Source organism: Leptospiraceae bacterium (genome assembly GCA_024233835.1).
Taxonomy (GTDB): domain Bacteria; phylum Spirochaetota; class Leptospiria; order Leptospirales; family Leptospiraceae; genus JACKPC01.
This window is the reverse complement of record JACKPC010000005.1, coordinates 57,672-288,357: the sequence shown is the minus strand read 5'-3', so window position 1 is coordinate 288,357 and position 230,686 is coordinate 57,672. Positions and strand designations below refer to the sequence as shown.

Annotated in this window: 204 protein-coding genes and 1 CRISPR repeat array (2 of these 205 only partly in view); of the genes, 99 read left to right on the top strand and 105 right to left on the bottom strand. The window is 36.7% G+C overall.

Going from position 1 to position 230,686, the window contains the following annotated elements:
- The 3 genes in view from H7A25_21525 to H7A25_21515 are tightly spaced (at most 9 nt apart) and all read left to right on the top strand, a layout consistent with a single transcriptional unit that may run on beyond the window.
- Positions 1-1,172, top strand: partial view of a hypothetical protein gene (locus H7A25_21525; GenBank protein MCP5502493.1) — the 3' portion only. It extends 1,162 nt beyond the left edge of the window; the window shows 1,172 of its 2,334 coding nt (coding positions 1,163-2,334); the start codon falls outside the window, past its left edge; its stop codon occupies positions 1,170-1,172.
- 9 nt (positions 1,173-1,181) lie between these two features.
- The gene (locus tag H7A25_21520) at positions 1,182-3,653 is read left to right on the top strand and encodes a response regulator (protein ID MCP5502492.1); all 2,472 of its coding nucleotides are present in this window, start codon (positions 1,182-1,184) and stop codon (positions 3,651-3,653) included.
- Entirely contained in the window at positions 3,653-4,000 is a 348-nt protein-coding gene (locus H7A25_21515) for an Hpt domain-containing protein (protein MCP5502491.1), read from the top strand. The genes H7A25_21520 and H7A25_21515 overlap by 1 nt, the downstream gene beginning before the upstream one ends.
- A gap of 1 nt (position 4,001) precedes the next feature.
- Here H7A25_21515 and H7A25_21510 read toward each other — a convergent pair whose 3' ends face one another.
- Positions 4,002-5,243, bottom strand: coding sequence for a response regulator (locus tag H7A25_21510; protein ID MCP5502490.1), 1,242 nt, complete (start codon positions 5,241-5,243; stop codon positions 4,002-4,004).
- Between the two features lie 161 nt (positions 5,244-5,404).
- Positions 5,405-6,256 carry a Cof-type HAD-IIB family hydrolase gene (locus tag H7A25_21505; protein ID MCP5502489.1) on the bottom strand — a complete coding sequence of 284 codons (852 nt, stop codon included), beginning with the start codon at positions 6,254-6,256 and terminating at the stop codon, positions 5,405-5,407.
- Between the two features lie 231 nt (positions 6,257-6,487).
- On the opposite strand from H7A25_21505, the gene H7A25_21500 reads away from it, so the two are divergent.
- The 9 genes from H7A25_21500 to H7A25_21460 are packed head-to-tail and all read left to right on the top strand — an operon-like array spanning position 6,488 to position 13,792.
- The gene (locus H7A25_21500) at positions 6,488-6,880 is read left to right on the top strand and encodes an S-adenosylmethionine decarboxylase proenzyme (GenBank protein MCP5502488.1); all 393 of its coding nucleotides are present in this window, start codon (positions 6,488-6,490) and stop codon (positions 6,878-6,880) included.
- Positions 6,877-7,110 carry a hypothetical protein gene (locus tag H7A25_21495; protein MCP5502487.1) on the top strand — a complete coding sequence of 78 codons (234 nt, stop codon included), beginning with the start codon at positions 6,877-6,879 and terminating at the stop codon, positions 7,108-7,110. Before H7A25_21500 ends, H7A25_21495 begins: the two co-directional genes overlap by 4 nt.
- A gap of 27 nt (positions 7,111-7,137) precedes the next feature.
- Positions 7,138-7,923, top strand: coding sequence for an S-adenosylmethionine decarboxylase (locus H7A25_21490; GenBank protein MCP5502486.1), 786 nt, complete (start codon positions 7,138-7,140; stop codon positions 7,921-7,923).
- 2 nt (positions 7,924-7,925) lie between these two features.
- Entirely contained in the window at positions 7,926-8,774 is an 849-nt protein-coding gene (gene speE, locus H7A25_21485) for a polyamine aminopropyltransferase (protein ID MCP5502485.1), read from the top strand.
- 41 nt (positions 8,775-8,815) lie between these two features.
- The gene (gene pyrF / locus H7A25_21480) at positions 8,816-9,634 is read left to right on the top strand and encodes an orotidine-5'-phosphate decarboxylase (protein MCP5502484.1); all 819 of its coding nucleotides are present in this window, start codon (positions 8,816-8,818) and stop codon (positions 9,632-9,634) included.
- A gap of 49 nt (positions 9,635-9,683) precedes the next feature.
- Positions 9,684-10,478, top strand: coding sequence for a MerR family transcriptional regulator (locus H7A25_21475; GenBank protein MCP5502483.1), 795 nt, complete (start codon positions 9,684-9,686; stop codon positions 10,476-10,478).
- Positions 10,475-11,746 (top strand): FAD-dependent oxidoreductase, encoded by a 1,272-nt coding sequence (locus H7A25_21470; GenBank protein MCP5502482.1) that lies wholly within the window; start codon positions 10,475-10,477, stop codon positions 11,744-11,746. Before H7A25_21475 ends, H7A25_21470 begins: the two co-directional genes overlap by 4 nt.
- Complete coding sequence (locus H7A25_21465) at positions 11,737-12,513, top strand: DUF1365 domain-containing protein (GenBank protein MCP5502481.1); 777 nt, start codon at positions 11,737-11,739, stop codon at positions 12,511-12,513. Before H7A25_21470 ends, H7A25_21465 begins: the two co-directional genes overlap by 10 nt.
- 4 nt (positions 12,514-12,517) lie before the next feature.
- Entirely contained in the window at positions 12,518-13,792 is a 1,275-nt protein-coding gene (locus H7A25_21460) for a class I SAM-dependent methyltransferase (GenBank protein MCP5502480.1), read from the top strand.
- A 2-nt stretch (positions 13,793-13,794) separates the two neighbouring features.
- Here H7A25_21460 and H7A25_21455 read toward each other — a convergent pair whose 3' ends face one another.
- The gene (locus H7A25_21455) at positions 13,795-15,027 is read right to left on the bottom strand and encodes a response regulator (GenBank protein MCP5502479.1); all 1,233 of its coding nucleotides are present in this window, start codon (positions 15,025-15,027) and stop codon (positions 13,795-13,797) included.
- 136 nt (positions 15,028-15,163) lie between these two features.
- A complete protein-coding gene (locus H7A25_21450) occupies positions 15,164-15,730 on the bottom strand; it encodes a hypothetical protein (protein ID MCP5502478.1) in 567 nt (188 codons plus the stop codon).
- Positions 15,731-15,975: 245 nt separating this feature from the next.
- On the opposite strand from H7A25_21450, the gene H7A25_21445 reads away from it, so the two are divergent.
- From H7A25_21445 to H7A25_21435, 3 genes are all read left to right on the top strand, one after another.
- The gene (locus H7A25_21445) at positions 15,976-18,243 is read left to right on the top strand and encodes an aconitate hydratase (protein MCP5502477.1); all 2,268 of its coding nucleotides are present in this window, start codon (positions 15,976-15,978) and stop codon (positions 18,241-18,243) included.
- A 43-nt stretch (positions 18,244-18,286) separates the two neighbouring features.
- Complete coding sequence (locus H7A25_21440; GenBank protein MCP5502476.1) at positions 18,287-19,834, top strand: putative DNA binding domain-containing protein; 1,548 nt, start codon at positions 18,287-18,289, stop codon at positions 19,832-19,834.
- A 129-nt stretch (positions 19,835-19,963) separates the two neighbouring features.
- On the top strand, positions 19,964-21,883 hold the full coding sequence (locus H7A25_21435) for a hypothetical protein (protein MCP5502475.1): 1,920 nt from the start codon (positions 19,964-19,966) through the stop codon (positions 21,881-21,883).
- A gap of 61 nt (positions 21,884-21,944) precedes the next feature.
- On the opposite strand, the gene H7A25_21430 is transcribed toward H7A25_21435, so the two are convergent.
- The 3 genes from H7A25_21430 to H7A25_21420 all read right to left on the bottom strand — a co-directional run bounded on the left by H7A25_21430 (position 21,945) and on the right by H7A25_21420 (position 26,461).
- On the bottom strand, positions 21,945-23,429 hold the full coding sequence (locus tag H7A25_21430; GenBank protein ID MCP5502474.1) for an outer membrane beta-barrel protein: 1,485 nt from the start codon (positions 23,427-23,429) through the stop codon (positions 21,945-21,947).
- 64 nt (positions 23,430-23,493) lie between these two features.
- Positions 23,494-24,990, bottom strand: a complete 1,497-nt coding sequence (locus tag H7A25_21425; GenBank protein ID MCP5502473.1) for a serine protease — start codon at positions 24,988-24,990, stop codon at positions 23,494-23,496.
- Between the two features lies 1 nt (position 24,991).
- The gene (locus H7A25_21420) at positions 24,992-26,461 is read right to left on the bottom strand and encodes a trypsin-like peptidase domain-containing protein (GenBank protein MCP5502472.1); all 1,470 of its coding nucleotides are present in this window, start codon (positions 26,459-26,461) and stop codon (positions 24,992-24,994) included.
- 130 nt (positions 26,462-26,591) lie between these two features.
- On the opposite strand from H7A25_21420, the gene H7A25_21415 reads away from it, so the two are divergent.
- A complete protein-coding gene (locus H7A25_21415; protein MCP5502471.1) occupies positions 26,592-27,722 on the top strand; it encodes an ATP-binding protein in 1,131 nt (376 codons plus the stop codon).
- On the opposite strand, the gene H7A25_21410 is transcribed toward H7A25_21415, so the two are convergent.
- The 10 genes from H7A25_21410 to H7A25_21365 all read right to left on the bottom strand — a co-directional run bounded on the left by H7A25_21410 (position 27,719) and on the right by H7A25_21365 (position 37,193).
- The gene (locus tag H7A25_21410; protein ID MCP5502470.1) at positions 27,719-28,252 is read right to left on the bottom strand and encodes an adenine phosphoribosyltransferase; all 534 of its coding nucleotides are present in this window, start codon (positions 28,250-28,252) and stop codon (positions 27,719-27,721) included. The genes H7A25_21415 and H7A25_21410 overlap by 4 nt on opposite strands.
- Before the next feature lie 89 nt (positions 28,253-28,341).
- Complete coding sequence (gene htpX / locus H7A25_21405) at positions 28,342-29,220, bottom strand: protease HtpX (protein ID MCP5502469.1); 879 nt, start codon at positions 29,218-29,220, stop codon at positions 28,342-28,344.
- A gap of 92 nt (positions 29,221-29,312) precedes the next feature.
- The gene (locus tag H7A25_21400) at positions 29,313-30,170 is read right to left on the bottom strand and encodes a hypothetical protein (GenBank protein MCP5502468.1); all 858 of its coding nucleotides are present in this window, start codon (positions 30,168-30,170) and stop codon (positions 29,313-29,315) included.
- Positions 30,171-30,173: 3 nt separating this feature from the next.
- Complete coding sequence (locus H7A25_21395; protein MCP5502467.1) at positions 30,174-31,778, bottom strand: NCS2 family permease; 1,605 nt, start codon at positions 31,776-31,778, stop codon at positions 30,174-30,176.
- Between the two features lie 10 nt (positions 31,779-31,788).
- Positions 31,789-33,456: an alkaline phosphatase family protein gene (locus H7A25_21390; protein ID MCP5502466.1), complete on the bottom strand. Its 1,668-nt coding sequence runs from the start codon at positions 33,454-33,456 to the stop codon at positions 31,789-31,791.
- A gap of 44 nt (positions 33,457-33,500) precedes the next feature.
- Entirely contained in the window at positions 33,501-34,340 is an 840-nt protein-coding gene (locus H7A25_21385; protein ID MCP5502465.1) for a FecR domain-containing protein, read from the bottom strand.
- A 15-nt stretch (positions 34,341-34,355) separates the two neighbouring features.
- Positions 34,356-35,369, bottom strand: coding sequence for a FecR domain-containing protein (locus H7A25_21380; protein MCP5502464.1), 1,014 nt, complete (start codon positions 35,367-35,369; stop codon positions 34,356-34,358).
- A gap of 13 nt (positions 35,370-35,382) precedes the next feature.
- Positions 35,383-35,883, bottom strand: coding sequence for a sigma-70 family RNA polymerase sigma factor (locus H7A25_21375; GenBank protein MCP5502463.1), 501 nt, complete (start codon positions 35,881-35,883; stop codon positions 35,383-35,385).
- A gap of 269 nt (positions 35,884-36,152) precedes the next feature.
- Entirely contained in the window at positions 36,153-36,338 is a 186-nt protein-coding gene (locus tag H7A25_21370; GenBank protein MCP5502462.1) for a hypothetical protein, read from the bottom strand.
- A gap of 63 nt (positions 36,339-36,401) precedes the next feature.
- Positions 36,402-37,193 (bottom strand): SDR family NAD(P)-dependent oxidoreductase, encoded by a 792-nt coding sequence (locus H7A25_21365; protein MCP5502461.1) that lies wholly within the window; start codon positions 37,191-37,193, stop codon positions 36,402-36,404.
- A gap of 111 nt (positions 37,194-37,304) precedes the next feature.
- Between H7A25_21365 and H7A25_21360 the strand changes: the two genes are divergently transcribed.
- From H7A25_21360 to H7A25_21335, 6 genes are read left to right on the top strand one after another with little or no spacing between them, the layout of a single operon-like run.
- The gene (locus tag H7A25_21360) at positions 37,305-38,576 is read left to right on the top strand and encodes a glutamate-1-semialdehyde 2,1-aminomutase (GenBank protein ID MCP5502460.1); all 1,272 of its coding nucleotides are present in this window, start codon (positions 37,305-37,307) and stop codon (positions 38,574-38,576) included.
- 3 nt (positions 38,577-38,579) lie between these two features.
- The gene (locus tag H7A25_21355) at positions 38,580-39,503 is read left to right on the top strand and encodes a HAMP domain-containing histidine kinase (GenBank protein MCP5502459.1); all 924 of its coding nucleotides are present in this window, start codon (positions 38,580-38,582) and stop codon (positions 39,501-39,503) included.
- Positions 39,500-40,198, top strand: coding sequence for a response regulator transcription factor (locus H7A25_21350; protein ID MCP5502458.1), 699 nt, complete (start codon positions 39,500-39,502; stop codon positions 40,196-40,198). The genes H7A25_21355 and H7A25_21350 overlap by 4 nt, the downstream gene beginning before the upstream one ends.
- Positions 40,199-40,200: 2 nt before the next feature.
- Positions 40,201-41,226, top strand: coding sequence for a uroporphyrinogen decarboxylase (locus H7A25_21345; GenBank protein ID MCP5502457.1), 1,026 nt, complete (start codon positions 40,201-40,203; stop codon positions 41,224-41,226).
- Positions 41,223-42,575 (top strand): oxygen-independent coproporphyrinogen III oxidase, encoded by a 1,353-nt coding sequence (gene hemN / locus H7A25_21340; protein MCP5502456.1) that lies wholly within the window; start codon positions 41,223-41,225, stop codon positions 42,573-42,575. Before H7A25_21345 ends, hemN begins: the two co-directional genes overlap by 4 nt.
- Positions 42,572-42,871: a hypothetical protein gene (locus H7A25_21335; GenBank protein ID MCP5502455.1), complete on the top strand. Its 300-nt coding sequence runs from the start codon at positions 42,572-42,574 to the stop codon at positions 42,869-42,871. Before hemN ends, H7A25_21335 begins: the two co-directional genes overlap by 4 nt.
- Positions 42,872-42,903: 32 nt before the next feature.
- On the opposite strand, the gene aroC is transcribed toward H7A25_21335, so the two are convergent.
- From aroC to H7A25_21320, 3 genes are all read right to left on the bottom strand, one after another.
- Positions 42,904-44,019, bottom strand: a complete 1,116-nt coding sequence (gene aroC / locus H7A25_21330; GenBank protein ID MCP5502454.1) for a chorismate synthase — start codon at positions 44,017-44,019, stop codon at positions 42,904-42,906.
- 95 nt (positions 44,020-44,114) lie between these two features.
- On the bottom strand, positions 44,115-45,446 hold the full coding sequence (locus H7A25_21325) for a hypothetical protein (protein ID MCP5502453.1): 1,332 nt from the start codon (positions 45,444-45,446) through the stop codon (positions 44,115-44,117).
- 28 nt (positions 45,447-45,474) lie between these two features.
- Positions 45,475-47,211: an AAA family ATPase gene (locus H7A25_21320; GenBank protein ID MCP5502452.1), complete on the bottom strand. Its 1,737-nt coding sequence runs from the start codon at positions 47,209-47,211 to the stop codon at positions 45,475-45,477.
- Between the two features lie 74 nt (positions 47,212-47,285).
- Here H7A25_21320 and H7A25_21315 point away from each other — a divergent pair, with 74 nt between their 5' ends.
- Complete coding sequence (locus H7A25_21315; GenBank protein MCP5502451.1) at positions 47,286-47,972, top strand: hypothetical protein; 687 nt, start codon at positions 47,286-47,288, stop codon at positions 47,970-47,972.
- Positions 47,973-48,024: 52 nt separating this feature from the next.
- Here the strand turns inward: H7A25_21315 and H7A25_21310 are convergent, their stop codons facing one another.
- The 7 genes from H7A25_21310 to H7A25_21280 form a co-directional block, all read right to left on the bottom strand.
- Positions 48,025-49,200: a hypothetical protein gene (locus H7A25_21310; GenBank protein MCP5502450.1), complete on the bottom strand. Its 1,176-nt coding sequence runs from the start codon at positions 49,198-49,200 to the stop codon at positions 48,025-48,027.
- 50 nt (positions 49,201-49,250) lie between these two features.
- The gene (locus H7A25_21305; GenBank protein MCP5502449.1) at positions 49,251-50,153 is read right to left on the bottom strand and encodes a hypothetical protein; all 903 of its coding nucleotides are present in this window, start codon (positions 50,151-50,153) and stop codon (positions 49,251-49,253) included.
- A gap of 132 nt (positions 50,154-50,285) precedes the next feature.
- A complete protein-coding gene (locus H7A25_21300; GenBank protein ID MCP5502448.1) occupies positions 50,286-51,437 on the bottom strand; it encodes a FecR domain-containing protein in 1,152 nt (383 codons plus the stop codon).
- A 36-nt stretch (positions 51,438-51,473) separates the two neighbouring features.
- The gene (locus tag H7A25_21295; protein MCP5502447.1) at positions 51,474-52,016 is read right to left on the bottom strand and encodes a hypothetical protein; all 543 of its coding nucleotides are present in this window, start codon (positions 52,014-52,016) and stop codon (positions 51,474-51,476) included.
- A gap of 107 nt (positions 52,017-52,123) precedes the next feature.
- Positions 52,124-52,309, bottom strand: a complete 186-nt coding sequence (locus H7A25_21290; protein ID MCP5502446.1) for a hypothetical protein — start codon at positions 52,307-52,309, stop codon at positions 52,124-52,126.
- A gap of 35 nt (positions 52,310-52,344) precedes the next feature.
- Positions 52,345-52,920: a hypothetical protein gene (locus tag H7A25_21285; GenBank protein ID MCP5502445.1), complete on the bottom strand. Its 576-nt coding sequence runs from the start codon at positions 52,918-52,920 to the stop codon at positions 52,345-52,347.
- Positions 52,895-53,698 carry a hypothetical protein gene (locus H7A25_21280; protein ID MCP5502444.1) on the bottom strand — a complete coding sequence of 268 codons (804 nt, stop codon included), beginning with the start codon at positions 53,696-53,698 and terminating at the stop codon, positions 52,895-52,897. The genes H7A25_21285 and H7A25_21280 overlap by 26 nt, the downstream gene beginning before the upstream one ends.
- Positions 53,699-53,969: 271 nt before the next feature.
- Between H7A25_21280 and H7A25_21275 the strand changes: the two genes are divergently transcribed.
- The 9 genes from H7A25_21275 to H7A25_21235 all read left to right on the top strand — a co-directional run bounded on the left by H7A25_21275 (position 53,970) and on the right by H7A25_21235 (position 60,619).
- Complete coding sequence (locus H7A25_21275; GenBank protein MCP5502443.1) at positions 53,970-54,458, top strand: hypothetical protein; 489 nt, start codon at positions 53,970-53,972, stop codon at positions 54,456-54,458.
- Positions 54,459-54,833, top strand: a complete 375-nt coding sequence (locus H7A25_21270) for a hypothetical protein (protein MCP5502442.1) — start codon at positions 54,459-54,461, stop codon at positions 54,831-54,833.
- A gap of 85 nt (positions 54,834-54,918) precedes the next feature.
- Positions 54,919-55,341, top strand: coding sequence for a hypothetical protein (locus tag H7A25_21265; GenBank protein ID MCP5502441.1), 423 nt, complete (start codon positions 54,919-54,921; stop codon positions 55,339-55,341).
- On the top strand, positions 55,342-55,686 hold the full coding sequence (locus H7A25_21260) for a hypothetical protein (GenBank protein MCP5502440.1): 345 nt from the start codon (positions 55,342-55,344) through the stop codon (positions 55,684-55,686). It abuts the gene before it with no gap.
- A 9-nt stretch (positions 55,687-55,695) separates the two neighbouring features.
- On the top strand, positions 55,696-58,206 hold the full coding sequence (locus H7A25_21255) for a TonB-dependent receptor plug domain-containing protein (protein MCP5502439.1): 2,511 nt from the start codon (positions 55,696-55,698) through the stop codon (positions 58,204-58,206).
- The gene (locus H7A25_21250; protein ID MCP5502438.1) at positions 58,203-58,868 is read left to right on the top strand and encodes a hypothetical protein; all 666 of its coding nucleotides are present in this window, start codon (positions 58,203-58,205) and stop codon (positions 58,866-58,868) included. Before H7A25_21255 ends, H7A25_21250 begins: the two co-directional genes overlap by 4 nt.
- A 35-nt stretch (positions 58,869-58,903) precedes the next feature.
- The gene (locus H7A25_21245; protein MCP5502437.1) at positions 58,904-59,530 is read left to right on the top strand and encodes a MotA/TolQ/ExbB proton channel family protein; all 627 of its coding nucleotides are present in this window, start codon (positions 58,904-58,906) and stop codon (positions 59,528-59,530) included.
- A gap of 1 nt (position 59,531) precedes the next feature.
- The gene (locus H7A25_21240) at positions 59,532-59,936 is read left to right on the top strand and encodes a biopolymer transporter ExbD (protein ID MCP5502436.1); all 405 of its coding nucleotides are present in this window, start codon (positions 59,532-59,534) and stop codon (positions 59,934-59,936) included.
- Between the two features lie 11 nt (positions 59,937-59,947).
- Positions 59,948-60,619, top strand: coding sequence for an energy transducer TonB (locus tag H7A25_21235; protein MCP5502435.1), 672 nt, complete (start codon positions 59,948-59,950; stop codon positions 60,617-60,619).
- Positions 60,620-60,868: 249 nt separating this feature from the next.
- Here H7A25_21235 and H7A25_21230 read toward each other — a convergent pair whose 3' ends face one another.
- Positions 60,869-63,004: a SpoIIE family protein phosphatase gene (locus tag H7A25_21230; GenBank protein ID MCP5502434.1), complete on the bottom strand. Its 2,136-nt coding sequence runs from the start codon at positions 63,002-63,004 to the stop codon at positions 60,869-60,871.
- A gap of 259 nt (positions 63,005-63,263) precedes the next feature.
- On the opposite strand from H7A25_21230, the gene H7A25_21225 reads away from it, so the two are divergent.
- The 4 genes from H7A25_21225 (at position 63,264) to H7A25_21210 (ending at position 66,522) form a co-directional block, all read left to right on the top strand.
- Complete coding sequence (locus tag H7A25_21225; protein ID MCP5502433.1) at positions 63,264-63,896, top strand: non-canonical purine NTP pyrophosphatase; 633 nt, start codon at positions 63,264-63,266, stop codon at positions 63,894-63,896.
- The gene (gene hisG, locus H7A25_21220; GenBank protein MCP5502432.1) at positions 63,893-64,843 is read left to right on the top strand and encodes an ATP phosphoribosyltransferase; all 951 of its coding nucleotides are present in this window, start codon (positions 63,893-63,895) and stop codon (positions 64,841-64,843) included. The genes H7A25_21225 and hisG overlap by 4 nt, the downstream gene beginning before the upstream one ends.
- Entirely contained in the window at positions 64,840-65,736 is an 897-nt protein-coding gene (locus H7A25_21215) for a hypothetical protein (protein MCP5502431.1), read from the top strand. Before hisG ends, H7A25_21215 begins: the two co-directional genes overlap by 4 nt.
- A 63-nt stretch (positions 65,737-65,799) precedes the next feature.
- Positions 65,800-66,522, top strand: coding sequence for a hypothetical protein (locus H7A25_21210; protein MCP5502430.1), 723 nt, complete (start codon positions 65,800-65,802; stop codon positions 66,520-66,522).
- On the opposite strand, the gene H7A25_21205 is transcribed toward H7A25_21210, so the two are convergent.
- Together H7A25_21205 and H7A25_21200 are read right to left on the bottom strand one after the other, a co-directional pair.
- A complete protein-coding gene (locus H7A25_21205; GenBank protein MCP5502429.1) occupies positions 66,491-66,736 on the bottom strand; it encodes a hypothetical protein in 246 nt (81 codons plus the stop codon). The genes H7A25_21210 and H7A25_21205 overlap by 32 nt on opposite strands.
- 467 nt (positions 66,737-67,203) lie before the next feature.
- Positions 67,204-67,968, bottom strand: coding sequence for a Uma2 family endonuclease (locus tag H7A25_21200; protein ID MCP5502428.1), 765 nt, complete (start codon positions 67,966-67,968; stop codon positions 67,204-67,206).
- Positions 67,969-68,419: 451 nt separating this feature from the next.
- Here H7A25_21200 and H7A25_21195 point away from each other — a divergent pair, with 451 nt between their 5' ends.
- Complete coding sequence (locus H7A25_21195; protein MCP5502427.1) at positions 68,420-68,614, top strand: hypothetical protein; 195 nt, start codon at positions 68,420-68,422, stop codon at positions 68,612-68,614.
- A 61-nt stretch (positions 68,615-68,675) separates the two neighbouring features.
- Positions 68,676-69,218, top strand: a complete 543-nt coding sequence (locus H7A25_21190; protein ID MCP5502426.1) for a PD-(D/E)XK nuclease family transposase — start codon at positions 68,676-68,678, stop codon at positions 69,216-69,218.
- A gap of 456 nt (positions 69,219-69,674) precedes the next feature.
- Here H7A25_21190 and H7A25_21185 read toward each other — a convergent pair whose 3' ends face one another.
- The 3 genes from H7A25_21185 to H7A25_21175 all read right to left on the bottom strand — a co-directional run bounded on the left by H7A25_21185 (position 69,675) and on the right by H7A25_21175 (position 73,124).
- A complete protein-coding gene (locus H7A25_21185; protein ID MCP5502425.1) occupies positions 69,675-71,189 on the bottom strand; it encodes an IS1182 family transposase in 1,515 nt (504 codons plus the stop codon).
- Positions 71,190-71,917: 728 nt separating this feature from the next.
- Positions 71,918-72,259: direct repeats of the CRISPR family, unit length 38 nt; unit sequence TGTGGAAATGGATAATCGGACTCGTAGAGTGTTGAAAC.
- Positions 72,260-72,547: 288 nt separating this feature from the next.
- The gene (locus H7A25_21180) at positions 72,548-72,877 is read right to left on the bottom strand and encodes a type II toxin-antitoxin system RelE/ParE family toxin (protein ID MCP5502424.1); all 330 of its coding nucleotides are present in this window, start codon (positions 72,875-72,877) and stop codon (positions 72,548-72,550) included.
- Positions 72,867-73,124, bottom strand: coding sequence for a hypothetical protein (locus H7A25_21175; protein MCP5502423.1), 258 nt, complete (start codon positions 73,122-73,124; stop codon positions 72,867-72,869). Before H7A25_21175 ends, H7A25_21180 begins: the two co-directional genes overlap by 11 nt.
- A gap of 152 nt (positions 73,125-73,276) precedes the next feature.
- Here H7A25_21175 and H7A25_21170 point away from each other — a divergent pair, with 152 nt between their 5' ends.
- The 7 genes from H7A25_21170 to H7A25_21140 all read left to right on the top strand — a co-directional run bounded on the left by H7A25_21170 (position 73,277) and on the right by H7A25_21140 (position 86,994).
- Positions 73,277-73,609 carry a helix-turn-helix domain-containing protein gene (locus H7A25_21170; GenBank protein ID MCP5502422.1) on the top strand — a complete coding sequence of 111 codons (333 nt, stop codon included), beginning with the start codon at positions 73,277-73,279 and terminating at the stop codon, positions 73,607-73,609.
- 187 nt (positions 73,610-73,796) lie between these two features.
- Complete coding sequence (locus H7A25_21165; GenBank protein MCP5502421.1) at positions 73,797-76,556, top strand: ATP-dependent helicase; 2,760 nt, start codon at positions 73,797-73,799, stop codon at positions 76,554-76,556.
- 3 nt (positions 76,557-76,559) lie between these two features.
- On the top strand, positions 76,560-79,484 hold the full coding sequence (locus H7A25_21160; protein ID MCP5502420.1) for a site-specific DNA-methyltransferase: 2,925 nt from the start codon (positions 76,560-76,562) through the stop codon (positions 79,482-79,484).
- A gap of 25 nt (positions 79,485-79,509) precedes the next feature.
- Positions 79,510-81,729, top strand: a complete 2,220-nt coding sequence (locus tag H7A25_21155) for a hypothetical protein (GenBank protein ID MCP5502419.1) — start codon at positions 79,510-79,512, stop codon at positions 81,727-81,729.
- Positions 81,730-81,751: 22 nt separating this feature from the next.
- Entirely contained in the window at positions 81,752-85,051 is a 3,300-nt protein-coding gene (locus H7A25_21150) for a DEAD/DEAH box helicase family protein (GenBank protein ID MCP5502418.1), read from the top strand.
- The gene (locus H7A25_21145; protein ID MCP5502417.1) at positions 85,026-85,739 is read left to right on the top strand and encodes a hypothetical protein; all 714 of its coding nucleotides are present in this window, start codon (positions 85,026-85,028) and stop codon (positions 85,737-85,739) included. The genes H7A25_21150 and H7A25_21145 overlap by 26 nt, the downstream gene beginning before the upstream one ends.
- A 568-nt stretch (positions 85,740-86,307) precedes the next feature.
- A complete protein-coding gene (locus tag H7A25_21140; GenBank protein ID MCP5502416.1) occupies positions 86,308-86,994 on the top strand; it encodes an Rpn family recombination-promoting nuclease/putative transposase in 687 nt (228 codons plus the stop codon).
- 23 nt (positions 86,995-87,017) lie between these two features.
- On the opposite strand, the gene H7A25_21135 is transcribed toward H7A25_21140, so the two are convergent.
- Complete coding sequence (locus tag H7A25_21135; protein MCP5502415.1) at positions 87,018-87,161, bottom strand: hypothetical protein; 144 nt, start codon at positions 87,159-87,161, stop codon at positions 87,018-87,020.
- Entirely contained in the window at positions 87,161-87,415 is a 255-nt protein-coding gene (locus H7A25_21130) for a hypothetical protein (protein MCP5502414.1), read from the bottom strand. Before H7A25_21130 ends, H7A25_21135 begins: the two co-directional genes overlap by 1 nt.
- A gap of 293 nt (positions 87,416-87,708) precedes the next feature.
- On the opposite strand from H7A25_21130, the gene H7A25_21125 reads away from it, so the two are divergent.
- The 4 genes from H7A25_21125 (at position 87,709) to H7A25_21110 (ending at position 92,456) form a co-directional block, all read left to right on the top strand.
- Positions 87,709-89,715 carry a protein meaA gene (locus H7A25_21125; protein ID MCP5502413.1) on the top strand — a complete coding sequence of 669 codons (2,007 nt, stop codon included), beginning with the start codon at positions 87,709-87,711 and terminating at the stop codon, positions 89,713-89,715.
- The gene (locus H7A25_21120) at positions 89,715-90,665 is read left to right on the top strand and encodes a protein kinase (GenBank protein MCP5502412.1); all 951 of its coding nucleotides are present in this window, start codon (positions 89,715-89,717) and stop codon (positions 90,663-90,665) included. The genes H7A25_21125 and H7A25_21120 overlap by 1 nt, the downstream gene beginning before the upstream one ends.
- 68 nt (positions 90,666-90,733) lie before the next feature.
- Entirely contained in the window at positions 90,734-91,972 is a 1,239-nt protein-coding gene (locus H7A25_21115; GenBank protein ID MCP5502411.1) for a hypothetical protein, read from the top strand.
- 4 nt (positions 91,973-91,976) lie between these two features.
- The gene (locus H7A25_21110) at positions 91,977-92,456 is read left to right on the top strand and encodes a hypothetical protein (GenBank protein MCP5502410.1); all 480 of its coding nucleotides are present in this window, start codon (positions 91,977-91,979) and stop codon (positions 92,454-92,456) included.
- Here H7A25_21110 and mtnB read toward each other — a convergent pair.
- The 5 genes from mtnB to H7A25_21085 form a co-directional block, all read right to left on the bottom strand.
- Positions 92,453-93,097, bottom strand: a complete 645-nt coding sequence (mtnB, locus tag H7A25_21105; protein ID MCP5502409.1) for a methylthioribulose 1-phosphate dehydratase — start codon at positions 93,095-93,097, stop codon at positions 92,453-92,455. The two genes, H7A25_21110 and mtnB, sit on opposite strands and share 4 nt — an antisense overlap.
- Positions 93,098-93,631, bottom strand: a complete 534-nt coding sequence (locus H7A25_21100) for an acireductone dioxygenase (GenBank protein MCP5502408.1) — start codon at positions 93,629-93,631, stop codon at positions 93,098-93,100.
- Complete coding sequence (gene efp, locus H7A25_21095; protein ID MCP5502407.1) at positions 93,631-94,197, bottom strand: elongation factor P; 567 nt, start codon at positions 94,195-94,197, stop codon at positions 93,631-93,633. The genes H7A25_21100 and efp overlap by 1 nt, the downstream gene beginning before the upstream one ends.
- 73 nt (positions 94,198-94,270) lie before the next feature.
- Positions 94,271-94,720: a stringent starvation protein B gene (locus H7A25_21090; protein MCP5502406.1), complete on the bottom strand. Its 450-nt coding sequence runs from the start codon at positions 94,718-94,720 to the stop codon at positions 94,271-94,273.
- The gene (locus H7A25_21085) at positions 94,713-96,578 is read right to left on the bottom strand and encodes a polysaccharide biosynthesis protein (GenBank protein ID MCP5502405.1); all 1,866 of its coding nucleotides are present in this window, start codon (positions 96,576-96,578) and stop codon (positions 94,713-94,715) included. Before H7A25_21085 ends, H7A25_21090 begins: the two co-directional genes overlap by 8 nt.
- 130 nt (positions 96,579-96,708) lie before the next feature.
- Here H7A25_21085 and H7A25_21080 point away from each other — a divergent pair, with 130 nt between their 5' ends.
- Positions 96,709-97,203 (top strand): hypothetical protein, encoded by a 495-nt coding sequence (locus H7A25_21080; GenBank protein MCP5502404.1) that lies wholly within the window; start codon positions 96,709-96,711, stop codon positions 97,201-97,203.
- 7 nt (positions 97,204-97,210) lie between these two features.
- A complete protein-coding gene (locus H7A25_21075) occupies positions 97,211-98,116 on the top strand; it encodes an alpha/beta hydrolase (protein ID MCP5502403.1) in 906 nt (301 codons plus the stop codon).
- A gap of 12 nt (positions 98,117-98,128) precedes the next feature.
- On the opposite strand, the gene H7A25_21070 is transcribed toward H7A25_21075, so the two are convergent.
- A complete protein-coding gene (locus H7A25_21070; GenBank protein MCP5502402.1) occupies positions 98,129-98,983 on the bottom strand; it encodes a formylglycine-generating enzyme family protein in 855 nt (284 codons plus the stop codon).
- A 34-nt stretch (positions 98,984-99,017) separates the two neighbouring features.
- On the opposite strand from H7A25_21070, the gene H7A25_21065 reads away from it, so the two are divergent.
- Positions 99,018-101,042, top strand: a complete 2,025-nt coding sequence (locus H7A25_21065; protein MCP5502401.1) for a hypothetical protein — start codon at positions 99,018-99,020, stop codon at positions 101,040-101,042.
- A 13-nt stretch (positions 101,043-101,055) separates the two neighbouring features.
- Positions 101,056-101,262, top strand: a complete 207-nt coding sequence (locus H7A25_21060; GenBank protein MCP5502400.1) for a DUF2905 domain-containing protein — start codon at positions 101,056-101,058, stop codon at positions 101,260-101,262.
- 57 nt (positions 101,263-101,319) lie between these two features.
- Here H7A25_21060 and H7A25_21055 read toward each other — a convergent pair whose 3' ends face one another.
- On the bottom strand, positions 101,320-102,195 hold the full coding sequence (locus H7A25_21055; protein ID MCP5502399.1) for an AraC family transcriptional regulator: 876 nt from the start codon (positions 102,193-102,195) through the stop codon (positions 101,320-101,322).
- Positions 102,196-102,287: 92 nt separating this feature from the next.
- Positions 102,288-102,779: an ATP-binding protein gene (locus H7A25_21050; GenBank protein ID MCP5502398.1), complete on the bottom strand. Its 492-nt coding sequence runs from the start codon at positions 102,777-102,779 to the stop codon at positions 102,288-102,290.
- A 310-nt stretch (positions 102,780-103,089) separates the two neighbouring features.
- Here H7A25_21050 and H7A25_21045 point away from each other — a divergent pair, with 310 nt between their 5' ends.
- From H7A25_21045 to H7A25_21020, 6 genes are all read left to right on the top strand, one after another.
- The gene (locus tag H7A25_21045; GenBank protein MCP5502397.1) at positions 103,090-103,302 is read left to right on the top strand and encodes a hypothetical protein; all 213 of its coding nucleotides are present in this window, start codon (positions 103,090-103,092) and stop codon (positions 103,300-103,302) included.
- Between the two features lie 343 nt (positions 103,303-103,645).
- The gene (locus H7A25_21040) at positions 103,646-104,047 is read left to right on the top strand and encodes a cupin domain-containing protein (protein ID MCP5502396.1); all 402 of its coding nucleotides are present in this window, start codon (positions 103,646-103,648) and stop codon (positions 104,045-104,047) included.
- Between the two features lie 133 nt (positions 104,048-104,180).
- Entirely contained in the window at positions 104,181-104,540 is a 360-nt protein-coding gene (locus tag H7A25_21035) for a hypothetical protein (protein MCP5502395.1), read from the top strand.
- A gap of 18 nt (positions 104,541-104,558) precedes the next feature.
- Positions 104,559-105,296 (top strand): SDR family oxidoreductase, encoded by a 738-nt coding sequence (locus tag H7A25_21030; GenBank protein MCP5502394.1) that lies wholly within the window; start codon positions 104,559-104,561, stop codon positions 105,294-105,296.
- Positions 105,297-105,550: 254 nt separating this feature from the next.
- Complete coding sequence (locus H7A25_21025; protein ID MCP5502393.1) at positions 105,551-106,096, top strand: hypothetical protein; 546 nt, start codon at positions 105,551-105,553, stop codon at positions 106,094-106,096.
- Positions 106,083-106,571 (top strand): hypothetical protein, encoded by a 489-nt coding sequence (locus H7A25_21020; GenBank protein MCP5502392.1) that lies wholly within the window; start codon positions 106,083-106,085, stop codon positions 106,569-106,571. Before H7A25_21025 ends, H7A25_21020 begins: the two co-directional genes overlap by 14 nt.
- A 481-nt stretch (positions 106,572-107,052) precedes the next feature.
- On the opposite strand, the gene H7A25_21015 is transcribed toward H7A25_21020, so the two are convergent.
- Entirely contained in the window at positions 107,053-107,988 is a 936-nt protein-coding gene (locus H7A25_21015; GenBank protein MCP5502391.1) for a formylglycine-generating enzyme family protein, read from the bottom strand.
- Positions 107,989-108,431: 443 nt separating this feature from the next.
- Here H7A25_21015 and H7A25_21010 point away from each other — a divergent pair, with 443 nt between their 5' ends.
- Genes H7A25_21010 through H7A25_21000 form a run of 3 tightly spaced genes read left to right on the top strand, consistent with a single transcriptional unit; the run spans position 108,432 to position 111,821 of the window.
- The gene (locus H7A25_21010) at positions 108,432-109,817 is read left to right on the top strand and encodes an amino acid permease (protein MCP5502390.1); all 1,386 of its coding nucleotides are present in this window, start codon (positions 108,432-108,434) and stop codon (positions 109,815-109,817) included.
- Positions 109,814-111,358, top strand: a complete 1,545-nt coding sequence (locus tag H7A25_21005) for a peptidase M14 (GenBank protein ID MCP5502389.1) — start codon at positions 109,814-109,816, stop codon at positions 111,356-111,358. Before H7A25_21010 ends, H7A25_21005 begins: the two co-directional genes overlap by 4 nt.
- Positions 111,359-111,413: 55 nt before the next feature.
- Positions 111,414-111,821, top strand: a complete 408-nt coding sequence (locus tag H7A25_21000) for a hypothetical protein (protein ID MCP5502388.1) — start codon at positions 111,414-111,416, stop codon at positions 111,819-111,821.
- Between the two features lie 60 nt (positions 111,822-111,881).
- Here H7A25_21000 and H7A25_20995 read toward each other — a convergent pair whose 3' ends face one another.
- Positions 111,882-112,814: a hypothetical protein gene (locus H7A25_20995; protein ID MCP5502387.1), complete on the bottom strand. Its 933-nt coding sequence runs from the start codon at positions 112,812-112,814 to the stop codon at positions 111,882-111,884.
- Between the two features lie 108 nt (positions 112,815-112,922).
- Positions 112,923-114,926 carry a M3 family metallopeptidase gene (locus tag H7A25_20990; protein ID MCP5502386.1) on the bottom strand — a complete coding sequence of 668 codons (2,004 nt, stop codon included), beginning with the start codon at positions 114,924-114,926 and terminating at the stop codon, positions 112,923-112,925.
- 98 nt (positions 114,927-115,024) lie between these two features.
- Here H7A25_20990 and H7A25_20985 point away from each other — a divergent pair, with 98 nt between their 5' ends.
- Genes H7A25_20985 through H7A25_20975 form a run of 3 tightly spaced genes read left to right on the top strand, consistent with a single transcriptional unit; the run spans position 115,025 to position 116,930 of the window.
- Positions 115,025-115,783 carry a hypothetical protein gene (locus tag H7A25_20985; GenBank protein MCP5502385.1) on the top strand — a complete coding sequence of 253 codons (759 nt, stop codon included), beginning with the start codon at positions 115,025-115,027 and terminating at the stop codon, positions 115,781-115,783.
- A 6-nt stretch (positions 115,784-115,789) separates the two neighbouring features.
- The gene (locus H7A25_20980) at positions 115,790-116,452 is read left to right on the top strand and encodes an NUDIX hydrolase (protein MCP5502384.1); all 663 of its coding nucleotides are present in this window, start codon (positions 115,790-115,792) and stop codon (positions 116,450-116,452) included.
- Positions 116,436-116,930: a hypothetical protein gene (locus tag H7A25_20975; GenBank protein MCP5502383.1), complete on the top strand. Its 495-nt coding sequence runs from the start codon at positions 116,436-116,438 to the stop codon at positions 116,928-116,930. Before H7A25_20980 ends, H7A25_20975 begins: the two co-directional genes overlap by 17 nt.
- Here H7A25_20975 and H7A25_20970 read toward each other — a convergent pair.
- On the bottom strand, positions 116,927-117,442 hold the full coding sequence (locus tag H7A25_20970) for a hypothetical protein (GenBank protein ID MCP5502382.1): 516 nt from the start codon (positions 117,440-117,442) through the stop codon (positions 116,927-116,929). The two genes, H7A25_20975 and H7A25_20970, sit on opposite strands and share 4 nt — an antisense overlap.
- Positions 117,439-118,392, bottom strand: coding sequence for an EF-P lysine aminoacylase GenX (gene genX / locus H7A25_20965; protein ID MCP5502381.1), 954 nt, complete (start codon positions 118,390-118,392; stop codon positions 117,439-117,441). The genes H7A25_20970 and genX overlap by 4 nt, the downstream gene beginning before the upstream one ends.
- Between genX and H7A25_20960 the strand changes: the two genes are divergently transcribed.
- The 3 genes from H7A25_20960 to H7A25_20950 are packed head-to-tail and all read left to right on the top strand — an operon-like array spanning position 118,391 to position 124,450.
- Positions 118,391-118,720 carry a hypothetical protein gene (locus H7A25_20960; protein ID MCP5502380.1) on the top strand — a complete coding sequence of 110 codons (330 nt, stop codon included), beginning with the start codon at positions 118,391-118,393 and terminating at the stop codon, positions 118,718-118,720. The genes genX and H7A25_20960 overlap by 2 nt on opposite strands.
- 9 nt (positions 118,721-118,729) lie before the next feature.
- Positions 118,730-123,889: a protein kinase gene (locus H7A25_20955; GenBank protein ID MCP5502379.1), complete on the top strand. Its 5,160-nt coding sequence runs from the start codon at positions 118,730-118,732 to the stop codon at positions 123,887-123,889.
- 6 nt (positions 123,890-123,895) lie between these two features.
- Entirely contained in the window at positions 123,896-124,450 is a 555-nt protein-coding gene (locus H7A25_20950) for a hypothetical protein (GenBank protein MCP5502378.1), read from the top strand.
- A 1-nt stretch (position 124,451) separates the two neighbouring features.
- On the opposite strand, the gene H7A25_20945 is transcribed toward H7A25_20950, so the two are convergent.
- The gene (locus H7A25_20945; protein ID MCP5502377.1) at positions 124,452-125,759 is read right to left on the bottom strand and encodes an ATP-dependent 6-phosphofructokinase; all 1,308 of its coding nucleotides are present in this window, start codon (positions 125,757-125,759) and stop codon (positions 124,452-124,454) included.
- A gap of 191 nt (positions 125,760-125,950) precedes the next feature.
- On the opposite strand from H7A25_20945, the gene H7A25_20940 reads away from it, so the two are divergent.
- Complete coding sequence (locus H7A25_20940; protein MCP5502376.1) at positions 125,951-126,754, top strand: hypothetical protein; 804 nt, start codon at positions 125,951-125,953, stop codon at positions 126,752-126,754.
- On the opposite strand, the gene H7A25_20935 is transcribed toward H7A25_20940, so the two are convergent.
- From H7A25_20935 to H7A25_20910, 6 genes are all read right to left on the bottom strand, one after another.
- Positions 126,751-128,301: a hypothetical protein gene (locus tag H7A25_20935; GenBank protein ID MCP5502375.1), complete on the bottom strand. Its 1,551-nt coding sequence runs from the start codon at positions 128,299-128,301 to the stop codon at positions 126,751-126,753. The two genes, H7A25_20940 and H7A25_20935, sit on opposite strands and share 4 nt — an antisense overlap.
- Positions 128,298-129,395, bottom strand: coding sequence for a methylmalonyl Co-A mutase-associated GTPase MeaB (gene meaB / locus H7A25_20930; protein MCP5502374.1), 1,098 nt, complete (start codon positions 129,393-129,395; stop codon positions 128,298-128,300). The genes H7A25_20935 and meaB overlap by 4 nt, the downstream gene beginning before the upstream one ends.
- A gap of 175 nt (positions 129,396-129,570) precedes the next feature.
- Positions 129,571-133,287, bottom strand: coding sequence for a methionine synthase (gene metH, locus H7A25_20925; protein MCP5502373.1), 3,717 nt, complete (start codon positions 133,285-133,287; stop codon positions 129,571-129,573).
- Between the two features lie 27 nt (positions 133,288-133,314).
- Positions 133,315-133,596, bottom strand: coding sequence for a 4Fe-4S binding protein (locus H7A25_20920; GenBank protein MCP5502372.1), 282 nt, complete (start codon positions 133,594-133,596; stop codon positions 133,315-133,317).
- A gap of 32 nt (positions 133,597-133,628) precedes the next feature.
- The gene (locus H7A25_20915; GenBank protein MCP5502371.1) at positions 133,629-134,936 is read right to left on the bottom strand and encodes an adenosylhomocysteinase; all 1,308 of its coding nucleotides are present in this window, start codon (positions 134,934-134,936) and stop codon (positions 133,629-133,631) included.
- The gene (locus tag H7A25_20910) at positions 134,933-135,484 is read right to left on the bottom strand and encodes a class I SAM-dependent methyltransferase (GenBank protein MCP5502370.1); all 552 of its coding nucleotides are present in this window, start codon (positions 135,482-135,484) and stop codon (positions 134,933-134,935) included. The genes H7A25_20915 and H7A25_20910 overlap by 4 nt, the downstream gene beginning before the upstream one ends.
- Positions 135,485-135,637: 153 nt before the next feature.
- On the opposite strand from H7A25_20910, the gene H7A25_20905 reads away from it, so the two are divergent.
- The 5 genes from H7A25_20905 (at position 135,638) to H7A25_20885 (ending at position 140,592) form a co-directional block, all read left to right on the top strand.
- Positions 135,638-136,054 (top strand): hypothetical protein, encoded by a 417-nt coding sequence (locus tag H7A25_20905; protein MCP5502369.1) that lies wholly within the window; start codon positions 135,638-135,640, stop codon positions 136,052-136,054.
- A gap of 88 nt (positions 136,055-136,142) precedes the next feature.
- Entirely contained in the window at positions 136,143-138,263 is a 2,121-nt protein-coding gene (locus H7A25_20900; protein MCP5502368.1) for a cyclic nucleotide-binding domain-containing protein, read from the top strand.
- 156 nt (positions 138,264-138,419) lie between these two features.
- Positions 138,420-139,562: a GGDEF domain-containing protein gene (locus tag H7A25_20895; protein ID MCP5502367.1), complete on the top strand. Its 1,143-nt coding sequence runs from the start codon at positions 138,420-138,422 to the stop codon at positions 139,560-139,562.
- Positions 139,563-139,606: 44 nt separating this feature from the next.
- The gene (locus H7A25_20890; protein MCP5502366.1) at positions 139,607-139,951 is read left to right on the top strand and encodes a hypothetical protein; all 345 of its coding nucleotides are present in this window, start codon (positions 139,607-139,609) and stop codon (positions 139,949-139,951) included.
- Between the two features lie 8 nt (positions 139,952-139,959).
- Complete coding sequence (locus H7A25_20885) at positions 139,960-140,592, top strand: SOS response-associated peptidase (GenBank protein ID MCP5502365.1); 633 nt, start codon at positions 139,960-139,962, stop codon at positions 140,590-140,592.
- Here the strand turns inward: H7A25_20885 and H7A25_20880 are convergent.
- From H7A25_20880 to H7A25_20840, 9 genes are all read right to left on the bottom strand, one after another.
- The gene (locus H7A25_20880; protein MCP5502364.1) at positions 140,584-142,062 is read right to left on the bottom strand and encodes a hypothetical protein; all 1,479 of its coding nucleotides are present in this window, start codon (positions 142,060-142,062) and stop codon (positions 140,584-140,586) included. The genes H7A25_20885 and H7A25_20880 overlap by 9 nt on opposite strands.
- A gap of 76 nt (positions 142,063-142,138) precedes the next feature.
- The gene (locus H7A25_20875) at positions 142,139-143,125 is read right to left on the bottom strand and encodes a DUF2804 domain-containing protein (GenBank protein ID MCP5502363.1); all 987 of its coding nucleotides are present in this window, start codon (positions 143,123-143,125) and stop codon (positions 142,139-142,141) included.
- A 137-nt stretch (positions 143,126-143,262) separates the two neighbouring features.
- On the bottom strand, positions 143,263-145,047 hold the full coding sequence (locus tag H7A25_20870) for a methyl-accepting chemotaxis protein (GenBank protein MCP5502362.1): 1,785 nt from the start codon (positions 145,045-145,047) through the stop codon (positions 143,263-143,265).
- Positions 145,048-145,069: 22 nt separating this feature from the next.
- The gene (locus H7A25_20865) at positions 145,070-145,891 is read right to left on the bottom strand and encodes a 4Fe-4S dicluster domain-containing protein (protein ID MCP5502361.1); all 822 of its coding nucleotides are present in this window, start codon (positions 145,889-145,891) and stop codon (positions 145,070-145,072) included.
- Complete coding sequence (locus H7A25_20860) at positions 145,888-147,327, bottom strand: metal (Ni/Fe) hydrogenase large subunit (protein ID MCP5502360.1); 1,440 nt, start codon at positions 147,325-147,327, stop codon at positions 145,888-145,890. The genes H7A25_20865 and H7A25_20860 overlap by 4 nt, the downstream gene beginning before the upstream one ends.
- The gene (locus tag H7A25_20855) at positions 147,320-148,543 is read right to left on the bottom strand and encodes a formate hydrogenase (GenBank protein ID MCP5502359.1); all 1,224 of its coding nucleotides are present in this window, start codon (positions 148,541-148,543) and stop codon (positions 147,320-147,322) included. The genes H7A25_20860 and H7A25_20855 overlap by 8 nt, the downstream gene beginning before the upstream one ends.
- Positions 148,540-149,157 carry a formate hydrogenase gene (locus H7A25_20850; protein MCP5502358.1) on the bottom strand — a complete coding sequence of 206 codons (618 nt, stop codon included), beginning with the start codon at positions 149,155-149,157 and terminating at the stop codon, positions 148,540-148,542. Before H7A25_20850 ends, H7A25_20855 begins: the two co-directional genes overlap by 4 nt.
- Positions 149,158-149,161: 4 nt before the next feature.
- Positions 149,162-150,043, bottom strand: a complete 882-nt coding sequence (locus tag H7A25_20845; GenBank protein MCP5502357.1) for an NADH-quinone oxidoreductase subunit H — start codon at positions 150,041-150,043, stop codon at positions 149,162-149,164.
- A 2-nt stretch (positions 150,044-150,045) separates the two neighbouring features.
- Positions 150,046-151,746, bottom strand: coding sequence for a formate hydrogenase (locus H7A25_20840; GenBank protein ID MCP5502356.1), 1,701 nt, complete (start codon positions 151,744-151,746; stop codon positions 150,046-150,048).
- 154 nt (positions 151,747-151,900) lie between these two features.
- Between H7A25_20840 and H7A25_20835 the strand changes: the two genes are divergently transcribed.
- The 4 genes from H7A25_20835 to H7A25_20820 all read left to right on the top strand — a co-directional run bounded on the left by H7A25_20835 (position 151,901) and on the right by H7A25_20820 (position 158,781).
- Positions 151,901-152,395: a zinc ribbon domain-containing protein gene (locus tag H7A25_20835; protein ID MCP5502355.1), complete on the top strand. Its 495-nt coding sequence runs from the start codon at positions 151,901-151,903 to the stop codon at positions 152,393-152,395.
- Between the two features lie 94 nt (positions 152,396-152,489).
- Complete coding sequence (locus H7A25_20830; GenBank protein ID MCP5502354.1) at positions 152,490-156,695, top strand: ankyrin repeat domain-containing protein; 4,206 nt, start codon at positions 152,490-152,492, stop codon at positions 156,693-156,695.
- A gap of 1 nt (position 156,696) precedes the next feature.
- Positions 156,697-157,398 carry a hypothetical protein gene (locus H7A25_20825; GenBank protein ID MCP5502353.1) on the top strand — a complete coding sequence of 234 codons (702 nt, stop codon included), beginning with the start codon at positions 156,697-156,699 and terminating at the stop codon, positions 157,396-157,398.
- A 3-nt stretch (positions 157,399-157,401) separates the two neighbouring features.
- Complete coding sequence (locus H7A25_20820) at positions 157,402-158,781, top strand: tetratricopeptide repeat protein (protein MCP5502352.1); 1,380 nt, start codon at positions 157,402-157,404, stop codon at positions 158,779-158,781.
- A gap of 3 nt (positions 158,782-158,784) precedes the next feature.
- Here the strand turns inward: H7A25_20820 and H7A25_20815 are convergent, their stop codons facing one another.
- The 4 genes from H7A25_20815 to H7A25_20800 are packed head-to-tail and all read right to left on the bottom strand — an operon-like array spanning position 158,785 to position 167,227.
- Positions 158,785-162,111, bottom strand: a complete 3,327-nt coding sequence (locus tag H7A25_20815; GenBank protein ID MCP5502351.1) for an ATP-dependent exonuclease SbcCD, C subunit-like protein — start codon at positions 162,109-162,111, stop codon at positions 158,785-158,787.
- Entirely contained in the window at positions 162,086-162,652 is a 567-nt protein-coding gene (locus H7A25_20810; GenBank protein MCP5502350.1) for a DUF4194 domain-containing protein, read from the bottom strand. The genes H7A25_20815 and H7A25_20810 overlap by 26 nt, the downstream gene beginning before the upstream one ends.
- Positions 162,653-162,657: 5 nt before the next feature.
- Positions 162,658-164,097, bottom strand: a complete 1,440-nt coding sequence (locus tag H7A25_20805) for a DUF3375 domain-containing protein (GenBank protein ID MCP5502349.1) — start codon at positions 164,095-164,097, stop codon at positions 162,658-162,660.
- A gap of 1 nt (position 164,098) precedes the next feature.
- Positions 164,099-167,227 carry an efflux RND transporter permease subunit gene (locus tag H7A25_20800; protein ID MCP5502348.1) on the bottom strand — a complete coding sequence of 1,043 codons (3,129 nt, stop codon included), beginning with the start codon at positions 167,225-167,227 and terminating at the stop codon, positions 164,099-164,101.
- A gap of 456 nt (positions 167,228-167,683) precedes the next feature.
- Here H7A25_20800 and H7A25_20795 point away from each other — a divergent pair, with 456 nt between their 5' ends.
- Positions 167,684-169,276 carry an OmcA/MtrC family decaheme c-type cytochrome gene (locus tag H7A25_20795; GenBank protein ID MCP5502347.1) on the top strand — a complete coding sequence of 531 codons (1,593 nt, stop codon included), beginning with the start codon at positions 167,684-167,686 and terminating at the stop codon, positions 169,274-169,276.
- A gap of 226 nt (positions 169,277-169,502) precedes the next feature.
- On the opposite strand, the gene H7A25_20790 is transcribed toward H7A25_20795, so the two are convergent.
- The 4 genes from H7A25_20790 to H7A25_20775 all read right to left on the bottom strand — a co-directional run bounded on the left by H7A25_20790 (position 169,503) and on the right by H7A25_20775 (position 174,064).
- Positions 169,503-170,525, bottom strand: coding sequence for a virulence RhuM family protein (locus tag H7A25_20790; GenBank protein MCP5502346.1), 1,023 nt, complete (start codon positions 170,523-170,525; stop codon positions 169,503-169,505).
- A gap of 224 nt (positions 170,526-170,749) precedes the next feature.
- A complete protein-coding gene (locus H7A25_20785; protein MCP5502345.1) occupies positions 170,750-171,889 on the bottom strand; it encodes an aminotransferase class V-fold PLP-dependent enzyme in 1,140 nt (379 codons plus the stop codon).
- Positions 171,890-171,960: 71 nt separating this feature from the next.
- Positions 171,961-173,229 carry a response regulator gene (locus H7A25_20780; protein ID MCP5502344.1) on the bottom strand — a complete coding sequence of 423 codons (1,269 nt, stop codon included), beginning with the start codon at positions 173,227-173,229 and terminating at the stop codon, positions 171,961-171,963.
- Positions 173,230-173,281: 52 nt separating this feature from the next.
- Positions 173,282-174,064 carry a hypothetical protein gene (locus H7A25_20775; protein ID MCP5502343.1) on the bottom strand — a complete coding sequence of 261 codons (783 nt, stop codon included), beginning with the start codon at positions 174,062-174,064 and terminating at the stop codon, positions 173,282-173,284.
- A gap of 120 nt (positions 174,065-174,184) precedes the next feature.
- Between H7A25_20775 and H7A25_20770 the strand changes: the two genes are divergently transcribed.
- Positions 174,185-175,174, top strand: a complete 990-nt coding sequence (locus tag H7A25_20770) for a TerC family protein (GenBank protein MCP5502342.1) — start codon at positions 174,185-174,187, stop codon at positions 175,172-175,174.
- A complete protein-coding gene (locus tag H7A25_20765) occupies positions 175,171-175,488 on the top strand; it encodes a hypothetical protein (protein MCP5502341.1) in 318 nt (105 codons plus the stop codon). The genes H7A25_20770 and H7A25_20765 overlap by 4 nt, the downstream gene beginning before the upstream one ends.
- Here H7A25_20765 and H7A25_20760 read toward each other — a convergent pair.
- Both H7A25_20760 and H7A25_20755 read right to left on the bottom strand, forming a co-directional pair.
- Positions 175,485-175,625 (bottom strand): hypothetical protein, encoded by a 141-nt coding sequence (locus H7A25_20760; GenBank protein MCP5502340.1) that lies wholly within the window; start codon positions 175,623-175,625, stop codon positions 175,485-175,487. The two genes, H7A25_20765 and H7A25_20760, sit on opposite strands and share 4 nt — an antisense overlap.
- 48 nt (positions 175,626-175,673) lie before the next feature.
- Complete coding sequence (locus tag H7A25_20755) at positions 175,674-175,979, bottom strand: FHA domain-containing protein (GenBank protein ID MCP5502339.1); 306 nt, start codon at positions 175,977-175,979, stop codon at positions 175,674-175,676.
- A 476-nt stretch (positions 175,980-176,455) separates the two neighbouring features.
- Here H7A25_20755 and H7A25_20750 point away from each other — a divergent pair, with 476 nt between their 5' ends.
- The gene (locus H7A25_20750; protein ID MCP5502338.1) at positions 176,456-177,382 is read left to right on the top strand and encodes a glutamyl-tRNA reductase; all 927 of its coding nucleotides are present in this window, start codon (positions 176,456-176,458) and stop codon (positions 177,380-177,382) included.
- Positions 177,370-178,908 (top strand): uroporphyrinogen synthase, encoded by a 1,539-nt coding sequence (locus H7A25_20745; protein MCP5502337.1) that lies wholly within the window; start codon positions 177,370-177,372, stop codon positions 178,906-178,908. The genes H7A25_20750 and H7A25_20745 overlap by 13 nt, the downstream gene beginning before the upstream one ends.
- An 81-nt stretch (positions 178,909-178,989) precedes the next feature.
- Here H7A25_20745 and H7A25_20740 read toward each other — a convergent pair whose 3' ends face one another.
- The gene (locus H7A25_20740) at positions 178,990-179,766 is read right to left on the bottom strand and encodes an SDR family oxidoreductase (protein ID MCP5502336.1); all 777 of its coding nucleotides are present in this window, start codon (positions 179,764-179,766) and stop codon (positions 178,990-178,992) included.
- A 148-nt stretch (positions 179,767-179,914) separates the two neighbouring features.
- Between H7A25_20740 and H7A25_20735 the strand changes: the two genes are divergently transcribed.
- Both H7A25_20735 and H7A25_20730 read left to right on the top strand, forming a co-directional pair.
- Positions 179,915-181,207: a 1-acyl-sn-glycerol-3-phosphate acyltransferase gene (locus tag H7A25_20735; protein MCP5502335.1), complete on the top strand. Its 1,293-nt coding sequence runs from the start codon at positions 179,915-179,917 to the stop codon at positions 181,205-181,207.
- Between the two features lie 139 nt (positions 181,208-181,346).
- Positions 181,347-181,814, top strand: a complete 468-nt coding sequence (locus H7A25_20730) for an Rpn family recombination-promoting nuclease/putative transposase (protein MCP5502334.1) — start codon at positions 181,347-181,349, stop codon at positions 181,812-181,814.
- A gap of 140 nt (positions 181,815-181,954) precedes the next feature.
- Here H7A25_20730 and htpG read toward each other — a convergent pair whose 3' ends face one another.
- From htpG to H7A25_20695, 7 genes are read right to left on the bottom strand one after another with little or no spacing between them, the layout of a single operon-like run.
- Positions 181,955-183,793 carry a molecular chaperone HtpG gene (gene htpG, locus H7A25_20725; GenBank protein ID MCP5502333.1) on the bottom strand — a complete coding sequence of 613 codons (1,839 nt, stop codon included), beginning with the start codon at positions 183,791-183,793 and terminating at the stop codon, positions 181,955-181,957.
- A 3-nt stretch (positions 183,794-183,796) separates the two neighbouring features.
- Positions 183,797-185,455 (bottom strand): BatD family protein, encoded by a 1,659-nt coding sequence (locus H7A25_20720; GenBank protein ID MCP5502332.1) that lies wholly within the window; start codon positions 185,453-185,455, stop codon positions 183,797-183,799.
- 12 nt (positions 185,456-185,467) lie between these two features.
- Positions 185,468-186,181 carry a tetratricopeptide repeat protein gene (locus tag H7A25_20715; GenBank protein MCP5502331.1) on the bottom strand — a complete coding sequence of 238 codons (714 nt, stop codon included), beginning with the start codon at positions 186,179-186,181 and terminating at the stop codon, positions 185,468-185,470.
- Between the two features lie 34 nt (positions 186,182-186,215).
- Positions 186,216-187,583 carry an LIC20035 family adhesin gene (locus tag H7A25_20710; GenBank protein MCP5502330.1) on the bottom strand — a complete coding sequence of 456 codons (1,368 nt, stop codon included), beginning with the start codon at positions 187,581-187,583 and terminating at the stop codon, positions 186,216-186,218.
- A 55-nt stretch (positions 187,584-187,638) separates the two neighbouring features.
- Complete coding sequence (locus H7A25_20705) at positions 187,639-188,481, bottom strand: DUF1295 domain-containing protein (GenBank protein MCP5502329.1); 843 nt, start codon at positions 188,479-188,481, stop codon at positions 187,639-187,641.
- 22 nt (positions 188,482-188,503) lie between these two features.
- On the bottom strand, positions 188,504-190,384 hold the full coding sequence (locus tag H7A25_20700; protein ID MCP5502328.1) for a cellulase family glycosylhydrolase: 1,881 nt from the start codon (positions 190,382-190,384) through the stop codon (positions 188,504-188,506).
- On the bottom strand, positions 190,385-191,260 hold the full coding sequence (locus H7A25_20695) for a patatin-like phospholipase family protein (protein MCP5502327.1): 876 nt from the start codon (positions 191,258-191,260) through the stop codon (positions 190,385-190,387).
- A gap of 212 nt (positions 191,261-191,472) precedes the next feature.
- Here H7A25_20695 and H7A25_20690 point away from each other — a divergent pair, with 212 nt between their 5' ends.
- The 4 genes from H7A25_20690 (at position 191,473) to H7A25_20675 (ending at position 193,711) form a co-directional block, all read left to right on the top strand.
- Positions 191,473-191,778: a XisI protein gene (locus H7A25_20690; protein ID MCP5502326.1), complete on the top strand. Its 306-nt coding sequence runs from the start codon at positions 191,473-191,475 to the stop codon at positions 191,776-191,778.
- A gap of 180 nt (positions 191,779-191,958) precedes the next feature.
- On the top strand, positions 191,959-192,867 hold the full coding sequence (locus H7A25_20685) for a phosphate ABC transporter substrate-binding protein (GenBank protein ID MCP5502325.1): 909 nt from the start codon (positions 191,959-191,961) through the stop codon (positions 192,865-192,867).
- A 285-nt stretch (positions 192,868-193,152) separates the two neighbouring features.
- A complete protein-coding gene (locus tag H7A25_20680; GenBank protein ID MCP5502324.1) occupies positions 193,153-193,431 on the top strand; it encodes a TIGR04454 family lipoprotein in 279 nt (92 codons plus the stop codon).
- A gap of 4 nt (positions 193,432-193,435) precedes the next feature.
- Entirely contained in the window at positions 193,436-193,711 is a 276-nt protein-coding gene (locus H7A25_20675) for a TIGR04454 family lipoprotein (protein ID MCP5502323.1), read from the top strand.
- A 61-nt stretch (positions 193,712-193,772) separates the two neighbouring features.
- Here H7A25_20675 and H7A25_20670 read toward each other — a convergent pair whose 3' ends face one another.
- The gene (locus tag H7A25_20670; protein ID MCP5502322.1) at positions 193,773-195,071 is read right to left on the bottom strand and encodes a DUF2252 family protein; all 1,299 of its coding nucleotides are present in this window, start codon (positions 195,069-195,071) and stop codon (positions 193,773-193,775) included.
- A gap of 224 nt (positions 195,072-195,295) precedes the next feature.
- On the opposite strand from H7A25_20670, the gene H7A25_20665 reads away from it, so the two are divergent.
- The 5 genes from H7A25_20665 to H7A25_20645 all read left to right on the top strand — a co-directional run bounded on the left by H7A25_20665 (position 195,296) and on the right by H7A25_20645 (position 199,192).
- Entirely contained in the window at positions 195,296-196,681 is a 1,386-nt protein-coding gene (locus tag H7A25_20665) for a tetratricopeptide repeat protein (protein MCP5502321.1), read from the top strand.
- Positions 196,678-197,601: a bile acid:sodium symporter family protein gene (locus tag H7A25_20660; protein ID MCP5502320.1), complete on the top strand. Its 924-nt coding sequence runs from the start codon at positions 196,678-196,680 to the stop codon at positions 197,599-197,601. Before H7A25_20665 ends, H7A25_20660 begins: the two co-directional genes overlap by 4 nt.
- A gap of 48 nt (positions 197,602-197,649) precedes the next feature.
- Entirely contained in the window at positions 197,650-197,811 is a 162-nt protein-coding gene (gene rpmG, locus H7A25_20655; GenBank protein ID MCP5502319.1) for a 50S ribosomal protein L33, read from the top strand.
- 1 nt (position 197,812) lies between these two features.
- Positions 197,813-198,247 carry a TraR/DksA C4-type zinc finger protein gene (locus H7A25_20650; protein MCP5502318.1) on the top strand — a complete coding sequence of 145 codons (435 nt, stop codon included), beginning with the start codon at positions 197,813-197,815 and terminating at the stop codon, positions 198,245-198,247.
- Positions 198,248-198,325: 78 nt separating this feature from the next.
- Positions 198,326-199,192, top strand: coding sequence for a hypothetical protein (locus H7A25_20645; protein MCP5502317.1), 867 nt, complete (start codon positions 198,326-198,328; stop codon positions 199,190-199,192).
- Here the strand turns inward: H7A25_20645 and H7A25_20640 are convergent.
- The gene (locus H7A25_20640; protein ID MCP5502316.1) at positions 199,189-200,181 is read right to left on the bottom strand and encodes an SUMF1/EgtB/PvdO family nonheme iron enzyme; all 993 of its coding nucleotides are present in this window, start codon (positions 200,179-200,181) and stop codon (positions 199,189-199,191) included. The two genes, H7A25_20645 and H7A25_20640, sit on opposite strands and share 4 nt — an antisense overlap.
- A gap of 157 nt (positions 200,182-200,338) precedes the next feature.
- Here H7A25_20640 and asd point away from each other — a divergent pair, with 157 nt between their 5' ends.
- The 3 genes from asd to pyk are packed head-to-tail and all read left to right on the top strand — an operon-like array spanning position 200,339 to position 204,807.
- Positions 200,339-201,385 carry an aspartate-semialdehyde dehydrogenase gene (gene asd, locus H7A25_20635; GenBank protein MCP5502315.1) on the top strand — a complete coding sequence of 349 codons (1,047 nt, stop codon included), beginning with the start codon at positions 200,339-200,341 and terminating at the stop codon, positions 201,383-201,385.
- Positions 201,386-201,396: 11 nt separating this feature from the next.
- Positions 201,397-203,385 (top strand): hypothetical protein, encoded by a 1,989-nt coding sequence (locus H7A25_20630; protein MCP5502314.1) that lies wholly within the window; start codon positions 201,397-201,399, stop codon positions 203,383-203,385.
- A 6-nt stretch (positions 203,386-203,391) separates the two neighbouring features.
- The gene (gene pyk, locus H7A25_20625; protein MCP5502313.1) at positions 203,392-204,807 is read left to right on the top strand and encodes a pyruvate kinase; all 1,416 of its coding nucleotides are present in this window, start codon (positions 203,392-203,394) and stop codon (positions 204,805-204,807) included.
- On the opposite strand, the gene H7A25_20620 is transcribed toward pyk, so the two are convergent.
- Genes H7A25_20620 through H7A25_20610 form a run of 3 tightly spaced genes read right to left on the bottom strand, consistent with a single transcriptional unit; the run spans position 204,782 to position 205,701 of the window.
- Entirely contained in the window at positions 204,782-205,066 is a 285-nt protein-coding gene (locus H7A25_20620; protein MCP5502312.1) for a hypothetical protein, read from the bottom strand. The genes pyk and H7A25_20620 overlap by 26 nt on opposite strands.
- A gap of 2 nt (positions 205,067-205,068) precedes the next feature.
- Positions 205,069-205,425: a hypothetical protein gene (locus H7A25_20615; GenBank protein ID MCP5502311.1), complete on the bottom strand. Its 357-nt coding sequence runs from the start codon at positions 205,423-205,425 to the stop codon at positions 205,069-205,071.
- The gene (locus H7A25_20610) at positions 205,426-205,701 is read right to left on the bottom strand and encodes a DUF883 family protein (protein MCP5502310.1); all 276 of its coding nucleotides are present in this window, start codon (positions 205,699-205,701) and stop codon (positions 205,426-205,428) included.
- Between the two features lie 138 nt (positions 205,702-205,839).
- Between H7A25_20610 and H7A25_20605 the strand changes: the two genes are divergently transcribed.
- On the top strand, positions 205,840-206,118 hold the full coding sequence (locus tag H7A25_20605; protein ID MCP5502309.1) for a 4a-hydroxytetrahydrobiopterin dehydratase: 279 nt from the start codon (positions 205,840-205,842) through the stop codon (positions 206,116-206,118).
- 58 nt (positions 206,119-206,176) lie between these two features.
- Here the strand turns inward: H7A25_20605 and H7A25_20600 are convergent, their stop codons facing one another.
- Positions 206,177-206,920: a response regulator transcription factor gene (locus H7A25_20600; GenBank protein ID MCP5502308.1), complete on the bottom strand. Its 744-nt coding sequence runs from the start codon at positions 206,918-206,920 to the stop codon at positions 206,177-206,179.
- 190 nt (positions 206,921-207,110) lie between these two features.
- On the opposite strand from H7A25_20600, the gene H7A25_20595 reads away from it, so the two are divergent.
- Positions 207,111-207,515 (top strand): DUF4279 domain-containing protein, encoded by a 405-nt coding sequence (locus tag H7A25_20595; protein ID MCP5502307.1) that lies wholly within the window; start codon positions 207,111-207,113, stop codon positions 207,513-207,515.
- On the opposite strand, the gene H7A25_20590 is transcribed toward H7A25_20595, so the two are convergent.
- The 17 genes from H7A25_20590 to H7A25_20510 form a co-directional block, all read right to left on the bottom strand.
- Complete coding sequence (locus tag H7A25_20590) at positions 207,512-208,912, bottom strand: MBOAT family protein (protein MCP5502306.1); 1,401 nt, start codon at positions 208,910-208,912, stop codon at positions 207,512-207,514. The genes H7A25_20595 and H7A25_20590 overlap by 4 nt on opposite strands.
- 1 nt (position 208,913) lies before the next feature.
- Positions 208,914-210,044, bottom strand: coding sequence for an SGNH/GDSL hydrolase family protein (locus H7A25_20585; protein MCP5502305.1), 1,131 nt, complete (start codon positions 210,042-210,044; stop codon positions 208,914-208,916).
- Position 210,045: 1 nt separating this feature from the next.
- On the bottom strand, positions 210,046-211,458 hold the full coding sequence (locus H7A25_20580; GenBank protein ID MCP5502304.1) for an MBOAT family protein: 1,413 nt from the start codon (positions 211,456-211,458) through the stop codon (positions 210,046-210,048).
- A complete protein-coding gene (locus H7A25_20575) occupies positions 211,448-212,590 on the bottom strand; it encodes a glycosyltransferase family 4 protein (GenBank protein ID MCP5502303.1) in 1,143 nt (380 codons plus the stop codon). Before H7A25_20575 ends, H7A25_20580 begins: the two co-directional genes overlap by 11 nt.
- On the bottom strand, positions 212,591-213,655 hold the full coding sequence (locus tag H7A25_20570; GenBank protein MCP5502302.1) for a DUF1574 domain-containing protein: 1,065 nt from the start codon (positions 213,653-213,655) through the stop codon (positions 212,591-212,593). It abuts the gene before it with no gap.
- 264 nt (positions 213,656-213,919) lie between these two features.
- The gene (locus tag H7A25_20565) at positions 213,920-214,291 is read right to left on the bottom strand and encodes a PLU-1-like domain protein (protein MCP5502301.1); all 372 of its coding nucleotides are present in this window, start codon (positions 214,289-214,291) and stop codon (positions 213,920-213,922) included.
- Positions 214,292-214,369: 78 nt separating this feature from the next.
- On the bottom strand, positions 214,370-216,391 hold the full coding sequence (locus H7A25_20560) for a methyl-accepting chemotaxis protein (protein MCP5502300.1): 2,022 nt from the start codon (positions 216,389-216,391) through the stop codon (positions 214,370-214,372).
- Between the two features lie 52 nt (positions 216,392-216,443).
- Positions 216,444-219,116, bottom strand: a complete 2,673-nt coding sequence (locus H7A25_20555) for a hypothetical protein (GenBank protein MCP5502299.1) — start codon at positions 219,114-219,116, stop codon at positions 216,444-216,446.
- A gap of 75 nt (positions 219,117-219,191) precedes the next feature.
- Positions 219,192-220,061 carry a fructosamine kinase family protein gene (locus H7A25_20550; protein ID MCP5502298.1) on the bottom strand — a complete coding sequence of 290 codons (870 nt, stop codon included), beginning with the start codon at positions 220,059-220,061 and terminating at the stop codon, positions 219,192-219,194.
- Complete coding sequence (locus tag H7A25_20545) at positions 220,043-220,519, bottom strand: low molecular weight phosphotyrosine protein phosphatase (GenBank protein ID MCP5502297.1); 477 nt, start codon at positions 220,517-220,519, stop codon at positions 220,043-220,045. The genes H7A25_20550 and H7A25_20545 overlap by 19 nt, the downstream gene beginning before the upstream one ends.
- 318 nt (positions 220,520-220,837) lie before the next feature.
- Entirely contained in the window at positions 220,838-221,431 is a 594-nt protein-coding gene (locus H7A25_20540) for a response regulator transcription factor (GenBank protein MCP5502296.1), read from the bottom strand.
- Complete coding sequence (locus H7A25_20535; GenBank protein MCP5502295.1) at positions 221,428-222,468, bottom strand: HAMP domain-containing histidine kinase; 1,041 nt, start codon at positions 222,466-222,468, stop codon at positions 221,428-221,430. Before H7A25_20535 ends, H7A25_20540 begins: the two co-directional genes overlap by 4 nt.
- Before the next feature lie 14 nt (positions 222,469-222,482).
- Entirely contained in the window at positions 222,483-223,691 is a 1,209-nt protein-coding gene (locus tag H7A25_20530; protein MCP5502294.1) for a 7TM-DISM domain-containing protein, read from the bottom strand.
- Positions 223,654-224,040 carry a hypothetical protein gene (locus H7A25_20525; protein MCP5502293.1) on the bottom strand — a complete coding sequence of 129 codons (387 nt, stop codon included), beginning with the start codon at positions 224,038-224,040 and terminating at the stop codon, positions 223,654-223,656. Before H7A25_20525 ends, H7A25_20530 begins: the two co-directional genes overlap by 38 nt.
- 212 nt (positions 224,041-224,252) lie before the next feature.
- Positions 224,253-226,040, bottom strand: coding sequence for an AAA family ATPase (locus tag H7A25_20520; GenBank protein MCP5502292.1), 1,788 nt, complete (start codon positions 226,038-226,040; stop codon positions 224,253-224,255).
- A gap of 98 nt (positions 226,041-226,138) precedes the next feature.
- A complete protein-coding gene (locus tag H7A25_20515; protein MCP5502291.1) occupies positions 226,139-229,546 on the bottom strand; it encodes a hypothetical protein in 3,408 nt (1,135 codons plus the stop codon).
- A gap of 154 nt (positions 229,547-229,700) precedes the next feature.
- Positions 229,701-230,686, bottom strand: the 3' portion of a protein-coding gene (locus tag H7A25_20510) for an AAA family ATPase (protein MCP5502290.1). It continues 787 nt past the right edge of the window; only the last 986 of its 1,773 coding nucleotides appear in the window; the start codon falls outside the window, past its right edge; its stop codon occupies positions 229,701-229,703.

The window sequence follows — 230,686 nt, the reverse complement described above, 5'->3', positions numbered from 1 at the left end:
GTAAGACTTTGCAAATCAGGGAAAGATATTTAAATACAATCGTAGATATGCAGGCTTACCTAAATACTCTCGGTTGGGAAGTGCCCGACTGGTTAAATCTATTAGGGATGTTGGAATATTCCACTCTGGCAGATAAGGTCTCTTTGTTTTTAGGTACAGAAACAGATGTTTTCTGGAAGTGCAGCACTCTTCAGGAAAATGAAACTGCTTATACTACTTTTACGAACTATGCAAGTTTTTTAAAGGAACTTGCAGATAGAAGTATTCGAATATCTAAATATATTATTGTTTCAAAATTGCGTACCGGCTATTTCTCTATCCTCTGTCCGATACCTCTCAGTCAAGGACAATGGGCTTTTTTTTTAATAGAGCTGGGAATTTTAATTCCTTTTGAAAAATGGTGGAATAAAGAAGCAGAATTACTCCACCTTGCCTTACAGGCAATTATATCTTATTATGAAAGAAGGAAAATACAAGATTCCATTATAGAAAGTGAAGCAAGATACAGAGAATTAGCAGAAGAAAATAAGCAGCTTTTAATTTTAAGTAAAAAAGATGCTGAAACAAAAGGTATTTTGTTGGAAGAAGTTAATCATCGAGTAAAGAATAATTTGGCATCTATCCTGGGTATTTTGGAATTGGAAAAAATGAAAAACATTCAATCACAAAAAGAATATTTTGGAATTATTCATCAATTAAGTACCCGCATACAAAGCTTGGCAGATGTGCATGGTATTTTATCATCATCCAATTGGACAGAAGTTCCTCTTGAGGAAATTGTTTATCAGATAAGTGAAAATGTTGTATACAGCTATTCTAAGGTAAAGATTAAATTACAACTTCTTTGTGAGGACACCATTTTTGTTAATGCCAAACAGGCTACAACAATTGCTTTACTTACAAATGAGCTCATAGTAAATAGCATTAAACATGCGTTTAAAGACATCGAGCATCCCAAGATTATTATCCATATTTTAAGAAATCACAATGTGGTCCAACTTGTTTTTTTGGATAATGGCATTGGGTTTCCTGAATCTGTTATCAATGAGGAAGAAGGAAATATTGGTTTAAAGATCGTAAAAATGAGCGCCAGGGCTACTTTAAAAGGTGGAATTATTCTAAAAAATGAATTGGGAGCAAAAGTAACCATATCATTTGTAAGGAAATTATAATAAAGTAATATGATAGATTATAAAAATATATGTGTACTAATTGTAGATGATGAACCTCTCGTTTGTGAATTATTAAGTGCTCAACTTACCGAGTTGGGATTTGGATATATATTTAAAGCATATGATATTGATGAAGGAATTGAAATATTAAAAAAAGAAAAGGTTGATATAGTCCTTCTGGATATGGAGATGTCCGATCCTGATACAGGACAGAATGACTTAAATGCCGGGATCAACTTTATATTTAAGATGAGAAATTATGCTTCGATTCCTATTGTCCTTGTAACTGCATATTCCTCTCACACGGTACTTGAAAAAGCTATGGAATACGGGATTGGAGCTTACCTGGTAAAACCTGCCAGAAAAAGCGATTTGGAAAGATCCATCGTTATTTCTATGGCAAGATTTCAGGATATGAAGAAGTATATGGAGTTAAGCAGCACTCTTTCTGAAACAAATCATCATCTTCAGGAAGAAATAAAAAAAAGAAAAGAAGCGGAAATTAACTTAAAATACAACGAAGAAAAATATGAAAATATTATACAATATGCCAGTGACGCAATCATTTCCATAGATAACTATTGCCGGATTAATGTTTTTAATCCGGGTGCAGAGAAAATGTTCGGATATAAGTCCGGGGATGTATTCGGAAAACCTGTTGAAATGTTACTTCCACAGCGTTTTCATAGGGGCCTAAGGACATTCCTTTTACATTACAATGAGCATTCCTACCACAAAAAGAATAATATCATGGTAAAAGCAGTTCGAAAATCCGGCGAAGAATTTTTAGTAGATATATCTTTTTCCATAACTTTAATTTCCGGAGAGACTTTGTTTACAACAATATCGAGAGATATTACTGAGAGAATACGATTTGAGAAAACATTAAAAGAAGCAAAGGAAGCCGCTGAAGAAGGAAATCGTGTAAAATCACAATTTTTAGCTACTATGAGCCATGAAATTCGTACTCCGATGAATGGTATTGTCGGAATGGCTTCTGTATTAGAAAAAATGAATATGAGTCCTGAGCAGAGAAAATATACGGAGGTTATACGAAAGAGTGGTGATTCGCTGCTGTCTTTGATTAATGATATATTAGATTTATCAAAATTAGAAGCTGGTAAATATGAAATATTTGAAGAAAAAGTTGAGATCGATCAGCATATTTATGATATTCTGGATCTACTCATCTCCAGAGCGATAGATAAAAAAATCGATCTTTTTGTTATGATTGCTCCGGAAGTTCCGGCATTTATTTATTCAGATGGAAAAAGACTGAGACAGATTCTATTGAACCTTATAGGAAATGCTTTGAAGTTCATTGAAGAAGGAGAAGTTAGAATTAGTGTAAGATTAAATCAATTAAAAGATAAATCAGTAGAGCTTTTGTTTGAAATCAGTGATACCGGTTTTGGAATTGATATGTCAAAAAAAGAGTCTTTATTTAAGCCATTCAATCGATTACTCGATTCCAAAACAAGGAAAACCGGAGGGACTGGACTCGGACTTGCTATATCCAAAAAACTTGTAGAACTTTTAGGAGGAGAAATCTGGTTTGAAAGTGTTGTTGATAAAGGGAGTACTTTTTATTTCACAATTAAATCTCAAATAGATGAGGATATAATCACCGGGGAAAAACCGGAATATCGTACATCTGATAAAAGGGCAGGCCTACAGGGAAAAGAAATTGGCTTTGTTTCCTCTTGTTCTAACTATGTGAGTATATTTGAAAATTATTCCAGTATATGGGGAGTTTCAATTAAACAGGTATATATTTCTTTAGAAAAACAAATGATACCGAAAGATTTAGATTCTCTGGATCTTTTATTTCTGGTAATGGATGACCCTATAGAAAATAATTATTTACTATTGTCCGAGCAGATCCATGAAGCTTATCCAGAGCTCCCTCTTTATGGAATTGTCTCTTTTAAAGAGCAGATACCCGAATTGCATCTAAATTATCCATATATTCAATCTTTTATTCAAAAACCTGTTTATCCATCCAAGATATATAATTTAATTTGCGAATATTTTATAAAAAACCAGAATGAACTGGGTGATGATACAGGTAAGGAAGATGAAGAGTCTCAATATTCGGAATCTTTACCTTTAAGAATTTTAGTAGCCGAAGATCAGGAATTTAATCAAATTGTTATTGAGGAGATGCTTGGATTATTTGGTTACACTGTGGATATAGTAGAAAATGGTAAGTTGGTTTTACAAAGCTTAGACAAAAAAAAATATGATCTAATTTTTATGGATATTCGTATGCCCGTAATGGATGGAATTGAAGCAATAAGCCAGATTAATAATATTAGAGATAGAGATGATTTATTTGTTGTGGCTATGACGGCAGATGTTTTTATGAACTCTGAACAATACTATTTGACTAAGGGATTTGATTATGTAGTCCCTAAACCGGTTACAGTTGCAGACATAAAAGCCTGTTTTAATTTTTTAAAAGAAAAGAGGAAAAGCTAATGAGCGAGTTGTTAAACGAAGAAAGAATTGGAGAAATTAGGAATATGGCAGGAAGAGCAAATCCTGCTTTGATGGGGAAATTTGTTAGCACTTATATTGCTACAGTAAAACCCATTATTGAAGAACTGGCAAACGTTCCTGTTGAGGAAACTGAGAAAATTGAACATTTATCCCATAAATTGGCGGGAGCCTCTGCCAATATTGGAGCCGATAAACTCTTTAAGTTAGGCAAGGAAATGCAAAAAAAAGCATCTCTTTATTCCGAAGCCAATTACATAAAAGATAGAACTGAGCTAATTCAATGTGCAGAAGCTACCTTCAAAGAGTTAGAAGAAACTCTCCAATAACTTAATTTCGAGCAAAGGGGATTTCTACAGTAATTTCTACTTTATTGGTAGGAATCCTTTCTGTATGATCGACTATCTTATACGCATTAATTTTTCCATTGTGTTTCTGGACAATTTTATCTACAATGGTAAGGCCCAGACCATAATCCGAGGTTTTATAATCTTCGTAAACATGGTTGTTCAATCGGTAAAAAGGTTCGAAGATCAGGTTTTGATGTTCTTCTGAAATTTGATTTTCCGGTGTAGGTACATTTAAGAAAGAAATAGTAATCTTATCCTCTTCTGTTTTAAAAAGAATGATGATATTAGAATGAGCCCTGGAGAATTTTAAAGCATTGATAATTAGTTCATTAAATACTTTTCGCAAATAGGAAACATCATCTGAAGTGTAGATAGTGCTCTGAGAGAATTTTCTTTGTAAATCGCTCAGCATAATATTATGATGCTTTACTTCTGCAAATTTTTTTGATGCTTCTACTTCTTCTTTTAGCAGGTTATAGACTTCCTGAACTGTCATACTAAGATTGAATTTTTTTTGTCCTACCAGGTCATCGAGTTCACCAAAAGTTTGAATGATCTTTTGGGCGTGCATGGTATTTTCTCTTAAGAAATCTACGATGCCCGCGTCTATCAAATACTGGTTGTCCTCATTTTTTGGAGAATTACAGATTAATTCGCTAATAGAGATAATGGCACCAAAACCTGCACCCTGTGATAGGTTTGTTTTAAGATTTTCAAACACTGCATCATAAAATGAGTTTTTGCTCAAATGGGTATTGGAAAGATTTTTACTCTGCCATTTTAACCATTCCAATTGGCTTTCCATTCGCAAAAGCTTTTCTTTTTCATAAACCCGGTGATTCTTTTTTAAAATGGCGGCATCAAGTCCTCTGGAAACTTTTAAAAGGAGATCTTCCGCTTTTATGGGTTTGATTAAATAATCGAAGACTCCCATCTTCATGATATCAATAATAATATCACTTTCAAAATGAAGAGTTTCTACGATTACAATCGTGTCGGGAAAATTCGCCTGTATTTCTAAGATAAGCTCCCGACCTCCCATAATCGGCATGTCCAGGTCAGTAATAACCACCGGAAAGGACTCACGTTTTAAATATTCAAGAGCCATTTTTCCATTTTCAACTATGACTGGCTGGTAGTTATTCTCTTTTAGAACATGGTTGATGAGTTCTCTGGCTAATGCTTCATCTTCAGCAATCAGAATCTTATATTTTTCTTTCATATAGGTTTTTGGTTTAGAAGGTATTCTAACTAATAATTACTTCTGGACAAGCCTTTTTCTGCATAAATTAAAAATTAGATGACGGTAAACGGCAAGAAACAATCATCTTTCGGTTTCTATTCTTTCTTCTTTAAGCTATTAAACAAGCAATATTTAAAAAATTATTTAACTATACCCTTTTCGAGTAAAAAACGGGCAACACCGTCTTCATCATTTGAATAAGGATTCTGAATCTTTGCGGCTTTTTTTGCTTCTGCTGAAGCATTTTTCATGGCTATTCCGTGTTTCACGCTTTTCAACATTTCAATATCATTTCCCTCGTCTCCGAAACAGATAATGCCATTCTCGGCTTTATTTTTAATCCTGGCGAAATATTCAATTCCGCTCCATTTCGAAATATTGGCTTTCAGGATTTCCAGACAAAATCCAATATCCGGAATTTCACTTAAAACCGTTCGGGTTTTATCTCCCTGCATCTCTCTATCTATTCTATTTTTTAGATATTGTATTTCAGTTTTGGAGTCCGAAAAAAAGCAACAGACCAGAATTCTATCTGTACCCGCTCGGACAGGATCCGATTCAAGTTCCGAAAAAAGAAGTTTTGAACGTAAATAACGTTCGTAAGCCGGGTTCGAATGACTTGCATCATACAAAATTTCTACTTGATTTCTTTCGGGAAAGCTTACATGCAAGATAGGAGAGAACTTCATTCGGCTGGCCATTTGTACAATAGATTTAAGTTCAACAGGATCAAGAAAATTTTCTTGGATAATTTCATGTCCGGGATACTCTCTTAATACCTGCCCGTTATTACAAACGACGCCTATGCTTCCCTGGAATAATTCTATATAGGGAAGGCAGGCACGGTAACGACGACCGCTGGCTATAATCAGGTATAGGCCCTGTGTCAGGGCTTCTTGAAGGGTATTTCTTGTAAAACTACTGATGCTTGCATCCGAGTTTAGAAGAGTTCCGTCCAGATCGCAAACTATAGTATGTATGCCCTGTATCATAAAGTAGGAATGAAAAGGAAGAAGTGACAGGGAAAGCTTTTTTTGATTTAATTAAAAAGTGTAGAAAATGTAATATTATGCGCATAAATTTGTGTATAATCTATTCATAGATTTTTTTATTCAGGGTTTGAAATTTGAAAATTTTATATTGACAAAAAAAGATTGCCTATTTCAAAGTCGTAATTCATTTCGTTATAAAAACTTTAAAAGGGAGGCGATAGACGAGAAAGAATGAATGCATTAGGGAAGCATGTAATAGCAGAATTCTATGATTGTGATTCGGACATCATTAACAATCAGGAAGTTATTGAGCACATTATGCTGGAAGCTGTGGAACTTTCCGGAGCTACGGTTGTAATGCCTGCTTTTCATAAATTCAGTCCCCATGGTGTAAGTGGCATGGTGGTTGTTTCCGAGTCCCATTTTAGTATCCATACATGGCCGGAATATGGTTATTGTGCGGTTGATGTCTTCACCTGTGGAGATTTAATCGACAATGATATAGCTTTAAACCATATGAAAGTTCATTTCAAGGCAAATAATGTATCAGTTGTGGAAATGAAGCGCGGAGTTCTTAATCTTGGTGTTGAGCTTCACCACAAACCACCGGTAAGTGTAGGATGAAAAAAGAACTGTTAGAAGATAGAGAAGAAGAGCCTGAAGGCCTCTCCTCAGCCCCTTTACAGTTCAAATCCCAATTCCTGTTTTCGGCTGACAATAAAAGTCTATTCCAACAGGGCTCAAAGCCGAATACCCTTAAAACCAGAGTATCCTGTCGATCAGAACTTGGTTATTTCTTCAGTAATTACCTCACGAAAGAAGGTTCTACTTCTTTTCCTTCACAGATCCCATAAAAAATTTTTGTTTTAAGGAGAAATATTATGATAACAAATACAGGGATTAAAACAATTTCTCGTTATTCTTTCTTGAATAGTCATATCGCCCTAACTGAGGTTTCAGAAGGCCGCTACACCCTTACCAGCACCGCTCCCATAAGAAAAGGTGAAACGGTTGCTATCTGGGGAGGAAAGGTAGTTTCCAGCGAGAAGCTGAATACTTTGCAATATTCCAGTGCACACCAGATCGAATCCGACTTCTTTCTGGTTACTCCTATTCATGATGATGGACCGGAGTCAATTCACTACATTAAAGTTGCCGAGAATCCTAATTGCGAAACAAAAGGTCAAATAACTCTTGTTGCAGCCAGGGAAATAAATGCCGGGGAAGAAATTACTTATAATCCGGCTATAAGGAATTTTTTATCTCCAACACGCGCGAGTGAATTCTTCAAAAGAGGAGAAAATAGCTTTGCTGATGGAGCCTGGGGGCTTCTGAGTAGCATTGACCTTGTCAATTGTAAGCCTGCAACTATTCGTGATGCTGAAGCTATCAAGCGCTATGTTTATGAACTCTGTGACCTGATTGATATGAAGCGTTTTGGAGAGTGCCATGTCGTGCATTTTGGTGAAGATGAAAGAGTCGCCGGTTTCTCCATGTTTCAATTAATTGAAACCTCCTGTATCTCGGCTCATTTCGCTAATGAATCCAATACTTCCTATATTGATATCTTCTCCTGTAAAGCTTATGACCCGGTAGTCGCGGCTGAGTTTACTAAGAAGTTCTTTGAAGGCAGTAACTATAGAATGACAGTAACAAATAGGTTCTAATCATGGAATTATGGTTTGAAGAAAAACTTGATGTAAAAGAGGGAAGGGTAATGCGCTTGAGGGTTGATAGAACTCTTGAGACAATCCAAACTCCTTTTCAGAGAATTGATGTTTTTGAAACACCGGCATTCGGTAGAATGTTCACTCTCGATGATGTGATCATGGTAACAGAAAAAGATGAATTTTCCTACCACGAAATGATTGCTCACGTTCCAATGATGACGCACCCTTCACCGGAGAGAGTTCTGGTTATCGGAGGAGGGGACGGTGGTACAGTTCGTGAAGTTCTGAAGCACAAAACAGTTAAAGAAGTTCATCTTTGCGAAATCGATAAAGGTGTTGTAGATATTGCCTATAAATACTTTCCGGAAATCTCCAATGCAATGAAGGATTCTCGAGTAAAGCATTTTTATGAAGATGGTGCAGCCTTTGTTGAGAATCATAAAGGCTACTATGATGTAATTCTTGTTGATTCTTCTGATCCCATAGGTCCTGCAGAGATTCTATTTAAAAGACCCTTTTATGAGGGACTCCGAAATGCGCTTCGTGAAACCGGTGTTGTAGCTACTCAGGCCGAAAGTTATCAATATCATGGAGATATAATAAAAGGCTTGTATAAGTTCATTCCGGAAGTATTTGAAGAATACGGGTATTATTGGACGGCTATACCAACTTATCCTTCCGGACTGATTGGTTTTACCCTACTATCCAATAAAATTGACCCTTATTCAGTAGAACCGGATCCAACACGAATTCCGGAGGGATTAAAATATTACTCAAAGGATATTCATAAAGCCTGTATGGTTTTGCCCAAATTCGCAAGTGAATATATTCCTAAAAAGAGGAAGTAAATATCTAACAGGGCGGTTTTTACCGCCTGTTGGTTTTATACATGTTTGTAGAAAAGTTAAGAAAGCAAATTAGTAAGAAAAAAAGTCTGCTCTGCATAGGTTTAGATCCGGATCGAGAAAAACTTCCGGAAATTTTAAAATATGAGAAAGAAGCCTTCTTCCTTTTTTGTAGAGAAATTGTAGATTCAACTTCCGATTTCGCTATCAGCTATAAACCTAATATAGCCTTTTTTGAAAGGTTTGGAAGTAAGGGCATCGCAGAATTTGAAAGACTTGTTCTTTATATTCGAGAAACCCATCCTGAAATTCCAATTGTTGCTGATGTCAAACGTGGTGATTTATTTAATACAGCCAAAGAATATGCCGCATATTATCTGGCAGACCTACAGGTGGACGCTCTGACTCTATCTCCCTATATGGGAAAAGATAGCCTCAGTCCTTACCTCAGTTATAAAGGCAAATTTGCTTTTATTCTCTGTTTAACATCAAATACGGGATCAAATGATTTGCAAAAATTAAAAATTGTTGATTCTAATGCCTATCTGTATGAAGAAACTGCAAATTTTGTTTCTCGATTAAACCAGGAATTTCCCGACTCCTGCGGTTTAGTGGTTGGTGGAACCCATCCACAAGAATTGAGTAATTTACGACAGAAACACCCGGATTTGTATTTCCTCATACCGGGTTACGGAGCCCAGGGTGGATCTTTAGAAGATATTTATAGAGCTTCCGGTTTGAACTCCCTGATAAATTCTTCAAGAGGAATTATTTACGCTTCTTCCGATTCTGATTTTGCTGAAAAAGCAGCTATAAAAGCTTCTGAAATTCAGGAGGATTTTAAAAAATTATTCAAATCTTAATTTTTTTGTCTTGATTTGTCCAATCTTTTAGTCTAACATTGGACAATAAATGGAATATTTAATCAAAGACTTAAGCCGACTTACAGGCATAAACGGACACACGATTCGAAAATGGAATGAAAGGTATAAAATCCTTTCTCCCCGTCAGGCTGAAAATGGTTATTGGTACTATTCAATTGAAGATTTTTTGATTTTACAAAATATACAGGAAGGAATTAAGCAGGGTCAAAAAATTTCAGAACTTGCTTATCTCGGAAGAAAAAAATTACTCAAGAAAAATAACGTACAGGAAAGTTTAAAAAATTGGAAGTTTTACAGATGGTTTAGCCAATCGAAATTTGCTTACTTTCAGAAGTATTTCGAACTCTTTGGAAACAAGCATGGGCAAGAAGCATTAGCAAAAGAATGTATTCAACCTCTACTTGTTTTGTTAGGAAAGGGTTGGGAGGATGGGATTATCAGTGTGGCAGAAGAGCATGCTTTTGCAAAATGGGTTTTTTCCTACATATATAAAAAAGCTATGCTTCATTTTCAAGATAAAATAAGACCGCAATATCTCATCACAGTGTTCCCTGGTGATAGGCATGAGCTTGGAGCTTTATTACATTATTACATTCTTCTTTTAAATGGAGAAGCTGTTCACTTCATTGGCTCAACACCTCTTGAATTCATATTAGAAGAACTAAATAAAGGTAATTATAATACTATTAGTTTTTCTCTGACCCTTCCTCAGACAATGGAAAGTATGCAAAAATTAGAGACTACAATAATATCCTCAAGTTCCGTTAAAACGGTTTTATTTGGTGGATATGGTTACAAAAAAAGGAAAAATAAATTCAGATGAAAGAAAGATTAGCAATCGTCGGAACCGGAATAGCCGGACTCGCCTCTGCTCATTTCCTGCAAAAGGAATATGATATAAGTTGTTTTGAAAAAGAGGATTATATAGGAGGACACAGCAATACAGTTGATATCGAAGAAGACGGAATAAATATACCTGTGGATACAGGATTTATAGTCTATAATGAAGTTACCTATCCGGGTCTTACTGCCCTTTTTAGAGATTTAGGCGTAGAAACCAAGAATTCGAGTATGTCTTTCAGTGTTCAACATCTTCAATCTAATATAGAATTCTGTGGATCCGGCTTAAATGGATTATTTGCACAGAGGAAAAATCTCTTAAATCCACGCTTTTGGAGATTACTATTTAATATTAATCAATTCAATAAAAAAGCTCCTTCATTTCTACAAGAAGAATCTTCTTATAATATTAGTATTAAGGAATATATTCAAAGAGAGGACTATCATCCTGATTTATTAGAATATTACTTAATACCTATGAGTTCGGCTGTTTGGTCAACCCCGAAAGAACTAATTTATGAATTTCCTGCATTTACACTTATCCGCTTTTTTTACAATCACGGTTTTTTAGGTTTAAATACCCAGCACCAGTGGAAAACGGTTACGGGTGGTTCAAGGGAATACGTTAAGAAACTCATTCATCCCTTTAAAGAAAAAATATTTTGTAATAAAGCAGTTCAGGAAGTTGTCAAAACAGAGCACAATGTAACCCTTCTATTTGCAGATGGAAAACAAGAAACATTTGATAAAGTAATTCTTGCCTGTCATGCTAATACAGCTTTAAAATTATTAAAAAATCCAAGTCTTCTTCAAAGAGAAATTCTTTCAAACTTTGCTTACGAAAAAAATATAGCTACTCTTCATACAGATGAATCATTAATGCCAAAAACAAGATTAACCTGGTCTTCCTGGAATTATCGAGTAGGAGAAAAAGGAAAAGCAGGAAAATGGGACTCAAGTATTGTTTACTGGATGAATAGCCTTCAGGGTGTTTCTAAAAAGAAAAATTATTTTGTTTCCATAAACGATCCGGGAAATATTCCTGATTCTAAAATAATTCGCCAAATAGAGTATTATCATCCACTCTTTAATGGGAAAGCACTAAACGCACAGGCAACATTACCTAACTTGAATCAGGAAGACCAAATTTATTTTTGTGGAAGTTATTTTCGTTATGGATTTCACGAAGATGCTCTTCAATCTGCAATTCAACTCTCTAAAACTTTACTGGGGAGAGGTGCATGGACTTAAATTCAAAGATCTATGATTGTGTTTTATCTCATCACAGATTATTTCCTAAAAAGAATAGTTTTACATATAAAGCATTTACATTTTTCTTGGATTTAGATGAGATAGAATCTATTTCTAAAAAAATGAAACTTTTTAGTAAAGGGAAGTTTAACTTATTTAGTTTTGCAGAACAAGACCATATTCTTTTAGGTAATAAAAATCTAAAAGATTCAATCATTCAATTAGCGAAAGAAAATGGTGTTAATGAAAAAATAACAAAAGTCTATCTCTTAACCAACCTTAGAATTTTAGGTTATGTTTTTAATCCTGTTTCTTTTTATTTTTGTTTGAATCAAGATAAATTACTCTGTGCTGTAGCGGAAGTAAATAATACCTTCGGAGAACGCAAACCGTATTTTATACCTTTACAAGAAGATGGTAAATCTTTTTATTTAAAAACTCCCAAGTATTTTTATGTATCTCCTTTCCTTGATTTAGATATGGACTTTGAGTTTAAGTTGAATTTTCCTAAAGAGAAGTTAAACTTAACAGTAAATACTTTGTCCGAAGGAAGAATGATGTTGTTATCTAACTATAAGGGGAAAGAAATACTATTATCTGATTCAGCACTTTTGAAATATTTTTTTATAATGCCTTTTTTTACCTTAAAAGTCATTTTTTTAATTCATTGGCAGGCATTCATTCTTTTACTTAAAAAAATACCTTATCATAAAAAAGATGAAAATATAGAATTACAAAAAGGAGTACATCTTGGAAAAGACATATAATAAAATGAACATTACTCTGGAAGATAATAGCATTCAGGAACAGGTCATAACAAAAAATTTTTATAGAAGTCTGGTCATTTCAAGCTTAGATGAAATGAAAGCCGGAACTCTGTGTTTAATAGAGCCTGATGGAACTATTATAACACTCGGAGGTGGAAAGCTTGAATCTACAAATTATTATAATTCAGGTTTTATAAAAATTCATTCCTTTGATTTTTATAGACGTTGTGTATTATACGGAGACATAGGTTTTGCAGAAAGTTATATGGAAGAACTCTGGGATACTGATGATTTAAGTAAGGTTTTATCCTGGTTTCTCTTGAATATAGATAACAACCCATCTCTCTCAGGAAGTAAAATGAAAAATATTGGAATAAATTTACTAAAAGGAATAAATCTTTTATTGCATCGCTTTCGTGAAAATTCCATAAAAGGGAGCAAGAAAAATATTGTAGCACATTACGATCTGGGAAATGATTTTTATTCTTTGTTTTTGGATAAGACTATGACTTACTCCTCGGCAATATTTAAAACTTATAAAGAGGATTTGGAGGAAGCTCAGATAGCAAAGTATTCTTCCCTCGCAGAAAGTTTACAATTAAAACCGAATATGCATATTTTAGAGATAGGAAGCGGCTGGGGAGGATTTAGTCAATTTTTAGTAAAAGAATATGCTTGCAAAGTTCATACAGTAACTATTTCGGATGAGCAATATAAATATGTTAAAAATATAATAGAGCAGGAAGGACTTAAAGGAAAGCTTACGGTAGAATTATCGGATTATAGACTATTAAAAGGAAGTTATGATAGGATAGTATCAATTGAAATGTTAGAAGCAGTTGGAGATAAATACTACGAAACCTATTTTAAGAAATGTCATGAGCTTTTAAAGAAAGATGGTCTTTTGGGAATCCAGGTGATTACATCACCGGACTCCAGATATGAAGAGATAAAGAAAGGAGTTGATTTTATACAAAAATATATATTCCCGGGTTCACTGATTCCTTCCCTGGCAAGGTTGAATAAGGCTATAAATAAAACAGGAGACCTATTCATGCACAATTTACTGGATATGGGTTTAAGCTATGCTCACACATTGCGTTTGTGGAAAGAAAATTTTAATAGAAAGTTAGAAGATGTTCGAACTCTCGGATTTGATGAGAAGTTTATAAGGATGTGGAATTATTATCTTTCCTATTGCGAAGTTGCTTTTCAAATGCGAAATATAACGGTAGTTCAGGCTGTTTATACAAGACCTAATAATCTCAGTCTGGGATAATTCTATATAAGGGGAAAACGTAAATCAATCACATTTACATACTCAGATCCGGAGGTATCGAGGTGGTTCCTGGAACAGCTTAAATTTAGAGAACCACCATGTTTTTTAATAACTCTATCAGCATAGGTGAGACCCAGACCGGAATCAAGCCCCGGTATATCCTCAAAAATAACTTTGGTGTTTCGAAAAAAAGGTTCTAAAATATATTTTTCATCTTCCGAAAAGTATTGTTTTTCGGGAAGATCTTCTCTGGGAGAATTTAAAATTGAAATACAAAAATGTATGGTTTCCACCCTAAAAAGAATATAAACATTTGAGTTCTGGGAAGAAAAGCGAAGAGCATTAAACAATAATTCCTTTACAGCGTCTGCAAAATGCTTTTTATCAATCATTATACTTTTATCCGTTGTTTCCGGAAAAGTTCCTACAATAAACTCAATACCTCTTTTCTGTGAATACTCTTCTATTTCTAATATTAGAATTTCTAAGATCTTTAAAATTTCAGAAGGATGTATTGTTTCAGTTTTCAAGTTATAGCGAATTACATTTTCAATTTTTTCCAACATACGAATAACATCTTCTGCTACGACAGCGCTCTCATATAGTAAATCCATAGCTTCAAGAGGGATGAGGCAGTTTGTTCCTTCAACAATAGCCATTGCTTTAATTAAATTTAGACAGGAGATGATATTTCCAAAACCTTTTCCCTGACTTAAGCTGGTGCGGAGATTTTCAACAAGAGCTTCTTTTTCTTTATTCAGACTGTCCTCTGCCTTGTTTTCCCTCCAGGTATTCCAATAGATTCGTTCCTGTAGCTCTTTTTCCTTTTTATCATCAGAAGTTCGTTTAAACTTTCTTAACTCATAAAGTTCAATTGCTTTGCTGACCTTCATGAGAAGTTCTTCATTAACAATGGGTTTCAGTATATAGTCAAAAGCACCCCTGCGAAATGCTGCCATCCGTCTTTCTATATGGTTCTGGGGTAATAAAACTAAAACCGGTATAGAAAAACCCAGTTCTTGAAATTTTAAAAAAAGATTCTTATCCTCCTCACTCAGAAAATTATAGTCTAAGACAATTGTGTGAATACCCAGGGGATTTACAGTCAGCGCATTTATTGCATCACGACTATTAGAGGCCGGAATGACAGTAAAACTATAGGATAAAATATCCCTCAAGATCTCAAGATTATCATTGTCAGTATCGATGCAGAGGATCGAATGTTTATGGGGCATTATATTTTGATAGGATTCTTATTTTACAAAAAATAGCAATGTTTTTTCCAATAAATATAGATGCAAAAAGGAAAATTAAGCTATAGGAACAAAATTATATTTGTTTAAACCGGGACTCATTGAGCCCCGTGAAAATCTATTTTTTTCTTCTTATATACATTTTAATTACGTCACTTGTATTTGGAGCGGTATTATCAGAGAGGAGCATTTCCTGTTCTTCATAGTAATATTCGTCCTCTTCTATTTCTTCTTTCTTTTTCTTTTTATCTTCGCCACTCATTTCCTGAGATTGTTTTTTTAACTTCAGAAGCTTTTGTAGATTTTCCATTCTCTCATTTTCTTCTTTTACTTTTTGAGCATACGTGGCTTCCGAAGTTTTTACCTGTTCTTTTTTCCGAGAACGAGTTCTTACTTTTTTTCTCGTTTTAATATACTTTTTCGATTTATTAATATGGCTTAATTTTTCTTTCGGCTGTAATTCTTCTTTAGGAGCTACAAAATGGGAATACACAATCCGTTTAATCTTATTTTTAGGAATCTTATAATAAATAGAATAGGAGTGTAATAGTATATGGTTTATGTTCTGATCGGTTATTCTTCCTGATAGGGCATTACCATTCACAAGAATTACCGTTTCAGAAAAAAGCGGCAGGGTTAAAAAAGCGAAAAGAGAAAAAGTGCTGAGCGATTTTTTAAAGGCCATATTTTTCCACCCATTTTTATGATTTATATATGTACTATTTTTAGAACGCCGCTTATCTGTAAAGAGGAAAGTACAGGAAAAAAACATTTCCCCAAATAAAAAATTTCCTGCGTTTTATTTAATAGATAGAGCTGGTTTTAAAAGACGCGCATTAATGAGTCTCGAAAAAGAAAATGATTGTAAAATCTACATTGTGAATAAAGCTTACCGGTATAAAAATATATAAAAGATAATAGGAAGAGAGAATGGCTTTTGATATTGAAATGATACAGGCATCTTATGCCAATTTTCCTGAAAGAATAAAAAACGTTAGAAAGCTTTTAAATCGCCCTCTAACGCTCACTGAAAAGATTCTTTATGCTCACTTATGGGAAAACCAGGTTCCGGAGAAGGCATTTGAAAGAGGAGTTTCTTACGTTGAATTTACTCCTGATAGAGTTGCCATGCAGGATGCCACAGCGCAGATGGCACTTCTGCAATTTATGCAGGCCGGAAGAAAAAAAGTTGCTGTACCGAGTACTGTACACTGTGACCATTTAATCCAGGCAAAAGACGGCTCAAAATCAGATCTGGAAGTTGCCGTTAATACAAATAAAGAAGTTTATGATTTTCTCGCTTCCGTTTCGAATAAATACGGGATTGGTTTCTGGAAACCAGGTGCCGGAATCATTCATCAGGTAGTCTTAGAAAACTATGCCTTCCCGGGTGGAATGATGATTGGAACCGACTCTCATACAGTAAATGCGGGTGGACTTGGCATGATTGCTGTGGGTGTTGGTGGAGCAGACGCAGTTGATGTAATGGCAGGAATGCCCTGGGAGCTAAAATTTCCTAAAATCATCGGTATTAAACTGACCGGAAAAATGAATGGTTGGGCTTCTGCAAAAGATGTAATTTTGAAAGTAGCCGGAATTTTAACTGTGAAAGGTGGAACCGGTTGTATTGTTGAATATTTCGGAGAAGGCGCTGACACCATCTCTTGCACAGGAAAAGGAACCATCTGTAATATGGGGGCTGAAATCGGTGCTACTACTTCTATCTTTGGCTACGATGAAAAAATGTCAGCTTATTTAAAATCTACAGACAGAGCTGATGTAGCAGGACTGGCGGATGCAATCGCTGAGCATTTAAGGGGAGACAAAGAAGTTTATGATGACCCCGAACAGTATTTTGACCAGGTCATTGAAATCAACCTTTCTGAGTTAGAACCCCACATTAATGGACCTTTTACACCTGACCTGGCCTGGCCTTTATCTCGTTTTGCTGAAGCGGCTAAAGAAAATGGTTATCCGGACAATCTGGAAGTCGGACTTATCGGTTCCTGTACCAACTCCTCCTATGAGGATATTACCCGTGCTGCTTCTGTTGCGAAACAAGCTGTCGATAAAAAACTTAAAGCTAAAGCTGAGTTTACGATTACACCGGGTTCCGAACTGGTTCGTTATACAATTGAAAGAGATGGGCTTTTAAAAACATTCCATGAAATGGGAGCAGTGGTTCTGGCAAATGCCTGCGGACCCTGCATCGGTCAATGGAGTCGACATATGGATGACCCCAAACGTAAAAACTCAATTATAACTTCTTTCAACCGTAACTTTGCAAAAAGAAACGATGGAAATGCAAATACCTATGCTTTTGTAGCCTCTCCTGAAATTGTAACAGCTTTTTCAATTGCCGGAAGTCTTTCTTTTAATCCTGTGAAAGATACTCTGAAAAACACAGAGGGAAAAGATGTAAAGTTAGATCCACCTACGGGAGATGAACTCCCTTCCAAAGGGTTTGCGGTAGAAGATGCCGGTTATGTGGCTCCCCGGAAAGATGGTTCCGGTGTAGAAGTTATCGTGAAATCGGATTCAGAGCGCTTACAGCTCTTAGAAGGGTTTAAACCCTGGGAAGGAAATGATCTGATAGGCTTGAAACTTCTAATAAAAGCGAAAGGAAAGTGTACTACCGATCATATTTCAATGGCCGGTCCCTGGTTAAAATATAGAGGACATCTTGATAATATTTCCAATAACCTGCTTATTGGTGCCGTAAACGCTTTTAGTGGAGAAACTGATAAGGTGAAAAACCTTTTAAGTTCTGAATATGGCCCGGTTCCTAAAACAGCCAGAGAGTATAAAAAGGCAGGTTTTGGTTCCATCGTAGTGGGTGATGAAAACTATGGTGAAGGTTCTTCCCGTGAACATGCAGCGATGGAGCCAAGGCACTTGGGAGTTCGTGTGGTTCTGGTGAGGTCTTTTGCGAGAATCCATGAAACCAACCTGAAGAAACAGGGAATTCTGGCTCTGACTTTTGCAAATAAAGAGGATTACGACAAGATTCAAGAAGAAGATGTAATTGATGTTCTTGGTCTGAAACTATTCAGTCCGGGAGTTTCCCTGACTCTTGTTTTAAACCATAAAGATGGAAGTAAGGAAGAAATTAAAGTAAACCATACTTTTAATAAGAACCAGATTGAATGGTTTAAAGCCGGTTCTGCTCTAAACCTGATTAAACAACAGCAGAAATAAGTAGCTTCTTTGGGGTAGAAACTACCCCATTTAGGAAAAGAACATGGATGAAATTCTTCAACTCCAGGAAAGGGTGCGAAATGCTATTCTGGTTGGAGAAAGTGATTTCCGTGAATTTAAGTCTGCCCTCGAAGGAAAACCCGACAATAAAAAGCCGGGTTCTGTAAAGCGAATCTGTGAAAAAATTTCTGAAGCTCTGGTGGCTTTTGCCAATACAGATGGAGGGGAGCTCCTTATCGGTGTAGAAGATGACACCACGATAACAGGGGTTCCTCATTCAGAAAAAGAAATCCTGATGATGCTTAACTCTATTCGAACTCATGTTATGTCAGGGCAAAAACTTCCTATGGTTTATGCTCTCAAAGTAAAACTGGATAATAAATTTGTTCTTTTTTTTCAGGTAGAAAAAGGAAGCTCGGAAATTTATCAACTTCCTGACGGTAGAGTTGTAGTTCGAAAAGATAAGCGAACTGTTCCGGCCAATGTAAGACGGCTTCAATTTGAAAGGCAGGAGGTGAAGTCCAGAGAATACGACAGGAAGTTTGTTGACGGAGCCAGCATCTCGGATCTCGATCTACCACTTATTCAAAATCTTGCGGACGGTTTTTTGAAAGGTTTGACTGTTGAAAAATATCTTCAGCAGATTGGATTGGCAGAATATGCAATTAATGGACTCAGACTCAGGGAAGCTGCACTCTTGCTTTTTGCGAAAGATATTAATCGCTGGCATCCGCGTTCTCAGGTCCGGTTCCTGAAAGTAAAAGGAAGCAGCCTTGAATCAGGAGAAAAATATAATGTAGTCTCTGATGAAACTGTTCATGGAAACATTTTTGAACTCATTATAAAATCCTGGGAGCGTTTACGACCTTACCTCGCTTATAAAACCGAATTTGGCGCAGATGCCCGTTTTGAACAGAAATACATCTACCCGGAAGATGCCTGTAAAGAAGCGATTCTGAATGCAATTGTACATAGAGATTATAATAATTCTAATGGAATTGAGGTTTATATTTATGATGATAGGATGGATATACGTAACCCGGGTGCTTTACTTTCAACCCTGACAGTAGAAGATCTGTATATACTTGATAATCGACACGAATCCCGTAATGCCAGGATTACAAATGTTTTAAAAATCAGTAAATTTATGCGAGAAATAGGAGAGGGGATGAAGCGTATTTTTCGCTTGATGGAACAGAGTGAACTGAAACGGCCCATCCTGTATTCGAATACAAATTGGTTTACGGTAACTCTATTTAATAAATCTGTATATACTCCCAAACAGGAACAGTTTATTAATCTTTTCAGTGCTTACCCTTTAAGCCATAACCAGAAACAGGTAATTTTATTGGGGATGGAGGGAAAGGCCATTGCTCCTCATGATATTTACCTGGCAATGAATACCGCAGATCGAGATACTTATGACAAGGAAGTCAGTGGATTACGCAAAATGAAGCTCTTGCAGGAAATTCGAACCAATGCTCAGGCCAGTATTTATGCTAAAAAAAACCAGATTAGTAAACAGAAAGTTCATCGATTTAAGGTTCGGCTTCCAAATACCGGTTTGTCAGATACAAAAACCGGTAATTAGGAATTTTTATTCCCAAAATTCAAGATTTTTTGAAATAACAAAAATTACTTGTATATAAATCGGTCTATGATACTGGTTAAAAAGTATTTTCTATTATAATAGACCTCATTAAAAGAAAAGAAAACTGCGATGCAAAATCAGACTCAGGATAACAATAAAAAGGTGAAGCAAGGGGTAGAATCCGAGTCCAAATATCCTTTTATTAATGTCATTAATGAAAGGGAAGCCATGTCTTTAGGGGTGAACCCTAATAATAATTACCAGCATGCTATATTGAAGAAGATTAAATCCACTTCTACCATGCAAAATGCTCAAAAAGGCTTACTTTTCCAGCCAAATACTTTTTATCTTGAGCCCATGAAAATTAGTCAGGAAAACGCTATTTCGAGTTTAAACCGACTCGTAATGAACCAGCTTATTACCCACATTGTATGTTTTGAATTTAACCTCGACACAAAAGCTCTCGGGGTTGCATCATTTTTTGTGACCCATCCTGCTGAAATTACTCGCACAGGTATTGATGATTTATATGAGCAGCTCATTCGGTATTCTTTTAATTCTTTGCGTTTATGGTATGATTCTCGCTCCGAATTAGATCCAAAAGATTTCTACAAAGATCTCGAAACCCAATATAAAGCAAAAAAAGGTCTTCCTTCCGTAAATTTAAAAAATGTTTTTAATCCGAATAGATCCTTAAGAAGTTTGAAACACAAAGTAATTTTGTCTGAGGACATGATAACTCACATTTCCCGCGAACTTTCTGAACGATTGGTAAAAGAAAAAATGGCAATTCCTATCAAAGGGCACGGGCTTCTGGTTCTAAAGGAAAATGAGATAATTCCTCATTACGAAATAGCCTGTAGGTTCATGGATGAGGTAATCTCACCCTCTCTCAAATCGGATCCCATTTTAAAATTCAAACTGGATAAAATTGCATTTGAAGAAAAAACCTATTTTCTTCTGGATAAGTATCCGGTTCAAACTTCAAAATTCAATATCAAAAGGGCAGAAGAGATACGGCTTATAAAATCTACCGGCAATAATTTGGGATATTATCCCGGTTCTCTGGCTATAGAAAGTATCATAAGTTTTGAAGAACTGGTAAATACAAAATATAAAGAAATCTGGGATGAAGAAGTTAATAAAAGCAAAAAAGAATTTAAATCACCTCTTATCAATCCGGCAGGTGGCTGGTTAAAATTAATAAAATTCATTAATGATGAAGACTCATTAAATTATCCTCCAAGACTCTGGCAGGAATTGGTTGTGGACAAGGACTTATTTTATCTGCTCTGGGAAAATCAGAATACCTCGGTCCATATTTTTACTTCTAAAGAAGAACCTCTGATTCATACTATTATAAAAGGTGCATCGAATCTTCCTCTAACTGAATTATGGAAGGTCGCAGCAATAAAAACGCTGGTAGAGAATAAACAGCTTCAGTTAAAATCTTTGTTTAAAGATAAGGACTTTGTACACTCCTTTCATAAATTGTTGCGTAAAGTTTATATGAATTATCTTCCCTGGTACAAGAGATTTTTTCTTCTGATACCCTTTTTAGAGAATACTTTTTTTGGAACAGCCAATGAAAATTTAATGCAAGAACAGAAGAAACTGGCAAAAGAAAATAAAACAAAAAAAGAAAGTTTCTACGTAAAACAGGAAGATGAGAAAAAAGAGATTCTTAATAAACTCAAAGAAGATTCCTTAGTAATCTCGATTAATGAAACTCTGGATATTTTTTACTTTGTGAGAAATTCGGTTCCCATAGTTGATGATGTTAAAAGTTTTTATCCTGATTATGAAATGCAGTCTTTTCTAAATATTTTAAACGAAAGTAAATTTCAAATTGTTTTTCCTGAATCAAAAGAAGTGCCCGAATCCGGAATACTTCTCTATCCAAAAGACAAGGACTGGAAAGAAAAGAAAGAAAAGCTCAAGAAACAGATGAGTAATATTTTAGAAGGTCAAACGAACTCTTATAAATTCAATCCGGATAAAAGTCTTATCGAAAGACTTAAGAAACTCCTAAATTTCTTGAATAAGTAAATCCTGATAGAATCCCCCTTATGTAGGGGGATAATTTGCTTAGATAGTTTTTGCTGACAAACTAAAATTTGGCAACAAGTCCGAGGATGACTCCATTCTGGTAGCTACAGGGTCTTCCTCTTTCATCAATAAACTGATCGCCCATACCCCAGTCTCTTCTGAAGTCAAGTTTTACAATAATATGTTCAGAGTAAATGTAAGTAGGAGTAATGGTAAATGTACGTACCTGGCCTAAATTTCCGGAAGCACGTAAACCATATTGATCCAGGGTTAATAAATCATACCTGTATTGAGGAGTTATCCCTGCACGAGGAGGGTTACTGGCATAGGGGCCTCCATATCTACTATCATCTATATATTCGTATCTCAGACCCAGACCCATTTCTTTGGTAAAGAAATATTGCAGGAAAAATGCATATGTATTATTGATTCGCTTCACTTTATTGCCATCTCTACCGAGTGAAACATTCAGACCGGGAATGGTTCCCTGCGGAATCCCTTCCTTTATATAGGCACCCGAATTGGCTGCCATTCCACCCGATTTTTGATAGAAGCTCCAATCAATAATAAAACTTAATCTTTCAAGTAAATGAAAGGTGAAATAGATATTATTAATAAAGTAATAGTCATATTTTATTTTATAGCCCGGACTGGAAGGAGTAGGGGCGTTTGCTATCTGATTATAATAATATGTTTGATTATCAACTCTACCATTGGCATATTCATTACCATAGATAGTATTCCAACTCATACTTACCTTTTCTTTGACTACATCGCCTTCTAATTTCGTCCCGACGGTTTGTGCTTTGGTAGAACCCACATTGTAATAATGCTGGTTTGTATCGGCTAAAAATTCCTGAGCATTTGTATTTCTTTTGTTATAATTAATATAACCCGTTCCTGTTACGTTATCATAGAAATACAGAGTAAAAGCCCAGCTATCACTCAAAGTCGCTTTGGCCCTTGCTCCTGTTGCAATAAAAGGAATATTATAACTCAAATACCCCATTGTATAAGTATAATTATCCTTAGATTCAATGGCATCCACTTCAGCATGACTTGTCATTTTTCCCATGTCAAATTGTATTCCTTTATAAATGGGAAAATACAAACTTACATAGGCCTGCTGAAGCATGTTCATGTTGAAAATAGAATTGGAAACATAGGAAGAGTTTTCCTGAAATGCATTATTCTGACCGTTTTGAAAATCAATTCGGAAACCCCAGGGACTTTTTTTCTCAGGTACTTTTTCTATATCTAATTCAACCGAACTAACAGCAAATTGTTTATTATACTTATGCATGGTTCCGGCATGATTTACCTGGGCTCCCTGGGAATTGTTCATAGTGTAATTGTAATAAACATCCACAAAGCCTGAAAAATTCACCTGATTGTACCATTTCTTCTCATACTCTTTTTGAATCATTTCCTTTACGGTGTCAATCTTAGGCTCTGAAGATAAGTCCTGTGCCAATACCGAGACTGAAAAGATGCTGAGAGTATATATGATGATAATTGTAAGAATTTGATTTACCTTTACTTTCATAAATGCAAAGGTAAATCAAAGAGATTTTATTGGTAGAAATAAAATAAAATGTAATTAGGAAAAATTAAAAGTTTTTAAGTTTTTTTATTCCGAATTGTTTTTGAATTCTCTTATCAATTACAGGCAGATTTCTTTTATCTAAAATTATATCCATTTCATTATCGACTTCTATGCTGATAAAATTTTCAGAAGAATCATCGAAAAGTCTGTCAATATCCCTGACGGAATGGACCGGTCTTCCATTTACTTTTTCTACTATTTTCATGGAAATATGGTGATACCCATTGTTGGATATATCCGGAAAAACCTGTGACAGAATTACGAATTTTCCTTCTTCTCCCGGCTTGTGATACTTATGATAATCATGAAGATAGAGGAGTTTTTTATTTATTTTAGATCTCCACCTGAGTCCCCATTCTTTCAATAAAAACTCACTCAGATCTAAAAATACAAAACCGCCTCGTATTAGATAATCCGGATTTTTTCCCTGGTAATTCTTATAAGGAATTTTTATAGCTTTATATGGAAAAGGTTCTAATTTGAGTTTGAATTCATATTCTTTTTTATTTCGAATTACCTTGAGCGGGAGCTCTGAATGTAAGCTAAAACCAAATTCATCACCACAATTGGAAAGGTAAGCAAGGGATTGCTTATCAAAATTCGGATGTTGAAAATATCCACGAGAATCAATAGCTTTATTTCCAAATTCCGTAACTATATCGTCAACCTCTAATATTTCTTCAGCCGAAGAATAAGGAATAATCTCCGTTATAAGAACTCCATTTTGAGAATTAGATAAACCAAAATACTCTTTGGTAGCATTGTCTGTTAGCGGCCTATAGCTAAATCCTAGATGTGAAAAAGGGGAGCCATTGACTTTATCGATCTGCTCCAGGAAGCGTTGAATAATAAAACCGGGGATAGCTTTTCCTGAATTTTTTCTGACATAAAAATTATGAAGTAAGCCTATTGCTCCCTGCCCATTTATGATTAGTTCACCATTTCCCCTATGTTTCTCTTCTGAAACTATATTCAGATAAGGTAAATCCGTATGACCCATACCATATTTTTCCATATCGATCGCATTCACCTTTCCATTTGCTTCCTGTATGGCTCCTGCATTATCCAACTGAACAATTGAAACTGTTTTCATTAGCTCAATGGAACCTTTAAATGTAAGGGGTTTTAGATCTTTAAAAAAATCAGGATCTTTAATACTTAATAAACTTAGATTTGACTCATAATCAACTCTTACAGGAAGAGCTGGTGAAGGCGTATAGGAAGAAAACTTTTTTACTTCGATAAGGGTATAATTTTTTAAGTAGGAAGTTAGAGCAAGGATACGTTGTCCTTCTACTACAATTCCAACAGCCATTTGAGTATGAGGCTTTTTCGGTCTCCATGGCATATAGTAATTGGGGGCTTGAGCAGTGATTCGAACTTGAACAATACTTTTTCTAAGCTCGCTCTCCCTGTATTGTTTCGTAGGTGGTTCTTCCGAAAAAAGGAAAGAAATCGGAAGAGTAAGTAGAGCAAAAAAGACAAGTTTTTGTATCTTCATATTATTTATCCAGATGGTAAATTTTTTTAATTTCTTGATCCGCTTTAAGTATTTCAGAAGTTTTTAATATTAGAGGAGTTTTGAGGTCTCTAAATCTAAGAACAATAAATTCATTTTTCATTTCTCTTCCAACTACTTCTTTCATATGTTTTAGATTCTTAATAAGAACACCATTGACTGAATGCAAAATTAGGTTTAAAAAGTAATCGGAAGACGAATTTGTTTGATGAGCCAACTTTCTATAGAAAACAACATCTGAATCTACATCTTTATTTAAACCATCTTCTATAAAATAAAAGAATCGATATAAGAATTGACTTCCTCCCTGTGTTTCTTGACTCTTCCCCCATTCCTGCAAAAGGGAACGAGAGTGTTCCTGGAAAACTAATCCTCCCAGTAATAAATAATCAAAACCGGTATCATAGGAGTTTCTCATGTATTCAAAGTCATACATTTTCTTTGCAGGAAATTTCAATTCCAACATTTTCCCCTGACGAAAAACCTTTAATGAGATAGGTTCTTTTGCATGTTTGTTATCTACTACTTCAACAAAATCAATGCGGGTATCCTTGTCTAAAATAATCGTTCCATTTTTTCCTATCGGAAGTCCATCAATAGAAACAATTAAATCATATTTTTGTAAATATCCTTCAGCACTTCCTCCTTTGAAAACCTGTTTCACAAGGACCCCATCCAAATTGTCCGGGATATTTAAGTATTTACGCAGGTCGGGATTGAATGAGTTCATAGTTCGAACCCCAAGCTCAACGTAACCATTATATTCTCCATCTTGAATGTCATCGAGGAAGTATTTTATTACGGTTGTTGGAATCAAATACCCAATATTTTCTCCACGAGTAGCTACCTGAAAAGCAACTCCGGCTACCTTTCCCGCCTGGATGGCAGGCCCACCCGAATTGCCCGGATTAATAGCAGCATCTACCTGTATAACAAGATGACTATCAATCTGGGAATGTGCATAGGTGGATTGTTCTTTACGGGAAACGATTCCACGGCTAACCGAAATTTTATCTCCTCCTATAGGGAAGCCCACTACCAGAATGGGAGAGTTTAATTCCGGAATAGCCCCAAATTCAAATGAATAAGAATCTTTGTAAAACTCAGGATTTACCGCCTGCAAAAGAGCAAGGTCACAATCATGGGCAACAAAAAGACGCTTTACTTCATACCATTCTGACTGGTTATGTCTTTGCACTTGAATAAATTTGGCATTCGAAATCACATGGGCATTTGTAAGAATTTTATCTTTCTGGATAATGAATCCGGTCCCGGTGCTTGCGCTTAAAGTTCCTGCTTGCCAGGGAGAGTAAGGATCCATACCCTGAGAAAACACTTTTATTTGAACTACCCCTTTACGAATCGTTTCAAAATCGAGTTCCTTAGAAACAATGGGAGAATTTATCAATAGGATAAAAAACAAAGCTAAGAGTAGCTTAAACAGATATTTCATTAACTCTAATTTCCTTTTTTTGATTTGGATATAAAAATTCGCTTATAAGGTAATTTCAATTTTATTCATGAAATGTAATGGCTTTTTTTTTAATAGGTGTCATAATGGAAATTAATTATTCAGGGAAAGAATGGAATACTGGTTTATTAAAGCAATAATTTTCATTACTATCGTCATTACTCTCGGTTTCTTCACCACAATATTTAGAAGGCCCTATACCTCAACTAAGATCTCCTACGGGCTTTTTGGAGTTGCTCTTATTCTATGGAACTTAAATAATCTGGTAGTGGATTGGATAATCAAACCCTCTTTTAGTTTACATTACCTCCATTCCTTCCTTTCAATGTTCACCTTTTATCTTGGAGTAGTTTTTGCCCTTCATTTTCCTTTTTATAGACGAAGAGAATCCCGATTAAATCATTATGTAAGTTTTATTGGAGGAATAGGGTATCTAATCCTGATTCAGACACTTTGCGTACCTCTTATAGAGGAATATTATCCTATAGAAAGTCGTTTTTTTCTAAAAATTAATGAGTTTTTATACCGAGCCTTTACGTTTTTATGCATACTTTCTTTCACTGTCATTATCTTTTTTAATCTTTCCAATACAATAAAAAGTCTTAAACGTTTTTTATACCGTGCTCTCACTTTATTGTCAGTAATTACAGGTTTCATTATCTCATATAATTACTCATATAGGGAACGATTCAATCTTTTTTCTACCGACATTCCTGTAGAATTTATAGATATGATTTACCTTTCCATTCTTGGATATGCTATTTATTATTTTCGTTTTATTGGATATTATCCCAGTTTACTGTCTTATTTTATTATGGGTGAATATGCAACCCTGGTTATCCAAAAAGTAGAACCTGCCTCCAGGGAAGGGGCTCAGAGCCTTAAGGATTATCTCTGGAGAATTTACGAGTCAGAAAATTGGAGGGATTTTGTTGATGAGTTCTGGTTTAATATTGTAATCGATGAGACTATTGACAATGCACTTGAACATGGAGGAAAACGCTCTTATGATGTAATTACCGTTTGTTTATATGAGTCTCCAGAATACCTTGATTTATATGTAAAAGATATGGGGAAAGGATTTGAACCATCCGGAATTCCGGACCCAAGGCTCCCGGAAAGGAAAACAATACCTACCGGAAGAGGCATCCATATTTTAAAAAAATTATATAATGTGAAATGGAATTTTATCGGAAACGAAATTCGTGTGAGGATTCCAAAAAACCAGGAAATGCAATATTAATGGCCGGCGAATTCGCAGATGGAAAATGTATCTACTCCAAATTCCTCTTTAATTAGGTTTTTACCGCCCAGATCCGGTAGATCGATAATTACAGCGGCTTCGTGTACAGTTCCACCCAGGCGCTGAATCAGCTGAATAGAGGCCTTAATGGTTCCTCCGGTAGCGATTAAATCATCAATAATCAGAACTCTATCTTCTTTCGTAATGGAGTCACTATGAATTTCTACCATATCGGTCCCATATTCAAGCTGGTATTCCTGGGCTATGGTTTCACCGGGTAGCTTTCCTTTTTTTCGGATAGGAACAAAACCTATACCGAGCTGAAAGGCAATAGCAGCTCCGGGAATAAAACCTCTGGCTTCTATTCCGGCAACCTTAGTTATCATTTTATCTTGATAACGGGCTACAAAAGTCCCAACAGTCAAAGCAAAGCCTTCCGGATCTATCAATAGTGATGTAATGTCTCTGAACATTACGCCTTCTTTAGGCCAATTCGGAATCGTTCTGATCTTTGATTTGATTATAGACATGTTACCATCGAATATTTTATAAGAAAGATGTAAATAAATTTTTAAGAAAGATAAAACAGGAGAGGGGTATTAAAGACCCCTCTTATATCTTAGTGAATATTCACTGTTTTTAAAGCTTTGATTCTCTCTTCGAGAGGAGGGTGAGATGAAAACAGGGAAATTCTACTTCCGGAGATTTTCAGGCTGGCCAGGGCTGCTCCCCTATCGTCAACAGCTTCATAAGTCCTTCTCAGGTTTTCAAGAGCAGCTATCATATTCTCCCTTCCGGCAAGTTTGGCACCGCCCAGATCAGCTCTGTATTCTCTCATTCTTGAGAAGTAAGCCACTACCATCGAACCAAGGATACTGAACACTATATCCAGAATAATGGTACTTACAATACGAACTATAGTTTCCAACTCCTCTCGAACCATATTCCCTATTGCAAAACTAATGATCCTGGAAAGAAAAAGTGCAAAAGAGTTTACTACTCCCTGTATAAGGGTCATCGTTACCATGTCTCCATTTGAAATATGGGAAATTTCATGGGCTAAAACACCCTCAATTTCGTTTTCATTCATATTTTCCAGAAGACCGGTTGATACGGCAACTAATGCACTGGATTTAGTAGGCCCGGTGGCAAACGCATTGATTTCCGGTGATACATATACTCCTACTTCCGGCATAGGAATCTTTGCTGTCGCACTCAACCTTCTAACTGATTGAACTATTCCGCTATAAGCTCCCGCATTTCTTTCATCGATGACGTTAACACCCATCATCCATTTTGCCATTACTTTGGAAAGGGCAAGAGATATAAGTGCTCCGATCATCCCCCATAAAGCACAGGTGATAATTAATGCACTATAGTTTAAACCCGCTTCTTCAATATAACCATTTAAACCCAGAACAGATGTGATAATTGAAATAGTGGTTATGATTAATATATTGGTAAGTAAAAAGAGTCCTATCCTCTTAAACCATGCCATATTGTTTTAGCTCCTTTTTATCAGTCAAACAACCTAATTTTGTACGATCTAGATGGTCTCAATTCTTTCGCAAGATAAATAATTTCAAATTTCTATTTTTCTGTATTATTGTTTTGTTCTTTTTGAGATTTATATTTTTCTTCCAGAACTTCTCGAAGACTTATTTTTTCAAAGGAAGTAATCCATTTTTTGTCTACAAAAATATCCAGGCATATAGGAAGCGTATCAATGGGAACATTCATACAGAGCTCGGCAAAATCATTGAAAGAAAGAGTTCCTTTCTCTTTCATCTTTGATTCCACATCTTCAACCAGAAAACTGGCGATACGAAGCTGAACAAAAACACTGGTATATTCTTCCAGAAATAAAATATAATCATCATCATTATTAATGCTCGCAAGATGATGGGCAAGGTCATAATATTGAATATCTTTTGCAGCCAGTTCTTTTAGACTCGAACCCAGTTCCTTAAAAAAACCGAGCATCTTATCCGATTTTAAAGTACCCATTGATATCATTAATTTTATGGTGCCTATATTAATTTTATCAAAAAGTAATCTTGTAATATGAAAAGAACTCGGACGATTAATTAACTTTTGAAAGAGAATCGCATATTCAGTTTTACTCAAGTAAGACCAATACGTGTCCATAATACTGGGAACCGGTTTTTTCTGTAGAATCGCTTTATGGAATGAGGTAATGTGACAGAAAAAAAGTTCTTCCAGTGCCTCATGCTGAAATAGGGGATTTTGGAGGATATTTTTAACCAGGGAGGCATCCACAAAGCGCAGGTAATAATCCAGAAGATAGGTAAACCCTACATCTTCCTGAATACGCAAAGAAAGGGCAGCCGGTGAAATTTTCGATAATGCCAGTTCAATTTTACTAAAATTAGGAACCGGCTTATTAATTAAGTCATCAAACTCCGAGAAGATTTCCTTCAGATTCAATCGTTATACTTCCTGTCGTTTTTTTTGGTACAATGTAGATAACAGAAAGAGTACAGCAAGTAGTGTGTAACTCAAGGCAAAAATATAATTTGGTGAAAAATTATTTAAAATAGCATTTCCGCTCAGGTTGAAAGAATGGATGAGTCCGGTTAATGATAAAGCAGCTGCAATTAAACTCCAGAAAAATGATTTTTTAAATTCCTTTTCTATTATGAATACACAGATAGCTGACCAGATCATGGAAACCAACAAAAATCCCTGTGATAATGAAAGTAAACCACCCAGAGTGTAAGGGAGAAAAGGTAGATTCAGAGGTACATCCGATAGTTGAATCGAATAGGCCTTTTGAATGGCTTCGGTCTTCAGTATTCCCTGTAATTTTCCATTTGCAAAATTAAATACACTCTGTATAATTAACACAGCCCAGCCGGCAAAAGCCGGGAATAGGCCCACTACTATAGCCGGTGAATGTTGGGGGGGGCTCGCAGAAAAAGCCTGAGAACCGATAATAAAACCTATCCAGAGAATAATTGCCATCCCGGCTTCTATGGGAATTAGAGCCTGTAAAATCCCCATTAACCCGAAAAGGCAGACTATCGTCATAAAAACACCATTTAAAACGGAATATCCAGCTCTGGCGCCTAATCCTTTCCAACCCGGATGGCCTATATAAATGGTAGTTGGGAAGGGGGAACCAAAAAGGGTTCCGACAAGGGTCCCTGCTCCATTTATAAGCAAGGAACTTCGGGTTTCAAATCTATCTCCGGCAGCTTCGGCGGATTCTATGTTTTGTAGAGAACCTACCACATTGAAAATTCCCATAGGTATAATGACAGACAGGTAATCTTTTACATTTTTATCAAATAATCCACTTAGAAAGTCATTCAAGGAAAATACGGGAAAATAAAAACCCAGATGGGCACCTGAACCGGCAAGCGCTTTCGAATCCATGAAAGACTTTTCCTGCCAGAAACCGGTAGACCAGGCAATAGCCGTTCCTACTAAAACCGAAACCAATCCTCCGGGGATTCGAAAAGGAAAACGAAATTTTCCAAAATATTGTAATAAGATAATTCCTAAGGGTACAAAAGCAATCAGGGGATTCTGAAAAGTCCGTATTAAAAAATCCATGGAAATAAAGGTCATGGCTATTCCGGCCAATGCAGAAAGAAGAGCTGCTCTGGGTGTAGCTTTTCGAATAAAATCAGCGACGAAAGCACCGAAAAACTCAATACAACCACTCCAAAAACTTGCTACCAGCCCTATTTTCCAGGCCAGCTTATAATCACCGGATTGGATGTATACCGGTAACATTACAAAGAAAATGAAAGCAAAAAGGGAAACGGTATTCACCCCGTAAGGCAATGCGGTAACATCATCCCGGTTTTCCTTTTTTGCCAGTCTGGCAGCCTGATACGCATAGAAAAAATTCCCAACGATAAGAGAGATGGCAATTCCGGGTAAAACCACTCTATAAAGAAACTCCAGCGGGAAACCCAGCACAGAGTGACACAAACCCAATAAAACCAGAAGCTGAATGAGATTATCTACCATCAAACCAAAAAAGCCATCAATATCTCCGGCCACGAACCATCTAAAATTTTTCATATTTCTACCTTTAAAAATCAATATCCTTATTAGAAATGATTACATCTTTAAAGAAAGGCTCTCCATCTACTTTTATAGAGAGTATTTTTTCTCGAATTGCGGAGAGGTTAATTCCCTGAGATTTCAGAAGTTTACGATTTAAAGAAATTTGACCTGTTGTTGCGTAAGAAATTAAGCTCTGTGATTTTCTGAGTTCTTCCGGAAGTAAAGAATCTACAATCAGAAAAATGTCTTTCATATCCAGCCTTTTTCCTCCTGAGATTTCGGGCATAGGGGCACAACCATGATCTGCAGCAAGAGCTAAAATATATTTATCTTTCAGGTTTTTATCCATTAATTCGATTAACTTCCGAATATCTTCATCCGCTTTGCGAAATGCTTCCTTTACTTCAAGAGATTCCCAGCCGTATAAATGGCCGGCTGCATCGATGGCTTTCAGATTGTAAAAAACCAGATCTGTTTTTCCATCCCGATGTAAATTTTTATCGAAGATTTGCTTTTGTATCATCCGGCGAAGAAATTCTCCCTGTGCTTCCAACTCAGCATTCCCGGCCATCACAAAATCCCAGTATTTTTTTAGCTCATCTTTTTTAGTCACTTTAAAATCTCGAAAAACTCCGTTTGGATTTTGTTTCAAATGACTTTCAATGGGATGAGGGTAGGGGATATCAGGTAAGGTATAATATTTTTCATCGGTAAACCATTTTCCGGTATACTTATTCATCCAATAAACAAAATCTCTATCTCCTTCCGGGGATGAAGCACCGTGTCCTGCCATCCCGATGGCAGCTCGAATGGCATAACTCTGGCTAATAATGACAGACTCATTCTGAAAGTGTCTGTCTACAGTATCAGCAAAACTTTCCGTCAACATCTCAGTGGGTTGAACCGTTTTATTATCTATATAAGCCGGTTTTATGGAAACCTGTCCGTTGAGAACTGAAATTTTTTTATTGGTCAAAATACCATGTTTGATCGGAAACGCTCCGGTGCCTATAGACGCATGGCCTACAGCTGTATGCGCATCAAGGTGGCTGACTTTTGCATTGGGGAAATAAGCGGAACTTTGCATTAAAGAACGAATGAATTTGCCTTCTTCCGGATGGGCTTCAAATAGAACCTGCCCGCCCTGATCAATCACAATAAAAAGAATCAATTCCGGAATTTCTTTAGAGTCTTTCAGAATATAATTTAAAGAAGAATTTGTGACTCCATTCGGTAAGGGAGAGTGAAGGATTTTAGAGAGAGTAGGGACTATATGCTGTTGTTGTATTTCTTCAGAATAAATTCCGTTTCGAAACCATTTATCTCCTTTTAGTAATAAAGGAATTCTGGTATCATAATCATAAGAACTAAAATGGATGGTGCAGGCTGTTTGCAAAGAGACAATGTCGTCCATTTCTTTGTAAGAAAGTTCTTTTTGAGCCTGTAAGTCTTTTATGGTTCTACCGTATTTTGCGAGTTCTTTTTCTAAATCCGATTTCTTGTAGGTCGAAATGCTTTTTTCGAAAATCCAATCCAGATCTACTAAATTATATTTGTTAGGAACCAGAACGAGATCGATTTCACCCGGGTTAGAGTTTTGAATCGCTGTCTGATAGTTTTTAGTTACGGAACTGCATTCTATTAATAAAATGAATAAGAATAACAGAGGAATTACACCTGTGAAGAAACTCATGTTTCCAAAAAATAAGTCTCCTTACAGGTGTAAATAGGAATTTCTTACTTTGCCATCTCCTGTTTTGCCAGTTTTTCACGGGGAATAATCGCAGTACCTTCCGGGGTTTCGATTGTAATCTCTTTTTCTCCCATAGAACTTATGACTCCCCTTAACTTTGTACCATCTGAAAGAGTGATGACTTCTAACTTTTTGTATTTTTTACGGATCATTTCTTCCGTAGATTTCTCTCCATAAAACTTTATTGTATTATCATCTTCTTCAGCAAAAGAAAATTCGCGTTCCAATGAGGCATTTAAGCTACGTTTTTCGAATTTCTGATTCTGGACTTCAACGACTTCCTCATTGGCCTGAACAACGATTTCTTCCAGACTTTTGTTAATTCCATTGATAACTACCTGACCTTCTTTTACTCCCAGTTGAGTTCGGATTTCTCCATCTTTTGTCTCAACTTTTATAAGAAACAGTGTGCCCCTAACACCCGCTACAGCAGTTGGTGTTTCTACCTTGAATGATTCCTCTTTATTTTTTTTGTTAACTGTTGAGATAAGAGTTCCATTTAATAATTTTAATTCAGTATTTTTCTTATCCGGAGATAGTTCTTGTAAAACAAGATTCGTTTGGGATTTAAGCCTGATTTTGGCACCCGATACTAATAATAATTCCAGATAGGAATCTTTTCCTGTTTCAATTTTATCTTTTTCTTCGAGGCTTGAGCCAATGCTAATTTTCTTTTGCATACCGTTCTCAGAAGTAACAGTAATCGTACCCTGTATAAAACTAACTCGGGCCCTAAAAATATTAGGTTCTTCATTTTTTCCTTTGCATTGAAATAATACAGCAAAGATAATTATAAATAAATAAACTGATTTCAATTGTTTCATGAATTCCTCCCTGAATTATTTTAATAAAATTTGTTTCTTTATTTGACTTCTGGCGATTTTCTTTCTTCCTTCTACAGTTTCCATTTCTACATAATTTGGGTTCATGTCAACAATCACACCCCTGTATTCTGTTCCATTTTTAAGAATGATTTTTTCAAGACGCTTGTATCTTTCATATAATAAATCTTCCGGAGAAGTAGTTTTTCCGGTTCTTGATTTTGCAACCAGAAAGTTCTTACTTTTTAGATTTTGGTCTTTATCAATTTCAATGCCTTCACCCCTATATAGGACTTTTTCTGTAGAAGATTTTTTTGAGAATACCGCAACAGAACCTTCATAGACATGTATTTCTGTATGTTGCTCAGCTCGAGTTCTAACTAAAAATTTGGTTCCTCTTACCTCTGCCAGCAATTCATTGGCACTTACAATAAATTGTTCTGCTTTTTTTAATTTATTAATGGTAAAGAAAGCCTCTCCTTTTATTAAAATGACTCTTAATTCATCATCCTTTTTGAAAATCTGCAATTCTGTATGCTGACTTAATCTTACAAATTTTCCATCACCCAATTGAACCCTGGCTTTTTGTTTATGAGTAGAAACCAGTTCCGCATGGAAAAAAGAATCAGATTCGGACAAACGTTTGCCCGTAAAATTTCTATAAAGCTCTCCTTCTATAACCATAAATTGAGCTTTATCCTGAGCTGCAAGTTTCTGATTTTTTGTAGTGGGATTTTGCAGAATAGAAAGAAGAAAAAACGAACCGGAAAAGAGTAGGGCTATTCCCGCAGCAATGGCAGCAACATTTCGATATATTTGAAAAGGAAGAATTCTAAGCTTAGGATTCACTTCTTCCGGATAGGCTCGCTTCCAGAGTTCTTTTGCTTCAGGGAAAGAACTCGTTTTAGGTTCAACTTGTTTCTTCAAGAGCCTTTCTATTAATTCAACTTTCCTGGAGTATTCATTCGTACCTGAGCCCTGAATATACTCTGCTACCTTCTTCTCAATTTTTTCTGTACTTTCCTTTTTCATAACTCTGCCTTACTCAATCAGGAAAAATTTCTCTTTCTTCTGCCAATTCTATTAGCCTGGCTGTTGCTTTAACCACAAGTCTGGATATAGTCGATATAGATAAATTCATGATGTCTGAAATCTGTGATAAAGTCATGCCTTCCATATTTTTTAAGATAATTGCAGTCCTCTGTTCTTCTGGTAATAAAAGAAGACAGTCCCTGAGTTTTTGCTCCATATCCTTTAACTCTTCTTTTTTTTCAAAAGAGTTCTTCTGGCTCCCATAATAATCCGTATCTACTACAGAAAGCTCTTTCCGTGTTGAAAACTTTTTACTGTAGTTTATAGAGCTATTTTTTGCAATGGTGTATAACAACATAATGGATTTATCTTCTGGAAGATTACTTTTTCCATAAATTCGGAAGAAATTTGTAAAAGTATCCTGCATTAAATCCATAGCAGTTTCTTCATTACCTGTATATTTATAAAGATAATCAAAGATCCTTTTACAGTATTTCTGATATAGTTCCTCCATTGCAATCTCGTCTTGCATCCAAACAAGCAGAACATGCCTCTAAATGTTTTTCAAGACAAAATTTGAACTCTTCTTAGTTCTTTAGACAATTCAGTGAACTATATTTTTCCTCCTATCTTTTTTTTTCTTTAAAACCTAAAAAAATATCTTGATTTTAGAAATAATAATCAGGAGTAATCTGGCAATTTCTTTTTACAAAAACAGGTAACTACCTGTAGCATAAGTTATGTTATGCTACAGGTATTGGGATGAAAAAACATTTAGTATCTTCATTTTCCAACAGAGCTTAATTCTTCAGCTAAAGACAAAATTTCTCTTGCTCTTTCTGCTAAAAGCGAATATATCTCGAGTTCATTGGTTCCTTTCTTGCGAAGTTTCAGGTCGCGGATTCTATCCTGTATATAATTGGTAGCTTTTTCTATATTTGTTATTTTAATGTAGTCTTCCTGAGTCATAGCCTATTATACTTTTTGAGTTTATATTCCGTTTTTGTAGATAGCCTCATTTTGTCATCCTTTTTAGTGGAAGTCTTTATAGAGCTTTTTAAATAGAATTTTCTCCAGCAAAGCCGGAGCAAAAAGTCTCATCCATTTTACAAAAATCCCGGATCTATCCATGGTAACCAGTCTGGCGTTTGGATCTTCTACTGCTTTTATCATCCTTTCTGCGACTTCTTCGGGTGTCTTTAACCTGCCTCCATGCTGCGCCTCGTTCAAAGTTTTTCCACTGGAATCCAGTCCTGAAGTCCTTAGATTTGTTTTAGTGTAAGGGGGACAAAAAATAATGGATCGAACTCCGAACTCAGAAAGTTCAATACGTATGGATTCAAACACAGCATGTAAGGCAGACTTCGATGATGAATATACAGAACGCCCCGGTATTCCATAAAGACCGGAAACGGTTGAAGTGCTAATAATAGCTCCCCTGGCTTTTTTTATCATTTCTATAAGTTTTCGAGTAAGGTAAACACCACCAAAAAAGTTTATATCAAATGTTTTTTTAAAAACGCTCATATCCATCTCATCAAAACGTCCATGAGCTGTAATCCCTGCATTATTAAAAAAAACATCTACCTTATCTACAGAATCCGCTATCACTTTATAAACAGCATCTATCTCCATTTCTTTGCTAATATCACATTGGATCTGGGTAACTTTTGCCGTAGAGGTGGAATTTATTTGTGTATCTTTTAAATCTATGGCAAATATTTTACAGTCTACGGTTTGAAGCTTCTCTCTTATAGCAGCACCAATACCACTTGAGCTACCGGTTATAACAATTACTTTTCCTTCCCAAAATTTTTGGTTCATATTTTTACCGAAATCTATATTTTTCAACATTGTAAACCGGCTTCTTTTTCCTTGCAAGGTTTTTATCTTGCCATCCTGCCCTATTATTTTTCTAGGGTTGTAAGGGGTATAATGAATTCTATAAGCTTATTTGAAAGATCTAAATTAGTGGCTCCGGGGGGGGTTCATTCCCCGGTTCGTTCCTTTAGAAGTGTGGGTGGAAACCCTATCTTTTTTAAAAGTGCTAAGGGACCCTATCTGTATGATGTCGAAGGTAAGGAATATATCGACTACTGCATGAGCTTCGGGCCTTTAATTTTAGGACATAGAGATCCGGAAATTGAAGAAGTAGTTAAGGAAACCATAGAACTGGCCTGGAGTTTTGGTGCCTGTGAGCCTTACTCTCTTGAGCTCGCTGAATATATCGTATCTGAAATTCCCTGGGTGGAGAAAATTCGCTTTGTTTCCTCCGGGACGGAAGCTGTTATGTCTGCACTTCGCGTAGCCAGAGCGGCCACCGGTAGGGATAAGGTTCTGAAATTTGATGGCTGCTATCATGGACACTCCGATCCCCTACTCGTCAAATCCGGTTCAGGTCTTGCCGGAGAAGCCAGTTCAGATAGTGCCGGAATAGGTTCTGTGATTGCCAGCCAAACACTTGTTCTTCCATTGAATGATGAAAAAGCCTTACAGGAACTATTTGAGAGGCAGGGAAACGAAATTGCCTGCGTTATTATTGAACCCCTTCCCGCAAATTACGGCCTCCTTATACAACGAGATGAGTTTATAAATAAGGTATTCGAACTGGCAAGAAAGCATGGCACTCTTGTAATTTTTGATGAAGTGATTTCCGGTTTTCGGGTGCATTTTAGGGGTATGGCAGAATTTTTTAAAGAAAAACCTGATCTGGTTACTTATGGTAAGATTATTGGAGGAGGCTTTCCGGTTGGAGCTTATGCCGGAAAAAAAGAATTAATGGATATGGTAGCTCCTTCCGGGCCTGTATATCAAGCAGGAACCTTAAGTGCCAACCCTATAGGTATGCGAGCCGGTCTTGCGAGTTTGAAAAAATTGAAACGCGAAAATGTACATTCTATTCTTGAATCCAGAACAAAACAATTTACAGATAGTCTACTTACAATCTTAAATAAAAAAGACAAAATTTGGGATAAGGCAAATTTTTCTTCTCTTTTCTGGTTCTATGCGAATGCCGATATGCCTATTCGCAATATCTCTGAAATTCCTGAGGGTCATAAAGAAAAGTTTGCCACCCTTTTTCACTCAATGCTGAAAAAAGGCGTTTACCTCGCTCCTTCCGGTTATGAGGTTGGTTTTCTGTCTCTGGCTCATGATAACAGTGTATTAGATAAAACTTTAGAATTGGCGGAGTCACTGAATCTATAGTTTATGAAAGCTTTCCTTACTTACTATTTCCGCCTTATTGCAGCCTCTGCCTGGTTACTCTTAACCTTATCTTTAGGGTTTTGGTGGATGATAATCGGTCTTCGTCAGGCCAAATTGGTCTTTGCGCTACAGGAAGCTCTGGGAGGAAACATTGCTAAGGAAAGTCAGCAGAGGTTGAAGCGTTACAGTCTGATGATTACAACGGAAGGGGGTTTTTTTCTCTTACTTCTGGGTACCGGAGGAATTACCTTAATCTATTTATCTTATAGGGATATGCAAAACACCAGGGTTTTAAAGGAATTCTTTAGTACGGTTAGCCATGAAATGAAAACTCCTCTTGCCAGCATTCGTTTACAGGTAGAAAGTCTTCAGGAAGATTTGTTCGATTCTGAACATAAGGAACTTTTAACTCGTCTGCTTGAAAATTCTCAAAGACTGGAGCTGCAAATGGATAAGGCACTCTATCTGGCCAGTTTAAACCGGGAAGAAACTCTTTTTTTTGAAGATACTAATTTAGAAAGTTTATTGAAACACCTTTCTTATTATTACCCGGAATTAAGCTTTCATATATCAGATTCTTTTTTTTCGGCTTATATAGATAAGCGTGCTATAGAAAGCATATTAAAAAATTTGATAGAAAACGCCCTTCTTCATGGAAAAGCAAGTAAAATATGGATAAACATAAACAAGAATTATGGAAAAATCGAAATAGAAATTAAAGATAATGGAATTGGATTTAAAGGGAATATTAAAAATTTAGGAAAACCTTTTATGCGACATGGAAGCTCCAGCGGTAGTGGTATCGGTTTGTATCTGGTCAAGACACTTATGAAAAAAATGGGCGGAGAAGCCACGTTCTTCAATGCTGAGTCATCAGGATTTGTTACCATATTGCATTTACCTTCTCATGCGGAGAGAGTATCTTGAGCCCCAAACTTTTATTGGTAGAGGATGACAGGTCTTTAGGTGCTACACTTAAAGATAGACTAAAAAAAGAAGGTTATGATATTAGCTGGGTTGAATCTTTAGAAAATGCCAGAAAAGAATTACAAATGGGATTTCCTGATCTTCTTATATTAGATGTAGGTCTTCCGGATGGTTCAGGGTTTGAGCTGGCTAAAGAATTGGGACAGAAGCCAAACCCTCCTCCATTTCTTTTTTTAACCGCAGTTGCAGGCGCTCAGGATCGACTAAGGGGTTTTGAATTGGGAGCTGAGGAATTTATACCGAAACCCTTTCACTTAAAAGAACTTTTGTTAAGAGTAAAACATGTTTTAGACGCCCACAGGCATGTGTATGAAGCTTTAGCTTTTCAGCGCTCTATTGAATATAAGAATTTTACTATAGATTTTAAATCTTATACAATTCAGGAAAAAGATAAGCCTTTACAGAGATTAGCCGTAAGGGACATGAACCTACTTGCCCTTTTAATTTCCCAGAAGCATAGGGTTGTCAGTAGGGATGAAATTTTAGATAAGCTTTGGGGAGAAGATAGTTTTCCAACCAACCGAACCATCGATAATGCCATTGTTCGTCTTCGCCAAATATTTGGAGAAAATGGACAGGAAGCAATTCAGTCTGTTCGGGGTGTTGGATACCGATGGATAGGAGAGATACATTAATGATTAGAAATGAAAGATATAGCCGTGCCTTAAATCGAGAAGCACAAAATATACCACCTATCTGGATGATGAGACAGGCAGGAAGGTATCACAAGCATTACCAAAGTTTGAGAAAAAAATATAGCTTTATGGAACTTTGCAAAAAACCTGAATTGGCTGCCGAGGTTGCTCTCGGACCTATTCAAGATTTTGACTTTGATCTTGCGATTCTTTTTTCAGATATATTGTTCCCTCTTGAAGGTCTGGGTATGGGCTTGAAATATTCAGACAGTAAGGGGCCGGAGCTAAATTGGTATTTAAGTGAAGATACAATAATGAATCTTTCTTCAGAAGAAGAAGCCATATCTTTCTTGCAATTTCAAGCAAAAGCTTTGCAATATACACGTGAACTGCTACCTCCTGACAAATCCTTAATTGGATTCATCGGAGGAGCCTGGACTCTATATTGCTATGCAATAGAAGGAAAGCACTCAGGAAATTTAATAAATCCTAAAATACCTATTTCATTAAGAGATAAATTCTTGCAAATAATCGAATCATTGCTCATAAAGAATATCGCTATGCAGTTGGAAAATCAAGCCGAAGTAGTGATGGTGTTTGATACAGCTGCCGGTGCATTAAGTCCGTTCGAGTTTGAACAAATTGTGATTCCATTTCTACAAAAATTAGGTAATACCTTTCCCGGAAAAGTTGCTTATTATGCAAAGGATGCTTCTGAGCATTGTTTAAAGAAAGTTCTTCGAGTAAAAGGTCTTGCCGGCCTCGGAGTCGATCATAGGAATTATATACCTGATATTTTATCCTGGAATCGTTCCGGTTTTACCCAGGGTAACTTTGATCAGGTCTTACTTTTCCGAGAAAAGAATGATTTCTTAAAAAGTTTAAAGGAATACCTTTCTCCGATAAAAGAACTTACTCCTTCTGATAGAAAAGGTTGGGTTTGCGGCCTTGGGCATGGAGTCTTACCCAATACTCCGGAAGAGAATGTAAAACTTTTTGTAAATACAGTTCGTGAGGAATTAGCATGAGTTCTGAAATGCAAAAGTTGATAGCCAAGTATGATGTGCCAGCTCCCCGTTATACCAGTTATCCAACGGTCCCCTACTGGGAGAAAAACCCGAGTACAGGAGAATGGATAGATAATATTCAGAAATCTTTACAACCTGATAATGCCTCAATAGCCATTTATATTCATATTCCCTTTTGTGAAAGTCTGTGTACATTTTGTGGTTGCAATACTTCTATTACAAAAAACCATTCAGTAGAAGATCCTTATATAGATAGTCTTTTACAAGAATTTAATATGTATATAGAAAGGGCTCCCGAATTAAAAACAAGAAAAGTAAAAGAACTGCATCTTGGTGGAGGCTCTCCTACATATCTGTCTGAAGACAATATGAAGCGTTTAATTGAAGGGCTCACCTCAAAATTGAACATAGATGAAGATTATGTTTTCTCCATAGAAGTTGATCCGAGAAGAACCCGAAAAACCCAGTTAGAAACCCTATATAAACTTGGCTTTAGACGAATCAGTCTGGGTGTGCAGGACTTTGATGAAGAAGTACAAAAGCTAATCAATCGATTTCAACCTTTTGAGAAAACAAAGTTTGTAACTGAAGAATCAAGAGCCCTGGGTTATAACTCCGTAAACTTTGATTTGATTTACGGACTTCCGAGACAAAACGAAGCGACGATGAGATACACTATTGAGAAAACTCTCGAACTTCTGCCGGACAGAATAGCTTTTTATAGCTATGCACATGTCCCCTGGATAAAAGCAGCTCACAGACTCTTTACTGAAGAGGATCTTCCTCGCGGCCCCGAAAAAAGAAAGTTATACGAAATAGGTCTGGAATTGTTTTCAAAAAACCAATATATGGAAATTGGTATGGACCACTTTTCTTTGAAGGAAGATAAGTTATACCGGGCCTTACAAACATCCAGCCTGCATCGGAATTTTATGGGTTATACAGATAATAAAACGGATCTCTTATTTGCATTGGGTGTATCAGCTATTGCTGATAGCTGGACTTGTTTTCATCAAAATGAAAAGATATTAAAAAAATACCAAAAAAAACTTTCTGAAGGGCAATTTCCTTCCTTAAGAGGCCACATTTTGGATGAAGAAGATCTGGAACTCAGAAGTCTTATTTTAGAATTATCTACCACTTTGAGTGTCTCAATTCCACAGAAGTATTTATCTGAAGTTCAAAATTATTTACCTGAAATGGAAAAAGATGGACTCATCAGTTGGACAAAAAATCACTTAAAAGTTGAAGAAAGAGGAAGGCCTTTTCTCAGAAATGTTTGTATGGCTTTAGATATGCGTCTCAGACGTAAGTCTCCTGAAACCCGGGTTTTTTCACAGGCGATATGAAACGATTTCTTTACATACTCTGCATTTTTCTCTTTTCTTTTTGTGAGTCCGAAAAAACAAACTCAAGAAAGATTCAGGTAGAAGGAATTTCTGTTTCCTATCATGTAATCCCAGGTAAAGCATCTGAGCTATTTGCAATCGCTAATAATTATGAGGAAGAAATTGTCATTCCCGGAATAAAAAAACAATCAAAAGAATGTAATGAGATTAAGGTGCTTAATGAAGTTCAGCTAAAAGGCTGTTTACAAACTTACTTTCAAAAATATTATATAGTGATAGACGAGGTTCATTTTTGAACCTCTGAATAACAAATTGCTTTCAGGTTTGCTTACCTGTTTCTTCGATGTTTTTCATACCAGGCAGGGTTTAAGGCCCTCTGATAAAAATAAGCATCGATTAAAACCAAATTTAATACAGCTTCTACTATTGGAACTGCTCTGGGTAAAACACAGGGGTCGTGTCGACCTTTAGCCTGTAATAAGGTTTCTTCGTTTTTATCATTTACCGTTTTCTGTTCCTTAAAGATGGTGGAAGTGGGTTTAAAAGCAGCACGTATTAAAATAGTTTCTCCATTAGAAATGCCTCCCTGAATTCCTCCTGAACGATTGGTTCTGGTTCGTATTTTACCATTCTCATCTGTATAAAATTCATCGTTATGCTCACTGCCTTTTTGCCTGGTTCCTTCAAAACCGGAACCCACTTCAAAACCCTTGCAGGCGGGAATTGAAAGAATTGCTTTAGCAAAGTCAGCCTCTAATTTATCATAAACAGGATCTCCAAGCCCCGGAGGAACATTGTAAATAGCAGCACGAATCGTGCCTCCTACAGAGTCCCCTTCCCTACCCGCTTTTTGAATAAGCTCTTCCATTTTTAAGGCCACATTTTTATCAGGACATCTCACGTCATTTATATCCACATCTTCTATGCTCTTAGGTGGCGTATCTATAATATTAGCATGAACATCTGCAATAGAATCGACCCAGGCTACTGTAGAAATTCCTAATTCATTTTTAAGAATGGTCCTGGCCAGAGCTGCCGCAGCTACCCGACCGATGGTTTCCCTTACAGAAGCTCTACCGCCTCCGACATGAGAGCGATAACCATATTTAGAATGATATGTATAGTCTGCATGAGAAGGACGAAAAATGTGTTTTAGATTATCGTAATCTTTAGATATTTGGTTCTGGTTATCTACAAGCATTGCTATCGGGCTACCGATTGTTTTCCCTTCAAAGACACCGGAAACAATGCGGATACGGTCTTTCTCATCCCTCGGAGTTGTTAAGCGACTCTGTCCGGGCCTTCTTCTGTTTAAGTCCCCCTGGATTTCTTCTTCGGAAATGGGAATACCTGCCGGAACTCCATCCACCACGACTCCCACAGATTGACCGTGAGATTCACCAAATGTACTGATTGAAAAAATTTTTCCCCATGTTGATGGCATACAAGAAAGTTTACAGGCAGGGTATTTTATGACAATACTTTTTGTATCTTATCGTGGTGAAACAAGAGTAATAAAATGTATCTCTGAATAAGGCTCTAAAAAAACATTTCAAGACCCAGAGAGGTAGAATATTCATTATTTTCCTGTATACCCGGAAGTCGAATATTGCCCAGATTAGAATATAAAAGATTTTTGTAGGATTGATTTCTAAAATACAAAAAGATAGTAGCATTATCTATTTCCGTTGCCCTACCTTTAAATACAGCCGTAAATGAATTTGTGACCGGACTTACACCATCCTGCCATTGTCTGGGATCTGCCTGGGAAAGAGTACCGGTTACCAGATTATGATAATTATTTCCCAGATAAAGCGAATACTGTTTGTATTTTCCCATAAAAAAAGTAAACCCAAGAGCAGCAAAATCGGAGCCTCCAGTATATTGATTTCCTGAGTGAATACTTTGTAAGAGGTCATTAGACATATAGTTATACTTTAGATTCAGAGTAAAATAATCCAGGCCTATAAACATAGAAACTCTTGCACCTTCTTCATTTTTAGAGATTCCCTTATCAGGCTCCTTTACATTGTAAACGCTGGTTTGAAGCCCCAGGTGTTTGCCCGCATGAATACTGGTTTGCCATTCAAAAAGACGTTTCTTCGAATCAGTAGGATTGGAGTTTGTTTGTCCGTACAACATAGAATCATAAGCTAAAATTCCGGAATAAAGATAAGATATTCCTCCATTTGCATCCCCGGCATAAAACTGAGTAGAAATAAATTTGTTCTTCCCTAGATTTACTCCTGCCATCATAAGTCTTGGGTTTTCGCCTTTATTCTCCGTATCCATGTAAGATGAGCGTAATACTGCTGAAATCCCCGGGCGAATTTCATAGGAAAACTCAAGGGCATTCAGATTTTTATCAACCGGTGTATGCGGAGTTTGATTCATTGCTCTATAAGCCGGATTTTGTAAAGCTTTCCATTTCTCTGTATAAATAATATCTTTTTTAGTATTTGAGCTAAGGATTGCTTTTGCTTCAAAACCCCTCTTCTGATAAATGAAAAACATACCATTCTGGTCGGGAATATAGGAGGTGAAAAGAGAATCCGATAGACTTTTTTCCGACAACTGGGGTGTGAAACCAAAATAGACTTTATCTGTTTCGAGGTATTGTATAGGAGAATGGGAGGGAATGGGCACAAGGTTTAAAAAGTTTTTCGATTCTGTATCTTTTTTTTCCAATTCTAATTCGGGAGAGAATGATTCTCTTTTTTCTTTAACTTTGTCCTGTGGTTTGGTTCTAAATAAGGAAGAAGGCCTTTTACTCTCCGAAACAGGAGCTATAGCCAGAATCGCGATAAACCCCAGGCCTGCCAGAATCGAAATAAGGATGGAATAGCTTGGAGTTAAAAAACTTGAAGACACGAAAATCTCCTGAAAATCAAAGGCTCAATTACACACTTGCTTTTTCAAGCTCTTTCTTTTTTTCTAATTTCTGCTGGATAACATGCATTAGACTTCCTTCCGGAAAACTTCCCTCTTTATCAGCTTTTCCGAGGGGTAGACCCAAAATCTCCTGTATTAAATCTTCAATATGAGCATAAGACAGGACCTCAAAAAAACCTTTTTTAATGGCCTCCAATACAGTATCGGATAAAATCAGATCTTTAACATTCGATTCTGGAATAAAAACTCTATAAATCTCTTTGGGAGTGCCGATTAAGGAAGAAATTTCATAAAATGCTTCTATTTTTTTATTCACTTCTCCAATAGGAAGAGCATCACCATATTGAGACATGGCCCCGGTAACAGCCAGATTTGCCGGTATTTTACACTCAGATAGAGCCGAAAGGACTGCCAGAAATTGGGCAATACTCGCGGAATCTCCATCTATTATAGAACTATTTTGCTCAAAGGTCACAGAGGCATCGAGACTTATATTCAAATGCCCACCGAATAGCGCTTTTAGATAAGATGAAATAATCAAAACCCCTTTATCATGTATATCTCCGGAAAGATTCACTTCCCTTTCAATATTAGTAAGGTTTCCGGAACCTGTAAAAACCCTCGCAGAAATAATGCTAACCTGTCCGTATTCATAATTGGAGTGGATTCCGGTTACGATAGAAAGGCCATTGATTCGACCCAGCCTCTTCCCTTTCATTTCAAGTCGATATAAACCAGCCTGAAGAGCTTCATAATACCTGTTTTTATTGGACGAATAACGTTGAAGAATTAGCTCTTTTGCTTTTTCTATTTCCGTTTCACCAATAGCTTTTTTAGGGTGTAAAATAACCGCTTCTGTATAAAGTTCTCGAATTCTCTCTCGGTTCAAACTGAAAAACTTCTGACTTTCATTTAGACGAAAGGCTTCTTTAAGTAATGTTTTTTTTCCGGAAAAATTAATCTTTGGATAGTTCTCCAATTGCAGGCTATCTAAAAACTCATAGAACCAGCGGCGATTTTGCGGAGTATTTTCTACTTCATTTTTTAAATCTACCCGGATAGGGAAAATTTCTCGGAAGAAATGGTCTCTCTGATAAAAATATTCATAGTAGTATTCACTCCCTACCAGAATCAGTCTTAAATTAAGAGGAAAGGCCGGAAGTGCCTGTGTTTTTTCCAGCGGAAAATCAATATTTTCAAGACCGGAAAAATCAATCAATCCTCTATAAATACAGGTTCTTAACGCTTCATAGGTTCTATAATCGGAAAAAAGCTGGTTTAGGGGCAGGATAAGATATCCTCCTGTAGCGGATAGCAAAAGGCCCCTTTTATAAGAATTGATCCCCGGTATTCCGAGAAGGTTTAAGAGGTTGGGAATTGGCTCGTATAAAACGGGTCTATACCGGCTATCGGGGAGGAACAGAGGATACATATCTTTAGAAGCATATTGAGAAGGGCAAATTTCATTTCGATACGGGTCATAAAAGAACTTACTGGCTGTATTTTCTTCTAAAAATTCAGAGCGAATGAGCCCCCCTAACTCTTCCTTTATATCCAGATATTTTGCTCCGCAAACTGCAAAATGAGGGAAATGGCCCGGATTTGCCAGAATCCTCTTCAACTGCGCGAGAGCATCTTTTTGAAAGGTAAAATATTCAGACCTGGATTTAGAAGTTGTCTTGAATTTTTGAGCTGTATCTTTGATATTCACAGTTGCAGAAGCATGGTTTAATTTTTTTAGCATTCAGATCCTTACCCTTCCGGTTTTATAAGTAGATTTCATAATTCTGCTTGAGCCTGAGTTGACAAATGGTTTTCATGAAAGAGATGCTTTTTTTAACTTTCTTTTTACTTACAAGTCTCGCCCTATTTTCAGAAGAATCGATTCCTAATGATTTTCTTCCTCTCTATTCAATGAAAAAAACATATCTTGGACTTTTCTCAAGAAAACAGAAATTTTTTGGTTTTCGAGAAGAATTCCCTTCCTTCTCTGAGTTATCTCAATTTCCTAACCTTATTTCACTCGAAATTTCTTCTCCGGAGTTAAGGACTCTCGATGGATTAGAGCTCCTTAAGAATCTCGATTATCTGAACCTGTCCAATTCCGGACTGATTACTATCAGGGGAATAAAAAAAAGCAAGAAATTAAAATTTTTATACCTGAGAAAAACGAACATTCAAACGCTTGATGGAATATGTAGCCTGCAAGAATTATTGTATCTCGATATAAGCGAGACCGGGGTGAAAAACATAGAAGATATATCCTGCTTGAAAAATTTAAGAAGGGTATATGCACAAAACCTTGTATTTCATACTTTAGATGCCTTCCGCTCATTTGAAAATCTTAATGAGCTTTATCTGCATAATACACCTGTGAATGATTTCTCAGGTGTAAAGAAGCTAAAAAATCTCATCTACCTCGAAGTAAGTGGAACAAAAATTACTGAAGCAGTTATGAATGACTTGAAAAAGGAAAATCCTTATTTAAAAATCATTCATAACTGAAAGTCAATTTCTGTTTTTACATCTCCCTTAAAAAGCTCGGAACAAACCTACCTTATTCATCTTTTGTTTCCGTTTCTTTCCTCTCTTTACTGCTGCCGGAATATACAGACACAATTTTATCCAGTAAGGTAAACAACAGTTCTACACTATAACCGGCGACAAACGCAATGGCAAAAGGAGAAAGTTTGGCAGGGGAAAAGCCAACCTGCATTTCTGCATCGCTGGATATAAACCAACCAATAACAAATCCGGCAAAGGTTCCGAGTAAAATTCTAAGAGCATATTGTATGTCATGTTCTCGAACGTAAATTTGCTTATCGATTTCACTTGCAATCACACGAAGTATATAAGTACAGGAACCTAAGAGACCATAAAAGATGGGAAGTAAATACAAAGTTAAGATCTGAATAGAAAATGCGAGGCTATCCATGTTGCTGAGATATTCTTCTTCTACCAGCTTTTCATACTTTTTCATTTCAGGATAGTTCTCAGGATTATACTCCCTTTCTATCTTATTTGTTAAGTTAAGACCCGGTTGAAGTTTATTATATACGAAATACAGAGGCTTGATTAAATTCTTTAGTTTCTTCTTTTGAACAGCTAAATTTCCTTCTAACTCAAGAGCTTTCACATGCAGAACATGATCATTCTTATTCTCTACAATTATTTTCTCATAGACTTGCTTAAGTTCTTTATTGGTGGTTTGTGTTTCACTAAATAAATAAGTTTGCCACAGCCATAATACCTGGGTTGCGAGGGCTAAAACCAACACGAAAGTACTGGTTCTTCTGTATTTTCCCTGCACTCTTTCTGCAAAAGAAATTTGTTTCTTATGAAAGAACCCTGTATGAACTCCAAATTCTTCCCTGATACATTTCAGGCTTTTAACCGTAACCGGTTGGATCAGATTGGATAAGTCTGTATAAGCGAGCCAGAATTTGGCTTCTTCTTTGGATGTTAATTTCTTTCCCAGTTCAATTTTTTCTTTTGTGAAGGTAAGGGTGTTAATAATTGTAGGAGAAAGTTTAATTCCTTTATTTGCAACATATTGCAGCATAAGCTGAGTTCCACGAACGACTTTTTCCGTAGACTGCTTTTTATAAACATCCATATAATTTTCTTTGAAGTTTCTTTCCCTCTTACCCATGGAAAAAAGTTTCTGTATGAAAGTAGAAACTTTTTGTATGAAATTTTCTGTGGGTTTATTTTGATTTTTCTCTTCTTCCATACCTGTCTCGCTAAAATAGAATAAATAGTAAATTAGAATCTATGAATATTTTATTGTATCACTATCTTGCGGATCCGGTTATTATCTCTATCCGCAACATAAACAACTCCGGAGGAAACGACTGCAATTCCAAATGGTGAACTAAAACTGGCAGCGGTTCCATTTCCATCTGCAGAACCGACAGTTCCGGAGCCGGCAAGAGTTGTGACAACACCAGCCGATGTGATTTTTCGAATCTTGTTATTGTAAGAATCAGCCACATAGACGTTTCCATTTGCATCGACAGTAATTCCCTGCGAAAAGCTAAAACTGGCAGCGGTTCCACTTCCATCCGCAGAACCGCTACTTCCTGAGCCAGCGAGAGTGGTGACAACACCGGAAGAAGTGACTTTACGGATTTTATAATTACCAGAATCAGCCACATAGATGTTCCCGCTTGCATCAACAGTAACTCCCTGCGGAGTATTAAAACTGGCAGCGGTTCCATTTCCATCCGCAGAACCGCTACTTCCTGAGCCAGCGAGAGTGGTGACAACACCGGAAGAAGTGACTTTACGGATTTTATAATTACCAGAATCAGCCACATAGATGTTCCCGCTTGCATCAACAGTAACTCCCTGCGGAGTATTAAAACTGGCAGCGGTTCCATTTCCATCCGCAGAGCCAGCAGTTCCGGAGCCGGCGAGTGTCGTGACTTCACCCGAAGAGCTAATTTTGCGAATTTTGTTGTTGTTGAAATCAGCCACATAGATGTTCCCGCTTGTGTCGACAGCAATTCCCATCGGAAAGTCAAAACTGGCAGCGGTTCCTGTTCCATCCGCAGAGCCGGCAGTACCGGAACCGGCGAGGGTAGTAACATCCCCCGCTGTACCCGTCTCTACTGTTCCTGTGCCCGTTCCGGTACCTGTATTGGTTTGGTTTGAAGATAAAGCATATAACAAGAAAAACAGCATGTTTGAGTCAGAATCAGATTTTTTCTGTGTCTGTGTATATACCAGTGCATCCGTACACTGTCCGAGTGTTAAAATTATTAGTAAAATCAATAGAACTATTTTCATTGTTTTTCTCCGCCACCGGACAATTTTTTAGAACTTGAAGCTTTTCACATCGCTCATAGGTATTACCATTTCCCCTTCGGGAGTAATGATTTTTAATTTATCATGTAATTGGAAAATAACTCCATTAATCGTCTTACCATTTTGTAATATAAGTCCTTCCGATTTTTTTCCCAGAGATATTTCAATTCTACCTACCATTTCTTTTCGATGTTCTTTTAAATAAGAATCAGCTTCCTTTTTAACTGTTGACTCATCAATAGTCACAATTTTATCACGCTGCATTCCTTTTAATTCTTCGAATTCCTTGACTAACTTTTCTCTGTCCTTACCCTTCATGCCTAATATTTTGATAGACTCTCGGATGCTTGGCTTACTGTCTTCTTCTTTTGTAATATACTCCGGATTCTTGCTTTTGAAATTATCTATGACAGCAGTTATTTTTTCTTCATTATCTTCTTCAGTTTTCACGACAGCATTTATCTCCGGACTATTAACAAAGGATTCCAATTTCTTTTCTTGAATCACTTTTACTGTATCAGCTTTAGAGATATACACTTCCTGTCCCGGTTCTAAAAGAACTTCTACATCTTTGAGTTCTCGGTTTAGTTGTTTGGATAATTTTTCCTCCGGAAGTGTTTCTGAAATAGCATCAATGACAGGAATATTCATTTTGATAGCCAGAGATCCTTCGGTTAATTTTGCCTTTGTACTACCATCCTCTTCAACAGAAACCAATACCTTTGTACCCCTGAAGTCGGCGGCTAATGTGGGAGTCTGGATTACAAAGTGACTATTCTGGTTCATCTTTTCCATGTTTACCAGGACTGTACCTTTCTCTAAATGCCCCTTGTATAAGACTTCTGTTTCTGTTACAGTGGCTTTCATTCTGAAGATTGTTTTTTCATGGAGCCGTATCACGGGGTTTAATTTATTTCCCATAACCTGAACATCTATCAGGGAATTTTTTGCCGTTTTAAGATCCTTATCCATAGGTACAATCTGACCGCGCTTAATTAGATTATTCGCAGATTCTACTTTTCCCAGAAGAAAAAGACTTACAGCCTTTATCTCTATTCGTTGCTTGATTTTCTTCGGAGCCTGTGCTGGCTTCTTTTCCGTAGGCTTTTCCTTACATATAATAAGAAAAAATAGTAAAACTATAATTGTTAGTTTCTTCATTTTCATTCCCTCTTATAAGAGTTTTATCTGTCTAATTTATTTATGATTTGTAATATTCCTAATTTCTTTTTTAGGGTAGACTATTACTTTACCCTCTTTTTGTAAGACCACTACAAATTCCGATGTTACCGCTGTTATCGTATCCTGTATAATATCTCCCTTTTTTAGAGACACAGTTTGAGAGAAAAAATCACAGGATTTTTTGGTTGGTTCGGGAGTATTATTGGATTCTGATGAACTATAATTTTCAGCACTTTTAACTTCGGATTTGGGGTAGACCCAGGTTTTGCCCTCTCCGGTAAATACGACGACATAACCGGGAACGATTCCCATTACAACATTTTTCAATACTTCTTTATTCTTGAGCGTTACGGTTTGATTAAAAAAGTCACATTTGTTCTTCTCCGGCTCCGGGGCTTTCACAATAACAGGTTCTTTCTCCAGATACAAATCTATCTGCTTTTGATTATCCAAATCAAGCTCCCACATAGCACCGCTATAGGGGTCAACAATCAAGTAACCAATAAGTCCGCTGAGAGGTCCTCCCATTACTACATTACCACCGAGATACCATCCCATATTTAACCTGGTATCCAGATACATCTCTACTTTTTTTGTGCCTTTAACAGCTTCGACCTTATACCTTGCTTTTTGGAAGTAACCATTCCCGGTTTTTAAATTATAACTTATTCCGGATTTTCCTGTGCCAATTTTTTTTCGGAATCGCCTGAAAGTTCATAAACAGATATATCAGCGTCATCGGCTCCTGAAACCGTAACTACAATATTTTGTTTCGAACCTTTAAATAAGGTCGCACAACCGATAGAATAGAGAATACACAATAAAAAGATTACTTTATTCAGAATGCTCATAATAACCTCCGATAGGACTCTATGTATTATTAGAACTAATGAATACAGCGTACATATCCATTATTATCCTTTGAGCTTTGCACAGCCGTAGCATCGCTCAAGCTGAAAGTTTGGGCAAGTGCTTCCGAATACTCTTCTAAAGCCCAGACCATTCCACCCTGATCGCTTGCTATATCATACCAGACTTTGGATAAGGTCTCTGTATTGGCTCCGTAATTTACCTGCCATTCACCTTTCTTGGGAAGACGCCAGCCTTTTCCTAAGGAAGCACATTTTTTCTTTGCATCTTTCCAATTCATGGCACCCTGATCTTCACTCCACCTATCCAAATTTGAAGCGCTTAGTAATTCCTCTTTACTTAAAGAAAAACTTTTTGCAATGGTTTCAGCCATAGCACTTGCATTGAGATAATTCACCGTTCCGAATATTCCAAATCCAAGTATCAACGTAGAAACTAAAATTCCAACTGCCCATAAAATTCGCCTTGTTTTCTTTTCCTGGTTTTGGCTGGCTTTAATGAATGTAATTTCTCGTTCGGATAAATCCTGTTTTCGGTTTTTAAGCCAATCCAGGGAGTGTAATAAATTACTTCCCCGAAAAAGTAAGTTCATTCTCCCATACCAGAACATTTTCCGGATTCAAGTCTCCATGAATAAAATTCACCTGGTGGTAGCTTGATTGTATGTTATAGTATTCCAATATTTCGTCAAAATCGGGTAGTGTGGGATCTAAGGCTTTTAACTCTGCAAAACCTTCTTTTACCCTGGATGAATTTAATTTGTTTCCATAGCACTCATTCAGGTTTGTATTTATCCGTTTTACATTTCCATATAGTCCTTTTTTAAGACTTAAAAATACTTCCTTTTGAAGAAGAAGGGATAGTTCCCTTGCAAAAGTTTCGGTCTCTTCCGCCTCTACAGACATATTCATAATTCTGTTGGTGAAGTATTTAGCTACACCCTTCAAATCAGAAGCGGCAACCGTTCCAACATCTTGATATAAAAGAATACCGTATTGTTTAGCGCTGTATTCAAATTCATCTTCATGATGATATTCTACCTGGCTAAAAATATCCAGTAAAGTCTCACGGGTTTTTTCATAACCTTCATTCTCGGACTCACAAATTTCCCTGGGAGCAATTTTTAGAACGCGAATAAAAGAAGAAGCTTGAATAAACTTTTCTTTATCAGATTGCATAGAAGCATCAAATCCGTACCTTGCAACAAATACGGCTGCTCCTGTTTTACCACCGGAAAGTGAATTTTCTATCTGTATATAATTGATTTTTGCAGTGCCGAGGCTTCCCTTTTTTAAAGCGGACTTAAGCCCGGCCTCAACTAAAGCTCTTACTGTCTCAGGAATTTTCTCGATATTTTTGATTGAATTCATTAATGTATATTCCTATTTGTTGAAAAATAGGCTTCCTGTATGAAAAAATTCAGTAGAATAAAAAATAGCAAGCATTTTCTTTGGAAAAAAATTTAAAACAAAGAAAATCTATAGTTCACGTTTTATAAGTTTTCTTGGTGCTTTACAAATTTGGTAATTGAGTAATCCTATAAAATCTTCCCTCAAAAAATAAATTCCTATTTTTTTATTTACAAAAACCAGTCTATATAGTAAGTTCGGTAATTATTGAACAAAGTAAACAAATCGTACAATGAAACCAAAAATCAAAAAAAGCCAGAACATCAAACCCGAGTTGATGCAATTCATTGATAAAATGGGACTGTTTTACGAGAGTCTTGCTATCCCCCGCATCGGAGGACGAATTGCCGGACTCATGCTCGTAATCGATAAACCCATTTCCGCCTCCGAAATTGCGGCTATCTTACAGGTAAGTAAGAGTAGTGTTTCGAGTAATATTCGTATGCTTTTACTGAGTGGAGTCGCTGAAATTGTCCGACTTACGGGAGAAAGAAAAGACTACTATATTTTCTCGGATGATTTTTTAATTAAATCTCTCGAAGTTAAAATGAACAATTTACATAAGTTAGGCGAAATTACGGAAGACGGAATTTCCATCCTAAATCAATCTAGACTTTCTGCCCGAAAGTTAGAAGAAATGAAAGAATGGATACAACTTGAAAAAAAGCATAACGAACAATTTTTAAATGAGTGGATGAACACCCATAAAAGGCAGGCTTAAATGAGATGGATAGTTTTACTGTTTTTTCTAATATTCTTAAATTCTTGTGCATCTTCAAGTGCCGGGATGGCCACCAGTAATATACCTATTGTAACCAAGAAATATGAGGTAATAGGTCCTGTAGAAAAACAAGCGGGCTGGGTAACCATTGATGCCGGAATATTCGGTTTTCCTTTAAAGAAACCTCCAATTCATCAGCTCATGAACGAAGCTATCAATGAAAAAGAAGCGGATGCCCTGGTGAATATACGTTACTGGAATGATAAGATTATTTTATTATTTTTTACCTATAATCGCTTTGGCCTGAATGCGGAGGCAGTAAAGTTTACCGGAGGAGAAAGTCCGATTACTAATGATAAGAAAAGCAATCGCTAAATTTATATTCCCCTTAAGTCTTTTAAGCATTCTATCCTGCACGGGAAACCCCTTTACTCTGGATAAAGGAGGTCATGTTCGCCAGATGGCCTTTGTTCCGGCAGCGACTATCGTTCGGGGGGAAGGTTATAAGATACTCGGTAGAGAAGAAGGGGAAACATCAACCTTTTTTCTTTTCGGTTTATTCCCTTTAACCAATCCATTAAATATTGAATATGCGATGAGCCAGGCCGTACAAAAAATTGATGGAGGTCAATCTCTAGTAAACGTAGGCATCTGGCATGAAACACATTATTATTATCCGATAGGAACTGTATCCGTCCTGAAGGTTGAAGGCGATGTTGTAAATTTTTCTTCGGTCGATAGACCTCTTTTCGAAGACAAAGAGAAAAAAGGAAGCAAGGTTAAAATCGGAAACCTTCCGAAAACGAATAGCGGAGGTCTTACCGTAGGCGGCAAGAAAAAGAAATCAGGGGGCGGTGGTATTACAGTAGGAGGCACAAAGTAGATGAAATATATTATTCTATTTTTCATATTCATGTTTATTCTACTATTCTCATGCAGACCGGCCCCCAGTACCATTCCGGCTTTTAACGCCCAGAGTCAGATAAATGCGGCTGCCGATTACAAAGCCAAGCAATGTAAGCAAGAGGTTCCGACTCCTCCCCTCTATGTTTTTGAAGATCAGGATAAGAGGAATGTGGATCTTTGTAGTATTGCCATAACAAGAATGAGTTGCCCCTTTGATGCATATCCAATTATTTGTATCGGAATATACCTTGATAACCCGATACCGGAAATTCCCTGGTATTTGAACTTTAATGAGCTAACCAAACAGAGGTTTAAATTTTAGGAACTGCTTATGAACCTATACAAACTAATATTTGCATTTATCTTTATATTTTTTACCTCCGAAGTTTTTGCTGTTGCTTTCAGAGCTAAAGTTTACAGCCGTGTTAAGCAACAGGGAGTTCCGGGTGTGGTTGTGGTCGTATTTGAAACCAAGAAAGGTTATAAAACCGATGAAGATGGTTATTTCGATGCAGAAATTCCCTCTACCGGCACCTATACTTTCCGGGTTTTGCGCGCAACCGGGATGTTAGAACTTAAAAAAGCCGTTACCGTGGATGGTCAGGTAATCACACTCTATGTGGACAAGGTCAATAAGCCCAAAGGTGCTTTAGAAGTTACCGGTCAAAAAGAGAAGACAGTTCTTTCTCGTTATAAAGTTCGGTATGATGAAATTAAACGAATGCCCGGCACCCTGGGAGAAGCTTTAAATGCCCTGCAAACCCTGCCCGGTGTATTTTCTCCCCCGTTTAGTTTCGGAAATCTTGTAATTCGAGGAGCCGACCCGGATGCCAATACCTACTTATATGATGATTTGCCTATATTCTACGCTTACCATTTTGACACAATCAATTCGGTAATTCATAACGATTTAATCAAGACCATAGACTTATATACCGGAGCCTATCCGGCAAACTATGCTAATGCTCTCGGTGGAGTCATTGAAATTGAGTCTACAGAAGAAGTAAAAAAGCCTTCCGGTCAGTTTTCCAGTTCGATTTTATTAAGCCAGGGAATGTATCAAACGCCGCTCTGGGAAGGCAAGGGTTATCTGGCTGTTGGAGGAAAGATCGGCTATCTCGATAGGACTATCGGTCAGTCGGGTCTTGTCCCGGAGGGGATACGACTTCCCCGCTATACCAGTACAAATGCCAAGTTTTCGTATGCATTTAATCCGGAACACAAAGTAAGTTTTACCTCGATTACAGCCCAGGACAGCTTTGTATTAAACGCTCCCTCCAAGACGCAGAATGACCCGACACAGGATCAACTGGCTGCGGTTGCCGGGATTAATGTATCGGCCGGAAGGGGTTTTCAGACAGTTGGCCTTCGTTACATCTGGACGCCCGGAACCAAATTCAACAACCGCTTTACCTTGATCTATTTCAATCCCTTCGTCGATACAAATGTAACCTTCAATAGCATTAAATTATTACTGAGAGCCAGGGCTCCCTATATAGGACTCAGACAGGATGCAAGCTGGACGGCTACGGATTGGTTCAAGATTGATTTTGGAACCGAGGTAAGAGAAGCATCCTATAGAATTGAAGGCTATACACCCGCAGCCAAAGATCCTCTGGCTACTAACAGTATCTACGATAACGATGCCTTTACTACCAGTGATATATCTGAAAGTACGAAGATCATGTATTATTCTGCCCATACAAACCTTCACTTTACTTTTGGCAAATTATCCTTCGAACCCGGAGCCCGTTATGATTATATCGGTTTTTCCAAACGGGGGGTTGTGGGTCCGAGAGGAGTTATATCATATAAAATAGATGGGCTATTAAAAGGAACCAAAATCTTTGCCGGTGCCGGTGATTATTACCGCTTTCCTTTTTTTGATGCAGCTGTTTCGAGTAAATCAGGAAACCCCGATATCAAGTTTGAAAAAGCCTTTAAATATAGTGGAGGTTTAGAGCAATATATCAGCGAAAATTGGCTCGCTAAATTTGAACTATTCAAGAATGAGTTCAGTAATCTTGTTACCTCAGATGCTTATATTTCCGAACCTTTCGGGCGAAATGCACAGGCTAACTATTATCAATTAGAAACTTTTATACGTAACATTCCTTTAAGTTCTCCTTATGTAAGCAATAAGTCTCTGGGCTATTCCAATAGCGGTTCGGGCTGGGCGCATGGTTTTGAAGTGTTTATTAAAAAATCAAATAAACCCAATTCGAGAGACTGGTACGGCTGGCTGTCTTATACCTGGTCACAAACTTTTCGAAATCCGAATCGATACGATAAGGACTATGACCCTTATAAAGAACTGGTGTTAACCGGAAGAGAACAGAGATTTCGTTCTCTCTTTCCCAACACACAGGAGTTAATTTACGAATTTGACATTACGCATCTCGTAAGTCTTGTATACGGCTGGAGAATTAATAAGGAATTCCAGGTGGGCGGTCGCTGGCAATATAGAACCGCCTATCCCTATACACCAATTATCGGGGATGATGGGGGGCAGTATACAAACGCGGCAAATAATCAAACTATCTGGTCAGCCAAATATTCCGACAACCCCTGGAATAACGATTATAAAAATTCCAGACGGCAGCCTCCCTATCATCGACTTGATATACGAATCGACCGCTTCTTGAATTACGAGTGGGGCTATATGAACGTATATTTGGAAATTATTAACGTCTATATGAGAGAAAATACTCTCTCTGAGTCGTATAGTAATACAATGCCTTACTCCCGAACCAACCCCGGTCCTCAAGGAGACTTTTTTGTTCTGAAAAGTGGTGGTATTATCATGCCATTCTATAACCTCGGTATGGAGGTGCGGTTTTGAAGAAATTTGGTATCCTGTTTTTCTTGCTTTTTGCTTTATTATCTTGCTCGCATAAGAACGAAACGGATTATAAAGATCTTTTTGAACAGAGAGTTCTTTTGGATGCGTTCACAACACCGACTCCGAATCCTCAGGCCGATTGTGTTTCTTCTATGGACTCGGCTGCAAGTTGTCTTGTTTTAACCCAATCGCAGGCAGAGGCATTTAAGAGGCATTGTAACCCTACTTATCCGAGTCTTTTAAATACAGAAATAGTAAGTCTAAATTCTCAAATTGCTTCTGAAACAGATCCTGTAAAAAAAGAAAGCTTACAGGAGCAATTGCGTATACAGCAAGCAAATCTGGATTTATACAACCGATTTGTTTCCAAGTTCCCGAGTCAGTTGGCCGCCTACTGCTATAAGGTTGCGGGAGCCAGCGATACAGAAGCTCTCTGTTCCTCAGTTCTGGCTGCAAAAAGTTTTGAAAAGTTTTCAGAAGAAGCGAAGGCCTGCACGATGAAATGCCAGGGACAGTATTTTGCCAAACAACTCTCGTCTTCAAGCTGTGCTTCTACTGACTTCTTTCAGTTTCTTCTTTCAGCCGAAAGACCGACTACAGAATGCCTTCTTGATTGTTTTAAACTTACGAATATTGAGATTGATTTTCAGCTTCTGAAATAAATACAGGTAATAGGATAAAAAATATGACATTAACAATGGAACAACTCGTAGATAGGGGAGAAATCACGATTTTTTGGATAATGGGTTTTGCAAGCGTTATTGCTTTCGCGGTTTTTCTGGAAAGATATATCGTATTCTGGAGGAATACGAGAGGAAGTAAGATTCTTGCCGAAATCATAAGCTCCATCCGAGCCGGAGAACATTCGCATATTACAGAGAAGGCCAGTAAAAGACCTTCCAATATCTACAATCGATTCGCCAAATTTGGCATTGAGTTTTTTCATACCGGCCACGAAAGTCTTTCTGAATTAATGTCAGGGAAGATGATAGAAGAAAAGATTTACCTGGAAAAGAGGCTACCAATTTTAGCTACCCTCGGAAACAATGCCCCTTTCATCGGTCTTTTAGGAACGGTTTTGGGAGTTATCAAGGCTTTTGCAAGTCTCGGAACCCTCGGTAATTCAGGAGCCGAGGTCGTTATGAAAAGTATTTCTACTGCTCTTTTTGCTACGGCTGCCGGTCTTCTAATTGCAATTCCGGTTGTAATGGTAAACAATTACTTTACGAAAAAAGTCAAAGTAATCGGGCAGAATTTGGAAATTATATCCAGGGAATTTCTGGCCAGTCAACACAACAAGACCAAAGTCAAGGAGAACTCATAAGATGGCAATGTCTTCCGGTAAAGGCGATGATGATACAATAAGCGATATTAACATCACACCGATGGTAGATGTTATCCTTGTGCTTCTTGTTATTTTTATGGTTACAGCAAATTTCTTAAAGAAAGAATCTATTAATATCAACCTTCCCAAGGTAGCAGCCGCCGATCTGAATACCCGTAAGTCTACCCAGGTAGCCCTTACGAAAGATGGCAAGCTTCTATTGGAAGGCAAGAAAGTTTCAGAGAAGGATCTGGCTCTATCTTTACAAAAAGAAGCCAAGTTTCGACCGAACATGCGGGTTACGCTTTCAGCCGATGAAAGACTGCCCTACGGAACCATTACCGAACTCATGGGCCTTATCCGCAAGGCAGGCGTAACGAGGATTGCACTGGCAGTAAAGAAATAGTGAGGAATAATATGGAAGAGAAAAAACCTTTCCTGAGAAGATTAAAGATCTTTCTATTTGTAAAATATCTCTTTGCTCTGAGTCTTTCTTTTTCGGCACTACTTCACGGAGCCAGTTATGCCAGCTATTACATAGCAACCCATACGAAAAAGAAATCGGACGATAAAATAATCGACAGTAAAGATATTAAGCCCATGGATCTGGATGTGGACATTACGGAAATTCCACCTGAGCTGATTAATCCGAATCCGGCTGCCAGTAACCCGGCACCGGTAGAGAAGAACGAATGGGTGGAAGGTAAAAAGCAGACAGGAACTGATCCTTCCAATGAAGATATAAATTTGAATGCCGTTTCCGGGGATGGAACGGATAAGGATGGTTACCTGTATTCTTTTAATGGAGATAAGGTTCCGACACCCATAGTAGATTTTGATCTAAAACAATATTTCCCCGAAGCAGCCAAGGCGGCGAATATAACAGATAAGACTCTCGTAGTTCTGGTTCAAATCGATGAGAAAGGAAACCTGATGACAGCAAAAATTGTGTCAGGAAAGGCAGGTTACGGATTTGATGAAGCAGCTATTAAGATTATCAAACGAGCCCGTTTTCTTCCGGGTTATGTAAAAGGAAAGCCGGTAAAAATGGCACACAGACTTCCGATTACATTTACTCTGGATGAATAGAAGGTTGGTAAAAATATTACTTACAGATGATGTTTCTATCTATGGCAATGTAAGACCACCTCATGTACATCATTCTTTGAACTGCTTCGGAAGCTTTCTATCGCGTAGATTTAAATAAGAATAGAGAATGTGTATCTCCATGTCTTATCCGATCAAAATAGAAGAAAAGAAGTTTATCGCCGATGGAGATGCAGATAAACTAAATTTTCTTATTCTAAAATTCCAGAATATTGTAAGCAAACCACAATTTTAGACATTTCTAACATGCGCCTTTTCATGAAAACCAATACGAATCATAGACAGGTCATCTATAATTCTTCCCGTTTGTTTAATCAATTGGTAAATTGTTTCCAGATTTCCTTCTCCCCTTTCAACCGCACGCAAAAATAAAGTCTCATCTTCGTTGATTGTCCGAGTTTCTGCATCTGGAGTTATATCTATATCATCCCGACCATCGCTTCCTCCGATAAGAACATCACCGGGATGTAATTGGAATTTTTGGATGGAGAACTCATATTCGGAAGGAGAACCGATTTTTCGTAGAGTAAGTTCGTTTTCAATAAACTCAGCTTTCTTATCCCGATAAAGTACCAACCAGGGATGCTCAGCGTTATAAAAAAACATTTCACCGGTTTTTATATGGATTAAGCCCATGACAACCGAAATCATCATCAAGCCATCGAAAGTGTGAAATATCTGGTTTAATTCATGATAAGTAGTTTCCAGCCAGTTTTTAGGTGATACATTTAAACTTTGCTTATTACTTGTTGAACGGGAAATCATATAATTCACAACCGTTCCAAGAACAATTGCTCCTCCTGCCCCCTGCATAGATTTTCCCATGGCGTCTCCATTTACAAAAAATACATACACATCATTGTCAAATTTCAAATTGCCGGAAATGCAGATATCCCCACCCAATTCTGATTTCTTATTACGAAACTCAAAAGTTTTTATCTGCTTGATAAAGAAATCGGTCGTGACTTCTCTGGATCGATTCCAATTAGTAATCAATGGCTTCTGAATAAGTGAGGTCAAAAAATAATCGCCATCTTGATGAATTTTTAACTTCTCAATCTCTTTCATTTTGATGACAACTTCTCTCGTCCTTTCCTTTACTTTTTGTTCCAATTGCCCTGCATATTCTTCCTGTTTTCGTTTTCCAACAAATAGACGTATTACCATTCGGTTGAATGTCTTTCCGATAGTACCAATCTCGTCCTGATAAAAAAGCGGAACCGATACCCGTAGATTTCCTTTTTTAACTTCTCCGAATCCTTCCAGAAGGGTTCGGAGGGGTTTCCCTATATTTCGATAAAAGAATATAGGGAAAATTAAAAGTAATATAAACACAGCTAACAGGGTTATCTGAATGATAATCACACCCATGTTATGGATAAATTTTCTATATTCTAAATACGGGAAGCCGGCTTCATAAGTGATGTTTGTGGTATCATCCGTGATTCTATAACCAAAAAATAAACCTTCTGTTTGATTGGAGATTTTTTGAATATACCTTTGTTCATAATTATCATTTCCTAATTTACTTATTTCAAGTTCAAGACCTTCTTTTTTATAGAGAATAGATGCCGACTCCGAAATTCTCGCACCTTTCGGAAAAGAGACAAGATAAGAAAGTGTAGGGAAATCAGAATAATTTTTTCCTGTAATCAAAGCCTTTAGCTCCAAATTATGAATCATATCAAAATTCTTTTCCTGACTAATACTCATCCTCGCTGCTAAAATCTGGAGTAATAATAAAAAAGTCACTGCAGAAATCCCTACAACTTTCGTCATAAAAGAAGTTTTTTCAATCGCATTATTAATAAAAACTATTGTCGTAATGAATCCTCCCAATAAAAAGCAGATAGAATAAACGATATGAAATAATTCCGGTGTGATAGAACCCTTTTTCATTAATACATTCAAAGTGCTCGGAATCAGAGTGATGGAGATAAGCCCGAACATCATTTGTAAAATAAGCTTTCGATTTTCATTTTTATAATGAAAAGCTTTTCGTATCATAATGATAATGAAAAATAATATTTGTAGAATCAAAGCTAAAGCTACATATTTTCCCAGTTGAGGATAATCATAGATATCCCCCCGAAAATTAAATTCTGCTACTGCTGTTGATGCCAGATAAAAAAACCGAAGAACCAAAAACAGGTCGATAATTACACTGAAATAAAATACAATTTTTGCTTCTCTGGGATATAAATCATCTATAATATGATAGGCATACCGAACTAAATAGGTAACTGTTGGAAATAAGATGATACCTACCGTTATATAACGGTGATTTGCCCCTACCGGAAAAGGTATCGCACCGGACATTAAATAACCAATGTTCAAAAAAGTTAAGCCAAAAAAGAAGTAACTCAAGTATTTTGTTGAATTTTGTTTTTCCTTTAATGAAAACAGGAAAACCGTGATAATTACATAAAATATTGCGTTAATAAAATTCGATAATCCCCATAAGTTTAAATAAATCACTTCTAACCTCTATTCTATCAATTAACCATTATGTATTATTATCTTTAATAAAAAATCAAATAGAAAAAAATTTCCAAAGTATTTATACATCGAATTAAAGAAAAAGTATTTGCCCGGGAAATCGAGAGAATCGTAACCTATATTATAGATGATACTCGGAACAACGAACCCTCATAAAGTTCGAGAAATTGGTGGAATATGTGCTCCCTTAGAAATTGAGCTGGTTCCGGTTTCTCTGGATATTTTAGAAACCGGGGACACCTTTGAAGACAATGCTCTCTGTAAAGCCATCGCTTACTCAGAAGCTTACCCGGATAGTTTTGTTCTCGTCGAAGATTCCGGCCTGCTTATCCCTTCTCTTGAAGGACTACCCGGTCCGTATTCAGCAAGGTTTTCTGACTATGATATTGCATCAAAGACGATCCATAATTCAAATCTACCCCGCGAAGAAATGGACAGGGCTAACAATGAAAAAGTATTACAATGTATGGAAGCAGTTCCTGAAGAAAAAAGAGGAGCCTATTTTGTAATATGTATAATCATTATAAAAAATACAAAAGTATTCTTCCGTGTAACGCAGAAAGCTTTCGGTTGGATACTGAAAGATAAACGTGGTGACAAAGGCTTTGGTTATGACCCAATTTTTGCCAGTGATACCAGTTTCGGAAAATCATGGGCAGAAATAGACTCCACCAGGAAAAACTTAATTTCTCACAGAGGAGAAGCCCTCTGGGATCTTCAGGCATGGTTATGCTCTGAAGAAGCAAGGGATATTCATTGATGCGCTTTCCATTCTTTAGCCGCATTGTTGTAGATGGAAACGACGGTACCGGTAAGAGTACTCTCGTTGCGCAACTAAAAAAGATGGGCTTCACACGGGTCGAAGATCGCGGAGAAATGACAAAGGCTACCGATGATGATTCAGCCGCTCCTGTTCCGGAGACAATTTATATCCTTTTGCACTGTAGCTGGAATTTGAGCCATAAAAGGCTACTGGAAAGTGGTGCGGACATGAACGATAAATACCACGAGCCTCAAACTCTGGAGTATTATTCCAAACGATTTTTAGAAATATCAGATAAGTTTAAACCGATATCCATTGACGTTGAAAGTTTATCCAAACAGGAAGTCCTTGAATCTCTTCTTATAAAATTAGGCAAAAAGTCTCTTTTTCGAATCGGAATTCCTTCAGGAAGATTATCTTTATCCTCTCTATATAATTTACTCCCGATGTTACCTGAAAAGACTTTTCATAAAATGGAAGCCTCTTCTCGAAAACTTTCCTGGGAAGAGCCTCCTTTTTTATTTTTACGCGGAAGAACTTCAGCCTATCCTAAATTAGTTGCTTTTGGAGAATTAGATCTCGCTATCTGCGGTTCCGACGTATTAGATGAGTCTAATTTTCTTGAACACCTGGAAGTGCTCGATTCCATTCCGCAGCCGGATGTATCTCTTGTATTAGCTTCTATCTCCGGGAAAATTCCACAAAAGAGATTACTGCGCATTGCAACCAAGTTTAAAAACATAGCTCATGAATATTTTGGCTCAAGAGGGATTCCTCACACTATATTTGGTCTGGATGGTTCTACGGAGGGTCTATTACCCCATTTCGCCGATGTAATCCTTGAGATTACAGAAACGGGAGAGAGCCTGAAGAAGAATGGATTAGAAATCATTGAGAACCTCGGTAGTCTAAAAACCTGCTTGATAAGGAGAAGGATTCAATGATTAGCCTCAAAGATTTCTCCCTTAAGGAATTTCGACAATTACCTCTTTTGAAAGAAGGGGAAAGTAAAGAAATTCGTCTACTTCCCGAAAATCCAAATTTAGTTCTTATCTGGCTAAAACCTACTGTTTATAGTTTCACTCAAAATCGTTGTGCCTGGATTGAAGGCTCAAATTTACTTCGAGCCAGGGCAATGCAGACTCTTATCCCCCTACTCCAGAAATCGGGGATTCGACATGCCTATCAAGAGATTGACTCGACTTCGGGTTTAATTCTTGCGGAAAGAATTTTCCCGGATATGGATCCGAACCTTGAAGTGATTGTAAAAGCATATAATAGCGGAACCAGTTTTCATCGTTTCTACGGAATGGATAAAAAACCCGTTCGAGAAACTCACCCCTTCTGGCCGGGCCTAAAAGTTGGAAAAGAAGAACCATACGGAGGGGTAAAGGTTCGCTTTGATTGGAGAAATCCTTTTTGGAACCCCGACAAAGTAAAAGAAATCAGGGAGAAGAACCCACATTTCCCGGAGCAGGTTTTTCTCTGGGAGGATGCAATTCGAAAAGATATTATGATGAGAGATGAAACATTGGGAGAAGATTTTGCATCAGATATTATTGATATCAAACAGGCCAAGAAGACAGCTCTCAGAACGTATGCTATTTTGCAAAGATATCTGGCGAAATGTAATATAGTAATTTACGATCTCTGCTTATTCATTACTTCAGATGGAAAAACAGTTTACGGTGAAATTAACCAGGACTGCGGAAGGTTTCGCCATCTCGATTATGGTTCTCTGGATAAGGATGTCTGGAGAAGCGGAGGTTCAACAGGAGACGTTCTAAAAAAATGGGAACTACTTGCAGAAATGATAGAACCAAAACAAATGCAGTAACTACTGTATATTGTCTATATAATTTTTAAATGGGTACATGAGCATTCCGGAAATAAAAAACCTATGATCTCCTATCAAGCAGAACCTTTTATTGATTCCATACTGAGCCAAAATGGCTTGAATTTACAGCATGTCTTTGAACTTAAGGATTTACCGGAAGATATACTAAAACCTATTGTTTCTATAGTTGATGAAGAATATCAATATAAGCAAGTCATTGTATTTGGCCATGGTGGGCGTAAAATGTGGGAATCGGTTCTATCCTTAAACTCGAAAAGTGAAGATCCGATAGATGATTTTTCCGTTCAACAGGTGACGGAATACTTCCATACACATTTTCCGGGACTGCATTTTCAGTTCCTATATCCGGGTAGTACCGATATACCCCTGCAAAAGATTGGCCAATTAGCCGGCTGGCATCATGATTCACCTTTTCGCATTGGAATAAACGAAACCTATGGTAGCTGGTTTGCCTATCGAGTGGCTGTAATTGCCACCAGTAATTTTCCTGTGACTTCCAAAGTACATTCAAATAGTCCCTGTATATCTTGTGAGACAAAGTCCTGTGTAAGTGCCTGTCCCTCCGGTGCGGTGAAAGATAGTGAATATCAACTTGAGCTTTGTCTCAGTTATCGTAAACAGGAAAATTCTCTTTGTATGGATCGTTGTCTTTCCAGAATGGCCTGCCCTGTAGCCAAAGAACATAAATACACTCTACAACAGATTCAATACCATTATTCGCTTTCTTTAAGAACTATTTCCCTGTTTCCCCAACCGAAGGATTAACCCTCCGGTAAACCCCTCCCTCAAATTTGTCTGCCTGCAAAAGCCCGGGGAGTCCAATCTGCCGGATTGAAATCCGGATTATGGATGATTTCATGAAAGAGGGCTCAAGATATTTCTGGGGTTCAAGACCGCAAAGAGCCGCATTGATTACAAGAGTATAAAAACCCGCACTGGCTTTCGCTCCTCTCGGAGAACCTGAGACAATATTATCCATACCTGATAAATGGGCGTTATAGGAAGCTCAGTCATCTGTTATAATAGCTCCTCTAAAATCCTTATATCCTATACAGATGAAGTGAATCACAGAACTTTTGAATAATAATATAGGAAAGGCTTACAGGCTTACTTTAAACACATCTTGGAGAAGATAGATTTCATCCTTAGCTGCAAAGGATTAGACAAGCAAATGCGGATGCAAAAGGAAAAATTTCTGAAGTAAAAAAGCTTATGGATACCTGTGAGAAGTATCTACCGGTTTCTAAGGATAAGGAAGAGAAATTTTAAAAGAAGAGCATCAGTTTAAGGGGTGCAGTCCAAGTTTATTTTTAATGATTTATTCCGTAGAACTGGTGCTATAGTTATATCTTCTTCACGGAGAGGAGAATATAGTCTTGAATTTGATAAGTTGCAAAATGGAATATTTACTGAAAAAATTATCGAAGCACTGACTACAAAAAAAGCTCAATCCGGTATCTCATCTACATATTCACTAAAATCACCTTCATAATCGGGGAGAAGTGGATGGGTAAATTTCTGGTAGATGCTCTGCTCTCTGTGAGAAGATTTACCTTTCTCAAAAATGTATAGCTTTTTAGAAAAAGGACAGACAACAACACCAATATCAGTTCCGAACCGGATCCATACATGTTGCATTTTCCATAGAGCGGGCTTCAGGCCATATTTGGAAGAAACTATTTCAATACTCAAAGTAGGTGCTATTTTAATTTTACCGGTGCCCCATGACTTCTGCTCCTTTTCACTTGCTTTTTCAAAACTAATATAAGAAACATCCGGGATTCTTTTTTCCAGAACTTTTGTTTCTTCATTATAAAACTCAAATTCAGACTGATCGGAACGCACCCTGCCGAGCTTTGTCTTTTTAGTCCAGATATAAAGAGATGCACCAATTGCCATTGTGATTAAACCAATTACACTTCCAAAACCCATCTTTATTCGTATCGCCTCCCCTACCTGTTCAAACCTAAACCGGTGGTCATTGGTTTCATATAGCTCATCAAAACTCTCCGATGGAAAAAAGCCCTCAGGAAACTTCAGATCGATGTATTTATGGCTCGCAAATTCCGGAATTTTTGGCTTTATAATCACACCATTTTCCCTTACAAAATCTATGATTAAGTCATGGTTTAGAATTTGAAGGTTTTTGATTACTTCATCTGTAATCCTATATTGCCGGGGAATTTGCAGCTCAACACTATCTGTTTCCATAACAGAACAAACTTTGATACTATGCGGATTTATAATCAACCTTTTTCTTTCTCGTAATGCATAAAGACGCTTTCTTTTTCTATAATTCCATATTTTTTTGCTAACTCCAAAACTCGTTCTTCAGGCACAGAATTTCTGTTTTTTTTACCGCTAAAAATCCTAGAAGAAAAAGAAGATACATATATTTTAGAAGTAAATACCTGGAGATATAGAGAGTTTTATAATGCAATCATTAATTATAAGCACAACTGTCGCCTAATTTCTCCGAAAGAAAGAGTTGAAGAATTTGTGAATCATTTACAGCAAACGCTTTCTGTGTATATATAAACCCCCTTTCCTTTACCGGGCATCTCTACTTCAATTTGGTTGTTTATAGCTACCCGTTTCGGGAAATTATAGGAAGAAAGTAAACTTCACTTCTCCTGTATAGGATTCGAGAATAGAACCACCTATGATTCCTTATCAAGCAGAACCTTTTATTGATTCCATACTGAGCCAAAATGGATTGAATTTACAGCATGTATTTGAACTTAAGGACTTACCGGAAGATATACTAAAACCTATTGTTTCTATAGTTGATGAAGAACATCAATATAAGCAAGTCATTGTATTTGCCCATGGTGGGCGTAATCGGGGTGAGGAATGAGGGGTGGAACTATTACTAATCCAGTTTCCGGCTACTGGAAAAAGACAGTCCTGAAATACACTTGACGAAGGACCTTGAAATTCATATAATAGAACTACCCAGGTTCAAAGGGAATCTTGAAACCCTTGAGACAGAACTGGAAAACTGGGTATACCTTTTACGAGAAGCGGGACAGCTAAAGGAAAGAGAGATGAGCGATTTAAAAATCAAAAACCCTGTAATTCGAGAGGCTGTTGAAGCTCTTCAGGATATTTCTCTGGACAACAAGACCCGGAATTACTATGAAATGCGCCTGAAAGCCGCTCGTGATTATGAGGCTATGAAAGACTATGCTTATAAAGAGGGGAGGAAGAGCGGTTTTGAAGCAGGAATTGAAGAGGGAATAGAAAAAGGAATAGAAAAAGGAATACAACAGGAACGCCTTCTGGCAGAGAAAAAAATTGAGAAAGAGCGAAAACGCGCAGAAAGAGCCGAGCATAAAGGTAAACTCAGGACTGCGATCAATTTAAAGAAAATGAATCTTTCCATTCAGGCCATTTCCACTGCTACCGAACTCCGGGAAGCCTATTTGGAAAAGTTTTTTAAAAAAGTGGCCAGCGATTAGCCTATTAGCTGTCAGCTAAACAGCGGTTAGCTTTTTACCTAAGCCCCTCTTTCCCCCTTCCCTAATTCGTTCTCTCGCTTCGCTCATTCACAGGGCAGGGGGAGGTCTTATTTGGTGGGCTATGTTGTTTTGATACTATGCCGATCTATCCCTTTCCTGGTTACTGTGGTTCGGCTCCGCTCACCAACCACTGTCGAAGTACGGAGAGGGATGTGGTTAGGTGGATCTTTCTAATTCTGAAAGATAGGGAGAGGTACAGAGCCGCCACGGACGGCGGCCCGGAGAGACTGTGTGAAAAGTGAGCAAAAAAAACCTGTAGATATTGACGAACTCGGTTCTTACTAAAAAAACTAAAAACCAATCATTCCAAATTGGTTTTTAGTAAATAAATTTACTATAAGTCATAAAAGAGAGAAAATTCATTGCTATCCATCAAATAAAAATCTATTATTCCTACTATTTTGCATTTACAGCATCTATAAAAGCCCTTATTCCCAGAATATTTATGACTCTTTTAAAATTATAAGCAAAACATATGAAACTAAATTCGGCCTGAACGCTTCTAATTCCTTTTTGTATAAAGTAAGTGAACCCCAAATTTCTCTTTATAGTGCCAAATGGGTGTTCCACAATCTCCTTACGTTTACGAATTAGCTTTTTATTTTCCTCGTTCCCCATCTCTTTTTTAAAATCATCCATTGTCTCTCGGTTTATCGAGACCCGAATAGTTCGTCCAGTTTTACTATTGGTACATTTTGCTCTATGAAAACAATCTTTACATTCCTTACATTTATACTCATTTACATAAATCCCGTATGACGTCTGTCTTGGATTTTCATTTTGTCTATTTAATTCTTTTCCTGCCGGACATACGTATATATCCCGCTCTTTATCATAAACAAAATCCTGGATTTCATATCCTTTTGCAGGAAGTTTATCAGGATTACTTTTACATTCACGCTTATTATTACTATCCAGTGCAGATTTGGTATCTGGTACTATAATATTTATCCCCGATTTATCTTTATTATTCATTATTTCTTTTTCACTAAAATATCCGGAATCCATTACTGCATTTGTCTCATTTTCTATTTTAAGTTCTTCTTTTATCGACTGGACTTTTTCAATCATAGGAGTCATTTGTTCCAGGTCATTTGACTTTTGCGATACATCATTTGCAATAATCAACTTATTTGTATTATCCACTGCAGTTTGGGCATTATATCCAGGACGAATTTTTCCTTTGTCACTTTGAAATCTTGAATCTGTGTCGTTAGCAAAATAGACCTGTAGTTCCGGGTCGTTTTCAAATAATTCCCGAATCCCTTTCACTTTATCATTGTATTTCGTTAGTCTTTTTAGTTTATTTAATACATCCCTGGCTTCATCTCCATCTTTAAGATTTAGTTCATTTGCTTCGGAAATATCATTCAATTCTAATTCCTCCAAATATTCCTGTATTTTGGATTTTATATTTTGCTCGATATTTTCAATACGCTCTCTTTTAAATACATTATTTTGTCCGTTCTGTGCTCTTAGCTTCGTTCCATCAATTCCAACTATTGAAAGAGTTAGTAGATTCATTTTCTTGCAAAAGAATAAAAACTCTTTGAAGATATTTTTTATTCCATCTTTATTATTTTTTCGAAAATCAGCTATTGTCTTAAAATCCGGGGCGAGATTCTTTGTTAACCACCTAAGTTCCTGGTTTCTATTACATTCCTTCTCTAATTTTCTGCTACTTCGGATTCGTTCTATATATCCGTATAAATATATTTTTAGTAAATCATGTGGATTATATGGTGGTTTACCTGTTTCTAACTTTGGAATTTTAAAACCTAATTTTTTAAGATCGAGATTATCAACATAGGCATCAATAACCCTTACCGGACTATCTTCTTTTATGACGTTATCCAAACATTCACTGTATAATACTATCTGTTCTCGAGAAGTTCCTTGTATATAATTCATAGCTGCACCTATAACTCTTTATCGTTATAAGGAAATTTTCTATATACATTACATTCCTGACAAACAAAAAATATTCAATAACGAGACTTTTCACACAGTCTGGGAGCGCACGAACACACGGACGTGTGAGTAGCGGGTTTCTTTTCTTTTTGCCCCTGCCTTTTTCTTTACTTTACATAAAGAAAAGAAAAAGCAGGAAACCAAGTTTTACAAGTATTGGAAGCTTTGCTTCGATACTAAATTTCATATAACTTATGCCTCAAACCCGGATACCCATTCGGGCTTTAGCTTAATCAAAAAAAAAGTTCCCAGTACAAGGAGTTTCTCTTTAAATACAAACAATTACTTGTTCGCTTGCTTTCCTAAAAACATGAGTATTTAAGGTTATGGTTGTTTGAAATTTTAAGTATTTAAAATATTGAACTTGTTTTCGTATATAGTAGAGGGTTTATATCATGATAACAGAATATTTCTGCTATAGTCTCGAAAACAAAAAAGTGTACCCTTTTTTAGTTCCAAAAAGGGGGGAGGTTAGAAGTTTTTTGAAAAATTCTACTAAACAAATACCCGGCAAAATAGGTAAAAAAAGGCCGTTTTTCGCTATAACAGAGGGCAAAAAAAGTGTACCCTATTTTCGGGTCAAAAAAGGGTTAGGGTACACTTTGACACAAAAATTTGTGCTTGATACTATATTCAGAGTATTGTACAATGGCTCCATGCCACGATGCTGTGGAAATGGATAATCGGACTCGTAGAGTGTTGAAACTATAATCTACCTTGTTACCAAATAAGTCATCCATATTTTTGTGGAAATGGATAATCGGACTCGTAGAGTGTTGAAACGCAATTATCGTGCCAATTTTGTGATTGACAAAAAACTTTGTGGAAATGGATAATCGGACTCGTAGAGTGTTGAAACTCAACTATCGAAGGGTACAAACTCGATATTATATACTTGTGGAAATGGATAATCGGACTCGTAGAGTGTTGAAACATTAGCAAAGAGGCATATAAGGAGTTTAAAGAATATGCCGTGGAAATGGATAATCGGACTCGTAGTTAGGAATTAGGAATTTTACTTGGAAGCATGGCTTTCCAAAAGGAAAACATGCTCTGGAACTATTACTAATCCCTAATATCTAAATACTAATCACTGAAAAGGAGGCTTTTTTTATTTAGAAAGGCTCTGCAACAACTAAGCCGCTGGGCCACCCTATTGAGCGGTTGCTGAGTGAAATTTATTGCTTTTGCAATAAATTTAGTATCGAAGCACGCTCAGCAATCGATAGTATAGACTTGAAAAAAAAGGGCGCCGCCCTGAGCAAGCCAACGGCGCGTCGAAGGGTAGATTATTTATTTTATTTTCTGTTTTTCAAGGATTCCGGGTTTCGCCTGTCATGCCAGACGGCAACTATCGAAATCAGGGTTTCTTTGAGAACATAGTAGAGGGAGAAAGGAAAACGCTTCAATTTTGTTTTCTTCACAGTAGGAGATGCATTGCTATGCGTTTCTACAGTGCTCTCTCCCCTCTTTTTTCCCAGCTTTTCGGCTGCATCAAAAACCTCGTTAGCAAATTCTAAGCCCAAACCTTCTCTCTGTTTCTCATACCAGAGATAGGAATCTTCCAGGTCTTTCTTGGCTTCCGGTTCAAACCGGTAAGTCTCTTCCTTTTTGTCTTCATTTTCCATGAGAAACCCCCTGAAGACTCCCATTCAAATCCCTTTCTACTTCTTCCCTTGTAAAACCGGGATGAGGGTTTTCTTCCATACGCTTGAGGCGGATTTCCAGTTCTGTCTCACGTTCTTCTTCATTTACGTTAGGTTCATCCTCGAAAACCACGACAACGGTGTAGGTTCCGGGTTCTATGGCCTGCGGTAGCTTGGTGGTAAGGGTTCCATCCTCGCCGACCGTGGCTTCTACTTCGTAGTGTTGCATAACAATGCTCCTTGTAAATCTCCAAGCCTCCCAACTGGCAAAGTGCTTGACGCTGCACTTATTCAGGTGAAATGCTTGGGTTGGTGATATGACTATCTTTATATTCGCTACACATACGGTAAAGATAAAAATTGATCGTTATACGAATTTTTATGAAAAAAGAACAATATAAAGAGCTGTTTTCCCATCTGGGGGTAACACAAAGAGGTTTTTCAAGAGAATTTAATATTCCCCCCTCTACTTTGAGCGAAACCGTAAACGGAAAAATAAAATCTTTACCCGCTGAGGTTGTTTACAGGCTCCATAGAGAAAAGGGAATTAATCTCGATTGGCTAATGAAGGGAGAGGGCGAGATGATTGAATGGAAAAATACTGAGTCCTTAACCGTTGAAGAAATTGAACTATTTCAAGAAGTTCGGAAAGATCCAAAGCTTTTAGATACATTAAAAGATATTATTAAGGCATTGAAAGAAAAATATAAGTAATCCTCTTCCTGCGTCATTTTTACCTTCTCACTTTTTTTAGTTGCAATTTAGCCTTATTTGTTATTTGCTATGATTTTGAAAGATTATGGCAGATAAAACGGTATTTCTAATAATTACAAAGCAAAGAAAGTAGAATTTATCTATATACTCTTTCAAGGAATGCTAAAAATCGAAGGACAATGCAGCAATGAGTATAAATTATACACAAGAGCAAAAATCAGCAATAGAAACATTAGATGAGCACCTGCAAATCATTGCTTGTGCAGGTTCTGGAAAAACCGGAGTTGTAACAGAACGAATTGTTAGCATTCTTAAGAAAAAACAAGATATAAAACCAGGTAATATTGTTGCCTTTACATTTACAGAAAAAGCTGCCGGTGAATTAAAAGATAGAATTTATAAACGAGTTAAATCTACTTTTGGAGAAGATTATCTGGGAATGGCTGAAATGTATATAGGTACAATTCATGGTTTCTGTTTAAATTTGCTTCAAGACCATTACGCTGAATATAACAAATATCAAGTTTTGAACGAAGTTCGAACAAAATTGTTTATTGATAAAAATGCTTCTAAATTTGGTTTTACAAAACTAAAAAGTTCAACAGGTAAATTCATGAAGCCTTACCTGGATACAAATATTTTTATAAGCCTCATGTCTATCTTACGCGAAAGTGATATTGAAGAGCACACACTTCCGGAAGAATTTAAAGAAATACTCATCAATTATAACAAAACATTTGAATCAAAATTTTATTTAGATTTTACAATGATAATGGAAAAAGCAATCTATCATTTAAAAAACGATTCAGCCTTACAAAAGAAAGTAAAGCATAGAGTAAAATATTTAACTGTAGATGAGTATCAAGATATTAACCCAATACAGGAAAAACTTATTAGAATTCTTTATGATTTGGGAGCCAATATTTGTGTTGTTGGGGATGATGATCAAACCATTTATCAATGGAGAGGAAGTGAAATTAAAAATATACTCACTTTTAAAGAGAGATATAACAAACCAAAAGCTATTTATTTGGTAGATAACTTTAGAAGTTCTTCTGCTATAATAGATATTGCGAAACGTGTTATTAATAAAAATGCAGAAAGAATGCCAAAAGAGATGAAGTATAAAAACCAAGAATTTAAGTATTCTGAAGCAGACACTGTTTATAAAGAATTTGAATCGGATGTGCAAGAATTCGGTTTTATTGCAGATAGGATAATAGAATTAAAGAAAGCCGGAATGAACTATTCTGATATGGCTATCCTCATTCGTATAAAAAAAATAGGTGCCTCTCTTATTCAAACACTGGATATGTTAAGTATTCCCTATGTAATTGAAGGTGTTAATGAACTTTTTGATACTACTGAAGTTAAAGCCTGTGTAGGCATATATCACTTTTTAGAAAAGAAGATTGAAAGAAGTGATTTAATTAATCTCTGGTTGTCTTTACAACCTAAATATAAAAAACTAAACAATGAAAAACTTATTGAGGCTATCGATAAATTAGAAAAAATTGAAATTACGAAAGATGCTCATTACTATTCTTTCAACCTACAACAAATATTTCATGATTTCATTGATGATTTAGAATTAAAAGAAGAGGAGAATGAGAAAGAACCAGAACTGGAAATTATTTTATATAATCTCGGAAAGTTCAGTCAGGTTATTGATGATTTTGAATCTATAAATTACATGTCAAGACCCACGGATAAGTTGAAATATTTTAATAAGTTCTTAGAATATACAGCAGAAAGTTACTACCCGGAAGGTCATTTACAAAATGTTTATTTACGTCCTGATGCAGTGAGAATCATGACTGTTCACCAATCAAAAGGACTGGAATTTCCGGTTGTATTTGTTCCTACACTCACTAAAAACTATTTTCCCATAGCAAAACATGGTGGTCTTTCTGTCTGGCATTTCTTAGATAGAAGTTTAGTGAAAAATCAGGAGAGATATGAATCCGGGAATTTGGAGGATGAAAGGAGATTATTTTATGTTGCAGTTACCAGAGCAAAGAAATTTCTTTTCTTGACCAGAGCCATTTATGGAGATAAAAGAAAATCCAGAGAAGTTTCTACCTTCCTTATTGAAGCAAAAAAATCGGCTTACCTTCTTGAATATGATAATAGAATGAATTACAAGGCAAGAACTGACCTGGTTAATTTAAAACTTGAACCACCAGAAATTGTTTTAAACTTTTCCGTATTGAGTGATTTTTACCACTGCCCTTATCGCTATAAAATGACTTATTTTTATGGTTTTGTTCAACCACTTTCACCACGATTAGGTTATGGACGTTCTTTACATGATATTGTTATGAAAATTCATCGTACCTATGAAGCAGAAGGTGAAGTCAATAAAAAAGAATTACCAGAAATGATTGAGGGAAACTTTTATTTGCCCTATGCAGATCCTCTCATTAACAAAAACCTAAAGGAAAAAGCTATAAAATCAATTAATGGGTACTATGATGAAAACTATAATGACTTTTCAAAAATTCTTTTTTCTGAAAAAGAAATTGAAATAGATTTTGCTAATCGAATTCGAGTCACTGGAAGAATGGATTTAGTGAAAAGACAGGACTTAGATGGTGAAAGAACTTTTATTGTGGATTTCAAAACAGCCGATAGGGAAGCTTATTTGCATGTGAATGAGGAGCAATTAAAAATTTATGCATTAGGTTATCAAAAACTCAGTGGAGAAAAAGCAGATTATATTGAGTTTTATAATCTTGATAATAATGATAGGGATCCAAAACGTTTAAGCAATGAAGAAATGCTTCATACTGAGAAGCTAATTGTAGATGCTGCTAATGAAATTCGTTCAGATCATCTTCCAAAAACCTGTTCAAAAGAAAAATGCTCAAAATGTTATATGTCGCATTTATGTTTACATAAAATTTTGAAGTCCAAATATGAATTCAAAAAACAAAAGGCAAATTAAATTATGTCCGAAAAATTATTAGAGTTTAAAAAAGTTTTAGAAGAAATCTTTGAAATGGATAAGTCCGATTTAGACTTTGGGATTTATAGAATTATTAATCAAAAACGGGAACAAGTTAATGAATTTTTAGATAAAGATTTACTCCCCCAGGTTAAAGAAGAATTAAAGACTTTTCAAGCTAAAGAAATAAGCAAAGAAGAAAACGAAATATTCTCTCATCTGGCAACGTTCTTTCGCAGATACTATGAAGGTGGAGATTTCATTTCAAAACGTCGCTATAAAGAAGGTGTATATGCTATTCCCTACGAAGGGGAAGAAGTAAAACTTTATTGGGCAAATCATGATCAATATTATATTAAAACTTCAGAAAATTTAACTAATTTTGCTTTTAAACTTTCCTCCGGTAAGCGGATTCATTTTCGCATTGTTGACGGAGAAATGAATAAGGATAATAACAAAACCGAACAGGGAAAAGACAGACTTTTTGTTCTCGATAAAAAAAATCCTCTCAACATAGAGGAAGAGGATATTTATATTAACTTTATTTACCAGCTTGCAGAAAAAAAAGAAAAGCAAACTGATCTAAATAAAGAAGCTGCTAAGAAAATTCTTAAACTAAAAGAAATAAAAGAATATGAAGAAGAACTTTCTAAATACTTTCCTACTGAAAAAAATAAGACTCGAACTCTTTTAGAAAAACAATTGAATGAGTTTACTTCAAGGTATTCATTTGATTATTTCATTCATAAAGACCTGGGTGGATTTCTGAGAAGGGAACTTGATTTTTACATCAAAAATGAAGTCATGTTTCTGGATGATCTGGATACGGAAAATGAAATTCCAGCAGAGAACTATTTAGTAAAAATTAAAATTATAAAAAGAATTGGCTATAAAATTATTAGTTTCTTGGAGCAGTTAGAGAACTTCCAGAAGAAACTCTGGTTAAAAAAGAAGTTCGTTGTAGAAACGAATTATTGCATAACATTAAATCAGATTCTGGAAGAATACCATAGTGAAATTTTAAGTAATAAAGCACAGATTGAAGAATGGAAAAAACTTGGTTTTATAGAAGATAATAAAAAACCAAAAGCCTTACCCAATCTTGTTGTGGATACAAAGTTCTTATCAAAAGAACTGAAAGAAAAGATTTTACAAACCATAGAAAATTTAGATGAAAAAACCAATGGAACTCTCATTCACTCTGAAAACTTTCAAGCATTGAGTTTATTACAGGAAAGATATAAAGAACAGATTAATTGTATTCATATAGATCCACCTTATAATACAGCAACAAGTGGATTTTTGTATAAAAACAATTACCAACATTCAAGTTGGCTGACAATGAAACTAAATGTGTCAAAAAAAGCTGCTAATTTATTAAATGAATATTCTATAGCTGTAACCCATATCGATGAAAATGAAGTTGAACGACTAAATTTGCTCTATGATTCTATTGGACTGTCTAATTCTGGCACATTAATTTGGGATAAAGGTATGCCCAATTCTGGATCTAAAGGAATAGCGAATCAGCATGAATATGTTTTATTTCGAGATAAAGGAAATCATCAAATAAGAGTCGAAAAAAAAAATATTGATGTAATAAATAAAAAAATCCAAGAGCTAATAAAAATAAATAAAGATATAAATAAGGAAGTTATAAGTTCTTTTAGAAAATGGTTAAAATCTCAACCAAACTTTTCTAAATCAGAGTATACTTATGATCAATTTGATGAAACAGGGAAGGCATTTCGCTCTGATAATATGAGTGCAACTGACAAGCGCCAAAATAAAAAGTTCCATATTCCAATAAAACATCCTATAACAGCTGAAGACTGTCCTGTCCCGAGTAATGGATGGAGATATACTCCAGAATCAATAGAAAGTCTTTTAAAAGAAAATCTTATTTTATTTGGTAGTGATCACTTAACTATGCCACGAAAAAAAACATATCTTGAATCTACATCAGATAGTCAGATGCCTTCAATTTATAAAAGTGGCTTTAGAGGTAAAAATACTTTAGATGCCCTAAACTTAGAATTTCCATTTGCTCACTCTATAGAGTTTTATAATTATATTTTAGACGCATGCTCAAATAAAGAATATGCAATCCTCGACTACTTTGCTGGCTCAGGTACCACCGGTCATGCAGTGATAAATCTGAACAGGGAAGATGGAGGAAATCGAAAATACATCCTCGTTGAAATGGGAGAATATTTTGATACTGTATTAAAACCCAGAATTCAAAAAGTAATTTTTGCTCCTAAATGGAAGAATGGAAAACCGGTTATAGAGGATGATTCAGAAAAACTTATAAAAGATTCTAACCAATCTAAAGAAGAAGGCCATATTTTTAAATACATGCGTCTTGAGTCTTATGAGGATACTTTAAATAACCTTGATTTAAAAGATACAGGATTATTTGGTTCTTCTTCTCGTGAAGAAAGAGAAGAATACATGCTAAAGTATTTACTCGATTTGGAAACAAAAGATAGTTCCTCTCTACTAAAAATAAATGGTTTTTATAATCCATTCAATTACAAAATGAAAATCATTAAAAACAACGAAATCCGGGAAGAAGTTATCGATCTTGTGGAAACCTTTAATTATCTCATAGGACTAAAAGTAGAAAAAATTTATCCAAAAGAAACCCTTACTGCTATATCTGAGAAAGATAACAAAACCAGTATTGAGTTTACCTATCAAATAATCACAGGAAGAACGCTACAGAATGAAAAAGTATTCATAGTATGGCGGACAATTCCCGGAGAACCAATTCCCTGTGATACTACATTAAAAGAGTATTTAAGTAAAAATTTTAAATTAAAAGATTTTGATAAAATATTTATAAATGGTGACACCACAATAAACGGAGCATTACTTACGGAAGAATATTTTAAGAAAGAAATGTTTAATGTACAGGATGTTTAAGGGATACTTTAGCAATTAACAAATAATGGAAATGGTTGAATATAAAAATCGTTTTTCTAAAAATAGAAATAATCCAGAAGTTATTAAAGAAATATATAATGATATTTCTAACTTAAGTTTTAGCGAAGTTGTTGAGTTTATAAAAGTCACAAACTGTTATAATTCAAAACTATTTTGGGAATCTGAAATTTTGAAAAATCACCCATCGATATTTACATCTGAAATATCAGATCAGTTACTGTCTTACTTCTTTTATAGAAAAGAGCCATTCAATTCGATTTCTCATGTTTTGCCTAAAGAAGCTAAAGGAAAATATATCTACTTTTTTAAAATTTCAAAATCATTCTTAAATGAATCGTTTTCTCAACTTGCAAAAGAAGTTTCAAATATTTCTTATGAAGAATATCAGAAATTTAATTATATAATTGATTTAAAAAATAATTGGAATTCTAAATTAGAGTATTATAAGACAATAGTATCCAGCTTCAAAAAAGAGGACTTGTTAATTCATGTAGTTTCTCTTTTTGAAAAACATAAGAGAGTAACTGCTTTTCCAAATAGTTCGTTTGTAAACTATCAAGCTATTACTGCAAATCTATTGAGTGGTTTCAACTTTTTACTATCAAATCTAAAACCAGAAACAAGTATTTATTCATCTTTAGAAAGCATTATAGAGAAGTATAAAAAGGAAATGCCCCCTTTAAATCCACCGGAAGGATTTGTAAAGCAGATCTATCTTCCTAAAGAATCAATTTCTGATGAAAAAAAAATTATACGAGAAGCAATTGATTTCTTCATATTGTATAAAATAATAGATTATAGAATAGATTTATATTGCTCCGGTTATTGTAATTTAGACGTATACCATCAAAGTTTAATTCCTACTAAATCTGTTTTAAATCATCAGATTAATGATAAGAAAGCTCATTTTTCCGAAGTATACTTTTATAATAGAGCAATAAGTTCCTGGGAATTTAAAAAGGAAAAAAATAAAAACTTTCTTATAAGTAATACACCCCTTGTAGGTAAAATTGCGAGTAAAGAATATTTAAAATTTTTAGGTATTCCTTTTGAATTAAATTATAATCAGGAAAAGATAGATTTAAGAGATGTATTAAACGTTTTATATGAATTTTCTTATAATTTAATGCCTGAAGGAAGAATTTTTTTTTTAGATGAAACTAATCCAGAAGAAGTATCCTTATTACCACAAGTTCAAAAGCCTAAAGATTTCTTAAAGTATTTTCAGCCAGATTATATGTACATATCTACATATGAAAGTTTCATTGACAAATCAATAGGTTATTTTAAAAAAGATAACTATAATAAGAAATATTTAGAAACAATTATAGATTTTTTAATAACAGACTTAAATAATAGTGATTTAAAAAATATTGATATATCTCTATCTCCTTTTGTAAAAATTGGAGAAAACATCTTTTGGTTAAGTACCCTGTATCGTGATTTAAACTGGGGGAATTTTATATATCGAAAGATTGTTAATGAAAGACTTTTAAAACATATTGAGCAATCTCTAAACATTGAAACTTATGTAGCAAATCAATTTTTAAATAATGGATTCATTGCTATTTCTAATTTCGAATTTAAAATTAATAATAAAGAAGGAGAAATTGATGTAGTAGTATGTTCAGATAATAAAATATTAATGTTCGAACTTAAACTTACCTATGTAACTCAAGATATAGATAGAAACTCCTACTACAACTTTTCTAACTTTGAAATGAAAGCCACCGAACAGCTAGACAAAATTAAAGAATATATGGAAAATAATCCTCAAGAACTTTTTCATAAACTTGGTATTGAAAATAAAGAGTACGAAATAGAGTATTTTATCTTATCCAATATTTTTTATTTTGATGATATTTTTATAAGTTCAAAATATTTAAAAATTAGTTTATTTGAGTTAATGATAATTTTGAATAATGATTTATTTAGTATGTTGAATGTTACTACACAGTTAAGAACCAAAGATATAATGATTCCTGATTATGTTTCCCAGAAATACCATAATAGAAATAATCCATTTATAAATGAAACTGATTTTGATGTAAGTAAAGAAGCCTGCGATCTTTCTAATGGAAAAGGAAGATGCGATATACATGATATATTGAATGCCATTAAAGAAAATAAAGTATGGCAACATTTAGATAAAGTATATAATGAAAAATTTGGACCCATTCCCTTAGTAGAATGGAGTGACACTTATAAATTTTTAAGATTATAACTAATCATTACAAGGATTAAAAATGCCTAAGTCTAAAAAGAAAAAAAATGATTCTCAACAAACACTCATTGAAATAGAAGAAAAACCCTTCGGAGCAAAACTTGTATTACTCAATTATATTTGTTCATTATTTGGTTCAAATAGCTTTAAAGATTTATCTCAAGGGTTTAATAAAAAATGGAGTTTTCAAGAAGATGAATTAGTTGAGGAAAAAGTATTAGAAGCTTTAAAAAGCAAACTTGTGCAAATAGCCCCCATCAATTTGGATGATCTTATTCGTTATGACTATAATATTAACAAATACACGTTGGAGATAAAATCTCAAAGAGAAGGTTTTGTTGGTTGGAAATACTTTCAATATATTGCACTACTTTTTACTGAAATCTATCTCGACCTTTATATGAAAAATGAATCAGAACTTTTAAGAAATCTTCAAGAGTTTCAAGAAGGTTTTAATGAAAGGCTATTGTCAAAAGAAAGAATAAAAGTTTATGAAAAAGCAGATCTTAATAAATTAGCTTTTTGGAATGCTACAGGTTCCGGAAAAACTTTAATAATGCATGTAAATATAAAACAATATCAGCATTATCACGAAAAATACAATAGAAAGAAATTAGACCATATCTTATTACTCACTCCAAATGCAGCTTTATCAGAACAACATCTTCAAGAGTTACACCTTTCCGGTATCCCTGCTGAACTCTTTAAAATAGATGGAAATAGAAGTTTATCAAATTATGTTGAAGTATTAGACATTTACAAATTAGAAGAAACAAAAGGGCCAACAACTATTGCAGTAGAGTCTTTAGAAGGGTATAATCTTGTGTTAGTGGATGAAGGACATAGAGGTTCTTCCGGTGATAAATGGATGAAAATGAGAGATAAAATTTCAATAAACGGTTTCTCGTTTGAATACTCTGCAACTTTTGGACAGGCCATTGGAAAAAATACAGACTTATATAATCAATATGCAAAGTGCATTCTGTTTGACTATTCTTATCAATATTTTTATTCCGATGGGTATGGAAAAGATTTTCGTATTTTAAATATGCAGGAGAAATCAACAGAAGAAAAAGTATACCAATACTTAACTGCATGTTTACTAACGTATTATGAACAAAAAATATTTTTCATCCATAATAAAGAAGAAATTAATCCCCTAAATTTAGAAAATCCGCTTTTAGTGTTTGTTGGTAGTACAGTTTTAAAAGAAGGAAAAAATAAAAATGAAAAAGATACTGTCTCCGATGTGGTTTATACGTTAAAATTTATTGAAGAAATTATAACAAATAAAAAAAGAACTATAAAAGCAATACAGACCATTTTAAGCAAAAGTACTGGAATTTTAAATTCAAAAAATGAAGATATATTTTCTAATTCATTTGTTTACTTGAAAACAAGGCAACTTTCTTATGAAGAAATATATCTTGATATGCTGGAAAAAATATTTCATTGCAAGGTATCAGAAGCAAATTTACACATTGATTCATTGAAAGGTATAAGTGGAGAAATTGGACTACGTGCTGGAGATAATGAATATTTTGGGGTAATTAATATTGGAGAAGCTTCTACATTTATTAAGTTGTGTGAGCAGCACAACATTTTAACATCTGAAAAAAGTTTTTCAACTTCTCTTTTTCAAAATATAAATCAAAAAGAATCAAAAATAAATATTTTAATAGGTTCAAAAAAGTTCACAGAAGGTTGGAACAGTTGGCGAGTCTCCTGCATGGGACTTTTGAATATTGGACAAAATGAAGGAACTCAAATTATCCAATTATTTGGGCGAGGGGTTAGATTAAAAGGTTTTAATCATTCCTTGAAGAGAACTTCTGGACTTAACATGAATGGGCTTCATCTTGAAATTCCTGCGGAAATAGATATATTAGAAACCTTAAATATTTTTGGTATTCGAGCTAATTACATACAAAAATTTAAAGAATATCTGGAAAATGAAGGACTATCTGATATAGATAGTGAAGCTGTAATTACAATTCCAGTAATTCCAAAAGATTATCCCGATAAATTTGGAGACTTGAAAATAATTGCTTTAAAAAAAGAAGCTGTATTTTCTCAAAACCGAGTCATCTACCTTGAATCTGCTAAAAAGAAGTTTAAAGAGAATTTATCAAAAAGACCGGTATATGTAAATTGGTATACAAAGTTACAAGGTTTTCAGAGTAAAGAAATAGCAGATTCAGCTGTTGCTGTTGATTTAGAAGTAAATAACTTTCAAGAACTTCATTGCTGTTTTTTAGATTTTGATAAACTCTATTTTGAATTAATAAATTATAAAAAATTAAAGAAATGGTCTAATCTTATAATAGATAAAGAGAATTTAAAAGAAATATTATTAGATAGTAGTTGGTATATTTTATATATTCCATCGTATGAATTTAATTTTCAAGTAAAAGATAAAGAAATTGTATGGCAAGAAATTGCATTACAACTTTTACAAAAGTATATTTCCAGATTTTATTATCATCATAGAGGATCTTACGAAGCAGATAAAAGAGAATATATAAAACTAAAAGATTATAAAAAGAAAACGAAGGATGAAGGTAACTTAATAAAAGAATATAAAATACGTGTTAAAGAGCGGGAAGAAGAGTTATATAATTATTTAAAAAACCTTGAATCCCAAATAGAAGAAAATAAAGCTCAGAAATTTAAAAAGGATAATTTTGAAATCATACCTATAATGTTTGATAGACATTTATACAAACCAGTATTCTATCATAATGTAGATAAAGTTCTTCTGCATATTAGTCCCTTCTCATTGCAGGAAAGTGAATATAAGTTTATGCATGATTTAGAAATATTCTATCAGCAGAAAAAAGATATTCTAAACGGTAAAGAGATTTATCTACTAAGAAATATGAGTCGTGGTCACGGTCTTGGGTTTTTTGAAGCAGGAAATTTCTATCCAGATTTCATTCTTTGGGTTATAGATAAAAAGAAGCAATATATAAACTTTATCGATCCAAAAGGTATTATTGAGATTCCTTACAATGATCCCAAAGTTCAATTTTATAAAGATATAAAAGAAATTGAACGAGAGTTAGATAATGTAAATGTTATACTCAATTCTTTTATTTTATCTATATCGAAATACTCTGATTTACGGGTAGATAAGTGGAAGTCTTTCTCACAAGAAGAAATAGAAGAATTCAATGTTTTGTTTATGGAAGAAGATTATGAAAGTCTCTATATTCAGAAAATGATAGCAAAGATTTTACCTGACTATCCATTACCCAGAATTTATAAAAAAAATACACAAGGTGAAATGAAATTCGATGAAAAAGCTAATATGGCAACCTGATCCTGTTACCCTTTATTGGGCTAAAACAACAACCTTAACTCTCATAGATCGTAATCAAGCTGATAACGATGATTATTTTTATGAAGTAATGACAAAAAGATTTAATCCAAGCTCATGGAAAAAGTATATTTTAAAACCTGATTTTCCTGAATTTGTATTTAAAGAAAATTCATTAAATTCCTGCCCATCGAATATAATGGAATGCTTCAAGAGAAAACAATATTTGGAAGGATTGGTTTTGACTGTAATCTGGGGAAATATGGTAAGAACTGCAAATAAAATTTACCAGAAAGATTTAAAAACCATTCAGGAAGAACTTGCAAAGTTACCGGAACTTATTGAAGAATCAAGTTCCATAGAAAGTTCCTGGAATGTGCTAACCCAGAAGCTGGGTTGGTCAAAAGTCATGTCTTCAAAGTATCTGCATTTTTTAACAAGAAGCATGGGATATGAACAAAACCATCCTGTAGCTATAGATAATCGGGCTATTATTGATGGACTCTGGCCTGCTCTGGTAAGACTCTTTAAAGAACAAGGTGATACAACAAGGCAACTTCCCAAGCCCTGGAATACAGATGACTCTTTTGAAACATTCAATAGGTATATGACGCTCATTAATTATTGGGCAGAGTTATGCTCTGTTCCGAATATAAGAGTTGAAGTCACATTATTTATGATGTATGTATGAAGTAAAAAAACTAAAACCAGAAGAGGAAGTCTTACAGGAAAAGGGTTTAAGGGTTGAAGGGCATTTGCTTATAGAGGTTAGGGATTAAGAATTAGTAGCTTTACTTGGGAAGCCTGACTTTCCAAAAGAAAAACAAGCTCTGGGATTACTACTAATCCCTAATATCTAAACACTAATAACTAAAAAGAAGCTTCCTGAAAAGGAGGCTTTTTTTATTTAGAAAGGCTCACCAATTACTGAGCAGCCACGGACGGCTGCCCGGAGCGCAAGAACACACGGACGTGTGAGTAGCGGGTTTCTTTTCTTTTTGCCCCGCCTTTTTCTTTACTTTACATAAAGAAAAGAAAAAGCGGGAAACCAAGTTTTACAAGTATTGGAAGCTTTGCTTAAAAGAAAAAAAGCAGATAATAAAAGAGCGGTCTAAAATGGAACGGTCACGACCGTTCCTTACATTAGCTACTATACCTCATGTATTAGAAGAAGCATTTTCTTAACCCCATGTTTCAACGTGGGGTTAAGGGGGATTTAAAAAAAAGTTCCAAAAATTATCCCAAATTTCAGAATTGAAATGCAGGCCTTTCCCCAGAAATTTTATGGAAAGAGAATCCTGTATTACTGGGCAAAGCTTTATTCCCAGCAGATAGTTCGAGGGAAAAAATATTCGGACTTAAAACCGGTTTATTCCGTTTCTTTTTTAAATTTCAAGCTTCTGGAAACAGAAAACTACCATTCCATTTTCCGGGTTCTCGAAGCAGAAGGCAGAGAAATAGCCTTGACGAAAGACCTCGAAATCCATATTTTAGAACTGAAGAAATTCCTGAATACATCCGGAACTCAGGAGTCTAATTTAGAAGATTGGATATATCTCATCCAAAAAGCCGAGAAATTAAAGGAAGAGGACGTGAAAAAGCTTAAGATCAAAAACCCCGTGATTCGTGAAGCCGTTGAAGCTCTTCAGGATATTTCTCTCGACAGAAAAACAAGAAATTACTACGAAATGCGCCTGAAAACAGAAAGAGACCACGAAGCCACTATCGAGTATGCTTTCGAGGAAGGACTCAAAAAAGGAAAGGAAGAATCACAGCACCTTGCGAGTATTCGTGAAAAAAGAGCCGAACATAAAAAAGCCCTCAGGACTGCGATAAATTTAAAGAAAGAAGGTGCTGAACTGAAATTCATTTCCCGTGTTGTTGAACTCCAGGAAGCCTATCTGGAGAAATTTTTAAGGAAATCGGTTAGGGATTCGGAGGATTAACCCTCCGGTTTGAGAAATGGCTTTTAATTATCTCTTTGCTTTTTAATAAATAAATCTAATTCTTCTTTTATAGAAGCAGAATTTATTCCCCAAGTTTTACCAATATATTTTACTGTATTTTCATAGTCTATCGTTGCATCTTCCGACCATTCAATTTTGTAAGCCACTATAAATTCTCTAATATACTATCTATTCTTTTATTTACTTCAGAGTGCGAATATAACTTACCTTCTTCTATACTTTTCATTCCTTTGGCCAGTTCTTCTCTTTCCCAATCCTGTAATTCAATGTGTTCTTCAGGTTCAAGTTGTAATAGCAATTCTTCAAGTTGCAGGAGAATTTCAACATCAACTATACGGGTAATTTTTGCTATTAACTCAACTTTCTTTGCTTCTATATTTATTTCTTGAATGGCTTCCATTACAATCTCCAGCAGGATATTTTGAAAAAGTATACATTCCGGTCTAAATACAAACTATTTAGAGTTTTTTCTTTTTAACAATTAAATTTTATATAGAAGCTTATTCTTTATTTTAAGTTAAAATTAACTATTTTTTTCCCAAACCGGAGGGTACATCCCCCGATTTGGGAAAACCCTCAGAATATGATATTTCCCAGTAATTAAGCCCGGCCTAATTTTAATTTTAGGCTTGAGGAAAAAACCCAAATTCACACAATAAGTACCAAAACTTCTAAAACGGGGACATAGAGACTATGGACAAGAAAAAAGATCACCTGCTTTATGATGATAAGGGTAACGTAATCAAAGAAAGACCCTGGATTTTCAGAACCTACGGTGGACACACCAACGCTAAATCGACCAATGAATTATTTCGTAATAACCTTTCCAAGGGTCAAACCGGTCTATCCATAGCCTTTGACCTTCCTACTCAATGCGGTTATAGTTCCGACCACGCTGTGGCGAAACCGGAAATAGGAAAAGTAGGTGTTCCCATTAATACTCTCGATGATTTTAAAATCCTCTTCGACCAGATTCCTATAGACCAGATGAACACTTCTATGACCATCAATGGTACCTCTATGTGGCTTCTTGCATTATATGTGGCTCTGGCAGAAGAAACCTCAGCTGATATTACCAAGCTACAGGGAACGACACAGAACGATATTATCAAAGAATACCTCGCCAGGGGAACCTACATTTTCCCTCCTTCTCATTCTATCCGCATCATTGTAGACATGTATGAATACGCCCTGCGGAATATTCCCAAATGGAATGCTTCGAACATCTGTTCTTATCACTTACAGGAAGCGGGAGCCACTCCGGCACAGGAGCTGGCTTTTGCCCTCGCAACCGCCATTGCCATCTTAGATGCCATTAAAGAAAGAAACTGCTTCAATGAAGAAGAGTTCGAAATGTGCGTAGGAAGGATTTCCTTCTTCGTAAACGCCGGGATTCGCTTCGTGGAAGAAATGAGTAAAATGCGTGCCTTCTCTGAAATGTGGGAAGAAATCACTCTGGATCGTTACAAGGTAAAAGAAGCCAAATACCGCCGCTTCCGTTACGGAGTGCAGGTAAACTCTCTCGGTCTTACAGAAGAACAACCGGAAAATAACGCCTGGAGAATCATCCTCGAATCCTTAGGAGTCACTCTCAGCCGTAATGCCCGTTGCCGTGCCCTTCAACTTCCGGCCTGGAACGAAGCCCTTTCCTTACCCCGTCCCTGGGATCAACAGTGGTCTCTGCGCCTGCAACAGGTTTTAGCTTATGAAACCGACCTCTTAGAATATCCCGACCTCTTCGAAGGTTCCAAAGTCATAGAAAGTAAAGTCAAGGCTCTAAAAGAAGAAGCTTATGCTGAAATCGATAAAATCCTCGAAATGGGTGGAGCCATTAAAGCGATTGAGAATGGTTATATGAAGACCCAGCTGGTGAAGTCTCAGGCAGAAAGAATGGCCAGAATCAATTCCGGAGAACTGACCATTGTAGGAAAGAATAAATGGACAGAGGGAATCACCTCTCCTCTTATGACCGACAGAGACGGTGGCATCTTCAAGGTAGACCCGAAAGCTGCTGAACTTACTCTCAGCCAGTTAGAAGAAACCAAGAAAAAACGGGATGCCAAACGGGCAGAAGCTGCACTAAAAGCTCTGGAAGAAGCTGCTAAAACCGGTAAAAACATGATGGAAGCTTCTATAGAATGTGCAAAAGCCAGAATTTCTACAGGAGAATGGGCCGATACCCTGAGAGCTGTATTCGGTGAGTACCACCCGGTAACCGGTGTAGAAGGTCAGAAGCTTTCTCTTGAAAATGATAGTGTAAAAGAAGTCAGAGCCAAGGTAGAAGCCTTTCAGAATAAGAAACAACATCGTCCTCGAATGGTTGTGGGAAAACCCGGACTGGATGGTCACTCCAATGGTGCCGAAATGATTGCGATTGCAGCCAAACACGCCGGCTTTGATGTAGTGTATTCCGGAATACGCCTGACTCCCCAGGAAATCGTTCAGAGCGCGGTAGAAGAAAACGCCGATGTCATCGGAATCTCAATACTTTCCGGCTCTCACATGGAAATCGCAAACCAGATCATGGAGGAACTGAGACACTACAAGGCTGAAAACCATATCCCGGTTGTTTTTGGTGGAATCATTCCCGAAGCCGACTATGAAGGTCTGAAGAAGGTTGGAGTTAAAGCTATTTTCACTCCTAAAGACTTCGACCTGATGAAAATTATGGGAACTATCATCGATACCATCTCGAATTAATGAACGAAGTCAGCATTCGAGAGCTTATACAGGGAGCCAAAGAGGGGGAGAAATTCCCCCTTGCAAGACTAATCTCCGAACTGGAAAAGAAAGAGGCCCTGCAATTTCGTAAAAAACTCTTTCCTATTCTTGCCGAAGAAGGTCTGAGCGATGAGACTTGTCTGACCCTGGGGATCACAGGAACCCCGGGAGCCGGAAAATCTTCTCTTATCGGGGCTCTCTGTTACTCTTTTTTAAAAGAAGCAGGAAGTAAGAAACTCGCTATTGTAGCCATCGATCCGAGTAGCCACATCAGCGGAGGTTCTATCCTCGGTGACAGAACGAGAGTCATCCTGCCTCCGAGAGAAAACCGTATTTTCTTTCGTTCTCAGGCCAGCCAATTAGAGATGGGGGGAGTAAATCCTTACACCTATCATGTCATTCGCCTTTTGCGACATCTCTTTGATTATGTAATCATTGAAACGGTCGGAATCGGCCAGAATGAAACGGAAGTAACCAATCTTGCAGACTTTTCATTTCTGGTGATGCAGCCCCTCGGTGGAGATCAGATACAATTCATGAAAAGCGGAATTATGGAAGTTCCCGATGCCTTTATTATTAATAAATGCGACGAAAAAGAACTGGCCAGTGCCAGTTATCATACCCTACTGGCTTCCCTGGAGTTTTTGCACGATACTCTGAATCAAAAAGAGGTACCCGATATTTTTTTAAGCAGTGTTACCAAAAACCTCGGTATTGAAGAATTAATGGCCTATATTCTTACTATAACACACAAGAAAAGCAGAAAAGAAGAAATGCTTCATCAACTAAAGCGCTGGATTCGCAATGAATACGGCAATTTAGGACTTAAATATTTTACTCCTTTCTACTCAAACCGGGAAAACGCTTCTTTTGAGACCCTCGAAGCGGATTTCAATAAACATTTTCTATCCTTATTCCATTCTTATTAAAAAAAAAATTGCACTATGATGGGTATTGATACATCCTCAGGTATAAACATATATAGGAGGTGCATCTCTTGAATATAAAAAAGAAAATTGAAGGGCATGCAGAAAATGTAGGAAATATGAGTCTACAGTCTAAATTTTTTATTTTTCTTTCTGTAATTATAGTGGTCATTATCGGTGCCATGTCGAGTCAGATTTTTGAATCAAATAAGGTTGGATACTACCAGGTAAAACAGGCGGCCATGACAGGTGACATTACGGTTATAAATAAGCCGGGACTATACTTCCAATTATTTGGAGATATTGTTACTTATCACGTTTCGGACATTCATTACTTTTCCAAAAGAGCAGAAGAAGGTGGAACCGGCTATGATGCAGACCCCATTACAGTTCGGTTTAATGATGGAGGTCAGGCCCAGATATCGGGTTCTTTAAAGTTTCGCCTGTCTCAGGTAGAATCAGATCAGATTACCCTGCACAGGGACTTCAAATCTTTTGCAGCAGTAAAAAAAGACTTAATTTTACAGACCATAGTCGAAGCCATGATGCAAACAGCCACTTTAATGAAAGCTGAGGAAATCTATAGTTCGAGGCGTGCAGAATTTACAGCCCTTGTGGAAGAACAGATTCGCAGGGGAATTTATGAAACTCTCCTCGAAGAAAAAGAAATTACTGACCCGGAAGGCAACAGGTTTATAGATAGAACGGTTAAAATTAAATTAGGCGAAAATGGCCAGCCGATTATTCGTAAACCCTCCCCCTTCTCCCTCTATAAAATTGAGATCCTTCAATTTGTAATCAAGGAAATTGACTTTGATAAAACCATCGATGAACTAATTGCTAAGAAAAAAGAGGCGGAACAGCAAAAAATCGTAGCCAAAGCCAAGGCAGAAAGAGCCAAACAGGACGCGATTACAGCCAAACAACAGGGAGACGCTGATGTAGCCAAAGCCAGAGCCGAGTATGAAGTAAAGAAAATTAAAGCGGTGACCGAAGCCGAGCAGCAAAGGGACGTTGCCCGACTCGAAGCTGAGCAGGCCATTGCCGAAGCCAAAGCGAAGATTGCCAGAGGGGAAGCCGAAGCCAGAGTAGCCAGACTGAAAGTTCAGGCGGGTTTAAGTCCACTCGAAAAAGCTACTATCCAAAAAGAAACAGCTATCGGCATTGCAGCTGAAATGGCGAAAATGAAGTTCCCGGAGATGATGATCCTCGGGGGAAATGGGAATAATAATATTAATCCCTTTACCGCTATCGGTCTGGAATCCCTTTTAAACCTTCAGGCAAAAATCAAAAAAGAGGCCAAAGAATAAACAAATGAATGATGGTTCCATTCACATATCCGTACAGCCCGTCTGGGGAACTGTGCGGAATATGCGCTATAAAATACGAAAGCTCCTTGAAGAGTTTGGAGTTGAGATTATCTATGCTTCCGAAATAGTAGCTTCCGAACTATTGGAGAATGCGATTAAATATGGGACCGCAGTTCCTGAGCTAAGTTCGGTTGAATTTCACTTTGAATACTCTCCTAAAGAAATTATTATAAGTGTGAGAAATGGGGTCATTGAAGAAAGTGAAAATTTTAAGATATTCAAATTGTATATTGATAACCTTATCCGCTCAGAAGAGCCTCAAACCCTTTACATTAACCGTTTAAAAGAAATTATTGAAAATCCGGAAGATGAAGGAAGCCGTCTGGGTTTATACCGAATTCCTTTTGAAACCGATTACCTGCTTTCTTATAGGGTTGAAAATAATGTCCTCGAAGTAACAGCTATCTGCAAAATACAGGATTAGAAATCAAGATTTCCTCTTCTGAGAGAAATAACCTGAAGTATATGTTCTGCCGCCTCAAGGTGCTTATTTGCTTCTTCTGCATTTTTTCCCCAGACAGTAATCCCATGGTTTTCGATTAAAAAAAATGGCACTTCAAGTGGATAACTTTTTATAAAAGTAGAAAGCTTCTCTGCAATATCTTCTACCTTACCGTAATTATACAGGCAAAGAACTCGGAAATCAGGATTCTCCCGGAAATCTCCAAACGCTTTCAGCATTTCTATATTAGGAAGAACAAATAAATCCTGGGGATGCTCTCTATCGAGGTGAATATAAAAAGCCGCAGAAGCAGGCGTATGAACGTGTAAGACCGAACCTGCCTCCTGAACTTCAGAGTATATGACCCGATGAAGAGAAGTTTCCGCACTGGGTCGTAATGTGGTTTCACTGACCTTAAAACCACTTATCAAAGAAACAGGAAGAAAATCTTCTTTTGTCAGGCAGGATTTATTTCTACCCGAAGCAGTAATCCAGACCTCTCCCTTTTCTCTATCAATGATGGAAAGATTCCCTGCTGTTGCATACATCCAGGCACGGGAATAATATTGTCTCGAATATTGAATTAACAGTTCAATCTCAGATGAAAGTTCTTCTGAGTTCATTCAGTCTATAGAATTAGGTTCGTCTACATAATTGGGAACCCAGCCACTGGTATCCGAGAAATAACGTACAGCCTTAATCCGTTTTTTCTCATCCAGATAAAACCAGTGATTGATGTTCTTTGGAACAAAAATGAAATCTTCCTTTTCTACATGAACCAGGAACTTTTCTCCGTTTGAGAGGGTAAAACCAAAAATCCCGGTTCCATCGATAATATAGCGAACCTCATCATCGGAATGAAAGTGAACCTTATCGAATTTGGCGAGCATTTCATCCAGGCCGGGAACCTCAGGATGTAAGACAACCAGGTCTCTGGTTCTGTAACCAAACTTAGTCTGTAGTTCTAAGAAATATTGATTCACATGCCCGAGTAACTCTTCTTTTTCGGAATCACTCAGAACCTGTTTACCGGTAAGAATATTCGCAGATTCAGGTACGGGCCAGTGGTCGTATTCCACTCCCCTGTCTTTTAAGAAAGCTTTTACAGCTGACTTTTCTGTAATTTCAGGTTTTCCTTTTTGAACAATCGTTGCCATTACTTATTGACCCTCTCTACATAGCTTAAATCCCTCAGGTCAATTTTAAGAACATCACCCTGTTTTACAAAGATAGGAACATTGATTTCTCCACCGGTTTCTACGGTTACTCGCTTTAAAGCTGTTCCGGAAGTATCTCCCTTCAGACCTTCTTCAGCATAGGTTACTTCAAGTTCGACAAAGTTTGGTGGTATAACACCGATGGCCTTGGATTCATAGAAAGTTACTTCTACCGGGGTTTCTTCTTTCATGAAAGGAAGAATTTCCTCTACGTATTCTTCAGGAACATGAATTTGTTCGTAGTCATTCACATCCATAAAGACAATGTGCCTTTCTTCCCGGTAGCAATACGTCATATTCCTTTTTTCCAGCTCTACGCTTTCAAGCTTTTCAGAAGCCTTAAAAGTCCGTTCAAGGGTACTGTTCTTGGTCAGGCTTTTTAACTTAGTTCTAATGAATGCACTTCCCTTTCCCGGGTTCACAAACTCTGTTTTAACAACGGAAAACAGGTCTCCTTCCACTTTTAAAACCATCCCTTTCTTCACTTCCGTGATACCTAAAGTCATCTATACCTCTATTCTATATGCCACTTTTGTTTTACCAAGCTCCGAGAGTTCACCCGGTGTCAAGGATTTAAACTCAGGAGTCCTTGCGACTGAAATCTACCTGTATTACCTTGGATTCTTTGGATTCCACTTTCTTCTCTTCTTTGGGTTTACCGCTCGGAGGTTGGAATTGTAATTCATCCGTAAATACTCTCATCTGGGTAATGGCATTCTGGGACTTATCATAGACCCGGAAAAGGGCATCCCAGGGTATAATTAACTTTTCCCAGTTAAACCCAAATTGTAATTCCATGTAGAGAAATTCCTGCTCATGGAAAATTTCCCGCACCGCCTGAGGTCCGAGAACCAGGACTATACCGGCTTCTTTTTCTTCACCTACCAGACCTCTTTTTCCAATTTCAAGGTTAGGATGCGGAATCACATGGATATAAAAAGTTCCGAACTTTTCGGAGTATGTTTTCAATACACCAGATTTAAAATCTCTTAAATATTTCTTTTCTTCAGGGCCCAGTTTACTACTCATTTTTCACCTTTTGGGAAGTAATATATTCATCATGACGTTTGTATTCTGTTACAATCTTTTTAAATAGCTGAAAGATTTCTTCTCTTTTACCTGCCCTGGCTACCTGAAATAACTCATTCAGATCCTCAAGAAAACGCATTCGGTTAATAGATTCTGAATGCGCGGCTATCATTATTTTGGGATGATGGGTTTTCTTTATGCCTTCCATCCCCAATAATAACTCTTCGTATAATTTTTCTCCCGGTCGGAGTCCTGTAAAAACGATATCAATGTCTTTATAAGGTTGCAAACCGGATAAACGAATCATCTCTTCAGCTAATTCCAGTATCTTTACCGGTTCTCCCATATCCAGTAAAAAAATTTCTCCGCGCTCTCCCATGGCCCCGGCCTGGATGACTAATTGGGAGGCTTCGGGTATCGTCATGAAATAGCGGATGATGTCCGGATGAGTAACCGTAATAGGACCTCCATTTTCTATCTGCTCTTTAAAACGAGGAATTACACTTCCATTGGATCCGAGGACATTTCCAAAGCGAACCGTTACAAATCTGGTTCGAGACGCAGGAGCAATGTATTGTATATATAGTTCGGCGGCTCGTTTACTCGCTCCCATGATATTCACAGGATTAACCGCCTTATCAGTAGAGATTAAAACAAACTTATCGACACCGGAGAGCTGGGAGATGTCCGCAACATTTTTTGTGCCCTGTACATTATTTAAAACGGCTTCCTCCGGGTTTATTTCCATCAAAGGGACATGTTTATAAGCAGCACAGTGAAAAACAACGGAGGGCTTCCAGGTCTCAAAAATGGAACTCAGACGGGAAACATTTTTTACATCCGCGATAAGGGATACATATTCAATATGTTCCGGATTGGTAGTTCTTAATTCATAATCAATATGATACAGGGGAGTTTCTGCCGAATCGAGCAAGATAACTCTTGATGGACCAAAGCGGGAGACCTGCCTTGAGATTTCACTTCCTATAGAACCGGCAGCACCTGTAATTAAAATAGTTTTTCCCTGGAGATAAGAACGAATAGAGGCAATCTCTAAATCTACTGCATCTCTACCCAGAAGGTCTTCTACCCGTATCTCTCGAATCTGACTCACACTTAATTTCCCGGAAAAAATATCACTAAAAGAAGGGACTATTTTGATAATGATATGGAACCTCTCGCAGACGGATTTAATCCAACTGATTTGCTTTCCTACCAGTTTGTTGGAAGTAATAATCACTTCTTTTACTTCATTCTCCTGAATAATTCTCTCCAGTTCATTGACAAGACCCAGTACCGGTAAACCGTGAATATGGGCTCCTACTTTATTATTATCATCATCCAAAAAACCAATGGGTTTCAGACCCAGATCCGTCTGCCTCCTGAGTTCGGTTAATAACATGGCACCCAGTTTTCCGGCTCCGATGAGAAGAGTCGGGAGTCCGGCATTTCGTTCTTCGAGATAGTAATCTCGCATCAACCTCCAGGAAAAACTCCGAAAGCATAGAAAGCTCAAAAGTAAAAGACCGTCCAGCACCTGTACCATCCTGGATTGATGATGAAAGCGGTTATAAAAAAGTAGGGTCACGGTAGAAACAAGAGAAGAAATGATGGTGGTTTTAATGATTTCTAAAAGGTCATGAATGGAGGCATAAGCCCAGATAGAACGATAGATATTCGAAAAGATAAAAACAATGGAACGAGAACCTACTACCACCAGCATAGAAAGGGTAAATTTCATTGGATTCGCAATAAACTCAAAACTCTCATATCGAATCCAGTGGGCCAGGAAAAAAGATAGGATCATGAAGCCCATATCTATCGGAAATATCAGGTATCGTTTGTATTGATTCAACATAAAACTAAATCTACTTGTAAAAAAAATCGGTTTCTGCTTTAAATGTAATAAGGATTATAATCCATTTAAAATGAAGGTTTCATTTCCAATAGTACATTATATATCATAAATCATTTTTCAGGAAAAATCATTGTTTAAAATTAGAAAAATTCTTATTCATCTTTCCGGCATACTCGATAGACACCTTTCCAGGGATTTACAGAAAGAAATACTGGATGTTTCTCCCGGTCCGGCCCTGATTCTTTTAAACTTTTCGGATGTATCTGCTATCGAAGTAGGTAGTTCAGACTACCTTCCCGAAACATTTCAAAATTCAGGTATGTACCTATATTTTGGCATCGCCGGCTTAAAGGAAGAAAGCCATTCCCAGCTATCTATTTTCGCGGGAGACAAAAGACTGGAATTTTTCCAGGATGTGGAAAGTGGTAAAGCTTACTTTGAGCATTTTGAAAAAGACCTGGAAGAAAAACTAAAAAGAGCGAATGCTAAGAAAAAAGGAGTCATTATCCGCTGTCCGGGATGTGATGCACGCTTAAGGGTGCGTTCGAGGGGGAATCATCAATGCCCTTCCTGCAAGAGCAAATTTACTATCTTACCGGACATGAGTATTGTCCTAAAAAAGTAGAAATACCATGATGAAACGACTTACCCTTGCCTTCTTGCTACTGGCCCTTTTGATGTATCTATCGATAGGTATTTATTTTGCTTTTGAGATAGTAGCATTCCAAACCAGAACCTTAGAGCAGGATAAAGTCTATCATCGCTTTCGCTCCTTCTCCCAACTTAAACTACCCGAAAATGCAAAAGAAGTTTTTATTGAGTCCTCAGGCATAAAACTTGCCGGATCTTATTTTGAAAAATCATCTTCCGATTGTGGAATTATTTACAATCATGGATATTCGGGAACCCGCTACCATATGTACAAATATGCTTATATCTTTGAGAAGTATAACTGTCACGAAATCTATTTAGATGCAAGACACCACGGAAAAAGCGAAGGAAAATATGGCACATTCGGATATCATGAGAAAAACGATCTTCTAAATGTGAGCACCTATCTTCAGAAAAAGGCAGGTTTAAAAACTAAACGCATTGCTTTTGTTGGAGTATCTTACGGGGCTTCTATTTCTTTACAGGCTGTCGGTAAAAGTAAAGAGATGTTCTGGTTTGTACTGGCAGATTCTCCTTATAAAGATATGAAATCGATACTAACTGAACAGGCTTTAAAACGATACCCTATATATATACAATTCTCAGCTCCTGCTGCATTTTTCTTTGCCTCCCTGTTTGCAGACTTTCGTCCGGACGAAGTATCTGCCGAAAAACTGGCTTCCGACATTCACTGCCCGGTTCTTATCATTCATTCCAACTCAGATGTATATACCCTTCCCTACCATTCCAAAGTAATCTTTCAAAACTTGAAGCACCCCAAAAGTAAACTCCTTTTAACAGATTGGAATGCCGTTCATGGAAAATCCATGCAGGCAAGACCCGAACAGTATAAAATGGAAGTTCAACAATTTGTAGATAGTCTATAAGGAACTCCTTTTCTATAAATCTTCTCTGATAAGCCGAAAACCATAGTGACTTTCTATTGTTTCGGGTGGTGCAAATTCTCTAACAGAAACACGAAGCATAACATGGGCATCAAACCAACTTCCACCTCTCAGAACTTTGGGTGCACTCTGATTTGTTTGTTTTCTTTCTTTAGCAGGCTTATAGGCATCCTTATCATAATTATCTTCGCACCACTCCCAGATATTTCCTGACATATCATAAAAGCCCCAAAAATTTGGTTTCATTTGTTTAACAGGATGCGGATTTCCACCTGAGTTTTTCTTATACCAGGCAAAACCCTCTTCAAACTCAAAGCCCCAGGAATATGGAGTGATTAAATCCGTTCGAGCTACATACTCCCACTCAGCTTCTTTTGGAAGCCGATAGCGTACCTTTTCTTTTTCAGAAAGCCAATCGGCAAAGGCTTTAGCGTCGTTATAACTAATACAAATAACAGGTGTATCGGGTTTGGGAAGATGAGTATAACAGCTTCTGAATGTATTTGTCGAATGTATTTTCTCTGCCTCCGTCTTATAGGAAGTCTCCTTTATAAACAGCATAAATTCACGATTGGTAACTTCTGTTACGGCCATATAAAAAGACTTTCGGATTTCAACCTCGTGTTCGGGCTTCTCGTCTTCATCACAGAAGGCATCGGCCTTACTACAACCCATGAGAAATTCTCCTGCCGGCACCTGTATAAATTCCATCCCGATAGAATTAGTTACTCGATTCAAATCCCCGTGCCTCTGACTCCTGAGTTTCATGACTACCTGACATGAGAGATTCAGGATAAGCGAAAAATATAAAATCTTTTTTAAAATACTTCTTGAATTCTTATAACTCACCCTTCACTCTTATCTCAGTTTGGCATTTTTTTCAATGAAAAGATTTTTTAAGATCCTTAGAAAGTTGTTTATAGGTTGGTTCTTTTTTAGCCTGTTCTTCTTTTCTCTTCCCCTACTCCTGTATATACCTCTATTTTTAAACCCAAATTTTTACAAAGATTTAATAGTTGAGAATGTAAATCGGTATACGGATTATAGGCTACAAATTGAAGACCTAAAATTTGCTGTATATCCCTCTCTTCATCTTTCCTTTGATACCCTTCATGTGGATTTTCCCAAAGAGAAACTCAAGTTAGTCGATCTAAAAACTCTAAGTGTAAGCATATTCTGGCCCGGTTTTTTTGCCGGACAGGCTATCTCTATCGATGAATTTTCCCTCAAGAATGGCCTTGTAGATGTACCTGCTATTTTAAAAAGTCTGACGGATTCAAAAGAAGAGAAAAAAGAAGACCCCGCAAAAAAAGATAGTTCAAAAAGAATCATTGAATTTCTCGACAAGAAATTACATTTCAACCTTTCTATTGAAAACCTGGAGATAAAAATAAGAAACTTCCATCCGAAGATCATTAAACATGAACTTATTTTAACTAAATTGAATATTTCCTATAGATCCTTTAGCCAGCTCAAACTCGATTTAGATAGTTTATTTGGAAAATCTAATTTACTTATTTCCGCAAAGGGAGGCATCGACCCGAAAGAACTATCCGTTCCCTCTATCTTTTTAGATGCAGATATAGAATTAAACAAATTTCCTCTCTATGAATATGCAAATTATTTGAAGTCTCTTCCCTCTATTGTCTTATCCGGCACCCATGCAAACCTGAAAGTAAAGATTAACAAAAAGAAGTCCGCTTCTATTTTTTCAAGTTCAATTCCGTATCTTCATATACAGCCCTTACAGTATAAAGGTGATGATAACAAATTACATGCACTCGGCCCGATCCTGCTTTCCGGTAAACTTCATTACCCTTTTGGAACAAAAAAACTTCAAACGGAATCTTTAAAGATAAATATAGGAAATCTCTTAGACCTGGATATAGATTCTTCTCTAAATTTCACTTATCGCCCAAATCTAAAACTTCGCATACATTCCAATCGGGTCAATGTGGATAAAATTTTAGCTTTTACTAATTCTCTAAACACAAAAGAAGAAAGCAAAATAATAAAACCAGAAACCGAAGAAAAAAAAGAACAGGCAAAGCTAAACTTATTTGTAGACCTGCACTACTCTGCCGGGTTAATACATTATGATAAATACAATATCCGACGGTATTATCTAAATAGCGTATTAAATAATGAATATCTCCATTTTACAAGCGGTTTAATAAATTTTTTCAAGGGACAGCTTAAGATAAGCGGAGATATTTTTTTAAAAGATACAATTCGAGTTCTGGCCAATGTCAAACTTCAGGACATTGACATGAAAGAACTATCTAAGGAATATTTGGGGAATAATATGATAGAAGGAACCCTGCATACAGCTCTTAAAGTCCGGACGGATAACCAATACAAAAATAAAGACTTCTTTTCCAATTTATATGCCAGCGGTTCGAGCCTTCTTCTTAACGGAGTTCTGCATGATAGGGCTGACATTCTCTACCCTATTCGTTTTTTGAATAAAATCATCCCTTCTGACAAGAAACTAAATTCAAATTTATCTCGCTACAAAACTATAGATATTGCTTATTTAGTTAAAAATAAACGATTCAAAATAAAACACTTCGATATGCAGGGAAGTATTTTTAATACTCTTGGCAAAGCTGATATAGGTTTAGATAATCCTAAAGATGATATTTCAGCCAGCTTAATGGTTTCGAGTAGTTTGGCCGGTAAGGGTCTAAAAATTCCAATGCACTATTCCCGCTCTGATTATATGCCTTTTAGTATTGATAAGGTGTGGTTGGCAGGAGTATACACCGGGATGGTAATGGGAGGACCGATTGGTGCTGTTATAGGTTCAGCTCTATCCGAAAAAGCAGGAGCCACCATTACGACCCTACAGAACAAAGGTTTAAAAAACGTGAATGCTTTAACAAAAGATTTTTTTACTAACGAATAGGCAGGAGGTGAATATGGCAAAGTATTTAATTCTTATCGGGATTTTTTTAACCGTATCGGGCATCCTTTTATATGTGACTCCCGGTGTCTTAAACTGGTTTGGTAGATTACCGGGAGATATTCGAATCGAAACAGAAAATACGAAGGTATTTATTCCTTTCACTTCTATGATTATAGTAAGTCTGCTTCTAAGCTTGCTTTCCTACTTTCTCAATAGGTAAACTTACGATTTGAATTTATAACCTTCTTTTTTTAATTCTTACCGATTAAATTTTCTTTTACGTATGTGCAGCCGTATCTTTAGCCGGAGGTAATCCAAATAGTCTTTTGTATTCTCGGTTAAATTGGGATATACTTTCGTAGCCTACATGATATGCTGCATTGTAGGCCTTGATTCCCTCTTCGAGCATTAACATTTTAGCTTTTTGGAGTTTTATATTCTTGATATATTGTAAAGGAGAAGTATTCGTTACTGCTTTAAAACTGGAATGAAATGCCGAAATGCTCATTCCGGCTTCAAAAGCAAGAGAGTTTAAATCAAATTTGGCATTATAGGATTTATGGATCTTATCAAGTATTTTGGCTATCTGGAAAAAGTGCTGATTTTTATAAGCCAGGGCACGAAGTGCATTTCCTTTTTCTCCACATAGAACTCTATATATAATTTCCTTAACAATCATCGGTCCGAGAAAACTACGATCAGCAGGAGAAGAAAGCGACTCTAAAAGTCTGGTAATAGCATCAATTAAATAGTTGTCTATGTTAGCAGAGTAAATGCCTTTCGGAATAAATTCGGAATTTTGTATATTACTATCTATTTTCAGCATGATCTCCCCTATTGTAGAAGGATCTACTTTTACAGTAAGGCCCAGTAAGGGTTTTTCTTCAGTAGCATTTGTTTCACATTCAAGGGGTAGTGGCACAGAAAGAACAAGATAATTGAGGGGATCGTATTTAAATTCTTCTTCACCAACAAATACCCGTTTACTACCCTGGGCCAAAAAAATGATACTGGGTTCATAGGTCTTAGGTTCTCTTGGAGTAGCTCTGGTAATGCGAAAAATATCTACTTTATCTATAATATCAAAAATAACACCTTCTTCCGGAACAAGATTATCAAGTAATTCAAGTGTTCTATTGTGATTCATATACATTCTCCTATTTCATAGAATCAATTAAAGCTCTAATAACAACTACTATCTTTTTTACTTCTTCAAGATAAGTGAGGACATTACTCCTTTAAATCCTATTGACTAAGAACTTCAATATTAAATTCTTCATCATCAGTTGGAGCTTGAAAATAACTGCTTACCTGATAAAAAACCTCTTCCGTATCAAATCGAGCTCGCTCCGGAGAACTCTTCCTTCGTTGTTCAAGCCGTTTTAAACAAAGTCCATCATCTGCTTTTAGGTAAATCAATTTATGCGGTATCTGAGCTCCTGAAAATATTTCTTTAAACCATGCTCTCTGTTGTCTTGTGTTCCCGGGAAAATCCATCACTACAGAAATACCCGAATGTAAGATTCTTTGCACATGCTCTTTCAATAGAGGCTTCAATCGTGATGAATATTTAATGTAGTCATCAAAGTTTTTTATTTCCTCCGGATAAATAGCAGAAAGCCAATCATCTTCAGATAAATAAATGGCCTTAAGTTCATCGACAAGCTTTTTAGAATAAGTAGATTTTCCTGCTCCCATCTTTCCGCAGAAAAAAAACAGAGTTCCCTTTAAATTCATTGTTACTTCTTCCTTAGATAAAGTTTATTTTTTAGCTTTTCTAATAAAACAAGTATCTTTTTTACTTTTGTAGGATCGATGCCTATGTAGTTTCTCGGATACAGGATTCAATCAAAACCAGTGCATCTTCAATTCCCATAGGAATTCCCTATGATGAAACGAAAATTCCCGATTACAGAGTTTCCGGAATTAATAAAAAAGATAAAATTCGTCTTTATAATTCATTAGGAAGTAATGTATACTTGACCGATAATGAATTTAATGGTATGGTTCCAATAATAGAAGCATACCTTAGAAAGGTAAAAATATTATGAGTTCATTAGAAAAAAAGGCAGAGAAGATTACAGAATCAGAACTTGAACAACTTTTATTCAAAGCAAAAAATAAAACTATTACTGAAGAGGAGTTTATAGTTTTTTATTATATAAGAATGAGAGATGACGTTCAAGATAAAATAATAGTAACTGAAGAAAAAGCAAGAGAGCAATACCGTTCCTATAAAGTAGAATTTGGAATTATATAAAAACCCTTCACAAAATGCGACTCTCTTCCATGCTATTCTACAATCATCATGGAATTCGAGCTACGATTTGACAGGGCTTCAATTGAGCCTATAGTTTCTGAAAATGGATTTTTGAAAGTGCGTGTGAAACTCACACAGCCCAGAACCTTTTTTACTTTTGTAGGATCAGGCAATCTTTCGTAGAATCAGGTATTTTCCTTCTTTAAATAATATGAGATAATAAAGCTATAAACATAACAGGAGAACCTGTTTAAAAGAGGAGAATAAAATGAGATTAGCTATACTTTTATTATTAGCTCTTATTTCTACTTGTAGTACAGTCAAGGAGAGTATAAATTCTCAAATGGTAATTACTCGAAAAGAAACTCAGTCTACATTAAATGTTCCGACAAAACTATTCACCGGTCCGGTAGAAGTAAAAGGATTATTAGATATTAAAGAACCCCGTAAAGTGTCAGGGGCTTTAGTTACCTTCTTTCCAAAGTCCAGAACCAACTGGCATACACATCCAATGGGACAGTTAATGATAGTGACAGAAGGAAATGGACTTATTCAACAATGGGGAGGAAAAATTCAAAGTATTAAAAGCGGAGATGTTATTTGGACTCCCCCCGGAGTCAAACACTGGCACGGTGCAGATAAGTCAGAAAGAATGAGTCATGTTGTGATACAAGAATCCAAAGATGGAAAGAACGTTGAATGGATGGAAGCTGTTTCGGATGAACAATACAATCAAAGCAATTAAATCAACTTTTTAAAAAAATAAATGGAGAAATCGAATGAAGAATCGGATGTATTTAGTGGCTCTGACTTTTATAATCTGTATTTCAGCTTATGCTAATGAACCTAAATCTATAAAAAGGATACCCGGAAAAAATATGAAAATTAGAATTATAATGGATACCCACATACTCACAGCTACAATATATAACAATCCAACAGCCAGGGATTTTGTGTCCCTACTACCCTTAAGCATCAAGTTGGATGATTATGCGAATACAGAAAAGATATTTTATTTACCTAAAAAACTGTCATTGCAGGATGCCCCTGCCGGTATGGAACCCTCAAAAGGAGACATTACCTATTATGCTCCATGGGGAAACATAGCTATTTTTTACAGGAATTTCCAGTATGCTAAAGGTCTCGTTATTTTAGGAAAAATAGATTCTGACATAAGTATTTTAGAAAAATGGAATAAATCAAAAGAAGTGAAAATTGAGATACTTAAACCCGAGTAAAATTAGAGGAGATTTAAAATGGAAGATCGTAAAAAAGTAATATTAATCACAGGCGCATCCAGTGGAATCGGAGAAGCAACAGCAAAAAAACTTGCTCTGAAAGGTGAAAAAGTGATTATGTTTGCAAGGCGAGAATCAGAGCTTAAACGTATAGCCGACTCAGTTCCGAATACAGAAATCAGTTATGTCGTCGGTAATGTTTCAAATTATGCAGATATTGAAACAATGGTTAATCGAGCTATGGAAAAATATGGTCGTGTTGATGTTCTATTTAATAATGCCGGAGTCATGCCTACAGCTCCATTAGTTGAGGGTAGAAGGAATGAATGGCAGGATATGTTAGACATCAATGTCACGGGTGTATTAAATGGTATCGCAGCAGCCCTACCTATCATGGTAAAACAGAAAAGTGGCCATATTATCACTACAGATTCGGTTGCAGGCCATGTAGTCTACCCGGGCTCGGCTGTATACTGTGGAACCAAATTCATGGTACGAGCAGTAATGGAAGGTCTGAGGCAGGAGCATTTAAATGATAATATAAAATCTACCATCATATCTCCGGGAGCCGTAAAGACAAATCTGCTCAGTACAATCAATGACGATTCGGTAGTCGAACAGTTAAAACAGTTCTTCGAAGCTATTGATGCACTGAAACCTGAACAGGTTGCAGATGCTGTGGTGTTTGCAATTGATACGGATCCAAATGTCTCTATCAGTGAGATTTTACTCAGACCCACAAAGCAAACCATATAGTTACTCGTATTTTCTCTTAAGGGTTTATTCAAACATCCCTTAAGAGAGATGAACTAAAAGTCTTTGTATATCTATCACTGCAATGTTCTTCCACTATTTTTTAAACTTATAGCAAGAAAATGCTTGCATTATTAGTTTTAAGACTGAAGATTTAATCTTAGTCTACCTTTTTGTTTTTCTTAGGTTTAGGCTTTCGCCTCAAAATAGGTAGATGTATAGATTTCTTAGGACAGTAGTGATTTTAAGGTAAAACCATGAATCCAAATTCTAAAAAATTTTTCCCATGGAAACACTGTTCAAGTTGCGGAGCTGAGATTCTCGCCAGCTCTCTTCGTTGTGGCTACTGTAACAACCCGCAAAAGAATGTTTTTAACTTTACAAAGGAACAAAAAGCGGCCCTGAAGGATTTGCTCCAGGACTTCAAATCAGAAATCTGGAATTACAGCTTTCTTTGGGAACATCCTCTTTTTTATTCTCTATCCATATTTTTACTTATCCCTTTATACGGTTTTATAGCATTTTACATTACTTCCGAGTTTTATTTTTCTTTTTTATCCACCATATTTCTTATTCCCGGTTTTATTCTTTTATCCAAAATATATTATGAGTATTTATACTACTATGATCCTGTTTTAGAAAAATATATGCAAAAAAAACTATTAAAAAAAATTGAAGATCGCTTAAAAATACACGGGATAGACTTCCTCATGTTTCAAGAATATTTATTTTACGCATTAAAGCGGGATAAGCTCAGTCATCATGAAGATATTGTAAACTACTTATACAATGAAAAAAGATAAACTGCATTGTTCCTCCTGTAATGGAGTTGTTCATAGCCTGATGCATTCCTGCGAGTATTGCGGCACGCCCGTTATATCTTCCCGAAAACTTAATAAGAAAGATTTTCAAAAGATACACTGGATAGGTCGTATCTTAGATACCCGTATCTGGAAAAAGTCTTTCAAAGAACACCTATTTTATTTTATACAGTATCTTCTATACTTTCTCATTTTTGAAATATTCTTTATCGCTTTTTTTTCCTATGCTAATTTACCGCTTTATATTCCTATAGGTTTATTAAGTTTTTGGAATCTATTAGCTTATCTCGCCTACAAAGAAGAACTGGAATACTATTTTGATGAAAAAGCAAAGAAGAAAGTTTACCAGCAGTATATCAAGGAAGTCCTGGAAGAATTCTTGAGAGGGAATAATTATTACAGGTACGACTTTGAAACTGTATTAAATGCAAAGGAAAGTGAATATGGTTTAATGTGATTAAAAGTTTTCTTTGAGCCGGACTATTCTATAGATAAAGAAAATAGCGAGGTAGTTTATCGTTTTCTAAAAAAAATAGACAGGGATTTAGATAAGGACACTTTCTCGAGAAGTTGCCGACTCCATGGAATCACTCCCATACTTGCCGGAGGAATATTTATTTTTTCTTATATCCCATTTTATCTTATTTTTCATTGGACTCATATTCAACTTATCTGGATAATTCCTCTTTTAATATTCCTGATATCTGAAATATTAGATTATACAGACATACTTTTTACCCTATATGATTATGAACCTTCTTCCCGGTTTGTAAAAAATACAATCATTCCGCGTATCCAAAATTTTTGTAAAGAAACGAACACTTCCATAAGTGCGATACAAAAAACCATACAAGTTCATTCTCCTAAATTTATAACCGTAAAGAATCTCCTCGACGAGAACCAGGACAAGTTTAAAAACTTATAGCATGTAACAAGGCTTAATCTTTTGCACAACGAAAACCAAAGTGATGGTATTCTGGATAATTTTTTGGGTCATGAGAACGCCTCCTCGCTCCCCTTGCATGAGAATAGTCCCACCACCAGGAACCTCCTTTGACAATCTTTCGCTGATGTCCTTTACAGGGTTCCTTTCCTGCACAGGGCCCCCTGGGATCTTTTCCTTTACAGGCTTCTCCACATTTAGCATAGGAAGAAGTATAGAAGTCATTTACCCATTCCCAGGAATTACCCGCCATATCGTATAAGCCGTAGATTCCCGGAGGCCTGGTTCCGATTTCTCTTGTTGGCATATCTTTTGGAGGATAAACTTTTTTCTCCACACAGCCTTTTCTTCCGAGTTCATCTTCTATGATTGCGTGCATACAGGTAGCTTTTGTATTCCCCCAGGGATACAGAAACGATTCGGGGCCTCTCGCTGCCTTCTCCCATTCTGCTTCAGTAGGAAGACGTTTTCCCATAAACTCACAGTATTCTTTAGCTGAGTACCAGCTTATCCCCAGGATAGGTTGCTTCGGAGCCCGATAACGCCAGCCATAATTTGGTCCAACTTTTTTACATTTCTTTGTCTTCAAACAGTCCGAACACTTACCGGCATCGAGGCATTTCCGGAAATCTTCATTTGTAACTTCATAAGTATCCATATAAAATTCAGAGATATATACTTTTTCAGCGGGATGTTCATTGGAAAACTTTGAATTACTTCCGCGAATAAATTCACCCGCCGGAATACACTTCATTCCTTTATAACTATTCCTACATTTATTCTGCTCTTTTGCAATTCGAATAAATACAGACTTTACTTCCGGACTTAAAAGAGGATTTTTATTAATTCTTATTATTTCCTCAGAAACCGGATCTTCAGAAGAGTTTGAAACTACCGTTTTTGGTTTTTCTTCAACTTTCTTCTTTTCCATAGAAGCTAAGAGCTTTGAAGGACTATCTAATATACAACGATAATCGTTTACTAAAAGACTCGCACCATTCGATGCTTCTGTTATAACACAATCTACCCGGGTATTCAATTCCGTTTCCATGAAAAATTTCTTTATACAGGCCCGGTTCATAACCGAATACTCCATGTTACCGGAAACCGGATTATAAGAAAATTTCTTCTCACAGGCAGGAGAAAGAGAAGCTTTCTTTTCAAAGCTTTCACAATAACTGAGAAAAAAAAGAAGATAGAAGACTATGATTAATTTGAGCATGAACTTCCTTTTTTATTCGAGGGGAATTAATTGACAGTATTCAACAAAGACAAACACTGACAAGATAAAAAACTAAAACTAAGGTTTTCACCCTGGAAAGCAATCCTCAATCATTTCAGCGCAATATCGGTACCGGCAAAGCGGTTCTTTTAATGATGGGTAATATGGTAGGTGCCGGCATATTCATATATCCTTCTCTTATTTCTACCAATCTACCCCATCCGAGCTGGTTTCTTCTTATCTGGTTAATCGGAGGCTTTGTAGCCCTGACCGGTGCTTTGAGTTCGGCAGAATTAGGTTCTGTTTATCCCGAAGTGGGGGGTGACTATGCCTATCTCCGAAACGTATATGGAATCCGCTGGGCTTTCCTGTATGGTTTTCTGGCCTTTTTTATTACCTTTCCGGGTTCTATTGCTCTCGGTGTGAGTCTGAGTGTTCATTTCCAGGGTGCTACCATTTTTGGTCCCTGGATACGGGAAACCGCTTTTACCCTTCCTCTCATCGGGAAAATTCATTACTCCCAATTAATCGCAGCTCTCATTCTTTTCGGAATGACTCTTATCAACCATTTGGGAATTCGAAGTTCCATACGGCTGCAAAAAGTATTCACCCTGCTCCCCCTTACCTTTTTAGTCATTATCTATCTCATTGCTCTTAGCATTATCGCCTATAAGTATTTTTTCTTACCGATTGATGATTCCCTGATTCTTTATAATAATCTACAGATTCCCTATAAGGGGCCGAATCTTTTACAACTGGGAACCGCTCTCGTGCCGGTTTACTGGACCTTCACCGGCTGGAACTCACCTCTTGCCCTCGGTGAAGAAATAAAAAATCCAGGAAAAGTAATTCCCCTGACCATGATTCTCGGACCCACACTGGTTATGCTTTTATATTTAAGTTTTGCCTTTGTATTTATTGCAGTAATTCCCTACCAGGTTCTACAGGCAGGAAAAGAAGACCCCTTTTATATGATGGGAGTTTATCTTCTAAACCACGTTTCTCCCGGACAGGCTCAGTTCTTATCTTATCTTCCCTTTATTATCTCTTTATTAATTTTCCTCTTAGTTCTTGGCAATACAAATTCGGCTATTATTTCCGGGAGTCGCGTTTCTGTAGCCATAGCCAGGGACAGACTATTCTGGAAAAAAATTGGTGAACTGGATAAGAAACGTAACACACCCGTTTTCAGTATCTGGACACAGAGCCTCTTTGCACTTATCATGATTCTGACTGTAGATAAAGAAAGTAATCTTTTAAACTTTTCTTTTATCGCGATAACGGTTCTTTCCATTCTTACCATTTTTTCTATCTTTGTCATCCGTCTAAAAAAGATTCAGAAAGAAATGTTGTACAAAGCCTTCGGTTATCCATTCACCCCGCTTTTTTATATCATTGTTTCGGGAGCTATTCTGGTTTTAGTTGTAATGAAATATATAGTAGAAGCAAAATATTCGGTAGTACTAAGTTCTCTTCTTAGTTTTGTAATCGGTTTAAGCCTGTTTGAATTCTGGAAAAAATTCAGGAAAAAAGAATGAAAACCCTTATACATTCCCTAATACTCAGTACACTTTCCATTTCTATCTTATCGATTCATATCCCCTTTACTCAGATCCGGGCCGGAGAAACAGTTAAGTATTATCCCAGTATCCCCATTTATGAATCTTCGAATATTCGTTTACTCGAAATCAAAAAAACAGAACTTCTGAAACTAAAAAAAACATTAAGTAAATATAATATACCGTTCAAGCCGACTTACGAAACCGAGGATAGCCTGAGATTTATTCTTAACTTGAAAAATGAATATAAGTTACGTAAATCCGGTTTGGATTACAAACTAATCGATTATAAACATGCAGCCTTTACTCAGTACCAGCCTTCCTATCATAAGTATATTGTGAGAGGCTTAGAATCTCTGGATGACCTGACGAAAAGCTATAAAGACCTCAATTTAAACTATATCTTTTTAAAACAGCTTTCAGAAAAATATCCGGAACTTGTTACCTTTCATATCATCGGTAAAACAAGACTCGGAAATCCAATCCCGGCTATCAGCATTGAAGAAAAAAACTCTGTAGATAAAGTTTCAGTTTTAATCAACGGGGCACACCATTCCAATGAACTCATCTCTACAGAACATTGTTATGATATTATCTACAGTATCTTAAGTCATCCCTCAAAATATAAGAAATACCTTACACATTTTCGTCTCTGGTTTGTACCCATTGTAAATCCTGATGGAAGTTATTTTTTCTGGCATAAATCTCTTATGATGGGAAGAAAAAATGGGTATCTACCCCCCGAAACCAGTGCAGACAGCCTCTACCGGGGAGTAGACTTAAATCGCAACTATCCTTTTCAATGGAATACCGGACAATCTAAAGCTTCTTCCGGACAGGAAAATTCTGTTTTCTTTAGAGGAAAAACTCCGGGTTCAGAACCGGAGACAAAAACAATGATGTGGCTTTCTGAACAGGAGCGCTTTCTCTTTTCTTTAAGCTTCCATTCTTTTGCTACCTGCATACTCTACCCCTATTCCATAGAAGAAATAAAAAACCCGGAACCTGATTATGTAAAAAATCTGGCAGAACGTATGGCTGATGCAGCGATTTCTATGCGACAAAAAAAACGTTTCATTGCCCGTAAAAATATTTACCCGGTAGATGGAACCGATCAGGATTATTTCTACTTTCAATATGGAACCAATGCTTTACTTGTAGAAAGTTCCCATCATAACCCACCTTATCGTCTCGCTCGAAAAGTCATGGAAGGTTTCAGGGAAGTCTGGGAAATGGTTTTTAATGAGTATATTCACGGTATAAAAATTATCCTGAAGATAACAGACGAGGATGGAAAACCTTTAAGTGCCATTGTGAAAATCAAAGAAATTCAGACCTTTGAGGGAGAAAGTCATACAAGTCATCCTAAAACAGGACTCTTTACAAAAATGGTATTAGAAGAGAAGTCCTATAATCTCAGTATCAAACATCCCGGCTACCATCCAAAAGAAATCAGGATAAAAGCATCCGATGCTTTAAAAGCTTATCCAATAAAATTAATAAAAGTAGAGAACCCTTAACTTTTTACTTGCGACTTTATTCATAATCTGTTATGCTTCCATCATGGAAAGCCCAATGATTAGAACCCTGATTATTATTCTGCTCGTTTTAGTGATTATAAGAGTCCTGTTTTCTTTCTTCCCGACTCCGGGAGGAAGGAGAAGGAGTGGCGCCGGAGGAGGATATGGCTACGGCAGCCGTGGAGGAGGTGGAATGCTCGGTGGAGTCCTAGGACTTGTCCTTGGTGCTGCTGCTGCCAGTTGGTTATATAACCAATTCACTGATGATAATGAATATTCAGATACAGAAGATTACAGTAGTAGTGACGATACCTATTACGATGACAGTTCTTCCTCTGATGATTCCTGGACAGCTTCAGGAGATGTAGATTCCTCTTCCTTTAGTGATTTCGATAGTGGAGGAAGTAGTTACGACAGTGGTGGAGATTTTGGAGGGGGAGATTCCGGAGGTAGCGATTGGTAAGAAAGAAAAAGGGCTATCTAAGGTTTAGATAAATTAGATAACCCTTTTATTCTATTTTTATTATTTTGTTATTTTAGCTTTTAGTTCTTCTTTCTTTTTGCACTGCTCTTCTGTCCCGGTTGGAGGAGAACCAAGGAAAGATTTGCAGGAAAATGTAAAACTGGTAAGAGCCCAGCTAAATGGGGCTTTTAATTTCCCTTCAGAGGCTCTTTTTTCAGCTTCTTTTAAAAATTCATCGATATATTTTCCCTTGCATCTTGTTGCCAGGGTTTTAGCAGCTTCGGCCGAAACATACTCATCGGAATCCTGAAGGAAACCCTGCACCCAATCACAGACCTGAGTCTCTTCTTCCTGTGTATACTTATACATATTACGGGGTGCTGAAAGAGCTACCAGTTTTAAATCTTTATCTTTGCCTGCCAATTCCTTGATCTTGGGAAAAGTCTTTAAACGACCAAATTGCATGATATAGCGATAGCCTTCTTTTTTGACCACTGACTCAGGGTGTGCTTCAATGATTTCGTAGAATTTATTTTCGATACCCTTTATAGTGACTAACTTAGCAATTGCTTGAGAACCATAAAAAGCAAAGTAAGTCTGATTCTTCTTTAATCCTTCCATCAAGAGCTCTACAATCTTTGTATCCAGACTCTGAGGAGCATCAGCTATCCCCTGAAGATTATCTTTCACATTTCTATATAAAACATGAGCAGCAAGAGATGCTGTTTTAGAATCCTCAGAATTAAATAGTACCGCACAGGTAGATAAGGTTTTCATCATGCCATTGGCTTTAATCCAATCACTTACCTTATCGGTTTCTTTATTCTTACAGGTTCCGTATTTGACCATTGCATACTTGATATCATAGTCACAATTATCCGGTATAGCTTTGATAAGTTTTTCTAATTCCGGATCAGATTTCACTTTTTTACAGGCTGAGAGTAATGTCAATGCCAGTACTAAACTAATAAACAATTTTCCACGTCTTTGCATACGAGCTCCCTAATTAAATTATAAAACTAATTTATGAGATAGAAGCCTCGGATGCAAGAAAAAATATTTATTTTCCTTTTAAATCCGAAACTTCTTAACATACAGTTACTATGACATACCATGCAAGCGAAGTAAAGCATCCACATCCGGTTCTCTACCAATAAATTTTCGGAAAAGTGTCATTGCATTTTCACTGCCACCTCTCTGTAGAATAATCTCATAGTATTTCTTAGCAATATCCGAATATATTCCCTGCTTAAGAAATTCAAAATATGCATCCGCACTTAGTAGTTCAGCCCATTTGTAACTGTAATAGCCCGCAGCATAACCTCCTCCAAAAATGTGGGAAAATCCATTTTGGAATTTATTATACCCGGCAGCTTTAAAAACTCCAACTTCTTTTCGAACCTCATTTAAAATATCCTGTACTCTCTTTTCCGAACAGGAATCTTCTATGTGAATCTTCATATCAAAGATACCAAATTCCAACTGGCGAAGTAATAAGATTCCGGAAAGAAAATTCTTGGCCTCAACAAGATTTTGAATCATAGCTGTCGGTAAAACCTTTTTCGTTTTATAGTGTCTTGCAAATACCTGTAGAACTTCCGGGTTATAGGCAAAGTTTTCCAAAAACTGACTCGGAAATTCTACTGCATCCCATTCTACCCCCCCTATTCCACTGATACTACACTCACCTACATTTGAACAGAGATGTTGTAAGGCATGTCCCATTTCATGGAATAAAGTAACCACATCACTATGCCGAAGCAAAGATGGCTGTTTATCAGAAGAAGCCGGAAAATTCGCAACGATAAATGCAGAAGCCAGTTGAATCGAAGCATCCGGTTTTGAATGAGCGGTTTGCCAGTTGTGCAACCAGGCACCACCACGTTTATCTTTTCTCGATTCCAGATCCAGATACAATCTGGAAAAAACCCGATTCTCCTTCTTCAAATCATAAACTAAAACAGAAGGATGCCAGGTTTTTACTTCTACTTTTGAAAACTCGATACCGAAAAGCTTTCCGCAAAATTCTAAAAGACCTCTCGTTACACTTTCTTTCTCGAAATAAGGTCTATACTTATCTTCATCAAGATTGAACTTTTTCTTTTTTAGCTTTTCTGCATAATACATCCGATCATAACTTTCAAGACTTCCCTGATGCCCTTCCTTTTTGGCAAAGTCTTTTAATTCTTTTAATTCTTTCTTTGCAAATACCTTTCCCTTCTTTCCGAGTTCAGTCAAAAAGAAAAGAACCTCATCAGGGCTTGAAGCGATTTTGGTACTCAAGCTGAGTTCTGCAAAATTTTTAAAACCTAATATTTTCACTTTCTCAGATCGTAATCGTAAAATCTCCTCAATTATTTTTCCATTTTCCGGAGAACGACTTAGATAAGCTTTTTCTAATTCCTTCCGATATTCCCTGTTTGTTCCATAAGTCATATACGATAGGTAACTCGGCATTTGCAGGGTAAATTTCCAGGCCTTCTTTCCTTCATGCTTACACTCCGCAAGCTTCAAATCAGATCCGGGTATTTCCTTTACTGCTTCTTTATCGCTTATAATTAATTCATATTCGTTAGTTGCCTTTATTAGATTTTGAGAAAAAGTATTACTTAATTCACTCAGACGAAGATTAATATTCATCAATTCCTGTTTTTTCTTCTTGGACAAAAAGGCACCCGAAAGTTTAAAATCACGAAGAGAGTTTTCTAAGACTTTTACTTTTTCTGCATTTAACTGCTTTCTCTCTTTTTGATAAATCTTTTTATATACATCATAAATGCGTTTATCCTGAGACTGAGAGGTAAAGTATTCCGTTAAAAGACTATCACATTCCATATAAGCCTTTTCTGTTTCCGAACTATTCATAACAGAATTTAAATGAGATAGAGGTGTAAATACGGTAAGCAAGTTTTCATTGGATATTTCCAGCGGTTTCACAAAGGTATCATAGGTATAGTTTTCTTGTGAAAGCAAATATTCCTGGTTTTGTTTTACCGAATCCAATTTTTGTTTCATTTCAGATGCCCATTCACTGGGATTTAGGGTATGAAATTCGTAAAAAGCTACTGAGGAGTTAGTAGTTTTTGTTTTTTTTTTCTTTGCCATACTGCTTAAATCGGCAGCATCGATATAAAATATATACAAAAATCAAGTGGAAAAAATATTGATCTAATACAAGCTCTTTTTATTCTGTTTATAAACTTATGAAAGAGAAGCCTGAAGGTTATGTTTTAGGGGATGGTTATGTGGGCAGTGCCTTTCGTCAAACACAGAAAGGCTGGTTAGGAACCCACAGACAGAAAACCGAAGACTCAATTATTTTTGACTGGCTGTTAAAAGACACATGGCAAAATCTGGGCCCGGCTAAAGATTGTCTGATCACCTGTCCTCTCAGGGAAGGTAGTAACTATATCTTCAATGATTTTCTACATTTCTTAAACCATAATTTTGAGCATATTGTAGTCATTTCCAGTATTTCCATTTACCTCGAATACGGTACTCCCTATAATCCTGTAAATGAAGAAAGTGTTTTAGATTACAATAGTCACCAACTCCAAAGAGAACAGGCTTTAATGAAATCCGGAGCAGTAGTTTTAAATTGTTCCGGTATTTATGGACCGGGAAAAAACCCAATAGATTGGCTAAGAAAACAATTAGTGTCTCCCCAGAAAACACATGTGAATCTTATACATGTCGATGACCTGGCTAAAATCATAGATAGAGTATTTAAAAAGAATTTTGAGAAAGAAAGATTTATTGTGAGCGACGGCATCAGTCATAACTGGGAAGAACTTATTAAATTTGCAAAGGAAAAAGGTTTTCTTCCCGAAAGTTTCCAGAGAGAAGGAAAAAAAGGAAGACAGGATAGATTTATTTCTAATAAAAAACTACTAAAACACTTACCTTCCGATTTCGAATTCTCCAATTTGTATGAATATCTGGAAACGGAAGAAAGCCACTAATTCTACATGAATAAAGAAGATTTTTTAAACTCCTTAAAGTATAAGCAATGGTTAGACTCCCTGATTAAAGAAGGAAACCGCATCGACAAGGTGGACGTTTTAAACAGTGTACATAAGTCAAATGGAGAGTCACTATTTGGATTAGTAAAAGTAGATGCCATTACACCGGAAGGAAAGAAATTACTGCCTATTGCCCTGATTCGCGGTCACTTTGTGTGCATCCTCGTTTGCATCAAAGAAAAAGAAAGTGGAGAAGAATTTTTTCTATTAGTCGAGCAAAGGCGGATTGCAGATGGCTCCCTTTTTTACGAATTTCCGGCAGGAATGTGTGACAGTGAAGCAGATCCTCAGCTTGTAGCTTTAAAAGAAATGGAAGAAGAAACAGGGCTCAAAATTCAAAAGAAAGATTTGATCCTTCTATGTGAAAAAGGCCTGCATACTTCTCCGGGCCTACTGGATGAAAAAGGTTTTTTCTTTGCCTGTGATCTGGAGATGACAACCAAAGAATTACAGTCTTTTCATAACCGCAAAACCGGGGCTGAAGAGGAAAATGAGCATATTACTACAAAGTTATGTAAAGAAGACGAAGTCCTGAGGCTGATAAAAAATACAAACGGCTATCTTCTATATTTTCTTTATAAACATAGAAAAAATGCAGGAAACTCTTAGGACACCCTTATATAGGCTTCTATTTACCTATTCATTCTCTGCCGGTTTTATTTTTGTATTCCTGTTTACCCTGGTCTTTTTAAAAAACAGGGCACTAAAAGAAGAATATACTGATTTAGAAACCAAAGGGAAAAAAACATTTTCTACCCTGACCAGCTATCACAATGTTAATAAATCACAGCAAACCGTTCATATCTATACCTACCTGACCCCGGATTCAAAAGGAAGGATGCATGAAATTACTGAAGCTGTAGACGAGAAGACAAGTCGCAGGCTCAGAGTTGGAGATACCATCATCACTTATAAAAAAGAAGTTTTCCTCTATTTTGAAAGTAAAATCATTTCACGAATTGCAGGTAATCAGGCGAGAGTTTCAGATTATAATTTTCTCCAATTCTTTTTACTAAGCGGTATCCTATTTTCTATATTCCTATTTTTCGTTTCCATTTTCTATTTTTTTTCAAGAAGAGATTACTAAAAACCCTGCGGTGAAGTTGTATCTAATTGATAGAAAGACTCTTCTGCGCTTAAAGTATGACCGGTTTTCGTATCTACTAATCTGCAATTTATATCATATCCTCCTGCATAAGAAGACATAAGTCCGATTACCACGTAATCCACTTCCAGAACTTTACCAATCTTCTTTATTTTATTCAGGTCGGCCCCTCCTTTCAAATCCAGACTATTTTCTTCTAACTTTTTTTGAAAAACAAGCCTATCCAGAATTGTAATTTTTTCTCTTTTGGCCAATTCGGTAGATAACTTTTCTGCCAAAAGATCCCCATCCGGATGAACTTTACCGCTTATATCGGTAAAAGTAAGAACAATAGCAGATATACCCGCTTTATCCACCAGCCTCATTTCAAATGTATCAACAATCCTTTCCATGGTAGTTCTCGGCCCCTGAGTTAGATACATAGAAGGCTTCGTCTGAGAACCCGAACAGGCAAACAGGAATAGTAAACTTAGAATATAAAAAAGTTTTTTCATTCATTCCTCCCGCTTTGATAGTAAGGACTTACAAATTGCAAGCTGTCAAGTCCCAAAAAAAGCATTAATAACCTATCCAGACCGATGGCAATCCCCGAACATTCCGGTAAGCCCCTTTTTAAACTTTTCATGAAATCCACATTATCAGGAAAAGCTTCCTTTCCCAGACTCTGCCTTAGTTTACGCTCATTCTCAAAACGCCTTTTTTGTTCCTCATAGTCGGTAAGTTCATAAAATCCATTCCCCAGTTCAATACCCTTCCAGTAGATTTCAAATCGCTTCGCCTTTCCCTCTTCGATTCGGGCGAGTGCTGAAAGTTCAGGCGGGTAATCATAAACAAACAACGGACCTTCAGGCAATTTCGGTTCAATATAATTTAAAAAAATAATAAAAAACAGATCCTCATACATAGCCTCTTCCGGATTTTGCAAAAGGACTTTTTCATTCCGTATAAAACGAAGCAATTCTTCCCTCGAAAGCCCGATATCCAGGATTTCTGTAAATAATTGTTCCATTGTTTTTTTTGTTATGTTATGCCTTTCCAACTTGTTCAAGTTCAAGGTTTCATCTAAAAAACCAAGCAGTTCTTCACAAAATAAAATTAGTTCTTGCTCATTTATCCCCTTAATATAGAATTCTAACATAATGAACTCCGAGGTATGAACTAAACCCCTTTCACCAGAGCGAAAGGAATGGGAAAATTCAAAAATTCTTTCAAGCCCCATGGAAAGGGACTGTTTCAGGGAATATTCCGGTGAAGTAAACAAATATCCCTTCTCCCTTTTATCAGGTGAATACACCTCAAAAGGATCCAGGTAAGGTTCCATTCCCGGCACAGGGTTGAGAATGGGGGTATCGAGTTCTACAAAGTTTCTGGATAAAAAGAAACTTCGAATTGTTTGTATAAATTTTGATCGAAAAATTAGAGTCTGAATAGGTAATTCATTCATGTTACAAAAAGACAAGTTCAACTTTTATTATCTTGATTACAAGACATATTTTATTGATGTCTACTGTGTTTATGAAGATATAGATCTTCTAATTAAAAAGGAAACCAAAGCATTATTCTCTATGCTTATTTTAGCACTTAAACTAAATATACGGCTTCATCTTAAGAATCTTAATTATATCGACCTTGAATACATCAATATAATTTTAGACTTTGCCAGAGATTTAAGAGAACATGATAGGACACTTATCGTTTCCGGTGCTCCTCTTCCCCTGATTCGTTTTTTAGAAAAATTTCATTTTGACACAATACTCCTAATACAAGAATAAAAACTCTGCATGAATTCAGAACATCTACAGATAGTAAAGGAGTTACTTCATTCAAAGATATCTCTACAAAATCATTCTTATCCGGAATACTATCGTATTTATAACAATAAATTAAAAGTTAGTTATCTGGTTAAAATTTTAGATAATAGTACCCAACAATATAACCTTTTATTGCAACTTCAGAAGGAATATCAATACCTTCAAGAACTTTCTAATTGCGAATATATAGTTAAACCCATTGAACTTATTATTGATAACAATTCTACCTATCTTATAATGGAGGATCCGGGTGGTTTATTACTAAATCACTATATTCCGGCAAAAGGATTGCAAGCAAATGATGCTTTTCACATCATCCAACAGATCCTGAATGCTCTAAAGTTTTTTAACAAAGCGGAAATTATTCATAAGCTTATAAACCCCTATAATATCTTGATTCAGCCTTCTGATGCAAGTATAAGAATTTTCAATTTTCAACTTTCTGCTAAAGTCAATAAGAAGAAACCGGCAGATAATATTGAAAAAATATATCCCGAATATATTCAATACTTCCCTCCAGAACAAACAGGAAAAACTAATATTACTATTGACTTTCGAAGCGATTACTATTCGTTCGGAATGTGTATTTTAAAACTTTTATGCGGCCATACCATTTTTTCTACTCCGATCAAGGATAGATTTGATATTGTTACCTATATTTTATCCTGTGAGATTAATCCATATTTCTTCACAAATTTGGGTATTGAGAATAAATATGCAAATATTTTAAATAAACTGCTTACCAAAGATAAAGAAGATAGATATCCTAATTTTGTAGAAATAGAAAAAGACTTACATACTGCCTTTCACAAAAAAAGTAGAACTTCCGTTAATATAGAAATTCCTAATTTTTCTCCCGATCTAAGCATTCTTACTGAAAAATATTATAATTTCGGAACGGTATCAGTCACATACACCAAGGCAGTTCGTACCGTAGGCAAACAGAATATTCCTTTTTTACTATATGTAAATGGTTCACCCAGTTATGGCAAGTCTTCTTTTATAGAAGAATTACGAAAATCATCAAGTTATATAAAAAATGAATTATTTAGTATGTATTGCTATGAAGATAGGTTTGAATACAAACCATTTATAGGTATATCAAAATTACTGCATTCCTTATTTTCTACCCTTCAACATATATCTAAAAGCAAATACAATGAATTGGTAGAAAACATTAAAAACCTATTCCATATTAATCATTTAGATTATTCTTATTATGAAGCACAACTATTTTTTCCAAAAGCAAAAAAGAAAAACAACTCTTATCTGGGCAAAATACGAGATAATAAAAGCATTTATATAGAAGGATATATCAAAATATTAGAACTACTGGGCAATCTCGAATATATTGTTATTTGCACACTTGATAATATTCATTGGGGTGACAAAGAAACTGCTGAAATAATCCAAAATATCCTGCTCAAATCAAATAGTAAAATTCTATTTATCCTATCATTCAATCCGGATCAGGTAACAAAAGCAAGTGATAATCCTTTTTTACGTCTTCAAAACCTCATTGACAGGAAACATTTTCGTACGATAAAACTAAAGCCACTGAATACAAGTAATGTAAGAGAACTTATATCAAAAATTATTGAAATTGATCAGGATAGCCTTTCATTACTATCTAAAAAAATTATTCAACTAACCAATGGAATTCCTTTATATGTACTAGATTTAATCAAAGTTCTTTTAAAAAAAGAAATTATTCATCTACCCAAAGTAACAAAAAAAACTACTAATGCTGATAGACAAAAATGGATTTGTGACTTTAGCAAAATAGATTCTCTCAATAATGAAAAGGATATAAACTTTCTTTTAAGAGAAAAATATAACAATATTCCAAACGAACACAAGAATTTACTAAAAATTGCATCCTGCATGGACTCAGAAATTAACCTGGGAATTATAAGCCGAGTTGCGCAAAAAGATATTTTAGATTGTGGTGTTATATTCGAAGACCTTATGTGGGAAGATATATTCATAGCTACGAATGACAATTTCGAATATATTGATACTCTAAAAGAAATCATCGAAAAAGAACCCGGAGCCAAACAATACTTAGAAAATTATACTTATCAGTTTATTAACAAAGATTTCAAAGATAATATTTATAATAATTATATCCACTCCGAAGATAAGCCCCAGTTACATTTTGAAATTGCCAACCAGTTGAATAAGTTAAGCAAACAAAATAATAAATTTTATTATTATGAAATAGCCCATCATTATAATCATAGTAAAAACACAAGATTGAATAACATAAAAGAATTGAATAAAATTATACAGGCGAACATAAATGCAGCGAATCAATCCATCAAGTTAAATGATTTCCCCAAAGCACTTCCCTACCTTCGCATTGCTTATTCATTATCTCCAAAAAATTCTTTTGATAAAAACAAAAGAAAAAACTATAACCTGAATAAAGATTTTGCCAGAATATTATTCTATCTGGGTCATTATAGGGAAACCATTGAAATTATTAATGAAATCTTCAAGTTAAAGCCTCCCAAATCATACCATGTAGAATTTATTTCTATCTTACTAAAATGTCATCTTTGTATTGGGGAAACAAAGAAAGCCGTTGAACTATTAAATTCCATCTGTGATTTCCAACCGCTCATTCCGATCTCTGAATTATATAAAAAATACATTCCATTACAATACCATAAAAAAAAGCAAATTAAATACAATGGTATCAAATCACTAAATGCAAAATTAAATGAAGGCACAAATAGAGACTATTGTATTTTTGTATTCGATAACTTCTTTCCTCTAAAAAAGGATTTTGATAATAATATAATACTAAATTATGCAAATATAATACTTGAGTTTTCAAAAGATCATAGCCATGATGTTTTTTTTTCATTGGCATATCTCGGCTATTTACTCTTAGACAAGAAAGAACAAAAAACAAATGGTATTCAATTAATAACAGAAGCTTACAAATACTATCAGAGCCATAATATAACAAACCTTTACAAACCCCTTTTCTTCTATTCAAACTATGCTTCGTTTTATTCAAATTCCTTAATAGATACAAATAACTATATATCTCAAACAATAAAAGAGTCTGTTAACAATAATGAAGTTTTATTAGCATCACTAAGTACAGCCAATCTGGCATGGAATTCTTTTTTCATAGTGGAAAATCTTACTATTTATGAAAAAAAACTTACTGAACTCATACAACAGTTAGATTTCAAAGGTACCAAGGAAGTTCTGATTTCTTTAAAAATCCTACTTTCCTTCACAGCAATCATGAAAGGTGATAATAAAAAATTTGTAAATTACAAATTTAACCAATATACTATCTTTACCTATCTATTTGCTCGCGGTCTTTTATTTTTCCACAAGGGCAGAATAAGACGTGCTTTACGATATTTCCAACTCATCAGAACAAACTACCTAAATATAATTATCAATGATTATATTCTATACGAACTTTATTTTTATGAAGCTCTTTGCATAAGTAAACAAGCCAAAAAAAATAAACTACCACTAAATAAACAGTTTGATGAGTTGTTAAAAATTTTACAAGATATAAAAAATGTAAATAAAGATTTAGTGGAACATAAAGTATTGATATTGCAAGCCGAAGAGCTCTGTATCCAAAATAAATTTTGGGACGCTCAAATGTTATATTACCAGGCAATCAACAAGGCAATAAATCATTTTTATCGTTGGGATCATGCAATCTGTAATGAACTACTAACAGAAATCATTATAGAAGGATTTAAAGAAGAACCCTTTATTTACAATTTATTTCTAAATAGAACAAAAAGTTTATTCATTAAGTTAGGAATTTCTTATTATGATAATTCTAATGTTCCAATAGATAACATCACTTTCAACCAGGATGCTGAAAACTCGGACAGTGATTTCAATGAATACTTCATAATCTTCAAGCAACTCTATGAACTTTTCAGAACAGGCAAGAATGAAAACGAAATAAGTCTCAACTTTTTAAAACTCATGCAACAAGTTTCTCATGCAGAAAGAATTGTATACTTCCAGCAGAAATCCGGAGCTACAAATAGTTATATTGTTGTAAATGATTTTAATAAAGACCTATCTTTAAGTCCTAATAGTATCTTCACTACTTATCCAAACATACCACGTAGTTTAATTAATTTCACCATAAAGAATAAAGAAATCTTATCTGATGAAATGGAGTTCGACATTCATCAAGATTCTTATGTATATAAAAAATCTTACGCTTGCATTCCTATTGTCGAAGATGAAATAGTTACACATATTTTTCTGCTGGAAAATGAAAACATATCCAAACTATTTATTTCTAAAAAACTAAAACTGCTTCATAATATGGGAAAGGTAATTGCCATATATTACGCAATGCTTAAACAACAAAAACAAAAAGTAATACAGGAACATAATCTTTATCTGGTTGATCAGGTAAAAAATATACAATACTCACTTCAAAACTCCGGACCTATAGATGGATTCTCCTTATCGGTTTTTAGTGAAGCTATAGACAAGAGTTTTTCCGGAGATTTTTACAACATAAGCATACAAAATGGAAAGAATTATATTCTGTTAGGAGATGTTACCGGTCATGGAATGCCGGCGAATCAGGTTATGCTATTGATCCTTACAAATATAATTACCCTTATAAATGGGAACCCCGATTCGAATCCGTCCAGTATATTAAAAAAATCAAATATATTCCTTTCCGAAAATTTAAAAAAAGTTACGAATATGGATTATACATTCCCGGTATTTTTGATGGCCGGTACAGAAAAAAAGGGATACAGTTTTTCCGGTTCTGTCGGTTTATTTCTTCACTATAAAAAGAAAGAGAATCAGGTAGAACAAATACATACAAGTGATATTCTTTTTGGTTTTTCTGCCCAATCGAATGATTTTATTGATAAAAAATGCATTGTCGAGCAGGGTGATATCATCCTTTTAGCAACTGATGGTTTAATAGAAGCAGAGTTAGAAATGACCAAAGAATACATTGATATAAAAATAGATGAGATTAATGAAATTCTTACAAAAAACTCCAATCTGGATGTTGAAAGTTTGAATCACATTCTTATTCAATATTTTTCTAAATTTGGTTTTATTGATGATGTCACCATGATCTTATTAAAAAAAGAGTAAGGAAAAATGAAGAAATACTATATTCTTTTAACTATTATTTTTGTATCGTTCATCTATTTATCCTGTTCCAGTTGTGAACCGCTTATGGCTCCTTCGAATGAAGAAATTTGGAAATTACATAAGAGCTGGCATTTTCCTCCACCCGCTATCCGTTCCAAAGAAGTCTTCTGTAAAAAAGATGAAAAAGAGTATTTTTATTATAAAAGTTCAGCCACATTAAGCTATGTTGCTCTTGTTACATTAAAAAAACAAAATAAACCCAATATAAAAGCCAGTTGCATGAACAATGCTTTGTTGCAGGGGAAATCTCGAATGTTTAGAGCCATGTTACATTCCGCCGTTCAGGAATATATCCAAACAAAGAAAAGAAAACCCTCTTCAGGTTACGAAGAAGAGATTTTAAAAAATCTGGCTGAGCATAATCGTAAGAAAGAAAACGCAGGTATATATGATTGCAAGTCCCTGGCAACTCAACACGGAAGCGAGGAGTTTTTAGCCTGTGATTGCATTCTTTATGCCTCTTTTCCAGATGGGAAAAAAGGCATAATCGATGAGTTATAGTTCAGGGAAAATATGTTTTAGCTTTCATGGAATTCGGTTGACCGGTAGAACCCAGGACAGCTCTCCATAGAGAACTTCTTTCCGGAACCAAAACTTTCCTTTGGCCTACAGCCATATTAATGGGAATATTGGTAAACACATTATTCCAGATTCCCACAACCATACCGGTCTTCCCGGCCATCCCGGCATGAACAGCATTCTGAGCCAGAAAGCCACAAAAGACCGAATCTTCTTCGTTGGCAGATACACTACGAATTATATAGCTGGGATCTATATATTTTAAAGTACATTCAATTCCTTCACGATGAAAATACTCTACAATCCGTTTCTTTAAAAACAAACCTATATCCTGCAATCTTTGATTACCGGAAGGATCCTTTTCACTGCTTTCTTCAAAAAATTTCTGTCCGGCACCTTCTGCGACAACAATGACTGCATGTTTTCTTGCCTGAACCCTATCTTTCAGGGTTTCGAGGAAGGCACCTTCCCCCTCAAGATCAAAATCATGTTCCGGAATTAAAACAAAATTCACAACCTTGGCGGCCAATGCTGCATTTACCGCGATAAACCCGGAATGACGTCCCATTAATTTCACAAGACCAATGCCATTATCAGCACCCTTCGCTTCTACATGAGCACAATCTATTGCATCCACTGCTTTAGCAAAAGCAGTAGAAAAACCAAATGTTTTATGGATAAAGTTTATATCATTATCAATAGTTTTTGGGATACCGATAACTGATATTTTCACACCACGTTTTTTAATTTCTTCATGCACTGCCTGGGCTCCCCGAAGAGTACCATCCCCTCCAATACAAAACAATACATTAACTCCGAGAGCACAGAGATAATCCACCATCTCGGCCGGATTTTGGGCCCCTCTCGAAGAAGATAAAATAGAACCTCCATCCCGGTGAATTTCAGCTACTGTTTCCGGATAAAGAGGAATAGGAGCATGGTTATATCGCTTTATGAGACCTTCATAACCATAACGAAATCCTAAAATTCGAGGAACCTTGTAGCGATAATGCAACTCCATGACTATAGAACGTATAACATCGTTTATTCCGGGGCACAGACCCCCACAGGTTACGATGCCCGCCACAACTTCCCTGGGTTCGAAGAAAATCTTCTCCATAGGTCCGGCCTGTTCAAAATAAGGCGGATTTTCACCCAGTTTCGTTTTGATCTCTTCCGGAGACTCAAAAATAGTATCATATAAAACTACAGCATTCGGTTTGGTATAAAATTCATAATTAGCAGGATTGGGAACCTTGCATTCTCCCAGAGTTTCGACCTTAGTATTCATAAGTTATATAATTGCCCCCTAATAGTGGTTAACAAAGAATACGATGTACGAATTGTTTTCTAAACGTAAAGCCTTTTATCCATTTTGTTTTTATTTTATAGGAAAGAGGTATATTTTTATTTCTTAGAGAGTGAAATAATAAAACCTTGTATTTGGGAATGAATCCTGCATAATTAGTTTGAGGAGAGAAAATGGGAAACAGATATCTTTACATCTTTTTTTTGAGTATCCTTGTATTCGGATTTTATCTGCACGCACAGGGACTTGGATTTACATATTTTCCCATTGTCCAGAAACCATTTTCGGAACTTTCTCACTGGAAAATCTCTCAAACCTTCGAGCCTGCAAAAACCAATTCTCTTACTCTGTCTGTGCCTTTTCAATATCCTATGGAAGCAAGGCTGCATCCGGAGATCCAAACAGAACAAAAAACAGAAATCGAATCAAAAACTATAAAAAACCTAAAAATAATCGTACATAATAATTTACCGGCACTTACAGATAAGACACAAAATTACCTGTTACCGCTATATAAAGCCGGACAGGTACAAGAAACCGGAATCGTATTCCTTTATTTAAATCAAAAATTTGGCCTGGATTTCGACTTTTCCTTCCAGATTGCAGGCACCCAGATAGAACCCGTTCAATTAGAAAATTTTCAAAGTAAACTTACTCTTTCTTATCGAATTGCAAATAATCTGATAGGCTACCAGAAAAACATAAGTCTTGAGGCCTTATTACAACTTTCCGGTCGGGAACAGTCTGTATTTATCAAGAATAATCTCAAAAAAAATACCTTTTCATCCAAGCGCTTCTCTAACAGATACATCTCTCCGGGATTCCGCCTGAAAACAAGAAATTTTATGTTAGAAGGTTTAGTGGAAATGCCTATTGATTTGCATAAGAAACTCAGCTCTTCGAGCTATCCTCCGGAATACCTTTACTTCAGCCCGGAACTACAGGGACGACTCGGTATGAAATGGTATTTTCCTTAAAGATGCTCTTCCTTGAATTTTTCAACTCCAACTTTAAGGTTTTCTGCAAAGCTATGAACCTCTTCAATTTTTGCTTTTAATAATTCTGCTAACTGTAAGTTATCCTGTAAAAATCGATTGGCATTGTATATAGAACCTGCAATTTCATTGCTGGCATGTTTTTGTTCCGTTACATACTCTAAAATCTCTTTTGAGGAAGAATTTACCGTCCTTATTTTTTCTCCGAGCTTTAGTTCGGTTTCCCTCTGTGTTTTGAGAGTTTGAGTAATACCCTGTGTGAGACGATTTAATTCAACGATTTCTGAAATGATATGGCTTAATAATTCTACACCCGTCCTGGTTTTAAAAATACTTCTCTCAATTTCAGTTTTACTACCGGTGGTCAATTCTCCGATTTTCCTCGCACTTCGGGCCGATTCTTCTGCTAATCTGGAAATTTCATCAGAAACAATTGTGAAACCCCGTCCTTCTTCACCCGCTCTGGCAGCTTCGATAGAAGCATTCAGGGCCAGCAGGTTTGTTTTTTTTGAAATATCAGCTATCATTTTTACAATACCCGACATCTCTCCTACAGTTTTTGAGATATTCAGAATACTCTCCTCAATCTCATTTATAGATAAAGAGCCCTGTTTTGCATGTTCCTGAAGGGTTTTGTAAAATTCGATTGACCGGGTTACGGAAAGACTTGTTTCTTCCATCGCTTTTATCATTTCACCATGTAAAACATGGGTATCCTGAATATCCTGAAACTGCTTCTGGAAGTTTGAAAAAACATTATCAAAACCGGCTGACAATTCTTCCGAACCGGCAGCAATCGATTGTAAAGAATCTCCCTGCCCTTTCATATTTTGCAAAAACTGCTCGGCATTTTTCGACATAAGTTCCGAAGAAGAAGCCAGACGGGAGGATATATCTAATATGGCATGAAACAAGTCCTTTAGTTTTTCATAATATTTTCGGGTCTTCACTTCTTCCCTTAACCTATCGACGGTTGAAGTAGAAATGCTCATTAAGAGAATGCTCATAGCATAAATTATACTAACTGCAAATATATAATTCGCGGAAGCTACAATAGCAACTTCACGATCCAATAAACCCGAACGAATGATTCCTAAGGGACCGGAGATTAAAACCATCAAAAAAATAATAGTCGTAGTCAACCTAGAACAAAACAAAGAACTGAAAACAACCGTGATAATAAGTTGAAAAGAAGATAAGATGATTCCCTCTTTATACTTAACTTTCCCCTGAAATACTAATACACTTAATGATACAGCAGTAAATATGGAAAGTGTATTGGCTGCTATCCTATATTGCCCTTTCCGTAGCAAATACAGGCAAAAAGAAGATAATAAAAAAATGGTAGATAGTAAAATATTTATGAAAGAAAAAGGCTTTCTTGCTCCGGTAATATTTAAGAAGACCAGAAATATTGGAACCAGAATAAAGATGGTTAGTACAAAATATGTAAGTGCCCGTACTTTCTTTTGTAAAAAATAATCGGAGTCTTTATAAACACTAAAGATACTAATTATGAACTTCTTCATTCAATTTCCGAAAAAGATGATTCACGAGAAAAATATCTTTGCAATAACTTTTTTGCAGCTTGAAAGGAAGAAATTCTGCCTTCTAAAACTTCTCTTTCCACATTCGGTAAGGCTTCCTGTATCTGTAAATCTCGAAAAAAATGTTCTTTTAACTCTTCCTGAATAGTACCGTACATCCAGTATTTTGCCTGATTTCGTCTTTTCTTCTCAAAAAAGGAATTTTCTTTCGTAAGATTCATATATTCTTGAATGGCATCCCAGATATTCCCAATTCCTTTTTTTTCCAGGGCAGAACAGGTCTCGACCCTCGGAGTCCAACCGGAACCAGTAGGAGGAAAAAGGTGTAAAGCATTGGCATATTCCATGCGCGCCAGATTGGCCCGATTCTGGTTATCTCCATCTGCTTTATTTATGGCAATGAGATCGGCCATTTCCATAATTCCCCTCTTGATACCCTGGAGTTCATCACCCGCCCCGGCCAGCATCAGAAGCAAAAAGAAGTCAACCATAGAATGGACAGCTGTTTCAGATTGTCCGACTCCAACCGTCTCAACTATAATCACATCAAAGCCTGCTGCTTCACAGAGAAGAATTGTCTCCCTTGTTTTTCGGGCCACTCCTCCGAGCGAAGTACCGGAAGGAGAAGGTCGAATAAAGGCCTTCTCTTCACGGGAAAGGGTTTCCATCCTTGTTTTATCCCCAAGGATACTTCCTCCGCTCCTCTGACTACTGGGATCAATAGCGAGAACAGCCAGCCTGTGATTTTTCCTGAGTAAATAAATGCCAAAAGTTTCGATGAAAGAACTTTTTCCCACACCCGGTACACCTGTAATTCCGATGCGTAAAGATTTCCCTGAATGCGGAATGCACTGTTCAATAATTCCGGCAGCCAATTCTTCATGTTCAGGCAAGGAACTCTCTAAAAGAGTAATCGCCTGACTCAAAACGGCCCGATTACCGGAAAGCACACCTTCTACATACTCACTTTGATTGAGCTTTCTTTTTCTCCGATAATTTTGAGCAAAATTCAGATTTATAGAATCAGGTGGTTCTACTCCTTTTTGCACTCTTAGGGCAGATTCATTCTCTTTCATCAGGGCCAGTCTTGCAGTCCAGCTTGAAATGAAAAGTCTTTTCAGGTCTTATTAAAAGCTAAAAAATTTAACAGACCTGTAAAAACTCTGTTCCTTTTTTATTCCATAACCTGTATGATTTATTCCAAAATAAGTGAACTATCTATCGGCAAAAGTTCGATAACCTTGCCTTTAGCTACTTATAATCCAGGTTAGGAGAAAGCCAGCGCTCCATTTCCTTTAACTCCATATTTTTTCTCTTTGCGTAGTCCTCGACCTGATCCTTTCCTATCTTACCAAGAGCAAAATATCTTGATTCGGGATGAGAGAAATAAAGTCCGCTCACAGAACTTGCCGGCATCATGGCAAAGTTTTCCGTGAGAGTAATCCCCGTATTTTTCTCCACTGAAAGTAAATTAAAAAGAGTTCTTTTTTCGGTATGATCCGGACAGGCAGGATATCCGGGTGCCGGGCGAATTCCTCTATATTGTTCTTTGATAAGAGCTTCATTATCCAAATTTTCTGTCCTACCGTAGCCCCATTCTTCACGCATTAACTTATGCATATATTCTGCAAGGGCTTCTGCCAGTCTATCACCCAGAGCCTTTGTCATAATAGAGTTATAGTCATCGTTCTTTTCTTCAAAGGAACGGGCAAAAACCTCAACTCCGTGTCCGGAAGTTACAGCAAAAGCACCGAGATAATCCTTTCTATTGGAGCTTACAGGAGCTATAAAATCTGCAAGTGCATAGTTTGCATTTCCTTCCTGCTTTATTGTTTGCTGTCTCAGTGAATAAAATGTGCTTAGTGTTTCCTCTCTTTCATCGTCCTTATAAAGGATAATATCATCCCCCACACTATTAGCGGGAAAGAAACCAACTACAGCCCTGGGGTTAAAGCGTTTATTTTCTATAATATCATTTAAGAGTTTTTTTGCATCTTCGAAGAGTTCCCTGGCCTGCTTACCTACAATCTCATCTTCCAGTATCTGCGGATAACGTCCCCTTAATTCCCAGGCATGAAAGAAAGGAGACCAATCAATATAATCTTTTAAAAGCTTCAAATCAATTTCTTCATAAACTTTTACACCGGTAAAGGAAGGACTCGGTATATCTATTTTATCCCAATCGGTTTTAAAAGAATTCATTCTTGCATCTTCTATACCCAGGAGAACACGTTCTTGTTGTCTTCCGTAATAATTTTCCCGAATACGTTCCTGCTCTTTCTTTAATTCTTCTGTGTAACTTTTCTTTGTCTTTTCATTTAATACGCTGTTTAAAACATTCACAACACGGGAAGCATCAATTACATGTACTACCGGATTCTCATATTCTTCCGCAATTTTTACAGCAGTATGAGCCGCTGAAGTAGTAGCCCCTCCAATAAGAAGAGGAACCGTGAAACCTTCCCGTTTCATTTCCGAAGCCACATGAACCATTTCATCCAAAGACGGAGTAATCAGACCGCTGAGTCCTATCACATCAACTTTATGCTTTTTGGCTTCTTCTAATATTTTCTCAGAAGGAACCATCACTCCGAGATCAATCACTTCATAGTTGTTACAGGATAGAACTACGGAAACTATATTTTTTCCTATATCGTGTACATCTCCTTTAACGGTAGCGATTAAGAATTTAGCACCGGGTCTACTATCTGCATTTTTTCTCTTATCCTCTTCCATATAAGGCATCAGGTAGGCTACGGCTTTTTTCATCACACGGGCAGATTTCACAACCTGGGGTAAAAACATTTTTCCTTCACCAAATAATTCCCCGACAACTTTCATTCCGTCCATAAGCGGACCTTCAATCACTTCTAAAGGACTCTGAAAACTTTTTCTGGCTTCCTCCACATCTTCATCAATGAAGTCCATATTACCCTTCACGAGAGCATATGTTAAACGTTCTGCGACAGTTCCTTCTCTCCACTTTAAAGTTTCTTTCTTTTCTTCTTTTTCAGAACCTTTAATCTTTTCAGCGTATTCAATCAATCGCTCGGTTGCATCCGCTCTGCGGTTTAAGAGAACATCTTCTACTCTATTTAGAAGTTCTTTTTCAATATCTTCATATACAGTCAACATCCCCGCATTGACTATGGCCATATCCAAACCGGCTTTTATCGCATGATATAAAAATGCCGAGTGCATGGCTTCTCGAACCGGGTTATTTCCACGAAAAGAAAAAGAGATATTACTTACTCCTCCGCTCACCCTCGCACCCGGACAAAGTCTCTTTATTTCAGAAGTAGCTTGAATAAAATCCACCGCATAATTGTTGTGCTCTTCCATACCTGTTGCTACAGTTAGAATATTTGGATCAAAAATAATGTCTTCCGGTTCTACTCCTGCTTTTTCTATTAGTAAATTATAAGCGCGGGTACAAATACGAACCTTCTCGTCCTTCGTAGCTGCCTGTCCATTCTCGTCAAAGGCCATCACTACCATGGCTGCTCCATATTTTTTAATAACCTTTGCCTGTTCTATAAATTTTTCTTCACCCTCTTTCAGACTTATGGAGTTTACTATAGCCTTACCCTGGATACATTTTAAACCCGCTACAATAATCGGCCAACGAGAACTATCTATCATAATCGGTACACGAGAGATGTCAGGTTCAGAAGCTAATAAATTTAAAAAATGAGTCATAGCTTTCTCCCCATCTAAAAGTCCTTCATCAAAATTTACATCAATGATGTCGGCTCCATTCTCAACCTGTTGCCTGGCAACGCTTAAAGCTTCTTCATAATTTCCTTCTAAAATAAGCTTTTTAAACCGTGGAGAACCTGTCACATTGGTTCTCTCTCCTATCATCAAAAAACCCTTATCTTTAGTTGCATTCAAAGGCTCCAGGCCGGAAAATCTCGGAAAAGCCGGAAGTGGCTTTACTTGCCTCGGAGACTTACCGGTCACAGATTGAACAAGGGCTGCAATATGCTCCGGTGTTGTTCCACAACAACCTCCCACGATATTTAACCAGCCATTATTCGCAAATTCTCCTACATCTCTTGCAAATTCAGCCGGAGTTTGATCGTATGCTCCAAAGGCATTGGGAAGCCCGGCATTTGGGTAACAGCTAATATGAAAAGCTGACTTGTGAGAGAGTTCTTCTATATAGGGCCGCATATCTTTTGCACCCAATGCACAGTTAATTCCAACACTTATCGGCTTTGCGTGCATAATAGAATTATAAAAAGCTTCAATAGTTTGTCCGGATAAGGTCCTTCCCGAAGCGTCAGTAATTGTCACCGAAAGACTTAATGGAATTCTAACATGTAAATCTTCGAATACTTTTTCTATAGCAAAAATAGCTGCTTTCAAATTCAGGGTATCTATATTTGTTTCCGGTAATAAAAGATCTACTCCTGCTTCGACAAGAGCCCTTGCCTGCTCATAAAAAACATCCACCAATTTATCAAAAGTAACAGCACGAAATGCCGGATCATTTACATCAGGGGACATAGACGCTGTACGATTTGTAGGCCCGATAGAGCCTGCCACAAAACAGGGATGATTCGGATGGCTTTCTTGAAATTTGCGAATCGCATTTCTCGCAACTTTTACAGATTCTTTATTTAACAAAACAACTTCTGACTCAAGAGCATAATCTGCCTGAGAAATTTCATTGGAACTAAATGTATTGGTTTCAATAATATTAGAACCTGCTTCTAAAAACTGAATATGTATTGCTTCAATAATATCAGGCTTTGTTATAGAAAGAAGGTCATTATTCCCCTTTAAAGACTTAGAATGATTTTTATACCTTTCTCCCCTAAAATCTTCCTCGGAGAGTTTGTGTTTCTGGATCATAGTTCCCATAGCTCCATCAAGAAAAAGAATACGCTCTTTTAAAAGACGGATTAATTCCTTTCCATTCGCATTTGTATAAATTGATTCATCCAGTATTGTCTCTACCATTGTCTCTACCTTCTTATAAGTATATTATTATATATTATGATTACGTTTTATTCTATTATTGAAAATTGTAGGATATTTGTCTGCCTTTATTCGATTTATATCTATCCACATTTTATCTTTCAAAGGAATATCATAATCAGGATATATAGCTTCAACCGGACAAAGAGGCATACATACTCCACAATCAATGCAAACATCCGGATGTATGTATAACATATCATCCCCTTCCCTGAAAGCATTCACCGGACACTCTGTTACACAATCCGTGTATTTATGTCCTATACAGGCTGATGTAACAATATAAGGCATACATAAAAGGGGGGACCTTCCCCCCAAAAAAATTAGTATCGATAGTGTTCCGGTTTGTAAGGACCGTTTACCGGCACTCCAAGATAGTCTGCTTGCTTTTGGTTTAATTTGGTTAACTTCACTCCGATTTGTGCCAGGTGAAATTCGGCTACTTTTTCATCCAAATGCTTGGGCAGAGTATAAACCCCTACTTTGTATTTATTGGAGTGGTTATATAGCTCTATCTGGGCAAGAACCTGATTCGAAAAGGAATTCGACATCACAAAAGATGGATGACCGGTAGCACAACCCAGGTTTACAAGCCTTCCTTCTGCAAGAAGAATAATTGAAGATCCATTAGGGAATGTGAATTTATCAACCTGTGGTTTAATTTCAGTTCTTTTGATTCCCGGGAAATTTACCAGAGCGGCAACCTGAATCTCTGTATCAAAATGTCCTATATTACAAACAATAGCTCCATCTTTCATTTGTTTTAAATGATCAATTGTAATCACATCATCACAGCCAGTTGCAGTAACAAAAATATCAGTTTCTTTTACTACATCCTCTACTGTACAGACCTGGTATCCTTCCATAGCAGCCTGTAAAGCACAGATAGGATCTATTTCAGTAACAGAAACAATAGCTCCATAAGCCCTGAGAGAAGCAGCAGAACCCTTACCCACATCACCGTAGCCACAGACAAGAGCTCTCTTTCCTGCAAGCATTACATCTGTTGCACGCTTTATCCCATCCACAAGGGATTCACGACATCCGTAAAGGTTATCAAATTTAGACTTGGTTACCGAGTCATTCACGTTAATAGCAGGCACTTTCAAAGTTCCGGCCTTAAACATTTTATAAAGCTGATGCACTCCGGTTGTTGTTTCTTCGGAGATTCCTTTAATATCTTTCAATAGCTCAGGATGCTTTTCATGAACATAAACAGTCAAATCTCCCCCATCATCCAGGATCATATTCGGACCTTGACCATTAGAAAAATTTAACGTTTGAGCTGTACACCACCAATATTCTTCTTCGGTTTCTCCCTTCCAGGCGAAAACAGAAATTCCTCTCTCAGCAATGGCTGCTGCTGCATGATCCTGAGTAGAAAAAATATTACAGGAGGCCCAGCGAACCTCTGCTCCCAATTCTACGAGAGTTTCAATTAATACAGCTGTCTGGATAGTCATGTGTAAAGAACCAGCAATGCGAGCTCCCTTTAAAGGTTGCTTATCTTTGTATTCAGCACGAATAGCCATAAGGCCGGGCATTTCCTTTTCAGCAAGAATAATTTCTTCCCTTCCCCACTTCGAAAGGCTGATGTCTTTTATTTTGTAATCCTGAGTTGTATTCACTATTTACTCCTTTTTGTTGCTTTTATTACTAATATTTTAAATTCCGTAGGTGTCTTAAGAACCGATTTGGCTTCAATTATAAAACCACTCTGCTTTAACCAATCTTCTAACTGCCAGCTATCAAAACCAAGCCATAGATCTAAAAACTTATCACGCATAACTTCTCTATCATGACGGGACAAATCCACAATATAAAAACTTCCATTTTCTTTTAATATACGAAAGACTTCCTGCATAGCCAGAGGCGGATTGGATACATGATGTAAAACCATAGAAGCTACTACTGCATCGGCAGTTTTTGCAGGTAATTTAATCTTTTCAAGATAAGATAACTGAAATTTAATATTACGATAAGCTTTATAATTTCGTTTTGCTTCCTCCAGCATTTTTTCGGAAGAATCAATAGCTATCACTTTATCCGAATACTCCAATAGATGCCCCAGTAGCCCACCCGGGCCACAACCTAAATCAATTACAAGTTCAAGGTTACGCGGAAGGTGTTTTAAAAGCACCTTCCCGCATGATAAAGAGAATCCGGAGTCGTGTTTCATCGGCTACAGCTTTAATCGGGTCGAGTATCTCCCTATCGGAATTGGCATTAGTCAAATACATAAGATATACTTATTTCCACATATCAAGATATCTTGATATGTGTCAAGTTTTTTTCTTTACAAAAGCACGGATAAAAATCCTATACTTTAGTTATGGATTACGATGAAAATAAAGTTTACCTGGAATTAAAAAAATGCCTCTCTTCCCTTATTGGAGGTAGCGGACACTTATCCTCCTACTACCCTATAAGAGATACTTTACAAATACAAAGTGCCAAACCTTTAGGTTCCGGAATGTTTGAGTATTTATTTACAGTAGATGCTTTTCTGGAGACAGAGTTTAAAGAATATACAGAGGAACAAGAAGAAGAAAGACCTGATTCTCTACAGGGAAAAATAGTATTGGATGCAAACTATAAAGTATGTAGAAATGAGAGAGGAGAAGTTTTACTATCCCCCTATCGCTGCCTGCTTTTAGAATCGCCTAAATCAGAACCTTTTCAAAAAAAATCTACAGAAAAACCGGGCCTACTTTCTTCTGATGATATTTATAAACTATTAAACTTTTAGAAAACTTCCAGTTTAATACAAAATTTTATTGACATTTACTTAAATAAGGATATAAATTTTAAAAAATTTTAAACAGGCATACAGGATAATGGAAATATTAAATATCTTTCCCGGTGCATATTATATACAGGACCATGAAAACCACCTTTTAGCAGGTTTACCTCCGGAAATTATTAAAGTCCTGATGCAAAAGAAACTCTCTCCTCCCGATGTAATCTTATTACCCGATATTCCACTCGCAAAAGGGGAGTCTCAGGTCGCCATCGAGTTTCCACTTTATCACAACTTATTTATGAATCCCAATCGAAACGGGAAAAAGTTGATAGTCCTCGGAAATACAAGACGTGTAGAAGCAGCAAGAGAACTTTTGAAACTCTGCTTAATGGGCCCGAATGAAGCAGAACTTAAAGAGATGGGCATATCTCCCGTAGAAGCTAAAAATCTATATAAAGAAACTTCCTGGTTTCATTTAAAGAATAAAGAAGGAATTCCTCTTTCTATAGACGACTTAATCGATTGTCACATTATTGAAGATGAAACTCTTGACCTGGGATGGATAAATATTCAAAGGGTATCTAAAAATGTTTTTAAAGTAAACAAACAAAATGAAGAATTCACATTCAGCTTGGACGTTTCAGTGGAACAAATCCCCCCCTATCCTATTAATTTCGACTTAATCTCAACAAGTCTGGTAAAATTTGGCATAGAGGTTTTAGGAGGTTCCACCGGTTTTAGTGCAACCAATGCTTCCAGCGGATTGGCTCTTTGCTATAATAGCAATTACATGCTCATTGATGCAATTCCTTATTTGAATCACCATTTAAAGGCAAGAGGTATAGCCCGAAATCAAGTTTATAGTTTATTTTTATCCCATGTACATGACGATCATTGTAACATACTATCTTTACTGCAATATAATCGAAGAATAACAATATTAACAACGAATATCATCTTTCAGATGACATTGAAGAAACTTTCTTTAATCATGGATAAACCGGAATCAGAATTAAAAGATTATTTTATCTTTATACCCTTAGAAGTTAATAAAGCAACAAATTATTACGGTATGAAGATTACACCTTTCTATTCTGTACATTCCATTCCGACTATAGGTGGTATTTTCGAAGTAATCCATCAGGGAAAAAGTTATAGAATTCTCTTTACCGGTGATACTCAATCCCTTAAAGATATAAAATCTATGATAGAAAAAAATGTCATTTCAGAAGAAAGATACAATTCTTTAAAAAATATTTATACAGAGCGTTGGGATCTACTTCTGGCAGATGGTGGTGAAGGACTTATCCACGGAGATCCTTCCGATGCAGAGGATTCAGAGTCTGACCGAATTGTTTTTCTTCATCTTGATAAATTACCTGATAAGTTTGAAACACAATTTAGCATTGCTTCTTCCGGAAAACGTTTTACTATACTACCGGGACAAACAGATTATTGGCTCACACGAACCATCGAATTTTTACTGGAATATTTCCCCAAAATGCCGCCCGGCTGGATTTCCAATCTATTAGGAGATAGAGATATTCGAAGATATAATGCCGGTGATATTATTATTCGACAGGGAAGTAAATCACAGGGAGAAGTTTTTATCATCCTTACCGGTTATGCCCAGGTGATAAGCCATGATGGGAAAACGAGGCAGGTTTTAGCTCAAATCGAAGCTGGAGAACTTATTGGAGAAATGGCTTCTATTATAGGGAAAGGTCAAAGAAGTGCTTCCGTAGTAGCACTCAGCCCTGTTGTGGTTTCAACTTTTAGTGAAGAAGCATTTCGGGATTTCATTTATAGTCTCGGTTATGAAAAACGCCTGGAACAATTATGGCTTACACGAAATTATCTTCAGAAATTTGAAGCCTTACGATTTATATCTCAACCAGTTTTACGTTCCATAGCCGAAAGAGTTCATTTTCATACTTTGGAAAGTGTAAATACACCTGCTACATTTTCGAAGCATTTTAAAAAGGGTAGTCTTTTATTTCCTGTTGAAGAAGGTCTTTTCCTTCACTCAAATACGTATAAAACCGAGGCAAAACCCAATCGAGATATTATATACATTTCTCCTGAATTACAATATAGCACCAAGAAAAAAGCAGAAGTAATGGTTCTGGACTCCTTGATGGCCAAAAAACTCAGAAAGAAAATTCCATTATTTCGTTTCTTTTGGGAAGAAGAACTCAGGTTCCCAAGCGCATAAGGAAGGTTTATTTATTTGTCCGGAAATGCATGGATAATATTTTTACTTTCCTTACGAGTCTGGTTTCGCTCAGTAGGTAATTTTCTTGCTCCTTAAAATTGCGATGGATTTTAGTACTTGACAAATATAATAATTTTAAATAAGTTACACCTAAAAATGTCCGAACAGGCAAAACGAAAATTCAATCTTTTCTTAATACATAAGTTACTAACCGAAGAGAAAACTCTAAAAGAACGTGTATTTATTATCTCAATCATTAGCTTCTTTTTTTTCACGTTTATTGGGATTATCATTAACTTAATCATTTCCTTACCTATCTGGGTAATCGCTTTTTTTATTTTTGCTTTTTTTTTCCAGATTCCAATCATCTGGTTCGGAGTTTACAAAAAAAAGATTCGAACTGCATCATTTTTGTTTCTGATAACTCTATATTCAACCGCAACCGTAGCCTGGTTTGGGAATGGTGGTTCTAATTCCGCAAACGCTTTCTTCTTCATGATTATTTTATTTCTTTCTGTTCTGGTAATTGATTCTCATAAACTCATTGTAACACTTATAAATATCTCCCTGGTTTCCTGTCTCTATATGACTCACTATCTTATACCTGAAATGATCGTTGATTACAAAAATGAAGAAGAGAAATTATTTGACTTAATAGCCTCCTATATCTCTATAGCAGTTTATCTCGTTTTAATCCTGGATCTTCTACTTAGAAGTTATTTACGAGAACACCGCATAGCATCTGAACAAAACTTCAAACTCCAGGAACTTAACGAGAAATTACTTCATGACAAAGAACTTTTTGAAAAGATGGCAATTACAGATCCCCTGACCAGCCTATACAACCGTGGAAAAATTATAGAACTTATGGAAGCTGAAATGGCAAGATATGAACGGAAAAAAACTTCTTTCTCTGTAATCCTGGGTGATGTAGATCATTTCAAACAAATCAACGATACTTACGGACATATCGCAGGTGATATGGTTTTGCAATCGGTAGCTTATATTCTGCAATCAAGTTTAAGGAAATACGATTCAGTAGGACGCTACGGAGGCGAAGAGTTTTTAGTTATATTGCCCGGAACAAATATTGATGAAGCACGAGATGTTGCTGAACGTATTCGAAAAGAAATAGAAAACATGGATTGCATCTTTCCTCCTAATACTATCAAAACTACCATTAGTCTCGGAGTAGCCAATATAACTGAAAATGAAAATCTAAAAGAATTATTAAGCCGAGTAGATGAATATTTATACATCGCAAAAAATGAAGGTCGTAATCGAGTAATTACCCTATAAACTTTCATTGACAGTATTCTTCAAGATGAAATATAGTATACTCTATGAACAAAATATCTTTTTTAATCTTATCTCTTTTTTTAATAAATTGTAGTATTTCCAATAAAGCAATCAGAACAAATAGTCTATCAACTCCGGAAGGTAAGCCCAAATATTACCAGTCTACTTTAAATGTTGGAATTCATCTTGTCTTTGGCATTTATCCTGTATGGGGAGATGCTAATTTTGAAGAGACACTGAATCAATTTACTCTATATGCCCAAAAGAACAAAGCAAGCAAGATTCGTTTAATTCAAAAGGAAACTACCAAATGGGTTTATATCTTACCTCCTCTCAGTTTCTTAGTCTCACCGGTAAGCACTGAAATAGTGGGAGAAATATACGAATAAATTTATCTATGTGCGGTAGATTCGTTTACAAATATCTTTCAAAAGAGTTAGAACTCCTCTTTCCTGATTTAAAAAATAATCTATCTTTAAAAAAAAGAAGAACTTACAACATTAGTCCCGGAACTCAAATTATCACAATTAGTAATGTAATAAAATCGGAACTAAAAGATTTGAGCTGGGGTTTTTCTTCAGGAAAGAGACTTATTTTCAATGCTCGTTCCGAAACAGTTTTCCAAAAAGTAACTTTTGTAGATTCGATTCATTATAGAAGATGTTTAATTCCCATGAATGGCTGGTATGAGTGGAAAAATGAAATGAATACAAAAGTTCCCTATTATATTCATCCGAATAATCTTTCATTTGTAGCCGGTATCTGGAAAGGTGAAGAAGTCTGCATTCTTACCAGAGAAGCATCTCCCGACTTAGAACATATTCATTCAAGAATGCCTCAGTTTATCTCAAATAACTCTTTCAATACCTGGTTAGAGCCAAATTCATCAGCAGAATCTATCGAAGAAATTTTAAAAACCCCTTTGACTAAAAAATTTTCTTTTTATAAAACAAATCCTCTGGTAAATTCGAGCAGGAACGAAGACGAAAGGTGCTTACAAGCAATAGCAGAAGAAAACAGACTATTTTAATAATTTAGTATAATTGTTCTTTATAATATTCGTATATTTTATTGTCATTTTATGTGCTGCCGGAAGAGTAAGGTGATGAGGATCAATAAAATCCCTTTCATCAGTCAAAAATTGGCTGAGATCTTCGAATTGTATTAATCCATCCTGTTCTAATTTATGGAAAAATGACAAATAACCCTGATACCAGCGTCCTTCTCTGTAATGCTTTAGCTCCAGAGGACTTTCCGGATTATTAATCATAATAAACCTTATACCCTTTTGTTTTAACTTCAGTGCTACTTTTTGAATCATTCGAACTTCAGAAAAAGGTTTAAATTGGCTGTCTTTTAATGCTTTTTTGACTACATAAATTCGATTCATTCTTAAGGTTTCTGCTCTTTTACAATTATCTTTGTATAAGCGAGAATGATAATCTTCCCCATATTCTTCCTTACTCATAACTTCAAATCTATGCTCGTCAATGGCTTCTGTTCTTAAATAAGAGATATTACGCTCCAATTTGGTTTTACAAAAATTTTGAGAAAGACGAATTCCATAAAAATATTCCTTACCATATTCTTTCGGATCTACCAGTTTAGAAGAGATGTTCGGTGTCACAGTAAAATGCAACACTCTATCAGAGGGTAAACGAAATGATATCCTGTGCCAACCGGCTTTATGAAAGACCTTATCAAATAAAATTTTTTCCTTATTGAAAATTTTTATTTTCATGTCCGGCTTTTGAAAAAAAAGCATCTCATCAAGTTGTTCTTCTTTTTTTTCACATATAAGACTGAAGCTTTCAGGGGTCCAACCTTTTCGCCAAATCCCTTCTTTTGGAATTACGCCTGTATAGTTATGGTATCTTCTTTGACTCCGCAGATGTCGTTCAAAATAAGCATCAAAAGGATCTGCTAAAAATGTTCTGTAAGCATTTATATGAAGAAAACTTTTTGTTGTTAACTGGAATACATCTTTTCTATCCAAACTTTTCCAATTATCTAACAAGAAGGCAAAGGGATAATAAACTCTGGTAGGTACCCGATTTACATAAGCACGCAAACGATCCTCTTCTGAAAATTGAGGTTCTCCATTTTGAATATATAACTCTAAAGGGCATAGTTCAGGTGTTTCTTTTAAAAAATGATCAAACTGTAGGTCAGCAGGATTAAATAAGTAAACCACGACCTTTGCTCCGGTTTTTGTTAGCCAGTTTGAATAATAGTACAAATCAGTAGGAGTCATGGCTACATGAGAAAAAAAATCTACCCGAAAATTTTTGTTGTCAGGAGTGTTTAAAGTATCCTGTATTTCTGTTGGTAAGGCAGAAAATAAAGCTACAGAACTTCCAGCTATTACAATACCTTTATCTTCAGAATATTTTATCTGTTTTATTTTGTGTAGAAAATTATACCAGGGAGATGTATCCCATTCCAGCTCATTTGGAAATTGAAAATAAAGATACGAAAAAAGTAAGCGATCGATCCCCATTAGCATTCCGATGAATAGGAAGCTAGTTAATAACACGCGAAACTTTAAAGATATCCGATTCCACATAACAAAAAACTTACCATACTGCAAAATGCTCTTCGACAACTCCCTTTCCTTTTATGAAATGTTCCGTCTCTCCCTGTTTGAGGGTACCTGAAAAAATTCCAAAAGGTTGAGTAAATTGACTTTTAATAAAAAGTAGATCCAAATTTTCGCTTCTTGCTCCTATAGGTTCAAAAGTAATATCCAGTATATTATCTTCTGTATGCAGTTTTAATTTATTTTTATCTATGGGTTTTTCATAAGAAAAAACTGCCTGACCCAAAGGTATAGGTTTGGAGTCCAACCACAGGCAATTTTCCAAACCGTTATTAAAATCTCCAACCAAATTTATCCCTAATAACATTCCATTATCCGTTTCACCACTTAGACAGGCCCAGTTCCAGAATGTATGAGAAGGAGGATAACCGAGAGTAAAATCAATAGCCGCATTTTTATTCTTTGCCATATAACGATTTCCATCAAAAACGAACTGCCCCTCCGAGCTTAATGCCACATTTTTATATGTATAATTAAACAGCCCTCCCCTAACAGGAGCAATTGTATTCAAGCCTTCCTGTTCAAAATTTATTGTAAAATTAGCAAAAAGCCTTACCCCTTCATAACAAAAAAATAATCCTTTTTTTGTAGGAGATATAAGCCATTGCTTGGGGGCTGCTGTAAGTTTCCAATCCGTATAAAGTGAAGGGGAAAAATCGGAGGCAAAGCCGAAGGGTAAAACTGCCTTTTCTTCGTGAAATTTACCTGTATCCATAGAATAAAAATAAATAAATGCAGTAGAAATATACCCGGCATCCACTATAGCCATACTTACAATAAACGAGTCTCCCATAAAAGAACCATAGATCCAGGATTTCCTCCTGGTAAAACGATAGGGAATCAGGCCTTTACTGTCTATATGAGCTGTTTCAATGGAAAATGGCCGTCCGGTGTATCTTCCCGGGTATTTCTCACAGGAATTTTTTTCTCCGAAAACGGATGGTAACTTTTCAAAGGAAGTCATGTTTTCCCCCCAATCTCCAGTCTTTCAGAAAGTAAGTCAAATACAAGTAGTTTTTGAATAGACTTCATAAATTCAATCAGGCAGTTATTAAGATTTTAACTGTCTATAAGTTGTTTAGTTATTCCTTAAGTTTTATTTTATTCCTCTAACTGAAAAAAGGATACATCTGTACGAAGCTTTTCCGATATTTGTTCAAAAGTATTTGCAAGATTTTGTATATCACAGGAAAGTTCAGCAATTTTTACTGTTTCTTCTAAAATTGACTGTAAACTTTCAGATACATTTTTTATAGAATCAAACTGGGATTGAATATCCTTATCTACTTTCTCTGATTGTCGCATCGAATCTTCCATCATCACTTTCAAATCATCACTCAATACAGTCTGGGAATCTGATATAGAATTTATTTGTTCCATATTATCAGCACTGCTATGTATTAGGCTATTTACAATTTCTGTATTCGAATAGGTTTCATTAATCAATATAACTCCACTTTGCACTTTACTTTCAGATTCTTTCATATTTTTACTGATGATTTCTATATTTTGATGTGTTTTATCTGAAAGTTTAGATACTTCTGAGGCCACCACAGAAAATCCCTTTCCAGAATCACCTGCCCTTGCCGCTTCAATTGATGCATTTAAAGAAAGTAAATTTACCTGCTCAGCAATATCCTTTATGAGAGATATTGCATATTGAATATTATCAGAGCTTTTCTGTATTTCTTTCATTTTCTGGGTAGCTATTTTTGATTTTTCGAATATATCCTTAAACCGTTTTACAACCTCTATCATGTTTTCTCTTGACTCATTCGAAGCTAATTTTGAATCATTCAGATTCGTTTTCAAGGAATCCAGAGTATTCATTGCTTTATTATAAAGTTGAATTTGAATTTCTGAAGATTGAACCAGATATTCGCTGAAATTATGAATTTTCTGTACTGAATCTTCAATTTGTCTCGAGGATTTCTCCTGATTTTCAATTACACGCATTGCATATTGCATTTTTTGAATAATTTTCTCGGATCCTATTCGTAGTTGATGAGACTGCTCATTAATCCGAACGATCACATCTTTCAACTTCTTTAATAAATCCTGTATCTTTAAAGTAATCTGACCAAATTCATCATTTGTATAATTTCTCGTATCTATTGTAAGCTTACCTAACGAAAGAGAATAGATACCATCTTTAATAGAATCCAAATTCAAATAAAAAGTTCTGGCCATAGCTTGAGCAAACACTATAGTATAGATAACCATAAGAATAATTATTATAGTTATATGTATATGCAAATAAGAGATCTGAAGTATATTATAATATACAGAAATTAAGAAATAGGTTAAAGTTACTACCGGAATCCAAAAAATTGCAAAAAAAGAAAATAAAAGTCTTCTTTTTTGACTTAACTGTATACTCTCAGGATAAGATGTAATGATAAATTTCTTATCTTTTATCCAGGAACATATTTCTAATTCCGAATATATATAATTACTGATAAAAACAAATGGAACCATATAAACAGTTACTAATGAAGTAGAAAGAGCTACTATCCAATTATGGCCATAAGTTAAGAAATATCCAAAATAAAAAGCGAGAGGGCCTATTATCCATCGAAACATATTGATATAACCTTCCAGCTTTGGATAGGCTATTATAGAACAGGCTTCTTCTTCATTTAAATGCTTAGATTTATCCAACTTAAGAAGCACGGGACGTAACAGCAGGTAACGAAGGATTATCGAAGAAACACAACTAACCGGAACAGCAAAAACAACAAAACCAATCAAGAAAACCGGCAGTACCTTATCTCCCGGAACATTTCCACCAACTATAGCAAAATAAACAGCATGAAAAGGCCAAAAGGCATAAGTAAGAAGTTCCGTTCTTAGAGTGAATCTCCAAAAAAAACGTAGTCCATCCAAAGGTTTTCTCCAACTCGCCTTTTTATTTAATAGATGGATCTGGTTTCATTGTTTTTAAGCGTTCTTTTAAGGACTGTTGAAAAGAATATTTCAATTTTCCCATAAGGTAACGGAAAGCATTAATCATCACATCCGGCCTGGGAGGATCTCCACTGATAAATAAATCCGGTGTCTTAGGCTCCTTACCTTTTGTATAAACCCCACCCGAAATGGCCTCTGTCCCGGCTGCAACCAAAGCCTTGGGTTCAGGCATACATTCCCAGGCAGTATGCAAAGGACCCTCCATATTTTTCCCGATAGGACCCGAAAAGACAACAGCATCTGCATGTTTAGGAGAGGCGACATTTCTTACCATCTGCCCTTCACTATCAAAGACATTATTAAAGCTGGCACTCAACTCACACTCAACACCCACATTGCCTGAGGCTGCGACTTCCCTATAATTAAAGCCCCGTTTATGGGTAAGTTCCTGAAAACGTTTAACATTTTCAGGGATCGGAAAATCCTGTACTTCGAAATCGGCATTTTTAAAATTGATAATTAACTCTTCCTTATGAAAGGAAAAAGAGTAGTTCAATCCGGAATTTTGTAGATTAGCTTCCTCACAAAGCTCAACACATAGACCACAATGCAAACAGGATCCATAATCAAGTCGGATCTCAGTTTCACTTTTTACCTGTATAGCTTTTGTAGGACAAAATTCTTCACAGGATTTACAGGCAGAACATTCCCCTTTTGTTGGAACCGGAATTCCCCTTGCTTTTGGATGTAAAGGAGAAGCTTTATCAAAATCCATTGTTTGATGTTTTTTAAGTAAATTAACAATTTCATATAAACTCATCATAAATCAACTCCCACATAGCTCAGGTTAAAAGACTTATTATTCAAGGGAAAATCACCAATCAATTCTTTTCTTACTGCCAGTTCAAGAGCATGCCAGTTTAACACGGAAGGATCTCGAATGTAAGCCTGTCGAATGCTTGTATCCTGATTCAAATCGAGTGCGATAAGAACCGGCCCTCTCCATCCTTCGACTGAGCTATAATAAAGACCGGGTTCACATTCTGTATATTTCATGCAGAGTGGTCGACCACGAGTTCCTGAAGAAATATCAAGTTTAGGTAATATATTGATAAGAAATTCACAGCTATTTTTAAATTCAATATAACGCAAGAAAAATCTGGACCAAGCATCACCCATCAACTCTTCTCGATAGTCTTCCAACCATAGAGTCATTCCTACCTGATTGTATATGTTTTCAGATAAGCGAAGATCCTGAACGACTCCCGTACAACGTGCAGCCATCCCCACAAAAGAATTTTTATATACCTGGTGTCGACTGATAGTTCCGCAGGACTGAAGCCTTTCTTTAAAAGTGGTGGAGTGTAGAGCTCGCAAAATCTGGGACTCCAGACGTTTTTCGGCTTTCTTTAAATTGTCACTCAATAGTGGTAAATCAGATTTCTCTAATTTACGATTGAGCTTAACTTCCCCCGGATAAATACAGCCCTTCGCAAAACGAGATCCGGTTAAAGTTTCTAAAATACCCAGTGGAACACCTCTGTCGGTAGAGCAAAGCCCGAGAAGGGGATAAAAACCTATATCACCGGCAACTGCCCCCATATCGCCGATATGAATGGCTATTCGTTCTAACTCTCTAAATACAATTCTCCAGAGTTTTGTCTCATCTGTAACTTTTATATCAAAAGCTTTTTCATAAATTTCGGAAAGAGCGGTGCTGTAGGATGCGCAGGAATCTGTGGCTACAGCCTCGACAATAGGTATAGCCTGCATTGGTTTCTTATTTTTTAAAAGAGAATAAACACCTCGTTTCTGATATCCCAATCGGATATGAAGCTTTTGAATCACTTCACCGGTAACGTAAAAACGAAAGTGTCCCGGCTCAATAATCCCTGCGTGAATTGGGCCTACTACATGAGAGTAGCTTTCTTTACCGATAGGAAGCTTAATTCCCCTATATTCAAGATTTTGAATACTTCCATCCGAATTCAGACAAACTGCAATTTCTCGTTCTCTATCGTTCATATCGGAATAGTTATGCAATTTCGAATAATCTTCTACCTCACCTTCCGAAACACCAAAACTATGGCGCAAAAGAGGTAGGGGAACTTTTTCATTAGAATAATTTTCCCTGGGATCAAAATCATCCAGGCGCTCCATTTTTACTGAAGTTGCATTCTGACGGAATGCGTAAATATCCATAGTCCGGTCCAGGCGAAAGATTCCAGTAATGGCATCATATTGTAGTATCTTAGACATTCCCCAGACCTCCATTCGAAAAAATAAATATACTATAAATTACAAAAAGCAAGGATGTAGTAAAAATCAACAGGGTCAATCCAATCCGAATTCGAATATATTTTTCATTTTGGGGGTTGAAAGGACGGGGAGTAATGTTTACTATAGGCAATATTTTATACAACAGAATAGCAAAAAACAGGATACCCATTCCGGGTATGAGTGCATACCAGTATTGGGTTCGAAGTACGGCTATTTTTAAAACCAACATATCGGTTAAGAACATGGGAGTTACCGGCACCGCAAAAGCCATAAAAATAGCGGAGATATACAAAAATTTGGAAATCGGATGTAAGCCTTCCTGGTCGGCAACTTCATTCAGGTTACGACTGGACATATCAAGTCGTAAAACCCCCATGGCACTAAATAAAAGGGTTTTTACAAGGACGATAGTGCTCAGAGCTAAGAAGAAGACTTCATCGTCCGGATTCAACCAGAGAAAAACCCCTATAGAACCGTTATGAAATAATGCAATAAGAGAAGTAATTCTGCGTATATCACCTACCTGTCTGAGAGTCCAAATGCTGTATAGCATAGTGGCAATTCCCATACACAATAAGGCAAATTTGGAACTAAAATGAGGCCCTATAATCAACTCATCCATCTGGATTAAGGGTCTTAAAGCAATCGCAATAGAAACCGGAATAAGCGATGCAAACAGAGCAGATATCTGACTCGGACTCTCCGAGTATGTATCGTTAACCCAGTACTGATTCGGAACCAGTCCTAATTTGGCAGAGTATCCAAAGACCACAAACCAGATCCCGATAATCACCAGGGTTCCCTGATTTTCCAAAACCTGGATATTTTTCAGGGTATTGGAGATATTCATGGATACAACAGTATGAGCTCCGTAGGAAAGAATGATAAGCCCCAAAAAAGCAATCCCCATTCCAAATGAATTCAGTAATAAAAATTTCCAGGCTGTTATGGCAGATTTCTCATTATCACTCATGGCAATTAAAAGGGAACCCAAAAGTGTACAGGCTTCAATCAGAACCCATTGAGCAGAAAAATCCCTCATATACCAGGAAAGGATCAGCACAAATACAAATAGAAAAATTAAAATAGACCAGCGTGGAATATTTGCATTACTCTTCCTGAAGGCAAACAAAATATTAGTAAATACGCTCACAAAAGCAATTATACTGATAATGGTTAGTGTATTTAGATTCATTCTTTTCCAACCTTGTATTTTGAATAACGCTTAACCCTTGCCTGCAATGCAACAGCAGCCACAATAACCAGAAGAGCATCAAAGAAAGAAAGAATCTCCGTTCCGAGTGGTAAGCCTTTATGTAAAATTAGAGCCAGCAGGAATACTCCGTTTTCAAACATTACAAAACCGATTATTAGAGCTACCCAGTGCCTTCTGGCAATAAAACTTAAGATTCCAAGATAGATTACTATCAAAACATAGACTACACTAATTTTATCTATATGAACCGGTATATCAGTAAATGATTCACTCACCATCAAGGACATAAACAAACCGGGAATAAAAAATATCAGGGTAAGCAGATAACCGAACCTCGGATTAGTATGTTCTGATAAACCGGCCCTTTTTATGGTTAGATAGAGAATATAAGGAGTTAAAAATGTTTTAAAAACAAGAATAATCCCGACTAAGACCCAGCTATGAAAATCTTTATAACTATGAACCTGAAATACAGGTCCGCAAAGAAAAATTCCCTGAACAGCCGAAAAGAATATAATTCGATTCAGACGGTTTTCTATAAGAATCAGGATTCCTACAAGTAAAATAAGAAGGTATATAAGATCGTATATCATAGTATTACTTTAACTTCACAAGAGTTCCGAGTATTAGAAGAAATAAATAGGTTAAACCCATTATCTCCGGAACCCAGTTCCACTTTCTCCTGGTACATATTGATTCCCAATAACCAATTCCGGCTACGAGTAAGAGAGCACCGATATAAGCTAACAGGTTATCAAGGTATTCCGGCACATTTGCATTATAAAGAAATTTCGAATGTTCAATAGCCAATTTCAAAATAAACATAATAAGTGAGGCTATCTTTACCTGGTAAGCAGAATCAAAAAGAGCCAGAGATCTACCGGAAGCTTCCAATAACATAGCTTCATGAACCATGGTTAATTCGAGGTGAGTTCTTGGATCATCAAATGGAGGCCTCGCCAGTTCAGCAAGGATTACAACAATAGTAGCCAGAACAAATATGGCACCAAATATAACACTAACCCAGGAGAAATCCATACTCATCTTTGATTGAGCAACTAAAATGATCAGGATAATAATAGGCTCACTCATTACCGATAACAAAATTTCTCTGGAAGTTCCAAGACCTCCGAAAGAAGTCCCGGTTTCCATGGCATAACCGGTGAGAGCAATCCTCTGGATGACCAGGAAAAAGGGAATAAGTATGAAAGAGGTCCATTCAAAAGCAACAATAGACCAGACCATCAAAGAAGCAAATAAAGCAAAAGAAGGAGCTAATTCGCTGTAGGTACCGGAAAAAATTCCATCTATAGGCTTCTTTTGAAATAATCGAATGATATCATTCAGATTTTGTAATATAGGTGGACCTTTCCTTCCCTGGGCTCTTGCCCTCACCTTACGGATGATTCCACCCGCTAAAATCGGAAGGGTGATGAATGTAAAAAACATTACAATTAGATTTAGTATCTTAGGACTCATGTTTACATGCCCGCAAATAATTTTTGGTAGAGCAAAAGTACTCCAACTGAAAATAAAAGAGAAATCGAAGATAAAAATAAGTAGGTGGTCAGCTCGCCGGTTTCAAAAAAATGAATCCAGTATCGACCGAATCCCAGAAGCTTATTCATCAGAGAAAGAAAAAGACTATCCAGTTTTGCATCTCCTGTTTTATTCAATAAAAACCTCCCTACCGAAGGAAAAAGAGGATCGGAAATAACTGAGCCGGGTATAGACACATCTTCTCCGCGATAATTACTACCACAATCCCAGATTTGACGTTTCCAAATTTTATGCCTGAATTTAGAGTATATTAGAAATAGACTTACTACTATAACAAACAGGGAAATAAAAGACAGTTTAAAAACCCAGGTTTGAAATAAACCCGGTAAGATTTCCTTTAACTCCGGTTGTATATAGAAGGGAATCCAGGCTATTACTGGCAATAAAAGAATCAGAATACCGAGAGAATTTAAAGAATAGGTTAAAAATGCAGAAGGAGTCTGAGGCTCAATTTGTTTTCGTGGAACAGAAAGCATTAAAGAAAGAAAGAGTTTCACATGGGAAAAAGCCCCCATCGCAAGACCGGTGCTGATAAAAATAAGCGAAGGAAGAATCAAGAGGGAACGTGTAACCGGCATATCGATTACAATCGAACCCAGATAAAGAAAGGTCGATTCAGAGAAAAATCCAATGGTCCCGGGCACCATGGCAAAACTCAGGCTCCCAACAGAACTGGCGAGAAAAGAAAGTCCGGAAACTCTACCGACTCCTTTACACTCATCTGTGTCGGTACTGGAGGCAATTTTAGCCAGATAACCTAAAGATAAGAACTGATAAGTTTTAGAAACGGAATGGTGAATAATACTAATGTAAAAAACTACCAGATAGGCCAGGGCCAGCTTTTGAATTTCCGGATTTGGATCTACGACCCAGAATAAATATATCAAAAGACTCAACCATAAAAAGTTACTGTTCTCTATCGTGCTGTACGCCAGTGCTCTTTTAATGTCTTTTTGAAAGAAGGAAGCAATTCCTCCCAGAAAGACCCCTATTCCGGCAAACAGGATGAGATACTCTATCTTGAGCAAATCATGCAGGTTATCCGGCATATACCGTAGAAAAAGTAAGAGAGGAAGGTTAATCATCAGGCCGGAATAGGCGGCAGAACCGTGAGAGGGGGGGCCTGAGTGTGCCTCCGGCAACCAGATGTGTAAAGAAGAATAAGCTGACTTCAAAAGTAAAGCGGCAATTAAAAAATAAAGACCGGTAGTATTGCCACTTGGAAGAAAGATCCAGATAGCTAAAAAAATCATAGAAACACTACTGGCTACAAATAAAGCGACAATACTTCGAATAGCCTTGTCTGACAATCTGGAACCAAGATAAATCAGCAGAGCTCCTACGGTAGAGATTTCCCAGAAGAATAAAAGTCGAAAGCTTTTCCCGGAAAGATAAGAACCGGAAAGCCCCAGAAAAAAGATGAAGTAACCTATAAAAATCCGTGCTATATTACGTTTTTCATAGGCTCTTACATAAAAGAAAATGATATTTCCGATAACAGCCTGAAGAATTAAACCCAGATAAATGGGAAAGTCAGGTCCTGAAAACTCTCTACCCTGCTGCCTTGCAATTTGCAGCGGTAATAAAAGAGAAATGCCGAGTAATAAATGTAATAGATTCATAATTAATTATTAAAAAAATGCACAAAGTATGATACACATTTAGAATGAAGCAATTTTACTGTCGACTCATTTCCTAAAAAATAAGTTATACAATTTATTTTATTTAAATATTTTTTTCTTGCGAAAACAACTTAACCATTTTCTCATTCAATGTATGAGCTATACCTGTCCTCACTGCGGAGCATCCCTTCAAAGTTCCAGTATTTACTGCAATTATTGTAATGGTAAGCTTCCTATACGAGCTACCATACCCCAGACAGAAAAAGAAAATTTAAATAAATACATTGAAGGGCTTGAGAAAATTTTAGAATCCAAAAAAAATTCTCATGATGGAAGGGTCTCTCTTTTCTTTTTCGTCATGTTCCTTGCCTGGGTAGGCACAACTTATATCCTTCATAAGTTTATGAGTGGATGGATCCTTACAATTATCCTCTCTGTTGCATTTGCTTTCGCCTATTTCCTTATCTTCGGCTGGTATGTTTCCCTAAATGAAAGTAAGTCCTATAAAGAAACCTTTGATGCCAGGGTAAAGAAAGATATAGAAGAATACCTGGCTCGAAATGGCATCGATAAACAGGAATTCAAGCTGGCCGCTATCGAAGTCCTCAAATCGAATTCCCCCCTCTACCCTTTTTTAATAGAATTTTAAAAATCCATTATATTCCTTCCCAACCAGGAGAATCTATAGTTTTCTTGACAGAAAATCCAAGGAGAAGTCCTATAAGCATAATAAGCGGGAATATATGGCACAACAAAAAAAAGATATAGAAGCTTTCATCCATGCAATCAAGGATTCAGATATAGAACTGATTGAAGATTTTTTGAAAGATGGTATGGATATAAATGCCAAATCAAAGAAGGGAAACCGAGCTATTACCAGAGCTGCCGGCGACAACAACCTTCCTATGGTAGAATACCTGATTAAAAAAGGAGTTGATGTAAACCTCACCAGTACAAACGGAACCAGTGCATTGATGAAAGCAGTTGGGGAAGGAAATCTCGCAATAGTGAAGATTCTTCTTGAAAATGGTGCTCAAACAGATCCGGAAGATGAAATCGCAAAACAAAATTATTCCGCTCTTATAAAAGCCTGCCAGAATGGAAATTTAGAAATCACAAAACTTTTATTAGAACACGGTGCCGATGTTAATGCTGAAACCAAAAACAATACCACAGCCCTCAGTCGAGCCGCTCAGGATGGTTATTTAGAAATCATTAAATTACTAATAGACTTTGGAGCTGAAGTCGACCCGAAAGTAGAAGGTGTCAATTCCGCTCTAATGAAAGCTGCCGAGAATGGGCATAATGAAACAGTTCGCTATCTTTTAGAAAAAAAAGCCAGACCCAATTTTCAAAATAAGAATGGGGAAACTGCTCTTATCAAAACAGCCCAGAGGGGGAATACGGACACTCTGGAGATCCTTTTAGATTTTCAAGCTGATACAGAATTGGAGGACAAGAATAAATTTACAGCCCTTTTTCATACAGCCAAAACAGGCTATACCAAAAGCATGAAGCTTTTAATCGAAAAAGGAGCCAATTTCTTCCACACTGATTCGGAAGGCTACACAGCCCTGATGCTCGCAGCAGAAAGCGGACATACCAAAACCGTAAAACTTCTTCTCTCCAAAGGTGCTGACTTTCATGAAATCAATAACAAAGGAAAAACAGCTCTTGAACTCGCAGAAGAAAAAGAATACTCTGAAATTATTCGTGTTCTTAAAGAAAGAAGAGATGACTACGAACAAAAAAATAGCGAGGGCTACAGTGATATATCCTATGCAGCCATGTATGGTTATACAGAAGCCATTCAACTGTACATAAAAAAAGGACTCTTACCCGATGAAATGGATTCTCGTGGCTATACTCCCCTGATGTATGCCTGCAAAAATGGTCATATAGATACAGTGGAACTTCTTTTACGTCAAAATGCCAGTTTATATACAAGAAGTAAGGTAGATAACTTTACGGCTCTTATGTATGCAGCTCAGAACGGAAACGTGGAAGTTATTCGAACTATAGCACATAGCACTGAAAAAACCGACATTTTTAATGCTTATACAGGTTCAGACTTTATAACACCTGTTTCCCTCGCTGTCCAAAACAATCATATGGAAGCTGTTATTTATCTTTTGCGTAAGGGTGCTCCCGTAAACTTCACCTTTGTAGAAGGCCAGGGCTTAACTCCTCTTATGGTAGCAGCTAAGCACAATCGTGTAGATGTGGCCAGGGTACTAATACGTGCCGGAGCTGATGTAAACGCTCAAACCCTGGAAAAAAATGAGAACAATCTGGGGCAATGGACTCCTTTAATGTTTGCAGCAGAAGCAGGTAACGCAGAGATGATAGAGCTTCTTTTGAAAAATGGTGCAGATGTTCAGGAACAGAATAAGGATGGAAAAACAGCCATCCACATCGCCAGTGAAAAACAGTTCCATGACATCGTTGAACTTTTGGTGAAACAGGAAGAAGACTTTAAGTTTAAACTTCAGGATGGCTGGACAGATTTGATTTATGCTTCCTTTTACGGTCAAAAGAAGCGGGTTCGAAGTCTGTTACGCAAAGAAAATATTGATATTAACAGACAAAACCGTGGAGGCTATTCTGCCCTATCCTGCGCGGCACAAAACGGCCATTTTGATATTGTGAAGGAGTTAATTGAAAATGGAGCCAATATTTCCTTAAAAAACAGAGATGGAATAAATGCTCTTATGCACGCAGCCGAAGTCGGGCATTTTAAAATCTGTGAACTTTTAATCGAAAAAGGTGCCGATGTCAATGACAGGAGCCATACGGATTTTACTCCTCTAATGTATGCGACTAAAAATGGACATGTGAGTCTCGCTAAATTTTTTGTTGAAAAGAAAGCTGATATCAATGATAGAGATAAAAACGGTTGGACGGCCCTCAGTCTTGCTTCCCATAATCGTCACCAGGAACTTGCCAACTTCCTGATTGAAAATGGAGGGGTGGAAGGAAGACCGAAGGGGGCGTATGCGGGTTATGCACCCGATTCCCATATTTCTTCCGATCAGCTGGGCATCAGTAGCAATGTTGACTCATTCGCTAAATTATTATCCGCAAGAGCCTTAGAGCCCCCCCTGGCCATCGGCCTTTTTGGTTATTGGGGAGCCGGAAAATCGTTTTTCATAGAAAAGCTTATCGAAAGAATTAGTTTTATTTCTAAAAAAGTTAGAGAAGAAATAAAAAATAATAGAAGAAAGCAACAGGATTTCTCTTATTACGGAAGAATCGCTCAGATAAAATTCAATGCCTGGCACTACGCCGAAGGAAATCTCTGGGCAAGTCTTGTAGAGCATATTTTTTCTAACCTGAAAGTGTATGATTCAGAAACAGAAGACGAAACGGAAAATAGGAGAAATAAACTTTTAGCGGCAATAGATAATAATCTCAAAGCTTTAAACGAAAATATGCTGGCCCTAAAAGAAGAAGAAGATAAATACAAAAATGAAATCGAAGAAAGGAAACTAGAAGTCAAACAAAAGGAAGAAGATTTAGCAAAGGAAGAAAAACAACTTTTAGAGGAAGAAGAAAAGCTTTCTCAAAAAATAGAGACGATTGATCTGGAAATCAGTAAATTAGAAGAATCTAAAGAAGATAAAACCCTCCTTTTCAGAAACCTTTTTACGAGTAGAATTAAGGAAAGCTTGAGCACGGAAGCTCTCAGCAGAATATCGAGTAATCCAAAAGTTAAAGAGGCTTTGAAAACTATAGATCCGGAACTAAAAAAAGCCGGGGAAATTCCTTTTGATGTAATGGAAAAAAAAGTTCAGGAATTTGTTACAGAAAATATTTATAATCCAAAAAAAGACGAATCTATAATCGAAAGGGTTTTTAATAAAGAAAACTGGAAAGAAGCCTGGACTTCAAATAAAACCAGATTTTTTGTCTGGATTTTCATGATATTTTTTGTAGTAGCCCTACCCTTTGTAATTCCTATTTTAATCGATGTAAAAAATACTGTTTTTCATTTTTTAGAAACAAAGATCTCCTACTTGATTTCTCTTTTAGGTGGAGGTTCCGGTCTGGCTCTCTTTGCAAAAAAAGCTTTGAATTCTTTATCTATGGCCTGGACAAAAATCAGGGAATATGCACCCGAATTCAAAAACCTTGAGCAGAACTTGCAACAGGAAGAAAACAAAATTCATGCAAAGGTAGAAGAAAAACAGGAAGTATTGAACCTACAAAAAGAAAAACTACAGAAAGAAAAAGAAAGTTTAAATACAAAGAAGGATGATTTATCAGAAAAAAGAAATGGTTTACAAAAAGAATACGATAAGATAGAAAAAGAGAAAGATAGAATTAAAGACGATTTGAGGGATTTGCGAAAACAAATATTAGAGCTTAAACGGCAGAAAACCCTGCAACGTGAAGATAATCTTTTAGCTCACTATATTAATGACCGTGCGTCTTCCAACGATTATAAAAAGCATCTCGGACTTCCGGCACAAATTCGCCGTGATTTTGATAAACTTTCCCGCCTGGTTGAGTCTTTCAATAAAAAGTTGGATAAGGGTTTGGAAAGTGAAGAAGATGAACATATGATCAACCGAATTGTATTATATGTGGATGATCTGGATCGCTGTTCAACCAAAAAGGTAGTCGAGGTAATAGAAGCTGTTCATCTTCTATTAGCCTTTCCTTTATTTACAGTAGTTGTGGCAGTAGACCCCCGCTGGCTTACCCAGGCTTTACAAATTGAATACAAAGAATTATTCAATGGAGAACTCGCTCTCGATACAGATGGAGATGGAATCCCGGATTTACAAAGAGCAACCCCGCATGATTACTTAGAGAAAATATTCCAAATTTCTTTCTGGCTCTATCCTATGGATGTAAAAGGTAGAAGAAATATGGTGGAAACCCTGACTTCCAATGTTCAGATTTCCAATGAAAGAGAAATAATCAATTCCTTAGAGGAAAACTGATATGCCTGCACCTGAAGAACTAATAGAAACACTGGATTTGAATCCACCTATGCTTTACATCAACGATGAAGAAAGAAGGTTTATGCTATTACTGGCACCTATCCTTACACGCTCCCCCCGCTCCCTCAAACGCTTTATTAATGTATACAGGTTAATAAAGGTTGGAATGAATGATGAACAGTGGAATGTTTATTACAAAAAAGAAAAGCCTGATGGGATCGGAGATTGGTCTTTTAAAAACTTCGAAGTAGTGATGTTTCTTTTAGCTGTTGTAACCGGTATGCCCAACACATCTCGTATGCTCTATCAGAATTTCAGAGTAAGAAAACAGGGTCTGCGAACATTTGAAGATGTATTAAAAAGAATTAATATTGTCTACAAGAAAGACGAAGACGAATGGTATATTTTTGAAGAACCTTCTGCCAATTTTCCCAAAACAAATGTGTTACATACTAAGAAGAAAGATGAGGATCTTTCATCAAAAGTCGAACATGAAATCCAGGGAGAGAAAGTAAATAATATTATTCTATATAATATGCAAATGGAATTTTTAAATTTTATAAAATGGCTCATGAACTGGAAAGATAGTCAGATAACACGGGAAGCCTGGCTTTCTATGGATATCGATCAGTTGCGCTACTGGGATCCTTTTGTTTCAAGGTATTCCTTCCGCGTCGACCCCCCTATTTTAGATGAGTCCTGAATTATGATGACGTCTCTTAGATTAAAACAATTTCTTTTTGCTTTTTTCTTTCTATTCAGCACTCTTAGTTCTGAATCTATCACGAATGAAAAGCTTATCGAAGAATTTCATCACTATTTAAATCTGGCAGAAACACAACTTAAGCACTATCAATTAGAAGAATCTATACAAAATGCCAAAACTTCCATAAAATTCGGTCTTGAGTATTATAATGGTTATACTATTGAACTTTTCGATCCTTATAATATTATAGGTCTTGCTTACTATTCACTGGGATACTATGAAAAAGCTCTCGATACATTTTTAACAGCAGAAAATATCCTAACCTCAAACCATTTGGATAACCACATTTCATACGGAATTCTATTTAATAATATTGGCCTGACTTATGAACGCCTGGCACGATATGAATATGCAAAATTCTATTTAGATGAAAGCTTAAAAATAAAAGAACAAATTCTGGAAGAAGATAATTTATCCTTTGCTTCAACGTATAACAGTATGGGACTTTTACAATATTCTCTGGGTAACTATGATGAAGCACTTCACTACTACATCCTGGCTTCCGAGATAAGAAGGAAAAATATTTCAGAGGATTCGCTTTTAGTAGCCCAATGTTATAATAATATGGGAATCGTTTATCAGTCAAAAGGGAATTATTCAGATGCTTACAAATACTTCAATAAAGCTCTAAAAATTAAGGAAAAACTTAAAGACCTTGATATGCCGAGCCTTGCAACCTCTTTAAATGGTGCTGCTGAATTATACTATCGACTCGGTAAATATCAGCGCTCTGAAAAGCTATATAAGCATTCTCTTAGAATTAAAAAACGTTTTTTTGGCAACAAACATCCGGATATAGCAGTTATTTATAATGGTCTGGGTAATTGCTACTACAGCCAGGGAAAATATAGTCTCGCAAGAAAACAGTATCAAAAAGCTTATGAAATCCGAAAAAATTTCTTTATTAAAACCCATCCGCAAATTGCAAAACTATATAATAATATTGCTAATATATATGAAATGACAGGTCATCCGGAACTTTCCGAAAAAATGCATAAAAAGGCCCTATCTCTGAAATATAAACATTTAGGGAAAGAGCATCCGAGTGTTACGAACAGTCTTGAAAATTTAGCTGTGCATTATGACAATCATAACCAGGTAGATAAGGCAATCCAGCTTACCCTACTTTCATTAAAAATTCGGTCTAAACTTTTTGGTGAAAAATCCCGTCCTCTAATAGCCACCTATAAGAAACTTCGGGATTTTTATTCAGAGAAAAAAGATTATAAAACAGCTAAAGAATACGAAGCGAAACTTAAGTATCTGGAAAACATTTTTCCGTCTGAGGATAAATCGATAATCCTCATCAAAACAAATTAGTTTTCAGCTATATTTTTCTTTTTCCTTTTTATACTCTTCAATACTGATTGTTTTTACCATGGAATTATGCCCTCCCATATTCGAAACAAAATGCACAGAACGGATGTAGTCTTCGATTACATGAATCTTTTGCAGGGGAGTTACAATTAATAATTGCAGATTTAATTTTCGAAAGAGTTCCAAACCATAACGAGTACTCTCATCAGAACCTCGACCAAAAGCTTCGTCGATTACGACAAAGCGAAATGAGCGAGAATGCTCTTTTTTCCACTCCAAGCCGAATTGAAAAGCCAATGCGGAAGCAAGGATAGTATAGGCCAGCTTTTCTTTCTGACCTCCTGATTTGCCGGAAGAATCACTATAGTGTTCCCTTTCTCTCTCATCCTCCATATACCTTTCACTTACAGAAAAATTATACCAATTACGCACATCTGTAACCCTCTGAGTCCAATTAATATCAGAAGTTTCCTGACTATGAAATCGATCCAGAATCTTTTTTACTCTTAAGAACTTTTCCTCTCCATATAGCTCTTCTTCTCCTTCATACTGATCGAGACAGCGGAGAAGTTGTTCTTTAAAATCTGCAATGGATTGCTCGCTTGATTTATCTGCCAGGATTTCAATATAAGTACCGGGATTATATTCAATTTCCCTTAAAGATCGGTTAATGGTTTTTACTTTTTCAATTATATCGGTAGCATAACCTTCTAACTGAACTCGAAACATCGCAATATCATTAATTGTCTTTTCGTTTAATTCTTCTTTAAATTTCTCCTCATGCCTGGGAAGATCCTCATTTACAATTTTATTATAATATTCTTTAAATTCGTTTCCTGAAGCAATATCTACATCCACATCAGTTGTTTCTTCCGGATAGTTCTTTTTATAAAGAGTCATATTCTTTTCAATTCCCAATCGAAGGGCGGCTGCTTTCTCTTCAAGAGTATGAATCTCAATCCTGCATTTTTCTTCGTATACAGCACGACCTTTCTCAATAGTTTTCAAACTATATGCGTTTTCTTTATTATCTTCTTCGACCTGGCTTAAGAAATGACTTATATCCTCATTTAAACTTTCGAGGTAAAGTTCACACTCCTTTAATACTTCTTCATTTTCACTAATTCCGGAAGAAAGTTGTCCGATTTGTCTATCCGCCTGGGCCTTCAAATTTGTTTTCTCAAGAATTTGTCTCTTCAATTGCAAGAGATCAGTTTCCATTTTCCTTAAGGGTTCAGAACTTGCTTTTAAAGATTCATTTTCCTCGTGTAAATTTTGTATATATCTGGCTTCTGTTTCCCAATTTATTTCTTCGTAATTTTCATATTTCATGAAGTCGTATAGGTTACGTTCTTTATTTTTTAAACGCTCCTGTGCTCTTTCCACCTGGGCCCTGGCTTCATTTAATTTCATTATATCCGAATGTAGTTTATCCAGTTCGGAACGTATAGCTTGAATTTTCTTTTCATTAGTCCATCCCAGGATATAATTACGCCTGTCCTTTATATCAGTTCGATCATCTTTTTCATGTCTATATTTACCGCGTTTTATCTGTCCCTGTTTACTTAAAGCAAAAGGCTCTCTGCGAAAGGAATCCATATCTTCACAGCAAATATAGTTATAACGCTCTAAGATTTCTTTCTCCAGCCAATAGTAAAAAGAGGAGTCTTCTTTTAATTCAATCTTATTGAATAAAGAGTTATCCCTGATATAAGATCTATCTACATGCTTTAGATTTTCGCTAACCCTATAATATTCCAATCTTCCTTTCAAATTTGTTTTGTTCACATAATTACTGATTCTTTCATAAAGATTTTCCGGCACAAGTAAACTTGTCCCGAACCCTCTGAGGATTCTCTCAATAGCACCTTCCCAATCTTTCTCATCTTCCTTCACACGTAGAAGTTCTCCCGCAAAAGGCAAGTCTGAAGATGTTAGATTTAATTCCTCCGCAATGGAATGTCGAATTTGTAAAAGCTTCTCCGGAATCTGAGTTTTCCGACTCAATAGAGATTTCAACTCCGCTTCTTCTTCTTTTCCCTTTTCCAAAAGCTTACTTAGATTTATTTGTATATTATCTCTTTCTAAAATTATATTCTGAACTTTTTGATTGATTGATTCATACTCTTTTTTAGCCTGTGCAAGGTGTTTGTAGAAAACCTCTTCATTAACGGAGCGAGTCCAATCAAGATGCTCTAAAAGATTTTCATAGGACTGAAACTTTTTTAATTTTGCATTTTTTTTCTCTTCCATAAGTTTCAGTTCTTTTTGTATTTCACTCAATCTTCTTCCGGTTTCATTCTGCATAATTAAACTATGTATTTCCGTTTCCCTTTCTCTTAAACGAAATAGTTCTTCTTCATAAGATTCGAGCTGATTATTAATAATATGTAGATTCTCTTTCTGCCTTTGGAGTTCATCTTTCAAAAAGCTTCTTTTTAGACCCATAAAATAAAAAGGGCTAGCTTTTTGTTTTAGGTTCGCATTTCCAATAAGTTCAGCCGTCTTTTCAAAACTCTCTAACTCAGAGATGATAGGGGAAAGTTCCTGAAGTTGTCGTTTTGCTTTTTGTACCAATTCAAAGCTGCGACTTAAATTCTCGTAATTCTTTTTCAAACCTTCAATCTTCTCATCAACCTGCGGAACATCCAGCATATGGTTTTTTACAAAATCATTCAAGTTACCGACTGACTTCATAGAAACCGTCTGATAAAAAAGATCCATGGCTTTTTCAGAACGAATCCCAAAAATAGAACGAAAACGTGAACTATAATCTCGAAAGCTATCAAACAGTTCCGTCCGTTCTTCTTTCCGTATATTTTTCTTGAGTCTCAATATATCTGTGCCAAAACCGGTGAAATGCTCAGAAATGTTCAGCTCATCATGAGAAACAACGAAGAATTTTTCTACCCGGTTATTCCGTATCCAGTAAACTTGAGCCAGGCTTACAGCTTCCGAATAACCTTCATTATAAAATATTCCGAGAATAACTGAATACGTATTTGGATCTCTCAGAAATACAGGTCTTGAGTAACCGGTTTCAGCTATTTTTTCATTTTTATATTCGCCTCTTACATAAGTATATAAAGTTCTTTCCTTTCCCTCTGAACCTGCAGCCCGGTTATATACAATTCTTGTATGTTGCACTAACAATGTAGTAATAGCATCCACCAGGGTAGATTTCCCCGATCCTATATCACCGGTGAGTAAGGAATTAAAATTGGAAGGTTCTATTTTCCAGATACGATTATGAAAAGTTCCCCAGTTTAAAAGCTCAAGTCTTTTTAAACGAAAACCTGTATTAATTTCAATCTGTTCCGAGATTTCTTGCATGTTCTTCCAACTTTTGTAAGATTTCAGATAGTATATCTGCATTGATTTTAGCTTTTATAATATTTTTTACTTCGTACCGATCACTTTCATTTTTCAATTTACGTAAAAAACCGTAGTCAATTAATTTATTAATATGCACATCTATCTTATCAAATCGCTTCGCTTCATTTCGATCTTCAGGTAAAAAAGAAACTAACATTTCCTTAATTTCCTTTTTATTCAGCACAAGCCTTGCATCCGTAGAATTAGCTTCCATCTCAGCAAAACGATTTCTCAAAAGTGCAAGGAGTAAAGTTACAGGATAACTTAGCTGCCTTCTTTCTACCAGAAGGGGAAATAAACTCCCCTCTTCCGGCTCATCCTGTGATAAGAATGCGTAACCATCTGATTCAAAAATTAAAACTTTCAGGCCGATTTTATGAAAATAATCTTTTAAAGCCTCTCTATCTTCGATAATAATATTCCAAATTTCCTTTTCCTCTTCATAAACAACACCTTTTAAAAGTTTTAAAACAGCTGCTGCATATCTAAGTGTCTCCATATTTTTCATTTCTGGTAAATGACCTCCGGCAACTTAATTTGAAAATACTTATCCGTTTCCTTATTATGTATAACAAATAGTTCTTGTTTGTCTTCGTGAACAACAGCCTTCAGATCCTTATGAGCAAGGGCAATATATGATATAACTTCAGTTAAACCTTTTTCTACCGGGAAGTGCTGTAATACCTCTTTCAAACTCACCTGTGACTTTTGCTTCATCGTCTGTCGTATCCTATCTTTCAAAACTCCCGGATCCACATAAAGCTGGGTAAAAAGAGCTTCTGTATTTAATTCAGTCTCTCCTTCTTTAAACTCAGTATTACTGAGTTCTAAATCATCTTTTGGTTCCCAGAGAGGTCTATCCATTACATTATGATTTAGTAAAGTATGTTCAATAGAAAAAAAAGATTTTTTGGAAGGAGGATTGTCTTTCAATTCCAGTGCCTTCTTTTTAATTTCCGTTACCAGGCTGAGGATTCTTTTATTCTCCTGCAAAGACTTCTCATCTAAAAACTTTCGAACCTGCTCCACCAACTCATGGTTCATACGGTTTACCTTGTCTCCCGCTTCGACAAGATATACTTTAATTTTTTGCAGTAGATCATCCGGTCGCGTTTCCTGCACTTCCTTTAAGCTATATACATTCTCAACAAGGTTTTCAAATTCTTTTTGTCGTTTACTCGACATTAGAAATTCCCAGAAAGCACGAAAACTTTTTCCCTGGTCAGAATCCCAAATAGTGTCCTGGACTTGAAAAACTTCCTCTAACAATTTTCCCTTAGAAAGAGCAGAAATTTGTTTTTCTTTTAGATTTGCATTTAGTTCACGAAAATTATACTCTACCTGCCGAAAATCAGCTAATAGTTTTCTTGCCAGATCCCTGGCTTCAACAAAATTTTCTTTGACTCTTGTCTTATCCATCACAGGAGCCTGGCCATTTTTCAAGGCTTCAATTTCTTCTTCAAGTTCTTCTTTTTGCTTTTCTAAATTCCGAATCCTTTCATCAATATCCTGTGAGGTTCCATAATTTATATCTTTAAGAATATTATAAATTCTCAATAATCTGGACTCGGTTCCTACAAATTCCCGTTTTTCCAAATCCTGAATCCAATCCAGAGCTTTTTCAGCGGCAGGTGTCAACTCAAATAATGCATCATCTCCTTCCTTTCTGTAGTATTTACGAAGGAAACCATCATTTGTCCATCGTTCCAAATAATTTTTGGCTTGTTCAGGATAAATTCCGCTACCTTCCGATTGGCGAAGAATATACAAGTAATCGGATAATTCTATACCGAGACTTTCGGAATCTAATGTAATACGATTATTTTGTTTAAAGGCAGAATATAGAAATCCTAATATAAGAGGAAAAGAATCTGCCCGAAAGATCTTCAAAGTCGGGTGAGTTTCCCGTAAAAACTTCAAATAGGCATAATTCAATTCCTGCATTTTATGGAACATCCTCTGCTTTTATTTTAGAAACCTTATGTTTTATTTTTTTCAAAGCAAAACGAATATCATAACCTATTGCAAATACGCAGGGAATAAATGTAAGGGCCCCAAATGTACCGGAAGCCAGTCCCCAGGCAAGTGCCAGAGTCATAGGGATTAAAACCGGGTCGGAACCTCCGATTCCATAGGCTGTTGGCAATAAACCTGCCATCGTAGTAAGGGTAGTGAGAAGAATCGGTCGAAACCGAACTTCCGCTGCCATTATAAGTGCCCTATAAGGATCTTCATCTTCTTTAAATTGGTTGATAAAATCAACAAGTACAATAGAAGAATTCACAACCACTCCTGCAAGACCTATCACCCCGATAAGTGCAAAAAAACTTAAAGCCTTTCCGGCAGTATAAAACCCAATTATCACTCCGATTATACCCAGGGGAATGGTTCCGGTAATAACCAGGGGTTTTAAAGTACTATTAAAAATTAGAGCTATAATTGCATATATAGCAAAAAGTGCAACTACTCCGGCCCTGGCCAAAGATGCCATCGACTTCTGGGTATTTTCCTGTTCTCCCCTGAATTTAATGGCATAGCCCGGATAACGAGTTCCTATATCCTGAAATTTACTGAATACAAGTTTATTCGCTTCCGTAGAAGTAATATGGCTTTCCTTCACATCAGCTGTGATTGTAATGGCCCTTTCAAAATCATAATGCAATAAAGCTTCCGGCCCTCTATAAATTTCCGTTGTTGAAATAGCTCCGAGAGGAGTATTTAAACCATACTTATTGGGGAGCTTAATTCGGTTTATACTTTCCGGGTCTCCCCTGTGTTCATCATCGTATAGAACCCGTATCGTTATCTCATCTGTTCCTTTTCTGATATTTGAAACTTCATTTCCTTCATAAGCAGCTCGAATCAAGCTCGCAGCTTGTAGAGTCCCGATACCGGTTTGGGCGGAAAGTTGGTTTTTAAGTTTCACTACATATTCCTGACGACCTAAGTTATAATCATCACTAATATTTACGATTCCTTTTATACTTTTAAGATAATCCTGTATTTCAGCAGAAATTTTTCTTAAAGTTTCATAATCTTCTCCCTCTACGGCAAGCGTAATAGCAGCTCCAATCGGAGGAGAGGGAATAACCTCTTCTATGAATACAGATTTGGCATCAGGAAGTTTGAGAACATCGGGTTCTATTTGTGCAATGATTTCTCCCGCGGTTCTTTTCCTGTTTAGTTCGGGCGTTAAAAAAACTTGAATGACCCCTAAATGCTCCCCTACCCTTGTCAAATTATCCTGTGAATTTTTTTGCTGAATCCCCGCTTTAATCGAATAACTCACCAATTCCTCGGGAGGAAGTTTTTGGATAATCTTTTCAACATACTTCATACGGCTCATAGTATCGGTAACGCGAATGGAGGGAGAAAATTCCACTTTTACAATAAATATTTCAGAACCTTCTTTGGGAAACAGGTTAAATTTCATTTTAGAAGAAACATATACACTTAAAAAAAGTGCAATAAAAAAACTGGCAAAAGAAATGTATCGAAAACGGATAATAAAAGAAATAATCTTTGAAAAAATATCTCTAAGCCCGTTAAAGAAACCATCTAAAACTCTTCTGAATAGATTTACATGCTCTCCCGGTTTGGGTAAAGTACCGGCAAATTGTGACATCCTTCCGGGTAAAAGAAAAAAGGATTCAAAAAGACTTATGCTTAAAGTACAGATTACTACAAAGGGAATCTGCCAGATAAATTTCCCCATAATTCCGGACATAAACATCATTGGAGCAAATGCAGCTACTGTAGTCAAATAAGTCCCGATAATTGGTACCACCAATTCCGAAGAACCCTGGACTGCTGCTTCAAGAGGATCCAAACCCTGTTCCCTATAACGATAAATGTTTTCAGAAATTACAATACTATTATCAACAAGCATTCCCAGAGAAATGATAATACCAAGCATAGAAACCAGGTTAAAGGTAATATCATAGATTGGAAATATTATCAACATGCCAAATAAGGTCAGGGGAAGAGAGAGGCTCGTAATGATAGAATCTCGAAAACTTAAAAATAAAACAAGAATCACTATAACCAGAATAAAGCCAATAATAGCATTAGACTGAACAACATTTAACCTGTTTTCTGTACGTTTCCCTTCATCATTAATAATCGCAATTTTCGTTCCCTTTGGTAGAGTCTTATCGAATTCTTTTAATTTGGCTTTAATACGACTAACTGTATTAAGTATATCTCCCTTTTCTTTCTTCAAAATAAGAAGGTTAATAGCCGGAAATCCATTCGTAGAAGCTAAAAACTCCGGTCTTTGAAAAGTATCACGAGTTTTGGAAAATAGTTTAAGGGGAATCGTATTTCCAACTTCATTTCCGATTACCGGCAAATCCAGTATTTCGGATATAGTCTCAAATTCTCCCGTAGTCCGAATATTTCTTGCGTCCCCCCTCGAGAAAGTACCCGCAGGAATATTTACATTTCGTAACTTGATAGATTGAATCACATGCTGAAGATTCACATTATGCTTTTCCATCTTATCCGGATTTACAAGGACATGCCACTCCCTATCCCTTTGACCGAATAGATCCACCCGTGCGACTCCCGGAATTTTCTCCAGCTCTTTTTCTGCCAGTTTTGCAGCCTGGTATAATTCATGTGAACTAATGTCTCCATACACAGAAAGCTCCATAATAGGAAATTTACCGCTCTTACGTTCCTCAAAAAGAGGTCTTTCTGTAACCTGCTCAGGCAAATCAGAAACCTGATCCACAGCTTTTTGCAGATCATTAACAACCTTGGCCGGGTTTTTCTCTTCGAGGTCTACTTTGATAAGAATTTCCGACACAGACTGCCTTGATATGGATCTGACCTGCTCCAGACCATCTACTTCCCGAAGCCTTTCTTCGATAGGAATTGTCACCAATTGCTCAATATCCGAAGGAGGACTCCCCGGAAAAACAGTAGTAATCTTTACCTGGTTAAAATCTACATTGGGATAGGCTTCGCTTCTTAAACTAAAGATAGCCATTATACCCGATAAAATCAAGGAAAGGATTGTAAGCCAGGCAAGGAGAGGATGACCTACAAAATAGTGAATCGCTTTTTTCATATTTTTCTCTTTTTTGTAAAAAATAGTAGAACAAAGCAGGCAGGCAAGTAAAAAAAAAGACCCATCCCTATAACTAAGTTGTGATTTTTCCCTCTCCAAAATCAGGATTTCTTACAAAAAATAGGCCTGAATTAAGATAGATAATAGCCGGTCCCGAAGTAAATCCCAGTTTTACTGGTAAAATAGTTTAACTAAATAAAAATAGCTTAGTCAGTTTTAGACTCATCTCATTTGCGGCCTCCATTTTAGCATTTTACGAGTTCATATATATAAAGACTTACAGTACACAGCTCAGTTTGACCTCTGGAGGTCTGGAGGTCTGGGGGCGATTCCCGTTGACTTGAAGTAGCACAGAAATCTACCAATGATTTAAATCACACTATTTTTTTAGAATTTTCTATTGTCAGCTTTCAATACAAAAAAATTCAGTGGTGGTTAGTTACGGAGGTAACTATTATGAAAAAAACAATTTTTGTTTTTATTCTTGTTATTCTTTTCTCCTCATGTAAGGAAGAGAAAAAAGATAATACTATGGCCTACGCTGCTCTGGCACTCTCCCAGACTGGATCAGGCGACTCAGCAGCCGTTGCAGCAGCAAAAGCTCTGCCCGTGTTAGATGTTTCATCCTATGCTCCAGCAGATCTTGCAGCATTGAAACTATCCGGCGTTGTTTCCAGTGTGGATATGAGTAAGGGAACCCCTATTGTAAATTTCTATGTTACAACGGACAAAAATCGCTTGAAGGGTTTTGGCTGGACAACTAAGAACAATGCAGCATATACGAGTACTACTGGAGCAAAGAATACTACCGGGACAACTACAATAGTTGATGGTCTTACCGCTGTCAGTAATATGCAATTTACAATAGCTAAACTTGTAGCAGGAACCAATGGCTCTCCAGATCAATGGATCAATTATATTGCATCTACTGTGCCTTATACAGGAACAACAGCAGATGGAGTTACTACAGTCACAAGAGGTTCCGGTTTAACCTGGCCAACTTATGATAATAATGGAACGCTGGTGGACAATGGTGATGGCTCCTATAAATATACTTTTTCTAGAGATATAACAAAATCGAAAGAAAATATAGCTCAAGAATATATTGGCACAACAGTTGCCACTCTATCCACTGCCACAACACCAGATGCAACCCGTGTAGCAGCTCTTGGAAATTTGAGCTATGAGCCTACTCTACCACACCGTATTGCAATATTAATTGGTTCCGGAAATGCGCGTGGAACCTCTACTAATAATACTGATGGAACAAGACGACCCGTATGCTCAGTTGCCTACAATGATGAAATAAGTGCCTGCTCAGGAACACTAGTCGCAGGTGTGCTTTTTGAAAATAGTAAGACAATTACCTATGACTTCACTCCTTCTACTGGCGTTGAACTTTCAACACTTCAGAGAGATATTGTAAGGGTGGAAACTTGTAATAAATGCCACTCTGACTCTGCTATAATAACTGGAGCTACAACAAGAGGATTAACAGCACATGGTTCCAGACATGATGTAAAACAATGCGTTACCTGCCATACAGACCAGGTAAAAGTTGGATCTGCAACTGCCTTTGCTGAAGCCGTATCGTCAAACTATGTATTTCCTACAAATCCTAATGCGAGTGGTAGAACCTACCTGGCAGATGGTGAGTCAGTTGGAAATTTTCCGATTATGGTTCATAAATTACACATGAGTTCCAAGCTTACCAAATCGGGTGACGGCTATAATATCCACGGATTTAGATTCAATAATCCTACAGGAACAGGAACTGCTGCGACAACTGTAACAACTTTTACCAAACAAAAGGATTGCAGCACCTGTCATACTTCCAATAAGACTGCAGCTAACGAAGATAATTGGAAAACAAAACCCAGTCGTCTGGCCTGCGGTTCCTGCCATGATGGTATGAATTGGGCAACCGGAGCTTTGAAAAAAGTTAAAGATGGTTCTATTGGTTCCCACAATGGTGGTGCACAGGCAGACGATAGTAGTTGTACAAAATGCCACACCTCCAGTGATATTTCCAGTAAACACGGTCTATAATTACCAAATTTTCTTCCAATCCCCCTCGATCCCCCGAAGGGGGTTCCCACCCAAGTTTTTCTATACACTGCTCCCCCTCTGGGGGGCAGTTCCCGTTGCACAGAAATCTATCAGTGATTTTTCCTCCTCCAAAACGAGGACTTCTTACAAAAAACAGGCCTGAATTAAGATAGATAATAGCCGGTCCCGGACTCAGGGAAATTGCAGATTTAGCTTATAAACTCAATCACCTTTCACCAAATCTTTCCTTTAGTCCTTTAAGATCGTTTTCCAATTCCTTCAAACTCTCTTCTCTTTCTTTCTGCTTTAAGTCTTCCAGATACTTCTCATACTCTTCTGTAGATTTTTGCATTGCCATCTCATGGCTAATTTGTCCGGCATGGTGGAGGAGTTCCCTACCATTTAATTGTAAAATGGCATCCAGTCTGGAAATCCAATCTTTCATATACATGGGAGTTCTTTGCTGCGCCATCGTTTCAGCAAAGGCAAGGTATTGTTCGACTAAAAGTCCGAGTAAACGAATCTCTTCTTCGCTTAGATAATTCTTGGCAATACTCACATCCGATTTGCGAATTCTTTTTCCACTCGGTTTATCATAAGATTGCATTCCGAGTAAAGGCAGGCTGGCATCTGCCCTGCGATAGACAAGTTCGGCAGCGGTTTGTTTGCTGATGGCCCAGAGAAGTTTGTTTTGCACGGTCTTAAAAAATAGAATCGTATTTTCATCCTTCGGGTCATAATCGATACTGGTCGTATAAATATCTTTAATCTTCTGGTAGAAGAACCGCTCTGAAAGCCGAATTTCCCTGATGCGCTCCTGAAGTTCATCGAAATAATTCATCGACTTGCCGGACTTAAAACGCTCGTCATTGAGAGCAAAACCCTTGATAATATACTCTTTTAGCCTCTGGGTCGCCCAGATACGAAACTGGGTGCCCTGTCGGGATTTTACCCGATAGCCAACAGAGATGATAACATCGAGGTTGTAATGTTTTACTTCTTTTTCTTGGGTTTTTCTCTCAATCGCACCATGCTGAGTGGTTAGTCGGAAATTCCGACAGACCACTTTTTCTTGTAATTCACCTTCCTGAAATGTATTCTGAATATGCTCAGCAATTGTACTCCTACCTTTCTGGAATAAATCCGCCATTTGAGCCTGTGTCAGCCAGACAGTTTCGTCTTCCAGACGGACTTCCAGTTTGACTTTACCCTCAGGATTTTGATAGATGATGATTTCGTCGGTATTCATGGGAGAATGTTTTTGGAATCTTTAAGCAGGGCAATATTCATTATTTCTTTCTCAGGTTTTTAATACTTTCCGGATTTTGTTTTACATGAACAATATCCAAATTATCCAATTTTTCAAAAAATTCTTCTTTACTCATTGAATTCATTGACATCTCAGAATCATAAATTTTTTGTCTGTAAGCTCTCAAGGTCATCTGATATTCAGGAATAAACTCAGCAAAACCTTTATGAGAGCGTTTCTACAACTTCAATCACCTTATCTAACTGTTCTGTTGAATTATAAATATGAGGAGCAAGGCGAATTCGATTTAAACGCAAGGCTGATATTACATTATTCTTTTTTAATGCACTAAATATCACATCAGGTTCTAGTCCTGGTATATCAAATACAATGATTCCGGTTTTATGTCCGGGAAAATCATCTACATTCACCCTGCAACCAACTTTTTTTAGACCTTCAGCCAGATAATCTGCCAGTTCATAAATCCGTTCCATAACCTTAGAAAAGCCAATCTCATGCAAGATCTTAATAGCTGTAAAAAAATAAATCCAGTCAGTAAAATTTGGTGTAGAAAATTCAAAGCGATCCGCTCCCGGTCGAATCAAATCCTTATAAGGTAGATATTCTTCTCCGTTGACTACAGAACTTTGTCCCAGAAAGACTGTATTCATATCTGCTAATCTTTCTTTTCTAACGTATAAAATACCTATTCCGAGAGGTCCGAGTAACCATTTCCAACCGGAAAAAGCCATGAAGTCAATATGCATAGTTTTCACATCTATAGGAACATGGCCTACTCCCTGTGCACCATCTAAGACAAAGCAAATATTCTTCTCGCGACATATTCGGCCAATCTCTTTTATCGGTAGAGGCATACCGGTACACCAGTGCACAGCAGAAATGGTAATTAATTTAGTATTGGGCTTAATGCGATTTCTGAAATATTCTAAAAATTCTTCCGGAGAATCTTTTAACTCCAAAAAATTTAATAAGACTCCTCTTTCTTTCCAGTGGTTCCAGGGATAGACATTGCTGGGATATTCATTTTCCAGCAGAAGAATTTCATCACCCGTATCAAGCCCCAGACCCAGAGAAATAAAATTCATTCCTTCCGAAGTATTATGAATAATCGCTAACTCGTCTTTATCACAATTCAATAAAGAAGATAGAATGGAGATAATCCCCCGTCTGACCTCCGAAAAAGTTCCCAACTCTGTAAAAACACCTTTTTTGGCGTATCCATGAAGATAAGAAGTTACTTCCTGAAGAATCCTGTTTCCTATAGGTGTTGTTCCGCAATTATTCAACCATATCAATTCTTGATTGACAGAATAGTCATTATAATATTTTTTCCACTCTACCATACTGAAAGTTTTTACAGGGGAGTTTTTTAGTCGAACGATTTTTATTTAAGAAAAGAGGAAAACAAGCCCTTTTATACAAATGGAAAAATAATCTCAGCTACAATTTTCTTTGCAGGAGGAATACTCAGATGGTCTAAAACTTCATTTACATGAATGTTACCACCCAGGCGTGTAATACTCGACTGAAGATAAGAAAGTCCGATACCAAATCCCAGTTCTTCTTTATAGTATCTTTCATCATAAATATGGTTTATTTTAAAGAAAGGTTCGAATATTTCATATTCCAGTTCCGGAGGAATTCCATTAATTCCCCTACTCACTTTTGCAGCCGGGTTTACTACTACAATAGACAAGCCTGTAGGAGAATAAAAACGAGAAATTTGGATTTCTGCCTCCTCGGGAGAATACTTAAAGGCATTGGTTAAAAGCTCTCGCATAGAAAGCTCTAAGAGATCTCCGTTGGCTAAAATAGCCTTATTTAACCTGAGATCATCGAGTATAATCTTGTGATTTTTAATGCTTCGTAAATCTTCGACATCCTCAAGGGCATTCTGAATATGGACCTGCACTCTTTCCGGATGAATCATTTCAATAGGATAATCTTTTTCATAAACCTTTAATATATGATCGAGGTTTTCTTTTATATTTCGGATGGGTAAGGAATTATCAAGAATCGATTTAATGATTTCTTTTTTCACGAGAAATGCATTATTATCCAAATCTTCTTTCATTGTCATTTCCATGAGATCAATAAGAGAAACCAGACTCCCAACCCCCATCCCCTGAAAAATAGAATGCACGATTGTTTCAATAATCGTCTTTCCGAAAGAGCTTTTAGAATTTAAGACTCTCTGTTCTTTCCAGATAAGCCATTCCAGTTGCTCCTTCATTTTTTCTTCGCTGCCAACGGAATAATTCATAGACTTCTTTTTGAACTCATAGAACTCCAGAGCCCTGCGAATTGTGAGAATCAATTCATCTTTCTCTGCTGGTTTTTTCAGGAATGCAAAAATCAATCCTAATTTTTTCTTATATTCCTCATTAACATTTGTCTTGTCTGAATGGATAATGATAATGGATTCAGAACGAATCCTTCGTAAGGCCCTTAAAAACTCGACTCCTCTCTCTTCCGAACGAATCAGTTCCGTAATCACTACTTTCGGACTATAATAAATAAGAGATTCCATTGCATAGGGCATCTGATTGGCGGTCATAACAGTTAAGCCCTCAGACTTGCAGGCCTGGTAAAGAGTGTCCAAAACCAGTGGATTCTGATCAATGATGAGTATATCAATTTTAATACTTTTTTCCGGTGACTGGGTTTGAGTCATATTTACCATGATTGATAACAATATTTAGAAAAAGCCTGTTCCTGCAAAGATAAAAAAATATTCATTCAGTTTCTTCTTCCTGAAAACTGAGTAGTTTGTATTTCCAACGCAGGGAGTAATATTGTTTCTTTATACCGGAAGCTTTTTGTATATAAGGATTATTGAATAATTTCTGATAAGAAAAAGAACTCTTACTAAACCGTAAAGCGGTTTTTATCTTTATATCAGTAGCACCCTGTAAAAAAGGATAGAAATGCCAGAAGTATTCAGAAGGGAATAAAATTGCAAAATGAGAATAAAGAGTGAATCGATAATCCAAGTCTGCAAGGTGATCAAGGCAGAAATTCAAGAATTTATCTCCTCTTGAAAAATTTTTCCCGGCCAAAAAAATAACCGGTCTGCATTTATTAAGTTCTTCGAAGTGTTCCTGAAAAAAAGGAAGAAATGTTTCCGAGCCCGGATCCAGGCGAACAAAAGATAAAACTCCATTTTCCGGCAATTCTGATAGAATCACACTTTTATCATATATTTTAACATTATGAATATGATTTAACTGAAGAGATCTCTTTAAAAGAGAAAGCATCTCGGGCTCATCGATAAAGGTATGGATATTTCCATCTGTATACCTCGAAAATGGAATGCTATAATAACCAGGTTCTGAACCCAGATCCAAAATATGGATATTTCCGTTATACTTTCTTAATTCAAGGATAATTTTTAAAGCCAGATAAGTTGATTCGGTATCGTACCATCCGCAGGTCCTAATCTGGTTTTCAATATCCTGATTATTCTCCAGGGCTATTTTTCCGTATGTTCCTTCTCCAATTTTATAAGAAATATCCAATGAATCAACCTGTTAAGAATTTATTAACTCGGGCATCCTACTTTATTTTTTATAGAATGCAACTATTTTTTTATAAGATAATGCTTTACTTACTTCAAGGAAGGAAAATTCTAATAACCCATGTTAGAAAAAGAAATAAGCCTCTTTGTGGTTTTTAACCTGATTGTAGTGGCACTTCTCGCCATTGATCTAGGTCTTCTGGGCAGGAAAGGAAGTCACAAAATTTCCATTCGAAAAGCAAGCATCTGGTCTCTTATCTGGATAAGTGTTTCCTTTTTATTTGCAGGGTTTATTTTTTATTATATGAAAGACCCTTCTCAGCCAGGCATACATAAAGAAAAAGCCATGGAATTCATAGCGGGCTATCTTTTAGAAAAATCCTTATCTGTGGACAATCTATTTGTCTTCATCATGATCTTTCAAACATTTAAAATCAGCTCAGAAGAACAACCCGATGTCTTAAAATGGGGAATTATAGGGGCAGTCATTCTCAGGGCCATTATGATTTTCATGGGGGCGGCCCTGATAAAAACATTCGGTATGGTACTATATATTTTTGGTTTTTTCCTGATCTATACTGCTATTAAAATGGCTCTTCACAAGGAAGAGGAAGAATTCCATCCGGAAAACAGTAAAACGATTCGATTTGTAAGCAAACTCATCCCGGTCAGTAAAAGTCCTCACGGTGGGAAATTTTTCCTTAGAGAAAACGGAAAACTATACGCCAGCACTTTATTTATCGTATTAGTTCTGGTCGAAGTAAGCGATGTAATGTTTGCTTTCGATTCGATTCCGGCGATTTTCTCCGTAACAAAAGATCCGTTTATTGTTTACACTTCTAATATTTTTGCAATTCTCGGGCTTCGAGCCCTGTATTTCTTAGTAGGAGGTATCATGGATCTGTTTATCTACTTGAAAACAGGTGTCATTGTTATCCTGGCCTTTGTAGGGATAAAAATGCTACTTCCCCTACCCGGTGAGTTTTTTAACATCCCCCGCTACCACATTCCCATCCATGTATCCTTGAGTATTATTTCTTTAGTTTTATGTATTGCAATTTTTGCATCCATTCCTCAGTATATAAGAAATAAAAGGAGTTATTTGTCATGAAGCAATTTTTATCCATTCTCTTTTGTAGTACGATTCTCTTTTTTTCCGGTTCCATAAAAGCAGAAGAAGTCCCAAGCAGTGGAGAAATGCTAATCGATGTGGTTATAGCCAGACCTCTGGGACTTGCCAGCCTGGCAGTGGGTTCCGGGCTTTTTATTATTTCCAGCCCATTTGCCCTGATGTCCGGAGAAGCCAAGCAATCCCTGAAAGAAACCGGGAATCGCCTGGTTTTATACCCCTTTAAATATACATTTATCCGTAAAGTTGGTAAATTCCCCGGTTTTATGGAAGAATACGAAGTTGTAACCGATTAGTCTTTCTTTTCAGCCTTCTTCCCGGAAAAAGAGGAAGGCCGAAATAATTCTTCAATAAACAAAGAACCCTTCTCCGGCTCTATACGTTCTGCATTTTCAAAAAATAAAACCATTTTCTTATTGATATTGATACTCATTCTCATTTAAGTAAGGTGAAAAAATAACCTTAAACTGTAAAGTTATTTTTAAAAAATTTTACATTCTAATTTGAAAGAACTCGAAAGATATAGAGTATCTCCATTTTTAATAGGATACTTTTTTCCCGCCTGAAGCTTTTCTCCATTCAGGAAGGTTCCATTGAAAGAATCGAGATCTTCAACATACCAGAACTGATTATCCCTATAAAACATGGCATGAAGTCTGGACACCGATGAATGTCCTTTAAAAACTTCCTGACCTACTCCATCTCTTCCAACTGCTTCACGATGAATAGGAGTTATTTCTGAACCTTTCTCGGTATAAAGAACAAGTTGTAAGGACTTTGTTGCCAATGATAAAACCCCACTAATAAAAATAAGGAAGATGTATGTTATAAAATAAAATTAAAACTTGGCAATTAAATTTTTATTCAGAAAATTTAATTTGAAGAAAAAATGTATTCTATTAAAAAAGTCGGAAGCATTTTTTTCGCAGGCGAGCCATCACAAAGCTTGCTCACCCGCGATTCCGAAGCCTACAAAATTTATCTTCTTCTTTTTGATTCAGCCCGAATAGGCACTTCTTGCTTTCTTAATTCCATTTTTTGGGAACGCAAAAACAAATAAAAAAAATAACTTAAAAGGCTCAAAGCCGACAAAGAAAGGGAAATATCTAAAATAGAATGGGTATTGAATTGCATATTATCCTCTAAGGAACTTTATTCTTATTAGACTACCCTGTCAAGTATTCACTTAAAAAAGTAAGCTTTTCTTTCAGGAATAGAAGCACGTAAAAAATTGAATAATATCATACCGCCCCTGACACTTCCATGACAATCGCAAAAGGAAGCTATGCTATACTATCTTCCATGTGGTCGAATCTCGTTGTTTTCCATTCAGAAGCTAAAGACAGAGACTCAATTATATTTCCGGGCCTTTTCCACTGGAAGACCTGCATGAGAACGGTTTATATAGGAGATGAAAGAATACTCAGTTCTGAATACTCCACAGTTAGAAGGGGTTCTTACTTCCGTCTAAACGGATACGAAGCTTATGCCGAGCTTCTACGCATTGTAAGCGGTATCAAATCCAAATTATTAGGTGAAACAGAAGTTTTTGCGCAGTTTAAAGAACGTTTTAAAAATGAAAATTTACCGGATTCTGCTCTCGGACACTACATCGCCAGACTTAGAGATCAGTTAATCGAAGATAGTCGTAAAATTCGCTCTGGTTACTTAAGAAACCTCGGAGACCAATCTTACGGCGGAATTGCCTACCGTTATCTGAAAAGTTCCAGATCCATCGCAATGTTTGGTTCAGGTCAATTAGCTGAACAAATGCTGCCCTGGCTTCTCAAAACAGGAGCAAAAGTCAGAGTCATTGCCAGAAATTCGGACAGACTTAAAGAACTTCAATCGAGATATAAAATCACCACAGCCCTCCTTTCTGAATACACACCGGAGGAAGGAGAGGATACTGTTATTGCAGCTCCTTTTTCCCTAGAACGCTGGATACCTTCTTTACCGGAAGGTGCAAGAGCCATAGACTTTCGTGAAGACGATACCGGGGATTTTTTTCCGGACAAAATCAAATATGTATCCTTCGCGGAGATTCTCCATTCTTTAAAAGAGAACGAAAGGAGAAATGCCATTCTCAGACAAAAATTAGAATCCGTTATACAGGAAATCATTTTTGAACGAGAAAACATCTGCCAAAATTTTATACACGGTTGGGAAGACATACCTTGTCTCGTATAGTTCGCATTGGTTCCAGGAAAAGTGCCCTTGCCAGAATTCAATCCTACCTGGTTGCAGCTGCACTAAAAGAGAAATACCCCGATATCCAAATCCAATTTCTTTTCAAGGAGTCTCTTGGAGATAAAGACCTGAGTTCTCCACTCTGGAAAATGAGTGGTAAGGGTGTCTTTACAAGGGATTTCAAGGAAGATATCCTCGAAGATAAAGTCGATCTGGTTGTCCATTCCTGGAAAGATCTGGAATTAGAAGAAGATGGACAGACTGAAATTCTTTCCATTTTACAGAGAGAAGACCAGAGAGATATCCTATTATTTAAAACAGAAGCCTATCAGAACCCGAACTATTCAGAAATACGCCTGATGAGTTCCTCTCCGAGACGGGAGTATAACCTGGGGAAATTCTTCTCCAAAGCCTTACCCAAAAACTTACAGCAAAAATCCATTCTTTTTGAACCTGTCCGGGGAAACATTCAAACACGAATTCGAAAATGGCAGGAGAATCCCGGTATTCAGGGAATTATTCTGGCAAAGGCTGCTCTCGACAGGATGCTGGCAGAAAATTTTCCGGAATGTAAAGAAGAAGAATTCGTGCAGATACGTTCTTATCTTCGTATCATTTTACAGGAATCTCTTTTTATGGTTCTCCCTCTCTCGGAGAATCCTAACGCACCCGCACAGGGAGCCCTGGCAGTTGAAATAAAATCCGAAAGAAATGATTTAAAAACTCTGCTTGAACCCTTACAATCAGGACAGGTTCGAGATGACGTTTTTACTGAAAGAAGGGAACTTAGAAAATATGGAGGAGGCTGCCATCAGAAAATCGGAGTCGCCTGTTTCAGTAGAAATTACGGAAAAATCCTCATTACCAGGGGGGAAACCGATAATGGGGAGGTTTTGAATGGAAAAGCTCTTCTCAATTCCAAAAAACAGCCGGTATCACAAAAACCAGAAGAGGAACTCTGGCCTCTAAAAGGTAAAGCTCTTAAATTTAATCGAAACTTCTTAAGCCCGGTATCTTTACCGGAAGGTCCTCTTTTCATAACCCGAAGCACAGCCTGGCAAGCAGAATGGACAGAGAAAGAAACCGGCAAACGAATCATATGGTCAGCCGGTGTTAAAACCTGGTATGATCTGGCCGCTTTTGGCCTCTGGGTTCATGGTACAGCCGATAGCTTTGGAGAAGAGGAAGAATCCCATCTTGGTTTTCTACTGGGAGAAAAACCTTCCTTTATCAAACTCAGCCACCTTGGAAGTGAAGTAGTTCGTTCCGATTATCCCAAACTGCCGACCTATTCCTTGCAACTTCAAGACAATGTTCCGGTTCTTTCCAGTAAGAAATATTTTTACTGGATGAGCGGAAGTCAATTTGACCTTATGTTACGACACGATTCAAAAATTGCAGAAGGATTTCATGCCTCAGGACCCGGGATCACCGCGAAACATATTCAGAACCGCCTGGGTTCAGACAGTCGAGTGGATATTTTCCTCGATTACCAGGATTGGCTCAATTACCATGGTATAAAATAACTTCTCCTTAAAAGATCGGATTTTTAAGCAAACTCATATTGATTCGCCTTCTTCCCCGACAAACTTTGGAGACTCCAGTTATTACGTTTTAGTTTTATCCACAAGAAAGCTACTTAATTTTCGCAAAATATCACCCGGAATCAGATCTAAAACAGTAGTAGTAGAACGATTTAAAAGACCCGGAATACAAACCGCTTCTTTTTTCCCGGCAGATTTCAAAGATTCTTCCACCACTTGAGAAGCATCCATCCAGAAAAAATCCGGAATAAGGCTTTTGTCAAAATTTGCCGTATCCTGAAAATTTGTTCTTGTAAAACCAGGACAGAGAGTCTGAACATAGATCCCTTTCTCCTTCAACTCTTCGTGTAGAGATTCGCCAAAGCTTTTTACATAGGCTTTTGTAGCGGCATAAGTTGCACTACCGGGAATAGGAAGAAAAGCCGTTATAGAAGAAACATTAATAATCATTCCCTTCTCGTTTCTTTTCAGAAAATTATTACTGGCGGCATGACTCAAACGAATAAGAGTATTTACATTCAGTTGAATCTCTGTAAGTTCTTTGTTAAGATTCAGTTCTGAAAATTTCCCGGTTGTTCCAAAACCGGCATTATTAATCAACATAGCCAATTCTTTATCCTGGGCTATCCTATCCTGAATTGCTTTTACATCTTTCTGTTTTGTAAGATCAGCTACAATAATTTCAGCTTTTCCGATAGAGGAAAGCTCTTCAGCAATTCGATTCAATTTGTCAGAACTTCTGGCAATTAAAACCAGGCTATAGTCTTTGATAAGCTTTCGAGCAAAAGCTTCCCCTATTCCACCGGATGCACCGGTAATATAAGCTACTTTTTTAGACATAAATCCTTCCCTGTATAGAAGATAATACCATCTTTTTTTTGAGCCTTTCCCGGTCAAGAAAGATCTTTACTAACGATTTAAAAAACCCTGATTGACTTTATTTAAAACAGGTGAAAAGATGAGAAAAAAGGTTTTTTCAGGAGTTATTATGAAGTATTTCATGCCACCGGAATTTAAGGCTTACGTGGCCTGGTTTGCCGATCTAACCTTACCCGTTGCTCTCAAAATATACCAGAACATCGAAGATATTATCATTTCAGATGAAGATAAGGCCATGCTCCGCTCCTTAGAAAACAAAAGAGTTCTTTTCTTTACCAACCATCCGAGTCAGGCCGAACCTATGATCGCTTATCATATAGCCAATATGATGTGCAGTCGGTTTAATTATATGGCTACACGCAGGGCTTTTGATTTTATTTTTGGTGCTCTCGGGAAACTCTACCAGAGTCTCGGGGGTTTCTCCATTATACCGGGCATTGCTGATAAAGACTCGATGAAAACCGCAAGAAGCATTCTGGCCTCAGACAAAGGCAAACTGGTGCTATTCCCCGAAGGAGAGCCCATGTGCGGAGAAAATGACAACCTGATGCCTTTTCAGCCGGGCATTGTAAAACTCAGTCTCGGTGCCTTTGAAGACGCCAGAAAACAGGATCCGAATGCAGATATTGTAATACTTCCCGGCTTTATTAAATATGTCATTAAATCTCCGGACAATGTAATTGTGGATGATCTCATGCGTTCCATTCGGGTAATTGAAAGAAAACTCGGTGCAGACGCCGGAGATAGAAACTTACTACGTCGTTTTATGATGGTAGGAAGACTCCTCTTAGAGAAAGCCGAAGAAGAATATGGTATAGAAGTTGACGAAAATGCCGAATACAATTACAGGGTTGGGAAAATTCGCCATGTTATGTTAGATAACGTTGCAGAGAAAATCGGCATACAGGGCTATAATAAAGACGCCGATGCTATCACCAAGTTGCGTTTTCTAACATCAGTCCTGGAATTAGTTGAATTAAAATATCCGAACTCAAAAGTTCCAAAATTAACAGATACCGAACTGGCCTGGGCCAACCGGGAATGTGTAAAAGCTTATGACATGATAGTAATCAAACGCGATTACCTGCTTTCCTGGCCGAGTCCGGAGCGTTTCTATGAATATTTGAACCGCTATGAATCCTTTGTTTTAGGAAGAACACCCCATGCTCTGGGAGGTGAACCCGCTCATTTACCTCGCAAAGCCCATGTGGTATTTGCCAAACCTTTTCTTCTCTCTGAATACTATGAAGCTTACAAGAAAAATAGAACCACCGGACTCGACTCGATACTTCAACGTCTAAACGATGATTTAAGAAGGTTAATGAACAACACAAAAGAACTGACCCGCTGTATTATTCAGCCTTATGATATGGGCGATACAGCCGTCCATGACTTTCATTAGAAGAAGAGCTGGCTACATGACTGCTGGTTTAACCGGTAGTCATGTGATTAAAACACTAGTACCAAATAAGGGAAGAAAACCCACGCGAACGATCGCAATTTCTATCTCGGAACCTGTAAAAACAGTTTAGAGATTACGAATGAATCATAATTCTTTTTTTAAAGTCACATTTCAGAGTAGAGAAAATGTGATTGATTTTCTGAAACATCGCTTACCTTCAGAGCTTTTGAAAGACATATCGCTGGATACTTTAGAAATTGCTAAAGATAGTTTTATCGATCCGAATTATCGAGATATACAATCAGATATGCTATTTAAAGTTTCTATAGCCGGAAAAGAGAGTTATATCTATTTGCTACTTGAGCACAAGAGCTATCCTGATAGAATGACAGCCTTCCAGCTTCTGAAATATATTGTTGGAATATGGACTCTGCATCTGAACCAGTTAGAAAAAGGCGAAGCCGAGAAACAAAGAGCTACGCATAAAGCCAGACTAAAAACCGCTATTTCTATGCGCAAGAAGAGCCTTGATTTATTACTGATTGCGGATATTTCTGAAATTCAACAGAAATATTTAGAGAAGCTTTTTAGAAAAATAGGTATCTAATAAGGATTCTGCAAAAGTCATTTCGCCTGGAAACTTCTGGAATCGTAATCATAGCAATAATTCCGAGAAGAGCTGGCTACCGGGGACACCTGTAGGTGCGCATTACAATAACACCTACAGGCCAATCAACAGGGAAAAGATTAATCGATCATCCCAAGAATCTTGTTTGCACGCTTCACGAAATCACCCATCTGCTTTTCTTCAAGTAACCTTGCAGAAACAAGAGCCAAATCGTAAATGTGCTGAGCCAATAATTTTCCTTTCTCTTCATTAACCCCTTCGATATGCTTCAAAGCCGATTTGACTATAGCCGAACCGGAGTTCAAAACAAGAGTGTGGTTTCTCAAGAAACTGGCAGTGTCATGTCCCATACCAACATTCATCTCACTGATACGACGAAGATGCTCGGGTAAAGTTATCAAAGACGGGACATCTCCGGATTTCAAAGCCTGCACTTTAATTTCAAGGCCATCGCGTCCTATCATCTTAGTAAAAGCTTCTTTAATCCTATCGGATTCAGTTTTATTATCCTTATCGACAATTTCACCCGCTGCATCTTTATCTACAACTTGATCTACTACATCTGAATCCACTCTTTGAAAACGCATATCCGGATTTTTCGTTTCAAGGAACTGGATAAAGTGAGAATCAATCCTTGAATCTACCAGTATGGCTTCAAGCCCCTGGGACTTAAAAAGATCCATATATACCGAATTTGCTTCCGTTTCGAGAGCGTAGTATACTTTCTTATCGTTTTTCTCCTGGTTTTTATCCCAGTATTCTTTTAAAGTAACAAATTTTCCTTCAGTAGATGGAAATAAAACTACATCTTTCACACCTTCATAAAACTTTTCATCGTTAAGAATAGCAAACTTGGCAAAAAGAGAAATTTCATCCCACTTCTTTTCGAAGTCAAGTCTATCTTTCCTAAAATCTTCTGAAAATTTATCAGCCACTTTCTTAATGATATGCGAGGATATTTTCTTTACAAGAGGATCCTGTTGCAGATAAGAACGAGAGACGTTAAGCGGAAGATCGGGAATATCAATAGTTCCTTTCAAAACACTTAAGAAACTCGGAATTAGTTCACTTGCTTCGTCACTCACGAAAACGTGGTTGCAATAAAGCTTAATGCCGTTCTTGTTGATATCCATTTCATGTTTCATTTGAGGGAAATATAAAATTCCCTGAAGTCTGAATGGATAATCTACGTTAAGATGGATCCAGAAATGAGGCTCTCCCGAAAAAGGAAATAGATAATTATAAAACTCTTTATAATCTTCTTCTTTTAAGGAAGAAGGACTTTCCGACCATAAAGCTCTTTTTTTATTGGCTTCTTCTTCTTCAACGGTAATCGGAACAGGAAGGAAATCGCAATAACGCTTTATCAGATCCTTTAATTTCCACTTATCCAGATATTCGCCCGAATCACTATCGAGATGAAGGGTTACTTTAGTTCCCCTATTTTCCTTCTCAATTTTGCTCAGCTTAAACTCAACTCCGGACTCACTCTCCCATCGAACACCTTCACTCCCCTGCCGATAGGACTTTGTCTCAATTACTACTTTAGTGGACACCATAAAGGAAGAATAAAAACCCAGTCCGAAATGACCGATAATTCCGGTTTTACCGCTACCTTCCTCTTCCTTACCGGCAGAGTTGTATTTCTTTACAAAATCTTCCGCTCCACTAAAAGCAATTTCATTGATATACTTTTTTATTTCATCGGCTGTCATACCGATTCCATTATCTTCAATCGAAAGGGTACGGGCATCTTTATCAAATGTGATAGAGATTTTATAGTCGGTGCCGCCCTCAAACTCTTCACTAAGAGCAATTTTTTTCAGCTTGGCTATGGCATCGGTTGAATTGGATACGAGTTCTCGAAGAAATATATCCTTTTCCGAATATAACCATTTCTTAATAATTGGAAAAATGTTTTCCGTTTGTACTGAGACCTTCCCAGTTTCAAAACTCATAGATTAACCCTCCTTAAAAAAATCAGTTGCAAACTTCAATAAATATTCCTTTTGTAAATTATCAGATTTCTGATAAAGTTCTAAAAGTGATTGGTTGTTACAATTTCTCTTCAGTTGCAAAAGTTCATAAACCTTTTGCTTTTGAAAACCTTTTTCCAGAAGTGAGTTTTTAAGTAAAGCACCTTTTTTCATCCCGATAACTCTATCCAATTCCATCAAACTTTCGGGTTCGAGGGGGAGTATTTTCAAGTTAAATAGGGCTAAAATATTGATGCCATGCTTCACAATCCTGACCCGGAAAAAGAAAATAGAAAATCCGAAACCCAGCACCAGGCTAAATCCCAGAAAATAGGGAAACCAGTGAAATGGCTCTTTTTTTGGCCTGTAAATGCCGGATTCCTTAGAATCAAACGAAGATTTGGAAACATAAATAGCAGGAATCTCAGCTGATGCGGTTTCATATTTTTCCGAGGACGGGTTGAAAAAAACTATTTTCACATTCCCGGGTAATAGATTTCCCTCTTTTCTCGGTCGAAGGCTATAGAAAAACTCGGTATTTGAGTAAAAACCATGACTGCCATTCTGTAGTTTTGTAAATTTTCTATCTCTCGTTTCCCTTATATACGTTATATCAAAATCGGCACAGGCTCCATTTTTACACAAAGAAGAAAGTGGATCCCGAATTAAAAGACCGGCTCCCTCACCAAAGACTTTCAGCCTTAGCTCAAGATTTTGCCCCAGGCCTATTGTATTGGCTTCAAGATTTACTTTAAGTTCATATTTCCCTACCTCTCCTGAAAAATCTACAGGTTGCGGATTGGGTAAACCTTTTACCTTAACCTTTATACCTTTTGCTTCCATCACTCTCGCTGTGAAATAGGTATCGGGATTTCCTTCCACATCAAAATGAGTATTCCCCAGAACAAATGTTCCTTCTTTCAAAGGAGTGAGAGCGTATATTTCCTTGTTATACGGGATAAGATCATAAATTCGATTGTTTACAGTTTCAGTTTCAGAAAGACTGATACTGACTCCATCTAAAAGCTCAGATGTAAAAAATGGAAATTCCATATTTTTCATCTGATTTCTTTCAAAATAGGGCTTACTCATATTAGTATACAAAATTTTATAATAGCCAACTACAGTTTCCCCCACATATACTTTTTCCTTATTTAAAGCAAATTGAATTCGAATATCGTCTTCTGCAGGTTCTATATAGTTATAGTTTCGGAAAGGATCTCTTCCATTAAAAATTCTATCAAAAATGGATGTAGGTTTCTGTACTTTATAACGTTTATTCTTTACTGTAAAACTTACATTTCCGGAAGAATAAGTTTTACCATCCACATTTATCTGAATCTCAGGTAAACTCAAAGTTCCGTGCTTTGAAGTCACTACACGAAATTTTACAATTTTCTTTCGTTTCACCTGAAAGTTTATGGAAGAAAAACTTTGTTCTATACCAATATACTCAGCGGTTACGGAATCTTTTGAAAAAATATTTCGGGGAACTACTACATCAGGATTTCCATTTATTTCAAAAATAGCATAAAGAGGCTCTCCCTTTAAAACCGTATCTTTAGAGAGTCTAAATTGCACCTCAGCTAAAAGAGATAAAGGAAATACAAGGATTACTAAATATACCAGAAAAACTTTTTTCACCAAATCAACTCCCTACCAAAAAACTCCCGACTTATTTCTTTTTCTAAGCGAATCTTTTCTCTTATTTATCGAATTTTGTCTCGAAGATTCTAAAATACGTTCCGCTTCTTCTCTTGTAAGCTTGCTTTTATTTTCTTCCTTTTCCCCCTCAGATGGTTTTTTCTCTTTTTCTTCATCTCCTTCACTTTTTTTCGCTTCCTTCTTCTCTTTGCTTTCTTGAGTTTTATTTTGCTCTTTTTTCTGAGACTTGTTCTCTTCTTTTTCTGAATTTTCCTGCTGTTTTTCCTGTTTCTTCTCTTCTTCCTGTTTTTGTAAAAGCTCTATATTTTTTTTGGCAGGCACAAAATTCGGATCTACCTCCAGTGCCTTAAGATAGGAGTTAATCGCGTTAATCTTATCTCCTTTTTCATAATAGGAATTTCCTAAATTATAAAGGGAACGGGTACGAAGGGAGGGGTTTTTAGCCCTAGCAGATTTTTCAAAACTCTTGATAGCCGAGTCATAATCTCCGGCCCTGTATTCAGCTGCCCCACGATTAAAACTCGCCCTCTTTTCCTCAGAAATTTCTTTCTCAACCTTTTTAAACTCCTCAAGAGCTCTTTTATAGCGCTTGTTTTGGTAATGCTTTAAACCCTCTTCCACCTGCTTTCCAACAGGATCCACATCAAAAGCATAAGTGGAAGAAGCTATACATAAACTTATGAATATTTGGCTTAGTTTCATCATTTCTATTTTTTAGACGATTTCCTTATAAAGAGGTTTACTCACATTTAAACATTTTCTTCTGAATTTTACTTGTAACAACCGATCCCATCCGGTATAAAACCTTCTTCCCGCTTTCTTCCCAACAACCATCTTTTTTCCGAATAAGGGGTTGAATCGGCCCTTTCCCGATAACAGATCCGGAATTTGAATATTCTCGGGCAACAACCTTACCCGAATCGTCTTTCTCATCGGTTATCTCCATATACTTCTGTCCATTTTTATAATAAGTAAAAGGATAACCCGGGGTAAACTTGGTTTCAATTTTATCCTCTTTTTCGTTCATCTTAATAAGAGAAGTCATAAAAACTCCCTTTCCCCAGAGAGAACCATCTTCATTATAAACAGTTCCTTCTTTCATCATAAATTCATTGGCCATAGTTCCAAAAGCACAGAGTTTTCCACCTTTAAAATAAAATCTCCATTCTCCATTGGGTCTATTACCTTCCAGTGCCCCTTCAAAGAAAATGTCCCCATTCATATAAAACTTTTTCCATACTCCGATTCGTTTGGAAATAATTGTATTGGTGGTTGGATTTACCTTGACCTTACCGGAATCATCAGTGGCTGGTTGTGTATCATACACACCCGATGATTGTAACTGACCGCTCTCATAATAAAAATTCCATTTCCCGACTTTCCAGTATCCACCTGCATCACTGGTATAATCCCCCTGTGCCTGAACGGTTTTTCCATCTTTAAAGTATGAGATATAGGCTCCATGTTTTTTCCCGGCCCTGTAGTGCGCAATATTATTTATAACCAGATCTGCATCTTCGGCATAATACTCTATCCATTTACCTTCTTCTAAATCATTCGAATAGCGTCCTTTTAATTTCCAGAGACCTTTCCGAGTTTTTTGCCAGTACGGGCCTTCCATAAGTCCGTCGACATAGGTGGTTTCTTCAATTTGTAAACCATCTTCTTTATATTTTTTCTCAATCCCATCTTTCTTGCCATTTTTATAGGGAGTCTCCCTTAGAACAGGAGCTGTCTGTCCATCGGCGACCTCGTAAAATGATTTCCAGAGACCTTCTCTTTTACCATCCACATACTCACCACGTTTATCGAGAACACTATATTTGATTCCACCTGTTTTTTCTTTCTCAATGTATTCTTCCCAGGTGCCTTGCTTGGAAAATTTGGCTGCCTCTTCCGGTTTATACTTATCGAGTTCGGAAGCTTTACAGGAAGTTCCACAGGGAAGTTTCACAGGCCCCTTACCTTTCAAATTCCAGGTATCCTTATACTGGTCAATACGAATGTTGGGAGGTTCTAAATAGTGTTCAACTTTCGTATCTTTTTTAATAAGACCCGAACAAGAAGTGAGAATCAATATACTACTTAAAGAAATGAAATGTTTCATCGAAGTTCCTCTATGTTTATTTTATAAAAAATTTTTCACTACTAAATATTTAGCCTTACCGGCTTGCTCTCGATTCTTTTTTAAACCAGGGAAAAAAAGCAGAGGTGGTTCTCTGGTATTCTCTGTATTCCTCTCCTCTTTTGGCTATAGCCTGTTTTTCACTCAATGGAATTCCGGTAAAACGGGTAAGTAAAATATACATCAAAAAAGGATATAGCAACATAAAAGGCCCGTATGGTTTTGCAGAAAACGCAAAAAGACCGTAGGAAACCCAGATAAGCCATTCAAAAAAATAATTGGGATGCCTCGAATAATACCACAGTCCCTGCTGACAGGTTCTATGGTAATTTTCTTTTTTTGATTTAAAAATCATCATCTGCAAATCTGCAACGGTCTCTCCTACTAAACCCAAAAACCAGATAAAAAGAGATATAAACTCCAGAATACCCAGATTCCTTTCTGCATTCATACAAATCACTAAAAAAGGAATCGAAATTACTATGCTTAATAGTCCCTGGAACTGAAAAATATTCCAAAAAAATTTTCTATCTACAGTGGAGGGGTTCTCTTTTTTATATTTTTCCCGAAACTCCCTATATCGTGGGTCTTCTTCATGTGTAAAAACCCGTAAACATAAGTACCAGGCCAAACGAAAAGACCAGATACTCACCATAATTAAAATCAGACTCTTTCTATACCTATACCCTTCCGCAAAAAAATAATAAATAAGGTTAGCCAAAAAAAGAGATAGAGTCCAGGCAATATCCACAACTGTATAATTTCTTAGGAGTCTACCTATAAACCAGAAACCGGCCATAAGACAAAAAACTAAACTGTAAGAAATAAAAAGAAGAGAAATAGGATGATTTAATTCTAAAAAATATTCTATATTACCCATATTCTAATATATCCTTATTAGTTCAGCGAGCTTCCACTCGAATGCTATAGAGAGACAAACCAAGTTGACCTTTGAAATATAAAAGATGAGCTATCGGATCAAAACTGTAGCTTCCCCCTGATACATAAACTTTTATTCCATTAGGATAATGCACTTCCGGAACATATAGAATGCAGGCTCCCGCCGGAAATGTTCCCAGAGAAAAAACATAGCGAAAAACACGGGTTTTCAGGCAAAAGGAAAAATGCTCAGGCTCTCCGCTCGTAAAAACCGGGTAGGGTCGACTAATTGCTTTTAAAGCCCTCCCCCCGTCACCGGGTGCATCTTTTGAATAGATCGAGAAATCTTCCGAGTTCCATCTATCTCCCAGTTCGAATGTATTATCCGGGCTATAATTCCATAGAACTATATTTTGAAAACCTGATTCTACAAACTCTAAAAATGAATTCAGACTGTCTTCCTGTTTTTGATAATTATTAGAATGCAATGCTTGCAAACCGTTCAAGTTCATAGGAACACCAAATTCGCCTATAATACCCGGATTCGCCGGCATATCTTCAAGAGAAGCTTTCCGAAATGCCTGTAAACTCATTCTTAACATTTTTCGAATATTCTTTTTTCCAATTATAATATTTTTATTATACAAGTCGAGGGAAAGCCAGTTCGGTTTTTTCGGAATTGCAATTTGTAACACATCATACCAGTGATTTGCATTTATCAGAGAAGATGTCGGCTCCTGTTCTTTCCAGGAAAGGCCCGGACTTCCCGGTTCCGATTCTACAAATATTTTAAACTGGGACTCCACAGAATGAATTTCAGAACGGAAATCCCGGATAAAAGGTTTTAAGAAGTCTGACTCAAAATGAAAAGCCCTGCCTCTTTGATCCCGACTAAAATAATCAGGGCGAAGAAGCATCGGCGCACCATTCGGATCATAATTCCAAACCCCGTGCATTCTCCAGGTACAAAACTTTTTCGGTTTCCAGATAGAAACTTTCTCTTTATTAACCTTTTTCTTATATAAGGAAATGCCTTTTAAACCATAGGAAAACCAGATCTCTACGTCACAGGTATTCCCTTCTGAGATAAACATTTCCTGGAACGGACTCGCCGCCCGGCACTTTCCAAAATAAATCCCTTCAAATGTTTTCAGTTCCCTACGGCCAATATAACCTCTTGAGGGTTCGTTCATACTTCCAAAGCCCAACACTGCCTGCATGGGTTTTAGAAGCATGGCTAATTTTTTATAAGCAGAAAAATAATGTTTCTGTAGATAGGTCTGTATGTTTTCCCCTTCAATTAAAAGATAAGGTGCCAGTATTTTCCCGGCAAAAAATAAGGTAAACAGGGTGGCTACCGGATAAGACTGGTAATTTAGAAACCAGGTACTACCCGTATAGGTTTCGGTTTCAAGATGATGGATTCGAGTCATTCTTGATTCGGCAAGTTTTTCAATATCAATACCCACAGTTTCTAAGGTCCAACCGGGAGCTCCATCTCCACCGGTAAACCTCGACCATACATCCTGATGTGGATCTATAAAAACGTAAAAACCATAAGAGCCCGCAAGCTGGCAGATACTCAGAATATATTCATAATACTCCTCATCGTATACTCCCGGCCCTCCGTGTTCAAGGGCCTCCCAGGGAACTAAAAGCCTGAAGAGATTAAACCCCCAGGACTTTAACCTTTTAAAATGCTCCTCTGCCTCCGATAAAGGAAAAGGTCTTCCTACAAAAGAAACTTCCCTGTGATTTTGAAAAGATACCGTCTGATCGAAATGGGTGGTTCCATCCGGTTTAAGCGGAACTTTAGAACTTCCGGCGAGATTAATGCCTCGAAACAGGATTACATTACCATTAGAATCCCTAAAGTACTGACCATCACAGGATAAACGTTCCATCTAAGCCTTTAATTGGTTTTGGGCATCCAGATAGCCCTGTTCAATCAAGCTTTCTGCCTGTTGTGCTGTAAAGTTCAAAACACTTTTCAAACTGAAATATGTTTTCGGACCAAGAGTTCGGATTCGAATTTTCGGGTTAGCTGCACGTAAAAGAGATGAAAGAAAACCGAGTTCAGTTTCCTGTTTTTGATTCTCTTCAACTTTCATCCATAAATTTTGATAAGAGCCCAGTAAGGATAGTTCTACTGCACGACTGAGAGCTTCTCTACGATTTTTGGGAAGTTCCTGTCGGTTAGCTTCCCCTCCTACCGGTGAAAGTAAAACCGAGATAATATCATCCGCTCCAGACTGAATTGCAGGTAGAATGGGAGTATTGGCCATAAGCCCTCCATCCCAATAGGCCTCCCCCCCCAGGATTTGCCAGGGAAAAAGCAGGGGAATAGCAGAAGAAGCCATCAGGTGATCGATGCTAATTTCCTTATTTTTAAAAAAGACCAGTTTGGATTGTTCTATATTCACCGCTGCAATATAAACATCCATTGGAGAGGTGTGTAAGGCATTAAAGTCAAGATGAGACTGCACTAATTCACGTAAAGGCCCGGGGTCGGCCATAGGATGAAATTTTCTCCGAAAAAGGCTTCGAAAAGTTCTACGAAAACCGGTTTTCATTACCTTTTTCCGATCCAGAGTTCTCCAGAGTTCGGATAATTTTTCCGAGTCCATGCCGGAAGCAATTCCACAGGCATTTATGGCGCCCACAGAAGTGCCGCAGACGATGTCCGGAACAAAACCCATCTCTTCGAGATAACGAAAAACTCCCGCCTGGTATGCACCTCTGGCTCCTCCACCGGAAAGTATAAGAGCTTTTTTTCCCATAGAAAAACAGGAAATATTCTAAGCTCTTTCTTGGTAGTAAAAAACTTTCAAAATGAATGACCTGAAAATGAAAAAACATTTAGTTGATAAGCGTAATTTATCTATTCTCCTGTTACTTTTTCAAAATGGGAATTGACAACAGTCATAATAAAAAAGAAAATATCGAAAGAGAGCAAGAGAACAGGATAATAAAGAACAGGAAATAGTAAGTAATGAGTAAATTAGATATTTATAAATTAGCAATTGCAGAAATTCTAAACTCCTATGATGGTAAAATACCGGAAGGAGACGGACGAATTGAATTTCAAAAAGTAATCGATGAGAAGAACGGTCATTATGTTTTATTTTCTGTGGGCTGGACAGAAGATAGCAGAATCCACGATTGCATCTTTCATATTAATTTAAAAGCTAATAAAATATGGATCCAGGAAGATAATACTGAACTTTCTCTCGGACACCTATTGAATGATAAAGGCATCCCCGAAGAAGACATTGTTCTGGCTTATCTTGAAGGATAAACTACAAATCAGAGCTTCGTTAACTTTTAATGTTTCCATCCTTTTTAAGTCGGACATAATTTGAGTCATCTTATTCTCTTCAGGTTTGTAATTAAAACGTAATAATACTTCTCCTTTTACAACTTGCTTTCTGTAATTCAGTGCAAAAAAGGGTAATTAGTTTTGCTGTGAGGAGACTAAATGATTACAAAAATTACAATATTATTCTTAAGCCTTGGATTCTTATTTCATTGCCAGAAAGAATCCTTCCCTACCAGGTTAAAGGTAAAAGGTTCTGAAACCATGCACCATATGCTTGATTTCCTGGCCAAATCTTATAACAAGAAGCAAGAAAAATTTCTTATCGAAATCGAAGGTGGGGGGTCTAATTCAGGTATAAAAGCCTTGAAAGAAGGAAAAATCAGTATTGCGGCTATTTCCAGAGAACTTTCTGATAAAGACCTACCTGAATTGGAAAAAGGAGGTGAAATAGAAAAAATTCTAATAGCTTATGATGGTGCAGCTATTGTTGTACATCCGGAAAACAAACTCAAACAAATCTTTCTTGATCAGGTTCATAACATCTTTACCGGTAAAGTGAAAAATTGGAAAGAGATCGGCGGAGGAGATTTAAAAATCATCCCGGTTATCAGAAATGATAATTCCGGCACAGCCCATTTTTTTCGAGAGCATGTTTTACATAAAAAAGACCTCGGAGCAGAAGAATATAAAAAAAATATCAACACTATTTTTGTAGATTCTGCCAAAATCGTAAAAGACAATACAGAGATGGCCGCATTCATCTATCAGAATCCAGGTGCGGTAGGATTTATGGGTATGGGAAGCTTGATGGAAAATTCTTCAAAAATTAAGGGCCTGGCTTATGCAAAACAAGAAAAAGATGACTATGTATTACCCACCCCTAAAAATGTATTTGATAGAAAATATAAGCTTTCTAGAGGCTTATACTTTTTGTACCACAAAACAAATGAATTCAAGGTAAGCGACTTCACATCCTACATTCTTTCGGAAGAAGGACAGAAAAAAGTTTTAGAAAGCGGTTACCTGCGTTCTACCTTACCGGAAGTGGAAGTAAAAGCAAAACCCTGATAGGCAAGAATTATAACGGATACTGTTATCGTAGACCCTCATCTTTTTCGGTCACTGAGTGAGTCACCAATGGCTCGCTTACGATTAAAGTTATCCGTTATTTTTCTAAAACCTCAATACCAGATTCATATAAGAATTATAACATATTCTTATATACAATTACAGAATCTTACTGATTATACTATCTCTTTCTTATAAATTAGCTAACAAAAAAAGCTTGGCGTAAAAAGGGCTTTAAAAATAGTAGTAAAATCTTAGCATATAAGGGCTTGCCTGTTGGAATCTATGAAGGTTTTGCTACTGGTTTTTTATTTTTTATCCCTATTGGTTAGCTGTAGCCCCACAAAACACTCCAAAAAAGAGTGTAAGGGACCGGTAAAAAAAGTATTCCTGATAATACTTCAGGAATCGGATAAAGAAAAACAAGATCAATTAATGAATCTCAAAGATTCCTTACTGTCGATGATGGAAAAGGAATGCAGAAGCGGAGAGTACGAGCTGTCCTGCCTGCAAAAAGTGGAAAAGTTAACAGATGTACAGGCATGCAAAAAAATGAAGAGGTAACACTATGAAAAAACAAATCGCTGTAATCGCACTAACGCTTTCTTTTGCTCTGGTTAATTGTAACAAAGAATCAAAAACCAGTGCTGAATGTAAACCTGCACTTGACAAAGTTTTTGCTGCTATTGAGTCTTCTATTCCGGAGGAACAAAAAGCACAATTTGCTACTTTAAAAACTCAGGCAGAACCAGGACTTATGGATGCCTGCAAAAATGGTAAAATGGATCTGGAATGTATGAACAATGCAAAAGATCTTCAGGCAATGTTGACCTGCAAAAAATAATTTAATATTCACTACTTTTACGCTCAGGCGAGAGACTTTTCTCGCCTGCTTTCAGAAAAGACTAAGACTCCTGCAATAACTTTTTCCAATTATCGCAGAAAAATCCATAATCACGAAAAAGCTTTTCTGCATAATCTTTACAAATCCTTCCCGCCTCAGCTCGAAATTCTTTATGATTCCCATCGATTAGTTTCGTAAGTTCCTGGTGAAAGTTTCGATTCCCAATAGGTAAGCTTCCTCTAACATGCGAAGCTGCTAATATTTTAGTCCATTGTTTTACTAATTTCTCGAATTTCTTGACTGTATCTAATTTTTCGATTTCAAGTGATTCCTTATACGGAGAACGTTCTCTAACAGAAAATGACTTTTCATTAAGCTGGATGTAGCCGAGATGTTTATCAGCACGATACAATATGGATTTTTCAGCCTCAATTACACGTTTACCTTGAATCGGAAACATTTTCTTAAATTTATCCTGTTCATCCCTACTCAAAAAAGAATAAATCGTAGGAAAAGCCTGTTCTTTTATATCTAAAATCCTGCATGTATCCCCTCCTCTTTCTCCCCGTATTAAGACATAGTATCTGTTTGTTCCGTAAGAACCAATCCCTGAACCCAGCCTTTGAGCAGCATCCAAAACAGTAAAATAGTCTTTTCTTTCTCCCGGTTCTTTTTCTAAAGAACAGCAATAAACTTCTATCGCTTCTTTAATTTGTTTAAGTAAGTCTGAACTAAGAGATTGAAGTTCGGGCTTTTCACTTTCCGACAAAAATTTAGCCTCACCCTTAGAAATTCCTGTCCAGAGTTCCAACATCTTTTTTCTTGATTTTTTCTTTTCGACAGATTCTAAAAACTCATCCAACTTACCATCTGCATTTTCTTTCTGAATCCGAAATTCTATGGCCTCTTCTTTTCTAAAATTCTCAATCGAATCAAGATAAGACTCTAAAGTTTCTTCTAACAGTTCAGACAATTCTTCTTCTGTAAAAAAATTATGCCTGCCTGCTATCAGAACGCAGCTTCCAAGCCTCCAAACATCATAAAGATAGGATTGGATACTTGCCTCATCAAAATCATTCAGATCATATACAATTTCACCGGCAGAGTTTAAAAAAGCTCCATAATTACTCAGGTGCAGATCTCCCTGTATGAAGGTTTCGGTAGCCACTGAATAAAATTCAGATTGCAATAAGCGTTCCCGGTGAAAATCATAGAAATGAAGGGCAGTCCCCCGAAGAAAATTATAGGGGGATAGGGACATTTTTTCATATTTCTCCAGCCTGTATTCAGTCTGAAGCTTTTTATCATATTCCCACAACAAAGCCAAAAAAACATCCGGAGAGTTTTGATCTATTTGCATATTTAAAAACAGGGTACCGGGAACTTTTTAGTAAGCAAGCAGAAAAAGAAATCCCTATAAGGGAATCGACAAAGGCCCTGTCCGCACTTTCGAGCCCTCAGAGCTCCTTTGAGGGAAAAATAGCCTGAACTGTATTTTTCTCTTTACAAAACACGTCTCTTTCTCCGAACATGGACATATAACAGGGCATTTTTCCGTCAGATAACAAAGAGAGGAACCTGAGTTTGTATAAATTTATTTTTAAAATCTATATCATTGCATTTTTATTTATCATTACCCTCCCCCTATACTCCTACAGAGAAAACCTGGATAGAATCGCCTTACAACAGGAATACAAACACAGCTATAGCCTCTCCCAAATTCAATTAGAAAGATTCCATTTAAAAGATGCCCTGTTAAATGCTCAAAAAGCTCTCAAATTGGCAAAACAATACTTTGGAAGTAGCGGTTTTGACCTGATTGATCCCTATACCCTGATGGGTCTCGTACATTATGAACTGGGCAATTACCAAAAAGCACTAAATTTCTATTTTAAAGCCGAGAAATTAATGTTGTATAATCTGGACAATGACCATATTTACTATGCAGTTACCTACAACAATATCGGTCTTGCCTATGAAAAGCTCGCAAACTACAACCGTGCGGAGCATTACCTACAAAAAAGCCTGGAAATTAAAATCAAGCATCTGGGTCGTCTCCATAATTCAGTCGGCACCGCCTATAATAGCCTCGGACTTTTAGAATATTCCCTCGGAAGATACGAAAAAGCATTGAATTATTATTTTTCAGCCCTCAAGATAAAAAGTAAAGCAAAAGGGAAGATGAGCATGGCAGTTGCGAATATCTATAACAACATCGGCCTTGTCTATCAGGATCTGGGTGAATATAAAAAGTCCTACAACTATCACAAAAAAGCACTTGGGATCAAAGAAAGAATTGGAAATTTCTCTGCCATCCCCCTCGCAACAACCTACAACAGTCTGGCAAGACTCTACTATGAATTAGGAAAATATAAAAAGTCTGAATCCCTGTTCAAACGTTCCCTGCGACTAAAAAAAGAATTTTTAGGAGAAAATCATCCGGACATAGCGGTAATATATAATGGAATGGGAAACTGCTACTACAGTCAGGATAAATATGCAGAAGCAAAAAAAGTTTATCAAAAAGCTTACCAGATACGTAAAAACTTTTTCCCGGAAAGTCATCCCGAAATAGCCAAGATTTATAATAATATAGCCAACATTTATGAAATGACAGGACATTTCATAAAATCGGAAACACTTCATAAGAAGGCACTTGACCTTAAACTTCATCACCTCGGAGAATACCACCCCACAGTTACCAACAGTCTTGAAAACCTCGCCGTCCATTATAACAACAATGATAGAACCAATATGGCCATTGAATTAACCCTGCGTTCTTTACGCCTGCGTAAAAACCTCTTCGGAGAAACTACCCGAAGCCTCATTCCAACCTATCGTAAACTAAATGATTTTTATAAAAAGTTAGGAAACTCTAAACAGGCTGGAATTTACTTAGATAAAATGAAAGCTCTCGAAAAAATTTTCCCGGCCAAAAGCAAAGTTTTAAATATAGAAGTACGAGGCTGAATCTGGATAATTTCAGCCATCGGCTAACGTCTCTTTTCCCTTACATTCTGCTTCTTGCATCCGGACTCAGTTTCTACAGGCCTGAACTTTTCACCTGGTTTTCCGGTATTTATATCACCCTGGGACTGGGGTGTATCATGCTCGGAATGGGTCTTACCTTAAATACAGCAGACTTCCGAAGGGTTTTGCAATATCCAAAATCTATTTTGCTGGGCATCTTCTTACAATACAGTATTATGCCCTTTTCCTCTTTTTTTATTGCCAGGCTCTTTCAATTACCGGATGAATTTATTGTAGGAATGGTCCTTGTAGGTTCCTGTCCCGGAGGAACTGCCTCCAATGTAATCTCCTATATAGCAAAAGCAAATGTGGCTCTTTCTGTCAGTATGACAGCTTTATCCACACTCTTAGCTGTTTTCCTTACACCGACCTTAAGTACAGTTCTTGCTTCCTCTACTCTAGAGGTAAATTCAATGGGTCTTTTGATCAGTACATTTGAAGTAGTGATTATACCGGTATCTCTTGGAATCATTCTAAACACATTTTTTCATCGTAGTGCTGAGAAATTATCCAAAGCCTCTCCTTTTATCGCAGTAATTTTTATTGTACTAATAGTAGCCTCCATTCTGGGTTCTTCCTCTCAGGCCCTCTTACAATCCGGACCTTCTTTATTGCTGGCCGTATTTACCCTACATTCTATTGGTTTTGTTAGTGGATATTTCATAAGTTTTGTATTAAATCGAGACAAAATAATCTCTCGAACCATATCAATTGAAGTGGGGATGCAGAACTCAGGTTTAGCCGTTCATCTCGCCAACCAAAATTTTACCCAGCCTTTAATTGCAGTACCCGGAGCCATTTCCAGTTTAATACACTCTATAATAGGAAGCATCCTCGCAGCCATTTGGAATAAAAAATAATATTATTTATTTGACTTTTCCTAGCCAGACTATTTCATTGCTAAAATTATGAGAGAACTGATCAAACTTGCTTGTACTGGCTGCGAGAAACCCGGCAAATCAACCTATTTTCAAACTAAGAATAAAAAGACGAAATCAGAAAAGCTTATTACTAAGAAATATTGCAAATTCTGTAAAAAACACGCAGATCACAAAGAAACAAAGGTTTAAGATGCCTAAGGCTTTAGATCCAAAAGTAACTAAAGAACTGAAGGAAGCTCTGTTAGAAAAAAAAGTTTCTCTTCTGGAAAAGTTGAATGTCTGGGAAGACAAAAGTTCTCCCTCCGGAATGAAAGAGATGGGAGACCTGGCAGACATGGCTTCTGAAATTAATGAAGAAGCTTTGAGTTCAGTTTTAACCGAAAACGAGATAGATCTTCTGAATCAAATAGAACATGCTCTTCAAAAAATTGAAGATGGTACCTATGGGATCTGCGAAGGAACTAACAAAAAAATTCCTCTTGCTCGCTTGCGTGCCATACCCTGGACTCCCTATACCATCGAATACGCTGAGATAGCTTCAAAAAATAAAGCCAAGCATATTTCTAAAGGAAGCAGTGATCAATTTCATTCCAAAGGAAACATGGAATCTGACTATTTTGATTAAAAATAACCCTGAAAACTCAGGGTTGTTTCTCTAATTTTTTACTTGTAAAGGGTGTAATATGGGTGATTCCATTTCCCTATGAGAATCTTTACATACCTTTTTCTTCTGGTTCTTCTACACGGATCTCTATATCCTTCATCTGAAATCAAAAAAATCCACTGGAATAAATACCTGGTTACCTATAAAGAACGAAAACTAAAGAATTCCTATTTAAAAGATGTAGTTTTAGAGTTCCAGAATCTGGAAACCCAGAAAATCGAATACCAGGTAGCAAACTCCGGCCTGCCTCTCGAATTTACTGCACGTAAAATGAAAAGTGGCGAGTTTCTATATTTATTAATGTCCGAAGGAAATAAACACGGTAGCAAACCCAGCCTGCATTATTTCATAATAGAAAAAGATAAGGTAATAAAGAAAACACTTCAAGCGGAAACTCCTCCCATCTTTTTGGATGTAGATGGTGACAGTTATCCGGAAATCCTGATCAAAAATACTCAATTTGAAGACTTTTCTTTTTGGGCAGAGGACCTCGGTACCTGCAAACTTACAGATAAGAAGTTCACCTTTCAAAAGGAAAACAGTCCAAAATTTCCCATTATCTATTACTTCAATGAAGGAAAGGAACTAAAAAGGGTTACCTTTAGCCATAAAGGTTTCTTTCATCAGGACTTTCAGGAAGAAGAAGAATGGCTGGAGAAGAATGAAGGAAAATTCTTAAATACTTCGAAAAAAGAAGATCATCCGGATATAAGAAGAGTACTGGTATACTATTATTATTCAGCCCGCTCATCACAAGAAAAACGGGCCTTACTCAAACTAAAAAATAGCAAACTTTCCATCCTACTTTCCTGCGTAAAAAACAATGAATCTACCGAACACCTTCTAAGCATGATGTATCTACTAACAAAATATCGAAACCAGATCCTCTGGAATTCTGAAGATTAATTCCTGTATTTGGAGTCTTTTGCACAGCGAAAACCGAAATGGTGAAACTCCGGATGATTTTCCGGAATATGAGAACGTCTTCTGGAAGCCCTGGAAATCGAACCCGGCCACCACCAGGCTCCTCCCTTTACAACTCTACGATGAAAGCCCTTGCAGGGTTCTTTTCCTTCACAGGGACCCTTTGGGTCATTTCCCCGACAGGAATCACCACATTTCGCATAGGAGGATGTATAATAATCGCTTACCCATTCCCAGGAATTTCCGGCCATATCAAAAAGACCGTATATTCCGGGTGGCCTCGTTCCCACATTATCCGTGTGCATATGCCAGTCTTTTTCGGTTATCCGGGGTAAACAACCCTTGTGACCTTTTTCTTCGATTACAGCCCGCTTACAATCAGCTACTTCGTTTCCCCAGGGATAAAGGTTTCCGTCCGGGCCCCTGGCAGCCTTTTCCCATTCTGCTTCTGTAGGTAACCGCTTTCCTACAAATTCACAGTATTCTTTTGCCGAATACCAGCTAATTCCTACCATAGGTTGCTGAGGGCGGGTATATCTCCAACCGTAATTCGGACGAACCTGCTTGCATTTTCCGGTTTTAAGGCAATCTTTACATTTACCAGCCTCAAAACATTTTTGAAAATCCTCATTAGTTACCTCATAAATGTCTATATAATATTCAGATAAATAGACCTTTTCTTCCGGTCTTTCATCTTTTTCAAAACGATTACTTCCCCGGATAAACTCTCCTGCGGGTATGCACTTCATACCGGGAATGTCTTCTATACATTCTCCGAACTTCCAGTTTTCCGGAAGACTCTGATCCAGCGGAGCGGGCTTTCTGACTTTTTTATTCTCTTCTGTTTGCTTGATAGCCAGAGAATCCTGGAGAATATAATAAATCGGCTCGGAAAGAATGGTTCCTGTAAGTAATAAAAAGGAAAACCCGAAAGAAATAAGAGATAATTTCTTTTTTTCGGTTTTTTTCATAGGTTTCACTTTTTTATAAAGAGTTTTTTTTTCCACCTTGAAAATAGAATTATAGAAAAAACAGGCAATACTCAGGATAAATTCTTCGATAGTGAAAAATAAAAATTACTTTATTCCAGAGGGTAGTACAAAAACTATTCCTTAAAAGGTATAAAATATGAGAAAAGTCAAGGTCGGTATTTTAGGTGCTACAGGTTCAGTAGGACAGAGGTTTATACAACTTTTAGAGAATCATGAATTCTTCGAAGTAGTAGCTCTCGGTGCATCCGAAAGGAGTATGGGAAAAACCTATGGGGAAGTAATGAGTTCCCGCTGGAAAATTTCAGGGAATATCCCTGAGTATGCAAAAAATATTACCATAGTAGAATGTATACCTGAACAAATGAAAGATGTAAAACTGGTTTTCTCAGGTATGGACGCAACCGTTGCCGGAGAAGTAGAAACAGAATTTGCAAAAGCCGGTGTAATGGTAATTTCTAATTCAAAAAACCATCGCTACGATAAAAACGTTCCGATTCTCTCCGCTGAAGTGAACCCGGAACACCTTGAAGTCTTAAAATTTCAGGATACACCCGGAAAAATTATCACGAATTCTAACTGTACCATTATGGGTGTAACCATTACCTTAAAACCTCTCATGGAACATTTTGGTATCGAATCCATGGCTCTTTTCTCCATGCAAGCCATTTCCGGAGCCGGTTATCCGGGCGTGCCCAGTATGGATATTTTAGGAAATGTAATTCCCTTTATCGGAGGGGAAGAAGACAAGGCCGAAAAGGAACCCCTTAAATGTCTTGGAGAAGTAAAAAACGGAGAAATTGTTAATGCAAATTTTCCAATTTCTGCACATTGTAACCGTGTTCCGGTTTTTGATGGACATACAGTTTGCATCTCTATAAAGTTAAAGAAAAAGGCTTCCAGAGAAGAAATTTTAAAAGTCTGGAATGAATTTAAGGGGGAGCCTCAAAAGTTAAACCTTCCCCTGGCCCCGGAAAAACCCATTATATATAGAGAGGAAACCGATAGGCCACAACCCAGGCTGGATCTGGATACAGGAAAAGGAATGGCAGTAACTGTAGGACGTTTGAGGGAAGATAAAATATTTGATTTCAAATATGTAGTTTTCAGCCACAATACTATTCGTGGTGCTGCCGGTGCAGCTATTTTAAATGCGGAATTAATGTATAAAAAAGATTTAATATAAGTAGGAAAACCTTGGAAGAAACTGATATTTCAAAATTCGTTAGAGTTGTAGACTATAATGCCGGCCTTCAGGTGGTTCAGGGACAGGAAGGAAGGGACTTTAACTTTAAGGGAATACACAAACTCTATTTAGTAGTAGGAGAATGGACGGAACGCTTTATAACCAACCGAGCCCTACCTAATATAGAACAATTGGCAAGGGAAGTAGGAATAGAGACTGAACAGGCAGAGATGTATATACACCACCTCTGTCTGAAAAACAACCCTCCCCTGATTAAAAAGCTTTCCGTGCTGGAATTCGATCCCGCAAACTCGGCCAAAGTAGAAGATATTTCCAAGGTTTTATCCCTGAATACAGTATTTGCACGTCCAACAAACCTCGATGCAGGTTCCGCACAGAGGTACATTAATGGTTGTAATGATAGAAGCATCGAGTCCATAAAAAAAGCCTTAAAACAGAACCGAAAACCTTATAAAGGAGATAAGTTCAAAGATCTAATTTTTACTAAAATCCAATCCAATAGATTATGTGATACCTATGCATCTTTTGATATTACAAAACTATTCAATTCCGAGCTGGATACAAAAAAGGAGCAAAAAGAAGCGACTCGCCTTCTTCACCTTGAACCGATTTTGGATAAACTGGTAGATGATAAAACCCTGGTATTTTTCCGAAATGATAAAACAGACAAAGAACAGAATCGAAAAATCCATCTTTATAATGACAGAGAAGAAATCATTGACCGCATCAATTTCTATGTAGAATATGTTCGTTCCCAGATTGTTCCGGGGATGGTTAAACTTGGAATTGTTTCCGAAATTCGTGATTCAGATTATAAAGACTTTGGTGCCCTGGCAACCAACCTATTAAAATTCGTAGATTCTTCACACGGAGACCAAAAGACGGTATTGGAAGAGCTGATTCTTCTTGGCACTTATTATGAAAACTACCAGGAGGAAATGGTTAAGAATAAGCTGAAAGACCAGATTGATGAGATTCTAAAGCTTCTAATGAACTCCGGTAAAGTTGTGGATATTAATAATATTCGAGTAAAAGGAAAGGCTTTAGACAAGGAAATGATCCCTCATATCCTTTCTAATGAAAACATTCTATACTCAGAATATGGGGATAAAAAAAATTATTTTGAATTCATCCTGCATAAATCCTGTTCAAGAAAGGCTCTTGAAAGTGCCAGAAAAGAGTTCAAAGCCACAGGAAATGATGTTATGCTCAGGGTACTCGACAGAATGGGTGTAATGGACCACCTGAGTCCCGAAGAGAAAAAGGAATTTTCCAAATTGGAAATGGAATCTCTATTTAAATATCTTCCGTTTATGACTCGGCTCTGGAGAACCATCCTCGGAAATATTTATGTAACACCGGAAGAGGCCGCTTTCATTCGCAGACAACAGGAAGAACTCCAGAAAAAGCGTATTATCCAATCCAAGATGAAAGTAATTCAAAAAGAGCAATCCCGTCTGGCTGAAGAACGGATGAAAGGGGCAGAAAAAATGGATGAGAAATTAAACAAAGCCCTTACTACCGACCCGAATAGCTCAGAGTTTCAGGATGATATAGATCCAAACAGCGATACTGCCAAACAACTGGCATTTTTAGAAGAAAAAGATGCCCAGGAATTAAAAAAGACCATCCTAAAAACCCTGGATTCAGCCTGGGATGCAAAAGAATTCCCAAATCGTGAATTCATACAACAATCTATGCAGGGAGCTATGTCTGAGGAACAATTGATTGCCTTTTTAAAAAAGTATCTGACTAAAGATATTCTTTCCTTTCAGATAAAAACCAAAGTGAATCCGGAAAAATATAAATGGCCGGTCTTAATTTCCAAGACCTACCTGAAACGGAAAGGAATGGCACTTCTGGATCTGGCTCAAAAAGAAACGGATGCTCAGCGCAAGTCTCAGATGCCTAATCAGGAGAAATACGATATTTATATTTCACTGGAAGACTTTCTTTTAAAGCTAATTAAAAATAAATAGACCTGTATGGGTATCTTTCGTAAAACAAAAATTATTTGTACCATAGGTCCTTCTACCTATAAATCCGAGATGATTCGTTCACTCGCAGATGCCGGGATGAATATCGCCAGATTAAATATGTCCCACGGAGACCACGAATTTCACAGGGGAATTATTCGCAAAATAAAAAATTTGAATAAAACCCTGAAATATCCCATCGGTATTCTAATCGATACCCAGGGTCCTGAAATCCGAACCGGAGAAGTTTCCACCGAACTGGATTTAAAAGTCGGAGAAATATTTAAATTCCATATTATCCCGGGTAGCGAGTCAGAAGAAAAGTCCGTCTTCGTAAACTATAAAGACATTGTAAGAGATTTAAAGGTAGGAGACAAGGTTACGGTTGACAACGGTCTGATTAATCTGACCGTATTGGAAATTAAAGAATCAGAGCTTATTTGCAAGGTTGTCGATGGTGGGAAATTAGGTAGCCGCAAACATATAAACTTACCCGGTATACGGGTAAATATGCCTTCTATTACCCAGAAAGATATGAGAGACATTCTTTTCGGTCTGGAAGAGGATATTGACTTCATAGCCCTTTCCTTCGTTCGTTCAGCAGAAGATGTATTAAGCCTGAGAAAACTAATTGAAGAAAAACAGGGGCACTCTCATATTATAGCCAAAATAGAGGATAAAGAAGCCGTTCAAAATTATAAGGAAATTATCAACGTATCCGATGGTGTAATGATTGCTAGAGGAGATCTGGGTGTAGAAATCGAACTTGAGGAACTACCTCTCGTTCAAAGGAAAATTATAAAAGAATGTGCCTTACAGGGAAAACGCGTCATTGTAGCAACCCACCTCCTCGAAAGCATGATTTCTAATCCCTTCCCTACTCGAGCCGAGATCACCGATATTTCCAATGCAGTTTTTGAAGAAGTCGATGCTATTATGCTCTCAGGAGAAACAGCAACGGGTAAATATCCGGTCCGTTGTGTAGAAATGCTTCATAAAGTAGCTCTGAAAGTAGAGCAATCCCGTGGTGGAGTGCAATATGCCCGTGAGAGAAAACCGGGTGATATAAAAGAGACCCTGGCGAAATCGGTTGTATCTCTGGCAGATTCTATAGAAGCACCGGCCATTCTGACAATAACCCGGAGGGGCATAACTGCAAATAACCTATCCGCTTTTCATCCGGAAATTGCGGTTATCCATGCTTTTACAAACATGACATCTGTGCGTAGAAAGCTCTGGTTAAACCGGGCCGTACTGCCTTATCGGATTGATTTTTCCAGTGATCCGGAAAAGACAATAAGTCTCGCTATTGATACCCTGAAGAAAAATGATATGGTTAAAGAAGGAGACCAGGTAGTAATTCTTTCTGACGTAATTGCAGGTGAAGACAGAGTCGACACTATTCAGGTGAGGACTGTGAAGTAGGTTTTTCTTCTTCTGCTTCGCTTGACTTAAAAAGAGCCCCGAGGTAAGTTTCCAGCCTATCAACTAATCCCAATTCTTTCACTGCCAGAATAATACTGCGAGTATAGTTAACCCTCGATTTCATTTTTTCCACATCAAGTCGGAGATTTAACCTCTGTATATGTAATAACATCCGAAGTTCATCTTTTGTCATATCTTTCGGAGCTTTATCAGAATAGGAAACATTCTTATCAAAAGGATTTATCGGGAACCTGGACATACTTAGAAATTAGTTTTTTTAATCAGGAGATACACAAGAATCAAAGGGATAAAAAATAAACCGGAACCCATCACGAGGGAAGCTTTCAAACTATCCTGTTGAAATACATCCAACAATCCCTGAAAACCTGCATATACCAAAAAAACAATCCCCGTACAGTTAAGAAATAAAAGAAGAACTGCAATAACTAAAAATATAGCCAGGCGGTTAAATTTTTCATTTGCCAGTTTCTGAGAATAAATAAGAAGAGTCTCAAAATAAATCATTAAATGGTCGAAAAGGCCAAGAGCCTCTTCTAACATTTCTTTATGCCCGCTTTCTTTTTCCGGCTCGGGAACTTCGGAAATTGGTTCTGACAATTACTTTCTACGAATTAAAAGTCCTATGGCCAGACCGAGACCTATCCCCACTCCAAGCCCGACAAGGGCAGACTTTTGTGGATTCTTTGTGATATAGTCTCCTACTTTATCGATCACCTGCTTGGCTTTTGTGCCGGCTTCATCACCCATATGTTTAATTTTTTCTGAAAAATCGGATACCTGTTCCAAGTAATTCTCCCTGGCTCTTTGTTTTATTCGGTTGGATTCTGCTTTTAAAAGCTTAAATTCCCTTGCGAATTCTTCTGCTCTACCCATAAAATAAACCTATTTCTAGTATATAAACATAAAAAAATTATCAATCATTAATTTCAAAGGGTTTAAAAAAAGATCTTTTTTCTATAAAAGACTTTACAATCGACCTAATTACTAAACTATCTTAAAGCTTAAGAAATTATGGACACGCAAGCTATTGAAGAAAAACTCATCGAACTTCCCGATTGGAATTATGAAAGCAAATGCCTTTGTAAAGAATATCAGTTTAAAACCTATCTGGATTCCATAGATTTTGTACAAAAAGTAGGTTTAAAAGCAGAAACAATCGATCATCACCCCAGAATAATCATAGATTACAAAAAAATTAGAATCGAACTGATTACTCATTCAGCAGGTGATGTTACAAGTGTAGATTTTAAACTGGCGAAAATGATAGAATCACTATATCATCAGATTTAAATTAAAAATTTTGCTCCCTTTTGCCAATAGACCTTAGGGGAGCAAATATTTTGGAATTTTATTTTTTCTGAGATTTTATAACAATCCTGTCGTAATTATCATTAAATCTATAACCAACACCCCAGATAGTTTCAATCCATTCGGGCTGGGCTGAATTCTTTTCAAGTTTCGAACGAATCCTTTTTATGTGACTGTCGATCATCCTTTCAAAACCATCCCATTCAATCCCCCATATTGCTTCGAGAATCATCTCACGAGAAAAAACCTTACCAGGAGAACTGGCAAGAAGATACAAAATCTCAAACTCTTTCCTTGAAATATTAATAATTTGTTCCTGAATCGTTACCCTGCGACGAACCGGATCGATCCGCAGAGCCCCTCGAATAATTTCTCCATCGGCTGTAATGGTTGAACGTGTCAAAGTATTTTTATTGGAACTATCCCATCTCCTGAAAAATACATCCACACGAGCCTTTAGCTCACGAGTAGAAAAAGGTTTGGTAATGTAATCATCAGCACCTAATTCCAGACCCATCACTCTATCAATCTCTTCACTTCTGGCAGTGAGAATAAAAATTGGTGTGGCTTCATCCCCTTTTCGGATAGTCCTGCAAATGTCAATCCCATCCATATCGGGAAGAGAAAGGTCTAAAATTAACATATCAGGTCTATTAGCTTTAAATACCTTTAAACCCTCTTCTCCGGTAGCTATAACTGTGGTTTCATAGCTTGCGGAATCAAGAGTTTTGCGGATTAATACTCCGATGTCCGGATCGTCTTCGATAATTAGAATTTTTTTCATGTTTCCTCAAGTTTTCTCAGTAAGATGGTAAGCCCTCATTTTTTCCGGGAAGCAATCGAGCCTACTACTTTTCCTACTTTTTGATTATAAAACAAGCTTCCTCAGTTCGTGTCAATAATTATTATAATTATTTCACTTTCTAAAAAAATTGATAGCAAAAAATTTAACTGTATTTTACATTTTCTTCAGTATGTTGAGTATACCGAAGTCTAAAGTCATTTTAATTTTAAGTGGACAGAACCTCGATCCTGCCCTTATAACCGAAAAGTCAGGCTTAAAACCCGACTATGAGCAAAACTCCTCATACAAAGATCTGAAAGGTAGACCCATGCCGGGTAAATGGCAGCTAAACTCCAGACTCTCCGCTTTCGAGGAATTAGAACAGCACATTCTTGATATTTTAAAAAGAATATCTGATAATAGGCAATTTTTTAAAGATATAGCAAAAGATTACACTGCCAAGCTATACTGTACAATAGAGTATTCAGGAGAAAATACGGATGGTTATCGATTAAGTTCAAGGACTCTCACTATCCTCGGAAGCCTTGGCTTTGAATTGGAAGTAGATACCTGGAAATTAGAAAGTAAAGCTTAAAATTGAAAATATACGAATTCCTTCCCTGTTCCACTGTAAAGACCGATTAGTATGAGCAAGAGCAGGAAAATGAGAGGAGTGAATACAGGTCTTATTTTCCATAAAACCCGTGGAAAATATTCCTTATATTCAAATATTTGAATCAGTAATGCTAAAAAACACAGTCCAATAACGGTTTCCGTTAATATAGAACTCTTGATATTTGAATTCCAGAGAAATACCTTTTCACTCACAAGGAAAAAATCAGACATGTTTTTCGATCTAAAGGGTATGGCACCCAGAAAAAATAAATGATATGTGAAGAAAATAGAGACAATTTTTCCCGGAAAACTCGGAAAAATTTGCTTAAAACCCAGTTTCTCCATGATTCTCTGGAGAACCAAAAAGAATCCATGAAAAAAACCCCAGATTACATAAGTCCAGGCTGCTCCATGCCAGAGTCCACCCAGCACAAAAGTTAAAACGAGATTAAACTGATTTCGAAATTCCCCCACCCTGCTTCCTCCGAGAGGAATATATAAATAGTCGCGTAACCAGGTAGAAAGGGTAATATGCCACCTTTGCCACATTTCACGCGGAGAAGCAGAAAGAAAAGGAGCTTTAAAGTTCTCAGGTATCTCATAGCCGAGAAGATAAGCCGCTCCCCTGGCTACATCTGTATAGCCTCCGAAGTCTCCATAAATCTGCCAGGTAAATCCATGAATCGCAATGAAAAGTTCAAAACTTGAATACTGAGATGGATTTTGCCAGACGGGGTCGATTACCCCGGCAATATTATCGGCAATTAAAACTTTTTTTACGATTCCGAGAGCCACCAAAAGCATTCCTTTATAAATATAATCTGACTTAAAATCGATTTCTGTTTTTCCCTGAAGTTGAGGTAAAAACTCATTAGCCCTCATAATCGGACCGGCGATTAACTGAGGGAAAAACATAATAAAAACCATATAGTTCAAAAGACTAATATCCTCTGTATATTTTCCTCGATATATATCGATTGTAAAGGCCAGTATCTGAAAAGTATAAAAACTAATAGCAAGAGGAAGTATAATCTTCAGAGAAGTACCGAACTCTTTAAACCATATAATTCCTGTTATATCGTATAAAACAGAATTTAGAAAATAGAAATACTTAAAAAATCCGAGATTTAATAAATTTATGAATACAATAAAAGTGATCATTTTTTTGGAACGATTCTTTTGTATGTAGCTTAGAAAGTAATAATTAATTACAACAACGACAAGAAAGTGAAAAAGAAAAGGTAAACTCCAACTTGCATAAAAAAGAATAGAAGCAATCAGGAGAGAGATCTCTTTTCCTTTATGACTCGGTACAGACCAGTAAACAACATAAACTATCAGAAAAAATATTAAAAACAATAAAGAAGTAAATAGCATACTAGTCCTTCATCAACCTATTGATATTTTTCTCAAGATACTGATTCAAATGCTCAGTAAATCGAATCATTCCATAATGATTCAAATGAATCAGATCATAAAAATAATCTCCATTTTTTTCCGGCAAAAATATATCCTGCAAATCAATTAGCTCTGCTTTTGCTCCATTCATTTTTCCTAACTCTTCTTTCCATAATTCAAATCTCTCTTTTTTATTTAACTCTTCAATTAAATCACTATAAGGAGCCATTACATTAATAATACGTATATTCTCTTTTTTTAATCTATCATAAATATACTTTAAACGCTTAAAATATAACTCGGTACTTTTATTTTTTTTGAATTCCTTTGTTGTGTTCTTTGCCAGTAAACAGGTATCATACAAAGCTTTTTTATGATAGTAATTCGAACCGACAGGAATCACTTCTCCATTGGCCGGATTTGTCTTCTTAATACAATCCTCAATACTCAACAGAGGATAATGAGAAATTTTTTCTCTGGAATCATTTTCAAAATCAGCAATGCCCGTATTAGGATTTTTCAAAGCCCTGAAGTAATGCTTCATCCTTTCACCGGGAGCTAAGAGAAAATGTCGCAGGTCCCTTCGATAAGCAATACTTCGAATTAACACAAAACCGTAATCCTCATAAGAAGGTTGATAATAAAATTTCTTTAGCTCTATAGCAGCCTGAATACGGTTAAACTCGGAAATCATAGCCAGGGTAGGTATCGAAAGATCGGTAGCTTGAACCCAGGGCATTGTAACCTCCATCACATGGATGAGAAGTTTTACCTTTTTAAATTTTCTTAAAACTTTTTCAGTAGCCAACTCCTGTACCAATAGCTCGGAACCCGGAATGGCAATCGATTGCACCTTATAGCCATATTTTCCCATAGATTCATTCATAGCTTTCATCGAAAGCCCCTGATAGGCAACGGAAGTTCCAAGGATCAAAATATCCGGATCATGTTCTTTTTGCTTTTCCTGCACATGATGAAGGATTCGGTTCACGTTCGCTGCGTATGAATTTTTCCTGAGAAAAGGAACATATAGTCCCAGTTGAAGAAGAACTTCCAAGATCAGGAAAAATAAAATTGGAATATAAAAACGTTTATCTTTATAAAAGTTCATATTAAAAATCGAAGTATAGGAATTTTTGTTTCTCGGTTGCTCCAAAAACGAGAATCAGGAATAAACTGGCAATATTTGCATAAATTAAACGGTTTCCCTGTTTTCCCATTTCCTCCACATTCCTCTTAGAAAAAATATAACTGGCTGCATAACAAATTACCAATAGAATGGCGTAATTATAATTTCGAAATGAAAGCATACTCATAGTATTCATGGGGATAAATAACATGGCTTTCATCATACCTATAGCTTTGGTCATATTTTCAGCTCGAAACATTACAAAACCAAAGGCAAGAAAAAACATGGTTATAACCCTTGAGAAAAGGTCATAGGCCATTCCTCCCTTTTCATTTAAGGTTTTTCTAAATTTAGTACGAGCATATTCTCTATGAAAATGTACCATAACGGCCTGCCATACACCCCAGGCAACAAAATGGTAGGCTGCACCGTGCCATACACCCCCAAAAAGCCAGGTAATATACAGGTTTCTGTAAGTTAGCCAGGTAGAACCTCTCGAACCTCCGAGGGGAATAAAAATGTAGTCTCGTATCCAGGTAGAAAAAGATATATGCCACTTCGTCCAATGCTCAGAAATATTGGCACAGGACATCGGAAAATTAAAATTGGCATCAAATTGGAAACCAAATAATCTCGCAACTCCAATCGCAATATCGGTATATCCGGCAAAGTCAAAATAGATTTGCCAGCCAAAGGCAATAGCACCCACCCAAATTTCAAGTGGACTCATAGTTTGATAATTAGCAAAAGTATTATTCACTACAACCCCGAGGTTGTCAGCAAAAACCAACTTTCGCATAAAACCAAGAAGAATTCTCGAAATGCTGATCTGTATGTCTTCGTTAGTGACGGTCAGACGATTACCTAAATCCCGGAAAAAGGTAGAAGCCCTAACGATAGGCCCTGCAACCAATTGCGGGAAAAAGGCTACATATAAAGAAAAATCAATAATTGACTTTTTAGCTTCAATTTCCTTTCTATAAACATCAATCGTATAGCTCATAGATTGAAAGGTATAAAACGAAATTCCTACCGGGAGAATAATCTCATATTTAGGAAAACGATAGGTTGTGAAAATATTTAGATCGTTAAATATACCCAGAAGAAAATTAGTATATTTAAAATAACTTAATAAGCCCAGGTTCCCGATAAGAGAAAGAGATAAAAACAGCTTCCTCTTTCGCTCAGACTGACCTTCTTTAGAAATCTGTAAAGCAACAAAGTAATCGAGTAAAGTAGAAGAAATGATAAGAAAAATAAAATTAGGATTCCAGGACATGTAAAAGTAATAAGACACAAGCAACAAAAAAATTCTCTCGGTCTTATTCTTTAGAAGATTCCCAACAATAATCACTACAAAAAAGAATATGAGAAATTCTACAGAGTTAAACAGCATTCTTTACTTCTCCGTATTTCTGCTCACATAATAGAAGCAGTTCCTTTTCTATTTTCTCCGCAGTTTTTTTCCAGGTCCAATCTTCCGCTTTCCAGGGAGTCTTTCTCGCGAAGTTACCTGTTTTCGCTATTTTTAGCATACTATCAGCCCAGGCCTGCACCTGCAAAGGAGGAACGAGATAATCCACAGATTCTTCTATAATTTCACGAAATACCGGGATCTCAGAAACCACACATTTCTTTTGTTCCACCAGGGCTTCGAGAATAGGAAGACCAAAACCTTCATGTAGAGATGGAAAAAAGAAAATCGCAGCATTCCGATAAAGGGAACTTAAGTGTTCTTCGGAGGGATTTTCAATAAAAAGAATTCCTTCGTTTTTTAGTTCTCCCCTGACAAGTTCCTGTAGGAGTGCCGAGTCCCCCCAGCCTTTTCTACCGGCCAGAACAAGAGAAAAATCCTTAGCCACATCGCTCTCTTTAAAAATACGGAATGCCCGTATCAAAGTTTCAAGATTCTTTCTGGGTTCTAAGGTTCCGATAGAAAAAAAATAGGGTTCTTTTATATCGGGAAGAATTTGAGAATTTTTCTCATTTTTGTTTACCCCCGGATAAACAAGTCGTAACTTGGAGCTTACGGCGGGCCTATAGGCTTCAATTTCTGTCATTGTATTTTTAGATAAGCATAAGATTCTATCTGCGTTTTTCATGGTTTTCGCAGACATAAGCCTGTGCTGCCAGTAGTTTCCTTTTGCCATAGTAGCAGGAGCTGAAACGAAATTCAAATCATGATAATTAACAATAGATGGCAGAGACAACTTCCAAAAGGGTAAAAGTTGCAAAGTTCCCCAAAAAATATGAACCCCGGATTCTTTCAGCATTTTTGGAAGAATAAAATTCAACCAGTATGCACCAAATTTCTTCACAACTTTTACTTCCAAATATTTTCGATTCGATTCAAGAAATGGAATAAATATCGGATCAATCTCCTTATTCGCCAGAAGAACAAAGTAAAAAGGAGAATCATCCCTGCACAAATAAGTCAGGGCTTCAAATAAATAACGGGAATTCCCGGTCATCCCGTAACAAAGAGGTCTTGCATCCAGACCCACCTTATATCTGGCGAGATAAGACATTTATTCCTGCTTTCCTTTTTTTATATTGTACAGCTTTACCATCGCATAACGTATAAACTTACGATAGCAATCTTTAGCCATATGTCCCCCATCAGCAAAGCTATTACAATAATAATCCGGATCTCTGTCCATATCCCAAATTTTATATGAATACTTCTTTGAAATCGCGGAAGCCCGTTTTTCCCACTCGGAAGCAAATGCTGCCTTTCGAATCAATTCCTGCATAGGAATGGAAGTCTGAGGCCATACGATTACGAGGGGAATCTGGTTTTCCTTACAAAGCTTTAGAGACTTCTCATAAAAGGTGTACTGCATATCAGAAGGCTTGTAGGAGCTATATATCCAGCTCAAAGTTCTATCACTGGTAGCTTTCAATACGGCAAAGTCCTTCTCTACATAAGAGGCAACAGGGGAAAGTGCATGTCCCCTATCTTTTAAAAGAGCTTCCCTCGTGGCATCCTTTATCTTAATACGAAGCTTCATTTTTTCCGGTTCTTGAAGACGACTCAGGGCTGTATCTATATAGGGCTTATTTTTCCCGCTGGCAAATAAAAACTTACCAAAATAAAAACTGAGATACGTCTTACCGAATAAGAAAGCATGTCGTAAGATAAAAATTGGATCGAAGCTATAAGTTAAATTGGACTTTCTAAAGACAGGAGTATTGTCATTAAATTGATAAGGATCTGCTTCAAGCAAAATAAATTCGGGCTTAACTCCATTATCAAGCAACTTCTCAAGATAATAGTAATAATAAGCCGGAGTAGTAACCGCAGAAGAAAGGTTGTATATATCCCAGTCAGGATAATATTCTTCTAATTCCCGCGCATCAAAGTACAAAAGTCTCGATGAACCGAGAACGACCATTAGCTTTTTATCGCCCTTCTTGCCTTTACCGTATTTATTTAACAGTTCCCGATAAATATCTTCTTTGGCTTCATAGTAAAGATAAGTAAAATCAGACTTTATATAGTCTTTTACCTTATCCAAAAGAAATAGCTTATCGAATAAAAATAATCCCAAAAAAAGAAAAAGCGGATATAATAAAAATTTTTTTTCTCTCATACACATAATTCCCGTGAAAGCCTGTATTCCGAAATGAGTCATGGAATACCCACCACAGGAAGTCCGCTTCAGGCTTATCGGACATTGAAGATCATATTCTCCATACGGGAATTTTGTGTAAATCGGAATTTATACTCAGGAAAAGTTTTCCAGGTATCAATTATCCTAAAGGAACCCAGGTATATTCCCTAAGAAAGTCGAGAGTTTTTTAAATTGCAGGCGAGCCACCGAAGGCTCACTTCCCAAAAAAACCGATTCGCAGGATTAAACCGCAGTAGCTAGAAGAACCGTTCTACGCCGCCTTTTCAGTTGTGCAAACCACTCAGATGTTTTCTTACTATAGTTCACCAGGTGCTTTAAATAGGGACGTTTTTCCGGATTAAGGATTTCCCTTGCTTCCTTAATAGTCTCTTCGATGATTTTCATGTGGAATGTAAAATAACTTGTGAATAAATCATAATAATTTGTTTCACAATCTTCCCATTTACGACCGGCAATATCTGTAAAAAATGCTTCCATATCCGCAAAGTCTTTATCATGATCCGCATCGTATGGAGTGTTAATGATAGCAATATTATCGGTTATATCTGTCAATCTTTGAAAATAGGCCTCCAGTTCTGGAAATGATTCTGGCATATCCTCATACCTCCAAAAAGGTTGTTTTTACCATATTTTTTTACGTCTTTATACGATCAAGTAAAATACTTTTTATTTTCAAACTTTAAAAAACTCTACTTTTGATTTTAAGGACTCAGCAATTCCTGCTACCGAAGAAGCATTATCTGCTAAATCTGTAGATGCAGAAGAATTGGACTGAGTAATCTCATTAATCACCGTTATTGATTTCACAATCTCCTGGAAAGAAAGTTTTTGTTCTCCCGTCTCAGATTCAATCTGGTTTGAAAAAGTTCGAACTGTAGCAATGTCGTTCTCAACAAGGTGATTAATGGAAATTTGCTTTTGCATAAAAGAAGCCACACTTTCCATGTGTTCGGCGACCGCATGAACCCCTACAAGAATCGTATTCGTCTTATCTATTAGAGTAGAAACATTTTCCATACCCAAATTTGTTTCATCGGCATTGGTTCGAATGATCCTATCAATATCCCTTATACTGACTGAGGTTTGCTCGGCAAGTCTTGAGATTTCATCGGCAACAACAGCAAATTCTCTGCCGGCATCCCCTGCCCTTTCCGCTTCTATGGCTGCATTTAAAGAGAGAAGGTTTATCTTTTTTGAAATGTCTCCTATTATTCCTATCACTTTTAGCATATCCCTGGAGCTCTTGTGCAGAGAGGTCATAGAGTCTTCCATTTCCTTTAAGGATTTTCCTGCAAGAAAAGCTTCTCTTGAAATTAGATGAATACTATCCTGAGTAGATTGAATACTCTGATTCATTCCCCGAATTTGTCCCGAAAGTTCCACTAATTTATCAATTAAGGAATCCAGATTCCGAGACTGGTGTTTTACTGTACCGGCAACTTTTTCTATCATGTGAAAAATACTTTCTATAGAAGAACTGATTTCTTCCGTGGTTGCTGCCTGGTTCTGTGTATTATCCGAATAACTTCTGGCAGAATTCGACATTTTTCTTGCTGAGGAAGCCAGTTCTACCGAAATTTCATTCACAATTTCCAGTACCCCACCTACGATCTCTGTGAAAGCATTAAAATTTAAAGCCAGCTTTCCAAGCTCATCATTAGGGATATCCTCGATCCTCTGCCTGACATCTCCAAAAGCAAGAGCCGTAAAAGCCTCCACAAGCTTATTAATGGGCCGTGTAATCGAATGGGTTCCAAAATAAAAGACAAATACTACCAGAAGCACCGATAAAACACAGACTCCTATCGTACCGAAAGCTATGGAATTCAGTGGGGCTGTAGTTTTGGACCTTGGAACTTCATAAACAACTATCCAGTCGGTGGAATTCATGGGAGCATAAATCAGGTCTGTGATTCCCCTCTTTTCATCAAAATATTCCAGAACCTTACTGGCTGTTTTATTCTCCAGGATCTGCTGAATCATCTGTTTTCCGATGTAATAGGAAATATTCCTTTGATAATCCTCTTCGGAAGAAGATAACTGTATCACTCCGGTTTTATCAATCAGCCAGATCCTTGCATCAAATTCAGTTTCAGTTCGTATAAACTCAGAAGCAAAACGATCAAAATTTAATGATATACCGGCTATACCCTGGGGATTGCCTGCTTCTCCTATCAGCACATTGATAAAAACCGAAATTTTATTACTGCCCATTTTCTTGCGGTTAATATTTATTTGCTTTTTAATACCGGAACGAAGTGTCCTCTCATACCATTCATTATAAGGCTCTTTCTTATCGAGGATGAAAAAGGTCTGTTTCCCGGAGGTATAATAATGATCCGTATCCTTATTTACTGCAAAAGCTGAACTGTATTCAAATTGTTCAATCAATAAATCCAGCTTCTTTTGAACGAATTTTGTCAGGACTTTATTTTTCTCTTTTTCAGAAAACCAGTCCCGAAGAAGGGGGTCATCTGCCAGCTGAAGGGAGGTTTCAATGGCCCTTTGAATACGGCTATCAATTTGCTCGGCTTTTAAGGAAGCAAGGTGAATGAGATCCGAAGACTGAAGCCTATCCAGAAGAGATACCCTTGCAAAAAAATAGCTCATGATACCGGTGACAGCCACCGCAAAGGTCAGGGCGACAATCGCCATTATAATGAACTTATTGCTAATCTTTTTAAATCTATCCATAGACCCCTAAAAAACCCTATCCATAGTATCGGTATTTTTCTCAAATAGGGGATCAGGAATTTTTTAATGCTTCATAGGCTATAAAAAAAGTTTCATTGGGTGTTTTCCCGTCTCCATTCAAAGAAAATTCAGGAAGAAGTCCATTTACATAATACATATCTATCTCCCCCTTATTTTTTGCATTAATCTTCCCCCTGTATTCACAATGGAAAAAATCTTTTACTTTAGAATAGGTAACACCGCTTATATTAATCCGGTTCGGTGTGCCGCTGGATTCCATACGACTTGCGGTATTCACCGTATCTCCCCAGACATCATAGGCGAATTTCTTTTCTCCTATTACTCCGGCTACTAAAGGGCCTGTGTGGATTCCGAGCCGCAGTTCCCAGTAGGGTAATGAGTTTTGAATTTTATCCTTTTTCATCTGTAGCATAAAAGATTGTATTTCCATAGCAGCCAGTATACAATCTATCGCATTGGTTTTATTAGAAATAGGAACTCCTCCAGCACACATATAAGAATCCCCTATAGTTTTCAATTTTTCGAGATTATATCTATCCACTATCGAGTCAAAATAAGAAAAGCATCTATCTAATTCCTCAATTAATTTCGCCGGCTCCATTTTCTCTGCAATTTTCGTGAAACCCTGAAAATCGGTAAATAGAACCGAAACGCAATCGTGCATAATTGGTTCGGTATATCCTTTTTCTCGAAGTTCCAGGGCCACATCTCTGGGTAGGATATTCAGCAAAAGCTTCTCTGATTTTTCTTTCTCCTGCTCAGCGAGTTTTTTCGCTTTTTCCGTTTCTTCTAATAAATGAGAATTATGAATTACACCCACAATTTGCTCAGAAAACCTTTCCAAACTTTGCAACTGATTCGGATCAAGATAAATTTGCTTATCATAGGCAGATAGATTCAATATTCCTATTACCCGATTTTTTAAAACAAGAGGGATTTGGATTATAGTTCGTAACCTTCCGCTGAGCACGATTTTTAAGTCCTGCTTGGTTCCCCTGATTTTCTTTTGGTTATAATGATTCAAGTAAACATCCCTGGTTTCATCAACATTTTCTCTAACATCTGGAATATACAGAATTTGATTATTCTTATACGTATAATACAAGGTTCCGAGTTCCGGCTCCAGCTTATGTGTATAATTTTTTAAAAACTTTAATTTCTCCTCCTGTATGGGATTATCATCCGGACTACTCCATTTATACGCATACAGGAAATTTTCCTGTTCATTCACAAGTGTTAGCCAGAGAATGTCAAGACCCAGGTTTTCAAAAACATAACGATATACCTGCTTCAGTATATAATCCAGATCCACACTTTCATTGATCAAACGCGAAAATTCGTTTAACTTCTCTACTTCTTTTTTAGCTACAGCCAATTCTCGGGTTCGGTCATGTACCATCACTTCAAGGTTTTCTTTTAACAGGTAGAGTTCCTGGTTTCTTTCTTTTAGAGTACCGGAGAGCTTTTTTGAAACAGAGTAAGCATGAGAAAACCGCATAGAAAGAGAAAAGGCCTGGCTGAATATAAACACAAATAAACCAAGAGAACTATAGTTACCGGTATGTATGAGCTGCATTCCGTAAAAAATATCATTCAAAAAGAAAATAGCAAAAATGCTTATTCCCAGAAGAAAAACTTTAGCCCCTTTCAACTTCTTCGCAAGGGCATAGACCATAATAAATAACACATAAAGAATTGCGAATAAAGCCATGATCTGAACGGGATACAGAGTATAGCAAAAAAGATGTGAGGGTAAAAGAAGTAAAAGCAGGGAAACTCCAAGAATCGGATAGATAAGAACTTTTGCAAAAGCCCAATAGGGTATATCTTGAAAAATGGCCTGCAAATACCATAAAAATCCCGGAAAACCCAGGTAGAAGGTAAGAAACTCTAATCTGAGACCCACATTCCAGTCTAAAGAAGGAAGTAATTCATACAGGTAACGCTCTTCTGTTAACAAACTTCTAACGGCAAGTAGAAGACAAAAGAAACTAAAAAATAGAGTAGATTCATCTTCCCTTCTCAATATAAATAAGCCAAGATGATAAAAGGCCATTATTAAAAGACTACCGGTAAGGAATAAATCCGCAGCAAAACTCTTTTTTTGCATAGCTGAGATCTGCTCATTCGAACCAAGATAAATGGAGTTCCAGAGTCCGCCGGTCTTGTCATGAAAATTAGAAACATGTAATACAAGCTCATAAGAACCATCCGGACTTCTGGGTAGAAACAGAACAGCAGGTTTCAGAAAAGGAACCGACTCAGAAAGGCTTTTTCCAGTCTTTCCGCTCGAAAATAAAGGTTTCGAGTTTACATAGAGAACACAGGCAGAACCGATTATATTTAGCTTCAAGGCAAAATCTTTTTCCGGTTCCAGTTGAAGAAAAACTCGGTATGTTCCAAAACCCTTATGCTGAATTTTCTCTTCTCTTAGAGAATTTTCCCCCCAGGGAGAAGGAACTGTGATATAAGAAATTTTGTCCTCTTTAGGTTTGGAACCCGGTTCCAGAAATTTTTGCCAGTAAAATTCCCAGCTTCCATTTAAGGGAATGGCGCGATAATTCAAAATTGTATTCCCCCTGAGATCCATTTTTCCATTCCGTATTTCGGGAAGAGGAACTTTCTTTTCCTTACAGGATAAAAAAGGAAATATGAATATAGAGATAAGAAGAAATACTCTTATAATAAAACTGGCTTTCAACATGGTAACTTACATTCAGCTTATACTGCACTTCTTTTTTTAAAAGACAAAAATACCTTTTCTAAAAATATTCAATTTTCAGGAATAAGCTCTGATAATCGTATTCAGAGAACTTAAATAGGATCTACCAAAAATCACAATATGAACTAAAACCGGGTAAATTTGCCAGAAAGGGATGCGTTCTTCCAGTTCAGGATCCAGACTTAAGGAATCACCAAGGCGTTTCATCCAGGAGGAACCGGGGAAACCTCCGAACATCCTCATCATCCCGAAATCCTGTTCGGGGTGACCGAAGGCCAGACAGGGGTCAATCAAATAGAGTTTTCCCTCTTTTCCGGCAATCGCGTTCCCGGACCAGAGGTCACCGTGAATCAAGCGGGGAGTAAGCTTTTCCAATTTCCATATTTCAATAAGATGATCAATGAGCTGAATCAATTTATGAGCCAGGGAAGAATCCAGCTCTCCTTTCTGTTCTGCCAATCGAATTAAAGGCTCTATCCGGTAGGCCAGCCAGTATTCTCGAAACGATTCACTCAAACGGTTTGTCTGGTAAATATTTCCGATATAATTATGCTCTTTCCAGCCCCAGTGAGTAGAAGTATTCCTGTACAGAGAGAACAGGGAATTGTAAATGGAATCTTCCGAGCGCCTTCCCCCTCCTTCGATAAAGTCCATCACAAGGTAGTATTTCTCAGCCTGTGAGAAAAAACCGTAACAATAGGGAACGAAAGCACCCTGCTCCTGCATGTAAATCAGGGCATGAGATTCCGATTCTGCCATTTTGAAGGAATCAAGAACTTTTATAGCAAGGTCCTTAGAAGAGGTTTTTGCTTTATACAGGGGAAAAAGACTGGAAGAATAAAATTCTATACGAGAAATTTCAGCTCCATTTAAAGCTTCATATCTCTGAAGAGAAGGCAGAAGAGAATTTAGCTTTTTAATATCCAATCCAGAAGCCCCTTAGAAGTCCTTTCGCAAATTTCCTGAACATTTGAAAAACCCTGCAGGCCTCCATAGTAAGGATCAGGAACATCGGGCTCGCCTTCCACTTCCGGGTCAAACCTGCGAAATTTAAAAACCTTCTTTTTATCTTCTTCGTTTCTAGCCATGGCGAGTATATTGGAAAGATTGGAAGAATCCATTGCAAGAATGTAATCAAATTTATCAAAATCATCACGGGTAAAGAGTCTGGCCCTGTGAATCAATTCAATTCCTCGCTTTTTAGCCGTTTTTCTTGTATTTGGATGAGAAAGCTCTCCAATATGCCACTCTCCCGTCCCGGCAGAATCAATAATGAATTTAGATTCGAGTTTACTTTTTTGAACCAGATCTGTAAAAGCACCTTCCGCAGCGGGAGATCTACAAATATTTCCGAGACATACGAACAAAACTCTTTTCTTTTCCATGCTAGCCCAAGCCTCTATAATATTCCTTCCAAGTAAAGGATTTTTGCTTTTTTAGAGAAATCTGGTTGCAAAAGATGTTATTCAATTAGTAAATAACTTATTGAATACGTTTTGATTTTTACTGCCCCTTTTCATGGGAACTGTTTGAAATCTATTTATCTACCGATATATAGTATATTTTGAACGGTTCCCTTTTTTTTATCCACTCGTACCGAAGCACAGCGTTCGGCTGCAATATTGCACCAAAGGTCCGTTCAGGGAGTTTTTTGTTTATAAGCTTTTACAATATAGCTGTATTTTCCAGGCTACAAAGATGAATTAATACATATCTTTATATTTAATAATTAACTCTATATTACTTCTAACTCCAAGTTTATCTCGAATATTGCTTAGATGATATTCCACCATTCTTTTTGATTTTCCAAGGATTTTTGCAATTTCTGCCGGTTTATGACCTTCCAAAAGATTCTTTAAAATTATATGTTCTTTTTCATTAAATAAAAGTTCATCTTTTAAGAACTTCTTAAGTTGCTTAGAGCAATAGTAAATTCCTGCCATAATATTTTGCACTGTTGGTATCATATTATCCAAATTTTCCGTCTTAAGAATATATCCATTAACACCCACATTATTTGCATCACGAAAATAACCTTCACTATCGAACATAGTATAAACAATAATTTTAATATAGGGAAATTGTTTTTTTACCGTTGGGATTACTTCGAATATATTTTTCCCGGGCATGTTGATATCGGTAATAACCAGGTGTATTTTCTCAGAATATAAAAAGTCTATTAAATGATCTGCTGAGTTTAGTATTTTTTTTATTTCAAAATATCCCGATTTCTCAAGTGAATATTTTAAGCCGGTTGTGATAGCATTATGATCATCTAATAGTAGAACGTTTGTCATATTTTCTGTTTATATTCAGCTATTTTTATGATTGGAACCATCGAAAGATCAACATTTTTTTCCAAAATATTTAGAGATAGCTGGGATTCCCATTCGGTTAAAATCAAATCCGGTAGAACATTATGGCTGATTGATATTAGCTCATCATTATTTGCACAGTGTATATACATGGCAGATAAATCCTTAGACTTTGTCAAAGATAAAAACTCTTCTTTACTTACAAGAGCAAAAATTATTTTTTCATTTAAGGGTACCCTGATTTCAAATAGGGTTTTCTCGTGAGGTGTCGACTCGACTTTCATTTCCCCTCCGTGTAATTTAAGGATTTCTTTACAGAGAAGAAGTCCTATGCCGGAACCTATTTCCCCATTTGTTCCCGGAGTCTGTTTGAAATAGCTATCCTTCCAAATGTTCAAAATCTGTTCTTTACTCATGCCAAAACCACTATCTTCGACAATTATTCGATGTCCGTTTTGTATATAATGATGTACTTTTACCGTACGTGCGGGCGGGCTAAATTTAATTGCATTATGGCATAGATTATAGATAAGTTCTGAAAATAAATCCTCATCTATAGTTAGAATTGTATCTTCCGGCACAAGGTTGATGAGTTCTATATTTTTATTTTTGGCAATAGAAGATAAACGATTGAAAACTTCAGCTACAAGTTTTTGCAGATCTGTGTGCCTGTAGTTTAGTTTATAGAAATCGGTCTTTAAACGGTTTAAGTCTAATAAACGATTTATCATTGAAGATAGATTATCCAATGTAATACTGTTATCTTTTAGAATTGCTTCCTTTTCTTCTTTGTTTAGATTTTTCGCTGTTAATACATAGTCTATATTGGTTTTGACACCGCTTATGGGAGATCTTAAGTCATGAGTCACCAGGGAAAGAAATTTGTCCTTTAATAAATTGGCTTCCTCAGCTTTCTGTTTTTCTTTCTTGTATTGACTCGTTCTTTCTTCCACTTCTAATTCTAAGCTTTTGTTTAGTTTTTCCAGACTATTCCTTACAACAGCAAATTCTTTTACCATGGCAAGTCTATGCGCTAAAATAAAAATCCATAAGAAATATAATAACCTGTATTAATAATAGTTTCAGTATATAGGACATCATTAATTGAAAAGATTAGTAATATAATAAAAGTAAAAGATATAAAATAAGCTCCTATGGTTTTTTCTTTTATGGCTATAGATAATTTAACTATAACGTATAATATAGAGATTATAATAAATATATATAAAATAGGAAGGGTATGAGTAAAAATGGAAGGAGGTATAAACATGATAAAAGCAGAGAAAATAAATTGAGGAAAGGTAATACTATAGTCAATCCTATTATTTTTTTGCAATCCGGTGAAATATAAAAATTCGCTAATAAACAGTACAAATAAAGGTGCAGGCAGAAAAGAAGTTAAAAACTCTAGTTTCATCCCAAGATTATAAGGAAAGTTAGGAATTACCCTATAAAGAAAGGGTTCTTCCACTAAAAGAATTCGTAAGGCAATCACAAGAGAAAAGGCACCAAAATAAAAAGTAGCTCTGTCCTTTTTTCTATAGTAGAAATATATAATATGATAAAAACCTACAAAGCAAAGGCAACCACTAATAAATAAATCTATTCCTGTATCTAATTCTTTTTCTAATAAGATTTTTTCTTTTGGACCCAGATAAATTTTTCTCCAGGCACCTCCTTTTTTATGATAAAAATTAGAAATCTGTAATATTATTTCAATTCCATTTTTTGCAGAGGGTAAATCAACAATTACAGGAAATAATCTGGGTTTTCCGTGAGTGGAACTGGTTGATACATGACCTACCTCTACAAGTAAGACACCATTGACCCAAAGCTTGTAAGCTGTATATACATTTTGTAGTCTTAGAGCCAGCACTTCTTCAGTATTTGTTTGGATAAATAGCCTGTGTGTGGCATATCCGATCCCGGAGATGGGAGGATTGCTATTTATATAGGAAAGACTGTTCCATAGTTTTGGCATATTGATAAAAGATGTTTTTTTCTCCGGATTACAAACAGGATTCAAATTTCCTTTATTAGAAAAACAAAATTCATTCCAGTAAAACTCCCATTCACCTTCCAGTTGAAGAATAGGATTTGTTTTAAAATCCCAATTTTGAAGATCCAGAATTCCTGCTTTTGCCCGCGGAAAAGATTCCCCGAACTTACAGGAGAATAAAATTAGGGATAAATACAAAAGTAACTTATAGATATAATACAAAACCGGGACCGACTTCATCAATATAATAATCCAGACCAACAGGATTGAGAAAATTGGTTTCATTTCCTTTGCCCCAATCCATATTATAAAATCCTATATTAAAACCGTTGAAAAGATCATCCATTCTATACTTTTCCTGTAACCCCGGATCGAATTTTCCACCGGCACCCCATATCCCGCCTTTGAATACAAAACCTTTTCTGGGTTTAAGCTTTTCTTTTTTCCTGTCTTTTTCTTTCTGTGTTTGCTGTTCTTCTCTTTTGTTTTTATCTCTTTCATCCTTATCACTCTGTTTTTCCTGAGCATTTATCATGCCTGTAATTGAGAGGGATAAGATGATTAATAGTGATTTAATAAATTTAATTTTCAAGGTAATCCTCCGTAATCTTCTTAGAATATCCGCAGGTCGTTCTTGGAACTATTTCGCATTTGTGAAATGGAGAGAAAAAATTGTATGTTTAGAATAGTTTTTCGCTATAAAAAGGATTTTGGTGAAAACAGAAGTAAAGACTTTATAAAAGCTTTTGCCTGATAGGAGAAAGCTATCATTCGAGGAACGGGACCTCCCTCATAAAGTGATGTTCAAGAGAACTTCGATCTTACGCAAGAGCGAACCAGCACCCGTTCAAAACCTATGAATAATATGCACAGGGGATGAATGGCAAAGTCGCTCATGTCTGAGAAAAAACGGTTATGCTTATAAAACTTATCTTCTATCTTCTCTTTATAACTTCCAAGTTGATTTTCCGCTTCCTCTAACTTTTCCTTGACTCCGGGCAGACTTTCCAGCTCTTTTTCCGCCAGAACTCTGATCTCTTCCTGACTCAAATTCGTCTCGCTTATCTTTACAAATTTAAACTCTATCAGAATGTCTTTTAAGCCAAATCTCTTGCGAGTCTCACCACGACCGATATACAGAAGGTCACTGTAGTTTCTCAGAATTTCTTTCTCACTATCGATTATATACAGGTCGTCTCGGAGCATGAGTGACAGAAACATGATCTTCATGGAAACTTCATTCGCACGGATATAGTCCCTATTAGAAAGATAGGGTAGAACTGTTTTCTCTAAAAAGGTTTGCAAAACCGGTAAATCGAGGTGGATGAAAAACTCCTTCTGCACATCACTCGCTTCCAATTTGGCCGGAAAGAGTGCCTGACGTATCCTGTCATAATAGAAATGCCGGGAGATATTATTCGGTATCTTTAATACAGTATTAAATGCATCCATACCTCCGAAGGTCAGGATTCCATAATAGAACAGATACGACCAGAGGTATCTCTCCGATTGCTCATCCATAGTCAATAGCTCACTGAGCTTAAAATCTTCCACTAAATGCGAAATAGAGATCTTCTCTTCATTCTCTAATAAACGGAAAACCTTATCATGAACCGAACTCAATTTGGTAATATGATCCAGTTTGTTACCATCCATCTCAAGGTTACGGTCGTATAACTGTTCGGGAATCCCTCTTTCTTCTATAAGCTTATTCAAAAAAAAGATGGTTAAGGTTGGATTATAAATAGTATCACTATGCTTTTTGGAAAATTTATAACCGTTATAGTAATGCCGCATAATAGATAAAATCTCGTCCCTGTGCGAACTCATATCAACTTCAGCCAGTATGGGCTCTAAGATCGACTCTACTTCTTTTTCTGTAAAACCAAAGAGATTGTTATAATTGGCAGAGAGGCTAATCGGAGTTGAAATGTTGTAGGCACTCGACATGTCGGTAAGAGTTACCGGGGTTACACCGGTGACAAAGGTTCTATCTATGGCCCCGATATTACCCGACTTGATAACCTTGAAAAACGATTTCAACAGACCATCACCCGTAACAAGCCTTGCATAATCTGTGGTTCTATTGGTGCTGATTAACTCATTGGTGAAATTATCATATTCATCAATCAGAATGTAAAGTTTGTGCTCGGATAATTTAATCACACTGATTAAGGAATTCATGGAATCAATAGCATTCTCCCTCTCAAATGCGACCGGAAAGTCTGCTATACAATCCTTATATTTTATGAGAAATTCTCGAATCACAGTGGTAATATACCTATGAAAGCTATTTTCAATTTCTTTTATATCATTCGAAACCTGAATGGTAGAAAAATCAAGATGCAGGATGAGATAAGAATTTTGCCTGCCGGTTGGATTTTTCCCTATGTAAAGATGGCTGAAAAGCTTTTCGAACCGATCTTTTCTTTTGATGTCGTAGTAATTGGCCAGAGTATCAAGCCAGAGAGTTTTTCCCATACGCCGCGGACGCACACAGAAAAGAGTGCTGGCAGTATTCTCGCATTTTTCAATAAAAGCCGTTCTATCCTGGTAGAAATAGCCACCACTAATGATTTTTTCAAAATTCATAATGCCGTAGGGAAGTTTTATCATACTAAAACAGAATTAGTCGAAAACTCCCTGACGGTCAAGTAATTTGCGAAAAAGAACACTTTTCAAGCAGAGTCTCAGTCTGCATGAAAAATGAGTCTTTCATAAGTTGCACCGGTACTGGTGGTTGAACCACAGCGATAACCGGAATTTACAACTCCGGAAGTGGGAGTATGCCAGCACAGACGAAGTTCGGGACTTACAGAACCGGTATCACAATTACTTTTGCTTACTCCAGTTCCGGCACCGGCAAAACCCCAGGAATCACTTCCCCCTCCGGAACTATCAAAGTACCAGTCTACTCCATTTGCATTATGGAATGAAGTAGTATTTGCTCCTGTGGCAAAAGTCACATCAGCTCTGGGTGCATAAGCTGCCAGGATAATAGAATTAGGTGAAGCAACTAAGCGGCAGGCCATCATTAAATTTGCCTTGTTGCAGGATGAAAGAACCGAGCTAACAGTTGTAGTGGTAGCGGCATAGGTTTCCTGGTAGCAAATGCTCCAACCGTGAAGGAGGGAAATATCAAAGTTAGTTAAAGGTCCACTAAAGGTATATTTCCCAGCTATAACTAATGCTTCGGCATCTGTAAGAGCACGATTATAAATCCGAATATCATCAATTATACCCGGGAAAAAAAGAGTACCATCACTTCTATAACCAATTCTGAGTGGTGAATCTGTAGTATTAATTACCTGGCTTGTAGGCCCCAAAACTTTTATGCCATTCTTATATACGTTGAAATTAGTACCATCATAGCTAACAAGCCAGTTTTCCCAGGATGTTGTAATTGTCTGAGCGGTTAAATTGTTGGTTCCACCTCCCCAGAATCCTATGGAATTACCGGTATTATTGATAAAAAAGCCAAAACTACCCCAGTCAATGATATGGGAATAGTCTCCAAAGCTCGTGGTGGAAGATTTTATTCGAACAGATAAAGTTCTGGCTGAAGTGCCTGCAATTCCAACATTGGAAGAAGTGAGAATATAACCGGTAGAACCATCGAAACTATAGGCAGTATTTGGATTCCCCTCAATGTCGCTTGTAGGACTTACCGAACCATAAATTGTGCCATTTAAACCTGAAATAATATCTGTAGCGTTATTATTGAAAGGATAATAAGCAACCATACCGCTGAAAGGGAAATCCCTGTGTGTTTTGTAAGCTGTTTTATTTCCGGCTTCATCTTTAACAATTACATTGAAATAATAAGCCGTATTGGATGTAAGTCCCGAGGCGGTCTGAGTCAGCAGGTTCGATGTGTAAGAGCCAACAGGAGTACCATTTGCTTCAATCTCAGCTACCGTAGTCATGGTCGAATTGGAAGAATAGTATAGAAGATACTGCAAGCTGGCCTGAGTTGTTACAGTATCACTAGCCGCAGTCCAGCTCAAGGTGGCCGAGGTGGCACTGAGACCTGTAATATTCAAAACATTTTTACTTAAAGTCGGAGCAGTTAAGTCTGCGATATTGCTCGCTGCACTATAAACCATAGTTCCGGCGAGTGCATACTGATCCACTGGAGTGACAGCAAATCGAATGTATTTCAAATCATCGGCTATAGTAAGTGTATATGTGATTCCGGTTGCACCGCTAATCGCCGAGCAGTTTGTAGGTGGAGCACTTGTGTTATCTGTACAGCGATACCACTGATACGTATGGGTTCCGGCTGTATGACCGTCAGGATCAGAATAACTAAAAGTCCCGGTAAGAGAAGAAGCAAGAGTTATACTTCCACTGAATGTAACACTGGATGCAACAGGAGCCTGATTTGCTGCTACAGTAGTCGTAACGGTATAGTTCTGTGTGCTTCCATCGACTGCGGTGACGGTGTACGTTAAGGGGTTCGTAAAATCGTTTGCAGTTGTTCCGCTCACCTGCACAGTCGTTCCGATTTTAACGGAAGCTCCTGTAGTAGTAAATCCTGCCACCAAATTAGTTATGGCATTCCCAAAAGGAATATTCAGAGCAATGTTTGTTCCTGTAATGATAGCTGTTGCCTGCGGAATAGACGGGATAGAAAAAGATGTGATTTCTTTCGCATTCGGAAGAGTATCAACAATGGCGACTGAGATTCCGGTAACCATCTCCCCTACTGCATTTTTTGTAAAGACGAGAAAGTGCGTGGCTCCTGCGGGTATAGCTGTATTAGTAGCCACATTATAAACGAGGTTCGCCCCGGTCTTGTTCAGTTCTGCTATCGGAGTGGTGCTGAGTCTGGTCGTTGCCGAATTACCCCAGTAAAGTACATAGGAATCAATATTGGATTCGTCTGAGGCTTTTGTTATACTCACCTGTCCAGCTATTGCGTTCTGGGTGTTATCTGTATCTGTGAATGAAATAGAAGCCGCAGTCAGACTCGGTGCAGTCGGAGGTTTCACATAGTCATTAATAAGAACCGAAGGTCCTGTAGACATCTCACCGGCCGTATTTTTACTTACAACCATTAGGTATTGACTTCCTTCGGGAATAGGTAGATTACCGGAAATCGTTACCTTGATATCGGAACCTGTTTTTGCAATAAATGCTAAGAGCCTCGCTTTAACAGTAGCAGACTGTGCAAAGTAAAGACCGTAGTGTGTGATATTCGATTCAGCACTGGCTTTGCCTATGAGAATTTCTCCTCCGAGCTGCAAGGCGTCAGGGTCCGTGTCCGTGAAACTGATAGTAGACGGAGGGACAGTGGGTTTGGTAACCGATTCGAGGGCTTTCACGTCTTCAGGGCTTAGCTGAGTAACTCCGGTGACAACGGCTGAAAATTCACTGGATGTAACTTCCGGGATGGGCTTCGCATCTACAGATTCTATCGATATAGAGATATCACCCAAATCTTTCCCGTCTTTCGACACACCTATCTTCGATTTACCCAGACCGAGTATAATAGTATAATTCCCGTTTTCGTCCGTACTGAAAGAAGGACCCGAATCCTTGAATTCCAGTGCTTCGAGAAGGGTTTCATTACCTGATTTGTCTACACTAAAGAAGGTGAACTTTTTGGCTCCCGTATAAATGGGAGTATTTTCTTTAAAAACATAGCTCGGGTCAGTGCCCGTCTTGTAGAAAGTAGCGATTTTCGAAAGGCTTATGTTATCGGCATTCGCCCAGTAGAGGGTATAGGATTTGATATCCGTTTCATCGCTTACTTTTTTAAGAAAGAGAACGCCTTCGATTTCTCCCCTGTCTACATCCACGTCTCCGAAACTTAAGTAGCCGGAAGTAGAACGAACAGAAAGAGAGGTTGTTAGACCTGCGGATTTGATATTAAGATTTGCGTATTCTATAGGAGTTCCATCCGGGTAGCTCAGCTTCCCCTGCACCGAAAGCTTCGTCTGTTTGTAGGCATCTCCACTATTGACTGTGGAAGGGTCATAGTTTAACGCGAGAACCCTTGCGCCGTTTCCTTCGCTTTTATTGCTTGCAACAAAGTTACAGCTGATAAGACCTAATAAAAATAGTATTGGTAGTATAGTATATCTTGTTTTCATGACAGCACCCAGAAAAAATAGACGAATTAGTCAGTAGATTTCTTAATAATATATATAAATAAAAAAAGAAAAAGATACAGATTATAATTAATGGCAATTAGACTTTAAGGAAGTTTTATCATACTAAAATAGACAACCGGTACGGCCATTCTAATCAGTAGCTGGCGCGAACCAGCACCCGTTCAAAACCTATGAATAATATGCACAGGGGATGAATGGCAAAGTCGCTCATGTCTGAGAAAAAACGGTTATGCTTATAAAACTTATCTTCTATCTTCTCTTTATAACTTCCAAGTTGATTTTCCGCTTCCTCTAACTTTTCCTTGACTCCGGGCAGACTTTCCAGCTCTTTTTCCGCCAGAACTCTGATCTCTTCCTGACTCAAATTCGTCTCGCTTATCTTTACAAATTTAAACTCTATCAGAATGTCTTTTAAGCCAAATCTCTTGCGAGTCTCACCACGACCGATATACAGAAGGTCACTGTAGTTTCTCAGAATTTCTTTCTCACTATCGATTATATACAGGTCGTCTCGGAGCATGAGTGACAGAAACATGATCTTCATGGAAACTTCATTCGCACGGATATAGTCCCTATTAGAAAGATAGGGTAGAACTGTTTTCTCTAAAAAGGTTTGCAAAACCGGTAAATCGAGGTGGATGAAAAACTCCTTCTGCACATCACTCGCTTCCAATTTGGCCGGAAAGAGTGCCTGACGTATCCTGTCATAATAGAAATGCCGGGAGATATTATTCGGTATCTTTAATACAGTATTAAATGCATCCATACCTCCGAAGGTCAGGATTCCATAATAGAACAGATACGACCAGAGGTATCTCTCCGATTGCTCATCCATAGTCAATAGCTCACTGAGCTTAAAATCTTCCACTAAATGCGAAATAGAGATCTTCTCTTCATTCTCTAATAAACGGAAAACCTTATCATGAACCGAACTCAATTTGGTAATATGATCCAGTTTGTTACCATCCATCTCAAGGTTACGGTCGTATAACTGTTCGGGAATCCCTCTTTCTTCTATAAGCTTATTCAAAAAAAAGATGGTTAAGGTTGGATTATAAATAGTATCACTATGCTTTTTGGAAAATTTATAACCGTTATAGTAATGCCGCATAATAGATA

Coding starts and splice junctions, on each gene's coding strand:
- pyk (MCP5502313.1), top strand. CDS start 203,392: ATGGGTATCTTTCGTAAAACAAAAATTATTTGTACCATAGGTCCTTCT.
- H7A25_20700 (MCP5502328.1), bottom strand. CDS start 190,384: ATGGAACGTTTATCCTGTGATGGTCAGTACTTTAGGGATTCTAATGGT.
- metH (MCP5502373.1), bottom strand. CDS start 133,287: ATGGTAGAGACAATACTGGATGAATCAATTTATACAAATGCGAATGGA.
- H7A25_20935 (MCP5502375.1), bottom strand. CDS start 128,301: ATGAAGAAGTTCATAATTAGTATCTTTAGTGTTTATAAAGACTCCGAT.
- H7A25_21490 (MCP5502486.1), top strand. CDS start 7,138: ATGATAACAAATACAGGGATTAAAACAATTTCTCGTTATTCTTTCTTG.
- H7A25_20620 (MCP5502312.1), bottom strand. CDS start 205,066: ATGTCCAGGTTCCCGATAAATCCTTTTGATAAGAATGTTTCCTATTCT.
- H7A25_21020 (MCP5502392.1), top strand. CDS start 106,083: ATGAAAAAAGATAAACTGCATTGTTCCTCCTGTAATGGAGTTGTTCAT.
- H7A25_20570 (MCP5502302.1), bottom strand. CDS start 213,655: ATGAGAGAAAAAAAATTTTTATTATATCCGCTTTTTCTTTTTTTGGGA.
- H7A25_20595 (MCP5502307.1), top strand. CDS start 207,111: ATGTTGAGTATACCGAAGTCTAAAGTCATTTTAATTTTAAGTGGACAG.
- H7A25_20535 (MCP5502295.1), bottom strand. CDS start 222,468: ATGGTAAAAGAATTTGCTGTTGTAAGGAATAGTCTGGAAAAACTAAAC.
- H7A25_20805 (MCP5502349.1), bottom strand. CDS start 164,097: ATGCAGGAATTGAATTATGCCTATTTGAAGTTTTTACGGGAAACTCAC.
- H7A25_20845 (MCP5502357.1), bottom strand. CDS start 150,043: ATGAGTCCTAAGATACTAAATCTAATTGTAATGTTTTTTACATTCATC.
- H7A25_21495 (MCP5502487.1), top strand. CDS start 6,877: ATGAAAAAAGAACTGTTAGAAGATAGAGAAGAAGAGCCTGAAGGCCTC.
- H7A25_20765 (MCP5502341.1), top strand. CDS start 175,171: ATGAAGCAATTTTTATCCATTCTCTTTTGTAGTACGATTCTCTTTTTT.
- H7A25_20985 (MCP5502385.1), top strand. CDS start 115,025: ATGAAAGAGAAGCCTGAAGGTTATGTTTTAGGGGATGGTTATGTGGGC.
- H7A25_21375 (MCP5502463.1), bottom strand. CDS start 35,883: ATGGAGGAACTATATCAGAAATACTGTAAAAGGATCTTTGATTATCTT.
- H7A25_21045 (MCP5502397.1), top strand. CDS start 103,090: ATGAGTTCATTAGAAAAAAAGGCAGAGAAGATTACAGAATCAGAACTT.
- H7A25_20820 (MCP5502352.1), top strand. CDS start 157,402: ATGATGACGTCTCTTAGATTAAAACAATTTCTTTTTGCTTTTTTCTTT.
- H7A25_21420 (MCP5502472.1), bottom strand. CDS start 26,461: ATGAAATATCTGTTTAAGCTACTCTTAGCTTTGTTTTTTATCCTATTG.
- H7A25_20970 (MCP5502382.1), bottom strand. CDS start 117,442: ATGAAAAAACTTTTTTATATTCTAAGTTTACTATTCCTGTTTGCCTGT.
- H7A25_20815 (MCP5502351.1), bottom strand. CDS start 162,111: ATGCAAGAAATCTCGGAACAGATTGAAATTAATACAGGTTTTCGTTTA.
- H7A25_20895 (MCP5502367.1), top strand. CDS start 138,420: ATGTCCGAACAGGCAAAACGAAAATTCAATCTTTTCTTAATACATAAG.
- H7A25_21125 (MCP5502413.1), top strand. CDS start 87,709: ATGGACAAGAAAAAAGATCACCTGCTTTATGATGATAAGGGTAACGTA.
- H7A25_21150 (MCP5502418.1), top strand. CDS start 81,752: ATGCCTAAGTCTAAAAAGAAAAAAAATGATTCTCAACAAACACTCATT.
- H7A25_20810 (MCP5502350.1), bottom strand. CDS start 162,652: ATGGAGACACTTAGATATGCAGCAGCTGTTTTAAAACTTTTAAAAGGT.
- H7A25_21365 (MCP5502461.1), bottom strand. CDS start 37,193: ATGAACCAAAAATTTTGGGAAGGAAAAGTAATTGTTATAACCGGTAGC.
- H7A25_20575 (MCP5502303.1), bottom strand. CDS start 212,590: ATGTCTTATCTCGCCAGATATAAGGTGGGTCTGGATGCAAGACCTCTT.
- H7A25_20790 (MCP5502346.1), bottom strand. CDS start 170,525: ATGAATACCGACGAAATCATCATCTATCAAAATCCTGAGGGTAAAGTC.
- H7A25_21255 (MCP5502439.1), top strand. CDS start 55,696: ATGAACCTATACAAACTAATATTTGCATTTATCTTTATATTTTTTACC.
- H7A25_20910 (MCP5502370.1), bottom strand. CDS start 135,484: ATGAAACACGACTCCGGATTCTCTTTATCATGCGGGAAGGTGCTTTTA.
- H7A25_21445 (MCP5502477.1), top strand. CDS start 15,976: ATGGCTTTTGATATTGAAATGATACAGGCATCTTATGCCAATTTTCCT.
- H7A25_21285 (MCP5502445.1), bottom strand. CDS start 52,920: ATGAACTTACTTTTTCGGGGAAGTAATTTATTACACTCCCTGGATTGG.
- H7A25_20710 (MCP5502330.1), bottom strand. CDS start 187,583: ATGAAACATTTCATTTCTTTAAGTAGTATATTGATTCTCACTTCTTGT.
- H7A25_20645 (MCP5502317.1), top strand. CDS start 198,326: ATGAGAATCTTTACATACCTTTTTCTTCTGGTTCTTCTACACGGATCT.
- H7A25_21505 (MCP5502489.1), bottom strand. CDS start 6,256: ATGATACAGGGCATACATACTATAGTTTGCGATCTGGACGGAACTCTT.
- H7A25_20795 (MCP5502347.1), top strand. CDS start 167,684: ATGAAAAAAACAATTTTTGTTTTTATTCTTGTTATTCTTTTCTCCTCA.
- H7A25_20695 (MCP5502327.1), bottom strand. CDS start 191,260: ATGGGAAAAAAAGCTCTTATACTTTCCGGTGGAGGAGCCAGAGGTGCA.
- H7A25_21005 (MCP5502389.1), top strand. CDS start 109,814: ATGAAAACCCTTATACATTCCCTAATACTCAGTACACTTTCCATTTCT.
- H7A25_20880 (MCP5502364.1), bottom strand. CDS start 142,062: ATGGGGATCGATCGCTTACTTTTTTCGTATCTTTATTTTCAATTTCCA.
- hemN (MCP5502456.1), top strand. CDS start 41,223: ATGAGTTCTGAAATGCAAAAGTTGATAGCCAAGTATGATGTGCCAGCT.
- H7A25_20960 (MCP5502380.1), top strand. CDS start 118,391: ATGTTACAAAAAGACAAGTTCAACTTTTATTATCTTGATTACAAGACA.
- H7A25_20565 (MCP5502301.1), bottom strand. CDS start 214,291: ATGCCAGAATCATTTCCAGAACTGGAGGCCTATTTTCAAAGATTGACA.
- H7A25_21475 (MCP5502483.1), top strand. CDS start 9,684: ATGGAATATTTAATCAAAGACTTAAGCCGACTTACAGGCATAAACGGA.
- H7A25_20950 (MCP5502378.1), top strand. CDS start 123,896: ATGAAGAAATACTATATTCTTTTAACTATTATTTTTGTATCGTTCATC.
- H7A25_20715 (MCP5502331.1), bottom strand. CDS start 186,181: ATGATGAAACTAAGCCAAATATTCATAAGTTTATGTATAGCTTCTTCC.
- H7A25_21320 (MCP5502452.1), bottom strand. CDS start 47,211: ATGCTAAAAAAATTAAACCATGCTTCTGCAACTGTGAATATCAAAGAT.
- H7A25_20855 (MCP5502359.1), bottom strand. CDS start 148,543: ATGAATCTAAATACACTAACCATTATCAGTATAATTGCTTTTGTGAGC.
- H7A25_21110 (MCP5502410.1), top strand. CDS start 91,977: ATGAATGATGGTTCCATTCACATATCCGTACAGCCCGTCTGGGGAACT.
- H7A25_21510 (MCP5502490.1), bottom strand. CDS start 5,243: ATGAAAGAAAAATATAAGATTCTGATTGCTGAAGATGAAGCATTAGCC.
- H7A25_20690 (MCP5502326.1), top strand. CDS start 191,473: ATGAGTAAATTAGATATTTATAAATTAGCAATTGCAGAAATTCTAAAC.
- H7A25_20980 (MCP5502384.1), top strand. CDS start 115,790: ATGAATAAAGAAGATTTTTTAAACTCCTTAAAGTATAAGCAATGGTTA.
- H7A25_21155 (MCP5502419.1), top strand. CDS start 79,510: ATGGAAATGGTTGAATATAAAAATCGTTTTTCTAAAAATAGAAATAAT.
- H7A25_20885 (MCP5502365.1), top strand. CDS start 139,960: ATGTGCGGTAGATTCGTTTACAAATATCTTTCAAAAGAGTTAGAACTC.
- H7A25_21270 (MCP5502442.1), top strand. CDS start 54,459: ATGAGATGGATAGTTTTACTGTTTTTTCTAATATTCTTAAATTCTTGT.
- H7A25_20675 (MCP5502323.1), top strand. CDS start 193,436: ATGAAAAAACAAATCGCTGTAATCGCACTAACGCTTTCTTTTGCTCTG.
- H7A25_21130 (MCP5502414.1), bottom strand. CDS start 87,415: ATGGAAGCCATTCAAGAAATAAATATAGAAGCAAAGAAAGTTGAGTTA.
- H7A25_21140 (MCP5502416.1), top strand. CDS start 86,308: ATGCAGGCCTTTCCCCAGAAATTTTATGGAAAGAGAATCCTGTATTAC.
- H7A25_21200 (MCP5502428.1), bottom strand. CDS start 67,968: ATGGAAACAGATAGTGTTGAGCTGCAAATTCCCCGGCAATATAGGATT.
- H7A25_21515 (MCP5502491.1), top strand. CDS start 3,653: ATGAGCGAGTTGTTAAACGAAGAAAGAATTGGAGAAATTAGGAATATG.
- H7A25_21225 (MCP5502433.1), top strand. CDS start 63,264: ATGATACTCGGAACAACGAACCCTCATAAAGTTCGAGAAATTGGTGGA.
- H7A25_21050 (MCP5502398.1), bottom strand. CDS start 102,779: ATGAATTTAAAGGGAACTCTGTTTTTTTTCTGCGGAAAGATGGGAGCA.
- H7A25_21025 (MCP5502393.1), top strand. CDS start 105,551: ATGAATCCAAATTCTAAAAAATTTTTCCCATGGAAACACTGTTCAAGT.
- aroC (MCP5502454.1), bottom strand. CDS start 44,019: ATGCCATCAACATGGGGAAAAATTTTTTCAATCAGTACATTTGGTGAA.
- H7A25_21210 (MCP5502430.1), top strand. CDS start 65,800: ATGATCTCCTATCAAGCAGAACCTTTTATTGATTCCATACTGAGCCAA.
- H7A25_21360 (MCP5502460.1), top strand. CDS start 37,305: ATGAATTCTATAAGCTTATTTGAAAGATCTAAATTAGTGGCTCCGGGG.
- H7A25_21335 (MCP5502455.1), top strand. CDS start 42,572: ATGAAACGATTTCTTTACATACTCTGCATTTTTCTCTTTTCTTTTTGT.
- H7A25_21290 (MCP5502446.1), bottom strand. CDS start 52,309: ATGAGCATTCTGAATAAAGTAATCTTTTTATTGTGTATTCTCTATTCT.
- H7A25_20560 (MCP5502300.1), bottom strand. CDS start 216,391: ATGGATAGATTTAAAAAGATTAGCAATAAGTTCATTATAATGGCGATT.
- H7A25_21090 (MCP5502406.1), bottom strand. CDS start 94,720: ATGAGTAGTAAACTGGGCCCTGAAGAAAAGAAATATTTAAGAGATTTT.
- htpX (MCP5502469.1), bottom strand. CDS start 29,220: ATGGCATGGTTTAAGAGGATAGGACTCTTTTTACTTACCAATATATTA.
- H7A25_21355 (MCP5502459.1), top strand. CDS start 38,580: ATGAAAGCTTTCCTTACTTACTATTTCCGCCTTATTGCAGCCTCTGCC.
- genX (MCP5502381.1), bottom strand. CDS start 118,392: ATGAATGAATTACCTATTCAGACTCTAATTTTTCGATCAAAATTTATA.
- H7A25_21015 (MCP5502391.1), bottom strand. CDS start 107,988: ATGGAAAAGAAGAAAGTTGAAGAAAAACCAAAAACGGTAGTTTCAAAC.
- H7A25_20520 (MCP5502292.1), bottom strand. CDS start 226,040: ATGAATTTTGAAAAAATCATTAGTGGTGGCTATTTCTACCAGGATAGA.
- H7A25_21235 (MCP5502435.1), top strand. CDS start 59,948: ATGGAAGAGAAAAAACCTTTCCTGAGAAGATTAAAGATCTTTCTATTT.
- H7A25_20750 (MCP5502338.1), top strand. CDS start 176,456: ATGACAATCGCAAAAGGAAGCTATGCTATACTATCTTCCATGTGGTCG.
- H7A25_20545 (MCP5502297.1), bottom strand. CDS start 220,519: ATGGAAAAGAAAAGAGTTTTGTTCGTATGTCTCGGAAATATTTGTAGA.
- rpmG (MCP5502319.1), top strand. CDS start 197,650: ATGAGAGAACTGATCAAACTTGCTTGTACTGGCTGCGAGAAACCCGGC.
- H7A25_21370 (MCP5502462.1), bottom strand. CDS start 36,338: ATGACTCAGGAAGACTACATTAAAATAACAAATATAGAAAAAGCTACC.
- H7A25_20975 (MCP5502383.1), top strand. CDS start 116,436: ATGCAGGAAACTCTTAGGACACCCTTATATAGGCTTCTATTTACCTAT.
- H7A25_20865 (MCP5502361.1), bottom strand. CDS start 145,891: ATGATGAGTTTATATGAAATTGTTAATTTACTTAAAAAACATCAAACA.
- H7A25_20705 (MCP5502329.1), bottom strand. CDS start 188,481: ATGGGTAATATAGAATATTTTTTAGAATTAAATCATCCTATTTCTCTT.
- H7A25_21470 (MCP5502482.1), top strand. CDS start 10,475: ATGAAAGAAAGATTAGCAATCGTCGGAACCGGAATAGCCGGACTCGCC.
- H7A25_21395 (MCP5502467.1), bottom strand. CDS start 31,778: ATGAAAAATTTTAGATGGTTCGTGGCCGGAGATATTGATGGCTTTTTT.
- H7A25_20850 (MCP5502358.1), bottom strand. CDS start 149,157: ATGATATACGATCTTATATACCTTCTTATTTTACTTGTAGGAATCCTG.
- H7A25_20610 (MCP5502310.1), bottom strand. CDS start 205,701: ATGGGTAGAGCAGAAGAATTCGCAAGGGAATTTAAGCTTTTAAAAGCA.
- H7A25_21000 (MCP5502388.1), top strand. CDS start 111,414: ATGATTAGAACCCTGATTATTATTCTGCTCGTTTTAGTGATTATAAGA.
- H7A25_21465 (MCP5502481.1), top strand. CDS start 11,737: ATGGACTTAAATTCAAAGATCTATGATTGTGTTTTATCTCATCACAGA.
- H7A25_21060 (MCP5502400.1), top strand. CDS start 101,056: ATGGCAAAGTATTTAATTCTTATCGGGATTTTTTTAACCGTATCGGGC.
- H7A25_21170 (MCP5502422.1), top strand. CDS start 73,277: ATGAAAAAAGAACAATATAAAGAGCTGTTTTCCCATCTGGGGGTAACA.
- H7A25_20600 (MCP5502308.1), bottom strand. CDS start 206,920: ATGAAAAAAATTCTAATTATCGAAGACGATCCGGACATCGGAGTATTA.
- H7A25_20945 (MCP5502377.1), bottom strand. CDS start 125,759: ATGAATACTAAGGTCGAAACTCTGGGAGAATGCAAGGTTCCCAATCCT.
- H7A25_21010 (MCP5502390.1), top strand. CDS start 108,432: ATGATGGGTAATATGGTAGGTGCCGGCATATTCATATATCCTTCTCTT.
- H7A25_20760 (MCP5502340.1), bottom strand. CDS start 175,625: ATGAGTATCAATATCAATAAGAAAATGGTTTTATTTTTTGAAAATGCA.
- H7A25_20835 (MCP5502355.1), top strand. CDS start 151,901: ATGAGCTATACCTGTCCTCACTGCGGAGCATCCCTTCAAAGTTCCAGT.
- H7A25_21305 (MCP5502449.1), bottom strand. CDS start 50,153: ATGCTGTTTTTCTTGTTATATGCTTTATCTTCAAACCAAACCAATACA.
- H7A25_21215 (MCP5502431.1), top strand. CDS start 64,840: ATGATTAGCCTCAAAGATTTCTCCCTTAAGGAATTTCGACAATTACCT.
- H7A25_20730 (MCP5502334.1), top strand. CDS start 181,347: ATGAATCATAATTCTTTTTTTAAAGTCACATTTCAGAGTAGAGAAAAT.
- H7A25_21120 (MCP5502412.1), top strand. CDS start 89,715: ATGAACGAAGTCAGCATTCGAGAGCTTATACAGGGAGCCAAAGAGGGG.
- H7A25_20585 (MCP5502305.1), bottom strand. CDS start 210,044: ATGAACTTTTATAAAGATAAACGTTTTTATATTCCAATTTTATTTTTC.
- H7A25_20875 (MCP5502363.1), bottom strand. CDS start 143,125: ATGACTTCCTTTGAAAAGTTACCATCCGTTTTCGGAGAAAAAAATTCC.
- H7A25_20515 (MCP5502291.1), bottom strand. CDS start 229,546: ATGAAAACAAGATATACTATACTACCAATACTATTTTTATTAGGTCTT.
- H7A25_21315 (MCP5502451.1), top strand. CDS start 47,286: ATGAAAGAGATGCTTTTTTTAACTTTCTTTTTACTTACAAGTCTCGCC.
- H7A25_20590 (MCP5502306.1), bottom strand. CDS start 208,912: ATGCTATTTACTTCTTTATTGTTTTTAATATTTTTTCTGATAGTTTAT.
- H7A25_20735 (MCP5502335.1), top strand. CDS start 179,915: ATGAAGTATTTCATGCCACCGGAATTTAAGGCTTACGTGGCCTGGTTT.
- H7A25_21055 (MCP5502399.1), bottom strand. CDS start 102,195: ATGTATATGAATCACAATAGAACACTTGAATTACTTGATAATCTTGTT.
- H7A25_20740 (MCP5502336.1), bottom strand. CDS start 179,766: ATGTCTAAAAAAGTAGCTTATATTACCGGTGCATCCGGTGGAATAGGG.
- H7A25_21260 (MCP5502440.1), top strand. CDS start 55,342: ATGAAATATATTATTCTATTTTTCATATTCATGTTTATTCTACTATTC.
- H7A25_21100 (MCP5502408.1), bottom strand. CDS start 93,631: ATGGCAACGATTGTTCAAAAAGGAAAACCTGAAATTACAGAAAAGTCA.
- H7A25_20780 (MCP5502344.1), bottom strand. CDS start 173,229: ATGGTAAATATGACTCAAACCCAGTCACCGGAAAAAAGTATTAAAATT.
- H7A25_21430 (MCP5502474.1), bottom strand. CDS start 23,429: ATGAAAGTAAAGGTAAATCAAATTCTTACAATTATCATCATATATACT.
- H7A25_21435 (MCP5502475.1), top strand. CDS start 19,964: ATGCAAAATCAGACTCAGGATAACAATAAAAAGGTGAAGCAAGGGGTA.
- H7A25_21145 (MCP5502417.1), top strand. CDS start 85,026: ATGAAAAAGCTAATATGGCAACCTGATCCTGTTACCCTTTATTGGGCT.
- pyrF (MCP5502484.1), top strand. CDS start 8,816: ATGTTTGTAGAAAAGTTAAGAAAGCAAATTAGTAAGAAAAAAAGTCTG.
- H7A25_20940 (MCP5502376.1), top strand. CDS start 125,951: ATGGGAAACAGATATCTTTACATCTTTTTTTTGAGTATCCTTGTATTC.
- meaB (MCP5502374.1), bottom strand. CDS start 129,395: ATGAAAGAGAATGAATCTGCCCTAAGAGTGCAAAAAGGAGTAGAACCA.
- H7A25_21425 (MCP5502473.1), bottom strand. CDS start 24,990: ATGAAGATACAAAAACTTGTCTTTTTTGCTCTACTTACTCTTCCGATT.
- H7A25_21035 (MCP5502395.1), top strand. CDS start 104,181: ATGAAAATTAGAATTATAATGGATACCCACATACTCACAGCTACAATA.
- mtnB (MCP5502409.1), bottom strand. CDS start 93,097: ATGAACTCAGAAGAACTTTCATCTGAGATTGAACTGTTAATTCAATAT.
- H7A25_20955 (MCP5502379.1), top strand. CDS start 118,730: ATGAATTCAGAACATCTACAGATAGTAAAGGAGTTACTTCATTCAAAG.
- H7A25_20540 (MCP5502296.1), bottom strand. CDS start 221,431: ATGACAAACGTTCTACTATTAGATGATCATAATGCTATCACAACCGGC.
- H7A25_21380 (MCP5502464.1), bottom strand. CDS start 35,369: ATGAAAAAGGAAAGTACAGAAAAAATTGAGAAGAAGGTAGCAGAGTAT.
- H7A25_20785 (MCP5502345.1), bottom strand. CDS start 171,889: ATGGTAGAGTGGAAAAAATATTATAATGACTATTCTGTCAATCAAGAA.
- H7A25_20605 (MCP5502309.1), top strand. CDS start 205,840: ATGGACACGCAAGCTATTGAAGAAAAACTCATCGAACTTCCCGATTGG.
- H7A25_20580 (MCP5502304.1), bottom strand. CDS start 211,458: ATGCTGTTTAACTCTGTAGAATTTCTCATATTCTTTTTTGTAGTGATT.
- H7A25_20905 (MCP5502369.1), top strand. CDS start 135,638: ATGGATTACGATGAAAATAAAGTTTACCTGGAATTAAAAAAATGCCTC.
- H7A25_21245 (MCP5502437.1), top strand. CDS start 58,904: ATGGAACAACTCGTAGATAGGGGAGAAATCACGATTTTTTGGATAATG.
- H7A25_21205 (MCP5502429.1), bottom strand. CDS start 66,736: ATGGATAATATTGTCTCAGGTTCTCCGAGAGGAGCGAAAGCCAGTGCG.
- H7A25_21300 (MCP5502448.1), bottom strand. CDS start 51,437: ATGAAGAAACTAACAATTATAGTTTTACTATTTTTTCTTATTATATGT.
- H7A25_20640 (MCP5502316.1), bottom strand. CDS start 200,181: ATGAAAAAAACCGAAAAAAAGAAATTATCTCTTATTTCTTTCGGGTTT.
- H7A25_21410 (MCP5502470.1), bottom strand. CDS start 28,252: ATGTCTATAATCAAATCAAAGATCAGAACGATTCCGAATTGGCCTAAA.
- H7A25_21065 (MCP5502401.1), top strand. CDS start 99,018: ATGAAAAGATTTTTTAAGATCCTTAGAAAGTTGTTTATAGGTTGGTTC.
- H7A25_20555 (MCP5502299.1), bottom strand. CDS start 219,116: ATGTTGAAAGCCAGTTTTATTATAAGAGTATTTCTTCTTATCTCTATA.
- H7A25_21280 (MCP5502444.1), bottom strand. CDS start 53,698: ATGAATTCAATCAAAAATATCGAGAAAATTCCTGAGACAGTAAGAGCT.
- H7A25_21275 (MCP5502443.1), top strand. CDS start 53,970: ATGAAACCAAAAATCAAAAAAAGCCAGAACATCAAACCCGAGTTGATG.
- H7A25_20995 (MCP5502387.1), bottom strand. CDS start 112,814: ATGCAAAGACGTGGAAAATTGTTTATTAGTTTAGTACTGGCATTGACA.
- H7A25_21390 (MCP5502466.1), bottom strand. CDS start 33,456: ATGAGTTTCTTCACAGGTGTAATTCCTCTGTTATTCTTATTCATTTTA.
- H7A25_20920 (MCP5502372.1), bottom strand. CDS start 133,596: ATGCCTTATATTGTTACATCAGCCTGTATAGGACATAAATACACGGAT.
- H7A25_20890 (MCP5502366.1), top strand. CDS start 139,607: ATGAACAAAATATCTTTTTTAATCTTATCTCTTTTTTTAATAAATTGT.
- H7A25_21040 (MCP5502396.1), top strand. CDS start 103,646: ATGGTAATTACTCGAAAAGAAACTCAGTCTACATTAAATGTTCCGACA.
- H7A25_21195 (MCP5502427.1), top strand. CDS start 68,420: ATGATTCCTTATCAAGCAGAACCTTTTATTGATTCCATACTGAGCCAA.
- H7A25_21175 (MCP5502423.1), bottom strand. CDS start 73,124: ATGCAACACTACGAAGTAGAAGCCACGGTCGGCGAGGATGGAACCCTT.
- H7A25_20840 (MCP5502356.1), bottom strand. CDS start 151,746: ATGAATCTATTACATTTATTACTCGGCATTTCTCTTTTATTACCGCTG.
- H7A25_20990 (MCP5502386.1), bottom strand. CDS start 114,926: ATGGCAAAGAAAAAAAAAACAAAAACTACTAACTCCTCAGTAGCTTTT.
- H7A25_21240 (MCP5502436.1), top strand. CDS start 59,532: ATGGCAATGTCTTCCGGTAAAGGCGATGATGATACAATAAGCGATATT.
- H7A25_20770 (MCP5502342.1), top strand. CDS start 174,185: ATGTTAGAAAAAGAAATAAGCCTCTTTGTGGTTTTTAACCTGATTGTA.
- asd (MCP5502315.1), top strand. CDS start 200,339: ATGAGAAAAGTCAAGGTCGGTATTTTAGGTGCTACAGGTTCAGTAGGA.
- speE (MCP5502485.1), top strand. CDS start 7,926: ATGGAATTATGGTTTGAAGAAAAACTTGATGTAAAAGAGGGAAGGGTA.
- H7A25_21085 (MCP5502405.1), bottom strand. CDS start 96,578: ATGTTGAATCAATACAAACGATACCTGATATTTCCGATAGATATGGGC.
- H7A25_20650 (MCP5502318.1), top strand. CDS start 197,813: ATGCCTAAGGCTTTAGATCCAAAAGTAACTAAAGAACTGAAGGAAGCT.
- H7A25_20825 (MCP5502353.1), top strand. CDS start 156,697: ATGCCTGCACCTGAAGAACTAATAGAAACACTGGATTTGAATCCACCT.
- H7A25_21160 (MCP5502420.1), top strand. CDS start 76,560: ATGTCCGAAAAATTATTAGAGTTTAAAAAAGTTTTAGAAGAAATCTTT.
- H7A25_21450 (MCP5502478.1), bottom strand. CDS start 15,730: ATGGCCTTTAAAAAATCGCTCAGCACTTTTTCTCTTTTCGCTTTTTTA.
- efp (MCP5502407.1), bottom strand. CDS start 94,197: ATGACTTTAGGTATCACGGAAGTGAAGAAAGGGATGGTTTTAAAAGTG.
- H7A25_21310 (MCP5502450.1), bottom strand. CDS start 49,200: ATGGAAGAAGAGAAAAATCAAAATAAACCCACAGAAAATTTCATACAA.
- H7A25_20680 (MCP5502324.1), top strand. CDS start 193,153: ATGAAGGTTTTGCTACTGGTTTTTTATTTTTTATCCCTATTGGTTAGC.
- H7A25_21440 (MCP5502476.1), top strand. CDS start 18,287: ATGGATGAAATTCTTCAACTCCAGGAAAGGGTGCGAAATGCTATTCTG.
- H7A25_21455 (MCP5502479.1), bottom strand. CDS start 15,027: ATGCCCCATAAACATTCGATCCTCTGCATCGATACTGACAATGATAAT.
- H7A25_21295 (MCP5502447.1), bottom strand. CDS start 52,016: ATGGGATGGTATCTCGGTGGTAATGTAGTAATGGGAGGACCTCTCAGC.
- htpG (MCP5502333.1), bottom strand. CDS start 183,793: ATGAGTTTTGAAACTGGGAAGGTCTCAGTACAAACGGAAAACATTTTT.
- H7A25_21075 (MCP5502403.1), top strand. CDS start 97,211: ATGATGAAACGACTTACCCTTGCCTTCTTGCTACTGGCCCTTTTGATG.
- H7A25_20670 (MCP5502322.1), bottom strand. CDS start 195,071: ATGCAAATAGATCAAAACTCTCCGGATGTTTTTTTGGCTTTGTTGTGG.
- H7A25_20685 (MCP5502325.1), top strand. CDS start 191,959: ATGATTACAAAAATTACAATATTATTCTTAAGCCTTGGATTCTTATTT.
- H7A25_20900 (MCP5502368.1), top strand. CDS start 136,143: ATGGAAATATTAAATATCTTTCCCGGTGCATATTATATACAGGACCAT.
- H7A25_21500 (MCP5502488.1), top strand. CDS start 6,488: ATGAATGCATTAGGGAAGCATGTAATAGCAGAATTCTATGATTGTGAT.
- H7A25_21165 (MCP5502421.1), top strand. CDS start 73,797: ATGAGTATAAATTATACACAAGAGCAAAAATCAGCAATAGAAACATTA.
- H7A25_21385 (MCP5502465.1), bottom strand. CDS start 34,340: ATGAAACAATTGAAATCAGTTTATTTATTTATAATTATCTTTGCTGTA.
- H7A25_21185 (MCP5502425.1), bottom strand. CDS start 71,189: ATGAATTATATACAAGGAACTTCTCGAGAACAGATAGTATTATACAGT.
- H7A25_21265 (MCP5502441.1), top strand. CDS start 54,919: ATGGCCTTTGTTCCGGCAGCGACTATCGTTCGGGGGGAAGGTTATAAG.
- H7A25_20860 (MCP5502360.1), bottom strand. CDS start 147,327: ATGTCTAAGATACTACAATATGATGCCATTACTGGAATCTTTCGCCTG.
- H7A25_21415 (MCP5502471.1), top strand. CDS start 26,592: ATGGAATACTGGTTTATTAAAGCAATAATTTTCATTACTATCGTCATT.
- H7A25_20830 (MCP5502354.1), top strand. CDS start 152,490: ATGGCACAACAAAAAAAAGATATAGAAGCTTTCATCCATGCAATCAAG.
- H7A25_21180 (MCP5502424.1), bottom strand. CDS start 72,877: ATGGAAAATGAAGACAAAAAGGAAGAGACTTACCGGTTTGAACCGGAA.
- H7A25_21520 (MCP5502492.1), top strand. CDS start 1,182: ATGATAGATTATAAAAATATATGTGTACTAATTGTAGATGATGAACCT.
- H7A25_21460 (MCP5502480.1), top strand. CDS start 12,518: ATGAACATTACTCTGGAAGATAATAGCATTCAGGAACAGGTCATAACA.
- H7A25_21030 (MCP5502394.1), top strand. CDS start 104,559: ATGGAAGATCGTAAAAAAGTAATATTAATCACAGGCGCATCCAGTGGA.
- H7A25_20800 (MCP5502348.1), bottom strand. CDS start 167,227: ATGAAAAAAGCGATTCACTATTTTGTAGGTCATCCTCTCCTTGCCTGG.